This window comes from Microbacterium sp. NPDC059771 (assembly GCF_042732495.1).
Lineage (GTDB): Bacteria > Actinomycetota > Actinomycetes > Actinomycetales > Microbacteriaceae > Microbacterium > Microbacterium sufflavum.
Map to the genome: position 1 here is coordinate 167,155 of NZ_JBHWHK010000001.1, position 226,069 is coordinate 393,223.

Sequence of the window (226,069 nt, forward strand, 5' to 3'; positions counted from 1 at the left end):
CCACGAGGAGCGCGGGCTCCTCCAGGACGGAGGCGACGTCGGCGACGAAGCGGCTCATGCCGTCGCCGTCGATCACGCGGTGGTCGAACGAGCCGGCGACCGTGGTCACCCAGCGCGGACGCACCTCACCGTCGACGACCCACGGCTTCTGACTGATCGTGCCCATCGCCACGATGCCCGCCTCGCCCGGGTTGATGATCGGCGTTCCCGCATCCATCCCGAACACACCGATGTTCGTGATGGTGATGGTGCCGCCCTGCTGGTCGGCCGGAGGCGTCTTGCCCTCCCGCGCCGTCAGCGTCAGCCGGTTCAGGGCTCGGGCGAGCTCCTTCATGCTGAGGTCCTGGGCGTCCTTGATGTTCGGCACGAGCAGGCCGCGCGGCGTGGCGGCCGCGATGCCCAGGTTCACGTAGTGACGGACGGCGATCTCGGCCCCGGCCTCCGTATCGATCCACGCGGCGTTCACCATCGGGGTGCGTCGCACCGCCCAGATCACCGCGCGCGCCATGAGCAGCAGCGGCGAGACCTTGATGTCGGCGTAGTCCGGCGACGCCTTGAGGCGCTTCACGAGCTCCATCGTGCGGGTCGCGTCGACCTCCTTCCACACCGTCACGTGCGGGGCCGAGTACGCACTCTGCACCATCGCCGACGACGTGGCCTTGCGCACGCCCTTCACCGGGATCGATTCGGTGCGGTCGTCGCCCGCCGCCGAGGGCCGGGTGGCCGTGAGGCCCCGCGCCAACCCGGACGGCGCCGCCGACGGAGCGGGCACCGTCTCCTCGCGCACACTCCCCCACTCGGGCGTCTCGATGTTGCGGAACACGCTGGCCTGCGAGGCGTGCTTCACCACGTCGTCCCGGGTGACCTCGCCGTCCGCACCCGTCGGGGTGACCGTGGTGAGGTCGACGCCGAGGTCGCGGGCGAGCTTGCGGATGGGCGGCTTCGCGATCACGCCCACCGACGACCGCACGGGGCGCTCGGCCGGACGCTTGCGGCGCGACGTCGCCCCGCCGCCCGAACCGTAGCCGACCAGCACCGAGCCGCCACCCTCCTCGGGAGCGGGTGCTTCGGCCGTGACGACGGCGCCGGGACCGGCGTCATCGCGGGCGTCCGTCACGAACGTGATGATGGGGGTCCCGACCTCGACCGTCGCTCCCTCGTCGACGAGCAGCTCACCCACGACGCCCGCGTGCGGAGAGGGCAGCTCGACCAGCGACTTCGCGGTCTCGATCTCGCAGATCACATCGTTGATGGCGACCCGGTCGCCCGGTGCCACCTTCCACGCGACGATCTCCGCCTCGGTCAGACCCTCACCGACATCGGGAAGGGGGAAGTTCTGCGTGCTCATGCGTGATCCTCTCGTGGACCGGATTCAGTAGGCGAGGGAGCGGTCGACGGCCTCGAGGATGCGGTCGGCATCCGGCAGGTACGCGCCCTCCAGCTTGGCGGCAGGGAACGGCGTGTCGTAACCCGACACCCGCAGCACGGGCGCCTCGAGCGCATAGAACGCGCGCTCCATCACGGTCGCCGCGATCTCGCTGCCGAGGCTCGTGTGACCGGGAGCCTCCTGCGCGTAGACCATGCGGCCGGTCTTGCGCACCGAGCCCAGGATGGGGTCGTAGTCGACCGGCGACAGCGACCGCACGTCGACGACCTCGCAGCTCGTGCCCTCGGCCTCCGCGAGCGCCGCGGCCTGCAGCAGCGTGGTGACCATCGCGCCGTGGCCCACGAGGGTGACGTCGCTGCCGGTGCGGACCACCCGGGACGAGTGCAGCGGCACGGCCGACGCGTCGAGCTCGACCTCCCCCTTGGGCCAATACCGGCTCTTGGGTTCGAGGAAGATCACCGGGTCGTTCGACGCGATGGCCTCCTGGATCATCCAGTACGCGTCGTTCGCGGTCGACGGCGACACCACGCGCAGACCGGGGGTATGCGTGAAGTACGCCTCCGGACTCTCCTGGTGGTGCTCGACCGCGCCGATGTGGCCGCCGTAGGGAATGCGGATCACGATCGGCAGGCTGAGCGAACCCGCGTGGCGGTTAGTGAGCTTCGCGAGCTGCGTCGTGATCTGGTCGAACGCCGGGAACACGAACCCGTCGAACTGGATCTCGACCACCGGACGGAACCCGGCCATCGCCAGGCCGATCGCGGTGCCGACGATGCCCGACTCCGCCAGCGGCGTGTCCAGCACCCGCCGGTCGCCGAAGTCGCGCTGCAGGTGCTCGGTGATGCGGAACACGCCCCCGAGCTTCCCGATGTCCTCACCCATCAGGAGGACCTTCGGGTCGTCCTCCATCGCCTTGCGCAGCCCCGCGTTCAGCGCCTTGCCGAGCGGCATCGTCTCCAGGGTCACCGGGCGTCTCCTTCGAACGAGGCCTCGTACTGCGCACGCCACGCCTTCTGCTGATCGATCAGCGGGTGCGGGTCGCTGTACACGTGGTCGAACATCTCGTCGGGGTCGGGCATGCCGAGGGTCACCGCGCGCGCGCGCAGATCCTCCGCGGCGTCGGCCGCCTCCGCGTCGACCTCGTCGAAGAACCGCGCTGAGGCGCCGCGATTCTCCAGGAACGCGCGCATGCGCACGATCGGGTCGCGTCCCTCCCACATCAGCTCTTCGTCGTTGCCGCGGTACTTGGTGGGGTCGTCGCTCGTGGTGTGCGCACCCAGCCGGTAGGTCACGGCCTCGATCGCGCGCGGACCGCCGCCCGCGCGTGCCTCGTCGAGCGCCACGCGGGACACCGCGTAGCTGGCGAGCACGTCGTTGCCGTCGACGCGCACGCTGGGAATGCCGTATCCGGCGCTGCGCTGCACGAGCGGCACGCGCGACTGCGTGGTCACGGGCACCGAGATCGCCCAGTGGTTGTTCTGCAGGAAGAACACCGTCGGAGCCTGGTAGCTCGCGGCGAAGACCATGGCCTCGTGCACGTCGCCCTGGCTGGAGGCTCCGTCGCCGTAGTAGACGATGACGGCCTCGTCCCGCTCGGGGTCGCCGGTGCCCGAGCGTCCGTCGAACGCGACCCCCATCGCGTAGCCCGCCGCGTGCAGCACCTGCGACCCCAGCACCAGGGTGTACAGCCGCGTGTTGCCGTTCTTCGGGTCGGTGGGGTCCCAGCCGCCGTGCGAGACACCGCGCATCAGCTTGATGATGTCGAGCGGGTCGACGCCGCGGATGCGCGTGACCGCGTGCTCACGGTACGACGGGAAGATCGTGTCCTGCGCGCGGGCGGCGCGACCGGAGCCGACCTGCGCCGCCTCCTGGCCGCGGCTCGGGGGCCAGAGGGCGAGCTGCCCCTGGCGCTGCAGATTCGTCGCCTGGGTGTCGATGGCCCGGATGCTCACCATGTCGCGGTAGAACTGCTCGAGCTCGGCGTCGGGGATCGCCTCGACGAGCGGCAGATACTGTTCGGCCTCCGCCGTGGGCGCGACCTTTCCGGTCTCGTCCAGCACGCGTACGAGGGGGGTCTCTGGGGTGCTCACGGGCCCCACGCTACCCGTGCCGGCATTCCGGGTCACGCATACCTAGGGCCCCCTCGTATCTTCGCGGAAGCCCGAGATTGCGCGGATCCCGGGGTGTCAGCGCTGGGCTGCGGCGACCTCCAGCACGCGGTCGAGCGACTCCTCCTCGCCGACCGAGATGCGGATCCCGTCGCCCGAGAAAGGCCGCACGATGAGGTCGGCGGCCACGAAAGCGGCGGCCACCTCGTCGGTGCGCTCCCCGGTGGGCAGCCACACGAAGTTGGCCTGCGAGTCGGGCACGTCCCAGCCGAGCGCGCGGAGCCCGGCCACCAGGCGCTCACGGCGCTCCACGATGACCGCGACGCGCTCGAGCAGCTCATCCTCGGCGTCGAGGCTGGCGATCGCGGCGCTCTCGGCGGCGGACGTGACCGACAGCGGGATACCCGTGGTGCGTGCCGCGTCGAGCACCTTCTCGTGCCCGATCGCGTAGCCCACGCGGAGACCGGCCAGGCCGTACGCCTTGGAGAAGGTGCGGAGCACGACCACGTTCGGGTGCCGCTCGAACACGCGGGCGGCGAGACCGTCGACGGCGTCGGGTGCGGTCACGAACTCGGCGTACGCCTCGTCCAGGATCACGAGCACGTCGGCCGGAACGCGGTCGATGAAGCGGTCGAACTCCGACGCCGTGATGATCGGGCCGGTCGGGTTGTTGGGCGTGCACAGGATGATGGCGCGCGTGCGGTCGGTCACCGCCGCGGCCATCGCGTCGAGGTCGTGCCGCGCATCGGCCGTGAGCGGCACCTGCACGCCGGTCGCCCCGGCCACGAGCGGCAGGCTCGGGTACGCCTCGAACGACCGCCACGCGTAGACCACCTCGTCGCCGGCCGACGCGGTCGCGAGGATCAGCTGGTGCAGGATCGACACGCTCCCCGAGGCGACGTGCACCTCGTCGGGCCGCACGCCGTAGCGCGCCCCCAGACGCTCCCGCAGCCGCCCGGCCGTGGCGTCCGGGTAGCGGTTGATCGGGGTGGTGCGCTGCAGCGCGTCGACGACCGAGGGCAGCGGCTCGAACGGGTTCTCGTTGCTGGACAGCTTGAAGGCCTCGGGCCCCGCCTGCTTCCCCTGCCGATACGGCGCGAGGGCGGCGATGGCGGGACGGATGCGGGGCAGGATGGGCTCGGTCACGCGTCGAGTCTAGGCTGACAGCTCACGGTCGCCGTGGGACACTGAACGGACTATGCGCTTCATCATCCGCGTCGTCGTCAACGCCTTCGCCATCTGGGTCGTCACCCTCATCCCGGTCCTTCAGGTGACCGTGACCGCCTTCCCCCCGGGAGAGACCCTGCAGCTCGTGCTCACGCTGCTCGCGGTAGGCGCGATCTTCGCCCTGGTGAACACCATCATCGGCACGGTCGTGAAGGTCGTGGCCTTCCCGCTGTACATCCTCACGCTCGGGCTCATCGGCTTCGTGATCAACGGCTTCCTGCTGTGGCTGACGGCCTGGATCACGAGCAGCTTCGGCTGGGGGCTGTCGGTCGGCTCATTCTGGTGGGGCGTGCTGGCCGCCCTGATCATCTCGATCATCAACGGGATCTTCGGCGCCATCCTGCGTCCGCAGAGCAAGCGCTCGCGCCGCGACTGACGTGGGGCCGTTCGAGCCGCAGCCCCTCGGCGAGCGGCAGGGACGAGATGCGGCGGCGGGCGTGACGCGGCGCGCCGTGGTCGCCGCGGCCTGGAGTGTTCCCGTGGTCGCGGCCGTTGCCGCGGCCCCGGTCGCCGCGGCGAGCGCGACCCCGGAGCTGACGGCCTGGACCGTGACCGCGTGCGAGTCCGCCGACCGCATCACCCTCATGCTGCGCAACGACACCGCGGATCCCCTCCAGACGTACCTCGAGCTCACCGCCGACGGCGCTCAGCCGGACGCGGGCCCCGGCCCCCTGCTCTCCCCGGGGGAGACCCGCCCGTTCGGCTTCAGGCTCGTGCCCAACGGCGGGTACACGATCCGCGCGAGCACCGACGGGGGGCTCCGGTTCCAGCAGCGCGTGGAGCTCGACTGCGCTCCGCTCGGACTGACCGCGCGGATCGACCCGGACGACGGCTCCGGCGTGCTGACCGTGCACGTGCGCAACGACTCGACGGCGCCCATGACCGTGACCGTCGCGTTCGACCTGGGCAGCGACGGCAGCCCCGAGTCCACGGACACCGTGGTGCTGGCGCCCGGCGAGGAGCGCGCCCTGCCCTACCCCGCCCCGCAGACGGACTTCACCGTGCGGGTGTCGAACGACCAGGGGTACGCGCTCGTGGAGTCGTTCGCGTTCGCCTAGCCGCACCGTGGCGGACCGCAGCAGTTCATCCGACGCGTTCGGCACGGTACTCCGTACGCTCCACCTCGGTGGCCTCGCCCAGTTCGGTCCAGTACCGGCCGAGGGCCTCGGCGCGCGGGTCAGACGACGCGTCCACCAGGCGGGCGGTCTCCTCGTACTCCTCGATCCCGTGCGACCCCAGTCCCAGATCGTCCGGGCCGGGCAGCGGTTCGACGAGCCTGCTGGCCGTGAAGCTGTCGGCCGAACCCGTGCCCTCAGCGGAGCCGCCCGTCGCGAGCCGGGAGACCACATCGTCGGCATGGCGCAGCTGCACGAGCGTCTGATCGTCGTCCAGCGTCGGCTCCGACGGACTGCCCGCCGTGATCTGCAGCTCCACGTCGAAGTCGCTCTCCATCGCGACGTGCGCGGCGATCATGCCCGACTGCGAGTACGCCACGACGTCCACACGATCCCCGGGCTGCGCCCCGGACGCGGCGAGCGCATCGAGGGTCGCCTGGTACGACGCCGACCGCGTACCGGCGTACAGCTGCACGTTCGAGCGCATGTCCCACGGCTCCGTCCCGGTCGGCGCGAGCGACACCGACCGCGTGCCGGAGAGATACGCCACGTAGCGGGTCGCACCGTCCTTCATCGTGTAGCGCTCGACGGCCACCTGGGCGCCGCCGCTCTCCGGAAGACGGCGCAGCGCCGCGGTGAGGTCGGCAGGAGCCCGCGGCGCGGACCGGGCGACCGCCGTCACGCGCACCGGATCGGCGTGACCCCGGAGGCGCTCCCCCGGCTGCACCTTCGCGAAACCGGTGGTCGAGCCGAGCAACTGGGTCACCGCCGCCGCCGGAGCCACCGACGGCCCGAGCCCGCCGAGGAGCAGCCCGGGGCCGAGGAGCGGACGGGTCGTCCACTGCAGCACGAGCGCGGTCGCGACGAGGCCGAGAGCCGGGTCGGCGGCGAGCAGACGGTCGAGCCGAGCCTGCGCCGCCGTGGCCGCGCCCGCATCCGTGTGAGCGAGCGCCTCGACCTTCGCCCGCAGCTCCACGATCTCGAACACGTCGGCCGTGCGTCGCGCTCCGTCCGCCGCGTGTGCGAGCTCGGCGGCGACCTCGTGCAGCACCTGGGCCGCGGCGCGCAGCGCGGGGAGCGGCACCCCCTCGAAGGCCTCGGGATCGGACGACACCGCGACTCGGGCCTGCTCGACCGCCGTCGCCGCTCGTCCGCACGCCCCCGCGGCCGCGGCGATCCGCGCAGCCACGGCCCGCAGCTCCTCGGTGTCGACCGCGATCACTCCGCCGTGGTCGATGCTCAGCCCGCCCACCGGTCGCCTCCCAGGCAGTGGTCGCGCACACCGCGGAGCCGTTCGACCTCGGCAGACGCGGCGTGGTGCTGCCGCTCGATCCCCTCGTGCAGCGCCCGGAGCGCTGCGGACTCCCACGCCGTGTCGTCGACCACCGCGCGCAGCGTGCCGACGGCGTCGTTCAGCGCGTGCAGCGCATCGCCCAGATGGCTCGAGGCGCGGATGCGGGCCCAGACGTGCGGTGGAGTGTCGAAGGTGGTGGCGGTGAACGCGGTCATGGCTCCACCCTGCGCGAGCGCCGACATGGCTCCCGACCCGGTTCGCAGCGCCCGTGAAGAGATCGCGCGGATGCACAGACGTGCAGGAAGGGCGGGTCCCGCGAGGCCGCCGCTGTGCAGGAGGCGCCCCGACCGGCAGAATGGTCACCGTGACAGCCCAGGATCCCTTCCGCGTGATCTTCGTCTGCACGGGCAACATCTGCCGCTCCCCCATGGCCGAGGTCGTGTTCCGCGACCTCGCGGAACGCCAGGGCCTCGGCGCGCGGATCGTCTCGCGCAGCGCGGGCACGGGCGACTGGCACCTGGGCGAGCGCGCCGACCACCGCACGATCGACTCGCTCGCGCGCCGCGGCTACGACGGCTCGCAGCACCGCGCCAAGCAGTTCACGTTCGCGTCGTTCGCGGAGAACGACCTCGTGGTCGCGCTCGACCGCACGCACGAGCGCATCCTGCGGGAGTGGGCGCGCGACGAAGACGAGGAGGGCAAGGTCACGCTCCTGCTCTCGTTCGACCCGAACGCGCCGAGCCCCGACGTGCCGGACCCCTACTACGCGGGCGCCGAGATGTTCGATTCGGTGCTCGGTATGATTGAGACCGCCACGCGGGGGCTGTTCCGCCAGCTCGAACCCGCTCTGCGCCCGCCCCGCACGCCCCGACTCTGAGGGGCCCGATCAGGAGGACTCCCCTGACTTTCCAGCCCTCGCTCCCGCCGCAGCCCCTGAGCCCCCTCGACGGTCGCTACCGCGGTGCCGTCACCGGACTCGCCGACTTCCTCTCCGAAGCCGGGCTCAACCGCGCGCGCGTCGAGGTCGAGGTGGAATGGCTGATCGCGCTCACCGACCGCTCGCTCTTCGAGACGAGCCCGCTGTCGGACGCCGACAAGGAGCGCCTGCGCGCGCTGTACCGCGACTTCGGCCAGGCCGAGATCGACTGGCTCGCCGAGAAGGAGGCCGTCACGCAGCACGACGTGAAGGCCGTGGAGTACCTGGTGCGCGACCGTCTCTCGACGCTCGGACTCGACGCGATCGCCGAGCTCACGCACTTCGCCTGCACGAGCGAGGACATCAACTCCGCCTCCTACGCCCTCACCGTCAAGCGCGCGGTCGAGGAGGTCTGGCTCCCGGCCCTCGACACCGTGATCGCGAAGCTGCGCGAGCTGGCGGTCGAGCACGCCGACGCCGCGATGCTGTCCCGCACGCACGGCCAGCCCGCCACGCCCTCGACCATGGGCAAGGAGCTCGCGGTGTTCGCGTGGCGGCTGGAGCGCGTCCGTGCGCAGATCGCCGGCACCGACTACCTCGCGAAGTTCTCCGGCGCGACCGGCACCTGGTCGGCACACCTGTCCGCCGACCCCGACGCCGACTGGCCCACCATCGCCCGCGAGTACATCGAGGGCCTGGGGCTCGGCTTCAACCTCCTGACGACGCAGATCGAGTCGCACGACTGGCAGGTCGAGCTCTACGACCGCGTGCGGCACGCCGGTGGCATCCTGCACAACCTCGCCACCGACATCTGGACGTACATCTCGCTCGGCTACTTCGCGCAGATCCCGGTCGCCGGTGCCACGGGCTCGTCGACCATGCCGCACAAGATCAACCCGATCCGCTTCGAGAACGCCGAGGCGAACCTGGAGATCTCCGGCGCCCTGTTCGCGTCGCTCGGGCAGACCCTCGTCACGAGCCGCCTGCAGCGCGACCTCACCGACTCCACCACGCAGCGCAACATCGGTGTCGCGTTCGGGCACTCGCTGCTCGCGCTCGACAACCTGCGCCGGGGACTCAACGCGATCTCGCTCTCGCGCGACGTGCTGCTCGCCGACCTCGACGGCAACTGGGAGGTGCTGGCCGAGGCGATCCAGACGGTCATCCGGGCCGAGGTGGTCGCCGGGCGCTCCACCATCACCGACCCGTACGCGCTGCTCAAGGAGCTCACGCGCGGGCACCGCGTCGGCGCGGCCGAGCTCGCGGCATTCGTCGAGAGTCTGGAGATCGGCGACGCCGCCAAGCAGCGCCTGCTCGCCCTGACCCCCGCGACCTACACGGGTATCGCCGAGCGCCTCGCCCGCTGAGCCCGCGCGCGGTCAGCCGGAGTACGACTCCACGCGGTCGCGCGGCATGAACGACGCCGCGAGCAGGGTGAGCAGCGCGGTCACGGCGACCGCGATGAACACCCCGACCGACGCGTGCACGATCGTGCCGGGGTCGTCCGGCCCTGCCCCCTGGGAGATGATCGCGTTCGAGATCGCCCCGAACACGGCCACCCCGACCGCGCTGCCTGCCGAGCGGGCGAACGCGTTCATGCCGGTCACGGCACCGCGCTCACCCCACTCCACCGACGACTGCGCGGCGATCAGGGTCGGCGCCGCGCTCCACCCCAGCCCGAAGCCCAGCACGAACGCGATCACGGCGAGCACGTACGGGTTCGGCCACGACGCGACCGAGGCCAGGACGATCGCCGCGACCGAGGCGATGCTCATGCCGATCAGCGTGGTGCGGCGGAAGCCGATGCGCAGGTACAACCGCCCCACGTTGGCCGCGGCGATGGGCCACCCGAGCGTGAGCGCGGCCACGGCGAGGCCCGACAGCAGCGGCACGATGCCGAGCGAGCCCTCCAGGTAGGTGGGCGCGAAGCTGGTCACGCCGATCATGAGCGCCCCCACGCCGAGCGACACCAGGGTCGTGGTGAGGATGAGCCGGCGCGAGACGAGCCGCAGGTCGACGATCGGCTCCGGTGCCCGCCGCTCCACCAGCGCGAACAGCACCAGGGCCGCGATCCCCGCCCCGAAGCACAGCGCGCTCGGCGCCGACAGCCACTCCCAGGCGTTGCCGCCCTCGAGGAGTCCGAGGATCACCCCGGTCAGGCCGACCGTCAGCAGCACGGCCCCGAGGTAGTCGATGCGGTGCCGTTGCGTCTGCTTCTGCTCCGTGTACCGCCGCAGCAGCACCCACGCGGCGAGCAGGCACAGGGGGATGTTGATCAGGAAGATCCAGCGCCACGCGTCGAGCTGGGCGAACACGCCGCCGAGGGCCGGTCCGACCACCGACGACACCGCCCACACGCTGGCGATGTAGCCCTGCACCTTCGCGCGCTCGGCGACCGTGTAGATGTCGCCGACGATCGTCATCGACATGGGGGCGACAGCTCCGGCGCCGAGCCCCTGGACCACCCGGAACGCGATGAGCGCCGGCATGCTCCACGCGAGACCGCAGAGAACCGAGCCGAGCAGGAACAGGGCGATGCCGAGCAGGATGATGGGCTTGCGTCCGACCGTGTCCGCGAAGCGCGAGTAGATGGGCACGCTCACGGCCTGGGCGAGCAGGTACACCGAGAAGAGCCACGGGAACTGCTGGTAACTGCCGAGGTCGCGCACGATGCTGGGCACGGCGGTGGCCAGGATCGTGGCGTCGATCGCGATGAGACCCGTCGAGAGCATCAGCGCCGCGAGCACCGGTCCGCGTTCCGAGCGGAGTCCGACGGAGGCGCGATCGATGGGGGTGCTCACGTCAGGCACAAGCCGCCCGCCCGCCGGAGTATTCCGACGGACGGGCGGCCGAGGGTCGTCACTTCGCGGTGCCGGAGCGCCCGGGGGCCTGGTCGTCGCTGTCGGGCTTCTCGCCCGGCTCGGCGTCGTACAGCACCGGCCGGTCGATGGTCTTGGTCACATCGGCCGGGTCGACCGCGAGGATCAGCATCGCGAGGATCAGCAGGGTCACGATGAACGCGGAGCCGCCCACGACCAGGCTCAGGGCCAGCGGCGTGAGCCCTTCGTACGTGCCGTTCGCGATGGCCGTGTTCACGCGCAGGGTGAAGGCACCGGTCGACACCAGCGTGACCACCATCGCGAACACGCCGCAGCCCAGCGCGATGCCGAGCAGGTGGAGCGGACGCAGGATGTCCCGCCGGGTGGGCTTCTCGTCGCTCATCGCTCTCCTCCGTGCTGGACCGGCTCGCTCTGGTCGTCGTGGGGGACCTCCGGCGCGTCGGCGCGCTTCGGGGTCAGTCCCGCAATGCCGAGGAAGACGGCGACGATCGCCGCGTAACCGCCGAACATGCCCACGCCCAGGATGATGCCGGAGAGCACGAACGTGCCCGCCGCGTCGATCGTGTACTCCTGCACGAACCCGGCCGGGATCAGCAGCATCACCACCGCCAGCAGGAGCGTCAACGCGCCGACCGTGATCGCGTCGCGGGCGAGCATCCCGCCGACGCGACGCGCCCGGATGCCCGCGAGCAGCTCGATCCCGCCGCTGAGCACCGCCCACGAGATCACCACCACGAAGAACACGTCGTCCGTGCGCCAGGCGGGGACGCCGCTCGCCATGCCGGCGAGGGCGCTCACCACGGCGAGCAGGATGGAGGACCAGCGCGAACCCGCGGGCAGCACCAGCCAGGCGGCGAGCACGTGCACGAGCGCCGTCACCAGCACGAACCCGCTGAACACCGACAGCCCCACCGGGGCGGAGTGATCCGACGAGAAGGTGATCATGAGGGCGGCGACGGCCGCGAACAGTGCGCGCAGCAGTTGCACGTGGCGCATGGTGAACGCGCGAGCAGGGGCAGACATGCAGAGTCCTCCGGGGTTTCCCCCCAGTCTACGCGGGGGCGGGAGACGCCAGCGCCGGGCGGATGCGCGTGAAGCCCGGCGGATCTCCCCAGATCGATTGCCGGGCTTCACGACATACGCAGCACGGGGGGCGTCACTGCGTCGGGCCGGACGGTCGCGGGGTCGGGCACCTCCCCCACACGTCAGAGCCCAGTGACCCACGTGCTCGCTCGGTCCCCTGAAGCGTGCTCGCGCGGTCTTATGCTCACTCTAGGGAAGTGTTCTTCACATACCGGACGGGGGGTTGTGATGGAGTACACGAACGGTGGCGTGCCACGCCCACCCGGGCGCAGCGCCTTCGCCAGGGCACTGCGCGACGCGATCAACGCGAGACCCGTGACGCTCTCCTGGCTGCAACGCCAGCTCAAGGCACGCGGCAACCGGGTGTCGATGGCCACGCTGAGCTACTGGCGCTCCGGGTCTCGCCGGCCGGAGGGCGCGCAGTCGCTCGCGGCCCTGGCCGACATCGAGGACCTGCTCGGGCTGGAGGACGCCGCACTCAGCCGTCTGCTCCGCCCCAACCGCACCGGACCGCTCGGGGTGAGCGGCTTCCCCATCGATCACCGCGAGATCGAGCAGGCCGTGATCGACGCCTACACGGCGATGGGCAGCCCGTACCCCGACACGTCACGCGAGCTGACCACGCACTCGGTCACCGATGTCGACGAGCGAGGCAACGTGTCCTTCTGCTCCACCAGGAGCATCGTGCAGTCCACGACCGGCACCATCCACGCGATCCCGTTCCTGGAGATCATGCCGGGGCTGCCCTCCCCCGCCCCCATCCTGCGGGCGGTGTCGGGCGGCCGTTTCACCCGCCACTACTCGCACCCGGGCGGCGAGGTGCACGGCGCGCTGTTCGAGCTGGACGTGCCGCTCGAGGCGCCCGACACGGCGATGGTCGAGTGGTCGGTGGAGTACCCGCCGGGGTCGCCGCCGTCGCGCGACACCGGGCACGCGGTGGGCCGCCAGTGCCGGGAGCTGCTGGTGTGGACGCGATTCCACCCCGACGCGGTGCCCGACTGGTGCGAAGAGGTCGTGGAGACCCCGGACGGCCGCTCGGTCTCGCCCGTCCCGCTCACCCGCGGCACCTCCGTGCACCAGGTGCGGCGCGCGTTCGGCCCGGGCGCCCTCCAGCTGCGCTGGGGGTACGGGCCCGCGGACGCGGAGGTTCAGCCGGGCTGATCGCCCGTCGCGACCGGACGACCGGGGGTGTTCGACCACTGGCTCCACGAGCCGGGGAACACCCGGGCGTCGATGCCGACCTCGTGCAGCACGAGCGCCGTGTGCGCCGCGGTGACGCCGGAGCCGCAGTACGCCGCAACAGGGGTGCCGCGGGTGACGCCGACCCCTTCGAGCGTGGCGAGCACGGTGTCGCGGTCGAGCACCCGGCCGTCCGCATCGAGATGCAGACCGGTCGGGAGGTTGATGGCACCGGGGATGTGTCCGGCCACCGGGTCGAGCGGCTCGGTCTCGCCACGGTAGCGCTCGGGCGCGCGCACGTCGAGGAGCACGCCCGACTCCGGGAACGCAGCGGCCTCGTCGATCGTGAGGGCGTCGTCGCCGATCTCGTCGAGCACCACATCGCCCGGCTCCGGGATCACGTCGTCGGTCGCGGTGTCGTACCCGGCGGCCGTCCAGGCGCGGAGCCCGCCGTCGAGCACGCGCACACGAACACCGGCCTGCCGGAGCAGCCACCACGCGCGAGCCGCCGCGAGCCCCTTCGTGTCGTCGTACGCCACGACCGTGTCGCCCTCGCGCACGCCCCACCGGCGCGCGGCCGCCTGGAGCGTGGCGGTCGACGGCAGCGGGTGGCGCCCCGCGTCCGGCTCGCCGTGCGTGGACAGCTCCGTGTCCAGAGCCGCGAACACCGCGCCGGGGATGTGACCGGTGAGGTAGTCGGCGTGCCCGGCCTCCGGTCGATCGAGACGCCAGCGCACATCGATCACGCGGACGGGCGCCTCACCGGCGAGGAGGTCGTGCAGTTCGGTCGCGGAGACGAGGTCGCTCATGCTGCGAGGCTACCGACTCCCCGTGCGTCTTCGGTTCGTCGCGTCATCCGACGACACGGCCGAGAAGCGTCGCGGGAAGCGCGCACGAATCAGCGCCAGCGCAGCGGCAAGCTCAGGTACGCGGAACATCGCCAATGCCGAGACGTAGACCGCCCCACTGAGCAGACCGATCGCGATCGTCCCGAGAACACCCGGGAGCTTGTCACTGACGAACCAACCAGCCTGACCGCCGAGTGCGAGATACAACGCCCACCCCGCGAGTGTCGCTGGCACTGCCGCCAAGAGACACCGCGCCAGTGGGCGAACCCAATCTTGGACGTGAAGACCGCCGAGTCTCCGCCGGAGCAACACCACGGCGATTGCGCTCTGGCCGATCGACGCGACCGACTGCCCCAGAGCGACGGCTGCTGCAAGAGATGTGACCGGGAGGATATGCAGCTCATGGAGCAGCCACGCGAGGCTGGCGGTCGCGATCACGACTGCGGTCTGGAAGAGCGTGAACCAGAACGGCGTACGTGTATCTCCGAGCGCATAAAAGGTCCGCTGCACGATGAATAGAACGGCGAGCGGTACCAGACTCAACAAGTAGCAGCAAAGGACGAGAGAGGCCTCCGCTGCATCGTGTGGTGAATTCGTAAAGACGCGCGAAGCGGGCACGGCAGCCGCGACTAAGGCCGACAGTGCTGCGAACAAGAAGAACCCCAGTGTTCTGATGCTCCGCGAAATGTCCCGCCTCATCTCGGGATATCCGCCGAGCGACGCGTGCTCGGACAATCGCGTGTAATAGGGGGTTCCGATCGACAGCACGATGATCGAATACGGCAGCATGAAGACGAGCCAGGCATTGCTCATCACGGCCGATGCGGCGCCCTGGCCGGATGCCTCGTTTGCGACCCAGCTCTGATAGAAGCCCGCGCCGAGGCTGACCAATGCCATAAGAAGAGTCCAGCTCGCAACGCGGCCAAGATCGCCCAGCTGGGCGCCCCGCCACCGGAAGTCGATCTCCAGCCGGATACCGGTTCTCCTCCAGAAGACAAGGAGGACCAGCGCTTGCAGGGCAATGCCGCCGGTCGCTACGCCGCCTAGTGACGCGATCATGCCCGGGCTCCATTCCGCCACTCGCGCAAGGTTCTCGCCGAATGCCATACCGATGAGCAGGAATCCGATGATCGACAAGATGTTGTTCGCCACCGGCGCCCAGGCGAACGGGCCAAAAATGCCCTTCGCATTCAGCACCTCACCGAGCAGCGCATACAAGCCGTAGAAGAAGATCTGCGGGAGACACCAATACGCGAACGCGGTGGCGAGGGCGATCTGAGCGGTGTTCTCAGGGCGCAACTGCAAGGAGACCAGCCAGGGTGCCACAACGACGGCCGCGCCCGTCATCAGCAGGAAAATAGCTCCGCCCATCGTGACCAGCTTCGATACAAACTCCTCGCCGTCTTGGCGCCGCGATGCTCGGACGATCTGGGGCACGATCACGGCCGTGAGGATACCGACGGAGATCAGCCCGAAGATGCTGTTAGGAAGTTGGTTCGCCACGGAGAACGCGTCGGCGACCGCCGATCTGTTCGAGCCGACCACACCAACGAGAACGACCGTCCGCAGGAGACCGGTTACCCGGGAAGCGAGAGTGCCCGCTCCGAGCATGATGCTTCCGCGTTCCACCCCGACCATCCGCTCCTCGGTTCCGCCGTCGGGGGCCGATGATGTCACGTCGCTTCTCCTTCGAGTAGCGAGATGCCCGGGTTTATTCGCGGACCCCGTCGGGAATAGAAGCGGGCGGCGGGCGTTGCACCCCGCATGATTGAAAGTTCAACCGTCGCGCCGGCTGCCACCGAACGGACCCGCGTGCGGGTGCCGCTGCGCTTCGGCGACGGGTACACCACCACGGCCGACGTCGTGACCTTCGACGGACTGGTCGACGGACGGGAGCACCTGCTGCTCGGCCTCGGCGACTGGCGCGCGGCGCTCGACCGCGCGGCCGAGGGCGGCGATGCCCCGCTCGTCCGCCCGCACAGCGAGTGCCTCACCGGCGACGTGTTCGGCTCCGAGCGATGCGACTGCGGCCCCCAGCTGCGCGAAGCGGTCGAACGGATCGCCGAGCAGGGCGGGTTCCTGCTGTATCTGCGCCAGGAGGGTCGCGGCATCGGCCTCTACGCCAAGCTCGACGCCTACGCGCTGCAGGACGCCGGTCTCGACACGTACGAGGCGAACGTCGCCCTGGGTCACGGCGAGGACGAGCGCGACTACACGGTCGCCGCCCAGATGCTCCGCGCCGTCGGGGTCGACGGCATCCGTCTGCTGAGCAACAACCCCGACAAGGCCGTGCAGCTCGAGGCGCTGGGCATCCGCGTGACCGAGCGCGTGCCCACCGGCGTGCACCTGTCGGAGTCGAACTCGCGCTACCTGCAGGCCAAGCGCGACCACACCGCGCACACGATCGACCTGTCGGCGGCGTGACCGGCGGGGAGGACACCATGACGGCCCAGCGCTCGGAGCGGCGGCTCGACGACACGGAGATGGCGACGTGGCTGCCCGTCATCCGCTTCGTGCAGCTGCTGCCCCAGGTGCTCGACCGCACGCTCAAGGACGAGGTGGGCCTGAATCACGCGCGCTACGCGATCATGGTCACGCTCGCGGGGCGCGACGACGGCGCGGTGACCATGACGGAACTCGCACGCATCGCCGGTCTGAGCCGTTCGCGGCTGAGTCACGCGCTCGACTCGCTCGAGGAGCGGGGCTGGGTCGAGCGCACGTCGTGCAGTACTGACAAGCGCACGCTGTCGGCCGCGCTCACCTCCGCGGGCAGGGAGATGCTGCGCACCGCCGCCCCCGTGCACGTGGAGCAGGTGCGCGAGCTGGTACTCGACCCGCTCACCCCCGCGGAACGCGAACAGCTCCAGTCGATCCTCACGAAGCTGCTCCCGGGTGTGACCGCGGCGCTCTGAGGCGTTCTGCTCTGAGCAGAACGCCTCGAACCCCGCCGAGCGCCCGGATTATCGTGAGGCATGGCCGACATCGTCCCGTTCCCCCGCGCTCCCCGTCCCGCCCGTCCCCAGCCGAGCGACCCCGAGCCGCTGTGGCGGCAGCTGCTGGGCGACCAGCTCCGCCGTCGGCGGCACGACCGCGAGGAGACCCTCACCGCCACCGCCGAGAAGGCCGGGGTGTCGCCGCAATACCTCTCCGAGGTCGAGCGCGGGCTCAAGGAGCCGTCGAGCGAGATGATCGCCGCGATCGCCGGAGCCCTCGACACGAGCCTGGTCGAGCTGACCAGCGCCGTGGCCGACGACCTGCGCGCGACTGCGGCCCCGGCATCGGCGGCGGTCTCGGCCTCGCGCGGCGCGTTCGCCCTCGCGGCCTGACCGCGCACGCGGCGCCCGGCTTCGTCGCCGCGTGCCCTCCCCGGTGGAGCCCCGGGTTCGCCGTCGCGCCGCCGCACGCCCCGCCCGCACGCGCCGCCCGGTGGAGCCCCGGGGCCGACGCGGCACCGCAGCGCCGGCCCCGGGTCCGGGCGTCACCCCGCGTCGCGCGGCCCGAGCACGGTGTCGATCAGGCCGTACTCCTTCGCCGCCACGGCCGTGAACACCCGGTCGCGGTCGGTGTCGACGCGGAGCTCCTCGAGGGTGCGACCGCTGTGCCTGGCCAGGATCGCCTCCATGTCGGACCGCACCCGCACCACCTCGTCGGCCGCGAGGATGAGGTCGGGGATCGCACCCCGCGACTGCCCGGCGGGCTGATGCAGCACGATGCGCGCGTGCGCGAGAGCGGCCCGCTCCCCCGGCGCCCCTGCCGCGACGAGCAGCGCCGCCGGACCGATGGCCTGGCCGACGCAGGTCGTGGCGATGCGGGGACGGATGTGCTGCATCGTGTCGTAGATCGCGAGCGCCGCCCCGGGATCGCCGCCCTCGCTGTTGATGTAGAACTGCACCGCGGAGTCGGGGCTGTCGGCGTCGAGGTGCAGCAGCTGTGCGATGAGCGCGTTCGCCACGCCCGCGTCGATGCCGGTGCCGAGGTAGATGACGCGTTCGGCCAGCAGGTGCGAGTACACGTCCATGACCCGCTCGCCGCGGGGGTGCTGGGCGATCACGTTGGGGATCGTGTAGCTGCTCATGCGTCCGCCCCCAGTCCCACGCGCGCGCGGCGTCGCGGCATGATGTCGGCCGTCGACTCCACGATCCGGTCGATGAAGCCGTACTCCTGCGCCTGCGTGGCGGTGTACCAGCGGTCGTGCAGGGAGTCCTCGAAGATCCGCTCCACGGGCTGACCGGTGTCGTCGGCGATGAGGCCGAGCACGGTGTCGCGCATATGACGGAGGTCGTCCGCCTGCGCTTCGATCTCGACCGCGGATCCGCCGATGCCCGCCGAACCCTGATGCATGAGGATGCGCGCGTGCGGCAGCGCCCGACGCTTGCCCGGTGTGCCCGCCGACAGCAGGAACTGTCCGGCGCTGCACGCGAGGCCGAGCGCGAGGGTCGAGACGTCGTTGGGCACGAGCCGCATGAGGTCGCGGATCGCGAGCATCGACGGCACAGACCCGCCGGGAGAGTGGATCCACAGGGCGATGTCGGCGACGGGGTCTTCTGCCGAGAGGCTGAGCAGCTGCGTCATCAGCAGCGTGCCGTTGTCGTCGTCGAGGGCGCCGTCGAGCACGAGCACGCGCTCGTGGAAGAGCGCGCGCCGGGCTTCCTGGCTGAACTGGGGTATGGGTTTCTCGTCGCTCATGACCCCAGCCTCCGCCGCTCCGGGAGCCGGTGGGTCGGTCTCCGCCGTGGGCGGATCCGCCGTGGGCAGAGGGCGTGTGCGCTGCCCGAAAGCCGCGCGTAACACCCCCGACTCACGACGCTCCTAGCCTCGAGCACATGGCGAGACAGAAGGCACCGGAATGGCAGTGGTCGGAAGACGGGATCAACTTCCGCACCCGCAAGTGGGTGCGCCCCGAAGACCTCAACGCGAACGGCACGCTGTTCGGCGGCAGCCTGCTGAAGTGGATCGATGAAGAGGCGGCGATCTACGCGATCGTGCAGCTGGGCAACTACCGCGCCGTGACGAAACACATCTCCGCGATCACGTTCGAGGCGTCGGCGGTGCAGGGCGACCTGATCGAGATCGGCCTGCAGGCGACGCGGTTCGGCACCACGTCGCTGACGATGCGCGCGGTCGCCCGCAACATGATCACCCGCAAGCGCATCCTCACGATCGACGAGATCGTGTTCGTGAGCCTGGATGAGGACGGGATGCCGACCCCGCACGGCTATCGCGAGATCACCTACAACCGCGATCGCATGCCCACGGAGCGCATCGCCACCGGGACGGTCCGGCTGCCGAAGCTCTGAGCGGACGCCGCCGGGGGGAACGGCGTCCGCTCAGAAGAGAAGGGGTCAGGGGTCAGGCGGCCAGGGCGAGCGCGCGGCGGTGGGTGATCCGGTGCCCCACCCAGAACCCGATCGCGATGAGCCCGGCGAGCGCGACCCCGAGGATCCACGGGAGCATCGACGGCGCGGCGCCCGCGGTGGCGGTGGCGAGCGTGCCGGAGCCGTCGGCGATGCGCCCGTTGCCGGAGGCGAGGTCGGCCGCGCCCGCTTCGAGCGTCCCGCCGCCCGCGGCCAGGTCGCCCGATCCGTCCGCGACCGCGTCGGCTCCGGCGCTCAGCTCGCCCATGCCCGTGTGGAGGGCACTCGCGCCGGACTGCAGCGTGCCGATGCCGGTGGCCAGGGTGCTGGCGCCCTCGTCGAGCCGCCCGGCGCCGTCGTCGAGTCGCACGGTGCCGGCGTGCAGCGTGGAAGCACCGGTCGAGAGCGTGCCGAGGCCCTGCGTGAGCTTCGTGGCTCCGGCGCTGAGCTGGGCGGTTCCGGCCTGGAGCGCCTGCGTGCCGGCGACGAGCGCGGGGGCACCCTCCGGGGCGACCAGGGCGACCGTTCCGGGCCAGCCGAGTGCGGGGTCGCCGTTGGCGATGGCGTTGACCCCGGCCGTCACGCGCGCGGCACCGTCGGCCGCGCCGATGAGTCCCTGCGCGAGCGAGGGTGCGGCGGCGGCCGGGGCCGCGAGGGCGTCGACGGCCTGATCGACTCCGGCCGCGAGCTGCGCGAGCTGCTGCAACTGCACGTTGGTCGGGTCGGCGGCGAGCATCCCGGCGAGGCTGTCCGCGAGTTGCTGCGATCGACCGGGGGCGGCCGTCGCGGCGTTCTGCAGCGCGGTCTTCGTGTCGGGATGGGCGAGCGTCTGCACCGAGGTCGTCACTCCGGCGCGGAGGGTGTCGCTCAGCGTGGTGGCACCCGCCAGCACGCCGGTCGTGTACTGGTGCGCGCCCGTCACGCCCGCCGACAGCCGGGTGGCGCCCGCGACGAGCTGCTGCGCGCCCGCATCGGCTGCGGCGGCACCGGCCGCGAGGTCCTGCGATCCGGCGAGCGCGGTCTGCGCGCCACCGCTCAGGCGGCTCGCACCGGCCTCGGCGTTCGCGGCGCCCGCGGCGAGGTCGCCCGCACCCGCAGCGAGGGCCGTGGCTCCCGCCGCCGCGGTGGTGGCACCATCGCTCAGCTTCTGCGAGCCGTCCTCGGCGCTCGCGGCACCCGCGGCGAGGTCCTGCGTCCCGTCGGCGAGGGTCTGCGCGCCGTCGGACAGTTCGGCGGCACCGGCCGCGAGCTGCGCCGACCCGTCTTCCGCGGCGGTGGTGCCGTCGGCGAGCTCCGCGGCACCGGCGGCGATCTTGCTCGTGGTGGCGAAGAACAGCAGGATCATGGCGGCCAGCAGCAGGCTGAGCACGATCACGGCGATGCGCATGCCGAGGCCGTGCGCGTGGGGTGTTGCACTCGTCATTGAGGACTCCCGGGTGGTGTGTGGCGTCGTTGCCACGGGCGACTGTAGGGCCCCGGTCCCCCGCCGCACCGGAATTGCCGGACGATACCAAGTCCCAGCGCACGCGGGACTCAGTTTCTTGTGGTGGATGCACAAAGCGGCGTCCGCGCCCCCACCCCGCGAACGCCGCCCCGCGCCGTCGCCGCTAGCCCGGCAGGGAGGCGCCGCGGCCGGCCACCGCGACCGGGCCGGCGCCCTCGCCCGTCGAGCGCTCGGCGAGCACCGCGAACGCGCGGTCCAGGTCGGCGATCAGGTCGTCCGCGTTCTCGAGGCCGATCGACAGCCGCAGCACGTCGGCGGCGGGTCGTGCCTCCGGGGGCACCGGACGGTGCGTGAGAGCGGCAGGGTGCTGGATCAGCGAGTCCACGCCCCCGAGCGACACGGCGTGCGTGAACAGCGAGGTCGCCGACGCCACCGCCGACGCCGCCGCGTACCCGCCCCGCATCCGCATCGCGATCATGGCGCCCGTGCCGCGCATCTGCCGGCCGAGGATCCCGCGGGGATCCCCGTCGAGCCCCGGGTAGAAGACCTCGGCGACCTCTGGTCGGTCGATCAGCCACTGCACGAGGCGGCGAGCAGTGTCCTGCTGCTGCCGCACGCGCACGGGCAGCGTCGTGAGCCCGCGGTGGAGGAGATATGCGCCGAGCGGGTGCAGCAGCCCCCCGGTCACCGCACGCACTCGGCGCAGCGCTTCTGCGGTCTCCTCGTCGCAGGCGACGACACCGGCGATGACGTCGCCGTGGCCGCCGAGGTACTTGGTGGCGCTGTGCAGCGACATCGCCGCGCCCAGGTCGATCGGGTTCTGCAGCACCGGGGTGGCGAAGGTGTTGTCGACCACGACCGGGACGTCGCCGGCCTGGCGCACGACGTCGGCGATGTCGGCGATGTCGAGCGTGGGGTTGGCGGGCGTCTCGACGACCACGAGCCCGGTGTCGGGGCGGATCGACGCGGCGACCTCCTCGGGGCGGCAGTACGTGGTGTCGACGCCGAGCAGCCCCGAGCCCAGCAGGTGGTCGGTGCCGCCGTACAGCGGACGGACCGCGACCACGTGGCGGGTGCCCGTCGCACCGGTGCGGGCGAGGATCACCGCGGTCATGGCGGCCATGCCCGACGCGAACGCGACCGCGGCCTCCGCGTGCTCGAGTTCGGCGAGGGCCTCCTCGAAGCGCGCGACCGTGGGGTTCCAGAGTCGGGCGTAGACCATGCTGCCGTCGGCGGGCGGACGGCCCCCGGTGGCCATGGCCTCGTACGAGTCGCCCCCGCGCTCGACATCGGGCAGCGGGTTGGTGGTGGACAGGTCGATCGGTAGCGCGTGGACGCCGAGCCCCTCCAGGTCGGAGCGGCCGCTGTGGACGGCGATCGTGTCGGGATGCAGCGGTGCGGTCATGCCTCCACGTTGCCGGAAACGTGAGAGAACCGCCGGAATTCGACAGCATCCGCGGGAACTGAGGCCTCATCCGATATTCTGTGCAACATCCGGCGGGCGGGAGGGCGGTACCTTGGCGAAAGCGCAACTCGACGAGACCGATCTGGAGCTCCTCGCGGCGCTGACCCGCGACGCGGAGATCACGAACAAGGCTCTCGCGCATCGGCTGGGGTTGGCCGAGTCCACGTGCGCGCACCGCGTGCGGGCACTGCGCGAGCGCGGCATCATCCGCGACACCCGTGTGCGGGTCGACGGCGCGGCGCTCGGATACCCGCTGCAGGCGATCATCAAGGTGCGCCTCGCCAATCACACCGGGCCGAAGGTGACGGCGCTCTTCGACGCCCTCGTCGCGGTGCCCCGCGTGCTGCAGGTGTTCCACGTCGCGGGCGTCGACGACTTCCTGGTGCACGTCGCGGTGGAGGATGCGACGGCGCTGCGCGACATCGTGCTGGAACACATCACGATCCACCCGGTCGTGCGCGGCACCGAGACCCAGCTCGTGTTCGAGCTCCGCGACGGCACCGGCCTGCTCCCCCGCTAGCTCAGCGGCGCGGGGCGTGCCGTCCGGCGGGCCGACGCGGAAAGATGGAGTGCACGCCAGCAAAGGAGCACCATGAGCCGCAGCGCCACCGCCGCCACGAACGCCGTCCGCGAGATGCGCGACTTCCTGTTCGAGCACGCCACGGACTATGCCGCCGCGCGGGCGGGATTCGCGTGGCCGCAGGTCGACGAGTTCAACTTCGCCCTGGAGTGGTTCGACGTGGTGGCCGCCGAGAATCCGCAGCGCCCCGCCGTGCAGATCGTCGACGCCGACCTTCGCCTGCGGTCGTGGACGTATGGCGAGCTCTCCGCCCGCTCCGACCAGGTCGCGTCCTGGCTCGCGGGGCTCGGCATCCGCCGCGGCGACCACGTGATCGTGATGCTCAACAACACGATCGAGCTGTGGGAGGTGATGCTGGCGATCACCAAGATCGGGGCGGTGTCGATCCCGACGTCCACGCTGCTGTCGGCCACCGACCTCGCCTATCGCGTGGAGCACGGCCGCGCCAGCGCCGTCGTCACCCTCGGGACTCTCGCCGAACGGGTCGACGGTCTCGGCCCCGACATCCTCCGCATCGGCGTCGGCGAGGCCCCGCCCGCCTGGGCCCGCTACGCCGACTCCGCCGCCGCGCCCGCCGCGTTCGAGCCGGACGGCCCGACCCCCGCGTCCGACACCGCACTGCTGTACTTCACCTCGGGCACCACGAACCGGCCGAAGCTCGTGCAGCACACCCACGTCTCGTATCCGGTCGGGCACCTGTCGACCATGTGGTGGCTCGGGGTCCGCCCCGACGACGTGCACCTCAACATCTCATCGCCCGGGTGGGCGAAGCACGCGTGGTCGAGCTTCTACTCGCCGTTCCTGGCCGAGGCCACCGTGTTCGTCTACGACTACGCCCGGTTCGACGCGAACACGCTCATGCAGGTCATGGACACCCACCACGTGTCGACCTTCTGCGCCCCGCCCACCGTGTGGCGCATGCTCATCCAGGCCGACCTGGGCCGCCTGACGCACCCTCCGCGCGAGCTGGTGGGCGCCGGCGAGCCCTTGAACCCCGAGGTCATCGACCGGGTGCGGGAGGCCTGGGGCGGCACCATCCGCGACGGTTTCGGCCAGACCGAGATGACGGCGTGCATCGGCAACTCCCCCGGGCAGCCGGTGAAGATCGGTTCTATGGGCCGCCCGTTGCCGGGGTACCCGGTGGTGCTGCTCGACCCCGCCACGGGCGCGGTGGTCGAGCGGGAGGGCGAGATCGCGCTCGACCTGTCGCGCGCGCCGCTCGGACTCATGGCGGGGTACTACGCCGACCCGGAGAAGACGGCGGAGTCGCGCGCCGGCGGCTACCACCACACGGGCGACATCGCGGTGCGCGACGACGACGGCTACCTCACCTACATCGGGCGCTCCGACGACGTGTTCAAGGCCTCGGACTACAAGATCTCGCCGTTCGAGCTCGAGTCGGTGCTCCTGGAGCACGAGCTCGTGGTCGAGGCGGCCGTGATCCCCAGCCCCGACCCGACGCGGCTCGCGGTGCCGAAGGCGTACGTGTGCCTGACCGCGGATGCGGCGGACGAGACGGCCGCGGCGCGATCCGTGTTCGCGTACGCGCACGAGCGCCTGTCGTCGCACCTGTGGGTGCGGATCATCGAGTTCGTACCGGAGCTGCCGAAGACCATCTCGGGCAAGATCCGTCGCGTGGAGCTGCGGGCGCGCGAGGCCGAGCGCGTCGCGTCGGGCGACGACTCACGGCAGCACCGCGACCGCGACTACCGCTGAGCGCTCAGGAGACGACGGCGACGGGCGACGTGGGCGTCGACGACGTCGCCGCCTTGACGACCGCGGCGACCTTCGGCGTCCCGGTCTTCGCGGGAGCCGCGGCCACCGGAAGCGCCTCGGCCGGCGCCTCGCTGCGGCGCGTCAGCCCCGCGGCACCCACCATGCCGCGCACGACGCCGCCGATCGTGAGCATCAGCACGAGTGCGGAGCCCGAGATGATCAGCGGCAGCCACTGGCTGCCGAAAGACGCGGTGACGCTCAGCAGCGCCCCGACGATCCAGACCCCGACGGCCCCGCCGGTGAGACCACCGGCACCCCGCGCGATCGCGATCCCGGCGACGATCGCGCAGATCACGGCGATCGCCGCGCCCACGTATCCGATCGGAATCAGGACCGCTGCCAGCTCGCTGGCCACCCTCAATGTCGTCATGTTGACCCCCCGGTCTGCGGAATTCCCGCATTCTCGACACTAGAAGTGTGTCCCCTCCGGGCCATCCGTCTCAAGTCCGATCCGCATCATCCTCCAGAGGGATATATCGGCTGGATCGGCGACGCACACGAACGCCCCGCGGCCCTGGCGAGGACCGCGGGGCGCTCCGGAGGCATGCGGTCAGCGGCGAACGGGCCAGCGCAGGCGCCGAGGGCGCACGACCCGCACCGGTTGCGTGACCACGGCGTCGACGACCATCGAGCCGTCGGTGGGCCCGACGATCGCGATCGCCGAGGTCTCGGTCGCCTCGGCCGGAGCGACCGGGAGCTTCGCGAGACCGCGGTGGGCACGGACGTACGCGGGCACCAGCAGCAGGATCGCCCCGACCCAGGCGAGCGGGTTGCTGAGCGCGACGCCGTCGAAGCCGATCATGGCCCCGAGCACCACGGCCGCCCCGACGCGCATCACCAGCTCGATCACGCCCGTCACGGTCGGCACGAGCGTGTGCCCGAGCCCCTGGAGCGCACCGCGGAGCACGAACAGCATGCCCAGTGCCCAGTAGCCGCAGCCGTTGATGATGAGCATCCGGTGCGCCATGTCGACCACGCCGTCGGAGCCCTCTCCGACGAACAGCCGCACCATGGGAGCGCCGAACGCGATGAGCAGTCCGCCGAGCACGATCGCGGCGGCCACCGCCATCCACGTCGCCTCGACCACGCCGCGGCGGATGCGGTCGGGCCGCCGTCCGCCGTGGTTCTGCGCCGCATACATCGACACGGCGAGCCCGAGCGACGAGAGCAGGGCGACCGCGAGGCTGTCCACGCGCGAGGCCGTGGTGTACGCCGCCACCGCGTCGGCGCCGAGGGTGTTCAGTGCCACCTGCACCGTGAGCGTCCCGATCGCGATGATCGACGCCTGGAAGCCCATCGGCAGGCCGAGACGCAGATGCTCCGCGATGTCGGAGCCGGTGATGCGCCAGTCGGCGCGGCGCAGGTGCAGCATCGGCAGCCGGCGCCGCACGAACTCCAGGCACAGGATCACCGACACGGCCTGCGCGACCACGGTCGCCAGGGCGGCCCCCGCGACGCCCCACTCCAGCGGCCCCACCATCAGGACGACGAGCCCCACGTTGAGCGCGCACGACACCGTGAGGAACACCAGCGGGGTCTTGGAGTCGCCGATCGCGCGGATGATCGCGGAGAGGTAGTTGAAGAACATGGTCGCGCCCGCGCCGAGGAAGCTGATCTGCGTGAACACCGTCGCCTCGGGCATGAGCTCGGACGGGGTCTGCAGCAGCGCCAGGATCGGCCCGGCGATGAGCGGCGCGACCACGGTGAGGATGACGCTGGTGATGCCGCTCAGCAGCACCCCGGTCGCGACCGAGCGGCGCACGGCGGCATCGTCTCGGGCGCCGAAGGCCTGGGCGACCGGGATCGCGAAACCGCTCGTCAGGCCCCACGCGAACCCGAGCAGCAGGAACAGGAGGCTGCCGGTCGCGCCGACCGCCGCGAGCGACTGGACGCCGAGGTGGCGCCCGACCACGATCGCGTCGGCGAACTGGTACAGCTGCTGCACGACGTTGCCGAGCAGGAGGGGGATCGAGAAGGCGAGGATGACACGCCACGGACGGCCCGTGGTGAGGGTGGTGGCCATGAAGAGCGGCTCGCAGAAGACGAAGGGCGGATCGGGGAGCGACCAGTTTATCGAATCGTTTCGGGACGAGGGAACACCGGGGGGGCGGAATGCCGGAGCTTCTCTGCCGATTTCGGGCGAGCGCACCGCGGTGGTTACTCTGCATCAGTCGCCGGCACGCGAGTGTCGCGGCGTGTCGACGAAGACCGGAGGAGACAGCGTGACGAAGGAAGACACGGGGGCGATCAACAGCACGGGGGCCACCGCCGATGCGGGGAGCGAGCAGCACCTGCGGCGGGCACTGAGCAACCGGCACATCCAGCTGCTGGCCATCGGCGGCGCCATCGGCACCGGCCTGTTCATGGGAAGCGGCAAGACGATCTCGGTCGCCGGGCCCTCGGTGATCTTCGTCTACATGATCATCGGGTTCATGCTGTTCTTCGTCATGCGGGCGATGGGCGAGCTGCTGTTGTCGAACCTGAAGTACAAGTCGTTCAGCGACTTCGCCAGCGACCTGCTCGGCCCGTGGGCCGGGTTCTTCACGGGCTGGACCTACTGGTTCTGCTGGGTGGTGACGGGCGTCGCCGACGTGATCGCGATCGCCGGGTACACGGATGCGCTCATCCCCGGTGTCCCGCTGTGGATCCCCGGCCTGCTGGTCGTGGTGATCCTGCTCGCGCTGAACCTGCCGACCGTCGCCGCGTTCGGCGAGATGGAGTTCTGGTTCGCGCTCATCAAGATCGTGGCGATCGTGGCGCTCATCGCGACGGGTCTGGTGATGGTGTTCACCGGCTTCCAGCACGACGCCGGCACCGCGAGCTTCTCGAACCTGTGGGAGCACGGCGGCATGTTCCCGCACGGGTTCATGGGCTTCGTCGCGGGCTTCCAGATCGCGGTGTTCGCGTTCGTCGGGATCGAACTCGTGGGCACCGCCGCCGCCGAGACCAAAGACCCGAAGCGCAACCTCCCGAAGGCGATCAACGCGATCCCGATCCGCGTGCTGCTGTTCTACGTCGGCGCGCTGATCGTGCTGATGGCGGTCACCCCGTGGACCGAGTACGTGGCCGGGGAGAGCCCCTTCATCGCGATGTTCGCCCTCGCCGGCCTCGGCATCGCCGCGACCGTCGTCAACCTCGTGGTGCTCACCTCGGCCATGTCGAGCGCGAACTCGGGCATCTACTCGACCTCGCGCATGGTGTTCGGCCTCGCGCAGGACGGCGATGCGCCGCAAATGTTCGCCCGCCTGTCGAAGCGTCGCGTGCCGCAGAACGCCCTGTTCCTCTCCTGCATCCTGCTGCTGTCGGGCGTGGTGCTGCTCTACGCGGGCAAGGACATCGGCACCGCGTTCGACATGGTGACCACGGTGTCGGCGGTGTGCTTCATGTTCGTGTGGACGATCTTCCTGTGCAGCTACCTGAAGTACCGGCGCACTCGTCCGGAGAAGGCCGCGGCCTCGGCGTTCAAGATGCCCGGCGGCGTGTTCATGGTGTTCGTGGTGCTCGCCTTCTTCGTCTTCATCCTGTGGGCGCTCACCACCCAGCCCGACACGCTGACGGCCCTCCTGGTCACGCCGATCTGGTTCGCGATCCTCATCGTCGCGTGGGTGTTCGTGCGCAAGTCGCCCCATCACATCGCCCGGCACGAGGCGCACATCGCCTACCTGCGCGACGAGACCATCGACGCACACTAGACGCACGCGACTGCGCAGAATCGGCGGGCCCCGGGAGGGGAGCCCGCCGATTCGCGTGTGACGCCGCGGTTCTGGGGAGTTGCGGCGAGGTCAGACGCTCGCGGTGGCGGACACGGGTGCTGCGACGGGTCGCGCGGCGGGCAGGCGCTTGCGCAGAGCGAGGAACAGCAGCACCATCCCGGCCGTGAGCAGCATGTGGCCCAGTCCGGCGATGCCGGCGATCATCTTGGACGACTCCAGGCCGAGCACCGTCAGGGAGCCGTGCCACAGCAGCATGGCCGAGGTGAGCACGAGTCCGGCGGTGTAGAGCCAGAAGAACCAGCCGAACAGGCGGCTCGCGGAGAGCGTGAACGCCCGCTCCAGCAGCAGCACGATCAGGTAGACCACGAAGCCCAGCACCAGCAGGTGGGTGTGCACGAGCCCGAGCTGCGTCGGGGCGCCCTCGGGGAAGTCGTTGAGCTTGGTGAACTCGCGATAGAAGAGGCCGGAGGCGACCCCGGCGAGCATGGAGGCGAACGCGGCGTAGAAGAGTCGGCGCATGGGTGTTCCTTTCGGGTCACCCCCAGCCTCCGTCGGGCCGGGAATCCGCGGATCCATCGAACGGTGGAGATGCGGGGCTCAGATCACGCCCGTCTCGCGCGCGATCGCCACGGCCCTGGCGCGACTGTCCGCGCCGAGCTTCTCGAATACGTGCACGAGGTGGGTCTTGACCGTGGCCTCCGTCACGAACAGGGTCTTCGCGATCTCGCGGTTCGAGGCGCCCGTGGCGAGCAGCCGCAGCACGTCGAGCTCCCGGTCGGTCAGACGCACCCGGGGTGCCCGCAGCACCTGGCCGACGCGCTCGCTGAGCTCCGGCGTGAGGACGAGCCCGCCCGACGCGGCCGCACGCACCGCACGCACGATGTCGTCCGGGGCGATGTCCTTCAGCAGGTAGCCCGCGGCGCCCGCCTCGACGGCTCCGAGGATCTCGGCGTCGCGGTCGAACGTGGTCAGGATGAGCACGGCGGGGGCGGGGTCCTGCGCACGCAAAGCCGCCGTGGTCTGCACGCCGTCCATGCCCGCGCCCAGCCGTAGGTCGCACAGCACCACGTCGGGGTGCAGGTGCCGCGCGAGGGCGACCGCCTCCTCCCCCGACGCCGCCTCGCCCACGACCTCCACGTCGTCGCGGTGGTCGAACAGCGACCGCACCCCCGCGCGGACGATGGGGTGGTCGTCGACGAGCAGCACCCGCACCGCGGTCACCGCAGCGCTCCCGTCTCCCGGGGGCCCGCGGTCCGCAGCGGCACGTGCGCCGAGAGGGCCGTCCCGTCGCCCGGGGCGCTCTCCACGTCGAGGCCTCCGCCGAGCTCCCGCAGCCGCGCCCGCATCGAGCGCAACCCGTAGCCGCCGCCCGCCCCCGTCGTGCCGCGCGCATCCCACCCGGACGCGTCGAAACCCGCCCCGTCGTCGACGATGTCGAGCCGCACGGCGTCGCCCGCATCCGCCAGGGTCACCACGACGCGGGAGGCGCCGGCGTGCGTGCGGACGTTCGCGAGGGCCGACTGCGCCGTCCGCAGCAGCGCGATCTCGGCGTCGATGCCCAGCGGCGGCAGCTCGTCGTCGGCGTGCAGGGTCGTGTCGATGCCGGTCTCGTCCGACAGGCGGTCGAGCATCCGTGCGAGGGCGTCGGCGAGCGCGGTGGACTCCAGCTCCGCGGGCATCAGGTCGTTCACGATGCGCCGCGCGTCGGCCAGCCCCTCGGCTGCGAGCGCACCGATCTGCTCGAGCGCCCTGGTGCGCTGTTCCTGGTCGTCGCCCGCGAGCGCCGCGCGTGACAGCATCCCCACCGACGACAGGCTCTGCGCGACGGTGTCGTGCAGGTCGCGCGACACCCTGGTGCGTTCGGCGCTCGCCCCCGACTCGCGCTGCATGCGGGCGAGCTCGTCCTGCACCGCGGCCATCTCCTCCTGCGTGGCCACGAGCGAGGCGATCAGCCGCCGTCGCTCCCGGCCGTCGCGCACCAGCACGAGGTAGCCCCGGGAGATGCCGAGCGCGAAGACCCCGCCCACGAGAGGACCGATCACGTTGGCGTACGTCGTCTCTCCGGTGTGCACGACCGGGGCGAGGATCACCACCGCGAGCACGAGCACGCTGAGGGGCACCGCCCACCGCAGCGGCAGGATGAACCCGGCGAGCAGCCACAGCGCGAACGCCAGCCACACGAATTCCGGCGACACGACCACGGCCCCGAGCCAGATGAGGGTGAGGCCGAGCAGCCACCAGGTGGCGAGGCGCCGGTCGGCCGTGCGCTCGCCGAGCAGCAGCCCGCCGCCGTACCACCCGAGGAACACCAGTCCGAGGGCGAGCACCCACGGCAGCGGCACGCCGTCGATCGCCGCCCTGACCACGCCCACCGCGAGCAGCACCGCGGTGATGACCGCCTGACCCACGCGGATCGAGCCCACCAGTGTCGCCCACGACCACCGACCGGTGCCGGGGCGCGGTGCGGGCTCTGGCGACGACATGCTCACATTCTTCCCCCGACGGCCCGCCCGTGCGTCCATCGTTCGACGGAGGCGGCGGACGACCTCGGTATCGTGAGGCCGTGACCGCCGCCCACCCCTACCCCGCGACGATCGCGGCCCCGGTGGAGCACGAGCTCGTGATCCGCAAGTCGCGCTTCCTCACACTGGTCGCGCCCGTGGCCTCGGTGGCCGACGCGGAGACCGTGATCGCGGCCGTGCGCAAGCGCGCGTGGGACGCGAACCACAACTGCACGGCCATGGTCACGGGGCTGCGCGGCGATCAGGCCCGCTCCTCCGACGACGGCGAGCCGTCGGGCACCGCGGGAGTGCCGATGCTGGAGGTGCTGCGCCGGCGGGGACTGACCGACGTGGTCGCGGTCGTGACGCGCTACTTCGGCGGGGTGAAGCTCGGGGTGGGCGGGCTCGTGCGCGCGTACGGCTCCGCGGTGTCGGAGACCCTCGACCGCGCGGCGCTCGTGCACCGACGGGTGTTGACCCAGACCACGGTCGAGGTGCCCCACGCCGACGCCGGGCGCTACGACAACCTGCTGCGGGAGTGGGCGCAGCAGCACGGCGCGACCCTCGGCACGCCGCAGTACGGAGAGGCCGCGCGCCTGGAGCTGTGGGTTCCTGCGGAGGAGCTGCCGCGACTGTCCGACGACCTCGCCGCCGCGTCGGCCGGAGCCGTGCGCCTCGAGACCGGCGTCGAGCGCGTGGTCGACGTGCCCGCCTGACCGGCACTCCCGGCGGGCGCATACGCGCGGCGGCTATCCTGGACGCCGCGGTCGCGGAAGGAGAGCGATGTTCGACAGTCCGCTCTCGGCCTCGCCGTACGAGATCCTCGAGGTCGACCCGTCCGTCGACGACGCGGAGCTGCGCCGGGCCTACCGCCTCCGCCTCCGCCAGACGCACCCCGACACGGGCGGCGACGCGGCGGTGTTCATCCAGGTGCAGCGGGCGTGGGAGCTGATCGGCACGGCGGAGGGTCGCGCGGCCTACGACCGCCGCACGGGCGTGACCGACGACGGCGCCGAGTGGAGCGGCTGGAGACCGCAGACCGCGCGCACCGACACCCGTCCGCGGGCGCGGTCGTACGGACAGCCCGGCGGCTGGCGCCGCGAGCGCTACCTCACGCTCATCCGGGAGTGGGCGGGCCACGGGGTGGAGGTGCCCGACCCGTACGCGCCGGCTCTCGTGCGGGCCGCGCCGCGGGAGCTGCGGCGCATGCTGGCCGACGCCCTCGCGGAGGAGGCGACCGCGCGCACGGTGTCCGACCTCGGGATGGGCTTCACCGTGTGGCACGACGTCGCGGCCGGGCAGACGCCCGACGACAAGCTCGACCACGTGGTGCTCAGTCCCTCGGGCCTGTACGGCATCATGTCGGAGGACTTCGGCGGGGTGGTGGGCTTCCGCCGCGGCGAGATCACCGGCCCGAGCCTGGGCACCAGGGCTCCGGTGACGGCGGCGCTCGGCCGGATGCGTCAGGTGGCGAAGGCCGCGAAGGTCAGGTTCGGCGGCGCGATCGTGGTGCTGCCGGACGACGATCTGGCGCAGGCGGTGACCCCGCTCGGCAGCACCCGCGGGGTTCCGGTCGTGGTGGTGCGGCGCAGTGCGCTGGCGATGGTGCTGCGCCAGGGGGTGCCGGGGGCCAGGGCGATCGGCGGCAACGAGCTGTTCGACGTGCGCACGCGCCTGCAGCAGACCGTCCGGTTCGTCTGACCCTCCGCTCGTCCGCGATCCCGCTCTTGACGCCTTTCGTCAAACCGGTTTACACTCGTCAAACCGGTTCACGCACCCGAGTGAGCCCGACACCCGCGAGGAGGCGGCATGGGCCGCACCACGATCGCCGACGTCGCCCGCGAGGCCGGCGTCACCAAGGCCACCGTGTCGCACGCGCTCAGCGGCAACCGCCCCATCTCCGAGGAGACCAGGGCGAAGGTGCTCGCCGCGGCCCGCAAGCTCGACTGGGCTCCGAGCCAGAGCGCCAGAGCCCTCGCCACGCGCCGCGCCAACGCGATCGCCGTCGTCCTCGCGCGCGACCCCGAGGTCATCGCGAACGACTCGTTCTTCCCCGCGTTCATCGCCGGGGTCGAGTCGGTGCTCGCCGAGACCGAGACCGCGCTCGTGCTCCAGGTGGTGCAGGGTCGCGAGGCCGAGGAGCGCGCGTACCGCATGCTCGCCCGCGGCCGGGCCGACGGCGCGCTGCTGCTCGACCTGCGCACCGACGACTGGCGCGTGCCCTTCCTCGACGAGCTCGGGCTGCCCACCGTGCTGGTCGGCGCGTACGACCAGCCCAGCCCGTTCTCGTGCGTGCGCACCGACGACGCCGCACCGATGCGCGAGATCCTCGACCGGCTCCGCGCCGCAGGGCACACCCGCATCGCCCACGTGTCCGGCCCGCTCGACTACGTGCACTCGGCCGCCCGTGCCGCCGCCTACACCGAGGCCGCGGGCTCCGACGAGCTGCTGCGCGAGGGCGACTTCACCGCCGCGAGCGGGCGCGACGTGACCGAGGAACTGCTCGCGCTGCCCGACCGCCCCACGGCGATCCTCTACTCGAACGACACCATGGCCATCGCCGGGCTCTCCCTCGCCCGCTCGCAGGGTCTCGCGATCCCCCGCGACCTGGCCATCTCCGGCTTCGACGACGACCACCTCTCCGCCCACCTCTCCCCCGCGCTCACGAGCGTGTCGTCCGACCCGGCCGCCCGGGGCCGCGCGGCCGCCCGGCTGCTGCAGGAGAGCATCCTCGGCGCCGAACCGCGCACCGAGGTCGTGGACTGCAACGTCGTGCACTTCCGGGAGAGCACCGGCTCCTGAGCCCCCCGCACCACCCATCGCGTCAAGGAGGACACCATGAAGAAGATCCGCGCAGCAGCACTCGTGGGCGCCGTCGCGCTCGTCGTCACCGGATGCTCGTCCGGCGGCGGAGGCGGCGAAGGCTCCGCCGAGGGCACCGGCCCCATCGACATCTGGCTGTCGAACAACGAGCAGGAGGTCGCCTGGGGTCAGGCGGTCGTCGACGCCTGGAACGAGGAGCACCCCGACGAGAAGGTCACCGCGCAGGAGATCCCGGCAGGCTCGTCCTCGGAGGAGGCCATCACCGCGGCGATCACCGCCGGGACCGCCCCGTGCCTGGTCTACAACGTCGCGCCGGCGGCCGTGTCGGGCTGGGTCAAGCAGGGCGGCCTGGTCGACCTCAGCTCGATGGACGGCGGCAGCGACTACATCACCGAGCGCAGCGGCGACGTCGAGCCCTACGCCACGGACGGCAAGTACTACCAGCTGCCGTGGAAGTCGAACCCGGTCATGGTCATGTACAACAAGACCCTGTTCCAGGCCGCCGGGCTCGACCCCGAGGACCCGCAGATGAACACGTACGACGCGTTCCTGGAGGGGGCGCGCGCCATCGTCGACTCGGGCGTGCAGAGCGCCATCTGGCCCGCGCCGACGAGCGAGTTCTACCAGCCGTGGTTCGACTTCTATCCGCTGTACCTCGCCGAGACCGACGGCACCATGCTCGTGGAGGACGGCAAGGCCACGTTCGACTCGGACGACGGCAAGACCGTGGCCGACTTCTGGGCCACCGTGTACGAGGAGAAGCTCGCGCCGAACGAGGCGGCGACCGACGACGCGATGTCCGCCGGCACCACGGCCATGCAGCTCGCCGGCCCCTGGGCCATCCCGTCGTACGCCGAGACGGTCGACGTGGGCTTCATGCCCGTGCCGACCAGCGACGGCCGGGAGAACCCCACCACGTTCGCCGACTCCAAGAGCGTGTCGATGTTCACCGCCTGCGAGAACCAGGCGACCGCGTGGGAGTTCCTGAAGTTCTCCACGAGCGAGGAGGCCGACGGCCAGCTGCTCGAGGCGACCGGCCAGATGCCGATGCGCACGGACCTCACCGACACGTACGCCGACTACTTCTCCGCCAACCCGGACTATGTGGCGTTCGCGGAGCAGGCGGAGAACACGGCCGACGTGCCCAGCATCCCGAACTCGGTGGAGGCCTGGCAGGCGTTCCGCGACGAGTACTCGTCCGCGGTGATCTTCGCGAAGGAGTCGACCTCCGACTTCCTGAAGAACGCCGCCGCGAAGGTCGACGAGCTCGTCGCCGAGTGACATGACCACCGACAACCGACGGCTGCGCACCCGGTGGCTGGGTGCGCAGCCGATCGGCGGCCTCTTCGCGCTGCCGTACCTCGTGTTCGTGATCGCGATCTTCGCGTATCCGCTCGGTTTCGCGGTCTACATCGCCTTCCACGACTACTTCTTCACCGCGCCGGGCGCCGAGGTCGACCGGCCCTTCGTTGGCTTCGACAACTTCGTCACGGTGCTCACCGACCCGCGCGTGCTCGGAGCGTTCCGCAACACCCTCGTGTTCCTGGTGATCAACGTGCCGCTCACGGCGGTGCTGGCGCTCGTGCTCGCAGCCGCCCTGAACACCGGCATCCGCTGGGTGGCCGCGTACCGCGTGGCCTTCTACGTGCCGTACCTCACCGCGAGCGTCTCGCTGGTGGGCGTGTGGATGCTGCTGTTCTCGGGCAACGGGCTCGTCAACACGATCCTGGGGCCGCTCGCGCCCGACCCGTCGTGGCTCGTGAACAGTGCGCTGGCCATGCCGATGATCGCGCTCTACGTCACCTGGAAGCAGCTCGGCTTCTACATCCTGCTGTACCTGGCGGCGCTGCAGAACGTGCCGAAGGAGCTGTACGAGTCGGCGGAGACCGACGGCGCCGGCGCCCTCGCGCGGTTCTGGAACGTGACCGTCCCCGGCGTGCGCAGTGCGACCACGCTCGTGCTGATCCTCTCGATCATCACCGGGGCGAACCTCTTCACCGAGCCGTACCTGCTCACCAACGGCGGCGGGCCGGACGGCGCGTCCACCACGCCGGTGCTGCTCATCTACCAGCTGGGCATCCAGCAGCAGAACCCCGACACCGCGGCCGCGATCGGCATGATCCTGGTGGTGCTCGTGGGGATGCTGTCGCTGGCCGCCAACCGCGCGACGAGGGAGCGATGATGCGCCGGAAGAACACCCTGCCCCGCGTGCTGAGCGTGATCGCGCTCACGATCGCGGCGATCGGCTTCGCCTTCCCGTTCTACTTCATGCTGGTCGGCGCGTTCCAGGAGAACCCGACGAACTCGCCCAGCCAGCTCATCCCCACGGGCGGGTGGACGGTCGACAACTTCGTCGCGATCGACTCGCGCATCGACCTGGTCGGCTCGCTCGTCAACTCGATGATCTTCACGCTCGGCGTGCTGCTGGGCACGGTCGTGTTCGGGCTGCTCGCCGGCTATGCGATCGCCCGGCTCGACTTCCGCGGCCGCGGCGTGATCTGGGTGCTGATGCTGCTCGTGCAGATGGTGCCGTTCCAGCTGCTGATGATCCCGCTGTACGTGCAGATCACGCGCAACTACGGTCTGGGCGACTCGTACCTGGGCATGATCCTGCCGTTCCTCATCAACACGACCGCGGTGTTCATCTTCGTGCAGTTCTTCCGGGCGCTGCCCACGGAGATCTTCGAGGCCGCGCGCATCGACGGCGCGGGCGAGATCCGCCTGCTCACCTCGGTCGCGATCCCGCTGATCCGCCCCGTGCTGGTGACCGTGGTGCTGGTCACCTTCATCGGCCCGTGGAACGAGTTCCTGTGGCCGTTCCTCATCACGAAGGACGCGTCGCTGCAGCCGCTCGCCGTGTCGCTCGCGAACTACATCTCCAACGTCGCGCAGTCCACCGCCAACCCGAACGGGGCGATCCTCGCGGGCGCCACGGCACTCGCATTCCCCGTCGTCATCCTGTTCATCGTCTTCCAGCGCTTCTTCAAGGCCACCGACCTCGGCGCGGCCGTCAAGGGCTAGCCAGAAAGGGCATCCATGTTCACCGGAGCATCCTTCCCCCTCGGTCCGTTCACCCCCTACGAGGGGAACCCGATCCTGCGTCCGCGCGGCGACAGCTGGGAGTCGGCGAACCTCTACAACCCGGCGGCCCTGGTCGACGGCGACGAGGTGCTGCTGCTGTACCGCGCGCACGCCGACGACATCGTGTCGCACATCGGGCTCGCCCGCTCCCGCGACGGGGTCACGTTCACGCGCGAGGACGCGCCGATCCTCTCCCCCGTCGAGGACTACGAGCGCTACGGCTGCGAGGATCCGCGCATCGCGCTGATCGACGGCACCTACTACCTCACCTACACCGGCTGGGACCGTCACAGCGCGCAGCTGTGCCTGGCGACCTCGACCGATCTGCGCACCTGGACCAGGCACGGCCCGCTGTTCGACGACTTCGACACCTTCAAGACCATGGACCCGCGCGGGTTCAACTGGTCGAAGGCCGGGGTGATCGTCCCGCAGAAGATGCACGGCAAGTGGTGGATGTACTTCGGCGAGGGCGGCATCTACTGGGCGACCAGCGACGACCTCCTCCACTGGACACCCGGCACCCCCGACACCGAGCCGATGTACGCGCCCACGCCCGGCACCTGGGACGAGGCGCTGGTGGAGATCGGCACCTCGCCCGTGGTCACCGACAACGGGCTGCTGGTGATGCTCACCAACGGCGCCACACGCACGGTGCACGACGACGGCACGGTCGACGTCGACTACCGCTGCGGGCAGATCGCCATCGACCCGGACGAGCCGACGAAGGTCATCGCCCGGATGCAGGAGCCGTGGCTGCGCCCGCAGAGCTTCGAGGATCTGCACGGCCTGGTGTCGAACGTGACCTTCGTGGAGGGACTGGTGAAGTTCCACGGGAAGTGGTTCGCGTACTACGGCCAGTCCGACACGACCCTGGCCGTCGCGATCCACGACCCCGCGGAGCCGTGGGGCCGCGCGCTGCGCGAGGCCGAGGGCGAGGAGTGAGGCCATGGAGACCACGCGCCGCACCTTCCTGACGCTCGCCGCGACCACGTCCGCCCTGGCGCTGCTGCCCGTCGACGCCGCGGTGGCCCAGGGCACCGCGGCCGGATCGGCCCTCCGCCCGGCCAGCGCCCGCGGTCGCCGCCTCACGAACCTCGCGCACCTGCGGTTCCTGCTGGCCGACGTGCCGGTCGCCGCGAGCGACACGCACACCACCGAGGGCATCGCGGAGCGCCCCGTCGTGCGGGCGCCGTGGACCTACGCCGACACCGACGGCGCGGGCGGCTACCGTCCCGTCGGCGGCGGCACGCGCGACGCCGCCACCGGCTACTGGTCGCAGGGCGCGTACAACGCCGACGACATCGCCCGCGCCGCGGTGGTGTTCCTGCGGGACTGGCGCGCCACGGGCGACCCGCAGAGCCGCGACGACGCCCGCGACGTGCTCCGCTCCCTCGCGTTCCTCCAGACCGTGTCGGGGCCGAACGCCGGACGCGTGGTGCTGTGGCAGCAGGAGGACGGCACACTCACGCCGAGCGCGATCCCGGTGGAGCTGCCCGACCCCTCGGACTCGGCGGAGTCGTACTGGCTGGCCCGCACCGTGTGGGCCTTCGGAGAGGGATACACCGCGTTCCGCACGGAGGATCCCGCCTTCGCGGAGTTCCTGCGAGCGCGGCTGCACCTGTGCCTGGACGCGCTGGCGCGCGAGTCGCTCGGCCGTGCAGGGCAGTGGGTCCGCAGCGACGGACGCGACCTGCCGGCGTGGCTCATCGCGGGCGGCGCCGACGCCACCGCGGAGGCGATGCTCGGGCTCGCCGCCGCCGCGGAGGCCGGAGACGACCGCAGCCGCACGGCCCTGCAGACGTACGCCGAGGGCGTGGCGGCCATGGCGACCGACCCCGAGCAGGGCTGGCCGTTCGGGGCCGTGCTGCCGTGGACGGGCTCGCTGGGGTTCTGGCACGCGTGGGGCGCGGCGGCTCCCGAGGCGCTGGCCAGGGCGGGCGGCGTGCTGCGACGCCCCGACCTCTCCGCCGCGGCCGTGGCGGACGCGGCCCGCTTCACGCCGCAGGTGCTGACCTCGGGCGGACCGCACAACGCGTGGGCGCCGCTGCCCGCCGAGGCGCAGATCGCCTACGGCGCACACGGCCGCGTGGCCGGGGCGCTGCAGGCGGCGAGCGCGGGCGGCGAGGGACTGCGGGTGATCGCGGGGCTCGCGGCGGGATGGTTCTTCGGCGCCAACACCGCGGGCGTGCCGGTGTACGACCCCGCGACCGGCGTGACCTTCGACGGCGTCGAGACCGACGGCCGCGTGAACCGCAACTCGGGCGCGGAGTCGACGATCCACGGCCTGCTCACGATGCAGCTGCTCGACGCGAACCCCGACGTGGCGCGGCTGGCGACCTCGATCACGGGGCTGTCGTCGTTCGCGGGACTGCGGGCGCTCGACGCCGAGGCCGCACGGCTCTCGCCCGGGTGCACGGTCGAGCGTCCCGCGGACGGCGCGTGGACCGGCGAGGGCAACCTCGCGGGCGGCGCGTTCGTGCGGGTGCCCGAGGGCGAGTGGGTCGAGTTCGACCTCACCGAGCCCGGCGGGGTGCTGCACGGGCTCGTGTGGCGGCAGGCCGCGGACGCCGGGACCGCGGTGTGGGAGGCGCGGCGCGGCGGACGGCGGCTGTGGAGCACCGAGACCGCGGCCGGGGGCACGGGCGACCGCGGACTCACGGAGGCGGACGGCATGCTCGTGCCGCAGCTGCTCGGCGGCGGACTCCCGGACGGCCCCGTGACCGTGCGCTGCACCAGCCGCGGCGACCTGCGCCTGGACGCGCTGGTGGTGCAACCCCGCGTGACCACGGCGGTGTACGCGACCACGGGCGGCGCGGCGGTGCTGTACGCCAACGCGACCGCGGAGCAGCAGCGCGTGGCACCCCTGGCACCCGGAGCGGGCACGGCCTACGACGAGAGCGGAGCACCGCGCGGGAACGGCACCCCGGGCGGCCGCGTGCGCGTGCGGGGGCGGGGCTTCACGGTGACGCGGCGCTGAGGCCCGCGGCCGCCGGGGCGACTCGCCATGCCGGCATGCTCTTTTTGAGTCACTCAAAAGAACGTGTAGAGTCGGGGGCATGGAGACAGAACTCGACTCGGCGCTGAGAGGCGCCGGGCTGCGTGCGACCGCGGGCCGCGTCGCCGTTCTCGAGGCTCTCGGCTCCATGGCCCACACGGATGCGGAGCGCGTCTACCGCGCGGTCTCCGAGTCGCTGCCGACCACGTCGATCCAGTCGGTGCACAACATCCTCGCGGACCTGACGACGGCGGGGCTCATCCGCCGGATCGAACCGGCAGGATCCGCGGCGCTCTACGAACGGCGCATCGGCGACAACCACCACCACGTCGTGTGCACCTCCTGCGGTGCGATCGGCGACGTGGACTGCGTCGTCGGCGAGGCGCCGTGCCTCACCCCCTCCTCCACGGGGGGATTCACCGTCCAGACAGCCGAAGTCACCTTCTGGGGCCTGTGCCCCAGCTGCCAGAACGCCGCGTAGGCCCGCCTCCGACCGCCCGTCCCCCGACGGCGCTGTTCGGCGTGCCCGCGCGCAGAAGGAGAACACCATGTCGAACCCCACCGGGTCGAACCGTCCGGCCACCACGACCCAGACGGGTACGCCCATCGCGAGCGACACCCACTCCCTCACGGTCGGTGCCGACGGCCCCACCGTGCTGCACGATCAGCACCTGGTCGAGAAGATCGCCTCGTTCAACCGCGAGCGGGTGCCGGAGCGCAACCCGCACGCCAAGGGCGGTGGCGCGTTCGGCGAGTTCGTCGTCACGGAGGATGTGTCGCAGTACACCAGGGCCGCGGTGTTCCAGCCCGGTGCCACGTCCGAGACGCTGATCCGCTTCTCCTCCGTCGCCGGTGAGCAGGGCTCCCCCGACACCTGGCGCGACGTGCGCGGCTTCTCGCTGCGGTTCTACACGACCGAGGGCAACCTCGACATCGTCGGCAACAACACCCCCACGTTCTTCCTGCGCGACGCCATCAAGTTCCCCGACTTCATCCACTCGCAGAAGCGCCTGGGCGACTCCGGTCTGCGCGACGCCGACATGCAGTGGGACTTCTGGACGCTCTCGCCCGAGTCCGCCCACCAGGTCACGTACCTCATGGGCGACCGCGGGCTCCCCCGCAGCTGGCGCCACATGAACGGCTACGGCTCGCACACCTACTCGTGGGTGAACGCCGCGGGCGAGCTGTTCTGGGTGAAGTACCACTTCCTGGCGCACCAGGGTGTCGAGGCGATGAGCCCGGAGGAGGCAGAGAAGCTCGCCGGCACCGACGCCGACCACTACCGCCGCGACCTGTTCCAGTCGATCGCCCAGGGTGACTTCCCGAAGTGGGACCTGTACGTGCAGATCATGCCGTACGACGAGGCGAAGGACTACCGCTTCAACCCGTTCGACCTGACCAAGACGATCTCCAAGAAGGACTACCCGCGCATCAAGGTCGGCACGCTGACCCTGAATCGCAACCCGGAGAACTTCTTCGCGCAGATCGAGCAGGCGGGCTTCGCGCCCGGCAACCAGGTGCCCGGCACGGGCATCTCCCCCGACAAGATGCTGATGGGCCGCATCTTCGCGTACCCGGACGCGCAGCGTCACCGCATCGGTGCGAACTACAACCAGCTGCCGGTCAACCAGCCGCACGCCGCCGAGGTGCGCAACTACCAGCACGAGGGCTCGATGCGGTACCAGTACAACGACGCCGCGCACCGCACCTACCAGCCGAACTCGTTCGGCCCCGCCGGCGGCCCCGAGGCCGACCCGGCGAAGGGTGTCGAGGCGAACTGGGCGGCCGACGGCGAGCTGACCCGCTCCGCGGCGACCCTGCACGCCGAGGACGACGACTTCGGCCAGGCCGGCACGCTCTACCGCGAGGTGTTCGACGGGGAGCAGCGCGCCCGCTTCCTGGAGACGCTGACCGGCCAGGGCCGTTCGATCACGATCGACGCGATCCGCGAGCGCTTCTTCCAGTACTGGACGAACGTGGACGCCGAGCTCGGCGCCGCGCTCCGCGACCGGGTCTGACCCGGGTCGGCGCCCCTCCCTCCGTCATCCGGGGAGGGGCGCCGCCGGCGGGGACCCCGACGAACGCCCCCTTCTGCACCGTGCCCGCAGGAGGGGGTTCGTCGTCGGTGCGGCCGCTGCCGCGCGAGAGGGAGCAGGATGGAGGGGTGGCCGTTCCCCTCTCCGACCTGACCGCGATGCCCGCTCCCCAGCACGTGTACGCCCCCGATGGCACCCGGCTGGCGACCTACACGTGGGGTGAGCTCGATGCCCCGGTCGTGGTGGCGGTGCACGGCTTCGCGTCGAGCGCGCGCGACAACTGGGTGCTCACGGGCTGGGTGCGCGAGCTCACCGCGGCCGGCTACCGCGTGCTGGCTCTGGACCAGCGGGGGCACGGCCAGAGCGACAAGCCGCACGAGGCCGACGCCTACGCGATCCGCGCCCTGGCGACCGACGTGGAGACGGTGATGGACACCTACCTCGTCGACGACGCCTTCTACCTGGGCTACTCGCTGGGTGCGCGCGTCGGCTGGGAGGTCGTGCGGGAGCTCCCGCACCGGATCGGCCGGGCGGTGCTCGGAGGGGTTCCCGACGGCATCCCCCTGGCCCGGCTCGACCTGGACGAGGTGCGGGCGTATCTCGCCGACGGCACGCCGGTGACCGACCGCACCACCCAGAACTACATCGCCCTGACCGAGCGCGTGCCCGGCAACGACCTGCGGGCCCTGGTCGCGCTGGCGGAGGGGCTGCGCGGCTCCGGCACGATCGACCCCGACCCGGCCGACGCCCCGACCCGGCCGATCCTGTTCGCGACCGGGTCGAAAGACGCGATCATCGAGGGCTCGCGGGCACTGGCGGCCGCGGCCCCCGACGGCCGGTTCGTGGAGATCCCGAACCGGCATCACTTCAACGCGCCGGGCTCGCGCGACTTCAAGGAAGCCGCGCTCGCCTTCTTCGCCGAGGGCTGACCGCGGTCAGCTCGCGGTGGCGTCCTCACGCTTCGGCAGCACCCAGCCCGCGCGCGGGAAGTGGCACGTGTAGCCGTTCGGGTACTTGATCAGGTAGTCCTGGTGCTCCTCCTCGGCCTGCCAGAACGGCCCGGCGGGCTCGATGGTGGTGACGGCCTTCGCCGGCCACAGCCCGGAGGCGTCGACGTCGGCGATCGTGTCGCGCGCGACCTGCTCCTGCTCGGGAGTGAGCGGGAAGATCGCGGAGCGGTAGCTCGACCCGATGTCGTTGCCCTGACGGTTCAGCGTCGACGGGTCGTGGATCTGGAAGAAGAACGCGAGGATGTCGCGGTAGGTCGTCTGGGTCGGGTCGAACACGATCTCGACCGCCTCCGCGTGACCGGGGTGGTTGCGGTAGGTGGCGTGGTCGTTCTCGCCACCGGTGTAGCCCACGCGGGTGTCGAGCACCCCGGGCTGGCGGCGGATCAGGTCTTCCATGCCCCAGAAGCAGCCGCCCGCCAGCACGGCGGTCTCGGTCCCGGGGGTGCGGGTGATGGTTCCGGTGTCGGTCATGACTGCTCCTCAGCGGTGTCGGGGGTGTCGGGTGTCGTGGTGGGGTCCGCGGCGAAGAGGCGGCTGTAGCGACCGTACCCCTCCTCCTCCAGCCTGTCAGCCGGGATGAAGCGCAGGGCCGCGGAGTTCATGCAGTAGCGCAGGCCGCCCTCGGCCGCCGGTCCGTCGTCGAACACGTGACCCAGGTGGCTGTCGGCTCCGGTCGAGCGGGCCTCGGTGCGGGTCATCCACAGCGTGCGGTCGGTCTTGGTGGTCACGGCCTCGGCGTCGATCGGGCGCGTGAAGCTCGGCCAGCCGGTGCCGCTGTCGTACTTGTCGCGGGACGAGAACAGCGGCTGCCCGGAGACCACGTCGACGTAGATGCCGTCGTCGTGGGTGTTCCAGTAGGCGTTGCGGAAGGGCGGCTCGGTGGCGTCCTGCTGCGTCACCTCGTACTGCAGGTTCGTCAGGGCGCTGACCGCCTCGGGGGTCTTGCCGTAGTCGTTCGACATGAGTGGCTCCTTGTCCGGCGCCGCTGGCTGCGGCGTCATAGAGGAGAACCCGTACCGTCCCCGTTTTGGTCCCGCGGGGCTGGGAGCGGGCTGTGAGTTTTCGACGGCTCAGGCGGAGGCGCGCACGAGGTCCAGGTTCGCGGAGGCGGTGCGGAGGATGTCGGCGACCGTGCGGTCGTCGGGGCGTCGCGCGACCTTCAGGCCGAGCCACGCGACGTCGCCGGCGGCGGTGAGGGCCGCCGCGACGTGGGCGCGGTCGAGCAGAGAGCGCGACGCGGGGTGGGTCTCCGCGATCGGGAGGTGCGCGTCGATCCACGGGTAGCCGTAGGGGCTCTCCACGGGGGCGGCGCCGGAGAGGGCGAGCCCGGTCAGCAGGCCGGACGCCGCGGCGTCGGCGATCTGCGCGGTGACCGCGTCGGCATCGCGGAGCTCGATCGCGGAGCGCCCCCAGTTCAGCCACAGCCCCACCGGGACGTCGGCGAGGCGGATCGCGGCGATCTCGTCCGCGAGGGGCAGGAACCCCTTCTCGGGCGTCCGGTCCGGCACGTGCGCGTCGCAGTGCTCGATCGCCAGGACGGCGCCGGACCAGTCGAGCGCGGTCACCTCGTCGAGCGACCGGGCGAGGGCGGCGGCGTCTCCGGTCGCGCGCGGCGCGGTGTGCAGCGTGACCACCGCCACGTCGGCGGCGCTCTCGTCGCGGAGCCGGACGACGTCGGCGGCCACCCGGCGCAGATCGGCGACCGCGGCCGCACGGCCCTCGGCGTCGGGCGACGCGAGACCGTAGCGGGGGTCCTCCCCCACGCGGCGCATCACGAACGGCACGGGCGTGACCGCGAGCGGCACCCCGGGCACGTGCGCGAGGAACCAGTCGTCGTCGTGCGGGTGGAGGCCGCCCATCCACGGCACCTCGAGCCCCGCGACCCCGGGAAGGGCGCAGAGCGCCGGCAGCAGCTCGGCCTCCAGCGCCGGATCCCACTGGGCGTGAGCGGGCGAGAGCGGGTAGGCGCTGACGAGCAGCGGTGCGGTCACGCCCTGGCCTCCGCGATGCCGTCGACGAACCACGACGTGAGGGTGGACGGGTGCGTGATCGCGGTGCCCACGCACACGGAGGCGGCACCGGCGCGGAGGGCCGCGGCGGCGTGCTCCGGGCGGTGCACGCGGCCCTCCGCCACGATCGGACGGGTGCAGCGCCCGGCGATCAGCTCGATCAGCTCCAGGTCGGGCCCGTCGGTCTTCGGCCGCTCGCCCGTGTACCCGGAGAGCGTGGTGCCGAGCAGGTCCGCCCCCGCCTCCTCCGCGGCGACCGCGTCGTCGAGCGAGCCGCAGTCGGCCATGATCAGCGCGTCGGTGTGGGCGCGGAGCCCGGCGATCGTCTGCGCGAGCGTGAGGCCGTCCGGCCGCGGGCGACGGGTGCCGTCGATCGCGACGATGTCGGCCCCGGCATCCGCCACGGCCTGCGCGTGCGCCAGGGTCGGGGTGATGAAGACGTCGGACTCGCCGTCCTTCCACAGGCCGACGACCGGCACCGGGAGGTCGGCGACCGCGCGGATGTCGTCGATGCCCTGCACCCGGATGCCCGCAGCACCGCCGGCGAGGGCGGCCGCGGCGACCTGCGCCATGGTGCGCGGGTCGCGCATGGCCTCGCCGGGGTAGGCCTGGCACGAGACGATCAGGCCGCCGCGCAGCCGGTCGATGGTGTCGGTGAATCTCATGAGTTCCTCCAGGCCGATGCGGCGGCTCCCCGCAGCGGTGCGTCATCGCCGAGCGCACCCGGCAGGATCGGGGTGGACTGCAGCGCGTCGATGGCCTCGGTGCGGTACGCGGCGCGCATCGGACCCCACCACGCCTCGCCGATGTTCGGCACGCCCCCGGTGACGACGAAGCGCTCCGGGTCGAGGATCGTGGCGGCACCCGCGAGCGCACGGCCCACGGCGGCCGCGGACTCCTCGAGCGCGCGCCGGGCCACGGGGTCTCCGGCGGCGGCCGCGGTCGCGACACCGCGGGCGTCGCGGATCGTGGGGTCGCCACCGAGCGACAGGAAGTGCCGGTGCATGCCGATGCCGGAGCCGATCGCCTCCAGGTGACCGCGGCGACCGCAGGGGCAGCGCAGATGCTCGGCCCCGGGTGTCGGGAGGTGCGCGATCTCGCCCGCCACGTGATGGGCGCCGCGCGCCGCGCGGCCGTCGAGGATCAGCCCGGCGCCGACGCCCGTGCCGACCGCGACGATCAGGGCGCTCGCGGCCCCGGACGCCGCGCCGTGGCGGTGCTCCCCGGCGGCATGGGCGTCGACGTCGTTCTGCACGGCGACCACGGCGTCGGGCTGCAGCCGCGGACCGAGGGCCGCGCGCACGAGGGCGGCGAGCGGGGTGCCCGGCCAGTCGGCGAACGTGTCGGTGGCCGACACGATGGTGCCCGTCGACGCGTCGACGACCCCGGCCGTGCCGATGCCGACACCCGCGAGCGTCGTGCCATCGGGGAGCAGCCGCTCGGCCAGCGCGGCCACGGTCGCGACGACCGCGGCCGGCCCCTCGGCGGCGGGCGTGGGGGCCACCTCGGTGCGCAGCAGCACGTCCGAACGGTCGGCGACCGCCGCGGCCGTCTTGGTGCCGCCGATGTCGACGGCGAGGACGACCTCGCCCATCACACCGCGACCGGGAGCAGCCCGAGCTCGTCGAGGATGGCGCGGATGCCGGCGACCGCGTCGGCGTCGAGCGCCTGCACCGTGTCGGCCATGGTCGCGTGGTCGATGATGCCGCGGGCGTGCATGGCCGCCTTGAACGCGCCGACCCCGGTCGCGTCGCCGGAGAGGCCCCGCGGCTGGAACACGATGTCGAACAGGCGGTTGATGCGCTCCTGCTCGGCGCGGGCGGCCGTCCAGTCGCCCTGCTGCGCGGCGTTCCACAGGCGCACGTAGCCCGCAGCCTCGACGTTCGCGAGGCCCGGGACCACGCCGGCCGCGCCGACCAGGGCCATCGCGTCGACCACGACCTCGTGCCCGGTGAGCAGCTGCAGCGGGCGGCCGGCCGCCTCGTTCGCGGCGACCAGGCGGCGGAACGACACGTCGTCGCCCGAGGAGTCCTTCACACCCTGGATCACGCCCTCGGTGCCCAGCTGCACGAGCAGGTCGACCCCGAGCTTCGTGTGCACCCGGACGGGTACGTCATAGGCCCACAGCGGGGCGTCGATCGCGGCGGCGATGGTGCGGAAGTGGTCGGCGACCTCGGCGGCCGAGTTGAGCGTGTACAGCGGGGCGGTGGTGACGATGGCCTGCGCACCCGCCTCGACCAGGCGGCGGGCGGTCTCGATGATGCGCGGGGCGGTCAGCTCGATGGCGCCCGCGATCACCGGCACCCGGCCGGCGTTCGCGGCGACGATCGTGCGCAGCAGCTCGACGCGCTGGTCGTCGGTGAAGTACGCGGTCTCCCCGGTCGAGCCGAGCGCGAAGAGGCCGGAGACGCCCTCGTCGATCAGCCGTTCGACGAGCCGGGTGAGGGAGGCGTGGTCGATCGTGCCGTCCGGGAGGAGCGGGGTGGCGACGGGAGGGACGACGCCGGAGAACGAAGGGGCGGGGGAAGCAGAGGACATGTGTGTGTTCCGGTCGTTTCAGTGGTGGGGTTCGAGGAGCGAGGGCGCGGCGCCCAGCAGCGTTCTGGTGTAGGGATCGGCGGGATCGTCGAACACGCGGGCCGCGTCGCCGAACTCGACGACCTTCCCCCTGTTCATCACGGCGATCTCGTCGGAGAGGTAGCGCACGGTCTGGATGTCGTGGGAGATGAAGACCATGCCGAGGCCGAGCTGCTCCTTCAGATCGGTGAGCAGGTTCAGGATCTGCGCGCGCACCGACACGTCGAGCGCGGAGGTGGGCTCGTCCGCGACGATCACCTGCGGGTCGAGCACCAGCGCGCGGGCGATCGCGACGCGCTGCCGCTGCCCGCCCGAGAGCTGACTGGGCAGGGCGTCGAGCGCGGAGGCGGGGAGCCCGACGAGCCCGACCAGGTCGCGCACCTTCCGCGACCGGGTCGCGGCGGTGCCGAGGCGGTGGACCTGCAGCGGGTCGAGCAGCGCGTCGCGCACCGTCATGCGGGCGTTCAGCGCGGTCGCGGGGTCTTGGAACACCACCGAGAGGATGCGTCCGAGGCGTTTGCGCACGGCGGGGGTGAACGAGCGCACGGGCTCGCCGTCGAACACGACCTGCCCGCTGGTGGGCTTCTCGAGTCCGATCAGCACCTTGGCCGAGGTCGACTTGCCCGATCCGGACTCGCCCACGATGCCGAGGGTCTGGCCGCGGCGCACCGTGAGGGAGACGCCGTCGAGCGCGTCGACGTAGCGGGGCCGGAACAGCGACGACGCCCGGGTCTTGTAGCGGACGTGCACGTCCTGCAGCTGGATGACCGGGTCGCTCATCGTCCTGCTCCGATCGCCTCGACGGGCGCATCGTCGGGATGCGCGGAGTAGTAGTGCTCTGTGCCCTCGATGTGCCGCCGCACGGGCTCCACACCCGCGTACCGGGCGGGGTCGGACGAGCGCGGCGCGAAGCGGTCGCCCGCGGGGAAGTCGCGTGGCGACGGCACGACGCCCGACACCTGGTGCAGCCGGTCGGATCCGGCCTCGATCGACAGCACGGCCCCCAGGAGGCCCTGCGTGTACTCGTGCACCGGCTGCGTGAGCACCTCGCGCGTGGTGCCCTGCTCGACCACCTGCCCCGCGTACATGACGGTGATGCGGTGCGACAGCTCCGCGACCAGGGCGAGGTCGTGCGACACGAACACGAGCGCGAAGCCGAGCTCGCGCTGCAGCCGCATCAGCAGTTCCACGACCTGCGCCTGCACGGTCACGTCGAGGGCCGTGGTGGGCTCGTCGGCGATCACCAGGCGCGGGTCGCGCGTGAGGGCCATGGCGATCAGCACGCGCTGCCGCTGACCGCCCGACAGCTCGTGCGGGTACGAGGCGAGGGTGCGCTGCGGGTCGAGCCCGACCAGCTCCAGCAGCTCCTCGGCGGTGCGGGTGCCGCCGCGCGAGGTCAGCTGCTTCATCTGCGAGCGGATCAGCATCGCCGGGTTCAGCGAGCTCAGTGCGTCCTGGTAGACCATCGCGATGTCGTGTCCGCGGAGGGCGTTGCGCTCCCTCGGGGACATCTGCAGCAGGTCCTTGCCGTCGAACAGGATGCGTCCGCGGATGTCGGCCTTCGGGTCGAGCAGGCCCATGATCGCGAGCGAGGTGATGGACTTGCCGCAGCCCGACTCGCCCACGAGCGACATCGTCTCGCCGGGGCGCACGGTGAAGCTGACGTGGTCGACCACGTTCACGTCGCCGTGGCGCGGGAAGGAGATGCACAGGTCCTGCACCTCGAGCAGCGGGGCCTGGTCGCCCGCGTAGACGAGGCGGTCGGTGCGGTCGAGCTCGCGGGCGCGCAGCGCGGCCAGGCGCGCGGCGAGCGGCACGGCCTCGGCGGTGGGCACGAGCACGTCGGGCACGCCGCTGGGCACGGACAGGTTCACGGACGTGTCGACGGTGGGGATCACGTGCGTGTCGTCGGGGGCGGCCGCGGCCTCCAGCTCCTGCGTCGACTCCTCGGTGTTCGCGGCGTCCGCGGTGACCTTGCGGGCGCGCGGCGACACCATCGCGTCGGTCATGCCCTCGGACAGGATGTTGAGGCACAGGACCGTGATCATGATGAGGATGCCGGGGAAGAAGGTCGCCCACCACGCACCGCTCATGAGGAGGTTGCGGCCGGCGGCGATCACGTTGCCCCAGGACGGCTCGGGGTCGGGCACCCCGGCCTGGAGGAACGACAGCGATGCCTCGAACACGATCGCGTCGGCGACGAGCACCGTGGCGAACACGAGCACGGGGGCCATCGCGTTGCGGGCGACGTGCCGCACGATGATGCGCGGGGTGCCCGCTCCCATCACTCGCACGGCGGAGACGTAGTCCTCGCCGTACTGGTCGAGGATGTTGGCGCGCACGATGCGGGTCAGCTGGGGCACATAGAGGAACGCGATCGTGAGGACCAGCACCGGGAGGGACTTGCCGAACACGGCCACGAACACGGCGGCGAGCGCGATGCCGGGGAACGACATGATGACGTCCATGACGCGCATCAGCGTCTCGGAGATCCACTTGGGCGCGGTCGCGGCGATCGTGCCGAGCACACAGGCGACGGCGAGGGCCACGAGGGTCGCGCCCAGGCCGATCACGAGCGAGTAGCGGGCGCCGTAGACCAGGCGCGAGAAGATGTCGCGGCCCTGACGGTCGGTGCCGAACCAGTGCTCGGGGCTCGGCGGCTGCACGGGGGTGCCCGAGGCCAGCGGGTCGTAGGGCGAGATCAGCGGGGCCAGGACGGCGGCCAGCGCGATGAGCGCGAGCACCGTCAGGCAGATGATCGAGCCGAGGGAGAGGCGGCCCCAGCGGAGGCCGGGGACGGAGAGTCGTTCCGTGAGTCTGCGTCGCATGTCACACCGCCCGGATTCGAGGATTGATGAGCACGTACAGGAGGTCGACGATGATGTTGATCACGACGAACGCGAGGGCGACCGCGAGCGTCACTCCCTGCACGAGGTTGGGTTCGTTGTTGGTGACGCCGTTGAGGATCAGCGTTCCCATGCCGGGGATCGCGAAGATGATCTCGATCACCACGGCCCCGCCGAGCAGGTAGCCGATGCGCAGGCCGAGCACGGTGACGGGGGTGATGAGGGCGTTGCGCAGCACGTTGCGGCCGACCACGATCACGCGGGGGATCCCGGCGCCGAGCGCGGTGCGCACGTAGTCGCGGTCGAGCTCCTCGACCATCGAGGTGCGCACGACGCGCGAGAGCTGGCCGATCACGGGGACGGCGAGGGCGACGGCGGGGAGCGTCATGCGGGCGAGCCAGCCCGACGGATCGGTCCAGAAGTCGGGCAGGGGGCCGGACGCCGGCAGCAGTCCGAGCCCGAGCGTGAAGAGCTGGATGAGCAGGATCGCGAGCCAGAACGAGGGCGTGGAGAGGGCGGCGACGCCGAACACGCGGATGACCTGGTCGGGCCAGCGGTCGCGGTAGACGGCGGCGAGCACACCGATCGCGAACGCCACGATCACGGCGATGAGCAGGCCGAGGAAGGTCAGCGCCAGGGTCACGGGGAACGCGCGGGCCACCTCGTCGATCACGGGCAGGCTGCGGGCGGAGTAGGTGCCGAGGTCGCCCTGCACGAGGCCGAACAGGAAGTTCACGTAGCGCACGAACAGCGGAAGGTTCAGTCCGTGCTCTTCGCGGTAGGCCTCGAGGGCTTCGGGGGACGCGGTCTCGCCGAGCGCGGTGCGCGCCGGGTCGACGGGCGAGAACGACATCACGAAGAAGACCAGGAACGTGATGCCGAGGATCATCAGCGGCAGCTGCAGCAGTCGCCGGCCGATGAGGCGGAGCGTGTTGGACACGTGCCGCTCCTTCCGGGTGGGGGTGGTGGCGGGGACGCGCTCTTCGGGCGAGCGCGCCCCCGCGGGGTGGGGCCGGGGCTACTTCGCCGCCACGCCGACGTCGAGGAACGACAGGCCGGTGGTGGGGACGGGCTGGAAGCCGACGAGCTCCTGGCTGCTCCAGGCGGTGGGCAGCTTGCGGTGGAACAGCGGGTACAGCACGGCCTGGTCGGAGATCAGGTCGAACGCCTGGTCCCAGGTCTTCTGCTGCTCGTCGCCCTCCTGGGTCACGGCGGTGTCGAGGAGCGTGCGCAGCTCGGCGTACTCGGGCGAGTCGGCCCAGGCGGTGCGCGTCTGGGTCCAGACGTTCTCGCCGTACCACCAGTTCATGAGCAGGTCGGGGTCGACGCCGAACACCGACGGGTCACCGGGGGCGATGGCGACGGTGTAGTCGCCGGAGTCGATCTTCTCGTACATCGACGCGGACTGGCTGATGTCGAGCGTGGTGTCGATGCCGATCGCGTCGAGCGACTCCTTGATGAGCGGGGCGACCTCCTTGACCCAGCCGGTGTCGGTCATGCGGAGCGTGATGGCGAGGTCGGAGACCCCGGCCTCGTCGAGCAGCTCCTTCGCCTTGTCGGGGTCGTAGGTGTAGACGGTGGACGCCTCGTGGTAGTTCGGGTAGTCCTCGGGCAGGAACGAGGTGGCGGGGGTGGCGTTGCCGAGCATGCCGGTCTCGATGATCTTGTCCATGTCGAGCGCGTAGTGCAGCGCCTGGCGCACGCGCACGTCGTCGAAGGGCGCGGCCTTCGTGTTGAACATCATGAACAGCAGGCCGAACGACTGCACGCTCTCCACGTCGGCGGAGGCGGCGAGCGCGTCGGCGTCGATGTAGGGCACGTCCTCGATGGCCTGCACGGTGCCGGTCGACATCGCGGTGACGCGGGCGGAGGCGTCGGCGAGCAGGTTCCAGTTCATGCCGGCGGCGAGCGCGGGGCGCGGGCCGTTGTAGTCGTCGTAGCGCTCGAAGACGAGCTTGTCCTCGGGCACCGCGGAGACCAGGGAGTACGGGCCGGATCCGATCGGGTGGGCACCGAAGTCCTCGGGGTCGGCCTCGACCACGGCCTTCGGCACGATCTTGACGACGCCGAGGCGGTCGTCGATCAGCGAGAACGGGTAGTCGGTGGTGATGCGGACGGTGTCCTCGTCGACGGCGGTGACGGTGTCGATGAAGTCGACGAACGAGCGGAACAGCGAGTTGTTGGCCGGGTCGAGCACGCGCTCGTAGCTGAAGACCACGTCGTCGGCGGTGACCGGGTCGCCGTTCTGGAACGTGGCGCCCTCGCGGAGGTCGATCTCGTAGGTGGTGTCGTCGACCTTGGTCGGGAAGTCGGCGGCGAGCGCGGGGGCGGCCTCCTGCGTGACCGGGTCGAGGTCGACGAGGCCCTCGAAGATGTGCCAGTTGGCGGAGACCGTGACGGCGCCGGACGCGACCATCGGGTCGAAGCTGCCGTTGAGCGTGTAGGAGATGCCGGCCTCGATGATGCCGTCGGGGTCGACCTCGCTCGCGGCGGGGCTCTCGTCCGGCGTGCTGGCGGCGCCGCCGCCGCAGCCGGCGAGGGCGAGGGACGCGGCGACCGTGCCGGCGACCGCCATCGCGAATCGACCCGCGCGGCGGCGGGTGATGTGTCGGTTCATGTGTGCTCCAGGGTGAAGGGGGGACATCTTGAGGACATCTGATGTCTGATGTACTCTAAACACACGTTCGATCAGATCACAAGAGTGAGATGATCGGAGCGTTTTCTGTCAGGCACGAGAGGGGCCCCATGAAGTCCACCACGGGGAGGGCATCGCGCATGCGCCGTGCCACGACGGCCGACCAGATCAAGCAGCTCATCCTCACGCGCGGGCTCACCCCCGGCGACCCGCTGCCCACCGAGGCCGAGCTGTGCGAGGAGCTCGACGTGTCGCGCTCCTCCGTCCGCGAGGCCATCCGCACGCTCTCCACCCTCGACATCGTCGACGTCCGCCACGGCCACGGCACCTACGTCGGCCCGATGTCGCTCGACCCGATGGTGGAGGCGCTCGTGTTCCGCGGCGTGCTCTCGCCCGAGGGGTCGCTGCAGGCGCTGCGCGAGGTGGTGGAGGTGCGCCTCGCCCTCGACCTGTCGATGGCCGAGCGCGTGGTCGAGGCCGCCCAGGCACAGGAGGATCCGGAGCTGGACGAGCTCGTGGCCGACATGGTCGACAAGGCCGGGCGCGGCGAGTACTTCCTCGAAGAGGACAGGGCCTTCCACACGCGGCTGTTCGGCGCGATCGACAACCGCCTGGTCGGACAGCTCGTCGGCGCATTCTGGGACGTGCACACCGCGGTGCTCCCGCAGCTCGGCATCGCCCAGCCCGACGACATCACTCAGACCGCCCAGGCGCACGGCGACATGCTCGACGCGGCACGCGCCGGCGACGTGGAGCGGTACCGCCGGGCCGTGATCGAGCACTACCAGCCGTTGCAGCGCGTGCTCGCCACCGCGGAGGACGCACGAGCCTGACCCAGGGAGTCGGTAGTCTGACCTTCCCCCCACCGGAAAGAGGACTGCCATGTCCGTTGGACTGCTCGCCGTCGTCGACGACATCCTGAGCGCGGCCATGAAGGCCTCCGCCAAGGCCGCCGGCGTCGTGATCGACGACGCCGCCGTCACCCCGCAGTACGTGCAGGGCATCACGCCGGCGCGTGAGCTCCCGGTGGTGGGGAAGATCGCGCTCGGGTCGCTGGTGAACAAGTTCGTCATCATCATCCCGATCGCGCTGCTGCTCACGGCATTCGCCCCGTGGGTGCTCCCCTACCTGCTGATCCTGGGCGGCTCGTACCTGTGCTTCGAGGGTGCCGAGAAGGTGCTCGAGTGGTTCGGGGTGCAGCACGGTCATGCCGACGAGGGCGCGCGCGACGAGCGCAAGCTCGTGTTCGGCGCCATCCGCACCGACCTCATCCTGTCGACCGAGATCATGCTCATCTCGCTGGCCAGCCTCGACAAGGGCCTCGACGTCTGGTCGACACTGGCGATCCTCGCCGTGATCGCGCTGCTGATGACGGTGGCCGTGTACGGCGTGGTCGCGCTGCTGGTGAAGATCGACGACATCGGGCTGAAGATGGCGAAGAACCCGGTGCAGCGGGTGCGCCACACCGGCACCCGGATCGTGCGGTCGATGCCGGCGGTGTTCCGCTTCATCAGCGTGCTGGGCACGGTCGCGATGCTCTGGGTCGGCGGTCACCTGGTGCTGATCAACCTCGGCGAGGTCGGCCTGCACGCCCCCGCCGATCTGCTGCACGCGGTCGAGCACGCGCTCGAACCCCTCGGCGGCGTCGTGGCGTGGATCGTCGACACCCTCATCTCCGCGATCGCCGGCCTCGTGTGGGGCCTCGTGATCGTCGGGATCGTGCTGGGCATCGCGCGCCTCTTCGGCAAGAAGCCGAGCTTCCACGAGGGCGAGACCTCCCCCGCCGACGTCCACGCCTGAGCGCGTCGCGCCCGGGGAGATCGATCGCACCAGAGGAGACCGGTTGCGCCAGGGGATGTCCGGGGTGAGATGTTAGATTTCACCGATGCGCCCACGTCCGCCGTCGCCGATCACCGTCACCTCCTTCGCTGCAGACCGGTGGTTCCGGGCGCAGGGGCTCCCGACCTTCGTGCCCTGGCGTCGCTGGTTCCATGACATCGTGCCGCGGTCGGCGCCGCTCATCGCCGCCGCGTCCGTCTACTGGACCCTCGCGGGCGACGGGATCGACGACTTCTCGTTCGCCCTGCACCTGCTCGTGGAGACCAAGGACGGCACGGGCCTCGCGTTCGCGATCCTCGCCGCGCTGCTGACCAGTCTCGTCCTCGCCTGGGCCGGGTTCGCCGTGGTGCGCGTCACGCTCCGCCACCTGCGCGGGGTTCGACGCACGGCGGCCGCGATGGTGGTCATCGCTCTCTGCGCTGCCGGCGTGATGCTCGAAGGAGGCGTCACCGAGGGCGCGCCCGCAGCGCCGGTCGCGGAAGCCCTCTCGATCGTCGCGGGGAGCGTGCTGCTGGTCGCGTTCGGCGGCGGCGCGCTGCTGTCGTGGGCCACGAGGCTCGCAGCCCGCAACCTCGCCGCGATCGGGCACATGGCGACCATCGCACTTCCCGTCATCCTCATGCTCGTGCTGTTCGCGTTCTTCTCGGTCGAGGTCTGGCAGATGGCATCCGTGCTGTCGTGGTCCGCGCTCGGGCTCCTGGCACTGGTGGTGGCCGCGCTCGCCGGCGCGGTCGTGCTGCAGGTGAGCGCGACCGAGGTCGACCCGGCGACGCTCGCGCTCACCGTCGACGAGGAGCGCGACCTGCTGCGGGGCACACCGGCCGAGGGTCGCCCGGCGTCGACGGATCCGGCGTCGACCGTCGGCCGTCCGCAGCGGATCAACATGCTGCTCGCGATGACCCTCGCGCACCTCGTCCAGGCGGCCGTCTTCGCTCTGCTGCTCGCCGTGCTGCTCGTTCTCATCGGGGCGATCGCCGTTCCTCCGGATCTCGCGCAGACCTGGCTGGGTGATCCCACGTCGGTGCACGCGCTCGTGGTGCAGCCGCTCGTGGTGCAGGGCGTGGCACTTCCGCTCACGGTCAACCTCCTCAAGGCGGCGACGCTGGTCGCCATCGTCTCGGCGCTGCCGTTCGTGTTCTCGGCCGTGAGCGAGAGCCGCTACCGCGCCCGCTTCTCGGAACCGATCGTGGCCGACATGCGGCGCGCGATCCTCGTCCGCGCTGCGCTGTCCGACTCCGAGCGCATCGGCTGACCGCCGGGGCCACGGCGGGTCGCCCGACCAGCCCGGGCGCTGCGCTTCACCCCCGGCGGGCCGCGCCGAATCGGTCGGCCTCGACCCCGCGGGCCTGTTCCCCACCCTGTCCATGACGCGATGCGCTGGTCACCCCCGATAGAGTGCGGAACGTGACTGCATCCCCGTCTCGACCCTGCTGGTGAGCGCCCCATGACCGCCGTGCAGCTCAGGCCAGCCCACGATGCCGACCTCGACACGATCACCGAGATCCACAACCACGCCGTCGTGCACACCACGGCGATCTGGAACGAGGAGGCGGTGGACCGCGCCGACCGCGCCGCGTGGCTCGCCGACCGGACCGCCCGCGGATACCCGGTGATCGTCGCCGCCGACGACACCGGCGTGCTCGGCTACGCGTCGTACGCGCAGTGGCGGCCGCACAGCGGCTACCGGCTCACGGTCGAGCACTCCGTCTACGTGCGGGGTGATCAGCGCGGCCGCGGCATCGGCCGAGCGCTCATGGAGGAGCTCATCGCTCACGCGCGCACCGCCGGGATGCACGTGATGATCGGCGGGGTGGAGAGCGGGAACGCGGCGTCGATCGCCCTGCACGAGCGCCTCGGCTTCCGCGAGGTCGGACGCATGCCGCAGGTGGGCGCGAAGTTCGGCCGCTGGCTCGACCTCAGCATGCTGCAGCTCGTGCTCGACGACCGCCCCTCGCCCGACGCGCGCCCCGGCACCGAGGACTGACGCCGGTGGACCTGCTGCAGTGGCTCGTCGACGCCTTCAATTCGCAGTGGCTGCTGCCGGGCGGGCAGACCCTGCTGGTGCGCGAAGTGGTGGGCAACGCGTTCGGACTGGCGAGCGCGCTCGGCGGCATGCGGCGCAAGGTGTGGGCATGGCCGGTCGGCATCGTCGGCAACCTGCTGCTGCTGACCGTGTTCCTCGGTTCGGCGCTCAGCCCCGACCCCTCGCTCCCCCACCTGCTCGGCCAGGCCGGCCGGCAGGTCATGTTCATCGCCGTCGCGGTGTACGGCTGGATCCGCTGGCGCAACGCCGAGGGCGGCCGCGTGGTGCCGCGCTGGGCACCGACGAGCGCCCGCGTCGGAATCGTGCTGGTGATGATCGTCGGCACGGTCGCGCTCACCCCGGTGTTCCGCGCGCTCGGGTCGTGGGAGCCGGTGTGGGCCGACGCCTGGACGTTCGTCGGCTCGCTCCTGGCCACGTACGGCATGGCGAAGGGGTGGACGGAGTTCTGGCTCATCTGGATCGCCGTGGACGTGGTCGGCGTGCCGCTGCTGTTCAGCTCCGGCTACTACGCGACCGGCCTCATGTACGTGTTCTACGGCGTGTTCACCGCGGTCGGGTTCGTGATCTGGTGGCGGGCGCAGCGCCGTGCCGACCACGGGATCGAGATCCTGCCTCCCGACCCCAGCCCTCGACGCCTCGACGAGGACGCCCTCTGACCCGCCGCGACGTCTACGACCGCTGACCCCGCCCGCCGCCCTCGCGATTGTTTCGGTGCGTGTCGGCGGTGCTCGACCGCGGCCCCGTGTGTCCCGTTTCATGGGTCGCATGACCCGACAGATCCGCTTCAACGCCTTCGACATGAACTGCGTCGCCCACCAGTCGTCCGGGCTGTGGCGGCACCCCGACGACCGGTCGCGGCAGTACAACACGATCTCGTACTGGACCGAGCTGGCGACACTGCTGGAGAGCGCGACCTTCGACGGCATCTTCATCGCCGACGTGCTCGGCACCTACGACGTGTACGGCGGCACCAACGAGGCCGCGATCCGCAACGGCGCCCAGGTGCCGGTGAACGACCCGATCCTGCTCGTGAGCGCGATGGCCGCCGTGACCGAGCACCTCGGCTTCGGCATCACGGCCGGCACGGCGTTCGAGCACCCCTACCCGTTCGCACGGCGGCTCAGCACGCTCGACCACCTCACGCAGGGCCGCATCGGCTGGAACGTCGTCACCGGCTACCTCCCCAGCGCCGCCCGCAACATGGGCCAGGAGGATCAGCTCGGACACGACGACCGCTACGACCACGCCGACGAGTACGTCGAGGTGCTGTACAAGCTGTGGGAGGGGTCGTGGGAGGACGACGCCGTGGTCGAGGACCGCGAGCGCGGCATCTTCACCGACCCCGCCAAGGTGCACCCGATCCGGCACGAGGGCACCCACTTCCGTGTGCCGGGCATCCACATCTCCGAGCCGTCGCCGCAGCGCACCCCCGTCATCTACCAGGCCGGTGCGAGCCCCCGCGGCGTGCGGTTCGCGGCCGAGAACGCCGAGGCGATCTTCGTCGCCGCCCCGTCGAAGGAGGTGCTGGCCGGCACCGTGAAGCGCATCCGCGACGCCCTCGAGGCGGCGGGACGCGACCGCTACGACGCCCGCATCTACACGCTGCTGACCGTGATCACCGCGGCGACGAGCGAGGAGGCGACCGCGAAGCACGCGGAGTACCTGTCGTATGCGAGTCCCGAGGGGGCCCTCACGTTCATGTCGGGCTGGATGGGCGTCGACCTGTCGCAGTACGGCGAGGACGAGCCCGTGGGGAACGTGGAGTCCAACGCGATCCAGTCGGTGCTCCAGCACCTGAAGGAGGAGGCGGATCTCGGCCGGGAGTGGACGGTCGGCGACTTCGGGCGGCACAACGCCATCGGCGGCCTCGGCCCCACGGTCGTCGGCTCGGGCGAGGAGATCGCCGACGAACTGCAGTCGTGGGTGGAGCAGACCGACATCGACGGCTTCAACCTCGCCTACGCGGTCACGCCCGGCACGTGGCAGGACGTGATCGAGCACGTGATCCCGGTGCTGCGCGAGCGCGGCGCGTACCCCGAGGAGTACACGCCCGGCACGCTGCGCCACAAGCTCCACGGGCGCGGCGACCGCGTGCAGGACACGCACCGCGCCGCGCAGTACCGCGTGGGGGCGGCGGCGCGGGCCTGAGCGGCGTCAGTCGGCGTCGCGGGCGAACAGGTTCCGCAGCACGAGGAACACCACGACGGCCACGACCGCGACGATCGCGAGCTTCGCGATGAACCACAGCACCGAGAACAGGGCGCTGACGATCCACCACGCGATCACGACAGCGAGGATCACGCCGAGCACGGTCCAGATGTTCTTGGTCATACGTCCAGCCTAGGGGCGCGGGCCGCGGGATCCTCCCCTCCCGGACCGCCGGCTCCGGCGGGCGTCGCGGTGTCCGCGCCGCCCGCGCGGTCGGTGTCGGCGAGCAGTGCATGCAGGCTGCCCGCCGCCGCCAGCAGCGCGACGCTGCGGCGGGTGAGGGCGTCGAGCCGGGCGGCGAGGATGCTCTGCAGCCCTCCGTTCTCGCCGTGCGCCCGCAGCTCCTCCAGGATCCGGGTGATGGCCGGGATCCCGTAGCCGCCCGACCGGAGTGCGGCGACCACGCGGGCCTCGGTGATCGCGCCCGAGCCGTAGCGGCGGGCGCTCCTGCCGTCGCGCATCGGGCGGATGAGCCCCTCGCGCTCCCAGTGGCGCAGCGCCGAGGTCCGCACGCCGAGAGCCTGGGCGAGCTCACCGACCGTCATCTCGTCGGCGTCGTCGAACACGTCGTCGGCGTCGGACACCGCGACCTCCAGACCGCGCAGCGCCTCCCGCACCCGGGTGCGCTCGTCGGCGAGGTCGGCGTGGAGGGCATCGATGCGCTCGGCGGCCCGTTCGACCGACGACCGGATGAGCATCGGCATGAGCGCGCGGGCCGCCACCGGACCGATGGCCGCGGCCAGCTCCCGGTACGCCCGCGCCGCGGTCTCGTGCCGTGCACCGTAGCGCCGGTAGCCGTTCGCCGCGCGGACCGCCGGGGGAATGATGCCGAGCCGCTCCAGGTCGCGGACCTGCTGCACCGAGTAGCCGACGCTCCGGCCGATCTCCGCCGTGCTCCTGACCCGCTCTGGAGGGTTGCTCACCCATAACCCCCTGTTCTCCGCAGCCGAGTCTCCATAAGCACTGCAACCGGACCATTGAAGCATGGACAGACAGCAGATCATCGAGGCCGTGCGATCGTTCGACGGCGCGCTCGCCATGACACCGCAGCCGGGGAGCGAGTTCCCTGAGCTGTCGTGGGGCGACGCCTACTTCTTCTTCGCCCCCGACGGACGGATGCCCGAGCGCACGCAGCCCTTCGGCACCATCATCACGAAGGACTACCCGGACGACGCGTCGTCGGACCTCACCGCGACCGGACGGTTCCGCGTCAACATCCACGTCGGCCGGGAGCGCGCCGCGGCCCTGGTGCCGTCCGACCCCGAGCCGACAGCGTCCGACGTGTTCCGCCGCCATCCGCTGTACGGCGACGCGGGGTGGGTCTGCGTGATCGAACCGGGCGAGCGGACCGCCGACACCGTGCTCGACCTGCTCCGCGAAGCACACGACACCGCCCGCCGCCGGGCCGAGCGCCGAGGGCGGTGACGGTGGGTACCGCTCAGGGCATGACCGAGGGGCAGCGCCGGACCGTCGCCGTGTGGGCCGCGGACTGCGCCGACCGCGTGCTGCCGCTGTTCGAGGCGGACGCCCCCGGCGATGACCGCCCACGCGACGCCATCGCCAGGAGCAGGGCCTTCGCACGCGGGGAGCTCTCCGCCGCGGGTGAGATCCGGCGGCGGTTCGTGGCGGGCCGGGCGGCGGGGAGTGCCGCGACCCCGGCCGGGCGAGCGGCCGCGCGTGCCGCCGCCCAGGCCGCGGGGGTGGCGCACATGGGAGCGCATGCACTCGGGGCGGCCGCGTATGCCGCGGTCGCCGTGGGGCTCGCGCATCCCGACGACCCCCGCGCCCGCGACCGGGAGGTGACGCAGCAGCTCGCCCTCCTCTCCCCCGCCGCAGCTTCGGCCCTGCGCTCCCTGCCCCTCCTCGGCACCGACACCGCCGGACCGCTCGGCCCCGGGCTGCTGGCCGCGGGCGACCTCGGCGCGGTGATCCGGCGGGTGCAGGCCGCACTCGCCTGACCCCGCTGCACGCCGCGCTTCAGCGGCGATTCAGCGTCGAGCCGCCACACTGGGGTGATGCGGATCCTGGTGGTGGACGACGAGGTGCGCCTGGCGGAGGGCGTGCGTCGGGGGCTCGAGGCCGAGGGCTTCGCGGTCGACGTGGCACACAACGGGGTCGACGGACTGTGGCGGGCACGGGAGACGCGGTACGACGCGATCGTGCTCGACCTGATGATGCCCGGCATGAGCGGCTGGAAGGTGTGCGAGGCGCTGCGGGCGGAGGAGAACTGGACGCCCGTGCTCATGCTCACCGCGAAGGACGGCGAGTGGGATCAGGTCGAGGCCCTCGAGACCGGCGCCGACGACTACGTCACGAAGCCGTTCTCGTTCGCGATCCTGGTCGCACGGCTGCGGGCCCTGGTGCGCCGCGGGGCCGTTGCCCGTCCGACCGTGCTGGAGGCCGGGGATCTGCGCCTGGATCCCGCGGCGCATCACGTATGGCGCGGCGACACGCCGATCAGCCTCACGGCCAGGGAGTTCGCGGTGCTCGAGCACCTGATGCGGCACCGCGGCCAGGTGCTCTCCAAGCGCGACCTGATCGCGGGGGTCTGGGACGACGACTTCGACGGCGACCCGAACATCGTCGAGGTGTACGTCGGCCATCTGCGGCGCAAGGTGGACAAGCCGTTCGGGCGCGCGGCCATCGAGACCATCCGCGGGGCGGGCTACCGGCTGGCGGCCGACGGTGGCTAGCCGGTTCCTCCGTTCGGTGCGCGGCCGGACGACGCTCGGCGCGACGGTGGTCGTGGCGGTGGCCCTGCTGATCGGCGCCTTCTCCTTCTACGGCGTGCTCAGCGCGAGCATCCACGGCGCCAGGGAGCGCGCCGCCGAGCAGCGCCTGGAGGAGCTGGTGCAGCGCTTCGAGGGTCCGGGGCGCCCCGGTCCCGAGCTGCTCGACGACGACATCGTGCAGCTGATCGGACGCGACGGGACCGTGCGTCGCGCGAGCGAGGAGGCGCAGGAGCTCCTCGGGTCGGGGTCGCTGCCCGTGCATGACGACCCGCGCAGCTTCGTGATCGACGGCGAGCGGATGGTGGTCGTGTCGGACGACCTCGACGACGGTGAGAGCCTCGTGCTGGCGGTGCCGATGGAAGACGACGCGGAGACGCTCGCGACGGTCGCGACACTGTTGGCCGTCGCCGTCCCCGCCCTGCTGGTGCTCGTCGCCGCGACCACCTGGCTCGTCACGGGGCGGGCCCTGCGTCCGGTCTCGCGCATCCGCACGGAGGTCGACGGCATCACGGCCGAGCGCCTCGACCGCCGCGTGCCCGTGCCCGACACGGGCGACGAGATCGCGTCCCTCGCGACCACGATGAACGGCATGCTCGACCGGCTCGACGCCGCCGCGACCGCCCAGCGCCGCTTCGTGTCCGACGCCTCGCACGAGCTGCGGTCGCCGCTCGCGACCATCCGTCAGCACGCCGAGCTGGCACAGTCGCACCCCGAGGTCACGAGCATCCGCGAGCTCGCCGACGTGGTGTCGGAGGAGGGCCTGCGCCTGCAGGGCATCGTCGAGTCACTCCTGCTGCTGGCCCGCCTCGACGAGGGGGTGGCGGGTGCCGCGGAGCCGGTGGACCTCGACGACATCGCCCTCACCGAGGTGCGACGCCTGCGCGCGGCGGGGCTCGACGTGGACGGCTCGGGCATCGGCGCCGCCCGGGTGTCGGGCGACCCCCGGCTGCTCGCGCAGCTCGTGCGCAACCTCGCCGACAACGCCGCCCGCCACGCCCGCGGTCGTCTGGCGATCGGGGTCACCACGGTGCAGCAGCACGTGTTCCTGACCGTGGAGGACGACGGGTCGGGCGTGCCGGCGGCCGAGCGGGAGCGGATCTTCGAGCGGTTCGTGCGACTCGACGAGGCGCGCAGCCGTGATGCGGGCGGCAGCGGTCTGGGCCTGGCGATCGCCCGCAGCATCGCGACCGCGGCGCACGGCACCGTCACGGTGGACGACTCGCGATGGGGCGGGGCGCGGTTCGTCGTGACCCTGCCCTCGGCGGACTGAGGCGCCGCACGGCATTCCTGAAGAGCGCTTCAGGACGCTTCAGGGTGGCTTCAGCGCCCCCGGGAGACCATCGGGACATGGACGACAAGAACCCCACCCCCGAGAACCCCACCCCGGAGCAGCCCGGCACCCCGGAGCAGCCCGCCGCCGCGCAGAGCCCGGCCCCCGCGCAGCCCGACGCGACCCCCGCCGCCGACACCCCCACCGTTCCGGTCGAGCCGACCGCGCCCGCCGCCGCACAGCCCGCCCCCGCTTCCACGGCGCCCGCAGGCGAGGCGACTCCCCCGGCGAAGCCCGGACGCAAGCGCGCCTTGCTCATCGGCGGTGGCATCGCCGCGGCCGTGCTGCTCGCGGGTGGCGGGGTGGCTGTCGGCGCGGCGATCGGCGATGAGTTCGGCGACGACGACCACCCGTCGATGGAGGGACCGCGCCACGGCGACCACCGCGACGGCGACCACGGCCCCCGCGACGACGACGGTCCGCGCGAGGGCGACCGCGACGACCGGCCGGCCGGTGCGGGTGGACCGGTGACCGGTATCGGCACGGCCTCGATCGACGAGCTGCTCGACATCGCCGAGGCGGCGCGTGGAGCCGCGGACGGCGAGGTGACCTCGATCGACGCGAAGCGCGACGGCACGTGGGAGGTGCAGCTGACCACGGCCACGGGCGACGAGAGCGACGTGCGCGTGGACGACGACCTGAAGGCGTCCGTCGTGGCGACCGAGAAGGCGGACGACGACGACACGGGGCCGACGCTCACGCTCGACGACGAGACCATCCGGGCGCTGGTCGAGGCCGCGCTCGCGGAGGCCGACGGCATGATCACCGACCTCGACGTCGACGCCGACGATGTGAGCCCCTACGACGCCTCCGTGCTCACGGCGGACAACCGCTCGGTCGACATCGAGTTCGATGCCTCCTTCGCCGTGGTCGGCACGGACCTCGACGACTGAGACGCGGCGGGCGGCCGATACGATGCAGGCATGACGAACTCCGATCCGATCGACGAGGTCTCCATCGGCGGTGAGGTCATCCGCCTCGGCCAGTTCCTCAAGTTCGCCGGTCTGCTCGATTCGGGCGGCGACGCGAAGGAGGTCATCATCGACGGCTTCGTGACCGTGAACGGTGAGGTCGACCGCCGCCGTGGTCGTCAACTGCACGATGGCGACGTGGTCGCGTTCGAGGGCCGGGCGGTGCGCGTCCGGCCCTGAGCCTCCGCCCCCTCGGTCCGCGCCTCCCGCTCGCCCGCGAGCACGAGCGTTACACCCCCGGCGCACAGGACGAAGCCGGCGACGGTGAGCACGGTCAACGGCTCACCCAGCAGCAGTGCCCCGGCGAGTGCGGTGGCCGGTGCGATGAGGAACAGCAGTGCCTGCAGGGCGGTGATGCCCACGCGACGCAGCAGCCACCAGTACAGGCCGTAGGCGCCGAGCGTCGGGAACACGGCGGCGAGCGCGACCGAGATCCAGAATCCCGCCGTGGCCGGAGGGACGAGGGCTCCGGCGAGCAGGGCGATCACGAGCAGCACGACGGCCGTGACGGTGACCTGCACGGCGAGGGTCACGAGGACCCCCGTGTGCGCGGACGACCGCCGCTGGAGGAACGTGCCGATCACGAGGCACACCATCGCGGTCACGGGCAGCAGGTAGGCCGCGGGAGTGGCCGCGGCGGAGCCGAGCTGGGAGTGCACGACGAGGGCCACGCCGATGGCACCCATCCCGAGCCCCGCCCACTGGGCGCCGCGCACGCGCAGGCCGAGGAGGGGGCCGACCAGGGCGGCGACGACGAGCGGCTGCACGGCGTCGATGAGGGCGACCGTCCCGGTGGCGATGCCGGCCGCGACGGCGCCCCACACGGCGGCGCAGTAGCCGAACTGCGCGAACAACCCGATCGCGGCCTGGACGCCGAGTTCGCGCGGCGTGACACCCCGTGCCGCCCGGGTCGCGCCGACGAGAAGGAGCAGCACGATCGCGAGGAGGACGAACCGCCAGACGAGAAGGGTGAGGGCGGAGGTGTCGGCCGTGGCGAAGGCGGCGATCACGAAACCCGAGCTCCACGTGGCGACGAAGGCGACGGCGGCGGCCACGGTCAACGCCCCGTGAAGTATACCGATCTGTTTACTCATCATCCTGACTATACAGGGCGGTATACTCGTGTCATGCCCCAGGAGACCCCGCAGCTCGTTCCCCTGACCCCGGGAGCACAGCGCGTGCTCGACGCGGCGTCCCGGCTGTTCTACGAACGGGGGATCCACACCGTCGGCGTCGACACCATCGCGGCGGCCGCCGGAGTGACGAAGAAGACGCTGTACGACCGGTTCGGCTCGAAGGAGGCGCTCGTCGTCTCCTACCTCCAGCACCGAGACGCCCGCTGGCGCGATCACGTCGCCGCGCACCTCGCCCGCGTGCCGGAGCCGGGCGTCGACCGCGTGCTCGCCGTGTTCGATGCCGCCATCACCTGGTCCGACGAGAACAGCCCCAAGGGGTGCAGCGCGATCAACGCCCGCGCGGAGATCGACGGCGGAGACGACGAGCGCCTCGTGCTCGCCGAGGCGTCGCGGCAGAAGACGTGGCTGCTGTCGGTGTTCCACGAGCTGCTCGCCGAGGCGGGCTTCGACCATCCGGACCGGCGTGCCGAGGCGATAATGCTGCTCTACGAAGGGGCGATCGTCACGGTCGGGATGGGGACGTTCAACGGTCCGTTCCTCGTGGCCCGGGACTGCGCACGGACGCTGCTGGAGCCGGCGTCGCCGCAGGATCGGGCAGCACCGAGCGCACGGTGACGATCGTGAGCGCCACGAGCAGCACGACCAGGATCGTGTCGGCCGCGATGTAGGCATAGTGCGCCCCGTCGGTCCCGGGAGCGGCAGACCCCGCGATCACCAGATCACTGCGGCGGTTGAGCACGGGGCGGATCACCGCGACCTCGACGGCGAACACGACCCAGATCGCGGTGAGCAGCACCCCGGCCGTGCGTCCGGCACGCGCCCGCACCGTGACGACCGTCAGCACGAGGAGCACGACACCCGCGAGCACGTTGAGCGCGGTGAAGACCAGGCGCCCGATGCCGAGTCCGATCGGGATGGTCACGCCCGGCGCCAGGAACTTGAGCGGCGCCTCGAGGAACGAGATGGCGACCATCGCGCCGAGCAGGAACGCGGGCAGCAGCAGTCGCAGTGCTGTGGTCAGACGCCCGCCGGTCATGGCCCCACGCTACCCAGGCGGCCGGGAGCCTGCGCAGACGCGGGCCGTGCAATTCGCCCGTTCTCCGACCTGCGCGGATAATAGGTAACATGCCACGTCCTATCGACGCCTACCGCGGTCTTGCCCAGTCGAGTCGCCTACGGGTCCTCGACGCCCTGCTCGACACCCCGGGGATCGGTCTCGCCGAGTTGTCCGCCATCACCGGCCTGCACGTCAACACCCTCCGCGATCACCTCCGGATCCTCGAGAAGGAGGGGCACGTGCGCTCCGAGGTCGAGCACACCGGCCGCCGTGGACGACCCCGGCTGCGCTTCGCGGTGGTGACAGCGACCGATCGCAACGAGGTCGCGGAGCGGCATCTGCGTGAGGCGATCCGGCACGGCGATCTCATGCGTGCGGTGCTCCCGGCGACCGAGTCCACCTTGCCGACCGACGCGACGCACCAGCTCGACGCGCTCTACCACCACCTGGACGAGGTGGGGCTGGAGCCCGAGGTCGACGAGGAGGCGCTGACGATCGAGCTCGCACCGTGCCGCTTCCACGCCCTGCTCGCCGACGACGGACCGGTCGCCTGCCGCGTGCACGAGGAGCTGCTGCGCTCACTGCTGGAGCGCGCGGGCGGACCGGTCGTGATCGATCGCGTGCTGCCGTTCACCGACGCGCATTCCTGTCGCGTGCACCTCGCCCTGCGCGAGCACGCGGCTCAGGGAAGGGTCTTGCCCTCCAGCGTCGCGACGAACGAGACGCCGGGAGTCGAGCGGTAGTTCAGATGCGTCGACACGGCGATCACGTTGACGCCGGCGCGCAGCGACGACGCGGGGATCGGGATCACGAGCGGTGAGGCGACCGCGGCGGCCGTGTTCGGCGCCGCGGTGGCGTACGTGGTCGAGGTGACGGTCGTCGTCGGCATGCGGAGCCGGCCGACCTCGACGCCGTTGACCGTCACCACCGCCCCGTCGTCCGCGCGCGCCGTGAGCACCAGCTCGGAGAGCTTCGCGGGGTCGGTGACCGTGAACGACGTGCGGAACAGCATGCTGATGGGGCGCTGCGTGGTGGGGGGTGGCACGTCGACGACGGTCGTGATGCCGCTGCCGAAGCCCAGCGGTGCGGCGCCCTGCCCCCACGCCGTGTCGTCGAACGCGACGCCCGACCATCCGGTCGGCCAGGCTCCGGCCGCGTAACGGAAGCGCCAGGCGGCGTCGCTGCGTACGAGCGTGACCGGCACGGGCGTGGCCGCGGGAGGTGTGGTGACGGAGACCGTGGTCGCGGCGGACCGCGCACCGTCCGGCCCGATCGCGACCACCGCGTACGACACCGCACTCCCCGCCGGTGCCGCCGCGTCCGTCACCACCCCCGTCGCCCCTGTCCCCGTGAGCGTCGTCATTCCAGGGCGCGACACCTCCACACCGCTCACCGCACCTCCGGGGCCCGGCGACCACGCGATGTCCACGCTCGTGGGAGACGTGGCGGTCGCGGTGGCCGCGGGGGCGCCCGGAGGGTCCTGCGGGGGGTCGACGGTCGTGCGGCGTGCGGTCATCACCAGGTCGAACGTGCTGTCCGGCGTGCCGCGGTAGTTCACGTGGGCCGAGGCGGCGATCACGTTCGCCCCCTCGCGCAGCAGTCCGGACGGCACCGCGAACACGGCGGGGTCGGCGGTCGCGACACTCGTCGAGCGCACCGCGTCGGCATAGGTCGCGCTGGTCGGCGCGGTCGACTGCAGGTGCGAGGTGCCCAGCAGCGTGCCGTTGACCCACACCGCCACCCCGTCGTCGGCCCGGGTGCTCACGGTCACGCCACTGAGCTCGTCGATGTCGGCGAGGGTCACGGTGGTGCGGAAGAGCATCGCGCGGGCGCGGTTGGTGCTCGGCGGCCCGAGGTCGATCGAGGTGACGGCACCGGTGCCCCATCCGAGTGGGGCCCTCCCCGAACCCCACCCGGAATCATCGAAGCCGAGGGTCGTCCACCCGGTCGGCCACGCCTGCGTCGAGTTGCGCCACTTCCACGTCGACCCGCCCGCGAGCAGCACCTCATCCGTGCCGGGTTCCAGGTCGACCGGGAGGGTGAAGCGGCTCCCGGCGTCGGTCTCGTACTGCTGGAGGGTCGGCGAGTAGGTGAAGGCGTCGACCGTGCCCGCGGCGGGATCGAACGTGTAGTACCGCAGCCAGCCGTTGCCCCCGTTCGCGCGGCTCTGGTAGTTCGACAGGATCTGGTGCACGGGCGTGCCGCAGGAGTTCGGGTCGGTGCGTCGCGCCTCGCCGATGTCGCCGTCGTGCCAGTGGCCGTTGACGACAAGGAAGATGGAGCAGTTCTGCGACACGAAGTCGTTCCACAGCGTCACCGCGGACACCGGGGTGACGTCGGTGCGGATGACGTGCGTGGCGCGCGTGCCGCCCGTGTTGATGAAGCCGTGCGTGGCGAGGATGACCTTGCGGTCGGGGTGGGCGTCGAGCACGCGCTGGGCCCACGCGAGGGTGTAGGCGGGCGACTCGAATTCGAGGCTCAGCAGCAGCAGCTTCGTGTCGCCGACCGTGAGCAGGCTGTAGCTGTCCTTGTTCTTGCGGTCGATGCCGTCGGGCCCGAACTGGTTCTGCCCCAGGTATCCGCCGTACGACACCGTCGGGCCGTTCCACGAGGCGGCGGAGTACCGGCTCGGCGGGAAGTAGGTGTCGTACGTGCTCGACTCGCCGGTCGTGATGTCGAGGTCGTGGTTGCCCGGCAGCACCGAGTTCGGCACGCCCGCGTCGTCGAGCGTCTTCATGTACCGGCTCGCGCGCTCCCAGTGGTTCACGTTCGGCCACGACTCGACGAGGTCGCCCACCTGGATCACGAACTTCGTGTTGAGCTGTGCGCGGGAGTCGACGATCCACTGCGTCTGCGCGGCCATCGTCTGCTCGTACGTGCTCGACACGGTGTAGCCCTGTGTGTCGGGCAGCACCACGATCGTGAAGGTCTCGTCGGCGGCGGAGGCGACGGCGGGCACGAGCGCGCCGACCAGCATCACGGTCGCTCCGACCACCGCCAGCGCACGACGCCGTGCGCGCGTCCACGTCCCCATGTCGAACCCCAGTCCACTTCGACTGGCTCCGTCTTACACCCGCCGGGGCGGGAGCCACAAGGGCCTGTGGCGCGAGGTCAGGGGAAGAGCTGGTGCAGCACGTCCCAGTCCTCGTCGGCGAGGGCCTGCGTGACCACGGCCTGCCCCTCCGGCGAGACGTCGGGGCCGAGGCGCTGCCACACGACGCGCGCCGCGCCCAGGTCGCCCGCGGCGATCGCGTTCGAGAACTCGATGAACGCGTTGGCGTAGGGGATGGTGGAGGTGCCGGCCTCCGCCCGGAACGGCCCGTACTGGTCGATCCACGGGAGGGCGGGGTCGGGTCGGAGGATCAGCACGTCGCCCGGGTGCACGGTCATGCCGTCGACGTGGTTGTACATCGAGACGGTGACGTAGTCGATGCAGAACCGCTGGCCGATCGCGATCAGGCTGTCGCCCGGGGCGACCTCGTAGGCGAAGACCTTCCCGTCGTCGCCGAGCACGGGGGTGCCGTTCGCGAGGTCGGACGCCCCCATCTCGACGAGGTCGCCGAGCAGCTTCGCATGCGGCGCCTCTCCGTCCTGGGCGACGATGTTGATGAGCGAGTTCGTGGTGCACTCCCCCGGACCGCCCGCGGGCACGGAGACGCCGTCACCGAGATCGACCAGGTCGCCCTCGCCCGGTGCGGACTCCGACTCGTCGACCGCGGCGGGGGCCGGTGCGGGCGCGTGCGTGAACGTCTCGGATGGCGCGGAGACGGCGGAGACGACAGCCGGGACGGCGAGGGCCGCGACACCGGCGACCGCCACCCCCGCGACGACGGCGACGATGGCGCGGGTGCGGTTCATCCCGTCAGCTTGTCAGGATGCGCCCGCCCGCGCCAGCGCGACGGGCCGCTGATCACTCGGCATACCAGGGTAGACAGCCAAGCTCGATAGAGTCGGCGATGACCCCTACCGATCGAACAGGACTGCCATGACTGCCGCGCTCGCCTCGATTGAGATCACCGGGTTTCGCTCCATTGCCGCACTCCGCTTGGAGCTGTCTTCCGCAGTGACGCTCCTCATCGGTGCCAACGGTGTCGGCAAGAGCAATGTCGTCGACGCCCTGGAGCTTCTCGGGTACACCGTTGACCAGGGCTTGCAGGCTTACACGTTGCGCAGTGGAGGGTTCTCTCAACTCGCACACCGCTCTCCGAAGTACGGCGTCGCGGAGGCCATATCCGTCAAAGCCTGGGGGGACTGGAATCCTTCGATTAAGGGCACATTCCGAAACGGATATCGGATGACGCTGAGCGCGGGTCCAGATGATGCCGCACTACTGAACGAGACGACGCTGACTCACCGCACCGACTATCCGACTCCGTACGAGCACAGCCTCGGCTTGAGCCGGGAGTCGCAACTTCACGACTACATCTCGGAACACGTAGCCAACCGATATCTCTTCGACGTCCTTTCTGGATGCCGGGTTTTTCATTTCGACGACACCAGCCACGACGCCCCACCGCTGCGATGGGCGGACACCGCAGATCGGGAGTCCCTCCACAGCGACGCACGCAATCTCGCCGCCGTGCTGCTGGACATCAGTGAGAACAACCCCAAGACCTATCTACAAATCCTTCGCAGCATTCGGAACGTCGCCCCATTCTTCGACGATTTCGTACTCCGGCCCGACGGAGGTCGGGTCATCCTCCGTTGGAAGGAGCGGGGACTGGATGATGTCTTCTCTGGGAGCGCGCTGAGCTCAGGCACTCTCCGGTTTATCTGCCTCGCCGTTCTGCTTCAGCAGCCCCGTCAGCCAGCAACCATCGTCTTGGACGAGCCGGAGCTGGGTCTGCATCCCGCCGCCATCCATCAGCTTGCCGACCTCTTTCGGAACCGAGCCGACGGACAACGGATCGTCGCGGCCACACAGTCGGTCACCCTTCTCAGCCAGTTCGGCATCGACGAAGTCGCGGTCGTGGAACGAAGGGGTGGAGACACCACCGTCTCGCGCCCGGACCGCGAAACACTCGAAGCCTGGCTCATGGATTACTCCCTCGGAGAGCTCTGGGAGATGAACTTGCTGGGTGGGAGGCCCGGGCCCTCACATCCGTCCTTCACCGAGGGAGCGGATTCATGACGAAACGGGTGGCCCTGCTCGTAGAAGGGCAAACCGAGGAAGCGTTCGTGGCCCGGGTCCTTCAGCCCTACATCGGGTTCGAGACAGCGACGCTCACGCCGATCGTCGTGCACACTTCCCGCACTGCCAATGGCACAACGTTTCGCGGCGGCGGATATTGGAAGCACTACGACAAGCAACTCCGCATGCTCCTGAGCCAGCCGCATTGGGATCGCGTGACGACGCTGATCGACTTTTACGGCTATCCCGCCGATGCCCCTCCGTGCAGCTGCCCTGCCGCACATAATCAGCCTTCCTGCGTCGCGAGTCGCGAGGCCAACATCGCCGCCTCGCTGCCGTACGACTCGCGATTCCTTCCCTTCGTCGCCCTCCACGAATTCGAAACTCTCGTTATCGCCGCCGGCGCGACGATGAGCGATGTCCTCGGCGATGTTGATGCTCCGTCGAGGTTCGCAGCCCTTCTTGATGAGCACGACGGCGATGCAGAACAGATCAATAACGGACCGCAGACAGCACCGTCCAAGCGGGTCCTCGAGGTGCTACCGGACTACCGAAAGGTCCGCGACGGGGTGTCCGTGCTCGAAGGCCGGCTCCCGCGCGCTCTTCCCTCTGCGTCTCGGTTCGCGGCCTGGATTGCGGCGCTCTCGATATAGAGCCCGAAGTTCAAGGTCAGTTGAAGTCGCCGCCGGGGGCCATGTCGGCGAAGCGGGAGTAGTGGCCCTGGAACGCGACCGTGATGGTGGCCGTCGGGCCGTTACGGTGCTTGGCCACGATCAGGTCGGCCTCGCCCGGACGCACGTCCTTGTCGTACACGGAGTCGCGGTGCAGCAGGATCACCATGTCGGCGTCCTGCTCGATCGAGCCCGACTCACGCAGGTCGCTGATGGCGGGCTTCTTGTCCTGCCGCTGCTCGGGACCACGGTTCAGCTGCGACAGCGCGATCACCGGCACCTGCAGTTCCTTGGCGATGAGCTTGAGGCTTCGCGAGAACTCCGAGACCTCCTGCTGACGGGACTCGACGCGCTTGCCCGAGGTCATCAGCTGCAGGTAGTCGATGATGACCATGCGCAGCCCGGCACGCTGCTTGAGCCGCCGGCACTTGGCGCGGATCTCGACGAGCGTCATGTTCGGGCTGTCGTCGATGTAGAGGGGCGCGTCGTTGATGCGGCCGCGGGTCGCGGCGACCGTGGTCCAGTCGCGCGGGTCGAGCGTTCCCTTGCGCATGTTCTGCAGCGGGATGGCTCCCTCGGCGCTGAGCAGACGCATCGCGATCTCGCTCTTGCCCATCTCGAGCGAGAAGAAGATGGAGGGGAAGTCGTGGCCGATGGAGGCGGCGCGCGCGAAGTCGAGCGCGAGCGTCGACTTTCCCATGGCCGGTCGGGCGGCGACGACGATCATCTGGCCGCCGTGCAGGCCGTTGGTCAGCTCGTCGAGCTCACGGAACCCGGTCGGGATGCCCGTCATGGAGCCGTCGCGGCCGTTCGCCGCCTCGATCTCCTCGACCGCCGCGTCGACCGCGACCGTCAGCGGCACGTAGTCCTCGGCGGTCTCCGAACCGGTGACGGAGTAGATCTCGGCCTGCGCGTTGTTGACGATGTCGGTCGCGTCGCCCTGGCCGTCGTAGCCGAGCTGCACGATGCGGGTGCCCGCGTCGACCAACCGGCGGAGGATGGCCCGCTCCGACACGATGCCCGCGTAGTAGCCGGCGTTCGCCGCGGTCGGCACGATCGAGGTAAGCGTGTGCAGGTAGTCGGCACCGCCGGCCTTGCTCAGCTCGCCCGTCTTGATGAGCTCGTCGGTGACGGCGACCACGTCGGTCGGCTCGCCGTGCGAGTAGAGCGACAGGATCGCCTCGAAGATCAGCTCGTGCTTCGGGATGTAGAAGTCGGCGCCCTTGAGGGTCTCGATCACGTCGGCCACCGCGTCCTTCGACAGCAGCATGCCGCCCAGGGCGCTCTGCTCGGCGAGGAGGTCGTGCGGCGGGGTGCGCTCGGGCGGACGCTGCCCTCCCAGGCGCTCCTCCGAGATGTCGGCGATCGACACAGTGTTCCCTTCGATGCGACGGTTCCGATGCGGAACTCCGACAGCGGATGACGAGTGGTCGTCGGTGGTTCCACGCCCGCGCGGCGGCCGTTTCCAGACAAACAGGGGCCCCCGACATTCGGTCGCTCGACCACGCTATGAGCGGTCTTCACACGGTGCAACACAGCCTGTGGATAACCATGTGGAGAGCGTGCGGAGAAACGCGGAGTGTCTGTGCAGAACGGGTGTGGATAACCCGGTGGAGTGTGGTGAAGAAGAACTTTTTTATGATCCTTGACCTGGGATTTCTCGTTTCCCCACCCTGTGGATGGAAACGAGGTTAAATCGCGCGTTGAAGGTTTCCCCTGCCGGAGCGACATGTGTAGAACTTGGGGAAAGTCAAGCCGGAAATCCGCCGGGCGCGTCACGATCTGACACCACCCGTCGCGGTTGTAAATGGGCCTGGACAGGGTGGGACCCCGCGAGTATTCTGCTCCCCATCGACACACCCGTATCGATATGGCGTTGCCTTCAGAGGGGGAGGACGACGTGAGCGCTCGAGCGACCCGACGCGGCGTACCCGCCGTCGTTCTCTGGGGTGGCCTCGGCGCGCTCGCGTGGGCCGCACTCACGGTGCTCACCGGTGGCGGATCCGCTCAGGCGGACGAGCAGAAGCCCGGCCCGCTCGACTCCCTGACCACCGCGGTCACGCAGACGGTGACCGCCGTGACGGCACCCGTCGTGAACGAGGTCGTCGCCCCGGTCGTGACCCAGGTGGCCGCGCCCGTCGTCACGCAGGTGGTCACCCCGGTGGTGACGCAGGTGGTCGCCCCCGTCGTCTCGCAGGCGGTCGCCCCCGTGCAGGCCGCGCCCGCCGTCGTCGAGACGGTCACGGAGACGGTCGAGAGCGTGCCGGTCGTGGGGTCGGTCGCGGCGCCCGTGCTCGGCACGGTGACGGACGCGACCTCGTCGGTCGTCGACACCACCACCGACCTCCTCGCGGACTCGCCCATCTCGCGCGTGACCGCACCGATCCTCGACGCCGTCGGCCGCCTTCCGATCGTCGGCGGGATCGTCGTCGACTCCGGCGCGTCCGACCTCGTGACCGAGGTGGTGGGCGTGGTCGATGACGTGACCGGCGTGATCAGCGGCACCGTCGACGAGACCGTGCCGCCCGTGATCGACGGCCTCCAGCCCGGAATTCCGCCGGTGAGCGACGGATCGCTCCCCGCCGCCGCGGTAGCTCTCACCTCCGCGCCCGCGTCCGCGCTGCCCGGCGCGGTGACGCCCGGCGTGTCCGCCGCGATCTCCGGCGCCTCCGACGAACGCGCCGAGGGGGCCGCGCCGCCCGCCGACCCTGCCGCGGGCGATCACACCCCCACGCCCGGCAACGCACCACCCGGTGCCCCCGCCGCCCCGTCTTCCTCCGCCACCTCCGGCGGAGGCACCCCGTACGCCCACGCTCGCCTCGGCGACGACGGCGTGCTCCCGCTCCGTGCCTGGGAGCGGGTTGCCGGCGCCTCGGACGATGCCCTTCCCGGCTCGCCCGTCGCCGACACCGACGTCTCACCTGACTGACTGACCGTCGCGCCATCCCCGCGGATGGCAGATGCCGTGCTGCGCGCGCACCTCATCGCGTGCACCCATCAGACACCCCAGTCATGTCAGGAGAACCATCATGCGTACTTACGCGAAGCGAGCCCTGTGGGGCGCGCTCCTCGCCGGCGGGATCACCCTGCTCGGCGCGACGGCCGCCAATGCGGCCGAGACATCCGGAGACGACGGACTGCTCTCCGGCACCCAGGCGGTGGCACCCATCACGGCGCCGATCACGGTCGTGGACAACGCGATCTCCGTGCTCGGCGATGCGGTGGCTCCCGCACCGGCTCCGGCTCCGGCCCCCGCGCCCGCTCCGGCACCGGCCCCCGCTCCGGCCCCCGCGCCCGCTCCGGCGCCCGCTCCGGCTCCCGCACCCGCTGCGGAGCCCGCTCCGGCTCCCGCACCCGCTGCGGAGACGGACGGCGGCTCGGGCACCGCGTCGGGAACCCAGGCGGTCGTGACCGTGAACCTGCCCGTCACCGTGTCGGGCAACGCGATCAGCCTCACCGACGACTCCACGACCAGCACCCCGGCCGCCGCTCCACCCCAGAGCGCGGCTCCCCAGGCCCCTGACGCGGCCGGGGTGCTTTCCCTCGACACCGACGGCATGGACGGTGTGCTCTCGGGCACGCAGGCCCTGCTCGCGGTGAACGCTCCGGTGACCGTGTCGGGCAACTCGCTGTCGCTCCTGGGCGACGCCGAGTCGGCCTCGACCGACGCGGAGGCCGCAGCACCGGCTCCCGCGACCGGCGTCGATGCGGGCACCAGCGGTGAGGACGGCACGGCCAGCGGCACGCAGGTCGTCGCCCCGGTGACGGCTCCCGTGACCGTGACCGGCAACGCCATCTCGCTGCTCGGCGACAGCGCCAGCACCGGCGGCACCGGCACCGGCACGGCTCCCACCACACCCGCGAACGGGGGCAGCCCCGCCACCTCGGGTGAGGACGGCGTCGTCGGCGGCTCGCAGGTCGTCGCACCCATCACCGCCCCCATCGGCGTGACCGGCAATGCCATCTCCGTGCTCGACGACGCCACCGTCACCGGCGGCACCACCGGTACCGGCACGACGGCCCCGACCGCACCCGCGAACGGCGGCGCCCCCGCCACCTCGGGTGAGGACGGCACCGCCAGCGGCACCCAGGTCGTCGCCCCGGTGACGGCCCCCGTGACCGTGACCGGCAACGCTATCTCGCTCCTGGGAGACAGCGCCACGAGCGGCACCACCGGCACCCGCGGCACCCCGTCCGCACCCGCCACCGGCGGCATGCCCGCCACTTCGGGTGAGGACGGCACCGCCAGCGGCACCCAGGTCACCGCACCCGTCACGGCCCCCATCGGCGTGACGGGCAACGCGATCTCCGTGCTCGACGACGCCACCGTCACCGGCGGCACCACCGGCACCGGAACCACCCCGGCCGCACCCGCGGCCGGCGGCACCACCACCGGTGAGGACGGCATCCTCGGCGGCACCCAGGTGACCGCGCCCGTCACCGCCCCCATCGGCGTGACGGGCAACGCGATCTCCGTGCTCGACGACGCCACCGTCACCGGCGGCACCACCGGCACCGGCACGGCCCCGACCGCTCCGGCGGCCGGCGGCGGGATCACCACCGGTGAGGACGGCATCCTCGGCGGCACCCAGCTGGGTCTGCCGGTGACGCTTCCGATCACGATCGGCGGCAACGCCATCTCGGTCGTGGGCGAGAGCACCGTGACCGGCCCGGGCACCACGCCCGGAACCGACCCCGGAACCGACCCCGGTACTGACCCGGGCACGGACCCCGGTACGGACCCGGGAACCGACCCCGGAACCGACCCGGGCACGGACCCCGGCACCACCCCCGGAACGAACCCCGGCACCACTCCGGGCGCGTCCGGCATGGCCTGGGCGTCGGGCACAGCCGTCTCCGGCGAGGCCACCGGTCTCGCCATGACCGGCGGTGCACCGTCGCCCGCGCTGTGGGCGATCGCCGCCCTCCTGCTTCTGGGAGGTGCGGGCCTGCTGCGCCGTCGCACGGCGTAGGCGCTGAGCCCCGGCGGCGCCGGTGTCCTCGGGGGAGGAGACACGGCTCCGCCGGTGCGCGGCAGCGTCCGCTCGTGCGGTGCGTCCCCCGCACCTCCTCTGCCGAGCGCGACGGCCGCGCGACAAGCGGATGCCCCGTGGCGAACCGCCACGGGGCATCCGTTCACGCCTGCGCTCAGCTCGTCAGCGCGGGTATCGGCTGACTCGCGTGGGGCTGGTCGCCCAGCTCGGCCTGCAGCTCCCACAGCCGCACCTTGAGCTGCTCGCGCACGTCGGCGTACGCGGGGTCGTGGTACACGTTCACCAGCTCGTCCGGGTCGGCCTCCAGGTCGTACAACTCCCACTCCGGCGCGAACCGGAACGGCGACGACCCGGGCAGACCCATCCCGTCGCTGTAGAAGTAGATGAGCTTGTGGGCCTCCGTGCGGATGCCGTAGTGCGCGAGCACGTGGTGGTTCTCGTCGTCGTTCTCGTAATAGCGGTAGTAGAACGCGTCGCGCGTCGGCTCGTCGGATCCGGTCAGCTGCGGAAGGAAGCTCTTCCCCTGCATCCGCTCGTGCGCATCGACCCCGGCGGCATCCAGGAAGGTCTGCGCGAAATCGACGTTCGTCACGATCTGCTCCATCGGGGCCGCGGGCGCGATCCGCTCCGGCCACGACACGAGCAGCGGCATCCGGATCGACTCCTCGTACATGAAGCGCTTGTCGAACCACCCGTGGTCGCCGAGGAAGAAGCCCTGGTCGGAGCTGTACGTGAGGAGGGTCGAATCCCGCACGCCGTGCGCGCCGAGCCAGTCGATCACCCGCCCGACGTTGTCGTCAACCGAGGCCACGCAGCGCAGGTAGTCCTCCATGTACCGCTGGTACTTCCACAGCGCGAGCTCGTCGGGCGTCAGGTCCTGCGGCGGCTCCACCTTGAGGTCGTCGAGCGTCAGGTGCTCCGCGATGCGCATCGTGGCATGCTTCGCCGCGCTCGCCCGGCCCGCGTAGTCGTCCGTGAACGTGGACGGCACGGGGATCGGGTCGCTGTACAGGTGGGCGTGCGCCTCGTCGGGCTCCCACGCGCGGTGCGGCGCCTTGTGATGGATCAGCAGGCACCACGGCTCATCGCCCTCCAGCGACTCGAGCCACTGCAGCGACAGGTCGGTGATGATGTCGGTCGCGTAACCCTTCTCGATGTGCACGCCGTCGGCGGTGAGGATCTGCGGATCGAAGTACTCGCCCTGATCGCGCAGCACCGCCCAGTAGTCGAAGCCCTGCGGATCATGGCCGGGCCCCTCCCCCATGTGCCACTTGCCGACGATGGCCGTGCGGTAGCCCGCCTCCTTGAGCTGCGACACGAACGTCGGCTGGCTCGCGTCGATGGGGGTCACCAGGGTCGAGACGCCGTTGACGTGGCTGTACGTGCCGGTCAGGATGCTGGCGCGGCTCGGGGTGCACAGCGAGTTCGTGCAGTAGCAGTGATCGACGCGACGACCGGACTGCGCGATCTCGTCGATGCGCGGGGTCGTGTTCACCACCGACCCGTAGGCGCCGATCGCATGCGTGGCGTGGTCGTCGGTGAGGATCATGAGGATGTTCGGTCGCCGGGCGGTCATCGTGCTTCTCTCTCTGCGGGGCGGTGGTACGCGTCGGTGACGATCTCGGCGCGAGGGGCCGTGAGCCCGGAGAGGTCGATGGGCTCCCAGCGACCGGTCGTCATGGAGCGATAGGCCGCGTCGATCACCGCGTTGTCGATGACGCCGTCGGCCAGGGTCTGCCGCGGCGCGACACCCGCGCGGAAACTCTCGATGAAGTGCGCGAACTGGCCGTGGTAACCGTACGTGCGCGGCTCGTCGAGCACGGGCCGCAGCCAGCCGCGGGTCGAGCCGGCCTTCTCCCCCACGTAACCGAGCTCCTGTCCCGCGAACGCCGCGAGGGCACCGGGGCCGGTCTCGTCCACGCCGAGCCAGCCGTCCGAGCCGTGGATCTCGCGCCGGTTGTCCAGCCCGGGGCGATGCGTCCAGCCGGCCTCGACCTGGGCGACACGACCGTCGTCGAACCGCACGAGCAGGACCGCGTTGTCCTCGGAGTCCACGTCGTCGCGGTCGAGCCGGTCCCCCCACGCGAAGGCCTCCACGGGGGTCGCGCCCTCCAGGAACCAGCGCCCGACAGCAACACCGTGGCAGCCGAGACCGCGCAGCGGCCCTCCGCCCATGCGCGCGATCTCCCTGGCGTGCTTGTGCGGGCTGCCGTGGGCCTCGCGGGCGCGCACGGTGAGCACCCGACCGATACCGCCCGCGTCGACCATCGCCTTGGCGTGCATGACCGCGGGCGAGAAGACCGCGGTCTCCGCATAGCCGTGCCACACGCCCGCGGCGGTCACGGCGGCGAGACACGCCGCGGCCTCCGAGCCGCTGCGCCCGAGCGGCTTGGTGCAGATCACGGCCTTGCCCGCGGCGGCCGCCGCCGTCACCGCGTCGAGGTGCGCGTCCTGCGGCACGGCCACGACCACGATGTCGACATCGGCCAGGGCGGCCAGCTCCTCAACGCTGGCGACCACGTCGCGCACGCCGAACCGGTCGGCGAGCTCTCTGCCCCGTTCGGGCGAGCGCGCGACGAGGGCGACGACCTCGTGGTCGCGCACCTCCGCCAGGGCCCGGAGGTAGAACTCGGCGACGAAACCGGAGCCGACGATGCCCAGCCCGACGGGACCCGTCACGAGCGGTCCTTCATGGCGGCGGCGAACAGCTCGGTGTTGACGAACGACGCCGGATCGGTCATGTCCTCCATGCGACCGGACTGGACGAACACCCGCATGATCGACTCGTACTGCTCGAACGTGGTGCCGTCCTCGTTGTTCGCGAGGATCTCGTCGGACGGCGTCCACCCGGAGATGCTCGCCTGCTGCGTCAGCTGGTCGACCGGGGCACCGGACGCGGCGGAGGCCCACTCGACGACCTGCTCCGTGTCGTCGATGCGGTAGTCGTTCACCTCGGCGTACACCTCGAGGAAGCGCTGCAGGGCGTCGGCCTTGCCGTCGACGGCCTCGTTCGACGCGACCCACGACCCGAGGAACGACGTCTCCGGGAAAGAGGCGTTGTCGGCCACCGTCACGGTGTCCGGCACGCTGTCGAGGATCTGCGCGCTCAGCGGCGAGAAGATCGCGGCGATGTCGATCTGCCCGCCGACGTAGGCGCTGACGACGCTCGGCGGGTCGAGCACCACGCGCTCGACGTCGTCGAACGTGAGCCCGGCCTCCAGGAGCGTGAGCGCGAGGATCATCTCCCCCGACCCGCCCTCGGGCACGCCGACGCGCTGCCCCTTGAGGTCTTTCGGATCCTCGACGCCGCTGCCCGGGCGGGCGAGCACCACGTCGCCGAGCGAGGTCTCGCTGGGCACGATCACGGTCGCCTGTCCGGTCGCCGGAAGCCAGGTCGCCCCGGCGCCGATGTACCCGACGTCGATCTGGCCGGCCTGCATCGCCTGGATCTGGGTGGGGCCGTTCGTGAACGGCGTCAGCGTCACGTCCAGGCCGTACTTCTCCCACAGACCCAGCTCGTTCGCGGCGGCGATCACGCCGACGCCGTTGATGCTCGTGTCGATGTAGCCGACGTTCAGGGAGACCGGCTCACGGGCCTCGCCTCCGGCGTCGGACGAGGGGGCCGGTTCGGCCGAGCCCGTGCAGGCGGACAGGGCGATCGTGAGTGCGGTGACGGCCGCGGCGGCGACGGCCGCGCGACGGGTCCGGGTGGGGAAGCGCATCATCGGGTTCCTTACGTGATCGGGTGGGAGTGCGGTGGGTCGTGCGGGTGCGGATCCGCCGGGTCAGGCGGTGGTGGGTTCCGGCTGGTGGTGCACGCCGCGCCAGACGCGGGCGCGGAGGGCGGCGAACTCGGGAGACAGGCGCATCTCCTCGGTGCGCGGGTAGGCGAGCGGCACGTCGATCACCTCGGTGATCCGTCCGGGCCGCGGGCTCATCACGATCACGCGGTTGGCGAGGAACACGGCCTCGTCCACGTCGTGGGTGATGAACACGGCGGTGCGCCGCTCCTGCTGCCACGTCTCGAGCAGGTTCTCCTGCATGCTTACCCGGGTCAGCGCGTCGAGCGCGCCGAACGGCTCGTCCATCAGCAGGATCGACGGCTGCGCGGCATAGGCGCGGGCGATCGCGCAGCGCTGCTTCATGCCGCCCGAGAGCTCCTTCGGCAGCGCGCCGGCGAAGTCGCCCAGGCCCACGAGGTCGAGGTAGTGCTGGGCCACCTGCTCGCGCTCGGCCTTCTTCATGCCGCGGATCCGCAGGCCGAACTCGACGTTCTGCCGGGCCGTGAGCCACGGGAAGAGCGCATACTGCTGGAAGATCACGCCCCGGTCGGGCCCGGGCCCTGTGACGGGTCGGCCGCCCACGAGCACCTCCCCCTCGGTGGGGTCGAGGAGCCCCGCCATCAGGTTCAGCAGGGTGCTCTTGCCACAGCCGCTCGGCCCGACGAGGGTGATGAACTCCCCGTCTGCCACGTCGAGGTCGACGTCGTCGAGGCTGCGGACCGTGCCGCGGCTGGTCTCGTAGTGCTTCGAGACCCCGCGGATCGAGATCATCGCGGTCATTTCCGGACCTCCTGCCAGGCGGTGAGCTTGTTCTCGGCGAAGAGCAGGGCACGGTCCATCGCGAACCCGAGCGCGCCGATGAGGATGATGCCCACGACGATGCGCGGGGTGTCGAGGAACTGCGAGGCGGCCTGCATCATGCGGCCGAGACCGAAGGCCGCCGCGATGAGCTCCGAGGCGACGACCGTGGCCCAGGCCGCGCCGAGGGCGACGCGGGTGCCGACGAAGATGAACGGCAGCGAGGCCGGGACGACCACGCGGAGGAAGATCGTGCCGTCGCTCGCGCCGAGCACGCGAGCCGCGTTGACGAGGGTGGTGTCGACGTTGCGCACGCCCTGGAAGGTGGCGAGCACGCACGAGAGGAACGACGCGAGGAAGATGACGAAGATCTTCGCCGGCTCCCCGATGCCGAGGAACACGATCACGAGCGGGATGAGCGCGAGCGGTGGCACGGTGCGGAAGAACTGCACCCACGGCTCGAGCAGCCCGCGGCCCCAGCGATACCAGCCCATGATGAAGCCGGCGGGGACGGCGACGATCACGCCGAGGAGGAAGCCGATGACGACGCGCTGCACGCTCGCCACGGTGTTCAGCAGCAGGCTGCCGTCGAGCAGTCCCTCCCAGAAGCTCTGCACCACGGCGATCGGCGTGGGGGCGAGCGGGTTGTCGCTGACGACCGCGATGATCCACCACACCGCGATGCCGAGCACCAGGGTGGAGAGGTAGAGCAGCGTCAGCGGTTTCTCGGTGCGGACGGTCGTGCGGCGCGCTCTCGTGGCGCGCGGCACCGAGAGCGTCGTGGTCGCCGTCTCGGGTGTGGCGTCGATCATGGCTCTTTCCCTTCGTTGCGTGGGAGCCCGTTGGTGTCAGCCGACCGGGGCGGTCGGAAGGAGGGGAGGCCCGAACACGAAGGTGTCCAGGGCGATGGTGGCGGCGCCGATCATGCCCGCGTCGGCACCGAAGCGCGGCGGCTCGACGCGGATGCCGTCGCGCAGCACGGGCATGACCTGCTCCGCGAGGGCCGCCCTGACGGGTTCGATCACGACCGGGGCCAGGTCGAACAGCAGTCCGCCCAGCACGATCTGCTGCGGGTTGAGGAGGTTGACCATGCTCAGCAGCGCGGTGCTGAGGTGCCGGACGAGGTCGTCGCGCACCTCCAGCGCCCGCGGGTCGGCGGCCTCGACGGCGGCGACGAAGTCCTCCGTCCAGGTGCGGTCGTCGGAAGCGCGGTCGTCGTCGAGCAGCCCGGCGTCGATCATGCGCCGCCGGAGCACGCCATCGCTGACCACGGTCTCCAGGCAGCCGCGGCCGCCGCAGGTGCAGGTGGGGCCGTCCTGCTCGACGCGCAGGTGACCGATCTCGACCGCGCCGTGCGTGCCGCCGCGGTACTCGGCGCCGCCCAGGATCAGGCCGGCGCCGACACCGGTGCGCACGTAGACGAAGGCGAGGCTCTCGAGCCCCTGGCCGGTGCCGTAGCGGGACTCGCCGGCGGCCATGGCGCGCACGTTGTGGTCGAGCACGACGTCGAGCCCGAGGGTGCGTTCGAAGTGCTCGGCGATCGGCACGTCGGTCCAGCCGAGCGTGGGGGCGGAGATGTTCACGCGGCGGCTCGCGTCGACGATGCCGGCCACGCCGACGCCGAGGCCGAGCACCTGCTCCAGCGAGATGCCCGCCGTGTCCATCACCCGCTGCAGGAGCTCGTCCGCGAGGTCGAGCACACCCTCGGGCGCGGTGGGGACCGGGAAGCGGATCTGCTCGGACGCCACGACGCGCGAGGTGAGCTCGACCACTCCTGCCTGGAGGAACCCGGCGCCGATCTGCAGTGCGAGCACGTGGTGGGTGCCGGTGAGGGCGACGTCGGTGCTCGGGCGGCCGACCCTGGCCTCCCGGGTGGCGGGGATCTCCTCCGCCACGAGGCCTGCGTCGACCAGTTCCACGACCACGTTCATCACGGCGGCGGCGCTCAGGCCCGAGGCGCGGGACAGATCGCGACGCGACAGCGGGCCGTGCGAGCGCAGCAGCTGCAGCAGCACGCGACGGTGGTGCGCGCGGATCGCCGCGGCGTCGAGCCGGACCTCGGATAGTTTTTTTTGCACGTAGCTAAATAAACAGCACGTGCGGAAATCCTGTCAAGAGCGGATCTTCTCCGCCCGCCTCAGAGGATGTCGTCGACCTCGCCGTGCGGGATGATCGCCGCCCGGTAGCGCTCCACGAGCTCGCGCCAGCCGAAGCCCTCCGTGTACTCGTGCTCGTACACCGCCTCCGTGAAGTGCCACAGCAGGTACGGATGCGCCCCGAGCCCGTACAGCGCCCCGTAGTCGCGCGCGATGAAGGCCGCCCGCTCCTGCGGCGTCAGCTCCCGGTCGTCGGCGACCGCATCCGGCCCGGCGCCGCCCGCCAGCCACCGGTCGACGAAGCCCTCGGTATCGGCGACGTACGCGTTCACGTTGGCCGTGCTCATCTCGACCGCCCGCATGAACTTGCCGACCATGTACCTGCTCACGATGCAGACCTCCACAGGAAGAACGGGCTCGAGGCGAAACGCGACGTGGTGGCCTCCGCCAGCTCGGCCGGGCGGCCCTGCATCGCGGCGAGGGCCGCGACGATGTTCACGTACTGGTACGTAACGTTGCCCGCCACCATGATGCGGTCGAACCGGCAGCCGGCGATCGCGGCGTCGAGGTCGCCGTCGCGCATCCACCCGACCGCCTCGGCGTCGAACGCGGGGTCGGGCGAGCCGTTGAACGTGCGCGGCCCTCCGACGTCGGTGGCCATGTGGCCCGAGGTGAGCAGCGCCACCCTGGCCCCGCCGTCCCACGACTCGACCGCGGCGCGCAGGTGATGTCCGAGGGCGGCGAACCGCGCGGCCGAGGGCAGCGGCGGCAGGATGGCATTCGCGTGGATGGGCACGATCGGCAGGTCGAGCTCGGGCCGCACGTACTGCAGCGGGAGGACGAAGCTGTGGTCGAGCCGCCACTCGTGCGACACCGAGAAGTCGATCGCCTCGGGCAACACCTCGCGTCCGGCGATCTGCGCCGCGAGCTCGGGATGCCCGGTGAGCTCGGCGTACTCCATGCCGAACGTGCGCACCTCGTTCTCGTACGTGCCGTGGTACGTCGCGGCTTTGCCGACGATGAACGCGGGCGAGTTGTCGGCGAAGAACTGCCGCACGTGGTCGGTGCCGAGCACGATCAGCGCCTCGACCTCGGCCTCGGCGATCGCCTCGCGGATGCGCCGGAAGTTCGCCTCCACCGCGACCAGGTCGGGCGGATACGGCTCCCGCATCGCGCGCCACAGCAGCGGGTTGTGCGGGGTCGCCGCCGCCAGCACCAGTTCAGCCACGGTCGGCTCCCTTCTCCGCGGTCACAGCCGGAACAGCTTCCGCGCGTTGTCGATCAGGATCTTGCGGCGCGACTCCTCCTTGAAGCCGAGCTCGTCGAACTCCGCCATCCACCGGTCCGCGGTCATCACGGGCCAGTCCGAGCCGAACAGCACCCGGTCGGAGATGAGCGAGTCCGCGTAGCGCACCACCTCGGGTGGCAGGTACTTCGGAGCCCAGCCGGAGAGGTCGAGGTACACGTTCGACTTGTGCCACACCATCGCCAGGTTCTCCAGGTGCCACGGCCACGCCGGGTGCGCGCTGATGATGTTCAGCTCGGGGAACTCGGCCGCGACGTCGTCGATGTAGGGCACGGGGCGGGCGTTCTCCAGCCGGTACCCTCCGCCGCCCGGGGTGCCGGCGCCCGCACCGGGGAACCCGGAGTGGAACATGACCACCAGCCCGAGCGCGGCGCAGGTCTCCCAGATCGGCCAGAACCGACGGTCGTTCGCCAGGAACCTCTGCCGCGACGGGTTCAGCTCGCCCACGCCCTTGATGCCGTACTCGTCGTGCATGCGGCGGATCTCGGCGATCGCCGCCTCGCCCTTCCACGGGTCGATGCCCGCGAAGGCCAGGAACACATCGGGGTGGTCTCGCTGCGCCCGGCCCAGCAGGTCGTTGGGCGCGCCCTTGATCCCGCTGGTCGTCTCCGAGTCGGAGTTGACGATCACGGCCATCATCCTGCGGTCGCGGTACTGGTCGGCCTGCTCGGCGAACGACACGACCGGCCGCTCCCGCCCGAAGTGCGCGGCCATCTGCGTGTGCCGCGCACCCATCGCCGCGATGAACTCCTCGGTCTGCGGGTGGGTGTGCACGTCGATCGCCACCAGGTCGTCGATGCCGGGCATCAGGCCGCTCCTTCGTTCAGGGTTCCGGCCGCGATGCGCAGGCCGGTCAGCTCCTCGGTGTCGGCCCCGAGCGCGGGCGCATAGACCAGCTCGGGCCGGCCGCTGCGGTGGAACCGGGTGCTCGGCACCGGCACGCGCACCGCGCCGCCCGGTCCCGCGATCTCCTCGACCAGGCCCATGCTCGCGATCTGCGGGTCGTCGAACAGGTCGCCCATCGTGTTGAGCGGGCCGTGCGGGATGTCGTGCGCGGCCAGGCGCTCCAGCCACTCGGCGCGCGGACGGGTGGCGGCGATCTCCTTGAGCACCGCGTCGAGCTCGTCGTAGTTCCGCACGCGCCCCTCCCTGGTCGCGAACCGGGGGTCGTCGGCGAGGTCGGGCCGCTCCAGCACGTCGAGCAGCCCGGTCCAGAACTTCTCCGGCACCGACATGTGGATCACGAACGCCTTGCCGTCGGAGCCGCGGCACGCGTACGCCTGGGCGCGACGCGGACGCGAGTCCGGCGACGACACCTGCCCTGTCTCCAGGAACGCGGAGGCGGACTCGGTGAGGAAGTCGAGCAGCGCACCCACCATCGACACCTCGACGTGCTCGCCCTCCCCGCTCACGTCGCGGGCGTGGAGGGCCGCGAGCACCGCCTGCACCGCCGACATCCCCGACAGCAGATCGGAGAACGCCGGGCCGAGCGGGCGGATCGTGTCGGCGGGGACGACCTGGCTGTACATGCCGCCGGTCGCGGAGATCACCGTGTCGTAGGCGGGACGCTTCGCCGAGGGTCCCGTGGGGCCGAAGCCGGTGATGGAACAGGTGATGACGCGCGGGTTGTGCGCGTGCAGGGCCTCTGGACCGAAGCCGAGCCGCTCGGCGACGCCCGGTCGGAAGTTGTCGAGCACGATGTCGGCGTCGGCGACCAGGGCGAACAGCGCCGCCAGCCCCTGCGGACTCTTCAGGTCGAGCACCACCCCGCGCTTGCCCCGGTTGTACGCGGCGAACTGCGGGCTCATGGTCGCTCGACCCTCCCACCGCCGCATCGGGTCGCCCTCCGGCGACTCGACCTTGATCACCTCGGCACCGAGGTCGGCCAGGAGCTTCGCCGCGAAAGGGCCGGAGATGTACTGGCCCAGCTCGACCACCCGGATCCCGGCGAGCGCCCCGGCGCCCGGCAGTGCAGTACTCGTCACGTCTGGTCTCCTCTTCGATACCCGTGGTCAGCGCACATCCACGATCACCTTCCCGTCGCCGGCGCGGGGGAAGTCGCGGTAGGCCGTGGCGATGTCGTCGAGCGCGTACCGGGCGCCCGCGAGCGGCGGCAGCACTCCGGCGGCGGCGAGGGCGAGGGCCTCCGCCACGTCGTCGTACCGGGCGCTCGCGGCACCCGCGAGGCGCTTGCGGCGCAGGTAGAAGTCGCGCGCATCGATCCGCAGGTCGGGGTCGACCGAGGCCGAGCAGAACACGGCCCGTCCACCCCAGCCGAGCGCAGCGACCCCGGCGCTCAGCGTGTGGCCGTGGCCGGAGACGTCGAGCACCACGTCGAAGCCGTCCTCCGCGGCGAGGGCGGCCGTGAGGGCGGCGGGATCGGGCGCGTGCAGGAGCCGCTCGTCGCCGACCGGCGTCAGGGGCCGGCGGGAGGCGGCGACCACGCGGGCTCCCCGGGCGAGCGCGATCGCGACGGCTGCGCGACCGAGCGTTCCGCCCGCACCGGTGACGAGGATCCGCTCGTCGGCGGCGAGCGCGGCGATCCGCAGGGCGTTGAGCACGATGGGGGCGCTGTGCACCACGGCCGTGGCGTCGGCAGCGGTCAGGCCGTGGCGGTCGATCGCGTTGCGTGCGGGCACCGCGACGAACTCGGCGGCGCCGCCGTCGCGGTGCACGCCGACGACGGTCTGCGATGGGCAGTCGGCCTCGTCTCCGGCGTGGCAGCGCGGGCACGTGCCGCAGGCGATGTTGGGCTTGACGACCACGGCCTGGCCGAGGCGCGCGGGGTCGACGCCGGAGCCGACGGCGACGATCTCCCCCGCCGGGTCGATGCCGAGGATGCGCGGGAGCCGGGCGTGCGCTCCGGGGCCGACGCCGGCTATGACGTTGAGGTCGAGCTGGTTGATGCCCACGGTCTCGACGCGGATCAGCACTTCGCCCGGAGCGGCCGACGGCACCGCCGACTCCGTGACGGTCAGGCCGTCCAGGTCGTGGCTGCTCAGCACGGCGGCACGCATGGTCACCTCTTCATCGCGGGACTGTTTCGGATACTGTATCCAATTTTCATCGTGGTCGTCCAGACCCCGTTGTCAGCACGATATCGGCCGAAGCATGGACAGCCGATACCAAATTGGATACCGTATCCCAAAATCCGCGTGAGACGCCCCCCTCACGAAGGGGCGCACGCACTGCCCGAATGGAGAGTCATGCGCACGACAAGAACCAGGCTCGGCCTCGCCGTGGCCGGAGGCGCAGCAGCACTGACGCTGCTCGCCGGCTGCACCTCGCCGACACCCGCACCCGACGGCCCGGTCGACCTCGGCGACGGGGAACCCGGCGCCGCCGAAGACACCAGCATCACGGTGGCCATCCCCTTCCCCGACGTCACGATGTACTCGATGTTCGTCCTCGGCACCGACCTCGGCTACTACGAGGAGGAGGGCCTCACCGTCGAGGTCATCACCGCCGACAACGTCACCGCCGCGGTCGCGAGCGGCAGCGCCGACATCGGCGTGGAGTCCACCGGCACCGTGATCGACGCCATCCGCGGCGGCGTGGAGATCGACCTGGTGTCGGGTCACTACTGCCGCCAGAACTTCGACTTCGCGGCCCAGTCCGACGTGGAGAGCGTCGAAGACCTCGACGGCACCTCGATCGTCCTCGCCGGAACCCCCGGCGACCCGGCCGAGTTCCAGCGGGCACAGGTGCTCGCGGAAGAGGGCTGGGACCTCGAGAGCGTCAACGCGGAGGTCGTCTACCCCGGACCCGGCTCCGAATCGTGGACCGAGTTCTTCGTGAACGACCGCATCTCGCTGCAGCCCTTCTACGCCGACGACCGTGCGGCGCTCGAGGAGCACGGCGCGAACATCGTCGTGGAGTCGCTGCGCAACTGGGCCAACGACGTGCAGATCGCCGGCACGGCCTGGGTGAAGGAGAACCCGAACTCGCTCGTGCGGTTCCTGCGCGCCACGCTCAAGGCCACCGACTTCATGACCGCGCCGGCACCGGGCGAGTTCCCGGAGAACGCGGAGGAGGCGCTGGACATCTACGAGGCCAACGACTTCGACGTGCAGGAGCTCCGCGACTCCGACAGCGTCTGGATCCTCGACGGCCACCTCGCCTGCCCGAACCTGTACTTCGACGCGGACGCCTGGGACACCACGATCGAGACGCAGAAGCTCGAGCCGCTGGAGTTCGACGACGCGCAGCTCGCGCACCTGTTCAAGGCGCAGGAGCTGCTCGGGCTCGACAACGAGGGACCGGCGACGCTCCCCTACCCCTGAGCCGCACGCCCCCGGACGAGGCCCCACCGTTGCGCATGGCGGTGGGGCCTCGTCGCGTCCGCGGGTCAGTAGCGATCGCGGGCCTGGAGGATCACGATCTGCTCGTCGCTCACGTAGTACACGAGGCGGTGGGTCTGGTCGATGCGGCGGGACCAGGCGCCGGAGAGCACGTGCCTCAGGGGCTCCGGCTTGCCGATGCCCTCGAACGGGTCACGGAGGACATCGGCGATCAACTGATTGATCCGTCGCAGCGTCTTCCGGTCCTGGCCCTGCCAGTCGGTGTAGTCCTCCCACCCGTGCGGGTCGAAGGCGAGCCGCCTGCTCACTCGTCGATCAGGTGGTGCTGCTCGGACTCACCTCGGCGGGCGCGCTCGAGTGCCGAGAGGAGCCGCTCCGCGCCGACGGGGTTGCGGAGCAGGTAGGCCGTCTCCGTGAGCGCGTCGTAGTCGTCCTTCGACATGAGCACGGCGTTGCCGCGGCGGGACACGACCTCGACCGGAGCATGGTCGTCGTTCACCTGCTGGATGAGACCGAAGAGACTCTTCCGCGCCTCGGTCGCGGAGATCGCCGTCATCTCGTCACCTCCTGAGTGGTACAGAAAAGCGTACCACTCGGCGGAGCGAGAAGGCGGACCCGACCCCCGTCGCGCATGAGACGGGGGCCGGGAGTCGGGGGCGGCGTCAGCCGACGATCTTCCGCTCGTCGTACCAGGGCGCCAGCCTGCGGCGCAGCACCGAGATGAGGAACAGCGTCAGGTTCGCGATGATCACCATCACCACGACCATCGCGATCGCCTCGTCCATGCGGAACTGATACGCCGCGAACTCCAGCAGGTGACCGAGGCCCCCGGTCCCGCCGAGGAACTCGCCGAGCACCTCGCCCGTGAAGCCGAGGGCCGCACCGCGCTGGATGCCGGACAGGCTGTAGGGCAGCGTCGCCGGGAAGATGACCTTCCACCCCAGCCCGATGCCCTTCGCGCCGTATACGCGCGCCGCGTTCACGAGCGACGGGTTCACGGTGACCGCGCCCTCCATCGTGTTCAGCAGGATCGGGAACACCGCGAGCAGGATCACGAGGGCGATCTTCGACTCGCTGCCGAGCCCGAGGCCCAGGATGAACAGCGGAGCGAGCGCGACCTTGGGCGTGGAGTACAGCACCCACAGGAACGGGGCCACCATGAAGCGCAGCACCGGTGACCAGCCGACCGCGAGCCCCACGACCACACCCACGACGATCGCGATGGCCAGGCCGATGAGCAGGTTCGTGACGCTGAAGCCGAAGGCGCCCCAGAACTCCGGGTCGACCATGAGCCGCCCGAAGGCCACGGCGATCGCGCTGGGGGCGGGCAGGAACGCCTCGGGCACCCACTGGAACCAGGTGACCGCCGCCTCCCACACGAGCAGCACGGCGGCCACGACCGCGATCAGCAGCAGCGTCCACCTGCCCTCGCCCGCACGCACCACGCGCCGGGGCCGCACGATCCGCACGGTGCCGGTTGCCGAGACGACGCTCATCGCCTGCCCTTCCTCGTCCACGGCGCGACCCCGCGCTCGATCGCGGTGACCACCTGGGTCATGCCCACGCTCCACACCACGACGATCGCGATCGCCGCGAACGCCTGATCCGTCTGATACGTGTTGGAGGCGCGGATGATGAGCGCGCCCATGCCGCTCGACGACCCGGCGAGCTCGGCCACGACCATGCCGATCGTGGCGAGCACGACCGCCTGGCGGAGACCGGCGAACAGGAACGGGATCGTCGACGGCAGGTACACCGAGCGGTACAGCCGCAGGCGGCCCGCGCCGTACACGCGCGCGGCGCGGATGATCGACGGGTTCGTGGTGCGCATGCCCGCGGCGACGTTCAGCAGGATCGGGAAGATCGCGCTAATCGTGACGAGGAAGATCACCGGTCCGATGCCGAAGCCGAACCAGGCCTTCGCGAGCGGCTGGTATGCGATCGACGGGGTGGCGTAGATGGTCCAGGCGATCGGACCGACCACGCGGTCGACCGGGAGGGACGAGCCCATCAGCAGGCCGACCGGGATGCCCACGACCACGGCGAGCGCGAAGCCGGTCAGCCACGCCTGCGCCGAGATCCCGGCGTTCGCGGCGAGCGACCCGTTCGCGATGATCTCCCCGAAGCCCTGCGCGATCGACAGCGGGGGCGGCAGGAAGACCGGGTTGATCCAGCCGAGGACTCCGACCACGAGCTGCCACAGCAGCAGGAGCACGACGACCTCGACCGCTATGACCGCGGCCTTGCCGCGCGTGCTCAGCCCCGCGAGCCAGGCGGCGACCCCGCCGCGTCCGAGGTTCGGTCCCGTGGCGAGCAGCGCGCTCATTTCGACACCGCTGCCGCCGTGGCCTCGCCCTCCAGCGCCTCCCAGAGGTGGTCGCGGAGTTCGAGGAAGCGGGGATCGTGCTGCACCGACCGCTCGGAGCGCGGCCGCTCGATCCCGGTGGTGATGATCTCCTTAATCGCGCCGGGGTGGCTCTTGAACACCACGATGCGGTCGCCCAGGAGGATCGCCTCCTCGATCGAGTGCGTGATGAACAGGACGGTCTTGCCGGTCTTCTCGATCAGCTTCTCGATCTCGTCGCGCATCACCTCGCGGGTGAGGGCGTCGACGGCGCCCAGCGGCTCGTCCATCAGCAGGATGCGCGGCTCGGCGACGAACGCCCGGGCGAGACCCACCCGCTGCTGCATGCCGCCGGACAGCTCCCGCGGGTACGACGACTCGAAGCCCTTGAGGCCCACCATGTCGATGGCCTCCTGCACGCGCTCGCGCCAGTCGGCCGTGCGCAGGCCCTTCTGCATCTCGAGCCCGAACTTCACGTTGTCGAACACCGTGCGCCAGGGCAGCAGCGCGTAGTCCTGGAAGACGACGGCCCGGTCGGGTCCCGGGCCGTCGACCTCCGTGCCATCCACCAGGACGGACCCGGTGCTCGGCGCGACGAGGCCGGCGATGACGTTCATGAACGTCGTCTTGCCGCACCCCGACGGGCCGAGCACCGTGATGAACTCGCCCTCGAACACGTCGAGATCGACGTTCTCGATCGCGATCAGCTTCTTCCCCGTGCGCGCCACGTCGTAGCTCACGGAGAGTCCGGTGACCGAGATCAACGGGTCCGTGGCGGAGGGTGCGGTGTCTTTCACGTCAGTCATCGTCGACCTCTCGTCTTGTCGCCGCGCTCGGGTGCGCGGCTTATCGCAGCTTAGGAAGCACCTCGGTGCCGAGAAGCTCGATCTGCTCGAAGAACCGATCGAACTTGAACCGGAAGTCGAACACCAGGTGCTCGGTGCCGATCTCCTCGAACCGGCGGATCTGATCGACCGCCTCGTCGGGGCTGCCGACGATGAGCTGACCCTCCAGGTCTTCCACGGTCTCGAAGCTGCCGGACGGCGGCTTCACCGCGAACTTCGCCTTGTTCGCCCACGCCAGCAGGCCGGGGATGTTCACGTGCTTGAGCGCCTCCTCGCGGGTGTCCTCGATGGAGGTGGGAGGGATCACGGCGATGGTCGGCATCGGCCGGCCGTTCTCGTCGGTCATCTCGCGCATGGTCTGGATGCGCTTCTCCATCGTGGCGAGGCCGGTGCGACCGGGCATCCAGCCGTCGGCGAACTCCGCCGCGAGGCGGGCCGAGCGCGGGGTCGCGCCGCAGTACCAGAACGGGATGCGACCGCCGACGGGCTTGGGCTCGATGGTGACGTTCTCGAACGAGAAGATGCCGTCGTCGTAGGTGACGTCGTTCTCGGTGAACACGCGGCGCAGGATCTCGGCGTTCGAGCGCACCATCTCCACGCGGTCCAGGTCGCCCCAGCCGATCGCCTCGAACTCGTGGTCGAACGTGCCGGCGCCGAAGCCGAGGATCAGGCGCGGGCCGAGCAGCTGGGTCATGGTGCCGGCCATCAGCGCGGTCACGAGCGGGTGCCGGAACGGGATGAGCGACCCGGTGCCGAGCTCGATCTTCTCGGTCACCGCGCCGATGGCGGTGAGCGTGGTGAGCGCGTCGTAGAACGTGCGGTTGGGCTTCTCCATCTCGCCGTGCGGCTCGAACACGAGGTGGTCGCGCACCCACACGGAGTCGAATCCGAAGCTCTCGGCGAGCTTCGACCCCTCCAGGAGCTTCTCCTTGCTCGCCTCCTCGCCGAAGTGCGGCAGCAGCAGTCCGAATTTCATGTCAGTTCCTCTCTGCGGCCAGTGCCGCCCTGTCTTCCGCCGAGGCGGCGAGCTTTCCGAAGGCGGGGTCGCCGACGACCTCGCGGTCGACGTACACGTCTTCTCCGCGCACGAGCGTGCGCTGGATGCGGGCGCTGATGGTGCGCCCGTCGTACGGGGTCCAGCCGATCTTCGACAGCACGTCGTCGTTCGTGATGGTCCACTCGTCGGCCAGGTCGGCGATCACGATGTCGGCGTCGGCGCCGATCGTGAGGGAGCCCTTGACGCCCTCCAGGCCGAACTTCGCGGCGGGGATGTGGGCGACCATGTCGATCGCGCGCTGCAGGTCGAGCTCGCCCTTGTTCACGGCGTCGAGCATGAGCTCGTAGTAGTACTGGATGCCCGGGGTGCCCGTGTGCGAGCTCCACATCTTGGTCCAGCCGACCTCCTTCTCCTCGCGGGTGTGCGGGGCGTGGTCGCTGGCGGCGATGTCGATCGTGCCGTCCCGCATGCCCTCCCACACGGCGGTGCGGTTGTCGTCGGGCACCCAGTAGCTCAGGGCGTAGGGACCGAGGGTCTCCACGTCGTCCCACGTGGACAGGAACGGCGCCCAGTGGTTGACCTCGCACGTGACGTCGATTCCGTTCTGCTTGGCGCGGCGCACGGCCTCGATCGAGCGCCGGGTCTGGATGTGCGCGATGTGCACGGGGCAGCCGGAGGCCTCGGCGAGCCGCAGCACCACGTCGATCGCGGTGTCCCAGATCACGCCCTCGCGCGCGGCGTAGGCGGAGGCGTAGCCCTGCGGGGTGTTCTCGCCGCGGGCGAGGTAGGCGCCCTCGATGTAGTCCATGAGCGCCTGGTCGTGCGGGTGCACGATGAAGCGCTTCCCGGTCTGGGCGATGTGGTCCATGATCTCGAGCAGGTGCCCGTGGTCGTGGATGCCGGTTCCGGAGGGGTGCGGGTAGTCGCGGCCCGTGTCGACGACCATGTAGATCTTGTAGGCGCGGATGCCGAGGTCGCTCATGCCCGCGATCTCGGCGAACTTCGTCGGGGCGGGGTTGTGGTTCCAGTCGACGATCGACGACTCCTCGTAGCGCCGGAACACGTCGGTGAGGGTGGCGACGTCGGTCGTGGGCGGCTTGAGGTTGGGCATGCCGAACATCGTCGTGACACCGCCGGCCGCGGCCTGGAGGCTGGTCGTGTAGATGTCGTCCTTGTGCTCGTAGCCGGGCTCGCGGGTGTGCACGTGCACGTCGACCATGCCCGGCAGCACGAGCTTGCCGGTGGCGTCGATCGTGCGCGCGGCGTCGATGTCGGTGTCGGCCGCGACGATGCCGGCGACCCGGCCGTCCGCGACGAGCAGGTCGGCGACGACCGGTCCTGCGGGGGTGACGACGGTGCCGCCGGTGATCTTCAGATCGACGCTCATCGCGCGACCTCCTGTTCCTGAACGGATTCTGTCTGGATGGACTCGCCGATCGCGGGCGACGGCGTGGTCCGGTGGATGAGATGCGCGGGGCGCACGTGCGTGTCGAACCAGCCGACGATCACCGGGGTGGTCTGCTCCCAGTACGTGTCGTAGGCGGCGTAGTGCGTGGTGTGCCGCTGCATGATGAGCTGCTTGGGGCCGCGCGCCGCCTCGTACAGCGCCTCGGCGTGATCGGTCGGCGTGGTCGCATCGCCCTCGACGCCGATCACGAGCAGCGGCGTGGTCAGGCGGGCCGCGGCGTCGATGGGGCGGTAGGCGATGATGCCCTCGGCGCACGCGAGCGGCACCGCGGACGGGATGCGGTCGTCGACGTCGGCCTTGATGGTGGTGGCGCGGCGCTCGGCCGTGGGGATCATGATCTCCTCGCGGGGGTGCACGATGCGGCCCTCCCCCGTGGTGACGCGCCGGCGGCGGTCGTCGTCGAGCGACTTCTGGAAGTCGAGCCACTCGTACTCGCTGCGCATGCGGTGCAGCCAGTCCTCGCCGTCGGCCACGGGAACCTGGCTGACGGCGGCCTTGACGCGCGGATCGACGTCGGCGAGCAGCACCGCGTTGCCACCGCCGGTGCCGCCGGTGCCGAACACCCCGATGGCGTCGGCGATCACGTCGTCGCGCGTGGTGAGGTAGGTGACGGCGTTGACGAGGTCCTGCAGCTGCCAGGCGGGCGAGAGGTAGCCGCGGTCGCCGTCGGAGTCGCCGAAGCCGCGGTAGTCGATCACGAGCACCGCGAAGCCGGCCGCGACGAGGGCCTCGTGGTAGCGGACGTAGAGCTTGGCGTCCTTGAGGCCGAGCCAGCCGGGCCCCTGCACGATCGCGCGGTACGGGCCGTCATGGTCGGGGGTCCGCCAGATCGCGGAGATGCGGGAGCCCTCGCTGAAGAACGAGACGGGTGTGGTCTGCATGGATTCCTCTCGGCTGAACGCGGCGTCGCGATCGGGCGATGTGCGCCGCGGCGGTGGGGCTTCTTCATCATGACCCATTTTGGATCCAGAATCCAGTATTGATTGGATCCAAAATCCGAGCTAGCATGACCGCATCGCGCCGACCCGATTGGCCGGCGCCGGTGGTCCCGACCTGGACTGCGACCGCGCACACACCCGCGCCTCCCCGCCCACGTCCTCCGGAGAACCATGACCCCCACCGCCCGCGCGCTCGGCGCCACCCCCGTCCTCGCCCTCCTCCTCGCCGCGGGCCTCAGCGGCTGCGCGAGCGGCCCCGCCTCCCCCGCAGCCGCCGACGCCGACCGGCCCCGTGCGACCCTCGACAACTGCGGCACCGAGGTGACCCTCGACGGACCGCCGCAGCGCATCCTCACGGTCAAGTCCTCCACCCTCGAGCTCGCCCTGGCCCTCGGCGCGGGCGACCGCATCATCGGCTCCGCCTTCACCGACGGCCCGCTCCCCGAGGCGCTCGCGGCGGAGGCCGACGGCATCCCCACCGTGTCGGACAAGGTGCCCTCGAAGGAGGCCGTGCTCGAGCTCGAACCCGACCTGGTGTTCGCCGGATGGGAGTCGAACTTCTCGGTCGACGGCGCCGGCGAGCGCGACGACCTGCAGCAGCTGGGCATCGCCACCTACGTCGCCCCGGCGGCGTGCAAGGCGCCCGGCTACATGCCCGACCCGCTCACGTTCGACGACGTGTTCGACGGTTTCACCGAGGCGGGCGAGCTGCTCGGCGAGCAGAAGGCCGCGGCGGCCCTCGTCGCGGAACAGCGGACCGCCCTCGACGCGATCGCCCCCGACGACCGCGGGCTCTCCGCCGTCTGGTACTCGTCGGGCAGCGACCAGCCCTTCGTCGGCGCGGGCATCGGCGCCCCGCAGATGATCATGGCGGCCGCGGGGCTGGAGAACGTGTTCGCCGAGGTGCACGACACCTGGACCTCGACCTCGTGGGAGCTGATCGCGGAGGCCGACCCCGACGTGATCGTGCTGGTGGACGCCGCGTGGAACACCGCCGCGTCGAAGCAGGAGCTGCTGGCGTCGAACCCGGTGACCGCCCAGCTCGACGCCGTGCGGAACGAGCGGTACGTGGTCGTGGACTTCCCGGCGACGGAGGCCGGGATCCGCAACGTCGACGCGGTGGCCGCGATCGTCGCGCGGCTCGGAGAGCTGTGAGCGTCGCGGCGCCGCTGCGCACGGCGGCCCCGGCCGCGGTCGTCCGCCCGGCACGGCGACGGGGGCGCGCGGCCTCGGCGACCGCGGTGCTGCTGCTCGCGCTCGCGGGGTCGGTCGTGGCGGCGGTCGCCATCGGTCCCGCCGACATCACGCCGTCCGAGCTGCTGGCGAGCGCGTGGTCGCACCTGACCGGGGCCGCGAGCGGGCTGAGTCCGATCCGCGACGCGATCGTGTGGGAGGGACGGGTGCCCCGCGTGCTCACGGCCGCCGCGGTGGGTGGCGGCCTCGCGCTGTGCGGCGCGGTCATGCAGGCCCTCACCCGCAACCCCCTCGCCGACCCGTACCTGCTCGGCTTGTCGTCGGGAGCGTCCACGGGCGCCGTGATCGTGATCGTGCTCGGCGCCGCCGTGGCCCTGCCGTTCGCGGCGTTCGCCGGGGCACTGCTCGCCCTGGCGCTCACACTGGGGCTGGCCAGGGCCGCCGGCGCTTCCTCCGCGACCGCCGTGGTGCTGGCCGGGCTCGCCGTGTCGGCGGTGCTCGGCGCGCTGACCAGCCTCGTGATCTTCTGGCGCGCGACGACCGACAGCTACCGCGAGATCCTCAGCTGGCTGCTCGGCTCCCTCGGCGGCGCCGACTGGTCCTCGGTCGCGCTGGCCGGGACCGCCGCGCTCGTGTGCGCCGTGCCGCTGCTGGCGGCCGCCCGCCCGCTCGACAGCCTCGTACTCGGCGACACCGCCGCCGAGGCGCTGGGCCTGCCGGTCACCCGGCTGCGCGTGCTGCTGTTCGTCTGCACGGCACTGCTCACCGGGGCCCTGGTCGCCGTGAGCGGATCGATCGGCTTCGTCGGGCTGATCCTGCCCCACGCGGTGCGCGCGGTCGTCGGCTCACGGCACCGGGTGCTGCTGCCGGTGTCGTTCCTGGCGGGGGCCGTGTTCCTCATCTGGGCCGACACGATCGCCCGCACCGTGTTCGATCCGCGCGAACTGCCGGTCGGCATCGTCACGGCGCTGATCGGCGGGCCCGTGTTCGCCGCCCTGATGCTGCGCATGCGGAAGGCCAGGGCATGAGCGGGGCGACTGGTGGGCTGAGCGCGCCGAGCGCCGGACCCGCATCCGCTCCGCGGCAGCGCCCACGGACGGCACGCTCGTGAGCCCGGCGACCGACGGCCTCGACGCGCGGCGGCTCCGGTTCGGCCACGGCGACCGGGCGATCCTCGACGACCTGTCCCTCACGGCGCCCGGCGGTGCGGTCACGGCGCTTCTGGGCCCCAACGGCTCCGGCAAGAGCACGCTGCTGCGCCTGATCGCCGGCACCCTTCGCGGCGAGGTGGAGGCTCTCGCGCTCGACGGGGTGTCGCTGCCCGACCTGCGCCGCCGCGCCCGTGCGCAACGCGTGGCCCTGGTCGAGCAGGAGTGGTCGGCGGCCGAGGGGCTGACCGGACGCGACATCGTGGCGCTCGGGCTGCTGCCCCACCGCGGATGGCTGTCCTTCGACGGCGAGGAGGGCGACGCCGCGGCCGTGCACGACTCCCTCGTCCGCGCGGGGGCCCTGGCGGTCGCCGACCGCGACGCCGCGACGCTCTCCGGCGGCGAGCGCCAGCGCGTGAACCTCGCCAGGGCGCTCGCCCAGCGCCCGTCGCTGCTGCTGTGCGACGAGCCGACCAATCACCTCGACATCCGCGCCCAGCTCGACGCGCTCGCACTGCTCCGTCACCTCGCCGACGACGGCATGACCGTGCTCGCCGCACTGCACGACCTCAACCACGCCGCCGCCTTCGCCGACCGCATCGTGGTGATCGCGGACGGACGGGTTCAGGCCGCGGGAACCCCGGGCGACGTGCTGACGCGGGAGCTCATCGCCCGCGTCTGGCAGGTCGACGCGCAGGTGCTGTCCCGCGCGGGCAGCGGCCGCCCGCTGATCGTGTTCGACCCCGAGCCCGCCGTGCTGCGGTGACCCCGCGCGTGCGTGTGCTCAGGCGGAGCGCGGGCGGAGGACGGCCAGCGAGCGCAGGGCCCAGCCGAACAGGATCGACAGCACGCCGATACCCATCGCGAACGCCGCGACGCCGAACGACACCACGGAGGTGAACAGGGACGCCCGCAGGAACGAGGCGTTCATCAGGGTGGCCCGCACCGGGTCGTCCATCGCGAGCTCCGCGTAGGTCTTGCCGTCGGACGCCTCGAGCGCGTGGTGCTGGATGATGTCGGCCTGCACGTAGGCGGTGAGCGGTCCGGCGACCGTCTGCCCCTGGAAGGCCATCGCGTCGTCGGGGATCGTGATGTTCTCCGCCCGCAGCTGCGACGACACCATGATCCAGACGACGATGCCGGCGACGATCAGCACGATGCCGCCGACGATGCCCAGCACGCCGACGACCTTCACGATCCGTCTCCTGCCGTCGTCGGGGTGACGGACTTCGGTGGTCTCGGTCGCTTCGCTCATGGCCGCTCTCCTCGCCTCGGGACTGCGCCTCCAGGCTAGGGCCGGGGCCGCTGCGCCTCTCGCGGCACGGCCGGAAATAAGCCGGGTGATTCCCCGAGTGCCTCCCCGAGAGCGGCCGCGGCGAGGGCGGCGGCGGTGTCGAGGTCGCGCATCCACAGCGGGTGCACGGGCGCGGGCAGCCCCCGCGCCTCGAGGTCGGGCGCGAGAGGGGCGTCTTCCTCGGCGATCAGCCACGCGTCGAGCAGGCCGCCCGTGGCGCGGGGGCCGTAGTGCCGTCCGACCGCATCGGCCGTGGGGGGAAGGCCGACCGCGGCCAGGCACGCATCGGCCATGCCCCGCACGGGGGATCCCGCGATGATCGGCGACACCCCCACCACCCGACCGGGGGCCGCCCGCACGGCCGCGGCGAGCCCGGGCACGGCCAGGATGGGCCCGAGCGACACCACGGGGTTCGACGGGGCGAAGAGCACGGCATCGGCCGCGGCGATGGCCTCGACCACGCCCGGCGCCGGGGTCGCGCGCTCGATCCGCGGGTTGTCGAAGCGCTGCGCGGGGACGGTCGCCCGGTGGCGCGTCCACCACTCCTGGAAGTGCATGCGCCCGAGGGTCGTGTCCACGTGCGTGTCGACCTCGGTGTCGGTCATCGGCAGCAGCGCGACCCCGAGCGGCCAGCGCGACGCGAGCCGCGCGACGACCTCGGTCACGGTCGCGCCCTCGTGCAGCCACCCGGTGCGGGCGATGTGCGTGCCGAGGTCGAGGTCGCCGAGCGTGAACCACGGCCACCCGGCACCCCAGGCGTGCAGCTCCGCGGCGGTGCGTTCGGATTCGCCCGCCCGGCCCCAGCCCCGCGCGGTGTCGTTGACCCCGGCGAGCGCGTAGACCATCGAGTCGACGTCGGGCTGGAGTCGCAGGCCGCTCAGCCACAGGTCGTCGCCGGTGTTCGCGATCACGGTGATCCGGGCGCGCGTGCCCCCGGCGCCGTCCGGCCAGCATCGCCGTGCGGCCTCGCGCACCCCCACCGTGACTTCGCGCCGCCGACGCCCCCGGCGAGCACGACGATCCGCGGGGCGGCCTCGGGCCCGGGTTCGACGTCGGTCGAGGCGGCCGCTCCGGCGAGCGTGGCCCCGCGCGCCGACGGGGTCGCAGACGAGACGGGCTCAGCCCGCCCGGCACCGACGCCGGACGGGCCGGGGTCCTCCGGCCCGGTCATGATGCCAGCACGAGACGTGGGGCGAGGAGCGCCGCCGTGCGCGGACCGAGACCGCACCGTCGGGCGGCTCGGAGGTGATCGGCGTGGTCGAGGTCGCGGCGCAGCCCGCTCAGCACGGGGAACCCCACCTCGGCGAACCCGGCAGCGCGGTGCGCGGCGGCCGAGTCGTCGCCGAAGCAGGGCCGCAGCGGCACGTCCGCGCGGGCGGTCGCGAGCACGGCGCCGGTGCCCTCCGCGTCGGGCACGAAGGCCCGCGGGTGGGCCGAGGCGTAGTCGAGCGCCCGGGTGAGCTCGTCGGGCAGCAGGGCCGGGAGGTCGCCGAGCAGCACGGCCCGCGGGAGCCGCGTCGACGCCGCAGACACCCCCTGCGCGATCGCCGCGGTCAGCCCCTCGACGCGGTCGCGCACGATCCGCACGCGGGGCACCGGGAGCAGGGCGGCCGCGGTGACCTCGTCGCTCGTGACCACCACGACCTCCGCGACCCGCGGGCACAGCGCGGCGGCCTCGACCGTGTCGAGCGCGATCGCCCTGGCGAGCGGCTCGCGGTCGACGCCCGGGAGCCGCAGTCGCGTCTTCCCGAACTCCGCCCGCTTCACCGGGATCACGACCACCCACTCCCGCGCCGGGGCGTGCGGTGACGCCCCGGCACGCAGACCGCCCGTCATGGCCGCGCCCTCACCCGCGCAGCCGCGGCGCGATGTCGCGCTCGAACAGCTGCAGGAACCGGCGCTGGTCGTGACCGGGCGCGTGGAAGACGAGGTGGTTGAAGCCCCAGTCGATGTACTGCTGGATCTCGGCGGCGACCGCGTCGGGGTCGTTACCGACGATCCACCGCTTGGCGATGGTCTCCAGGGGCAGCGCGTCGGCGGCCTTCTCCATCTCGACCGGGTCGGTGATGTCGTGCTTCTGCTCCTTCGACAGCGACAGCGGGGACCAGAACCGGGTGTTCTCCAGCGCCGCCTCCCTGGTCTCCTCGTACGACAGCTTGATCTCGATCATGCGGTCGTACGTGTCGAAGGAGCGCTCGGACTGCTCCAGGCCCTCCTTCACGGCGGGCAGCAGCTGGTCGACGTAGAGCTCCTGGCCCTTGCCCGACGTGCAGATGAAGCCGTCGCCCGCGCGGCCGGCGTAGCGGGCGACCATCGGGCCGCCCGCGGCGATGTAGATGGGGATGCCGCCCTCGGGCCGGTCGTAGATGGAGGCGTCGTGCGTGGAGTAGTACTCGCCGTCGAAGCTCACGCGGTCGCCCGACCACAGCGCCCGCATGAGCCGCACCGACTCGCGCAGCCGGGCGTAGCGCTCCTTGAACTCGGGCCAGTCCTGCTCACCGGCGCCGCGGAACCCGGTGGCGATCTCGTTGAGCGCCTCGCCGGAGCCGACCCCCAGGATCACCCGGTCGGGGTACAGGCAGCCGAGGCTCGCGAACGCCTGGGCGAGCACCGCCGGGTTGTAGCGGAAGGTGGGGGTGAGCACGGACGTGCCGATGCGGATGCTCGACGTGCGCTCGCCGACAGCCGCCATCCAGGTGAGCGAGAACGGCGCGTGACCGCCGGTGTGCCGCCACGGCTGGAAGTGGTCGCTCGCGAACACGGACTGCATGCCGTGCGCCTCGGCCGCGACCGAGATCTCGACCAGCTCACGCGGGTCGAACTGCTCGGCGCTGGCCTTGTATCCGAGGGTCAGTGTCATGTCGCATCCTTCTGTTCGGGTGGGGAGAGTTCGGCGCGCGCGGCCGCATAGCCGTCGCGGTAGCCCTGGTCGAGCGCCTCGGCGGTGCCCAGCCAGAAGAGGTCGCGGTCGGCGCCGCGCACGATGCTCGACGCGCCGGGCAGGTCGAGCGGACCCACGAGGTCGCCGCGGCCGCGCACGACGGCGACCGGGTTCCCGCTCGCCTTGCCCTTGACGAGGTCGGCGGCGGCGGCGAGCTCGTCTGCGACGCACGGGGTCGTGACGCTGAGCACCTTGCCCGCCTGGTCGGTGGTGCCGCGGAGGTCGGCGACCATGTGCACGCCGCCGCCGCCGATCGCGACGTCGGTCTGTCCTTCGCGCCAGGGCCGCCCGAGGGTGTCGCTGAGGAGCACACCGACCTCGGCCCCGGTCGCGTCGCGGAGCCCCGCGGCGAGCGCACGGGCGGAGCGGTCGGGGTCTTCGGGGAGCAGCAGCACCCAGCCGTCGGGGGTGTTGCTGGCGTCGACGCCCGCGGCCGCGGCGACCATGCCGAGGCGGTTCTCGACGATCCGCATGGTGTGCCCGTCGTGGGTGCGGGAGGCGACGAGGCGCACGGTCTCCGCGGTGATCGCGGCCTCCCGGTCGGCGGCCTGCACGTAGCGCCCCTCCGCCTTGGACACGATCTTCGACGTGACGACGAGGATGTCGCCGTGCAGCAGTTCCACGCCCGTGGCGAGGATGAGCCCGACCAGGTCGTCGCCCGGGCGCACCTCGCCCATGCCGGGGAGGGCGAACACGTGCAGGCCGGGGGCGATCATGCGCGCACCTTCGGCAGCACGTCGCGCCCGAAGACCTCGAGCCACTCCCGCTGGTTCGGTCCGACGTTGTGCAGATAGATATGCGTGAAGCCGAGGTCGGCGTAGCGCTGGATCTGCGCGCGATGCACGTCGGGGTCGGCGGAGATCAGCATCGACGCGCGCATGTCGTCGGGAGTCACGCCGCGCACGAGCTGCTCGAAGTCGTAGGGCGAGCGCACGTCGCCTCGCCGCATGCGCAGCGCCGCGACGGGCCACTCGGCGTGGGCCTGGGCGAGCGCCTGCTCCTCCGTCGGCGCCCACGACAGCGGCAGCTGGAGCACGCGCGGCAGGGTGTCGGCGTCGCGCCCGGCCTCCCTCGCGCCCTCCGCGAAGCGTGCCAGCAGCGGGGCGAGGCGCTCGACCTCGGCCGCGACCGTGATGAGGCCGTCGGCGTTGCGGCCGGCGCGGCGCGCGGTGACGGGGCCCGCCGTGGCGACGAACACCGGGGGCGCGGCCGGGGGCATGGTCCACAGCCGGGTGGACTCCATGCGGAAGTGCTCGCCGCGGTGGCGGGTGTCGCGGCCCGCGAGCGAGGCGGTGAAGAGCTTGCGGATGATGTCGACGGCCTCGAACATGCGGTCGATGCGCTCGGCGGGCTCGGGCCAGTAGCCGCCCGTGATGTGCTCGTTCAGCGCGTCGCCGGAACCGACCCCGAGCCACGCGCGGCCGGGGTACAGGGTGGCCAGCGTGGCGGCGGCCTGCGCGACCACGGCCGGGTGCGTGCGGAACCCGGGGGTCGTGACGCCGGGACCCAGGTCGCCCGTGGTGTGCGCGCCGATCGCGCCGAGCATGGTCCACACGTGCGCGGAGGCCCGGTGTCGCGGGAGCCACGGCTGGAAGTGGTCCGTGGCCATGATGCCGCGGAACCCGTGGGCCTCGGCGGCGATGCAGTTCTCGATGACGGCGGAGGGCTGGACCTGCTCCAGCATCGCGGCGTACCCGATGTGCATGGCCCCTCCTCTCGCGTCGTCGCTGTCTCCATTGAATGGATACTGGATCCAAAAGTCAAGCGGCTAGCTGTGCGATTGAGATTTGTTGCTCCCGGGGTCGGCGCCATGCGTTTGGCGTCGAGCACAAAAGCGTGGGTGGCGTGCCTGAACACACCACCCACACCCTCGTCATTCGTTGACCGAACTACGGCCCCTCATCCAACGCGCCTCCATTCGCACGATGCCGAGTTCGTCGCTGGATGAAACGAACAACGCCGCGCACGAGAATGAAGGCGACAGCGAGAATCGCCGCGACGACCAGCAAGCTGATGATGAGCCCCGACCAGCTGAAAAGTGACGCGTCCATCTTCGTACTCCTTACGGCAGCGCAAACGACCCGGAGGTGGTGTACACGTAAGACCGACAATCCATCTGCATGTACGCTACTGCGCCCGTCACTCTTCCGTTCCGGGAGAACGACCAACCACTCGCCCCGCTTGGTGAGGTGGCGCTGTAAGACTTCGAGTAGATCAGTCCGACAAACGGCCAAGCAGCCACCGCCCCGAATGCATCTGCCTTCACCGAACTCGTGATCTTGGTCAGCGCTTTGCCACCCGTGCGCTTGGTCGTCCACGAAACGCCCCAGTTGGCATCCACGAGATTGATACCACCAGTAATGCGGCCACTAGCGTTCGCTGTGGCGCCAGCCCCCGATCTTGTCACGTTGAACGATTGATTGAGGTTGTACAACGCAGCGGGGACGATGCGGGCTTCGGCACCGCCGTATGCCGCAGCCTCGATCGCGGGTGAACTGGCACTTGCGGGAGGCTCCGCGTCTATCAAGTACGCGCGCATGAACTCAAGGTCCTCAGCGCTCAGTGGCTGTCCCACTGAATAGTGGTCGGCTAGTGCATCTTTTCGTTCCTCAACTTCCGCCCTCGACAACGCCGTGTTCTCGTCGAACGTCACGTCGGTCTGGTCGATAGGAGTCGTGTTCTCCTCATAGGCTTCGGCGGCTTCACCCGTCAGAGTCGAGGCCTCACCGCCGGCTGATACGGCCTCTATGCCGCTCGAGGCCTCGGACGTCAGAGTCCCGTTGAGGGTCGAAGCCGGCCGGGCCGAAGCGGAGCCAGCGATGTAGCCCAGCGACCCGGTCGCGAGCAGGCTCACCGCCACACACGCGCCAAGCGCAATCCGCCGATTCTGATGTACACGCACAGTTTCTCCATCCATCGCGCTCACCGTGAGCAGCCGACCCGCCGCAGCTCAAGCTATGACGCGCATTCGAACCTGTCTGTCCGCCGTTCGGGGGACTCGGCTTCAGGAGAGGCTGACGCCGCAGAGAGTTCCCCGTCAAACCGCAGGAGCTCGTCGATGCAGGCTCAGCAGTATTCCGGCACTAAGCACGAACTCGATGCCCGGAAGGCCGGGCCGATACGCGGCCGCGGTACTCGACCCGTCCTCTTTCGGAGTCACGCCCTCCGCCATCCGAGGAGGGCGGCAAGACCGATCGTCCAGGAGACAGCCGACGCGACCGACCCGCCTGTACCGCCCACTCAGCGGCGACGGCGCTGCACGGCGAGGGTCACGGTGGCGGAGTCGGCGGGGGCGGGCGCCGCGGCGGCGAGGTCGGGGAGGCCGGCGGCGACGGTCTTGCGCGTGCGACCGATCGCGCGGCGCGACAGCACCCACTGCAGGCCGTAGCCGATCGCGAACACCATGAGGGTGAAGATCAGCGCCATCGCGGCACCCTGATCGGGTGCGTAGAGCTGCGCGGACCGCGGGTTGATCATGGCGTAGATGTACATCGACAGCGGACGAGACGACGGCGTCGCCAGGAACGCCGGCAGCGTGAACTCGTTCGTGCCGAGGATGAACATCTGGATCCACACGGCCATCACGGTCGGCATCAGCAGCGGCGCGATGATGCGGCGGAACCCCTGGAACCTGCTGGCCCCGCTGGTGAGCGCCGCCTCCTCCAGCTCGGGCCTGATCTGCAGCGTCGCACTGTACGACGAGCGGTACGCGATCGACACCCGGTACGAGTAGGCGATCACGAGCGCGAACAGCGTCCCGGCGAGCGGGATGTAGGGGTTCAGCACCATGAAGGTGAGGAACATCGCGAAGCCGGCGATGGTCGCGGGGATCGCGACCGACGACGACGCGAACAGGTCGAGCGCCTTCACCCACCCGGTCTTCTTGCTGCGGGCGATGCCGTACGCGAGCACGGTCGCGAAGACCACCGCGATCGTGGCGCTCCCGCCCGCGATGAGCACCGTGCGCCCGAGCGACACCCAGAACTCGGAGTCGGCGAGCACCACCCCGAACGCCCCGAAGTCGGTGCGGCTCAGCATCGCGTCGATCGAGAACGCCACCGGGTACGGGGTGATCGCCGCCCACAGCAGCGCGAGCAGCGGCAGCACCGCGGTCAGCAGCACGAACACGGCCACCAGCACCATGACCGGGATCTTCCACGGCCCCATCCGCATGGTCGACGGCCGGAAGCCCTTGCCCGACACGGAGGCGCGGCGCTCCGCGTTCCTGGTCGCCCTCAGGTACACCGCGAACGCGATCGTGGTGATCACCAGGAACACCAGGCCCCACGCGGCGGCGAGGCCGTACTGCGGCAGCTCCCCCGCGTTCGAGCTGATCAGCGTCCACAGCTTCAGGGCGAAGATGCTGCGCCCCGACTCCTGGCCGAACAGCAGCGGCACCTCCAGGCTGCCGAGGCCGAGGATGAACGTCAGCACCGTGACCCCGAGCAGCCCGGGCCACAGCATCGGCAGCGTCACCCGCCGCAGGGTCTGCGGCCATGACGCGCCCGACACCCGCGCCGACTCCTCGAGCGACCCGTCCATGTTCGTCAGGATCGGCACGATCATCAGGTACGGGAAGGTCACGTTGGTGAGCGCCTGGATGACGATCATCGTCGGGAACGCATACGGGTCGATCGGCACGTCGCTCGCGAACGGCAGCAGCCGCAGCAGCTGGTTCAGCACACCCGACTCGGGCGACAGCATCAGCAGATACGCCTGCGCCTTCACGATCGGCGGGATGATGTACGGCACGATCACGAGCACCGAGATGAGCCGGCGCCACGGGGCGTCGGTGCGGACGGTGACCCAGGCCAGGCCGAACGCCATCAGCAGCGTGAGCAGGGTCGAGCCGCCGACGAAGGCCCCGGTCGCGCCGAGCACGCCCCAGAAGTCCTCGCGCAGCTGCCACAGGGTGACGAAGTTCTCGACGCCCCACCGGGCGGACGAGACCCCGAAGGGCAGGAACGGACCACGGAACGCGGTGATCACCTGAACGATCAGCGGCACCGCGAGCAGGAGGAAGATGACGATCCCGGAGACGACCATCGCGATCGTCATCGAGGTGGGACGCCGGCGTCCCGTGGTCCGTCGTGCCTGGAACATGGTTATCCGTTCAGCGCCTTGTCGGCCGCGTTGATCATCGCCTGCCAGTCGTCGCGGGTGTCCTGCGTCTCGGTCTCGGCACCGCTGTCGAGGCCGAGCAGAAGCGCATCGGCGTTCGTCTTCATGAGGCCCGTGGCCTCGCCGAAGGTCGCGGCGGGGAGCCCGGCGAACGGCACCTGCGTGCTGGCGAAGCGCTCGTCGGTCATGCGCAGGTGGATCCAGTCGGGGTCGAACGCGTTCCACAGGGTCCACAGCGCGGCGCCCGGCTTGTTCTTCGCATCGGAGTTGACGCCCGAGAACTGCGCCCACACCCCGGAGTGCTCGAACGGCGCCACCTGCAGCGACGGGTTCGGGTTGAACAGGGTCTGGTTGAGCGCGACCGGCACGTCTCCGCTCGACAGCGGGGCACCCTGGTCTTCGAGCAGCTTCATGGTGCCGGACGACATCAGCTCGTCGATCAGGTCGAGCATCGCGTCTTCGCCCTCGGCCATGCCGTAGCCCGCGAAGACCACCGCGTTGTAGCCGGCGACCGACACCTTGCCGGTGTACTCGGGGGCGAGCAGGCCGTCGAGCGACGCCGGGACCTCCGCGATCTTGTCGGTGTTGTACTGCAGCAGCGACCCGTTGATGCTGTCGGGCATGAGCTCGGGGGCACCGAGGGTGAGGTACTCCTCCGGCACGCCGAAGCTCTGCCAGTCGACCTTCTCCCAGAAGCCCTCGTCGTACATCGCGGCCATCGAGGTGATCGAGCCGGAGACGACGTCGGTGTTGCGCGACCCGGTGGCCTTGGCCGAGATGATCGCCGACGACAGGTTGTAGGTGAGGCCCCGCGTCTCGACCTTGATGTCGGGGAAGCGCTCGTTGAACTGGGCGATCACGTCGGGCGACAGCTCGTACCAGTCCCAGATGACCAGGGTGCCGCCGTCCTCCTCCTTCGCCTGCTCGTAGAGGGCGTCGAGCTGCTTGTCGATCTCGGGCCAGTAGTCGTCGTAGAAGTTCTCGCAGCGCGTGATGGCTCCGACGTCGACCGCGTCGCACGTGGCCGCGGCGGCGTCGCCCTTCAGCGAGCTCTCGCCGTCGCCCGCCTCGGCCTGCGTGCCGCAGCCGCTCAGGGCGAGTGCGACGACCGCCGCTCCGGCGACGGCTCCCAGTGTTCTCTTCATGATCCGAATGTCCTCTCTGACATCAGGTGCGTGATCTCGGGTGTGGTGCGGGTTGCGTCATGCGGCCAGCACGCGGCAGGCGTGCGGGACCAGTTCGAGGAAGACCCTGCCGCCCTCGGGGGGTGTCGCCAGCGGAGCTCCGCGGCCGACGATCGTGCCGACCGTCTCGCCACCGGCGAGCACCTCGGCCTCGTACTCGACGATCTCGCCGAGGAACTCCACCCGCACGATGCGCACGGGAACGACGTTGGGGCGCTCGACCGCGGTCTCATGCCAGCGCACCGCCTCGGGCCGCAGCGTCAGCGTGACCTCGTCGCCCGCCGTGACCCCGTCGGGGACGGGCGTGTGCAGCCGGGTGCCGAGCGCCTCGACCACCGCGTCACCGCTGCCGTCGCGGTCGACCACACGGGCGGGCACCATGTTCACGCGGCCGACGAAGTCCGCCACGAAGCGGTCGGCCGGCTGGTCGTAGAGCTCGCGCGGGGCAGCCTCCTGCACCATGCGGCCGCCGTTCATCACGGCCGCCCGGTCGGACATCGACAGCGCCTCGGACTGGTCGTGGGTGACGTAGAGGGCGCTGATGCCGAGGCTGCGCTGCAGGCTGCGCAGCTCGTTGCGCATGGTGTCGCGCAGCTTCGCGTCGAGGTTGGACAGCGGCTCGTCCAGCAGCAGCAGCCGCGGACGGTGCGCGAGCGCGCGGGCGAGGGCGAGTCGCTGCTGCTGCCCGCCCGACAGCGCGGTGGCGGGGCGCTGCGCGAGGTGGTCGAGCTGCACGAGTTCCAGTGCCTCCATCGCGCGCTTCTTCGCCTCCTGCTTCGGCAGCCGGGAGCCGGCGACCTGGAGGGGGAAGATCGCGTTGGCGAACACGGTCATGTGCGGCCAGATGGCGTAGTTCTGGAAGACCATGCCGATGTCGCGCTTGTCGGGCGACACGTGCTGGGTGCCGGTGGACAGCACGCCCCCGTCGAGCGAGATGACTCCGCCGTTGCTGCGCTCGAGCCCGGCGACGCAGCGCAGGGTCGTGGTCTTGCCGCAGCCCGACGGCCCGAGGAGGGAGTAGAACGTGCCGGGCTCGATCGTGAACGTGACGTCTTTCACGACGGGCACGGCCGCGCCGTCGAGCTCGTAGTCCTTCTTCAGGGCGTCGACGACGAGTCGTCCGCCCCCGGCGTTCGCGGTCATCGGCGTCCTCTCCCGGGCCTCTGTTCTGGATTCTGGATCCACAATCGTCGCTGCCATCATCGTCCCTCTCCCGTCGTCGCCGCCACCGGCTGCGGGGCGGCGGGTGCACCCCACGGCCGCGGCCTCACGAAGAACAGCACCACGAGCGCGCACACCCCGAAGGCCACGGCCGACAGCAGCAGCGACTGCGACATCGCCCGCGCCAGCCCCGCGCCGTCCTCGTCAGACAGCACACTGCCGGGGTGGATCGCACCGGGCACGAACCCGCGGATCTGCGCCGCCAGGGTCACGTTCATCAGCACGGCCAGCAGGGCGGAACCGATGACGGAGCCCATCTGCCGCGTCGTCGAGTAGACCCCGGAGCCCGCCCCGGCCTGCGTGTGCGGCAGGTTGCGCGTGGCGGTCGAGGCCAGCGGCCCGAACATGCCAGACACCCCGACCCCGAGCAGCGCCGACGGCAGCAGCAGCAGCCAGAACGGCGCATCGAGCGTCATGGTCGCGGCGTACCAGGCCATCGCGACCGCCGAGATCGTGAACGCGGCGAAGGTCACCCAGCGCGGTCCGACCCGGTCGCTGAGCTTTCCGACGAACGGCCCGAGCACCCCGGACACCACCGCCATCGGCGCGAGCATGAGGGCCGCGAGCGTGGGGTCGAGGCCCCGGGCGACCTGGAAGTAGAAGGCGAGCGGCACGGGCATCGCGGTGATGCCGACCCCCACCAGGAAGATCGTGGCGTTCGCGACGGAGAAGTTGCGGTCGCGGAACAGGGCCAGCGGCATGAGCGGCTCGGCGCGGCTAACGCGCTGCCACACCACGAACAGCACCAGCAGCACGACGCCCGCGGCGATCAGCCCCCACACCGTGACCGGACCGGCGATCACACCCCAGTCGTACACCTCCCCCTCCTGGAGTCCGAAGACCAGGAGGAAGAGCCCGGCACCCGAGAGGATCACGCCGAGCAGGTCGAACCGATGGGGGTGGCCGTCCAGATCCGGCACCAGCCGCCACGCGACGACGAACGCCACCACGCCGACCGGGACGTTCACGAAGAAGATCCACTCCCAGCCGACCGTGTCGGTGAGCACGCCGCCCAGGATCGGCCCGACGAGCGTCGCGAGGCCGCCCACGGCACCCCACGCCCCCATCGCCTGGCCCCGGCCGCGCGGCGGGAAGACGCGGGCGATGATCGCCATCGTCTGCGGCGTCATCAGCGCGGCGCCGAAGCCCTGCACGGCCCGCGCCGCGATCAGCATCTCGATGCTGCCGGACAGGCCGCACGCGAGGGAGGCGAGGGTGAACAGCACGAGTCCCGCGAGGTACACCCGCTTGGGGCCGAACCGATCGCCGAGGCGGCCCGTGATCAGCAGCGGCACCGCGTAGGCGAGCAGGTACGCGCTGGTCACCCAGATCACCGTCGTGAGGTCGGCGTCGAACGCCGCGAGGATGACCGGGTTGGCGATCGCCACGATCGTCGTGTCCACGAGGATCATGAAGAAGCCGATGCACAGGGCCCACAGGGCGGGCCACGGCCGGACTGTCTGCGTCATGAGCTGCTTTCGGGTGGGGCGTCACGGGGGGCGGGTGGTCCGGGGTCCGTCCTGTTCGCCCCCGAGTGCAGGACGGACGCCGGAGTTCCGGGGGCCGGGGTCAGCCGTCGGCGGAGGGGATCCCGGTGACGGGCTCCCCCAGCAGCGGCGTCGACACGGCGTAGATGCCGTGGTTCGCGAACAGCCAGATGAGGTTGCGGTCCCACTCGACGAAGATGCCGTGCACGGGTGCGGCGAGATCGTCGTCGTCCTTCAGTCCCATCGGCGGCACGAAGTAGGCGCCCACCTTGGGGTCCTCGGGGTCGCGCACGTCGAAGATCTGCAGACCGGCGGCGTAGAACGCGTACGGGATGACCCCGCCGTGCGGCGTGCCGGTGTTGGTGAAGTAGCCGGAGCGCTTGGGGCCGAACGAGCCGCGGCGCTGCGCCCAGTCGGTGAAGGCCGCCTCCGCGGGCGGCGTGGGCCGGGGCAGCGTGCGCACGACCCGCGGGTTCGTCGGGTCGCTCACGTCGATCTGGTAGATCTCCTTGGCGGGCTCGTAGCAGTCGGTGTTCATCGGATAGCCGGAGACGTAGACGTACCCGGTCTCCTCGACCTGGGTGGTGTCGACGTTGTCGCCCTCGGTGCCGGCGACGCTCGTCGGCAGCGGGCACCAGCCCACGTGGTGGATGTCCGTCGGGTCGGAGACGTCGAGCACGAAGAAGCCCTGGCCGCCCTGCGCCGCGTAGCCGTACTTCCAGCCCGACTCGACCGAGCGGGGCAGGAACACGCCCATGCGCGAGCCGAACCAGGAGGTCTTGTTGTTCCAGCGGTCGTTGTCGGCCAGGTACGGGGAGTCGTCCTCCTCGCCGGCACGCGAGCCGGGCACCCACCAGGTCGACAGCAGCTCGGGCTTCGCGGGGTCGGACACGTCGTAGGCCGCGTGGCCCGCGGTCCACAGCGTGGTGCGGTACGGCTGGTTGGTGAAGGTGTTGTCGGGCGCGGTGGCCACGAACAGGTACTTGTCGCCGTAGTACACCGGGAGGTCGAGCACGCCGTTGCCCTCCTGGATCTCGCCGGGCGAGTGGTTCGGGTCGGTCGACACCTCGGTGAGCAGGGTCCACTCGCGCGGGCTCGGGCCGTCCATCCGCCAGGTGCGGAAGCCCCGCAGGCCCTCCCACTCCTTCAGCTGCCCCTCGACCGTGTCGTCGAGCCACTTGTTGGCGACACGCCCCTGGAGGAAGTACCGCGGGGTCTCGCTCGCCTGGATCGCGATGTACGCGCCGAGCTCCTGGTTCCACTGCACGGTGGTCGCGCCGAACTGCGGGCGGGGGTCGCCCCAGCCCCACTGCTCCTCGTCGACGATCGTGAGGTCGCGCGGGTCGGTGATGTCGTACAGCTTCCAGTGGTTGCCGCCGCCGTAGTGCAGCATCAGCCGCCGCCCGTCCCAGTCGTAGATGCACTGCCACGAATGGCTCGTGTTCACCACGATCGGGTAGAACGCCTCGGCCTTCGCGTTGAGCGTGTAGGTCTCCGGGTCGCGGTAGTCGAGCTGACCGGGCCAGTCGACGAACACGTCGCGCGGGACGGAGGGGGTGTGGGCGGGCGGCAGGAACGTGCCGTCGGGCTGCATGCCCCACGTGGAGGGGTCGGGATCGGCCGGTTCTCCGGCGACGCGCTCGAAGTCCTCCGGACGGTACTTCTTCGCATCGGGCACGTAGGGAGAGCCGGCCATGTCGCCTCCATTGGCTGAATCGGGTGGGATCGTCACGACGTCGTGTCGTCCCCCTCAGATTCACCCGGTGCCGCGATGCTGTCCAATATCCATACGGGTCAGAGCCATGACCATCCGGGCATATCAGCCGAGCGGTCGCGGCTCCCCCTCCGTGTACTCGCTTTCCAGGGCCGCGAGCCGCGCGCCCTCCTCGCGCAGGTGCGTCAGCAGGGCGGTCGCGGCGGGCGAGGGCGCCCGGTCCTTGGGCAGCGTGACGCCGACCGAACGCCGGATCGAGCTGAGCGGCGTGGGCAGGATCCGCAGCTCGCGGTCGTCGACCGCGATGAACATCGGCAGCGCCGCGATCACGTCGGTCGAGATCAGCAGCGTGCGCAGCGTCAGCATCGACGTGCACTCCACGCGGTCGGGAGGCAGGGGCAGCCCCTCGTGGAAGAACACCGCCTCCAGCTCCGCGCGCAGGGCGGTCTGGGCCACGGGGAAGATCCACGGGTAGGAGATGAGCTCCGCGAGCGAATGCGCCTTGGCACCACCGAGCACCGGATGCCCGGCCCGCGCGACCAGGCGGATCGGCTCGAGGTGCAGCCGCTCCTGCTCCAGTCGCACCGGCACCGTGGGCGACAGCCGCCCCACCGTGAGGTCGAGGTCGCCCGCGAGCAGCAGCTGCTGCAGGGTGTCGGGCGTGCCCTCGCGCACCACCACCGTGAGCCGGGGATGCTCGGCCTTCAGCCCCGCGATCGCCCGCGGCAGCAGCAGGTTCGACCCCGCCAGGTGCGTGCCGACCGTGACCGTGCCCAGCTGCCCGGACTGCAGCAGCCGCACCTCCTCCCCCGCCGCCCGCAGCTCGGCGAGCACGGACCGGGCCCGCTCGATGAACGCGTGCCCGTACGGCGTCGGTCTAACCCCGCGCGGCAGGCGCTCGAACAGTGCGACCCCGAGCACCTCCTCCACCTCGCGCAGTCCGCGCGTGACGACGGGCTGGGTGATGTGCAGCGACTCGGCCGCGCGCACGAGCGTGCCCTCGTCGGCGATGGCGGTGATGAGGACGAGGTGCCGGATCTTGACCCGGCCGTCGAGCAGTCGATCGGTGACCATGAGCGGGACTATAGCCGTGGGGGCATGGCAGTGCATCAAGAGAGTATTTGTCGGCATCCCTTCGACGTTCCTAGCCTGAGCGCATGCCTTCCGAGACGATGACGCCTCCCCGCCCTGCCGCCGAGCAGGGCCGGGCGCCCCGCGCGATCCACAACCTGATCGCCGGCGAGCGCGTCGAGGGCACCGGCTCCTTCGCCAAGATCAGCCCGATCGACGGCACGCTGATCGCCGAGGTGCACGAGGCCGGGGCCGAGCAGGTCGACCGTGCCGTGGCTGCCGCCCGTGCCGCGTTCGACGGACCGTGGGGTCGCATGACGGTGGCCGAGCGCGCCCGCCTGCTGCGGGGCGTCGCCGACGCGATCGACCGCCGCGCCGACGAGCTCGTGGCCGCAGAGGTCGGCGACACCGGCAAGCCCGAGTCCCTCGCCCGCGACCTCGACGTGGCCAGGGCCGCCGCGAACTTCCGCTCCTTCGCCGACACGGTCTCCGCCACCGGGCTCGACTCGTTCCTCACCGAACTGCCCGACGGCCGCCGCGCCCTCAACTACGCGGTGCGCAAGCCCCTCGGCGTGGTCGCGGTGATCGTGCCGTGGAACCTACCGCTGCTGCTGCTCACGTGGAAGCTCGCGCCGGCCCTCGCCACCGGCAACACCGTGGTGATCAAGCCGTCCGAGGAGACGCCGTCGTCGGCCACGCTGCTCGCCGAGATCCTCGCGGAGGCGGGGGTGCCGGCCGGGGTGGTGAACGTGGTGCACGGCTTCGGCGCGGGTTCCGCGGGCGAGGCCCTCACGAAGCACCCCGGCATCGACGGTGTGACCTTCACGGGCGAGTCCTCCACGGGCTCCGCGATCATGCGGGCCGTCGCACCGCGCGTGCGTCCGGTGTCGTTCGAGCTCGGGGGCAAGAACGCCGCGCTCGTGTTCGCCGACGCCGACCTCGACGCCGCGGTGGCCGGACTCGCCCGCAGCACCTACCTCAACACGGGCCAGGTGTGCCTGTGCACCGAGCGCATCTACGTCGAGCGGTCGGTGTTCGACGATGTGGCGGCCGGGCTCGCCGAGCACGCGGGGCGGCTGCGCCTCGGTCGGCCGGAGGACCCCGCGACCACCACGGGCCCGCTGATCTCGCAGGCGCACCGGCAGAAGGTGCAGTCGTACTTCGACCTCGCGGTGTCGGAGGGCGCCACGGTGCTCGCGGGTGGCGGGGTGCCGACCCTCGGCGACGGACTCGACGGCGGCTCCTGGATCGAGCCGACACTGTGGACCGGGCTCGACAACAGCCACCGCACCGTGCGCGAGGAGGTGTTCGGCCCGGTCGCCGCCCTCATCCCGTTCGACAGCGAGGAGGAGGCGATCCGGCTCGCGAACGACACCGACTACGGGCTCGCCGCCGTCACCTGGACCACCGATCTCACCCGCGGTCACCGCGTCGCCCAGCAGATGCGCACCGGCATGTCGTGGGTCAACACCTGGTACCTGCGCGACCTGCGCAGCCCGTTCGGCGGCGTGGGGCTCTCCGGCATCGGTCGCGAGGGCGGCCACCACTCGCTCGAGTTCTACACCGAGCCGACGAACGTGTGCGTGCAGCTGTGACCGGGGTCCTCGACACCGAGGCCGTGCGGGCCGCCGACGAGCGGCTGCGGCGGGCGGCCGAGACCGGTCGCCCGTGCGCTCCGGTGCGCGACCTGCTCGGCGACACCGACCAGGACGCCGCGTACGCCGTGCAGTCGCTCGGCATCGCCCGTCACGTGGACGGGGGCCGGCGCATCGTGGGGCGCAAGATCGGCCTCACCTCGCCGGTCGTGCAGGCGCAGCTCGGCGTGGACAGCCCCGACTACGGCGTGCTGCTCGACGACATGATCCACGCCGACCGGGAGCCGCTCGACCTCGGGCGCTTCCTGCAGCCGCGCGCGGAGGCCGAGGTGGCGTTCGTGCTCGGGCGCGACCTCGACTCCCCCACCGCGACCGTCGCCGACGTGCTGCGGGCGACGGAGTTCGTGCTGCCCGCGATCGAGGTCGTGGACTCCCGGGTGGCGGGATGGGACATCCGCCTCACCGACACCATCGCCGACAACGCGTCCAGCGGCGCGGTCGTGCTGGGCACCACCCCCCGCCGGCTCGACGGCTTGGATCTGACCGCGCTCGGCATGGCGCTCGACCGCGACGGGCGCCCCGTCTCGACCGGCAGCGGCGCCGCGTGCCTGGGCAGCCCCGTGATCGCGGTGGCCTGGCTGGCGCGCGAGGTCGCCCGGCGCGGACAGCCGCTGCGCGCGGGCGAGGTGATCCTGTCCGGGGCGCTCGGGCCCATGGTCGACGCGACGGCCGGCGTGTTCCGCGCCCGGCTCGACGGACTCGGAGAGGTGCGCGCCGACTTCCACGGCACGGCCTCCGGCACGGCGACGGAAGGGGCGGCGGCATGACCACGGGAATCGCCATCATCGGCTCCGGCAACATCGGCACGGACCTGCTCATCAAGGTGAAGCGGCTGTCGACCACGCTGCACGTGGTGGCGATGGCCGGGATCGACGAGCACTCGGACGGCCTCGCGCGGGCCCGCCGCCTGGGTGTCGCCACCACGCACGAGGGTGTGGACGGGCTGCTCGCCCTGCCCGAGTTCGCCGATGTCGAGCTGGTGTTCGACGCGACCTCGGCCGGCGCGCACTCCCGCAACGACGCCCTCGTGCGCAACGCCGGACGGCTCATGGTCGACCTCACCCCCGCCGCGATCGGCCCCTACGTGGTGCCCGTGGTGAACCTCGACGCACATGCGGGTGCCACCAACGTGAACATGGTCACGTGCGGCGGGCAGGCGACCGTGCCCATGGTGGCCGCCGTGTCGCGCGTGGCCCCGGTCGCATACGCCGAGATCGTCGCCTCGATCGCCTCGAAGTCCGCAGGACCCGGCACCCGCGCGAACATCGACGAGTTCACCGAGACCACGGCCCGCGCGCTGGAGGTGATCGGGGGCGCCGAGCGCGGCAAGGCCATCATCGTGCTGAACCCCGCCGACCCGCCGCTCATCATGCGCGACACCGTGTACTGCCTGGTCGAGGGCGACCCCGCCACGCTCGACCGCGACGCCGTCCGCACCTCGGTGACCGACATGGTCGCCGCGGTGCAGGGGTACGTGGGCGGCTACCGGCTCGCGCAGGACGTGCAGTTCGACGCGGTCGACGAGGGGTACGTCCCCGCGCTCGACCGGGCGTTCCGCGGCACGCGCGTGACCGTGCTGCTGGAGGTGACCGGCGCCGGGCACTACCTTCCGGAGTACGCGGGCAATCTCGACATCATGACCTCGGCCGCCCTGCGCACCGCCGAGCGACTCGTCGCCCGACGGACGGGGGTTCCCGCATGACCGGCTCGACTCCGCGCGTGTACGTGCAGGACGTGACGCTGCGCGACGGCATGCACGCCATCGGCCACGGTTACACGACCGACCAGGTTCGCGACATCGCCCGGGCCCTGGAGGCGGCGGGCGTGGATGCGATCGAGGTCGCGCACGGCGACGGCCTCGGCGGATCCAGCGTCGCCTACGGGCACGGCGCCCACACCGATTGGCAGTGGATCGCGGCCGCCGCCGAGGTCCTGGACCGGGCGGTGCTGACGACCCTGATCCTGCCCGGCATCGGCACGATCGACGACCTCGCCCGCGCCCGCGACCTCGGCGTCGCGAGCGTGCGGGTCGCCACCCACTGCACCGAGGCCGACGTCGCGATCCAGCACATCACGTGGGCGCGCGAGCACGGCATGGACGTGTCGGGGTTCCTGATGATGAGCCACCTGAACGATCCGCGCGGGCTCGCCGAGCAGGCGCGGATCATGGAGCAGGCGGGCGCCCACTGCGTGTACGTGACCGACTCCGGCGGACGCCTCACGATGCACGATGTCGCCGCACGCGTCGACGCCTATCGCGACGTGCTCGACCCCGCGACGCAGATCGGCATCCACGCGCACGAGAACCTGTCGCTGAGCGTCGCCAACAGCGTGACCGCCGTCGAGCACGGCGCATACCGCGTCGATGCCTCCCTCGCGGGCCAGGGCGCCGGAGCGGGCAACTGCCCCGTCGAGGCGTTCGTCGCGGTGGCGGATCTGCTCGGGTGGGAGCACGGCTGCGACCTGTTCGCCCTGCAGGACGCCGCGGAACAGCTCGTGCGTCCGCTGCAGCACCGTCCGGTGCGCGTCGACCGCGAGACGCTCACCCTCGGCTACGCCGGCGTGTACTCCAGCTTCCTGCTGCACGCCGAGCGCGCGGCCGCGAAGCACGACCTCGACGCGCGGGACATCCTGGTCGAGCTCGGACGACGGCGCATGGTGGGCGGCCAGGAGGACATGATCGTCGATGTCGCGCTCGACCTGGTCGCCGCGCGTTCCGCGGGGGCGGCCTCATGAGCACCGACGCGGTCTACGCCGCCGCCCTCGACACCGCCCAGCGCACGGCCGCGCCCATCAACCAGCTGTCGCCCACGGAGGAGGTCGACCTCGCCACGGCCTACGCCACGCAGCACGCCCTCATCGCCCGACGGGTCGCCCGCGGCGAGCACATCACCGGGGTCAAGCTCGGGTTCACGAGTCGGGCCAAGGCGCAGCAGATGGGTGTGCACGACGTGATCCTGGGCACCCTGACCGATGCCATGCGCCTGGACGACGACGGCGTGTTCGCGCGGCGGTTCGCCATCCACCCGCGCATCGAGCCCGAGGTCGCCTACCTCCTGCGCGCCGACCTGGACGCATCCGCGGTCGACCGGCCGCTGTCGGAACTGGTGGCCGCGGTCGCCCCCGCCCTGGAGATCATCGACTCCCGGTACCGCGACTTCCGCTTCAGCCTCGCCGACGTGGTGGCCGACAACGCCTCCGCCGCGGCCTACGCGATCGGCCCCTGGACGCCGCTCGACCGCGCGGGCGCCATCGACAACCGGGCCGTGCGGCTCGAGGTCGACGGCCGCATCGCCGCGACGGGCTCGACCGCCGCGATCCTCGGCGACCCCGGTCGCGCCGTCCTCGCGGCCGCTCGACTCGGCGCCCGCCACGGCTTCGTGCTGCGGGCGGGCATGGTGCTCCTCGCCGGGGCCGCGACCGCCGCGGTTCCCCTGCCCGACCGCGGTGTGGTCGAGGCGACGGTCACCGGTCTGGGCGGCGTCACGATCCGCACGGACGACGGTTCCGCGTCGTCCGGCCCGAAGGGCGCATCATGACCGAGTCCCGCGGCATCCTCGTGGAGGGCAAGGCCACCCCGCGCGGACGCTTCCCGCACGCCAAGCTCAGCGGCGACCTCGTGTTCGTGTCGGGCACCTCCAGCCGCCGCCCCGACAACACGATCGCGGGCGCCGAGGTCGACGAGTTCGGGGCGACCCGGCTCGACGTCGCGGTGCAGACCCGCGCCGTGATCGAGAACATCCGCGCGGTGCTGGCCGCCGCGGGCTGCGACCTCGACGACCTCGTGCAGGCCACGACGTTCCTGGTCGACATGAACGACTTCGCCCCCTACAACGCCGTCTGGGCCGAGTACTTCGACGAGCAGGGCCCGGCCCGCACCACGGTCGCCGTGCACGCCCTGCCGCATCCGCACCTGCGCCTCGAGATCCAGGCGATCGCGAGGCGCCCCGACCGCACCACCCCTGCCACTCTCGAGGAGGAGAAATGAGCACCATCCCACCCGTCATCGACTTCGCCGCCTGGATCACGGAGAACGAGCACCTCCTGAAGCCGCCGGTCAACAACAAGGCCGCCTGGACGCCGATGGGCGACTTCATCGTGCAGGTCGTCGGCGGCCCCAACCAGCGCACCGACTTCCACTTCGATCCGTACGAGGAGTGGTTCTACCAGTACCGCGGCAACATGCACGTGAACATCCAGACGGAGGACGGCCCGCAGCGCATCGACATCCGCGAGGGCGAGATGTGGCTGCTGCCCGGCAACGTGTTCCACTCCCCGCAGCGCCCCGAGGAGGGGTCGATCGGCATCGTGATCGAGCGCATCCGCGAGGAGGGCACGCTGGAGAAGTTCGCGTGGTTCTGCCCGAACTGCAACACCAAGGTGCACGAGGTCGAGCTGCAGGTGCGCGACATCGTGGAGGACCTGCCGCCGGTGTTCCGCGAGTTCTACGACAGCGAGGAGGGGCGCACCTGCCCCGAGTGCGGCACCGTCCATCCCGGCAAGGGCTGACGCGGCGTTGGGCACGATCGACGTCCACACGCACTTCGTGCCGAGCGCCTGGCCCGACCTGTCCACGCAGGTCGGGCCGGGGCTCTGGCCCACCCTGCGCGTGGACTCCGAGCGCGAGGCGATGATCATGCTCGGCGAGTCCGAGTTCCGTCGCATCGGCGACGACTGCTGGGATGCCGAGGTGCGCCTGGCCGACATGGACGCTGACGGGGTGGAGATGCAGGTGGTCTCCCCCACCCCGCTGTTCTTCTCCTATGACAAGTCGGGAGACGAGGCGGTGAAGGTCGCGCGCCTCTTCAACGACCTGGCGCTGGAGATCTGCGCCCCCGCACCCGATCGGCTCATCCCGTTCGCGCAGGTGCCGCTGCAGGATCCGGATGCCGCGTGCGTCGAGGCCGACCGCGCGATCGCCTCCGGTCACGCCGGCGTCGAGATCGGCAATCACGTCGGTGACCGCGACCTCGACGACGCCGGCATCGTCACGTTCCTCCAGCACTGCGCCGAGCGCGGGATCCCCGTGTTCGTGCATCCGTGGGACATGGCCGGCTCGCCGCGACTCGATCGCTGGATGGCCCGCTGGCTCACGGGCATGCCCGCCGAGACGCACCTGTCGATCATCGCGCTGATCCTCGGCGGAGTGTTCGACCGCGTGCCGCCGTCGCTGCGGCTCGCGTTCGCGCACGGTGGCGGCTCGTTCGCGTTCTGGCTCGGCCGCTTCGAGAACGCGTGGCGGCAGCGGCCCGATGTGATCGGCGTGAGCGCACAGCCGCCCTCCGCCTACCTCGACCGGTTCAGCGTCGACAGCGTCGTGTTCGACCCGGCCGCGCTGCGCCTGCTCGTCGACACGCTCGGCGCCTCGCAGGTGATGGTCGGCAGCGACTATCCGTATCCCCTGGGCGAGCGACCGGTCGGCGACGTCGTCCACCGCTCCGCCTTCCTCGACGACGCCGAGAAGACCGCCATCCTCCGCGACAACGCCCTGCGCTTCCTCGGCCGCTGACCGCACGACCCGAACGGACCCGCCCCATGAGCACCACGACCCCGCCCAGCGCCACGACCCGCACCGCCCTCGACCGCGCCACCTGCGAGGCGCTCGACGCCTCCGATCCGCTCCGGTCGTTCCGCGACCGCTTCGTGCTGCCGGAGGGCGTGATCTACCTCGACGGCAACTCCCTCGGCGCGCTCCCCCGGCACACCCCGGCGCACGTGCAGCGCGTGATCACCGAGGAGTGGGGCACCGGGCTCATCCGCAGCTGGAACGACGCGGGCTGGTTCGCGAAGCCGCGTACGGTCGGCGACCGGATCGCCCCGCTGATCGGCGCCGCGGAGGGCGAGGTCGTGCTCGGCGACTCCACGTCGGCGAGCCTCTTCCAGGCCGTGGTCGCGGCGGTGCGCATGCGGCCGGGGCGGCGCGTGATCGTCGCCGAGCGCGGCAACTTCCCCACCGATCTGTACATGCTGGAGGCCGTGCAGGAGCTGCTCGGCGGCGGCGAACCCCTGGAGCGGCGGCTGATCGCCGACGACGGCCCCACGCTCGACGACGTGCTCGACGACCACGTGGCGGTGGTCGTGCTCACCCAGGTCGACTACCGCACCGGGCGGCTGCACGATCTGGCCGAGGTCACGCGCCGCGTGCAGGCCGCCGGGGCGCTGGTGGTGTGGGACCTGTGCCACAGCGCCGGGGCGCTGCCGATCGACCTGAACGCCGCCGGGGCCGACTTCGCGGTGGGCTGCACCTACAAGTACCTCAACGGCGGCCCGGGGTCACCCTCGTTCCTGTGGGCCGCGTCCCGCCATCACGCCGCCGCCCGGCCCGCGCTCACCGGCTGGCACGGCCACGCCCGTCCGTTCGACTTCACGGTGGACTACGCCCCGGCGCCCGGCATCGAGCGGTTCCGCGTCGGCACACCGCAGCTGCTGTCGGTCGCGGGACTGGAGGCGAGCCTCGACATCTGGGACGACGTCGACCTGGAGCTGCTGCGCGAGAAGAGCCTGCGGCTGACCGAGCTGTTCCTGTCGCTCGTGGACGCGCGGCTCGCAGAGCGCTGGGGCATCGTGTCGGTCACACCGCGCGAGTCGTCCCGCCGCGGCAGCCAGGTGTCGCTGCGACACGACGACGGCTATGCGGTGATGCAGGCCCTCATCGAGCGCGGGGTCATCGGCGACTTCCGGGCGCCCGACCTCATCCGCTTCGGGTTCACCCCGCTCTACACCTCCTACGCCGACGTATGGGATGCGGTCGACGTGCTGCACGACGTGCTGGAGACCGAGGTGTGGCGCGAGCCCCGCTTCGCGCGCCGCGGCACCGTCACCTGAGCCCCGGGCTGTCCTGCGCCTGCGGAGCGGTGTGTCCGCGGAGTCGCCCGCCGCGAGTCGTGCGCCGCGTCAGGAGTTGTCCGCGCCCTCCGCGGCCGCGTCGTCGAGCAGGGCGATCACGCCGTCGCGCACCTGGGTCAGGTGGGCCTCCAGCACGCCCAGCGCCTTCTTCGCGTCGCCGGCCGCGACCACGTCGACGAGCTCGGTGTGCGAATGATCGTGCGAGCCCGCGGGCCCCAGCCGCCACCCCAGCACGTAGCGCCCGAGCTTGAGCCGCAGCTGCTCGATCATCTCCCACAGCAGCGGGCGGGCCTGCGCGTCGTACAGGGTGGCGTAGAACTCGGTGCGCGCCTCGACGAACTCGCCGCCCTCGGAGATGTCGTCGGCGGTCTTCGCGAGCTCCCGCAGGCGCTCGACCCGTTCGGGCGTGATCTCCGCCATCGCCAGGCGCAGCGCCTCCTTCTCGAGCAGCATGCGCAGGTGGTAGACCTCCCCGGCCTCCTCCGTGGACAGCGCCCGCACCATCGCGCCGCGGCGGGCGTGGAACACCACGAGCCCGTCGGCCTCGAGCTGGATGAGGGCGGAGCGGATCGGGAGGCGGGAGATGCCGATCGATTCGGCGAGGGTCTCCTGGCGCAGTTTCATGCCGGGCGGGAGCGTGCCATCGAGGATCGCGTCGCGGATGATGTCGTACGCCATCGCGCCGACCGACCGATACCCGGCCCCGTGTCGCTGGGCGAGCTTCTGCAGCGCATCGGCGCGATCCTTCGCAGACGCGGCCGCGTCCCCTGACTTCACCATGGGTCAGAGGCTATCGGATCGAAGCCCTCAAACTCTGCATTCTGGATCCAAGATCACCGAACGCGTCGCGGCCGGAGAACGACGAACGCCCCCCGTCCCGGAGGACGGAGGGCGTTCGACAGACGTGCCTTACTTGGCGGCGACGACCTGCAGCGTGATGACCGCGGTGACGTCCTCGTGCAGACGCACGGTCGCCTCGTGCTCACCGGTCGCCTTGATGGGCGACGTGATGTGCACCTTGCGCTTGTCGATCGCACCGAGACCGGCGGCCTCGACCGCGTCGGCCACGTCGGCGGTCTTGACCGAGCCGAAGAGACGACCCTCCTTGCCGGCCTTGACCGCGAGGCGCACCTTGGCGGCCTCCAGCGAGTTCTTCAGGGCCACGGCCTCGTCGCGGTCGTGGATCGCACGCGCCTGGCGTGCGGCCTGGATCGACGCGACCTGCTTCTCGCCACCGCGCGTCCACGCGGTCGCGAAACCCTGCGGGATGAGGTAGTTGCGGGCGTACCCGTTCTTGACCTCGACCACGTCACCGGCGCTACCCAGCCCGGCGACCTCGTTCGTGAGAATCAGCTTTGCCATCTCAGTACCCCTTACCGGCCGGCGCCAGCGTAGGGCAGGAGCGCCATCTCGCGCGCGTTCTTGATCGCCGTGGCGATCAGACGCTGCTCCTGCACCGACACACCGGTGATGCGACGGGCGCGGATCTTGCCGCGCTCCGAGACGAACTTGCGGAGGGTGGCGACATCCTTGTAATCGATGACACCGACCCGGATGGACTTCGCGGGGGCGGCGTTCTTCGCGCCCTTCCGCGGCTTGCGGCGGTCGCCGCTCGACTTTCCAGCCATTGCTCTTCCTTAGTGATGATGATCGGACGCTGCGCGCTCGCGCGCATCCGGAGAATTGATCAGAACGGGGTGTCGTCGCCGAAGCTGCCCTGAGTGCTCCAGGCGTCGGCGCTGGTCGACGAGCCGGGCGTGGACCACGGCTCCTCCGACACCTGCTGCTGCTGCGGACGGGACTGCCCGCCACCGCCACCGCTCGAGGCCGCACGGGTGACCTGCGCGGTCGCGTACCGCAGCGAGGGGCCGATCTCGTCGACCTCCAGCTCGATCGCGGTGCGCTGGTTGCCCTCGCGGTCCTGGTAGGAACGCTGACGCAGACGGCCCTGCGCGATCACGCGCATGCCCTTGGTCAGCGAGCCCGCCACGTGCTCCGCGAACTCGCGCCAGACCGACGCGCGGAGGAACAGCGCTTCGCCGTCCTTCCACTCGTTCGCGGCACGGTCGAAGTTGCGCGGCGTCGATGCGATGGTGAAGTTCGCCACCGGCAGCCCGTTCTGCGTGTACCGCAGCTCGGGGTCGGCCGTGAGGTTTCCCACCACGGTGATGACGGTTTCGCCGGCCATGAGACTTAGGCCTTCGCAGCCTTGGCGGCCTTGCGGGCAGCCTTCTCTTCGGAGCGCTTGGCCTCGGACGCGATCATCGCCTGAGCCTCTTCCGCGCGCAGGACCTTGGTGCGCATGATCTGCTCGTTCAGCTTGAGCTGACGGTCGAGCTCCTGCGTGGCGGCGCTGGTCGCGGTGAAGTTGACGACGGCGTAGATGCCCTCGGTCTTCTTCTGGATCTCGTAGGCCAGACGGCGCTTGCCCCAGATGTCGACGTTCTCGATCGAGCCACCATCGTTGGTGATGACCTTCAGGAACTTGTCGAGCGTCGGGGCGACCTGGCGCTCGTCGATCTCGGGGGTCAGAATGACCATGAGTTCGTACTGGTGCGTCACTTACCCACCTCCTTCGGACTAGAACGGCTCTCGGGACTTTCCCGGGAGCAGGAGGGTGTGTGCACGTGCCCGCCCGTGGAACCCGAGTGGGTGCCGGAAGGCAGACAACCTCGACAGTCTAGCGGACATTCCTCCGAGCCGCCTCCCACCGATCGGCCCGCGGCTTGGCATGCTGGAGGGCGTGCCCGATGACCGTCATCGGGCACATGACTGGAGGGGGGCGCCATGCGCGTCAACAAGTGGGGGGTCGGCGTCGTTCTCGCCGCCGCCGTCATGCTCACCGGATGCTCGGCTGGCGGATCGGACAAGCCGGCCGACGCGAAGCCGAGCACGGCCGCATCGCAGGAGGCCGACGCACCGGCCACGGACTGCCCCGAGCTGGCCGAGGGCGCGACCGTCGACGGCACGGCGCTCGGCACGTGCATCGCCGACGCGATGGCCGACTCCGCGGGCTACGCCGCCAAGACGAGCGTGCTGGGCATGGAGAGCACCGCCCGCGTGAACCCCTCCGAGAACGCCCTCGAGTCGATCTCGCCGATGGGCTCGATCGTCGCGATCGGCGACGACGTGTGGGTCAAGTCGCCGTCGAGCGACTGGCAGCCGGCCGACCCGGACTCCAGCGACCCGATCATCGCGGGCCTCAGCACGAGCGCGGCCGACGTCGCCGCCATGGACCCCGCCGCCGCGGCCGAGGCCCTCGCGGGCGACTTCACCGTGAGCGGCACCGGCGAGCGCCTCGGCCAGAAGGTGTTCCTGATCACCGGTTCGGTCGACCAGCAGGGCACGACGGTCGACGTGGCGTTCGAGGTCACCGCCGACTACGTCAACCTCGCATCGAAGAGCACCGCGTCCGTCGAGGGCCAGTCGCTGGAGATCGCGATGGAGATCACCGAGTGGGACGTGAAGCAGGACATCGTCGCCCCGGTGTGATCCGGGGATGACACGAAGGGCCGGGGCATGCGCCCCGGCCCTTCGCCGTCCGGCCCCGCGTCAGTAGGCGACGGGCGGGACCTCGGCCCACACGGCGCGGTCGTCCGTGGAGGGGGCGTCGGGGATGCGGCCGGCGCCGTCCGGCTCGGGGATGGCCGCGAGCAGGGCCTGCGTGTAGGGGTGCTGCGGCGCGGACCACAGCTGCTCCGTGGGGCCCGACTCGAGCACCCGTCCCGCGAACATGACCAGGGTGCGATCGGCGATGCGGCGCACCACGGCGAGGTCGTGCGAGATGAAGAGCATGCCGGCGCCCGACTCGGCCACCAGGTCGCGCATCAGTCCGGCCACGCTCGTCTGCGTCGAGGCGTCGAGCGCCGAGATGGGCTCGTCGGCCACGAGCAGCGAGGGCCGCGCGGCCAGGGCCCTGGCGATCGCGATGCGCTGCTTCTGCCCGCCCGAGAACTGGTGCGGGAAGCGGGTGCGGACGTTCGCGGGCAGCCCGACGCGTTCGAGCCACTCCTCCACGGTGGATCCGGCGGCACCGCGCGCTCGGGCGGTGGCGATGCCGTCGGAGATCTGGTCGCCGATGCGTCGGCGAGGGTTCAGCGAGGTCGACGGGTCCTGGAACACCATCTGGATCCCGGTCAGGGCGGTCGACCGGCGGCGGATGCCGAGCGGCGCGACCGGGGCCCCGCGGAACTCGACCGTGCCGGCGGCGGTCTTCTCGATGCCGACGACGGCGCGGGCGAGGCTCGACTTGCCGCTGCCCGACTCGCCCACCAGCGCGACGGTCTCCCCCGCGGCCACGCGGACGGACACCCCGTTCACGGCGATCACCGGCGGGTTGCCCGGGTAGCGCACGACCACGTCGCGCGCGTCGAGGACGCTGACCTCACTCATGCGCATCCTCCTCGATCGGGTCGACCGCATCGACCTGGTCCGTCGCGTCGACCGCGGGCGCCTCGATGCGCGAGCCGGGGAGGGCGGCGAGCAGCATCCGCGTGTACTCGTGCTGCGGGTGCAGGAACAGGGTCTCGCGGTCGGCGAGCTCCACGATGCGGCCGTCCTTCATGACCGCGACGGTGTCGGCGATCGCGCTCATCACGCCGAGGTCGTGCGTCACGAGCAGCACGGCGAGGTTCCGTTCGATGGCGAGGTCGCGCAGCAGCTGCAGGATGCCGGCCTGCACCGTGACGTCGAGCGCCGTGGTGGGCTCGTCCGCCAGCAGCACCTCGGGGTCGCACGCCAGGGCGCACGCGATCGCGATGCGCTGCCGCTGCCCGCCCGAGAACTGGTGCGGGTAGCGCTTCAGCGCCTCGGCCGGGTTCGGCACCTGCACGGTCTGCAGCAGCTCCACCGCCCGCTCGCGCGCCGCGGCGCCCGTGAGGCCGAGGTGCACGCGCATGTGGTCGGTGAGCTGGCGGCCGACCGGGAGCTGCGGGTGCAGCGACGCCGACGGGTCCTGGAACACCATCGCGATGCGCTTCCCGCGGATGCGGTTGAGGCCGCGGCGCTTCAGGCCGAGCAGCTCCTCCCCCGCGAGGGTGATCGAGCCGCCCGTGCGGGCCTGCCGCGGTAGCAGCCCGAGCACCGCGAGCGAGGTGAGGGTCTTGCCGGAGCCCGACTCGCCCGCGAGGCCGTGGATGCGCCCGGCCTCGAGCTCGAGCGACACGCCCTTCACGAGCGGACGGCCGATGTCGACCGTGAGATCGCGGATGCTCAGCGCGGCGGTCATGCGGGCACCCCCGTCGCGGAGGCCTGGTGGTCGGCCTCCTTCTCGTGCGTGACCTCGGCGGTCGGGTCGAGCACGTCGCGCATCGCATCGCCGAGGAAGTTGAACGCCAGCACGACCGTGAGGATCGCGAGACCGGGGAACACCCCGAGCCACCAGGCGTCGAAGTTCTGCATGGCCCCCGAGATCATCGACCCCCACTCGGCGGTGGGCGGCTGCGCGCCGAGGCCGAGGAAGGAGAGGCCGGAGAGCAGCAGGATCGCGGCGCCGATGTCGAGCGTGGCGAGCACGAGCACGGGCCCGGCGATGTTGGGGAGGATGTCGACGAACAGGGTCCGCAGCGGCGAGTGGCCGAGCAGGCGTCCGGCGATCACGTAGTTCTGTCCGCGCAGGCCGAGCACGATGCTGCGGGTGACGCGGGCGTACTGCGGCCACGACACCACGATCGCCGCGATCACCGCGTTGAACAGCGACGGGCCGAGCGACGCGGCGACCACCATCGCGAGGATCACGGTCGGGAACGCCATGAAGAGGTCGGTGATGCGCATCAGCGTCTCGTCGACCGCGCGGCCGAAGTAGCCCGCGACGGCGCCGATGAGCGTGCCGATGATCATCGCCGCGATCACGAGCATGAGCGCGAGCGGCAGGCTCACGGTCGCTCCGGTCATCAGTCGCGAGAAGATGTCGCGGCCGTTGCCGTCGGTGCCGAGGATCGTGTCGATGCCCGGCTCCTGCAGTCGCGGCAGCACCTGCGCGTTCGGCGGGTACGGCACCCACCACTGCGCCGTGAAGGCGATGACGATCCAGGCCGCCGCGATCACGGTGCCGATGATGCCGAGCGGGGTGCGCCAGGCGCGGGGCCAGCGGAAGCGGAAGCGCCAGGGGCCGGCGGCGGCGTCGATGCGGCTCATGCGATCCTCACTCTCGGGTCGAGCACGCCGTAGAGCAGGTCGACGATGAAGTTGATGAGGAGGTAGATCACGCCGACGACCAGGCCGACGCCCATGATGCCGGGCAGGTCGAGGTTCGCGGCGGAGTTGTAGGCGTACGTGCCCAGGCCCGGCCACGCGAACACCGACTCCACGAGCACGGTGCCCGACAGCAGGGCCCCGAATGCGACGCCCACCACGGTGAGGATCGGCAGCGAGGCTCCACGGAGCACGTAGTCGAGGATGACGCGCATGGCCGGGAGGCCCTTGGCGCGGGCGGCCCGCACGTAGTCGCTGCCCAGCACCTCCAGCACCGACGTGCGGATGAACCGGGTGAGCAGGCCGATGGTCACGAGCGAGAGCACCATGACGGGAAGAGCGAGGTGGGCGAGCGCATCGAAGAAGCCGACGCCGTCGCCGTTGAGCAGGTAGTCGACCGTGTAGAGCCCGGTCACGCGCGGCGGCGGGGTGATCGACGGCGAGATGCGCCCCGAGCCCGGCGCGATGCGCAGCTCCAGGAAGAAGACGTAGAAGCTGACCAGCGCGAGCCAGAAGGTGGGGACGCTGAGGCCGACGAGGGTGACCACGCGGATGACCTGGTCGGTGACCAGGCCCCGGCGGTAGGCGGCGAGCGTGCCGAGCACGATGCTGACCGCGAGGCTGACGATGATCGCCCCGATCGCGATCTCGATCGTCGCGGGCACCGCGGTGGCGAGGTCGCTGGTGACCGGGCGTCCGGTCACCAGCGACGTGCCGAGGTCCCCGCGGAGCAGGTTCCCCATATAGATGAAGTACTGCACGAACAGTGGCTGGTCGAGTCCGTTCGCCTTGATGAACGCCTCGCGAGTCGCCGGGTTCTGCGACGCGCCCTCACCGAGGGCGGCCGAGACCGGGTCTCCCGGCACCAGGTTGGTGAGCGCGAACGTGACGATCGTCACGCCCACCAACAGGAGCAGGGAGGTCCCGGCCCGCCGCAGCAGGTATCCGACGAGAGGCGAACGGCGCCGCTGCGCCTGCCTCTGCACGGCCACTGTCGTCATGGAAGGTCCGTTCAGCCGGCCGGGGCGATCTCGGCGATGTCCATCTCCCACACGGAGTTGTACACGGCACCGGTCACGTCGCTCGCGGAGGAGATGTTGCGGCCGGGGACGATGAGCGGCACGAACGGACCCTGCTCCTGCATCGCCTCGGCGAACTCGGTGAACGCGGCCTCGCGCTGCGCGGGGTCGGTGGCGCTCGCGGCACCCGCCGCGATGCCCGCGATCTCCGGGTTGGCCTCGGCCGCCCAGCCGGCGCGCAGGCCGACCTTCAGACCGGGAGCGAAGGGGAGGAAGTTCGCCGAGTCGGCGTAGTCCGGACCCCAGAACCACAGGCCGAAGCCCTCGGTGCCGTTGACGTACGCGTCGAGCTCGGTCGCGAACGGGGCCGGGGCGAGCTCGACCGTGATGCCGGCGTCTTCGAGCTGCGCCTGCACGCGCTCCGCGAGCGGGGTGAACTCCACGCCGCCGACCGGGTAGTCGTTCGGGAACTGCAGCTTCAGCGTCTGGCCGGTGTAGCCGGCCTCGGCGAGCGCGGCCTTCGCCTTGTCGAGGTCCTGCTCCACGCCGCCGTCGAGTGCACCCTCGAATCCGGGCGGGATCACGCCCGTCGCCTGCACGGCGCCCGCACCGGCGAGCTCGAGCAGCGCGTCGTAGTCGAGCGCGTAGCGGATCGCCTCGGCGATCTTCACGTTGGCCAGCTCGCCGGCCACGGCGGGCGACTGGTTCAGCAGCAGGAAGATGGTCTGGCCCGACGGGACCGAGTCGACCGTGATGTCGTCGCCGAGGCCCGCGACCTGGTCGCCGTTGAGGTCCATCGCGACCATCGAGTCGCCGCCCTTGAGGTTGGCGAGCTGCGTGGCGCTCTCCGACACGTTGCGCACGACCACGCGGCTGTAGGCCGACTTCTCGTCGCCGTTGTACTCGTCGTTGCTCTTCAGGACCACCTGCGAGCTGAGGTCGAGCGTGTCGAGCACGAACGGCCCGGAGCCCGCGGACTCGCCGTCGAGGAACTCCTGCGCCGAGTCGGTGCCGTCGATCGCGCCGCCGTTCTCGATCACCACGTCGGAGTTCACGATGCCGAGGGCCGGGTTCGCGAGGATGGCCGGGAGCTGCAGCAGCGGGGTCTCGGACGTGAACCGGATGGTCTTGTCGTCGACCTCGGTGATGGTGAGGCCGCCGAGCAGGAAGTTGGGCTTGGCGTCTTCCATGCCCTGGATGCGCTGCAGCGAGAACACGACGTCCTTCGCCTCGACGGGCGAGCCGTCGGAGAACACGCGGTCGCCCTCGAGCGTGAAGGTGAACTCGGTCGCGGCGTCGTTCTGCTCCCACGAGGCGAGACCGGGGACCGGCGTGGAGACGTCGGAGCCCTCGAAGTCGACGAGGGTCTCGTACAGGGCCTTCGCGATCATGTTGCCGGTCGGGTCGTAGGTGTGACCGGGGTCGGCGGTCTCGATCGAGAACGCGGTGTCGATGACGAGCGAGTCGGAGCCCTGGGACGCGTCGGAGTTGTTCGCCGAGTTCCCTCCCGAGCAACCCGCGAGCGCCAGGAGCGCGACGGCTCCGAGCGCGATGACCGGCGTGAAACGGCGTGACGACATGAGGGCCTCCAAGGGCGAGGAGTACATTCGGGTTCCGGTGATGTCCGATGTGGACGACCGGTGATCAGATTCGCATCATATGCGACGATGTGTCCAGCAAGTGCGGGTCACATCGGCACGCTTTGTCCAGAACCTCGGATGTCAGGAGCAATATGTCCAGCAAGGATGCGGATCCGTCGAAGCTTTCTGGACGAAGTGCCGCCCCACTGGATGAGACGGCGTACAGAATCCTCGATGTGCTGCGTGATAACGGTCGCGTCTCGATCGCCGCACTGGCCGAGAAGGTCGGCATCTCCCGCGCCAGCGCCTACACCCGGGTCGAGTCCCTGGTGCACGACGGCGTCATCACCGGCTTCAGCGCCCGCGTCGATCACGCCAAGGCCGGACTGTCGATCGGCGCGCTCGTGTTCGTCACGGTCATGCCGCAGGCCTGGGCCTCGTTCCGGGAGCGCATCATCGAGATGCCCGACGTGGAGTGGTGCGCCATCACCACGGGCGAGCACGACGCGATGCTGCTGATCCGCGCGGTCGACGTCAGCGGGGTGCACGAGTTCTCCACCGGGGTGATCGCGCAGCTGCCCGAGGTGCGCACCGTGGTCAGCGTCGTGGTGCTCGACGAGGTGGTCCGCCGCCCCTACCTGCTGCCCGCCGACCTCCCGGAGCGCGACACCGAGGTGCCGCTCGGCATGACCCGCTGGACGCCCGCCTCCCCCGGCCGCGACACCCTCCCGCCCCGCTGACCCGGGGTCAGCGCTCGGTGTCGCTCCGGCCGTATCCCTCGAGGATGAGCAGCGCAGCGAGGATCACGAGACCCACCACGAGAAGAGCGAGCCCGACCCCGGTCACGTCGACCGGATGGGCGGCGTAGGTTCCCGCCGACCCGTCGACCGGCTCCCAGACGGTCACGGTTCGCGAGACCGTCAGTGCGATGCCCGTCCACACCGAGGCGATCGCCAGGACCCAGACGCCGAGCCGCGCGAGGCGCCGCATCTTTCGCCGCGTCACCGCCGGATCGCGTGGGGGTTCCTCGTCGGAAACGTCCATGCGCGTGACTCCGTTCCGGTCGACCTCGACCTTCGCCCGTCGCGCGCCTCCCCTCACTCACCCGAGTGCGCGCAGGTAACACGTTACTGGACGAGCGGACCTCGCGGGTGATCATGAACCCGGCACGAGGCCGCCCCGCCGACCCGGGTCAGGCGGCGGGGATCTCCTCGACCACGCTCAGCTGCGGCAGGCCGTGCATCTCGTAGTGCTCGACGAGGCGGATGCGGCCGTCGTCGGTGAGCTCGAGCTCGCTCTCGCCGTCGCCGGTGACGACGGTGCCGTCGGTCTTGAGCACGTGCACGAACGACACCCAGATGGTGTCGGCGGTGCGGGTTCCGACGAACTTGCCGAACGTGACCGTGTCGCCCTCGTACCCGCCCCAGATGGCGCCGTCGCGCTCGAAGTACTCGAAGATGCTGGGGGCGTCGGGGTCGACGGCGGAGGTGGTGGACGACACCATGCGGAAGCGTCGGCCGTCGAGGGAGGGAAGGGTCGCAGTCGCAGTCACCCCTCGATTATGGAGGATGCCGCAGACGCCGCCGCGCGGGAGGCCGGGCGCCCGGGCCCGGCCGGTACCGTGGGTCGCATGGAGTGGATGGCCGACCCGAGCCCCGGCGCCTGGCTGCGCGACCGCCTCGACGACGACGTGACCGCGAGCATGCACGGCGTGGTGCCGCGCGGGTTCCCCGCCTACGCGCGCGTGTTCCATCCGGGGGTCGTGCGCTCCCTGCCCGACCGCCCGTACCCCACCCCCGAGGAGTGGGAGCGCCTGCCGGAACCCGAGCGCCGCCGGCTCGACGCGCAGTTCTCCGGCGAGCGCGTGACCTGGGCCGACACCGCCGCGGTCTTCGGCACCACGATGCACGCACTGGCACAGTGGCAGCGGATCGTGCGCACCCCGGTCGACGGCGACTGGCGCACCCGGATCGGCCCGGACGGGCGCGAGTACAACGCCCCTGCGGAGGGGGAGCTCGACCCCGACCTGCTGTCCGTGCTGGCGGGCCACCTCGCCGCGCACACCGCGACACCCGACGCGGGGGTCGCGGCGCTGTGGGAGGGATGGGGCGGGCTGGTCGGCTTCTTCGGACAGACGCCGTCGCGCGCGTTCCTCGGGTTCGACGACGACCCCCACCACCGGGCGATGCTGGAGCGCAGCACCCACGATCCGTTCAACAACGGCTTCCGCAAGCCCACCTGGCAGGAGGGCATCCTGTCACGCGAGATCTCGGAGGGGCCCCGGTTGCGGCTCCCCCAGCGCGACCACGTGCCGTTCACCGCCGGAGCATCGGAGTTCGCCGATCCGGACTGGGTCCTGCGGGCGCCGTGGCGCGACCTCGCCGCCGAGGAGCACGGGTTCCCGCCGTCGGCGCAGAGTCCGAGCCTGCTGTGGCCCGACGACCGCGCCTGGGTCATGGTCTCGGAGATCGACTTCGACTCGACGATCGTCGCGGGCTCGCCCGAGCTCATCCGCGCGATCTGCACGGACGAGCGGCTGGAGGCGCTGGCCCTGCGCGAGGGCGCCGACCTCACGTGGGACGCCGACGAGGTGAACCGGTGACGGCGCCCGCTCCGGCGCCGAGCTTCGACGCCCGTCCCCTCACGGAACCGGTCGACCCGGCCGCCGTGCGCGCCTTCGCCGCCGAGCTGCGGTCGCGGCGCACATCGGGCATGGCGGTGTCCTCCATCATCGCGATCGTCGCCGTGTCGATCGCCGGGCTGGTGATGCTGCCGATCCTGTTCACGGTGGTGCTGAGCCTGGCCGCATCCACCGGATCCCCCGGCGCGGCCGCGATCCCGCTCGTGCTGATCGTGCTGCTCGCGGCCGCGGTCGGCGTGCTCATCTGGATGGCCGTGCGCAACGGTCAGGCCACCCGCTACCGGCTGCACCGCTTCGCCCAGGCCAACGGCATGACGTACGAGCCGCGCGTGGACGACCCGCCGCTGCCCGGCATGATCTTCCAGCTGGGCCGGTCGCGCCTCGCCACGGACCTGGTGCGCGGCAGCCACCCGCGGTTCGTGGAGTTCGGCAACTACCAGTACACGGTGCAGTCAGGGAAGAACTCCACGACCTACCGCTGGGGCTACGTGGCCGTGAAGCTCGACGTGCCGCTGCCCAACATCGTGCTCGACGCGACGGGCAACAACGGCTTCGGCTCCAACCTTCCGGCGTCGTTCCAGCGGGCGCAGCGGCTGTCGCTCGAGGGCGACTTCGACCGGCACTTCACCCTGTACTGCCCCGAGGGCTACGAGCAGGATGCGCTCTACCTCTTCACGCCCGACATCATGGCGCGGTTCATCGACAACGCCGCACAGCTCGACGTGGAGATCGTCGACGACTGGCTGTTCCTGTACACGCAGCGCAAGGTGTCGACGCTGGATCCGGCGACCTGGGCGTGGCTGTTCGGCGCGGTCGGCGCGCTGCTGACGAAGTTCGACCAGTGGGCGCGATGGCGCGACGATCGGCTGGCTGCGCAGGGGACGCCGCCCGTCACGGCGGGATCCTCCGGCGGGCACGCACTGCCGTTCGCTCCGCCGGTCGGCCTGCTGACTCCGCCGCCGGGCGTCGCGCCGCAGGGACGACGCCTCAAGCGCACCGGGACGTGGCTTCCCCTGATCGTGGTGATCGGCTTCGCGGCGTTCTGGTTGCTGACGCGCTGGAACTGACCGCGTGCGAAGTGGGGGTGGGTGTCGTCTGGGGATCGACTCCCACCCCATCCCCCCTCGGGATCGAAAGGAATTCCGACGTTCCCTCCGCATGACGGCGATGCCGTCGCGCCCGCCAGGTCAGCTGGGGACTGACACCGGGAGGCGCCTGCCCAGGATGGTATACCGGTCGACGTTGCGTCCTGTTGCGTCCATGCGCCGGAATGGACCGCGCGCTCAGCTCTCCGCGACGGTCTCCCGCGCCGGCCACGACCGCGTCACCCGGTCGAGCACCCCATCCAGGGTCGACCACGCATCGGCCGACCGCATCGACGTGCCGATGCGCTCCGCCGCCACGCGGAACGAGGGCTGCGCCAGCACGCGGTGCACGGCCGCGGCGATCTGGGCGGACGCCGGGGTGTTGGTGCGGAGGTTCACGCCGGCGCCCGACCAGCCCACGCGCGCCGAGACCTCCACCTTGTCCTCCGTCTGGCCGGCGACGACGATCGGCACCCCGTGGGCGAGGGCCTGCTGCACACCGCCGTACCCGCCGTTGGTGACCAGCACGTCGATCTTCGGCAGCAGCCGGTCGTACGGCAGGTACTCCGCCACCCGCACGTTCTCCGGCAGGTCGGCGGGAAGGCTGTTCCTCGGGCGCCCGCCCGTCGTCACCACCACGAGCAGGTCGGACGGCGCGAGCCCGTGCACCGCGGGCAGCACGAGCTGGGTGAAGTCGGAGTTGGCGATGGTGCCCTGGGTGACGTGCACGACCGGGCGGTCGCCGTCGAGGTCGTCCCACCAGTCCGGCAGCGGGGCGTCGGACGCGGTCGTGGGCAGCGGTCCGGCGAAGTGCACCGTGTCGGGGAGGTCACCGCGCGGATACTCGAACTCGGGCACCGTGAACTGCACGTAGGCGTCGGTGCGTCCCGCCCAGTCCAGCACGAAGCCGCCGAGGTCGCGGCCGACGGTCTGCCGCGCCATGTCGTCGGCCTCACGCTGCACCCCGCCGAAGATCGCGCGCTCGGCGACGAGCCGCAGGGCCGCGTTGCGCAGGCGCCCCAGCGGCCCGCGCATCGGGGTGACGCCCAGACCGAACGGCGCGGTGTCGACGCTGCGGGCTCCGAGGGGGAAGATCCCGAGCGCGATCACGGGCGGCCGCTCGGCCGCGGGCAGGAGCTGCAGCAGCGCACCCCCGACGAAGAGCGGCTCGGTGAGGACGGCGTCGATGCGACGGGAGGCGAGCTCGGCGCGCACGGCCGCGAGCTGGGCGGCACCGGGCCGCACGAACAGCGTGCTCATGTCGAACCGGAGTGCTGCGGGGCCGGTGAGACCCGCACGCTCGGGGAACGCGCCGTCGGCGTCGTCGAGGTCGACGTCGGCCTCGGGCGGCAGCGGAAGGAAGCGGGCGCCGCTGGCCAGCACGCGGTCGGCGTAGCGGGCGCTGGTGAGGAATCCGACCTCGTGCCCGGCGTCGACCAGGTGCCGGGCGACCTGCAGGAGGGACAGCACGTGCCCGTGAGCGGGAGTGCAGGTGAGGAGGTAGCTGGACATGGGGTGCCTTCGGTTAGGATTGACTGTACCGTCGAAGTATTCATCACCCCCTGAGGAAAGTCAATGGCTGAAGCCGCCCCGCGTGCCTACACGTCCGCCCTGCGCACCCGCCAGGCCCAGGAGACGCGAGCGCGCATCGTCGCCGCGGCCGCCCGCCTCTTCGCGTCGCAGGGGTACCAGGCGACCACGATCGCTGCCATCGCCCGCGAGGCCGGGGTGTCGGCCGAGACCGTGAAGACCACCGCGGCGAAGGCCGAGCTGCTGATCGCCGCGTTCGAGGTGACGTTCTCCGGGTCGGAGGCCGCGGAGTCACTCGTGGAGACGGAGGTCGCCTCCGGACTGCTCGACCTGCCCGACGACGCGTTCCTCGACGGCGTGCTCACCCAGATCACCACGGCCAACCAGCGCGGGCACGGCCTGTGGACCGTCCTGCTCGGGGCCGCGCTGTCCGACCCCGTCGTCGACGAAGCGCTCCGCCGCATCCTGGACAACCGGGCGGCGGACTACCGCGGGTTCGTGGCGGAGCTGGTGCGGCGCGGCATCGCCCCCGCGGCCACCGACACCGACGCGACCGCCGATGCCCTGTCGTTCCTGCTGTCGCCCGAGAGCTACCAGCAGCTGGTCGCGCAGTCCGGGTGGACGCCCGCCCGCTACGCCGAATGGCTGCGCACGACGGTGCTCGCCGAGGTCACACGCCCCTGACGCGCCTGCGCGTCAGCGCGCCGACCAGCCGCCATCCATCGTGTGGCTTGCTCCGGTGATCATGCCCGCCGCGTCGCCCGCGAGCCACAGCGCGAGCGCCGCGACCTCCTCCGGTTCCACCAGCCGCTTGATCGCGGACTCGGTGAGCAGCACCGATTCCAGCACCTCGTCCTCCGCGATGCCGTGCAGCCGCGCCTGATCCGCGATCTGCTTCTCCACCAGCGGCGTGCGCACGTAGCCCGGATTCAGGCAGTTGCTCGTCACCCCGTGGGCCGCGCCCTCCAGCGCCGTGACCTTCGACAGGCCCTCCAGCCCGTGCTTGGCCGCGACATACGCCGCCTTGAACGGCGAGGCCCGCAGGCCGTGCACGCTCGACACGTTCAGCACCCGCCCGAACCCTCGCTCGTACATGCCGGGGAGGGCGGCGCGGATCAGCAGGAACGGCGCCTCCAGCATCAGCCGCAGGAGGAACGAGAACCGCTCCGGATCGAACTCCTCGATGGGGCTGACGTGCTGCACACCCGCGTTGTTCACGAGGATGTCGGTGTCGATCCGCACCTCGGCGAGCGCGGCGACGTCGGACAGGTCCACCTGCCACGCCTCCCCGCCCACCTCCGCCGCGAGGGCCCGCGCCGCGTCGCCGTCGATGTCGGCGACGGTCACCCGGGCCCCCGCGGCGGCGAACGCGCGCACGCACGCGGCGCCGATCCCGCTCGCTCCGCCCGTCACGAGGGCCCGGCGTCCGGACAGATCCGTCATGCGGTGGCCTTCTCCGCGTCCAGCCGCGCCGCGGTGCGCGCCGCGTCCTCGTCGTCGATCGCCTGCAGGGAGATGCCGGTGGTCTCGCGCAGCGACAGCACGGCGATGGCCGTGACCACGCAGGCGATCACGATGTAGATCGCGATCGGCAGCCAGGAGCCGAAGTCGCGCAGCCACTGGATCGCCAGGATCGGGGCGAGCGAGCCGGCGAGGATGGCCGTCACCTGCGAGCCCAGCGAGACGCCCGAGTAGCGCATGCGCGTCGGGAACAGCTCCGCCATCACGGCCGGCTGCGGCGCGTACATGAACGCGTGGAAGCAGAGCCCGATCGTCACCGCCAGCACGATCAGCACCGGGTTGAGGGTGTCGAACAGCGGGAAGGCGAAGAACGCCCACGTCGCGCTGAGGATCGCGCCGGTCAGGTACACGGGCTTGCGGCCCCAGCGGTCGGCGAGCCGGCCGAGCTGCGGGATGACCGCGAAGTGCACCACGTGTGCGATCAGCAGCGCCAGCAGCAGCTGGCTGGTGTCGTACTCGTGCACGGTCTTGAGGTACACGATCGTGAAGCTGACGACGATGTAGTAGACGATGTTCTCCGCGAACCGGAGACCCATCGCCTGCACGATGCCGACCGGGTAGCGGCGCAGCACCTCGACGACGCCGTAGGAGGTGGCCTTCTCGGTCTCGACCTGGGCCTTCGCCTCCAGGAAGATCGGCGCCTCCTCCACGTGACGGCGGATGTAGTAGCCGACGAGGACGATCACGGCGGACAGCCAGAACGCGATGCGCCAGCCCCACTCGAGGAACGCGGCGGAGCTCATGACCCACGAGCTCACGAGCAGCACGAGCGTGGCGAGCAGGTTGCCCACCGGGACGGCGGCCTGCGGCCAGCTCGACCAGAACGCGCGCGAGCGGTCGGGGCTCTGCTCCGCGACCAGCAGTACCGCGCCGCCCCACTCGCCGCCGACCGCGAAGCCCTGGATGAACCGCAGGGCCACGAGCATCGCGGGGGCCCAGTAGCCGATGCTCTGGAACCCGGGCAGGCAGCCCATCAGGAACGTCGCGGCGCCGACGATGATGATCGTGGCCTGCAGGGTGGGCTTGCGGCCGAAGCGGTCGCCGATCTGCCCGAACACGATGCCGCCGAGCGGGCGCGCGATGAAGCCGACCGCGTAGGTGACGAAGGCGGCGATGATGCCGTCCAGCGGGGATCCGGTCGCGGGGAAGAAGTAGGTGCCGAACACCAGGCTCGCGGCGGTGGCGTAGAGGAAGAACTCGTACCACTCGACGACGGTGCCGGCCATGGAGGCCGCGACGACGCGCTTGAGCTTCGACGGGGGTGCGGCGGTCGGGGATGCAGCAGTGGGGGATGCCATGTCTCTCCTTCGGGTGTCGACGGTGACACCTCCCGACCAGTGTCGGCGGGCGCTGAGGCTGCAGCAATGCCCAGTCACGCGCAGCCCCTGTGCATAATTGCAGAATGGAGGCGACGAGGCGACCCCGGGCTGACGACCTGCTCGTGCTGCTCGCGGTCGCCCGCACCGGTCGCTACACGAGCGCCGCGACGCACCTCGGCCTCGACCACACCACGGTCGCCCGGCGCATCGCCGCCCTGGAAGACGCCCTCGGCGGACGGGTCGTGGCTCAGTCCGCATCCGGATGGGAGCTCACCGACCTCGGGCGCACCGCCGCCGAGACCGGAGGACGCATCGAGGCCGCACTATCGCAGCTCGACGACGGCGGCGGCGACACCCCCGACCCGGTCGCGGGCGTCGTGCGGATGTCGGCCACGGACGGCTTCAGCGCCTACATCGCGGCGCCCGCCATCGCCGACCTGCGCCTCGAGCATCCGCGGCTGACCGTCGAGATCGTCGCCGCGACGCGGCGGGCGGCCGAGCACCGCGCCGGGCTCGACCTGGAGGTGGTGGTCGGCGCACCCCAGACCCGCAGAGCCCACGCGGTGAAGCTCGGCACCTACACGCTCGGCATGTACGCCTCGCGCGACTACCTCGCGCGCACGGGCACGCCGGCCACGCGGGAGGAGCTGGAGCGGCATCGCCTGGTGTACTTCGTCGACTCGATGCTGCAGGTGGACGCACTCGACCTCCCGCGCCGGCTCGTGCCCGGGATGCAGGACGGCCTCACGTCGACGAACGTGTTCGTGCACGTGGAGGCGACCAGGGCGGGCGCGGGCATCGGGCTGCTGCCGTGCTTCGCCGCCGACCGCCACGACGACCTGGTGCGACTGCTGCCGTCGGTGTTCGCCGAGAAGCTGCCGTACTACATGGTCGCCCGGCCCGAGTCGCTGCGGCTCCCCGCGGTCGCCGCCCTCGCCGACGCGCTGCGCGCCCGCACCCGCGCCTCCCGGGCGATGCTCGACGGCCTCACCGCCTGAGCGTCGCGCGGGCGTCCTTTGTCAGCAGGTACAGCGTGCGGCGCTCTCCGGGAAAGCCCGTGAAGCCGAAGCGCTCGTAGAAGGGCACGACCTCGTCGCTGATCGCGTGCACCAGGACGGCGTGGATGCCGATCGTGGCCGCGGCCTCCAGCGCACGGAGTGTCGCGTGCTGCAGCAGCGAGGCCCCGAGCCCGAGCCCCGAGAACTCCTGATCGACGGCGAGCCGACCGAGGAGCACGACCGGCACGGACGACGGCATCCCTGCCGACAGCGGAAGGGGACCCTCGGCACGGTCGAGCGAACTCGCGGACAGACAGTAATACCCGGCCACCCGGCCCTCGCGCGTGACCGAGACCATCGTGCGCGATGCGCCGCTCTTCTCGTTGCGACGCGCGCGCCCGCGGAGCCAGATATCGAGGCTCTCCACCCCGCACCGGAAGTCGGCGACCGCGTCGCCCACGGCGAGCGGCCGCGGCGTGAGGAACTCAGTCAACGAACACGGACTCCCGGTCCAGGAGCGTGCGCAGCCCGTCGATGGACCGCGCCGGGCGGTCCATCACCTCGATGAATGCGTCGAAGCGCACCATGTCGACGAGCATCCTGCGGTCGCGCTGGATCACCTCCTCCGCCCGCTCCACGAGGGCCGCAGCGGAGAAGTCGGTCACCGTGCGGCCCTCGATGGCAGCCGCCTCCTCGATCGCCGCTTTTTGCTCCGAGGTGACGCGGAACTCCAGGCGGGCGTTCTTCAGGGGAGTACTCATCGCCCCAGTGTACGGCAGATCACCGTACGATCAGGCGAGCCCGAGGGAGAGGAGCTCGGCGGGGTCGAGCATGCGCGAGCGGATGAGGAACCGCAGACCCGTCGGGCCCTCCACGCTGAAGCCGGCGCCGCGGCCGGGGACCACGTCGATCGTGAGGTGCGTGTACTTCCAGTACTCGAACTGCGACGCCGACATGAACACCTCCACGGGCTCGGTCAGCCCCACGTCGAGCCGTCCGAGCAGCACATCGCCCGGACCGGTGAGGAACATCCCCACGGGGTAGCACATGGGCGCGGAGCCGTCGCAGCAGCCGCCCGACTGGTGGAACATGAGCGGACCGTGCTGCGCGGTCAGTTCACGCACGAGTGCGGCCGCGGGCTCCGTCACCGCGACCCGCTCGGGGGTGCTCGCCGTCATGTGCTCGTCCTTCCGTGGTGCCCGGTCGTCGAGCGAGACCCCGCCGCTCGCGCGTCGCTCGCTCGACGACCGGAGTATCCCGGGCGGACGCTGCCGCGCCCGCCCGGGAGGCGGATCAGAAGAAGCCCATCGGGCCCTCGGCGTACGACACCAGGAGGTTCTTCGTCTGCTGGTAGTGGTCGAGCATCATCTTGTGGTTCTCCCGGCCGACGCCGGACTGCTTGTACCCGCCGAACGCGGCGTGCGCCGGGTACTGGTGGTACGTGTTCGTCCACACCCGGCCGGCCTCGATCGCCCGGCCGGCGCGGTAGGCCGTGTCGCCGCTGCGGCTCCACACCCCCGCGCCGAGACCGTACAGGGTGTCGTTGGCGATCGAGATCGCGTCGGCGAAGTCGTCGAACGAGGTGACCGACAGCACAGGGCCGAAGATCTCCTCCTGGAAGATGCGCATGTCGTTCGTGCCCTCGAACACGGTCGGCTGCACGTAGAACCCGTCGCTCAGGTCGCCGCCGAGGTCGGCCCGCTCACCGCCCGCGAGCAGTCGCGCCCCGCCCTGCTTCCCGATGTCGATGTAGCTGAGGATCTTCTCCAGCTGGTCGTTCGACGCCTGCGCGCCGATCATCGTCGCCGGGTCGAGCGGGTTGCCCTGCACGACCTTCTTCACCCGCTCCAGCCCGTCGGCGAGGAAGCCGTCGTAGATCGAGCGCTGGATGAGCGCCCGCGACGGGCACGTGCACACCTCGCCCTGGTTCAGCGCGAACATCGTGAAGCCCTCGAGCGCCTTGTCGTAGAACGGGTCGGTCGTGGAGCGCGCGACGTCTTCGAAGAACACGTTCGGGCTCTTGCCTCCCAGTTCCAGCGTCACCGGGATGAGGTTCTGCGACGCGTACTGCATGATCAGCCGCCCGGTCGTGGTCTCGCCCGTGAACGCCACCTTGCGGATGCGCTTGTGCTGCGCGAGCGGCGCCCCGGCCTCGATGCCGAACCCGTTCACGATGTTCACGACGCCGGCCGGGATGAGGTCGCCGATCAGGTCGAACAGGAACAGGATCGAGGCGGGGGTCTGCTCGGCCGGCTTGATGACGATGCAGTTGCCCGCGGCGAGCGCCGGCGCCAGCTTCCACACGGCCATCAGGATCGGGAAGTTCCACGGGATGATCTGTCCGACCACGCCCAGCGGCTCGTGGAAGTGGTACGCGACGGTGTTCTCGTCGAGCTGGCTGATGCCGCCCTCCTGCGCCCGCAGGACCCCGGCGAAGTAGCGGAAGTGGTCGATCGCGAGGGGGATGTCGGCGGCGAGGGTCTCCCGCACGGGCTTGCCGTTCTCCCAGGTCTCGGCGACCGCGATGGCCTCCAGGTGCTGCTCCATCCGGTCGGCGATGCGGTTCAGCAGCACCGAGCGCTCGGCGGGGCTGGTCTTGCCCCAGGTGGCGAACGCCTTCCACGCCACGTCGACCGCGCGGTCGACGTCTTCGCTCGTGCCGCGGCCCACCTCGGTGAAGGGCTTGCCGTTGACCGGGCTGATGTTCTCGAAGTACTGGCCCTTCACGGGCTCGACGAACTCGCCGCCGATGTAGTGCCCGTAGCGGGGGCGATAGGTGGCCACGGCACCGGGCTGCCCCGGAGCGGCGTAGGCGAGGGACACGTCTTCTTCGACGATGGTCATGGGGTCTCCTTCGACGGGTGGGCCGCGGCCTCGATGCTCAGCGGCTGTCTCCGACGGTAGGCGGCTCCCCGTTGCAGCCCCGTGCGCAACGTTGCAGGAGGTTGCAGCCTCAGGGGAGCGCGGCGAGGAAGGCGCGGAACCGCTCGGCCATCGCCCCCGGCACCTCGGCGATCGTGAAGTGGCCGCCGTGCTCGAGCCGCTCGAACACGCGCAGGTCGCGGTAGTAGCCGCGGGCGAGCCCCTCGGGGTAGTCGTGCTCGTGGCGCTGGATGAACACCGCGGCGGGGACCGTGACCGGCGGCATCGGGGCCGGAGTGTCGGCGCCCTCGTAGTACGGCCGGAAGGAGCTCGCGATGCTCTGCGTGACCCAGTAGATCATCGCCTCGGTGAGGATGCGGTCGCGCGAGATCACGGCCTGCACGGCCGCCGGGTCGTCGCCGTCGGTGTCGGCCCACTCGGACAGCTTCTCGGCGATCCACGCGAGCAGCCCCGCCGGGGAGTCGTTGAGCGCCGCGGCCAGGGTGTCGGGCCGCGCCCACTGCACGTGCCCGTACGACCCGTTCGGTCCGTGCTCGGCGTCGAGCCGGGCGAAGAACGCCTGCACCTCCGGGTCGTCGCTGGCCGCCCGCTCCTCCGGCGTGCCGAAGTGCGCATGGGTCGCGACGATGCCCGCCACCCGATCGGGGTATGACACGGCGATCAGATCGCTCACGTTCGCCGAGACGTCTTCGCCGTAGGTGACGTAGGAGTCGTAGCCCAGCACCTCGGTCATCAGCCGGTGCATCGTGGCGGCGAAGCGCCGCTCGTCGGCCGGACCGTCGGCGTAGGGCTGCGAGAACGCGAAACCGGGCAGGCTGGCGACCACCACGTGGACGTCGTCGAGGAGCGCCGCGGCGTCGAGCTGCAGCGCGAACGTGTGCGGCCAGCCGTGCATGAGGAGCAGCGCCGGGGCGTCGGGCCGCTCGGAGCGCAGGTGCGCGAAGTGGATGTCGGTGCCGTCGACCTCGGCGAGGAACTGCGGGAAGCCGTTGAGCCACTCCTCCCGCGCCCGCCAGTCCCACTCCGCCCAGGACTGCACGAGCTCACGCAGCCAGGCCGCGTTCATGCCGGAGCGCATGCGCCGGGGTGAGTCGTCGAGCAGCCGCGCGCGTCGAAGGCGGGCGCGCAGATCGTCGAGCACCTCGTCGGACACGTGCACGCGGAACGGACGGATCTCGGTCATGCCCGGACGCTACGCGGGGCCACCGACAGCGCGTTCGATGCGGGTGACCAGGCCCGCCCGCCGCGGCGAGCGCGCGGGCAGCATCTCCAGCGCGAGCCGCAGCACCTCCGCGTCTTCCCGCCCCTCGGGGATGTCCGCGTACGCGAGCAGCACGTCGAGACTCGCCTCCGACAGCATCGCCTCCCGGAGCGCCGCGCGCACGGTGTCGCGGAACTCCTCCACGCCCGGTGAGGTCGACTCGGGCAGCACGGCGCCGCGGTAGGCGGTGAGCGCGACGCGGTGGGCGCCGCGGTCGAGCAGCGACAGCACGTCGTGGGCGTCGGTCTCGAGCGGCACGGGCAGCCGGTACGGGCGGGACTCGGGCACCAGGTCGGGAGCCGTGCGCTCCAGCACCTTCCGCAGCCGCACCATCTCCGGGCGCAGGGTGTCGGGCGACACGTCGGGCCCGTACACCAGCTCGCACAGCCGTTCGGCGGAGAGCCCCTGCCGGTGCACCGCGAGCATCAGGAGGATGGCGGCGTGCCGCGCGCTCAGCTCGATCACCGCCTCCTCGTGCGCGGACTCCGTTTCCAGCCGCGCGCGGTCGCGGCCGAGCACGTGCAGCCGCGCGCGGGCGGTCGCCGTCGCTCGGGGCTTCGGGGAGGGACGGCTGCGCGGGGATTCGGCGCGCCGCCGCAGCCGGGCCACCATCAGCTCGGACTCGACGGCACGGGCGGTCGCGTCAACGAGCAGCCGGGCCTGCGGGGTGACGACCTCGGCGCCGCCGGTGATGTCGATCACGCCGAGCACCCGCTGGGTCTCCGGGTCGCGCACGGGCGCCGCGCTGCACGACCACGGGTGCACGAGCCGGTTGTAGTGCTCGGCGCCGCGGATCTGCACCGACTGCCCGAGGGCGAGCGCGGTGCCCGGTGCGCTGGTGCCCACGGCGGCCTCCGACCAGTTCGCCCCCGCCACGAAGCCCATGCCGTCGGTGAGCGAGCGCAGCTGCGCGTCGCCCTCGATCCACAGCAGCCGCCCGGCCTGGTCGCCGACGGCGATCACGACCCCGGAGTCCTCCGAGGAGCCCGGCAGCAGCAGGGCACGGATCAGGTCCATCGCGGAGGCGAGCGGATGCGCGAGGCGGTACTCCTCCAGCTCCTCGGCGTGCAGGTCGAGCGGCGGAAGCCCTTCCGGTCCGACGCGACCCCGCCATGACCGCTCCCACGACTCCCGGACGAGCGGGCGCACCTCCTGCAGGCGGCGGTCGTCGAGGTTCCCGGCGATGAGCTCCTCGTGCGCACGCTCGACGAGCAGGCGCGGGGCCTCGGGGAGAGACCCGTGGGTTCCCTGCCACGGTGCAGACACGCGATCTCCTTCGTCGAGAACGGGCGTGCCCTCAGTGTAGGAGCGTTGGACCTGCGGCGGAATATCGCCTCGCGCCCCCGCGGGACTCCTCCCGGGCAAGGGCTCGAAGGCTCAGCGGAGCAGGCCCGCGACCAGGGCGTCGATCACGGCATCGGTCGAGGTGTCAGGGTCGATGGGGGTGGTGAGGCGGTCGAGCAGGAGGCCGTCGATCGCGTAGTGGAACAGGGCGATCTCCGCGCGTCCGCCGGGCAGGCCCGCCGCGGTGTTGAAGGCCACGTCGGCGTCGAAGCCCGCGCGCTGCCACGCGCCGAGCACGGCCGCGAGCTCGGGGCGCCGGGCGCTCTCCAGGCGCAGCTCGAACAGGGCGAGCGTCACGTCGCGGTCGCCGGTGAGCCGACGCACGATGTCGCGCACGTAGTCGGCGAACAGCGCGGGGCCGGGGGTGCCGGCGGCGCGACGCTCCAGATCCTCGGGGGTCGGAGCGAGCCGTTCCCCGATGCGGTCGACGAGTCCTTCGATCAGGGCCTCGCGGCTGCGGAAGTAGTTCGACGTGGTCCCGGTGGGCACCTGCGCCTCGACGTCGACGGCCCGGTGGGTGAGTCCGCGCGAGCCCTCGCGGGCCAGCACCGTCAGCCCGGCGTCGGCGATCACGCGGCGACGCGACTCGTTCTTGACCATGTCTCGACCCTAGCGCAATCACTACGGCTGTTGTAGTCTCAACCGCGACAGATGTAGTGATTGGAGAATCATGCGAGACCTCGTGTACTACGTGGCCGTCACGCTCGACGGCTTCATCGCCGGCCCGGGCGGAGAGTTCGACGCCTTCCTCGTCGAGGGCGACCACATGGACGGCATCAACGCCCGGTTCGCCGACACGATCCCCACGGTCGCCGCCGAGGCGCTGGGCATCGAGCAGCGCAACGACGTGTTCGACACCGTGCTGATGGGCTGGAACACCTATCAGGTGGGCGGCCTGCCGAGCCCGTACCGGCACCTGCGCCAGATCGTGTTCAGCCGCGCGCACACGGCCGAGGCCGAGAACCTGGAGGTGACGGCGGAAGACCCGGTCGAGGTCGTTCGCCGGCTCAAGCAGGAGGACGGCGGTGCGATCTGGCTGTGCGGAGGCGGCGCCCTCGCGGCCACCCTCGCCGACGAGATCGACCGGCTCGTGCTCAAACGCCAGCCGCTCCTCTTCGGCGCGGGCATCCCCCTCTTCGGCGAGCGCCCGTATCGCCCCGAGCGGTTCGACGCCGTGGAGACGACCGCGTACGAGTCCGGCGTCGTGTTCTCCGAGTTCGAGAGACGCCGCGAGAACTGAGCGCCCGGCGGCCCGGAGGGCGGGTCCCATACCCCCTCCGGGCCGCCCTGGCAATGGCGTTCTCCGAATCCGTCCCGCTTCCTATCGTGAGGTCACACCCACGAGTCAGGAGAGACGCCATGAACGTCGAGACCCCCATCCCCACTGGCTCCCCGCAGCGCACGCAGACGCCTCCGTCCGCCGGTGCCGCTGAGCCGTCCTGCGAGCGGATCGACTTCGACAGATATGTCGTCGACCCCGCCTCGCCCGTGGGTTACATTGACGTCGTGCCGCCCCTCTACGTCTGCTACCTCGGTCACCCCTATGCGCGCGCCGTCGAGGTCGCGCAGGTCTACGAGTTCGACCACGCCGTCGGCATCGTCAGCGCCATGGCCGCCGGTTCGCGCCACCACGCCCTCGCCGGATGAGCCGCGAGATCTGGCCGGGCGAGGCCTACCCGCTGGGCGCGACGTTCGACGGACAGGGCACCAACTTCGCCCTCTTCAGCGAGGGCGCGGAGAGCGTGGAGCTCTGCCTGTTCGACGACGACGGCACCGAGACCCGGGTGCCGCTCACCGAGGTCGACGCGTACGTGTGGCACGGCTACCTGCCCACCGTGCAGCCGGGGCAGCTGTACGGGTATCGCGTGCACGGCCCGCACGACCCCGCGCAGGGCCGGCGATTCAACCCGAACAAGCTGCTGCTCGACCCCTACGCCAAGGCCGTCGCCGGCGACATCGACTGGGGGCAGTCGCTGTTCGGCTACGACTTCGGCGACCCCGACTCCCGCAACGACGACGACTCCGCCGCCGCGATGGTCAAGGGCGTCGTGATCAACCCGTTCTTCGAGTGGGCGGGCGACCGTCGCCTCAAGACCCCGTACGCCGAGACCGTGATCTACGAGGCGCACGTGAAGGGCCTCACCCAGCGTCACCCCGAGATCCCGGAGGAGCTGCGCGGCACCTACGCCGGCATCGCCCACCCCGCCGTCGTCGAGCACCTGCAGCGCCTCGGCGTCACCGCGCTGGAGCTCATGCCCGTGCACCAGTTCGTCAACGACTCGGTGCTGCAGGACAAGGGTCTGTCGAACTACTGGGGCTACAACACCCTCGGGTTCTTCGCCCCGCACAACGCCTATTCGGCGACCGGTCAGCACGGCCAGCAGGTGCAGGAGTTCCGCGCCATGGTGCGCACCCTGCACGAGGCCGGCATCGAGGTCATCCTCGACGTGGTCTACAACCACACCGCCGAGGGCAACCACCTCGGGCCCACCCTCTCGATGCGCGGGATCGACAACGAGGCGTACTACCGCCTGGAAGAGGACCGCCGCTACTACACCGACTACACCGGCACCGGGAACAGCCTCAACGCCGGCAACCCGCACGCCCTGCAGCTGCTCATGGACTCGCTGCGCTACTGGGTCACGGAGATGCACGTCGACGGGTTCCGCTTCGACCTCGCCTCCACGCTCGCCCGCGAGTTCTACGACGTCGACCGCCTCGCCGCGTTCTTCGAGCTCGTGCAGCAGGATCCGGTGGTGTCGCAGGTCAAGCTGATCGCCGAGCCGTGGGACGTGGGGCCCGGCGGCTATCAGGTGGGCAACTTCCCGCCGCAGTGGTCGGAGTGGAACGGCAAGTACCGCGACACCGTGCGCGACTTCTGGCGCGGCGAACCGCAGGCGCTGGGCGAGTTCGCGGCCCGCCTCACCGGCTCGGCCGACCTGTACGAGCACTCCGGACGGCGGCCGGTCGCGTCGATCAACTTCGTCACCGCGCACGACGGCTTCACGCTGCGCGACCTCGTGTCGTACAACGACAAGCACAACGAGGACAACGGCGAGGACAACAACGACGGCGAATCGCACAACCGCTCCGACAACAACGGCGTCGAGGGCCCGACCGACGACGTCGAGGTGAACCGGCGGCGAGCGCGCCAGCAGCGCAACTTCCTCGCCACGCTGCTGCTGTCGCAGGGCGTGCCGATGATCTCGCACGGCGACGAGCTGGGGCGCACGCAGCACGGCAACAACAACGGCTACGCGCAGGACAACGAGCTCACCTGGATCGACTGGGACGCCGCCGACCTGCCGCTCGTGGAGTTCACCGCCGCGGTCGCACGACTCCGGCGCGAGCACCCGACCTTCCGCCGCAGCCGCTTCTTCGACGGGCGACCGGCGAGCGCGGACGACGGCGAGCGGATCCCGGATGTCGTCTGGCTGCGGCCCGATGGCGGCCCGATGGCACCGGAGGACTGGGACTCGGGCTTCGGACGCTCGGTGGGGATGTTCCTCAACGGCCGCGGCATCCGCGAGAACGACCGCCGCGGCCGCCCGGTGGAGGACGTGAACTTCCTGGTGTACTTCAACAGCGGAGACGAACCCGTCGAGCTGGTGCTGCCCGACGAACGCCACGGCCGCGAGTGGTCGGTGGCCGTCGACACCGCCGGCGACATCGACGACACCCGTCCGCTCGATGCCCGCGCCACGATCCCGCTGGAGGGCAAGGCCATGATCGTGCTGCGCGAGATCGACGGCGAACCCCTCGCGACCGACGACTCCGTGGACGCCTCGCTCCGCTCGCAGAGCGAGCAGGCCGACGCATGACCCGACGGCCACTGTCGACGTACCGCCTGCAGATCAGCCGGGACCTCCCGCTCGACGCGGCGGCCGAGCTCGCGCCGTACCTCGCCGACCTCGGGGCCTCGTGGGTGTACGTCTCGCCGCTGCTCGCGGCCGTGCACGGCTCCACCCACGGGTACGACGTGGTCGACCACACCCGCGTGGACGCGGACCGCGGCGGCGAGGCCGGTCTCGAGCGCTTCGCCGCGGCCGCGCACGACGCGGGGCTGGGCATGCTGGTCGACATCGTGCCCAACCACGTGGGCGTCGCGGTGCCGCGACAGAACCCGTGGTGGTGGGAGGTGCTGCGGCTCGGGCGGCAGACCAGGCGCGCGGCGGCCTTCGACATCGACTGGGCGGCCGGCGGCGGACGGATCCTGCTGCCGCTGCTCGGCTCCGCGCCCGACGAGGCCCGCGCGAACGGCGAGCTCGTGGTCGACGCGACCCCGGCCGCCGACGCCCCCGACGGCGTGCTGCGCTACTTCGAGCACGAGCTGCCCCTCGCCCCCGGCACCGCCGCGCTCGCGGACGACCTGCCGCGACTGCTCGCCGCCCAGCACTACGAGCTGCGGTACTGGGAGGACCAGAACACCGACCTCACCTACCGGCGCTTCTTCGCGGTGTCCGAGCTCGCCGGGGTGCGCGTGGAACTGCCGGACGTGTTCGCCGACTCGCACCGCGAGATCCTGCGCTGGCTGCGCGAGGGCCTCGCGGACGGGCTCCGCGTCGACCACCCGGACGGCCTGGTCGACCCGGGCGGCTACCTGGAGCAGCTGGCCGACGCGACCGGTCGCGCGTACACCCTCGTGGAGAAGATCCTGGAGCCGGGCGAGGCGCTGCCGGCCTGGTGGCGCACGGACGGCACCACGGGATACGACGCGCTGGCCGAGCTGGACCGGCTGTTCGTCGACCGCGACGGCGTGGCCGCACTCGACCGCCTGGACGCACGACTGCGCGCCGAGACGGGGCTTCTGCCCGCACTGGCATGGCCCGACCTGATCCACGACACGAAGCGGATGATCGCGGACACCCTGCTGGTCGCGGAGGTGCGGCGCCTCGTGCGCACCCTGCCGCGCGGCATCGTGCACGCCGACGACGCCCTCGCCGAGCTGGTCGCGTGCTTCCCGGTGTACCGCGCCTATCTGCCCGAGGGCAGCGAGCACCTGCGCGCGGCGTTCGCGGAGGCGCGGCGGCGGCGCCCCGACCTCGACGCGGCGTTCACCGAGCTCGAACCCCTGCTGAGGGACACGTCGCTGGAGGTCGCGCAGCGGTTCCCCCAGGTGACCGGCGCTGTCATGGCGAAGGGCGTGGAGGACACCGCGTTCTACCGGTACACGCGGCTGGGCACGCTCACGGAGGTCGGGGCCGACCCGTCGATCCCCGCGGTCACGGTCGAGGAGTTCCACGAGGCGCAGCGGGCCCGGCTCGCCGCCTGGCCGTACTCGATGACCACGCTCTCCACGCACGACACCAAGCGCTCGGAAGACGTCCGGGCGCGGCTCGCGGTGCTGTCCGAGGTCCCGGAGCGATGGGCCGAGGTGCTGGAGGAGCTGCGGGCCGTGGCGACCACGGGCCACGGTCCGCTCGACGCCCTGCTGTGGCAGGCCGCGGTCGGCGCGTGGCCGATCCCGTCCGAGCGTCTGCTGGCGTACGCCACCAAGGCCGCGCGCGAGGCGGCGGAGCGCACCACCTGGCAGCGCCCCGACGCCGCGTTCGAGGAGGGTCTCGCGGCCGTCGCCCAGGCCGTCGAGGGCGACGCCGCCCCGATCCTCGACCGCTTCGTCGCGGAGATCGCGGGCCACGGCCGCTCGAACTCGCTCGCCGCCAAGCTGCTGCAGCTCACCGGCCCCGGCGTGCCCGACGTGTATCAGGGCTCCGAGCTGTGGGACCTGTCGCTGGTCGACCCCGACAACCGTCGTCCGGTCGACTTCGCGCTGCGGGCGCGGATGCTGAGGGAGCTGGATGCCGAGGTCGCCCGCGGCATCCTCCCGCCGATCGACGACTCCGGCGCCGCGAAGCTCCTGGTCACCTCCCGGGCGCTGCGCCTGCGCCGCGACAACCCGGAGCTGTTCCGCTTCTACCGCCCGGCCGTGGTCGAGGGGGCGGCCGCTGCGCATGCCGTCGCGGTGCACCGCGGCGGGGCGACCGCGATCGCGACGCGGTTGCCCGTGGGCCTCGCCCGGCGCGGCGGCTGGGGCGACACCGTGATGATGCGGCCGGACATCCCCGGGACCGACCTGCTGACGGGGCGCCGCATCGCCCCGGGCCCCGTGCGGCTGGCCGAGCTGCTGGACACGTATCCCGTGGCGCTGATCGAGCTCGCGCGGTGAGGGGGACACGCACGGTGAGGGGAGCACGGTCGTGATGGAGGTGTGGGCTCCGCGGGCACGGCGGATGCGGCTGCGGCGGCTCGCGGCCGACGGCACCGCGACCGACACGGAGCTCACGGCTGCGGCCGACGGCTGGTGGCGGGGCGACGGCATCCTGGCGGACGGCGAGCGCTACGGCTTCCTGATCGACGACGACGAGCACCTGCGCCCCGACCCCCGGTCGCGGCGGCAGCCGGACGGCGTGCACGAGGCCTCGGCCGCGTTCGACCCCGCCGCGTTCGCGTGGACCGACAGCGACTGGACCGGGAGGCAGCTCGCAGGCGGGCTGATCTACGAGCTGCACCTGGGCACGTTCACACCCGAGGGCACGCTCGACGCGGCGGTCGCCCGGCTGGACCATCTGGTCGAGCTCGGCGTGACCCACGTCGAGCTGCTGCCCGTGAACGCCGTCAACGGACGGTGGAACTGGGGCTACGACGGCGTGCTCTGGTTCGCGGTGCACGAGGAGTACGGCGGCCCGGCGGCGTATCAGCGCTTCGTGGACGCCGCGCACGCCCGGGGCCTCGCCGTGGTGCAGGACGTCGTGTACAACCACCTCGGCCCGAGCGGCAACTACCTGCCCCTGTTCGGTCCGTACCTGCGCGAGGGCGACAGCACCACGTGGGGCGACTCGGTCGACCTCGACGAGCCGGCCGTGCGGGCGTACATCATCGACAACGCCCTGATGTGGCTGCGCGACTTCCACGTCGACGGCCTGCGGCTCGACGCCGTGCACGCCCTGCACGACACCCGGCCCGTGCATCTGCTGCGCGAGCTGTCGGAGCGGGTCGACGCGCTGTCGGCGCAGCAGAACCGTCCGCTCACGCTGATCGCCGAGTCCGACCTCAACGACCCGACGCTGATCCTGCCGCGCGAGGCCGGAGGGTACGGGCTCACGGCGCAGTGGTCGGACGACTGGCACCACGCGGTGCACGTCGCGCTCACCGGCGAGACCACGGGCTACTACGAGGACTTCGCATCGCCGGAGGCCGTGGCGAAGGTCACCGACCGGGGCTTCTTCCACGACGGCACGTTCTCCACGTTCCGCGACCGCCCGCACGGAGCACCGATCCCGCCCGAGGTCCCGTCGTGGCGGCTGGTGACCTTCGCGCAGGATCACGACCAGGTCGGGAACAGGGCGGCGGGCGACCGGCTCTCCGCCACGCTCTCGCCCGATCGCCTCGCGGTCGCCGCGGTGCTCACGCTCACGGCCCCGGGCACGCCCATGCTGTTCATGGGCGAGGAGTGGGGGGCGACCACGCCCTGGCAGTTCTTCACCTCGCACCCGGAGCCGGAGCTGGGCCGCGCGGTCGCGGAGGGCCGCACGGCCGAGTTCGCGCGCATGGGGTGGGATCCGGCGGCGGTGCCCGACCCGCAGGACCCCGGCACCTTCGCCCGCTCGCACCTGGACTGGGCGGAGGTCGAGCGACCGGAGCACACGCGACTGCTGCGCCTGTACCGCGACCTCGCGCGACTGCGCCGGGAGCGGCCGGAGCTGACGGAGCCCGACACGACGCACGCGAGGGTCGAGGTGCGCGCCACCGACGGCCGCCCGGAGCATCGCGTGTACCGCATCGACCGGGGGGCGCTGTCGGTGCTGGTGAACCTCTCCCCCGCCCGGGCGGTCTTCGCGGTCGCGGACGAGGCGGTGGAGCTCGTGTCGACCGGAGCCCACACGCGCGCGGACGGCCTGCTCACGCTGCCGCCGGACAGCGCCGCGGTCGTGGGTCCGCCGTTGCACTGAGCCCCGCACGGGGAGGGGGCGGTCAGCCGCGGGCGGCCCACCATTCGCGCAGGCGCTGCTCGGCGACCTCCGGCCCGAGCACGCCCTCGTCGAGGCGCAGGTCGAGCAGGAACTTGTACGCCTCGCCCACCTCGCGGCCCGGGCGGATGCCCAGCACCTGCTGGATGCGGTTGCCGTCGAGCTCGGGGCGGATCGCGTCGAGCTCCTCCTGCTCGCGCAGCGCCGAGATGCGCGACTCGATGTCGTCGTAGGCCGCGGAGAGCCGGGCGGCTTTGCGCTTGTTGCGCGTGGTCACGTCGGCCCTGGTGAGGATGTGGAGGCGCTCCAGCAGGTCGCCCGCGTCGCGCACGTACCGGCGCACGGCCGCGTCCGTCCAGGTGCCCTCCGCGTAGCCGAAGAACCGCAGGTGCAGCTCGATCAGGGCGGCGACGGCGTCGGTCGTGGCGGTGTCGAAGCGCAGGGCCTGCAGGCGCTTGCGGGCCATGCGCGCGCCGACCACGTCGTGGTGGTGGAAGGTCACGGCCCCGCCCGGTTCGAGCTTGCGGGTGCGCGGCTTGCCGATGTCGTGCAGGAGGGCGGCGATGCGCAGCGGCACGTCGGGCGCGGCGCCGGGGTGCCGGGAGTGCTCCAGCGCGATCGCCTGGCGCAGCACCGTGAGCGAGTGCTCGTACACGTCCTTGTGGTGGTGGTGCTCGTCGACCTCGAGGCGCAGCTCGCTGACCTCGGGCAGGAACTCCTCGATGAGGCCGGTGTCGACCAGCACGCGGATGCCGCGCACCGGGTCGTCGGTCTGCATCAGCCGCACGAGCTCGGACTGGATGCGCTCGGGGCTGACGATCGCCAGGGTCTCGCGGAGCTCGGTGATCGCGGCGGCGGTGTCGTCGTCGACGCGGAAGCCGAGCTGGGCGCTGAAGCGGGCGGCCCGCAGCATGCGCAACGGGTCGTCGCCGAACGACACCCGCGGATCGGCGGGCGTGCGGAGGACCCCGGCCACCAGATCCTCCACGCCTCCGGTCGGGTCGATCAGCTTCACCGCCGGCACCTGGAGGGCCATCGCATTCACGGTGAAGTCGCGCCGCACGAGGTCGCCGTCGATCGTGTCGCCGAACTCGACCGTGGGCTTGCGGGTGACCCCGTCGTAGCTGTCGGCGCGGTACGTCGTGATCTCGACCTGCTCGCCCCGCACGCGCGCGCCGATCGTTCCGAACGCTCGACCGATGTCCCAGTGCGCCGAGGCCACGGGCTTCACGATCGCGAGGATCTGGTCGGGCGAGGCGTTCGTGGTGAAGTCGAGGTCGTGCGTCTCCCGGCCGAGCAGGGCGTCGCGCACCGGTCCGCCCACGACGGCGAGCTCGAACCCGGCCTCGGCGAACGCCTGCGCGAGGGTGCGGACGACGGGATTCTCGGCGAGCGCGCCGAGACGGGCGAGGCCGTCGGCCATGTTGAGCATGGGTTCCAGCGTACCGGGGCGCCCGCGTTCACCTCCCCGTCGTCTCGGCGTCAGGTGACGGTCATCCGGCTTCGATGGGCTGGGCGGGCCCCGTGCGGCTGAGCACGGAACCCCACCCACGAAGGACTGACATGACCTCCCCCACCCCTGCGGTGCGGTGGCGGCGTCGCGGACTCACGTCCGTCGCGCTGCTCGCCGTGCTCGGCGGCGCCGTCGTCGCTCCCGCGGCCCTCGCCGCACCCGACCCCGAGGTGCCCACCGGCTCGCTCATCACCGGCGACACCGCCTGGCACTATCTCGACGACGGCACCGACCCGTCGCCCGCCCCGGCCGCCCTGCGCGACTGGACCCTGCCCGCCTTCGACGACAGCGCCTGGAAGACCGCTCCGGGCAGCTTCGGCGCGAAGAACGGCAAGCTCGGCGCTGTCGGGCCGCAGACGCCGAAGACGCTCCTGAACCACTACCTCGACGGGGTGAAGGCGCCCACGGTCCCGACGTACTTCTTCCGCACCACGTTCGAGCTCGAGGCCGGCGTCGCCGAGCAGGTCGCAGCCCTGCAGAGCACCGTCACCTACGACGACGCGCTCGTCGTGTGGATCAACGGCACGGAGGTCGCGCGCTACGTCGACGGCCGCATCACCGACACCACCAACGTCGAGTACGCGGGCGACTCCAACGGCGACCCGCTCACCAGCACGTTCAGCGCCGAGGGCGCACTGCTGCACGACGGCACCAACACCATCGCGGTGTCGCTGTTCCAGGACCGCGCCACCAGCTCCGACATCTACTTCGACATGTCGTCGCTCACGCTCGTGCCCGCGTCCGACCCCGGTACCCCGGTGATCGCCCCGCCCACGCGCGTGATCCTCACCCCGACCGAGCGGCCCGAGGTGTCGCAGTCGTTCTCGTGGCTCGCGGGCGACGCCTCGCACACGGTCGGACAGGTCGAGATCGGCGCGGCGGCCGGCGGTGAGACGCGCGTCGTCGACGCGTACGACGCGGGGGTCGTGAACGGCAACCCGAACAAGCACTTCTCGGCCACCGTGACCGGACTCACCCCGGCGACGGAGTACCGCTACCGCGTGGGTCTCCCCGGCAGCTGGAGCGACTGGTTCACCTTCCGCACGGCCGACCCGAACGCCACCGACTTCCAGTTCCTGTACTACGGCGACGCCCAGATCGGTCTGGACACCACGTGGCCGAGCGTTGTGAAGCAGGCCGAGGCGAACGCACCGCGCTCGATCGGCTCCGTGCACGCGGGCGACCTGATCAACACGTCGAGCAACGAGAACGAGTGGCTCAACTGGTTCAAGGGCATGGAGGACTCGGCCGTCCGCACCAACGTGATGGCGGCCCCCGGCAACCACGAGTACTCCGGCGACAAGCTGCTCACGGCGTGGAAGGCCGCCTTCGAGTACCCGCACAACAACCCCTCGATGAGCTCGATCGGAGCCCTGGCCGACCTCGCGAAGGGCGACTCCCCCGTGGCGCAGCAGTACCGCGCGTTCTTCGAGCACTGGAGCGCGTTCGCCGCGGAGACCGCGTACTACACCGACTACCAGGGCGTGCGCTTCATCACGCTGAACGCGACGCGCGACACGACCTTCCTCACCCCGGCCGGCCTCCCGTCGTGCTCGGGCGCGGACTGCCCGTCGTCGCAGATCGGCACGCTGTGGACGCGGTTCCAGGCGGCGTGGCTCGACCTGCTGCTGCAGAACAGCCCCTCGAAGTGGAACGTCGTGACCTTCCACCAGCCGGTGTTCTCGGCGTCGGCCGGCCGTGACGAGCCGGTGCTGCGTGCCGAGTGGCTGCCCGTGTTCCAGCGCAACGACATCGACCTGGTGCTGATGGGCCACGACCACACGTACGCCCGCGGCTACGTGAACACCGACGCGACCGACACCCCCGGCCTCACCACGGGACCCGTGTACGTGGTGTCGAACTCGGGCGCGAAGCACTACGACCTGGAGACGCCGGAGAAGAACGTCTGGACCAACAACGGCGCCACCCAGGTGCTGCGCGGCGAGGGCGTGACCACGTACCAGGTGATCGACGTGTCGAAGAACCAGCTCGTGTACCGGTCGTACCTGGCGGAGAAGACGGCGTCCGCGTCGACCGACCTGCCCGTGGGCGCCGTGTACGACACGTTCACGGTGACGAAGTCCGACGCGGGCGAGAAGTGGGTGACCGAGGCCGGGGTCACTCCCCCGGTGACCGAGGAGCCGGAGCCCGAGCAGCCCGCGTCCGTCGAGCTGGGCGCGACCACGGTCGCGGCCGGCGGCACGGTCACGGTCTCGGGCAGCGGCTTCGCGGCGGGTGCCGAGCTGCAGCTGGAGCTCCGCAGCGACCCGGTGTCGCTGGGCACGGTGACGGCCGCGGCCGACGGGTCGTTCTCCCGCACCGTCACGATCCCCGCGGCCACCCCGGCCGGTGCGCACACGCTCGCCGTGATCCTGCCGGACGGCACCGAGGTCACGGCCGCGATCACCGTGACCGCGGCCGCGGGCGGCGGGGCGACCACTCCGGGCCAGGGCGGCTCGGGCGGCGCGAGCGACGGCGATCTCGCGACGACCGGTGCCGACAGCGTGCCGTACATCGTCGCCGCGGTCGTGCTGCTCGCCGCGGGCCTCGGCCTGTTCGCGCTGCGCCGCCGTCGTGCGCTGGCGACGGAGGCCTCGACGGTGGAGTCCGCCGAGGCGGAGTAGCCGCCCGCGTGACCGAGGGCGCCGCCGGGGCTTCGGCTCCGGCGGCGCCTTCGCGCGTCGTGGTCCTGGGATAACCTTCACGTGCCCGAACCCGCGAAGGAGAACCCGTGCCCGCGAACGATGTGATGGCCGACGAGACCGACCGGATCGTGGCCGCGGCCCTACAGGTGAACGGGCGGGCGTCGTGGGGTGAGATCGCGCGCGCCATCGACCTGCCGGAGCGCACGGTCGCCCGCCGTGGACAGCGTCTGCTCGATCGCGGCCTCGTACGGGTCTCCACCTACGTCGACCCGGCGAGGGTGCTGCACGCCCGGGCCGTGCTGTTCCGCATCACGACCGAGCCGCACGCGCTGTGGCACGTCGCCCGCACGCTCGCGCGGCGCACCGACGCCTCCTCGGTGTCGGTCCTGGAGGGCAGCAGCGACATCGCGGGCATGCTGCTCCCCCACGACGACGCGTCGATCCGCGAGCTGCTGTTCACCGATTTCCCGGAGGTCGACGGCATCGCGTCGATCAACGTCACCACGGTGCTGAAGTTCTTCCGCTCGGGGCACGACTGGCGGGTGGGCGTGCTGACCGACGAGCAGGTGCACATGCTCGACGAGTCGTCGGGCTCGGAGGTCGATCCGGCCGATGCGCTGAGCGCCGACGAGGAGGCGCTGATCCGGCTGCTGCTGAAGGACGGGCGGATGCCGGTGGCGCAGCTCGCCCGCGCCCTGGGCCTCAACGTGACCACGACCCGGCGCCGCATGGAGTCGCTGAACCGGCGCGGCCTGATGCATCCGCGCACCGAGATCGTGCCGAGCCTGTTCGGGCTGGGCCTGGAGGCGCTCGTGTGGCTGCGCGTGCCGATGGACCGGCTGGAGAAGGTGGGCACGGCTCTGGCCGCGGCTCCGGAGGTGAAGTTCATCGTGGCGACGACGGGCACCTCGCAGCTGCTCATGAACGTGCTGGTGACCGATGCCGACGCGTTCTACGACTTCCTCACGGGACCGGCGGTCGCGGGGCACGACGGGCTCGAGGTCGTGGAGTCGCTCGTCGTGATCACCCCGGTGCTTCGCGGCTCGCTGATCGTCGACGAGGCGCCCGAGGCGCTGGCGCAGGACATGCCGACGGGAGCCATCCGGCTATAGGCCGATTCTGTTACGGGAGTGTAAAGAAATGGCGAGATCGTTCGCTATAGCTTGACCTAGTGGCGAAATAGGGCGAGTATCCTCTCCAGGGCCATCACCCCTGGAGAGGACGATCGTGTTCACGGCTACTGGAGACGACTGGGCGGACCGCGCGGCGACGCTCACCCTGCGCACCCGCATGTTCATCGACGGCGCGTGGGAGGACGGCACCGCCGAGCCGCTCGCCCCGGTCAGCCCGCGTGACGGTCGCGCCCTGCCGCCCATCGCCGCCGCCTCGGACGCCGACGTCGACCGCGCCGTCCGCTCGGCCCGCGCCGCGTTCGACTCCGGCGTCTGGTCGCGCATCGCCCCCCGCGAGCGCGGGCAGCGCCTGATCGCGTTCGCGCAGCTCATCCACGACAACGCCGAAGAGCTCGCCCTCACCATCTCGCTGGAGATGGGCAAGCCCGTGCGCGAGGCCCTGCAGACCGAACTGCGCGCCGTGGTGAACTGCTTCCGCTGGTACGGCGAGGCCGTCGACAAGGTGCTCGACGAGCTGCCCGTCACCGCGCCGGGCAGCCTCGCCCTCGTCACCCGCGAACCCGCCGGTGTGGTCGCCGCCGTCGTACCGTGGAACTTCCCGCTCACGATGACCGCGTGGAAGCTCGCCCCCGCGCTCGCGGTCGGCAACAGCGTGGTGCTCAAGCCCGCCGAGCACACCACCTTCTCCGCACTCCGCCTCGCCGAGCTCGCGCACGAGGCGGGCATCCCCGCCGGCGTGCTCAACGTCACCCCCGGTGCCGGGCACATCGCCGGCCGGGCCCTCGGCGAGCACCACGACGTCGACGTCGTCACCTTCACCGGCTCCCCCGAGGTCGGCCGCCGGTTCCTCGGCTACGCCGCCGCCTCGAACGGCAAGCGGGTGTGGCCCGAGCTGGGCGGCAAGACCGCGAGCCTCGTGCTCCCCGACGCCGACCTGGAGCGCGCCGTGCGGGCGACCGCCGACGGCTGCTTCTACAACCAGGGCCAGATGTGCACGGCCTCGTCGCGGCTGCTCGTGCCGCGGGCGCAGCGTGACCGCGCCCTGGAGATCGCCGCCGACGTGGCCCGCACCACGCTCCCGGCCGACCCGTTCGACGTGGGCACCTCGATGGGCGCGATCGTCAGCGAGAAGCAGCTCTCCGGCATCGCCGGCTTCGTGGAGCGGGCACAGGCCGAGGGCGGCGAGCTGGCGGCCGGCAGCCCCGAGCGCTTCGCCGCGGTCGACGGCGGCAGCTACTTCGCCCCCGTCGTGCTCGGGGTCACCCCGCAGCACGAGGTCGCACAGCGCGAGGTGTTCGGCCCGGTGCTCTCGGTCATCGCGTACGACGACGTGGAGGAGGCCCTGGCCATCGCCAACGGCACCGAGTACGGGCTCGCCGCCGCGCTGTGGAGCACCGACCTCAACGCCGTGCACACCCTCTCGCGGCGCCTGCGCGCCGGGGTCGTGTGGGTCAACTGCTTCGAGGAGGGCGACATGACCATCCCGTTCGGGGGCGTCAAGGGCTCCGGCTTCGGGCGCGACAAGAGCCTGCACGCGATGGAGAAGTTCACCGACCTCAAGACCACCTGGATCGAGCTGTCGTGACCCGCCCGCTCATCGGCATCACCACGTGGCGCCGCCTCATCGACACCGACCTCGGCACGGGTCGCCCGGCCCACACGCTCGGTGCCGAGTACGCCGCGCCGGTCGAGGCGGCCGGCGGCGCCGTCGTCCTGCTGCCGCCCACCGGCGGGGTGGACGAGGTGCTCGACCGTCTCGACGGGCTGGTGCTCTCCGGCGGGGAAGACGTGCACCCCTCCCGCTACGGCGCCGCCCCGCAGGACGACAAGACGTACGACTCCGCCCGCGACGGCTACGAGATCGCCCTGGCCCTCGGTGCCCGCGACCGCGGCCTCCCCGTGCTCGCGATCTGCCGCGGCCTGCAGGTGAGCACCGTGGCCTTCGGCGGCTCGCTGATCGTCGACATCCCCGCCACCGAGCATCACCATCCGGTGCGCGGCGCCGACGAGCAGCTCTCGGCACGCCACCCCGTCGTGTTCGCCGAGGACAGCCGCCTCGCCGCCCTGTACGGCACGACCGAGCGGACCGTGAACACCATCCACCACCAGTCCGTCGATCGGTCCGCGCCCGGCCTGCGGCCCGTGGCCTGGGCGCCCGACGGCATCGTCGAGGCCGTCGAGACCGACGGCGACTGGCCCTTCTGGGCGGTGCAGTGGCACCCCGAGAAGATGATCGACCCCGATGAGGCCGCCGAGGAGCGCCCGCTGTTCGCGGCGTTCGTCGAGGCCGCCCGTGAACGAGCGGCGGAATCCTCCGCCGCAAAGAAAGGAACCCGATGACCAAGCAGATCTTCCTCGAGTACGAGAACGGCGTCCGCGCCGTCGCCACGCTGTTCGAGGACCTCGCCCCCCGCACGTGCGAGGCGATGTGGGGCGCGCTGGAGAAGCCGGTCACCATGCAGACCATGCACGCGATGTACGCCGGGCCCGAGGTCATGATGGGACTGCCCGAGGAGGCGCAGAACTTCGACCCGGAGGCCGTGCCCGCCGAGAACCAGCAGGTCGTGCCCGCACCCGGTGATCTGCAGTGGTACTGGCAGCGCCCGATGCAGATGGGCGGACTGCCGTTCGAGTGGTATGAGATCGGCGTCTTCTACGATCGTGGTGCCCGTATTCTCGGCCCGCTCGGATGGACACCCGTCAACATCTGGGCCGGCATCACCGAAGGACTCGCGGAGTTCGCTCAGGAGAGCGCCGCGATCCGCATCGACGGAGCGAAGCAGCTCACCCTCGGACGCCTCTAGGCGTCACCCCTCCCCCCGTGCTGGACCCATCCCGAAGGAGCAGTGCATGAACACCCGCAGAATCCTCACCGCCGGAGCGCTCGTCGCCACCGGCGCCCTCGTCCTCGCCGGCTGTGCCGCCGGTGACGACGAGTCCTCCGCGTCCGGCGGCGAGAAGGAGTTCGCCGGCGAGACCCTGGTCGTCACGTCGTTCGGCGGCGACTGGGAGAAGGCCTTCATCGAGGCCGTCGTCGACCCGTTCGAAGAGGAGACGGGCGCGAAGGTCGAGCTGATCACCCTGTACAGCGCCGACGCGCTCGCGCAGGTCACCGCCCAGAAGGCGAGCCCGCAGATCGACGTCGTGCACTTCTCCGGCGGCCAGGAGTTCACCGCCGCCGAGCAGGGCCTCATCGCGCCGATCGCCGCCGACGACCTGTCGGAGTCCGGCGACCTGATCGACATCGCGACCGCCGGTCTCGAGCGCGGCGAGGGCCCCGTCATCCAGCTCGCCCCGATCGGCCTGGTCTACAACACCGAGGCGGACGCTCCGGCGCCCACCTCGTGGGAGGACCTGTTCGACGACGCGTACGCCGGTCACATCGCGCTGACCGACTTCTCGAACACGTACGGCGTGCTGTCGATGCTGCGGGTGGCCGACACCCTCGGCGGCGGCATCGACGACCCGTCCGAGGCGATCTCGGAGCTCGGGGCCCTGGCCTCGTCGGGCGACGCGATCGTGGTGCCGACCTCGCCCGACCTGCAGACCGCGTTCGCCCAGCGCGACACCTGGCTCGCCCCGTACGCCATGGACTACGCGGGCACGCTGCAGGACGCGGGTCTCCCGGTGGAGTTCATCGTGCCCGAGGAGGGTGCGACGGCGTCGCTCATCACCGCGAACGTGGTCGAGGGTCGCGACAACCCCGACCTGGCGAAGCTGTTCATCGACTTCGAGCTGCGCCCGGAGGCGCAGGCCGTCTTCGCGGAGAACATGCGCTACTCCCCGGTCAACACCAAGGCCGAGCTGTCGGACGAGGCGGCCGAGTCCGTGCTGACCGGCGACGAGCTCGACGACGTCGTCGTCTACGCGCCCGGCGACATCGCCGCGTCGCGTCAGGCGTGGACCGACGAGTGGAATGCGCTGATCACCAAATGAGCGTCCGAACCCGTAGGGAGCCCTGGCTCCTGCTCCTGCCGGCGATCGTGCTGCTCGCGCTCGCCTTCCTCACCCCGGTGGCCGGCATGCTTCTCATGAGCGTGCAATCGCCGGCAGGCGGGTTCACCCTCGACAACTTCACCCGCTTGTTCGCGAGCGAATATCACCTCCAGGCGGCGCTGCGTTCGCTCCGCCTGGGGGTGATCCAGACGGTGATCACGCTGGTCATCGCCATCCCGCTGTCGTACATCATGGCCAGGGCCGGCTCGAAGGTGCGCTCGTTCCTGCTGATCGTGGTGATCCTGCCGCTGATGACCAGCGTCGTGGTGCGCACGTTCGGCTGGGTGGTGCTGATGGGTCCGTCGGGCCTGATGATGCAGATCCCCGGCGCGGAGCTCCTCGTCGGCGGCACCCAGGGCTTCCTCGGCACCGAGACGGGCGTGGTGATCGCGATGGTGCAGGTGCTCCTGCCGTTCGCGGTGCTCAGCATCCTCGGCGTGATCTCCGGCATCAGGCCGCAGCTGGAAGAGGCGTCGCGCACGCTCGGCGCCGGCTTCTGGCGCACGCTGCGCCACGTGGTGCTGCCGCTGTCGGTGCCGGGCATCGTCGCGGGCGCCTCGCTGGTGTTCGTGCTGTCGGTGAGCTCGTTCATCACCCCCCGCTTCATCGGCGGCTCGCAGATCCCCGTGTTCGCGCAGACCATCTACGTCGACGCGACCACCAACCTCGACTGGGCGTTCGCGGCGGCGCAGGCCGTGCTGCTGTTCGCGGGCGTCATGCTCGTGCTCGCGGCCACGTCCCGGCTCGGGAAGCAGAAGGTGTGACCATGGTCCGTTCCGTTCCGATCCTCGGCCGGATCCTCGCGATCCTCCTCGGCGTCGTCGTGACGCTGTACATGCTCGTGCCGCTGCTCGTCGTCGCCGGCGCCTCGGTGGGCGAGAACCGCTTCCTCACGTTCCCCGGTCAGGGCTTCACGCTCGACTGGTACGTGGAGGCGCTCACCTCCGACACCTACCTGGAGCCGTTCCGCCTGAGCCTCGTGGTGGGTGTGACGGTCGCGATCGTCGCCGCGGCGATCGGCACGGCGGCCGCGCTGGCGCTCACCCGCTTCCGCGTCCCCGGCGGGGCCGCGATCCAGGCGCTGCTGATGTCGCCGCTGACGATCCCCACGATCATCCTCGCCATCGGTGCGCTGTCGATCGCGTCCCTGACGATCGGCTCGCCGAACGTCGGCGTGCTGATCGCGATCCACGTGGTCATCGCCATCCCGTACGTGATGCGCACCGTGACCGGGGTGATGACGCGCGCCGACCACTTCACCGAGGAGGCCGCGCGCACCCTCGGCGCCAGCACCTGGAACCGCTACCGGCTCGTCGTGCTCCCCATCGCCCGCCCCGGCATCGCGGCCGGCGCGTTCTTCGCCTTCAACATCTCGTTCGACGATGCGGTCATCGCCCTCTTCCTGCGCACTCCGCAGCTGGAGACGCTGCCCATCGCCATCTACGGCCAGCTGGAGTTCAGCACGTCGCCCACCGTGGCGGCCGTCTCGACCCTCATGGTCCTGCTCACCGTCGTCCTCATGATCGTCCTCGAACGCATCATCGGCCTGGGAAGGTTGTTCGTCTGATGACAACGCTCACCATCACCTCACTCACCAAGGACTTCAAGGGGACGAAGGTGCTCAAGGGCATCGACCTCTCGATGCGGTCCGGCGAGTTCGTCTCGCTGCTCGGTCCGTCGGGCTGCGGCAAGACCACGCTGCTCCGCTGCATCGCCGGGCTCGAGTCGCCCACCAGCGGCACGATCGAGATCGCGGGACAGGACGTCACGAAGCTGCCGCCCGAGAAGCGGCACCTCGGCATGATGTTCCAGAGCTATGCGCTGTTCCCGCACATGAGCGTGGTCGAGAACGTGCGCTTCGGGCTGCGGATGGCCGGCGACAAGCCCAAGGCCGAGCAGAAGGAGCTCGCGGTGCGGGCGCTGGAGCGCGTGCAGATGGGTCACCTCGCCGACCGCATGCCCGCCCAGCTGTCCGGCGGCCAGCAGCAGCGCGTGGCCCTCGCCCGAGCGATCGCGTTCGAGCCGCGGGTGCTGCTGCTCGACGAGCCCCTGTCGAACCTCGACGCGCGACTGCGGGAAGACATGCAGGTCGAGCTGAAGGAGCTGCACCGCACCCTCGGCCTCACCACGGTGTTCGTCACGCACGACCAGGAGGAGGCCATGAGCCTGTCCGACCGGATCGTACTGATGAACGGCGGCGTGATCGAGCAGGAGGGTGCGCCCGCCGAGCTGTACGGCTCCCCGCGCACCCCGTTCGCGGCGGACTTCATCGGGGCGGCGAACCTGCTCCCCGCGACCCGCTCCGGTGTGACCGCGACGGTCGACGGCACGGGCGTGCAGGTGCCGCTGACCGGTGCGGGCGCCGACGGCTCGGGCGAGGTGGTGCTGCGTCAGGAGGACCTGCACCTGGCGCCGGCGGTCGGCGCGGACGCCCCGGTGGCGGTCGAGGTCGTGGCGCACGTGTACCGCGGTGCCGACGTGGTCTACATCGTCGAGTTCGCCGGGAAGCGGCTGCGCGTCGTCCGCCCCCGCCACGAGCAGCCGATCCCCGAGGGCCCCGCCGGCCTCGGCTGGCGCGACGGCGCCGTGCTCTGGATCCCCGCCGCCTGACCCGCCCTCGACCATTCACAACTCCGGAGTTCTCGGGCGACACGTCGTCTCCTGCGCTGCGATCCGGCCATGGGGCTCGATTTCTCCGGAGTTGTGAACAGCGCCCAACCCCTGCGGAGCCGCCCCGCCCGGTCATAGGATCGGCGCATGGCCGACGAAGACTCCCCCTCCCCGTCTCCCGCCCCCCGCGACACGTCCCGCCGCGGGTTCTTCAAGGTGGGGGGTGCCGCACTCGCGGGGGCCGTCATCGGCGGGGCCGGAGGCGCGGCGATCGGCGCGTCCGTGGCGGGGAACAACCCGCGCGACGGCTTCGCGACCGGCGATGATCCGTTCGCCGCCCTCACGCCGCGGAAGGAGCCGGGCTTCGACCACGTGGTCGTGGTGATGGGCGAGAACCGCTCGTTCGACAACCTGCTCGGCTACCTCTACACGAAGGACAACCTGCCGAAGGGCGAGACGTTCGAGGGTCTCGCGTTCGGCTCGCACAGCAACACGGCCGCCGACGGCACCGTGGTCGATGCGCATGTCTACCAGGGCGACACCGACCGGATCATGAGCCTGCCCGACCCCGACCCGGGCGAGGAGTACCCGCACGTCAACACCCAGATCTTCGGCACGGTCGACCCGAAGACCAACGCCGACCTGTTCGTCGACCAGATGTCCGCGCCGTTCAACGCCCCGACGCACGGTGAGAAGGCGACGATGTCGGGCTTCCTCGAGGACTACATCATCAACTTCCGGCGGCTCCGCGGCGGCACGGAGCCGAGCGTCGACGAGGCCCGGCACATCATGGGCTCGTTCTCGCCCGAGATGCTGCCGGTGCTGTCGACCCTGGCGTCGGAGTTCGCCGTGTTCGACCACTGGTACGCGGCCGTCCCCTCGCAGACGTTCTGCAACCGCTCGTTCTTCCACGCGTCCACCTCGCACGGGTTCGTCACGAACCAGGCCGGCGGCGGCTACAAGAAGTGGATCGACGCCCCCGCGGCACCCACCGTGTTCAACCGGCTGGAAGACGCGAAGGTCAGCTGGAAGATCTACATCGACAAGCTGCAGCTCGTGTCGTTCACGGGCATGCTGCACGCCGCGGTGCTGGAGAAGTACTGGCGCACCGAGCACTTCGGCACGATGGAGGACTTCTACGCCGATGCGAAGAACGGCACCCTCCCCGCCTACGCGTTCATCGAGCCGCGGATGGTCTACGACCACAACGACTTCCACCCGCCGTTCGGGTCGCCGCGGGAGAGCGTGGTCGACGGCGAGCCGGTGTTCGACAGCGCCATCTCGGACGTGCGCGCCGGGGACCGCCTGATCCACGACATCTACGAGGCGGTGCGCACGAGTGCGACGCCCGACGGCTCGAACGCCGTGAACACCCTGCTGCTCATCACGTTCGACGAGCACGGCGGCTGCTACGACCACGTGCCGCCGCCCGCCGCCACGAAGCCGACGCCCGACACGAAGGCCGGCGAGATGGGCTTCACGTTCGACCGTCTGGGCTGCCGGGTGCCCGCGATCGCGGTGTCGGCGTACACACGCCGCGGCACCATCATCCACGACGAGATGCACCACGGCTCGGTCACCGCGACGCTGTCGCGGTTGCACGGCCTGAAGCCGCTCAACGACCGTGACCAGTCGGCGAACACTCTCATGAACGTGGTGAACCTCGACAGGCCGCGGCATCCGGCCGACTGGCCCGTGACCACCCCGGCCTACACGCCGCCGAACCCTGAGGAGGGCACGCCGCAGCCGAACGAGGCGGACCACCTCAAGCCGCTGACCCCGCCGGGACGCGGGCTGCTCGGCCTGCTCATCGCGCGCTACGGCACGCCCGGCGAGCCTGAGCCGCAGACCTTCGCCGACGCGTACAAGCTCCTGCACGAGCACGGCGAGGAGCTGTTCGGCCCCGCGAAGGGCTGATCCGAGCCGCGGACGGCGCGGGGCGACCGGCGTCAGGCGACCGGGTCGCCCTGCACGGGTCCCTCCGTGTTCGGCTTCCACCCGAGCGCCGGGGCCACGTGCTCCGCGAACGCCTCCAGCACGTGCAGGTTGTACTCCGGGCCGAGCTGGTTGGGGATCGTGAGCATGAGGGTGTCCGCGGCCATCACGGCCTCGTCCGCGAGCAGCTGCTGGATGAGCACGTCGGGCTCCGCGGCGTAGGTCTTGCCGAACGTGGAGCGGAACCCGTCGATCACGCCGATCTGGTCGCCGTTCTCCTCGCTGCGCAGCCCGAAGTAGGCGCGATCCATGTCGGAGATCAGCGGGAAGACGCTGCGGCTCACCGACACCCGCGGGGTCCCGGTGTGCCCGGCCTCCTTATACGCGGCGCGGAACAGGTCGATCTGCTCGCGCTGCAGCTCGTGGAACGGCTGTCCCGTGGCCTCGGTCACGAGGGTGGAGCTCATCATGTTGAGGCCCTGGCGTCCGGTCTCCTCGGCCGTGGCGCGCGAGCCGGAGCCCCACCAGATGTGGTCGCGGAGGGTGGGCGACTGCGGCTCGATGGCCAGGTACTGCCCGGCACCCACCATGCGCGGGTCGCCAGGGGCGAGGCGCTCCCCGTCGATGGCGCGCAGGAAGACCTCGAACTTCTCGCGCGCCAGCACACTGCCGCGCTCCGGGTCCTCCGTGTCGCGGAAGCCGAACGTCTCGTAGCCGCGCAGCGCGGTCTCGGGTGAACCTCGGCTCACGCCGAGGGCGATGCGGCCGTCGGCGATGAGGTCGAGCGCGGCGGCCTCCTCCGCGAACTGGAAGGGGTTCTCGTAGCGCATGTCGATCACTCCGGTGCCGACCTCGATGCGCTCGGTGCGCGCGGCCATGGCGGTCAGCAGCGGCATGGGGGAGGCGGCCTGGCGCGCCCAGTGGTGCACGCGCACGTACGCGCCGTTCACGCCCAGCTCGTCGGCCCCCTCCGCGATCTCGATCGTCTGCTTCAGCATGTCGCCCGCGGTGCGGGTCGCCGAGCCGGGCACGTCTGCGTAGTGCCCGAAGGAGAGGAATCCGAAAGCCTTCATGATGTATTCGAACGCATGGATGCCGCGTCTATTCCCCCGGTGTCAGGAAGCCGTCCCGCACGAGGGAGCGGATCTTCGGCTCCAGGTCGGCCCACAGGTCCGCCAGCGGCACGTCGAACAGGTCGGCCAGCGCGCCGACGATCTGCGCCACCGTGAGCTCCCCGTCGCACGCGCCGACGAACCCGGCGAGCGCGGAGTCCACCCCCACCGTGCGCGCGAAGCCACCGCCCTGCCGCAGCTCGATCACGCTGGGGTCGTCGTCGCCCGGCATGAGGTGTCTGGCCTCGGTCACGTCGGGCGCCACGAGCAGCGTGGACGGCAGCCCCGCCGCGAGCACGTCGTGCGCCGCGAGCCCCGCGGCGAGCGCCGCGCCCACGTGCGACACCGACTGTCCGAGCCGCTCCACCCGCCGTAGGGGCTCGCCGTCGCCGCGGCGCAGCAGCACGTACCCGAACCCGACCGCGGTCACGCCGCGGTCCGCGAAGTCGTCGAGCCACGCGGTGAGCAGCGGCACGAACGCGGCATCGCGGGGCGTGGTCCCTCCGTCGCGGATCCACAGTTCTGCGTACGCCAGGGGCGTCAGCTCCTCGCGCTCGATCACCCACAGGTCGAGGTTGGCGGGCACCCACGCCTCGAGCCGCGCGAGCCCGGTGACGCCCTGCCGCGACTCCCAGTTGCCGAGCAGCTGCGCGATGCCCCCGCGGGTGAGGTGCGCCGGGGCCGCGCGCACGAACGTCTCCACCAGCGCGTCGCCGACGAGCCCGCCGTCGCGGTACTCGTACGCGGGCACGCCCTCGGTGCGCGGGGTGATCACGAACGGCGGGTTCGACACGATCAGGTCGAACGCCTCCCCGGCGACCGGGTCGAACATGCTGCCGTGACGGAAGTCGATGTTCGTCACGCCGTTGAGCTGCGCGTTGAGCTCGGCGTAGGCGAGGGCGCGGCGGGAGATGTCGGTCGCGACCACCGTTCCCGCGCGCCGGGCGACCAGCAGCGCCTGGATGCCGCAGCCCGTGCCGAGGTCGAGCGCGCGCTCCACCTGCACCGGCACGACGGTCTCCGCGAGGGTGCGCGACGCCCCGCCCACGCCCAGCACGTGGTCGGCGGGCAAGGGGCCGTCCAGCGCCACCTCGTCGAGGTCGCTCGCGATCCACCACTCGCCCACCCCGTCGGCGTCGACGAACGACTGCGGGCGCAGCAGCGCGCACGGTGCGACCGTGTCGCCCTCGACGCGCGCGAGCCCCAGGGCCACGAGTCCATCCACTCCGAGCGTCGGAAGGGCCGACGCGACGGCGGCCTCCGGCTGCGGGAGCCCGAGCACGAACAGGCGGCCGAGGGTCGCGAGCACACCGTCGTCGTCGGCGATCGCGCGGAGGATCGGCTCGCGCATGCCGCGGCCGAGCGCGTCGTCGGCCTCCGTGCCCCACAGCTGCCGGAGCGGGTCCGACCGCAGGTCGGCGGCGTCGAGATCGGCGGCGAGGCGGGCGCTGCGGACGGGGTCGGGGACGGGTGCGGGGGCGTCGGACACGGCCGTCACTCTACGCGTCTTCAGGGTTCTCCTCCCTCGCGCCTCCTAGAATCGCAGGGTCAGTACTCACGATCCGCCCCTCCCCGGCGTTCGAGGAAGACCTTCATGACCGCGATCACCCCCCACACGGGCCTCCGTGTGCGCCTGCGACGGCTGGCGGCCGCGGTGATCGCCGCCTCCGTGTGCGCTGTCGCGGTTCCCGCGGTCGCGGCCGCCGCGGATCAGAAGAGCGACGACGACACCCGCACGGTCGAGCTGCACGTCTCCGCCGGGCTGCGCGGCGTGGTCGCCCCCGGCACCTCCACGTCAGCGGTCGTCACGATCACCAACGGCACCGAGACCGAGCTGAGCGCCGGACGGGTCGAGATCGAGCTCGGCAGCACGCCCCTCACCACCTCCGACGCCGTGAGCGACTGGCTCGACGACGGTGAGACAACCGGCTCCTTCATCTCCCTCGGCGACGAGGCGTCGAAGGCCGCCGACCCGGACGGCATCGCCACGACCACGGTGTTCGTGCCGCAGGAGACCATCGAGACCCTGGCCCCCGGCGTCTACCCGCTGCGGGCGGCACTGACCGGGGCGCGCACGGGCGACACCGGCGGCGAGCGCGCGGCCACGTGGGACACCACGGCCACGAGCGTGCTGGTGGTCAACGCGCCCTCGGCGAGCCCGGTCGGCGTCCTCGTGCCCGTCACCGCTACCCCGGCCGGCGGGGCCCTGCTGACGGCGGAGGAGCTCACGACGCTGACCGCACCGGAGGGCGCGCTCACGGCGCAGCTCGACGGGGTCTCCGGCACCACGGCCGTACTCGCGATCGACCCCGCGATCCTCGCGTCGATCCGCGCCCTCGGCACCGCGGCACCGGAGTCGGCGAGGGAGTGGCTGACGCGGCTCGACGAGCTCCCCAACCCCCGGTTCGCGCTGCAGTTCGGTGATGCCGACGTCACGGTGCAGGCGCAGACGGGCCTGAGCGCGCTGCTGTCCCCGCTGCCGTTCGCCGCCCTCCTCGACCCCGCCGCGTTCCCGCAGCAGCAGGCCACCGCCGAGCCCACGTCCGCGCCGGGGTCGACACCGAGCCCCTCGCCGGGGAGCACGAACGCGCCCGCCCTGCCCGACGACGCGACGCTCACCGAGGTCGACGGCGCTCTCCCCCGCATCGTGTGGCCGGAGGAGGACCTCACCCAGGCCGACGTGACGGCGTTCGCGGGGTACCTCGGCCAGGGCACGACCACGGTCGTGTCGTCCGACACGGTCGGCGGACCCACCGCCGCACACGCCACCGCGGGCGGACAGGACCTGCTGGTGACCGACGCCGCGACGTCCGCTGCGCTCTCGGGCGCCGCCGGGGCGTCGGATCCGGTCGTGCGGCAGCGTCTGCTCGCGGAGGCCGCCGCGCAGCTGTTCCTGGCGCAGGGCGCCACGGGCGGCGCACCGCTGCTGGTCGGACTCGACCGCGACGAGACCCGCACGGCCGACGCACTGCGCGACGCGATCTCCGCCGCCGACTCCGTCGGTTTCGAGCTGTCGACGGTCCGCGCCGCCGCTCCCGTCGCGGTCACGCTGCCGGAGGCGGCCGCCGCCCCCCGCTCGGCCGACCTCGTGAACCTGCTCACCGACGAGCAGTCGCTCACCGCGTTCTCGTCGATCCTGAGCGAGCCCGACGTGCTGCTCGCCCCGGAGCGGATGCGTATCCTGCGCACGATCGCGGTGGGGTCGTCCGACGCCGCGTTTGCCGAGAAGGTCGCGGCCCACCGCGCCCGCACGACCACGACCCTGTCGAGCGTGAGCATCCCCCCGTCGAGCACCATCCAGCTCCTCACCGCGAACGCCGACCTGCCGATCGCGGTGCGCAACGACCTCCCGTGGCCCGTGACCGTGCGGCTGTCCGCCTCGCCGAGCGACCCGCGCCTCGAGGTGAAGCCCATGATCGAGACGGTCGTGCAGCCCCAGTCGAGCACGCGGGTCAAGGTGCCCGTGTCGGCGCGGGTGGGCAGCGGCGAGCTCGACCTCCGCCTCAGCCTGTCCAGCCCCACGGGCGTGCCCATCCAGTCCGAGCAGTCGGTGAGGGTGGCGGTGCGCGCCGAGTGGGAGACGATCGGGCTCGTGGTGTTCGGCGGCCTCGCCGTGCTGCTCATCGCCCTCGGCGTGGTGCGCACGGTGCGCCGCAAGCGCCGGGAGGCCATCGAGGAGCACGCGGTCGAGGTGGCCGTCGACGAGCTGATCGAGGAGAAGGAGGCCGAGGCGGCGGCGCAGGAGCGCGCACTCGACCGCGACGCCCCGCCGACGAAGGAGACCCCGTGACGAGCCTCGGACGCGCGAGCGCCATCATCGGCGCCGGCACCCTGGTGTCACGCCTCACCGGTCTGCTCCGCAGCATCGTGCTGGTGGGCGTGCTGGGCGCCGTGGGCTCGGAGGCCGCCGACGCCTTCACCTTCGCCAACACCCTGCCCAACAGCGTGTTCTCGCTGATCTCGGTCGGCGTGCTGACGGCGGTGATCGTGCCGCAGATCGTGAAGGCCACGGCCGACGCCGACGGCGGCAACGCGTTCATCTCGAAGCTGTTCACGCTCGGCACGGTCGTGCTGGTCGCGACCACCGCTGTCGCGACGATCGCCGCCCCGTGGCTGGTCGTGCTCGTCGCTGGCCGGGCGCCGCTGGAGGCGCAGGCCCTGGCGACCGCGCTCGCCTACTGGTGCCTCCCGCAGATCCTCTTCTACGGCCTGTACGCGCTGCTGGGCGAGGCCCTCAACGCGCGACGCATCTTCGGCCCGTTCACGTGGGCGCCGGTCGTCAACAACATCGTCTCGATCATCGGCTTCCTGATCCTGGGGGCGCTGTTCGCCCCGGTGCCGACGAAGGCGGCGGAGTGGACGCCCGCGATGATCGCCACGCTCGGCGGCACGGCCACGCTCGGCATCGCGCTGCAGGCGCTGGTGCTGCTCGTGTTCTGGCGGCGCACCGGGTTGGCCCTCAAGCCCGACTTCCACTGGCGCGGCGTGGGCCTCGGCACGGTCGGCAAGCTCGCCGGCTGGACCTTCCTGATGGCGTTCGCGAGCCTGGCCGCCGGCGTGCTCCAGGGCAACATCGTGAGCGAGGCCTCCGGTTCGGGCGCCTCCGCGACGGTCACCGCGAACGCGTGGCTGATCTTCATGCTGCCGTACTCCGTGATCGTGCTGTCGATCGGGACGCCCTACTTCACGCAGATCAGCGAGCACGCCGCGGCCGGACGCGACCCCGAGGTGCGCGCCGACATCTCGCGCAGCATCCGCACGCTGCTGTTCTTCATCGTGGCGGCCGTCGCCGCCGTGGCCGCCGCTGCGATCCCCGCGTCGCGCGTGTTCACGAGCTCCGCGCCCGACGCCGAGGCCGCCGCGCTGGTGCTGCTCTGCTATCTCGTGAGCCTGATCTCGCTGACGATCCTGTTCATCGTGCAGCGCACCTTCTACGCCTACGACGACACCCGCACGCCGTTCTGGTTCACGATCTTCCAGTGCGTCCTCATCGTCGCGACGGCGCTGCTCGCGGGCGGGCTGTACCAGGCCGGGGTGATCCCGATCACGATGCTCGCGGCCGCGGTCGCCCTCGGCCAGTCCGTCGCGAGCACCCTGCAGACGATCGTCGCGACCTGGCTTCTGCATCGTCGCCTCGGCGGTCTCGGCGTGCGCACGTGGGCGACCTCGATCGGCCGCTTCGCTGTGGCGGCGATTCCCGCGGGCTTCGCCGGGTGGGGCGTGTTCCAGCTGATGGGCGGCGCCGGCGGCTGGACCGCCTCAGACAAAATCCAGGGCGCCGTGGGCACGGCGATCATCGGCCTCGTCGTGGTCGCGGTGTACATCGCGCTGCTGGCGGCGATGCGGGCGCCCGAGCTGAAGGCGGCGGGCGGCCTGGTGCGCCGTTTCCTCCCTGGTCGCTGAGGCCCGCGCGCGCCTGCCGCTGGGGAATGCCCCGCGGTTACCATGGGTTGAAGCAGTCGGACGTCTTTCGACGGCACCGCCTTTCTAACGGAGATCACATGCGTCAGGTCATCATCATCGGCTCCGGCCCCGCCGGATTCACGGCTGCCATCTACGCCGCACGCGCGAACCTGGAGCCGCTGCTCATCGCGAGCTCGGTCGAGGTCGGCGGTGAGCTGATGAACACCACCGAGGTCGAGAACTACCCGGGCTTCCCGGAGGGCATCCAGGGCCCCGAGCTGATGGCCAAGTTCCAGGAGCAGGCCGAGAAGTTCGGCACCGAGGTCCTGTACGACGACGTCACCGAGCTCGATGTCGCCGGCCCGGTCAAGAAGGTCACGCTCGGCTCCGGCGCCACGCACGAGGCGAAGACCATCATCTATGCGACGGGCTCGGCCTATCGCAAGCTCGGCATCGAGGGCGAGGAGCGCCTGTCGGGCTTCGGCGTGTCCTGGTGCGCCACGTGCGACGGCTTCTTCTTCCGCCAGAAGACCATCGCGGTCGTCGGCGGCGGCGACTCGGCGATGGAGGAGGCGACCTTCCTCACGCGCTTCGCCGACAAGGTGTACGTGATCCACCGCAAGGACACGCTGCGCGCCTCGAAGATCATGCAGGAGCGGGCGTTCGCGAACGAGAAGATCGAGTTCGTGTGGAACAGCGAGGTCGCGGAGATCCTCGGCGAGACCGCGGTCACCGGTGTGCAGCTGCGGTCCACGGTCGACGGCTCGCTGCGCGACCTGCCCCTCGACGGCCTCTTCATCGCGATCGGCAACGACCCGCGCACGCACCTCGTGCACGACAAGCTCGAGCTCACGTCCGAGGGCACGATCTGGGTCGACGGCCGCTCCTCCCGCACCTCGGTCCCCGGGGTGTTCGCGGCGGGCGACGTGATCGACCCGACCTACCGTCAGGCCATCACCGCCGCCGGCACCGGCACGGTCGCCGCGCTCGACGCGGAGCACTTCCTCGCCGACCTGGAGGACACCTCGGTCGAGGTCCCCGCCGCGGAGGCCGCCGAGGTCATCACGGCCTGATCAGCGCCGGGAACACTTTCCCCTCGCCCGTTGTTGTAGCAGGCGAACCTCGAACAAGGAGAACTCTGATGAGTGCAAAGGCAACGAGCCAGGCGACCTGGGAGCAGGACGTGCTGCAGGCCGATGGTCCCGTGCTGGTGGACTTCTGGGCCGAGTGGTGCGGTCCGTGTCGTATGGTCGCGCCGGTGCTGGACGAGATCCAGGCCGACAACCCCGACAAGATCACCATCCTCAAGCTCAACGTCGACGAGAACCCCGAGCTCGCCATGAAGTACCAGATCACGTCGATCCCGGCGATGAAGGTCTTCCACGGCGGCGAGGTCAAGACGACCATCATCGGCGCCAAGCCGAAGTTCGCCCTCGAGAAGGACCTCGCCGACTTCATCGGCTGATCCTCCCGGACGACGAGAAGGGGCCGCACCTCCCGGGGGTGCGGCCCCTTCTGCGTCCCCGCCCCTCAGTGCCGCGGGGTCACGTCGTCGAGGAGCATCCCGAACGTCACGCCGTCGTCCGTCCGATGCAGCTCCGCGAAGCCGAGGCGACGGTAGAACGCGATGGCGCCGGTGTTGCGCGTCCCGGCGGTCAGCTGCAGCCCCGGCACGCCCCGGTCGCGCAGCAGCGTCGCGAGCGTGTCGATCAACCGCCGCCCCCACCCGTGGCCCTGCGCCTCGGGCAGCAGGTCGATGTGCAGATGCGCGGGGTAGCGGTCCACGAACGGCACCCGACCTTCACCGATCCTCCGGGCGAACGCGACGATGGTCGCATCCCTGCCCTCGTCGGCACGGTCGCCCCGGTGCCGCGCCTCGCGGGGAGGCCACCACGCGTGCCGGAACCACTGCTCGTACGCGGTCGTGTCGGGCGCGCACACCACGTACCCGACCACGCGGTCGCCGGCGTCGAGCACGAGACACGTCTCGGGGCTCCACGCCGCGTAGGGCAGCGCGAACACCTCCCCCAGCAGCCGTGGCGAGCGGTAGAGGCCCGTGGCGTCGGCGCCCGAGTCTCCGGTGCGCAGGCACACGGCGGCGAGGTCGTCCTCGTCGCCCACGCGGAAGGGCCGGAGGCGCAGACGCACCTCCGGCCCTTCGGTCGAGCGCTCGGGGCTCACGGCCCTGCCAGCTCGGCGCCCTTGTCGCCGCGCTTGAAGCCGCACGCCCGGGTGGTGCCGGCCAGGCAGCCCTTCGCGAGCATGTTCGCGCTGTAGTAGTCGATGTACCGGAACCCGTAGGTCTCTCCGCGGGCGAAGGCCTGGCCCTGGATGGCTGCCCGCCAGGTCTCGAACGCGGCGTCGGGGATGTCCACGTACAGGTCGGGCGTGAAACCCTCCGCGTCTTCCCAGTTGTCCGCGTGCAGGAACTGCGAGATGCCGTGGCGTCCGTACGGGCTGTCCACGGGGAGAGACGCGAGGAACCGGCCGCGCTCCGCGAGGATCGCCGCGCGCTCGTGGTCGCGGTGGATGCTCGTGGTCCAGTGCGTGATGAGGATCTCGGGCTTCTCCTGCCGGATGATGTCGGCGATCTGTTCCGCGGCGGAGTCGTCGTCGGGCAGGAAGCCGTCGGAGTAGTCCAGCACGCGGAACTCGGCACCGATCGCCGCCGCGAAGGCCTCGCCCTCCGCCACCTTCTGCTTCCGGTACTCGTCGGGCGCGATCGTGGGGTGGCCCCGCTCGCCGTAGGTGCACGCGAGGATGATCGCCCGGTCCCCCTCCTGCACCATCTTGGCGAGGGTCGGACCCGCCGTGAGGTCCATGTCGCCGATGTGCCCGCCGATGGCGAGTACGGTCCTACCCATTGTCATCACTCCGTTTCGTGGGGGTCACTTCATTCCGCTGAGCATGACGCCGCGGACGTAGTACTTCTGCAGGAACAGGAAGATCAGCAGCACCGGGAGGGTGCTGATGACGATGCCGGCCATCACGATCGGCATGGTGCGGTTCGGGTCGATGAAGCTCTGCAGCATCTGGATGCCGACGGGCAGCGTCATCAGGTCGGGGTTCGCGGAGGCGATCAGCGACGACCAGATGTACTCGTTCCACTGGCCGACGAACGTGATCACGCCGAGGGTGATGGCCACCGGCGTCGCCTGCGGCAGCACGATGTTGAAGAACAGCCGCCACTCCCCCGCGCCGTCGATGCGCGCGGCCTCGAGCATCTCGTCGGGCACGCCCACCATGAACTGGCGCATCAGGAAGATGCCGAACCCGCTGACGAGGAACGGCAGCATGAGCGAGACGATGTTGTTCGTCATACCGCCGAACCCGCCCTGGCCGAGGATGTTGTTGCCGCCCACCAGCGGCCAGTTCAGCATGATCAGGAAGTCGGGGATCAGCAGCAGGAACGGCGGCAGCATCATGGTCGCGAGCACGAACCGGAAGATCACGTCGCGACCGCGGAACCGCAGCTTCGCGAGCGCGTAGCCCGCCATCGCGGAGGTGATGAGCACCGACGCGGTGACCACGAGCGTCACGACCGTGCTGTTGAAGAACAGCTTGTCCAGCTGCAGCTGCTCGAACGCGGCGGTGTAGTTGTCCCAGGTCCAGTTCTCCGGGAAGAACCGGTACGGGAAGATGCCGTACTCACCGGGGCCCTTCAGCGAGCTGAAGACCGTGTCGAAGAACGGGACCACCATCATCACGCCACCGATGGCGACCACGAGGTAGGAGATCCACGGGAACGGGTGGCGCTTGCGCTGACGGACGCCCATCAGTCGTCTCCTCCGGTGCGACGGCTGATCCAGAGCTGGAGCAGCGTGATGATGAAGATGATCAGGAAGAGCACCATGGCCATGGCGCTCGCGGTGCCCCAGGCGCCGAACTTGAACGCCTGCTGGTACATCTCGAACGCGGCGACGTTCGTGGCGTTCGCGGGTCCGCCGTCCTTGGTCATCACGATGATGAGCGCGAACGACTGCAGGCCGGCGATGCACTGGGTGATGAAGACGAACACCAGGGAGGGCCGCAGCAGCGGCAGCGTGATGCTCCAGAACGTGCGCCAGGAGTTCGCGCCGTCGATCTCCGCGGCCTCGTACATGGTCTTGTCGATGCCCTTGATGCCCGCCGTGAGGATGAGCACGGCCGCGCCGATCGAGGCCCACGCCTGCACCACGGCGACCGCGGGGAGGGCGAGGTTCGGGTCGGACAGGAAGCCGATGGAGTTCACGCCGAGGGCGTTGAGCACGGCGTTGATGAGGCCGGCCGGCTGGTAGAGCATCTTCCACACATTGCCGATCGCGACCACGGTGGCCACGACGGGGAGGAAGTACAGGAACCGCCAGAATCCCTGGAACTTGAGGCGTTCGATGAGCTGGGCGACGACGACCGAGCCGCCGACCGCGAGGATCACGGCGATGATCGCGAACAGGAACGTGTTGATGAGGATCGGCTGCACGAACGTGCTGTCGATCTGCAGGATCTCCAGGTAGTTCTGGAACCCGGTGAACTCGATCTTCGTGAGGTCGTATCCGCCCCAGGTCGACAGCGACAGGAAGATCGCGAAGAAGGTGGGCAGGATCAGGAAGACGGTGAAGAACAGCAGGGAGGGCGCGAGGAACAGGTAGCCGGCGCGGGCTTCGCGGCGGAAGCGACGCGAACGCGGCTTGGCCTTCTTCCCGACCGTCGTCACCGCGATCGTGTCCTCCGCGGCTTCCTGCGCCGCCGTCATGAGAGTGGGGTTGGCCATCGGCCCTCCGTGGGTGGTCTCGGGGTGGAGGGCGGGGACGCGCGTGGTCCCCGCCCTCCGGTGGTGCTACTGGGCGTCGATCTCCTTGACCAGCTTCGAGAAGGTGGTCTTCACGTCGGCGCCGTTGACGATGATGTCGTTGAGCGCCGTGTTGGTGGCGGTCTTCGCCTCGTAGGCGTTCGACGCGTTCGACTCGGCCATCGCGTAGTCGGCGGCGGCGTAGATCGCCTCGAGGTTCGGCTCCTCGGCGAGGTACTTCGGGCCGAGGATCTCCGCGTCCGTGGTGCGCGGCGGGATCAGGCCCTGCGTGGCGAGGAAGTCGCCGAGGGCGGTGACGCCGTCCTCGTTCTCGTGCGAGTTGAGCCAGCTGAGGAACTTCCAGGCCTCTTCCTGGTGCTGGCTGCCGGAGTTCACGCCGGTGAAGAAGCTGTAGGCGAGGGAGCCCACGTCACCGGTCTCCGGGCCGGGCACGGGGGCGACGCCGACGTTGGCGTAGTCGTCGCCCATCGAGGCCTTCAGGCTGCCGATCCACCAGCCGGCCTGCACGGCCATGGCCACGCCGCCCGTGGGGAACGCCTTCGTCGGCATGATCGAGGTCGAGGTGGCGCCGGTCTCGGCCAGGTCGGACTCGAGCTGCATCACGTCCTCGGCCTTATCGTCCATGGCGGACTTCCCGTCGGCCGCGAGGAACTCGCCACCGGCGGAGTCGAGCAGCGACAGGAACGGGTGCACCGTGTGGTTGTCGCCGTCCTGGATGAGGGAGAGGCCCTGCACGATCGTGTTGCCCGAGCCGTCCTTCTTCGTGGTGGCGTTGGCGGCCTCGACCAGCTCGTCCCAGTTCGCCGGCGGGGCGTCGTAGCCCGCGTCGGCGAGGAGCTGCTTGTTGTAGAACAGCGCGTACGTGTTGAACTCGGTCGGGTATCCGAGGATCTCGCCGTCACCGGTCGTGACCGAGGCGAGCGCCGCGGGGCTGTAGTTGTCGGTGATGTCGGCCGCGACGTCCTTGGGCGGAGCGGAGAGCACGCCGTTGGCCTGCAGCTGCCCACCCCACAGGGAGTACGAGCTGACGATGTCGGCACCGCGTCCGCCGGTCTGGCGCACGTTGAGGGTGGTGAGCAGCTCGTCGAAGTTGACGGCCTGCGAGGTCACCTGGATGTCGGGGTTCTCCTCGTTCCACTGGTCGATGAGGTCGCCGATCCCGGTCTTGAACGGGTCGCTGCCGTAGTGGCTGAGGAAGGTGAGCTTCACGACGCCGTCGTCTCCGCCCCCTTCCGCCCCGGTGGTGCATCCGGCGAGGGCGAGCGCGGCCGCGCCCGTGAGCGCGACGGTGGTCACCAGGCGTCGGCGGTGACGCTGTGCTGCAGACTTCATGTGATTCCTCTCGGGTGGGCCGCGTCAGGCGGCGGTGGGGGCGTGCAGGATCGTGAAGGTGCGAGTGATCTCGAACCCGGTGTTCAGGTACAGGTGTCCGGCGGCGGAGGTCTCCTCGGTCCACAGGAACCAGGCGCTGTGGGCGCCCAGGGCACGCATGCGCTCGAGCGTGAGGTGCAGCAGGATCTTCCCGAGTCCCGTGCCGCGGCTCTCCGGCAGCACCCCGAACGGGCCGAAGCGCTCCAGCACGTTCTCGTACGTGCCGTGCATGGCCCAGCCGAGCATGGCGCCCTCGGGGTTGCGGCAGACCATGATGCGCTCGAGCGACTGTCCGCCGAGCACGCCCTCGCGGATACCGCGCGACCAGTCGGCGTTGAAGGTGCCGGCGATCTCGATCAGGTCGACCAGGTCGTCGCCCGTCGGCGAGAAGAACGTCCAGCCCTGGTCCCGGAGCTCGGCGATGCGGGCGCGCACGTCGTCGGGCATGGCGTAGTCGTTGAGCGTGCGGTCCATGGCGACCGAGGTGTACTGCGTCTGGAAGCCGACGGAGCGCAGGAACGCGTCGGCTTCGGGGTAGCGGTCGGCGTCGAGCCCGGGGAGGAAGTAGTTGGGCGTGTACGACGAGAAGTAGACGGTCTCGACGCCGTGCCCGCGCAGCCACTCCTTCGCGGCGGCCATCAGGGTGGTGGCGATGCCGTGGCGTCGGGCGGACGGGACGACGAAGAAGAACGGGATCCAGCCGGAGGTGGGCTCCAGGTCGTCGCCGTCGGCCGCGATCTGGCGGCGGACGGCGTAGACCGCGCCGACGATGTCGCCGTCGGACTCGGCGAGGAAGAGGCCGTCGGCGTCGAAGTTGCGGTCGAGCAGGATCAGGTCGCGGAACCGCTCGTAGCTGATGCCGTCGGCGGGCGCCGCTTCGGTCCAGGCTCGCGCGATCTCGGGGCCGTCTCCCGCGCGGAAGGTCCGGACGATGCTCTCCATTGATATCTCCTCGGGTGAAGGGGGGTGCGGCAGCGCGATGGGAATGAAAGTACATTCACCGTCGCGTCGATGTCAATAAGTTTTGGCCACGATTAACATGACGGAAATAGTTTTCAGCGTGGGTAGAGCAGCACGTCGTCGCCGTACGCGTCCGCGACTCGCTGAGGCCCCGCGGACAGCGCCGCCAGGTCTCGCCCGGCGTTCAGCGCCTCACGGAGGCTGGTGGACCCCCACAAGCGGTCGAGCGCGTAGCCGGAGTCGCCTGGATCGAGCCGCTGTCCCGCATCCAGGCTGTGCACGTCCTCCGGCGCCGACGTACGGGCGGCCTCCAGCACCGCCAGGGCGGTCCCCACCGGGTCATACGCCCGGTGGTCGGTGATGTGCAGCTGCACGCCCCGAGCGGTCTCCCCCACGTGCTTGTGGAACGTCGGCTGGAAGGCGATGTCGCGGAACAGCACACCCGGCAGGTCGCGCCCGCGCAGGTCCTCCGCGAACGCGGCCGTCAGGAACGGAGCGCCGATGGTCTCGAACGGCCGCGTGGTGCCGCGCCCCTCGCTCAGGGTCGTGCCCTCGACGAGCCCGGTGCCGGCGAACGCGTACACCGAGTCGAGCGTGGGGATGTTGGGCGACGGCGGCACCCACGGCAGTCCGGTGGCGGTCCAGTCCCGCGTGGGGTCCCAGTCCGTCAGCGTCACCACGTGCAGGTCGAGCTCGAGGCCCTCCGCGGCGAGGTCGCGGCGCGCGAAGAGGCGTGCCAGCTCCCCGGCGGTGAGGCCGTGGCGCTGGTGGATGTCGCTGCGCCCCACGAAGCTCGTGAAGCGCTCGCCCTCGATCCCGGGGCCCGCGAGCACGGCGCCGCCCAACGGATTCGGTCGGTCGAGCACGGTGAACGGCAGCCCGAGGCGCGCGGCGCTGCGCATCGCGTCGTACATGGTCCAGATGTAGGTGTAGAAGCGCACCCCGATGTCCTGCATGTCGAAGGCGAGGGCATCCACGCCGGACGCGGCGATCATGTCGTCCAGCGCCGCACCCTCGGTGAGGTAGGTGTCGCTGAACGGGAGCCCGGAGCGTTCGTCGCGCTCGATCGCGGTGCTCTCCCCCGCCTGCACCGAGCCGTCGAGACCGTGCTCGGGCCCGAACAGGTGATGCAGTCGCACACCCGCGGCCGTGAACGCATCGATGTTCCGGGACAGGTCGGGCATGGTCCCGGTGAAGTTGGTGAGCAGGCCGATCCTGCTCCCGGGGATCAGGTCGGCCCGGTCTGCTGCACGCTCCGCTCCGATGCGTAGGCGTGACGTCATGGCGAACTCCCTTGTCTTTCATGAACACACGGAAGTGCCGGTCAGTGCCCGCCCCGCCGCGTTGCTGTCACCTTTTTACCAGCATGAAGCGATTTATGAAAATCATGTTCAGAAGTCTTGTGCGTCGCGCCCGTCCCTGATCCTGCGCCTCCCTCGCCCCGGCGCCGGCCGCGCACCCACCTCGCACTGCCCCCACACCGCCCCCCGCGCTGCAGCGCGCCCGGCCCACGCATCCCCCGCGCCGCCGCATCGCGCCCGCCTCACGCATCGCCCGCCCCGCCACGTCGCGCCCGCACGCCCGTGCATCGCCCGATGCCGTCCCCTCGCCCGCCCAGCCCACGCATTTCCCGCGCCGCCGCATCGCGCGCACACGCCGTTGCACCGCCCCACGCATCCACGCGTGTCGAGCCTCACCGCCGATGCGTGCGGACGCCGCGCGGAGGAATCGAAAGAGCCGTCAGGAGGCGTCGGCGATGCGCGGATCCCACCGGCGGTGGCGCTGCTGTTCGTCGAGCAGTCCCCACACCGCCGGGGTGAGCTCCGGGTACTCCAGGGCGATCTGTCGCAGCACGCGGTAGTGCCGCGCGGCGTTGGGTCGCACGCCGTCGTTCGCGGCGATGTTGTCAGCGCGGAGCAGGTACACCACGAGCTCGTCGACGCTCGGCAGCTCCTCCATGAACTCCCACGGGTCTTCCCCGCCCAGCAGCCGCTCCTGGATCAGCACGGCGAGTTCGTCGGCCGCTTCGGCGCGCAGCACTTCCAGGCTGGCGCGGCGCGGGACGGACTCGGTCATCCGTCCAGCCTACGCGCGTGCGGGACCCCGTCGGCGCTCGACCTTCGCGTCCTCGGTCATGTCCTCGAGCTCCCGGCCCTTGGTCTCGGGCACCTTGAAGAACACGAAGAAGAACGACAACAGGGCGAAGAATGCGTAGAACCCGTAGGCGAACGTGAGTCCGATCTCCGCGAACGCCGGGAACGTCGTGGAGATGAAGAAGTTCGCGACCCACTGCGCGGCGGCCGCGACCGCCAGGGCGCCCGCGCGGATCGAGTTCGGGAAGATCTCGCCGAGGAGCACCCAGACGAGCGGTCCCCAGCTGGCGCCGAAGAACACCACGAATCCGTTGGCGCAGACGAGGGCGACGGTGGCCCAGGGGTCGGGCAGCGTCGCGGTGCCCTGCGCATCCAGCGTGCCGAAGGAGAACGCCAGCGCCATCAATCCGAGGGTGACGGTCATGCCGACCGAACCGACCAGCAGCATGATCCGTCGACCCACCTTGTCGACCAGGAGGATCGCCACGATCGTCACCACGATGTTCGTCACGGAGGTGATCACCGAGGTCAACAGGGCGCTGGACTCGTCGAACCCGACCGACTGCCAGAGCGTCGTGGAGTAGTAGAAGATGACATTGATGCCGACGAACTGTTGGAACACCGACAGCAGGATGCCGATCCAGACGATCGGCTTGAGCCCGAGGCGATTTCCTCGCAGGTCACGCAGCGACTCGGCGCGCTCGGTGTCGATCGTCCCGGTGATCTCCTTGATCTTCGCCTCGGTGTCGATCGTGCCGGTGACGGTCTGGAGCACTTCTGCGGCGCGTTTCGTCTCGCCCTTGCGCACCAGGTAACGCGGCGACTCCGGCAGCCGGAGCGAGACGAGCCCGTAGACGAGCGCGGGGATGGCCGCGACCATGAACATCCAGCGCCAGGCGGTGAGCCCCCACAGCGGCTGATCCGCTTCGCCGGCGATTCCCGCGAGCAGCGCGTCGGAGAGGAGGGCGGCGAAGATACCCGTGACGATCGCGAGCTGCTGCAGCGAGCCGAGTCTTCCGCGGATGGCGGCCGGCGACACCTCGGCGATGTACGCCGGAGCGATGACCGAGGCTGCCCCCACGCCCAGTCCGCCGATCACGCGCCAGATGATGAGGTCGACCACGCTGAAGGCCAGACCGGAGCCGATCGCGGAGACGAAGAACATGGCGGCTGCGACGACCATGACCGGGATGCGCCCGAACTTGTTCGAGATCGGGCCGGCGAACCAGGCGCCGACCGCGCAACCGATCAGCGCGGACGACACGGCGAAGCCCTTGAGGCCGGTACCGAGGTCGAACCCGGACACGTCGCCCGCGAGAGCGTCGACGGCACCGTTGATCACCGCGGTGTCGAAGCCGAAGAGGAAGCCACCCAATGCCGCGGCGATACTGACCGCGATCACACGGCGCTTGATGCTCGCCGCGTCAGCTGCTCTGCTCATGACCTACCCCCGCATCGTCAAGATGACGCGAGTCTAGGCCCTCCCTGACACCGTGCGGGGTCAGCGCGCGGAGCCGTACCCTTCTTCGCCCAGCTCCTCCAGGATGCGGTTGAGGTCCTGGATCGACGCGAAATCGATCGTGACCTGGCCCTTTCGCGTCCCGAGCGAGATCTTCACCCGCGTGTTCAGGCGATCGCCGAGCTTGCCCGCCACCTCGTCCAGATAGGCCCGTCGCGCTCCCGGCGTGGCCTTCGGGGTCTTCCCCGCGCTCGGCTGCGCCTTGGCGGCGACCTCCGTCGCGCGCACCGACAGGTCTTCGTTCACGACCTTGTCGGCAAGGCGCTGCATCGCCTCCGGCGTGTCAAGGCTCAGGATCGCGCGGGCGTGACCGGCCGACAGCACTCCTGCGGCGACGCGCTGCTGCACCGGGACGGGCAGTTTGAGCAGGCGGATGGTGTTGCTGATCTGCGGACGAGACCGGCCGATGCGGGTTGCGAGCTCTTCCTGGGTGATGCCGAAATCCTCGAGCAGCTGCTGGTAGGCCGATGCCTCTTCCAGCGGGTTCAGCTCGGAGCGGTGCAGGTTCTCGAGGAGCGCATCGCGCAGGAGGTCCTCGTCGGCGGTGTCGCGCACAATGGCCGGGATCGCGTCGAGCCCGGCTTCGCGTGCAGCCCGCGTCCGACGCTCCCCCATGATGAGTTCGTAGTCGCCGTCGCCGTTCTTGCGCACGACCACCGGCTGGAGCACCCCGAACTCCCGCACGCTGTGCACGAGTTCGGCCAGGTCCTCCGGGTCGAAGTGCGTCCGCGGCTGACGCGGGTTCGGCACGATCGCGTGCGGGTCGACCTGCACCAGGTGGATGCCGGGGACCGCCTCGAGGGTAGCTTCCGCAACCGCGGCTGCGCCGGAGTCGGTCGTGTCCGGGCGCAGGCTCGCGCCGGGGAAGAACACGTCGACGGGTCGCTCCGCCTGATCCGCGGTCGGAATGAGGGCACCGATGCCCCGGCCGAGTCCAGTGCGCTTCGCCATTACTTCTCCTTGCTCTGCGTCACACGCGACGCGATCTCGACAGCGGCCTCGCGGTAGGCGATCGCGCCGGCGGACTGTCCGTCGTACGCGATGACCGTCTGGCCGAAACTGGGGGCCTCGGACACGCGGACCGACCGAGGGATGACGGTGTTCAGCACCTGGGTGGGGAAATGCGTCCGAACCTCTTCCGCAACCTGCTGCGCCAGCCGGGTACGGCCATCGAACATCGTCAGCAGGATGGTGGAGAGGTGCAGAGCCGGGTTGAGGTGCTTCTGGATCATCTGGATGCTTCCCAGAAGCTGGCTCAGACCCTCCAGCGCGTAGTACTCGCACTGGATGGGGATGAAGACCTCGGACGCTGCGGTGAAGGCGTTGATCGTCAGAAGCCCGAGCGACGGCGGGCAATCGATGATCACGAAGTCCACCGGGTGGTCGACGAGGTAGTCCTGCAGAGCGCGTCGGAGCCGATGTTCCCGCGCGACCTGTGCCACCAGCTCGATCTCGGCGCCCGCCAGGTGGATGGTGCTCGGAGCACAGAACAGTCGTGGGTTCTCCGGGCTGGGCTGCACGATCTCCGCGAGCGGGAACTCATCGATCAGCACGTCGTACACGCTCGGCGTGTCCGCGTTGTGCGGAACCCCGAGTGCCGTGGACGCATTCCCCTGGGGGTCGAGGTCGATCACGAGAACCGAGGCACCGAGTCCGGCCAGCGCGGAGGCGATGTTCACCGCACTCGTGGTCTTGCCGACGCCGCCTTTCTGGTTCGACACGGTGAGCACCCGAGTCTCCCCCGTGAACTCCACCTCGACGGCTTCCAGCGCCCTGCGGCGCGCGGAAAGGTCGGCGAGTTCACGCGCGAGGGGCGTATCCATCCCGAACGAGTCGTTCGCCGGTGTCTTTTCGGACTGTTTCACGTGAAACATCCACTCCTTTCGGGGCCGCATCCCACTCTAATCGCAGGGACCGACCTCGAACCGCGCACGCCCGTCAGCATCGACGCTGAGCGCACTTCCGTCCGCGGCTCGTGCCGGCCCACGACCGGCAGCCGCATCGATTCCGGGAGTTCCTCGTCGCAGCGAGCGAGCGCCGCGCGCTCACGGTGCCGCATCGATGACCGCAATCGGTCGTCTGAAACAGCTGCCGGGCCTCCTCGCTCGCGCCGGAGATCCCCGACCAGGCGCATCCAGGATCACGTCTACATGAACCGCCGCGTGAGCTGCCCCCTCAGCACCTCCTCCCCCACCCGCGACGGTTCTTGAAGAAGCCCCGACCTGCCCCCCGGCGAACGCCGCCCCGCATGAGCGCCTTTCACCGTTTCACGTGAAACACTGCGCCCGTTCCGCGGCGTGTTCGGTCCGTCAGCGACCGCGTCGTCTCGCCCTTCATGGCCCCGACCTCGCGGCTCACCCAGCCCTCCCCGCGATCCAGCACACGCGGTCCCGTCTCCGTCCGGGCTTGCCCCCATCGGGCCAACACCGCATGTCCGCGCATTTCCCTGGTGCGGTCCGTCGTCCACTGCGTCTCGTGAGCCGACGGACCTCCGTGTTGTCGGGGCCCGCATGCCTCCACCCTCGGCGCCCGCTCTTCCCCACCCCGCTTCGTCCCCACCCCGCTTCTTCCCCAGGCTCGCTTCTTCCCAACGGCCGCTTCTTACCCAACGGCCGCTTCTTCCCTACGCCCGCCTCCTCCCTACGCCCGCCTCCTCCCTACGCGCGCTTCTTCCCTACGCCCGCCTCCTCCCTACGCCCGCCTCCTCCCTACGCACGCTTCTTCCCCAGGCTCGCTTCTTCCCTGCGGCCGCTTCGTCCCTGCGGCCGCTTCTCCCCCACGCCCGCTTCTCCCCCGCGCCCGCTTCTCCCCCGCGCCCGCTTCTGCCCCACGCCCGCTTCTCCCCCACGCCCGCCCCCTCCCTACGCCCGCCTCCTCCCTACGCCCGCCTCCTCCCTACGCGCGCTTCTTCCCCAGCGGCCGCTTCTTCCCTACGCCCGCCTCCTCCGTACGCCCGCCCCCTCCCTACGCCCGCCTCCTCCCTACGCCCGCCCCCTCCCTACGCCCGCCTCTTCCCCAGACCCGCCTCCTCCTCACGCCCACCTCCTCCCCCGCATGAACACCACACCTTCGGCGGTCGCGCCCGCTCGTGCGTCTTGCGCTCACCGACGACTCGCCACCAGCCCGCGACAGCCGGTCGGAGCCCCCCGCTCCTGACTCGGCAGGCCCGCTCATGGCCGTGCAGTCCCGTCTCCCCGTGCCTCGCCCCACAGCTTCCGGTGCGGAACGGCCCGATTCGGGCAGATGCCCTGCACTCACGGCTCGTGCAGCTGGCCCCGATGTCCCTCGCCGCACCTGGGCACTCCGCCGACACCGTGCCGCCGCGTGCCACATGCCCTCCACTCCCCCACGCCATCGTCATCCGCACCGCGCACCCACCCCTCACGCAAGCAAGGCCCGCACGACATCCCCAGCTGAGCCCGGCGGTTCTCTCCGACCGACTCTCATGCTTCTCCCCACCCAGAGGACACCCCGCACGACCCCCCGCACCGCACCCACACGTCCCCGACTCCATCGTCATCCGCGCCCTGCCCACCCCTTTCACCTGAGCAACCCTCACGCGCGGAATGCCCCGACCCTGCACGCCCGCACCACGTCGTCCCACCCGGCCGCCGCACCTCGCGCTCGTCCCTGCCCTCCCCCACCCCCAACCGGGGAACTGTGGACCCCCGGCTCATCGAAGCCCCAGTACACGGAGCCCTGTGGACACCAGCTCATCGAAGCCTCACCACACGGGTCACTGTCGACCCCAGCTCAGCGAACCCTCAGTACCAGCGGTGCAACCACCCATCGTCTTCCCCTCGTCGGCGCGACGCCGTCACCCCCGGCGCCCATCAGACCTTCCCGTACGACCTTCCCGTTCGATACAGGGACGCCTCGACCCTCGGCCCGTGACAGCCCCTTTCTGAGGCGCCTCATCTCCCTCATCTGTAGTGCCCCGACTACCGGAGTCCCTGACGCTGCGCGACGTATGCAGCCGCACACTCCCTCACGCCCTACCGACTGCGCCACCGATCGCCCACACATCTCGAGTCCCCGCCCGTTCCGCTGTGTTTACAAGCGCACCACCGCCCCGTGCCCGGCGCATCCGACCTCCCGCCACCCCAAAGCCTTCTCCCCTCCCGGGAGCTGACCACCATGAAGCTCACGCAACATGGCCATCTCCCGCATCGATGACTCCCGGACTCGGGCTCCTCGTCGTATCCGCTCGGATCATCGGTTGCAGTGTCTTACCGCGGTCAGGCCCGCACCACCCGACATACAGGGCGCTGACGTAAACCTGCGTTCCCCCGACACCGCTCCTTCTGGGGACACCCAGTGAATCCGCGGCCGCGGAAACTCTCACACGACTCGCCGCGGGAGCAGGATGCGCACCACCCCGCAGGCCCCATCGGCACCCGCGGCCAGTCCTTCCCTACGATTGCGACCCACCGTCCCGGAGTTCGTCCGCAGCGCACGAACAGCGGTACTCACCCCCTGTATGCCCTCAGATTTGCTCATCAATCCGCCAGCACCGCGCTGCCCATCGATCTCAACCGAAGGCCGCACTAGGACCACTCGGTCGCGATGCAAGCCACGCCACCGTCACCTGCCCGACCTCGCCGTGTTTCACGTGAAACATAGCCTCCGCCTGAGGTACTGACTTCGATGTTTCACGTGAAACGGGCTGCCGGCGCGCATCGAACCTGTAAGGACGTCGGGCACCGGAAGGGCGCGGGCCTGCAACCTCCGGCTGGTGGCACGGTCAACCACATCCCCACCTCGCGAGCCCGCGCCCGGTCAATCACCAGCTGCACCGCACACGATGTCGATCCGCCGTGCAACTGCGCTGGGCGTGTGTGTCTAGGAATGCCGCCGTCACACCCCTCACCAACGGCTGACGCTCCGTCGGCGGTCAGGGATGTGTTCGCATGTCGGGCACCACGTTCTAACCGCGAGGGGAGGACACGTGGCCAGGTGGGGTCTCGCCCCAAACCGGGCGGGACCGATCGCAGGCATCGCATCGCGCGACCGCGAGTCGCCGATGTCACGCTCGCCCGACCGGACCGACCGTCGCCGTGCTGTCCGTGTTGGACGCGCTCGGTCAGACACGCCGCTCGGCGCGTGACGAAGACACGGCGGCGCCAGGTCATCCCCTGCGGCGAGAGTCGTCCGCTCCCGCACGTCGGATGCAGCCCGCACCCCCCAGCAACCGCCGAAACTTCCGCGGCATAGCCGTGCCGAGTACGCCTCGTCAGGCCGGATGTTTCACGTGAAACGGCGACGTCACCGCACGCGCGCACGCACGACGCGAGTCGTCTCGGGAAGCACTCCCTCGCCGAGGACTTCTACCCGCACGTCGGAAAGGCGGTACTTCTTGATCTGCTTCTGCGCAGCCTCGATCTCGTTCGCCGCGTTCGCACCCTTGAGCAGGGCGAGTTCCCCTCCGTCACGGACCAGCGGAGCTGTGAGGGGAAGGAGAGTCCGAAGCGCGCTCACGGCGCGAGCGGTCACGACGTCGAATCCATCGCCCGCCTTCACGTCTTCCGCGCGCGACCGCAGCACCGTGACGTTGTCGAGTCCCAGAGCCGCGACCTGCTCGTTCAACCAGGTGATCCGGCGTTCCATCGGCTCGACCAGTGTCCAGGTGACATCCGGTCGCGCGATCGCCAGGACCAGACCAGGGAGCCCGGCGCCCGACCCGATGTCCGCCACGGTGCCGTGGAAGAGGGGCGCGGCGATCGCGCTGTTCAGAATGTGACGGGTCCACAACCGCGGGAGTTCGAGGGGTCCGATCAGGCCCCGCTCCTCACCCTCACGAGCAAGAGCGGCCGTGAACTGTCGCGCGACGTCGATACGGTCGCCGAAGAGTTCAGCGGCGACGGCCGGCTCTGCTTCGACCACACCGGTTTCGGGTGCGCCGGGTTCGGTGGACGAGTCCGACGCCGCCATCACCGACGACGCAACACGGTGTGGCGGTCCGCGCCCTCACCGTACGACTCGGAGACGAGGCCGCGGTCGGCAGCGATGTCGTGCACCAGCTTCCGCTCGTAGCTCGACATCGAGGGAAGCGACGCCTGCGACGACCCCTCGTCGAGCTTCGCGGCCGCGGCGTCGACCAGCGTTTCGAGCTGCCGACGCCGGGTGTCGCGCGAACCACCGATATCGAGGATCAGCCGGGAGAACGAACCGGTCTTGTTCTGCACCGCCAGTCGAGTGAGCTCCTGCAGCGCCTGGACCGTGTCAGGTGCAGAGAGCACGGACAGTCCATCGCCCTCGGCCTCCACCGACACATAGGCGCGGCCCTGACGCACATCGAGGTTCAGATCGCCGTCGATGTCGGCGATGTCGAGCAGCTCTTCGAGGTAGTCGGCGGCGACGTCGCCCTCGAGCTCCAGCTGCGCCACCGTCGGCTCCGTGCTCCCGGTCACGACCTCGCTCATGAACCGCTTCCCTTCTTCTTCGCCCGCTTCTTACCCACGGGCTGCTGACGCTTCGGTGCCTCTGCCTTGGCCTTCTCGGCCTCCTCGAGCAGACGCTGCTGCTCGGCCTCGTACACCGACATCGGCACCACCTTGCCCGACGAATCGATGGCCTTGCCCTTGCGCGCCAGGCGTTCCTCGCGGGCCTTCGCCGCCTCAGAACCCGGGGTCGGCATCTCACGGATGACGAGGAACTGCTGCCCCATGGTCCACAGGTTGGAGATGAACCAGTACACGACGACGCCGAGCGGGAAGAAGACGCCCGAGAAGATGAAGCCCAGCGGCAGCACGTAGAGCATGATCTTCTGCATCTGATACGCCTGGCCGGTCTTGGCCTCGGGCGACAGGTTCTTGGAGATGATCTGCAGCTGCGTGAAGAACTGCGACCCGATCATGAGCACCACGAGCGTGACCAGGATGATGATGGCCGTCGTGTTCTGCGCATCGATCGCGTTGCCCAGCGTCTCGTGCAACGAGGCGACGCCGAAGAGCTTCGCGTCGTAGAACTCCTTCGTCAGCTCGGGGCTGAGGAGACCGACACCGCCGATGTTGTCTCGCGCGTGCTTGCTGACATCGCTCAGCACGCTGTAGAGCGAGAAGAAGATCGGCATCTGCACGAGGAGCGGCAGGCAGCTCGACATCGGCGTCGTGCCGTGCTTCTTGTACAGCGCCATCGTCTCGCGGCTCATGGCCTCGCGAGAGAGCTGATCCTTCTTCCCGCGATACTTCTCCTGAACTTTTCGCAGTTCAGGAGCAATTTCCATCATCTTTCGCTGGCTCTTGATCTGCTTCACGAAGAGCGGGATCAGCGCCGCGCGCACCACCACGACGAGGCCGACGATCGACAGCACCCACGTGATACCGGAGGCTGCCGGAAGGCCGACGGCCGTCAGCAGCCAGTGCCAGGCGACCAGGATGAGCTCGACGACCCACTTCAGCGGCCAGAGGATCGTGCCGAGCAGGTCGAACCCGCCGGCAGCCGGTTCGGGGCTGGGGGTGGTGCTGGCGAGCAGGAGGTCAAGACCCACCGGTCAGTCCTTTCGGGAGGGAACGACGAAACCATGGGAGGTCAGGTCGTAGCGGAAGTGTTGGTGCGGCGTGACGTCGTCGACGCCTCCGCTGGTCCAGGGATTGCAGCGGAGGATGCGCCACGCGGAGAGCAGGGCTCCGCGCACGGCACCGTGCTGCTGCACCGCACCTACAGCGTAGGCGGAACAGGAGGGGTAGTACGCACAGACATCGCCATAGAGCGGGGAGATGACCTTGCGGTACCCGGACAGGAAGGCGATGACCGCGTTCCGCGGGAGCAGCGGGATGCTGCGCACGATGTCGCGTCCGCGCATCTCCCCGGTCCCGACCGACGAGGCGGGAAGCGCGGTCATGAGGAGACCTCGCTCGGAGCCAGACGCTGCAGGCACCTCTCGACGTCGGTGCGCAGCTCGGCGAACGACGCCACGGAGGATGCAGGAAGGGCACGGATGACGACATCCGTGCCCTGAGGAACACGCGGGAGCGCCTCCGCGCAGACGGCTTTCAGACGCCGACGCACGGTATTGCGCACCACAGCGGTGCCCACCTGCTTGCTGATGATGAAACCGAACCGCGGCTCACGCCGCTCACCCGTCGACAGGATCGAGGTGATGACGCGCGCCCCGCCACAACGCGATCCGCGTCGAACGACCATCCGGTAGTCGCTCCCGCGGGTCAGACGGAACGGGCGGGCGAGCACGGCTGCTTACGCAGAGAGCTCGGTGCGGCCCTTCGCGCGGCGTGCCGACAGGATGGCACGGCCGGCGCGGGTACGCATGCGAGCACGGAAACCGTGCTTCTTGGCGCGACGACGGTTGTTGGGCTGGAAGGTGCGCTTGCTCATGAGATCACTCCGGGAATGCTGCCACCGGATTCACTTCGACCGGAGACATGGGGAACTGCCCAAAAAGGCATAAGTCAACCGACTAAGGGTACGTCTTGGCGGCGCACAGGGCAAATTAGCGCCCTGCGACGCTCGAGTCCTCTCGCGAACCGCACAGCCATTATCCACAACCCGGACGCGCCCGATGCGCACAACACGCCCCCGTGTTTTCAAGGGCAGGTTGCCGTTCGTGGCCGGTGTGACTACCGTGGCATCCGAAGTTATCCACAGGGGCACGGCACGTCGACCGCGACCCGAACCGTCGTCCGGAGCACCATGTCCTCACCAGCCCAGCCCGACGTCCCGATCTGGACCACGGTGCAGGAGCTGCTGGAAGCCGACGATCGCGTCACTCCTCAGCTGCAGGGGTTCCTGAGCCTCGCCGTCCCGGCGGGAGTGATGGCCGCGACGCTGTACCTCGAGGTGCCGAACGATCTGACCGCCGCGCAGATCAACAAGCGTCTCCGGCTGCCGATCATGGAAGCCCTCGCCCACATCGGCGACGAGGTCACGTCGTACCGGGTCGTGGTGAACCACGAACTGGCCGATCAGCCGACCGCGCCGATCGCCGTCGCCGACTTCGGTCGCCAGGAGCAGCCGCGCGAGTCGCCGATGGAGCAGCCGACGCAGCTGCGCCACGAGTCACGGCTGAACCCGAAGTACACCTTCGACAACTTCGTCATCGGCCAGTCCAACCGCTTCGCCCACGCCGCCGCGGTCGCCGTCGCCGAAGCACCGGCCAAGGCATACAACCCTCTGTTCATCTACGGCGACTCCGGGCTCGGCAAGACCCACCTCCTTCACGCGATCGGCGACTACGCCCAGTCCCTCTACGCCGGCGTGAAGGTGCGCTACGTGTCCAGCGAGGAGTTCACGAACGATTTCATCAACTCGATCGCGAACAACCGGGGTGCCGCCTTCCAGGCCCGGTACCGCGATGTCGACATCCTCCTGATCGACGACATCCAGTTCCTCCAGGGCCGTGCCGAGACGCAGGAGGCGTTCTTCCACACGTTCAACACGCTGCACGACCACAACAAGCAGGTCGTGATCACGAGCGACGTGGCACCGAAGCACCTGACCGGTTTCGAAGATCGCATGCGCAGCCGCTTCGAGTGGGGACTGATCACCGACGTCCAGGCGCCCGACCTCGAGACCCGTATCGCGATCCTGCGCAAGAAGGCGCAGAGCGAGGCGCTCCACATCCCCGACGAGGTGCTGGAGTACATCGCCACCGTGGTGTCGTCCAACATCCGTGAGCTCGAGGGTGCGCTGATCCGCGTCTCGGCGTTCGCCAGCCTCAACCGTTCCGCGCTCGACATCTCGCTGGCGCAGACCGTGCTTCGCGACATCATCGACACGGCGGAAGACAACATCATCTCGCCGACCGACATCATCACGGCGACCGCCCAGTACTTCAAGCTCACGGTCGACGACCTCTATGGCTCCAGCCGGTCGCAGCAGATCGCGACCGCCCGGCAGATCGCCATGTATCTGTGCCGTGAGCGCACGAGCCTCTCTCTGCCGAAGATCGGGCAGCTGTTCGGCAACCGGGATCACACCACGGTCATGTATGCGTACAAGAAGATCAGCGAGCTCATGAAGGAGCGCCGCTCGATCTACAACCAGGTCACGGAGATCACCACGCAACTCGGCCGTCGCTGACGGAACCGGAGGAAGGGCGTCGTCCGTCGAGGACGGCGCCCTTCGTCGTTCTTGACAACGGCCGGACGTCTCCGATAAATGCGTCTATGCACATGTGGATAACTTGTGGATGATTCGGGATCGCGGCGCTCAGGATGTGGGCCGAGTGGGGAAACCTGTGGATAACCGTCACGAGCCCTCGAGTCTCCACATCCTCGATAACCCGCGGATTCCTCAGCGTCTCCACAAGTGACAGTCGTGTAGTTCCCTACTCGCGTCTGCTTTCCACCGACTTATCCACAGTATCCACAGCGGTTAACACCGTTAAGGAGTTAAGTCATTCAAGGGGCGATCCGATCACCAGACGGTGGGGACAACCCGACAGGTGCGTCGCCGGTGCTCCGGCGTAGGGATCCGCGGGACTGTAGGGCTAGCATGGGAAGCCCTGCACTGGCAGGACCCGACGACGACCCGTCATGACGACGACAAGGGAGCACCCGTGAGGTTTCAGGTCAACCGCGATGTCTTCAGCGAGGCTGTGTCCTTCGTCGTCAAGCTCCTCCCCCAGCGCAACCCGCAGCCGATCCTGGCCGGTGTGCTGATCGAGGCAGACGGTTCAGGGCTCACCCTTTCGGCCTTCGACTACGAGGCATCCGCCAGGACGACCATCGAGGCCACGGTCGAGACCCCGGGGACGATCCTGGTGCACGGCCGACTCCTGTCCGACATCGCGAGTCGTCTGCCGAACGCACCGATCGAGATCGCCGTCGAGGACGACGGGGGCATCGCGGTCACCTGCGGCTCTGCGCGATTCACGCTCGCGGCCATGCCGGTCGAGGAATACCCCTCGATCCCCGAGGTCTCCGGCAGCTCCGGTGTCGTCCCCGCCGATGACTTCGGCACCGCGATCGCCCAGGTCGGCTTCGCGGCCTCGCGTGACGACGTCACGCCGGTCCTCACCGGCGTGCAGCTCGAGGTGACCGGCCAGACGCTCAGCCTCGTGGCCACCGACCGCTACCGGGTCTCGCTGCGCGATGTGCCGTGGGACGGAGAAGCCGTCGAGGCCACCGCGCTGGTCCCGGCCCGCACCCTGCTCGAGGTCGGGAAGACGTTCGGGCACGCCGGCACGATCCAGATCGCGTTCTCCGGCGCGGGCGACCGCGAGATCATCGCGTTCACCGCGGGCAACAAGACCGTCACCTCGCTGCTCATCAAGGGCAACTTCCCGCCGGTGCGTCGTCTGTTCCCCGAGCAGACGGATCACTACGCGGTCGTGAACACCGCCGACCTGATCGAGGCCGTCCGCCGCGTGTCCCTGGTGCTCGACCGCGCCGCCCCGCTGCGCTTCACCTTCTCGGCCGACGGCGTCACGATGGATGCGTCCGGCAGCGAGCACGCACGCGCGTCCGAATCGGTCGACGCCATCCTGTCCGGCGGTGACGAGGTCACGCTCGGCCTCAACCCGCAGTACCTGATCGAGGCGCTCGGCGCGGTGAAGAGCGAGTTCGTGCGGGTCACCTTCACGTCGAGCGACAACGCCAACAAGCTGAGCCCGGTCCTGATCACCAGCCAGACGTCGGTGGATCAGGCGGGCCTGGACTCGTTCAAGTACCTGCTGCAGCCGAACCTGCTCCTGCGCTGAGCGCGTCGCGTCGCCCCGGCGGCGGGGAGGATGTCCGACCCGAAAGGTAGGCTGGCTCCGTGATTGTGGAGCACCTGAACCTGGTCGATTTCCGCAATTACGCGACCGCTGATCTGGCTCTTCATCGCGGCCCCAACGTCCTCGTCGGACGGAACGGACAGGGCAAGACGAACCTCGCGGAGGCCGTCGTCTTCCTGGCCACGCTCGGCTCGCACCGGGTGTCGTCGGATGCGCCGCTGGTGCGAGACGGACAGGACTTCGCGGTCATCCGCGCGCGGCTGTCCCATGGCGAACGGCGTGTGCTGGTCGAGGTGCAGGTGAACCGGCAGGGATCCAACAAAGCCCGCATCAACGGCTCGCCATCGAAGGCGAACGAGCTGCCACGCTACGCCCACGTCGTCCTCTTCGCGCCGGAAGACCTGCAGATCGTCCGTGGTGATCCGTCAGCCAGACGACGGTTCGTCGATCAGCTGCTGATCCAGCGCACCCCCCGGATGGCTGCGGTGCTCGGCGACTACGACCGCGTGCTCAAGCAGCGCAACGCCCTGTTGAAGTCAGCCAGGGCGCGGGGCGTCCGCGGCGAGGGCTTGAGCACGCTCGACGTGTGGGATGACAAGCTGGTCGCGCTCGGCGCCGAGATCATCACCGCGCGCCAGCGTCTCGCCGCGGATCTGCAGCAGCCCGTGGCCGAGGCCTACGCTGCGATCGCCGGCGCCGACCACCGGCCCCGGTTGGAGTGGGCGCTGTCCGTGGCCGGTGCCGATCCGGAGGACGATGCCGACGCCGAGGAGCAGGAGGTGTCGTCGGCCGCGGCCGAGCAGCGCATCGACGTCGCTCGCACGGCCGAGCTGTTCCGCGCGTCCCTGACCGCGAAGCGAACCCAGGAGCTCGACCGCGGGCTCACGCTGTCGGGTCCGCACCGCGACGACCTTGTGCTGCGCGTGCGGGACCTCCCGGTCAAGGGGTACGCCTCGCACGGGGAATCCTGGTCGGTGGCCCTCGCGCTGAGGCTCGCCTCGGCCGAACTGCTGCGCAGCGAGTCACCCGCGGGTGATCCGGTCCTGATCCTCGACGACGTGTTCGCCGAGCTCGACGCGGATCGACGCCAGCGCCTCGCGTCCCTCACCGCGGGCTACGAACAGGTGGTCGTCACCGCGGCCGTGGAGGAGGATATCCCCGAGGTGCTGCACGCACACGTGGTGCGGATCACGGCGGGCACCATCACCGACGAGCGGGAGGCACCGGATGAGTGACGTGGCCGCCGACGCCGTGATCGAAGCTCCTGAGACTGTCGCCACCTACCTGCGTCTGCGCGGTCTGACGCCGAGTGCGAAGAACTGGAAGCGCAAGCGTCGGATCACGGTCGACGACGACAACGCCCCCTTCACACCGGGCCGCGACCCCGGAACGCTCGGCGATGTGCTCGACCGGCTCAGCCGCGACGCGGGGTGGGAGACCACGCTCGCCAGGGAGGACCTCGTCCGGCAATGGGCCGACCTGGCCGGCGCCGACACCGCGAAGCACTCCGAGCCGGTGTCGCTGGAGCGTGGACTGCTGACGGTGAAGTGCGACTCGACCGCGTGGGCGAAGAACCTGCAGTTCATGCGCGCGACGATCCTGACGGAGATCGGGAGACGGTATCCGGAAGCGGGCGTCGAGAACCTCCGCTTCATCGGACCGGACGTCCCCTCCTGGAAATGGGGTCCCAGAGTCGTTCCAGGACGGGGCCCGCGCGATACCTACGGGTAGGGCACCATGCAAGGGGTCTGACACGCTCAGAGGGCCACACGCGGCCGTTGAGCGGCATATCGACTCGAAACCCGGCTAGAATGGGAGTTCGAGCTATCGATCTGGAGAATGCCCTCTGATGACGCCTGAATCCCCTGCTGACGAGACGGAATCGAACACCGGGGGAACCCCCGCACCCGAGGGAACCACCGAGTCGTCCGCCAACCGCCCGAAGCAGCAGCCGGGAGAGTACGGCGCCGACTCGATCCAGATCCTCGAAGGCCTCGAGGCCGTCCGCAAGCGCCCCGGCATGTACATCGGATCGACGGGACCGCGGGGTCTGCACCACCTGGTCTACGAGATCGTCGACAACTCGGTCGACGAGGCCCTCGCCGGCTACGCGGACACGATCCTGGTGACCCTGCTGGCCGACGGGGGCGTCCGCGTCGTCGACAACGGCCGCGGCATCCCCGTGGACCCGCACTCGTCCGACCCGTCGAAGTCGACGGTCGAGGTCGTGCTCACGATCCTCCACGCCGGTGGCAAGTTCGGCGGCGGCGCGTACGCGGTCTCCGGCGGTCTGCACGGCGTCGGCTCGTCGGTGGTGAACGCGCTCTCCACGCGCTTCGACGTCGAGGTGAAGCAGAAGGGCTTCGTCTGGAACCACAGCTTCGCGAACGGCGGTGTCCCCCAGCAGAAGCTGGAGAAGGGTGCCGCGACCGACGAGACCGGCACCAGCATCACCTTCTGGCCGGACGCGGAAATCTTCCAGGAGACGGTCGAGTTCGACTACGACACGCTCCGTACGCGCTTCCAGCAGATGGCCTTCCTCAACAAGGGACTGCGGATCGAGCTCGCCGACGAGCGTCCGGACTCCGCGTACGAGACGGAGGAGGACGGGCAGGCCGTCACGAAGCAGCCGTCCGATGTGTTCTTCTACGAGCGCGGCCTCGTCGACTACGTCGAGTACCTCAACAAGGTGCGCAAGGCCGAGGTCGTGAACGACGAGATCATCGCCTTCGAATCGGAGGACACCGCGCGCAAGATCTCACTCGAGGTCGCGATGCAGTGGACCACGTCGTACACCGAGAACGTCTTCACCTACGCGAACACGATCAACACCCACGAGGGCGGCACGCACGAGGAGGGGTTCCGCGCGGCACTGACCACGCTGGTCAACCGCTACGCCCGCGCCAACAACCTGCTCAAGGAGAAGGACGACAACCTCTCCGGCGACGACGTGCGCGAGGGCCTCACGGCCGTGATCTCCATCAAGCTCGGGGAGCCGCAGTTCGAGGGCCAGACCAAGACCAAGCTCGGCAACACGGAGGCGAAGGCCTTCGTGCAGAAGGTCGTCGGCGACCAGCTCGGCGACTGGTTCGAGCGCAACCCGAACCAGGCGAAGAACGTGATCCGCAAGGCCATCGACGCCGCGACCGCCCGACTCGCCGCCCGCAAGGCCCGCGAGACCGCGCGCCGCAAGAGCGTGTTCGAGTCTGCGGCCATGCCCGACAAGCTCAAGGACTGCACGAGCAAGGACCCGTCGATCAGCGAGATCTTCCTCGTGGAGGGTGACTCGGCCGGCGGCTCGGCCGTGCAGGGCCGCGATCCGCACACGCAGGCGATCCTCGCGCTGCGCGGCAAGATCCTCAACGTCGAGCGTGCGCGCCTCGACAAGGCGCTCGGCAACAAGGAAGTCCAGGCGATGATCCAGGCCTTCGGCACGGGCATCGGCGAGGAGTTCGACATCGAGAAGGCGCGGTACCACAAGATCGTGCTCATGGCCGACGCCGACGTCGACGGTCAGCACATCACCACGCTGCTGCTCACGCTGCTGTTCCGCTACATGCGCGGGCTCATCGAGGCCGGCTTCGTGTACCTCGCGATGCCGCCGCTCTACCGCCTCAAGTGGTCGAACGCCCCGCACGAGTACGTGTTCAGCGACGCCGAGCGCGACGCTCTCCTGAAGTACGGGCTCGACAACGGCAAGCGCATCCCGAAGGACGCCGGCATCCAGCGGTACAAGGGTCTCGGCGAGATGAACGCCAAGGAGCTGTGGGAGACCACGATGGACCACACCACGCGCACCCTGCGTCAGGTGACCATCGAAGACGCCGCGGCCGCCGACGAGATCTTCAGCGTGCTGATGGGTGAGGACGTCGAGTCGCGACGCAGCTTCATCCAGCGCAACGCCAAGGACGTCCGCTTCCTCGACATCTGAGCGCGAGCTCGCCTCCTCGCTCGCTCAACGACCGGAAATTGAAGAGAACACATGACTGACGAAGAACGTCCCGACATCAACGAGGGCCACGACCACGGCAAGATCGACCAGGTCGACCTGCAGTCGGAGATGCAGCGCAGCTACCTCGACTACGCGATGGCCGTGATCGTCGGGCGCGCGCTCCCCGACGTGCGTGACGGCCTCAAGCCCGTGCACCGCCGCGTGATCTACGGCATGTACGACGGCGGATTCCGCCCGGACAAGTCGTTCTCGAAGTGTGCCCGCGTGGTCGGCGAGGTCATGGGGCAGTACCACCCGCACGGTGACTCCGCGATCTACGACGCTCTCGTGCGCCTGGTGCAGCCGTGGTCGCTGCGGTACCCGCTCGCGCTCGGCCAGGGGAACTTCGGCTCCCCCGGCAACATGGGCGCGGCGGCGCCCCGATACACCGAGACGAAGATGGCTCCGCTCGCGCTCGAGATGGTGCGCGACATCGAAGAGGAGACCGTCGACTTCACCGACAACTACGACGGACAGACGCAGGAGCCGACGGTCCTGCCGGCCCGGTTCCCGAACCTGCTCGTCAACGGTTCGGTCGGCATCGCGGTCGGCATGGCCACGAACATCCCGCCGCACAACCTGCGCGAGGTGTCGGACGCGGCGCTGTGGGCCCTCGACAACCCGGACATCTCCCGCGAGGAGCTGCTCGACGGTCTGATCCAGCGGATCCCCGGGCCGGACTTCCCCACCGGCGCGCAGATCCTCGGCACGAAGGGCATCCACGAGGCCTATCGCACGGGACGCGGCTCGATCACGATGCGCGCGGTCGTGAACGTCGAGGAGATCCAGGGCCGCACGTGCCTCGTGATCACCGAGCTGCCGTATCAGGTGAACCCCGACAACGTCGCGGTGAAGATCGGCGACCTCGCGCGCGACGGGAAGATCACCGGCATCGCGGACATCCGTGACGAGTCCTCCGACCGCACCGGTCAGCGCCTCGTCGTCGTGCTCAAGCGTGACGCGGTCGCGAAGGTCGTGCTCAACAACCTGTACAAGCACACGCAGCTGCAGGAGAACTTCGGCGCGAACATGCTCGCGATCGTCGACGGTGTTCCGCGCACGCTCGCGATCGACGGCTTCGTCACCAACTGGATCGCGCACCAGATCGACGTGATCGTGCGGCGCACCCAGTTCCGCCTCAACGAGGCCGAGAAGCGCATGCACATCCTGCGCGGCTACCTGAAGGCGCTCGATGCCCTCGACGAGGTGATCGCGCTCATCCGCCGATCGCAGACCACGGCCGACGCGAACGAGGGCCTGCAGAAGCTCCTCGACATCGACGAGATCCAGGCCGATGCGATCCTGCAGATGCAGCTGCGTCGCCTCGCGGCCCTCGAGCGCCAGAAGATCATCGACCAGGCCACCGAGCTCGAGGCGCAGATAACCGAGTACAAGGCGATCCTCGCCGACGAGGGCCGGCAGCGCACGATCATCCGCGAGGAGCTCACCGCGATCGTCGACCGCTTCGGCGACGAGCGTCGCACGCACATCCTGCACGGTTTCGACGGCGACGTCTCCATGGAAGACCTCATCGCCGAAGAGGAGATGGTCGTCACCGTCACGCGCGAGGGCTACATCAAGCGCACGCGCAGCGACAACTACCGCTCGCAGCACCGCGGTGGCAAGGGCGTCAAGGGCGCTCAGCTCCGCGCCGACGACATCGTGGAGCACTTCTTCGTCACCACCACGCACCACTGGCTGCTGTTCTTCACGGACAAGGGCCGCGTCTACCGCGCCAAGACGTATGAGGTGCCGGAGGCCGGTCGCGACGCGAAGGGCACCCACGTCGCCAACCTGCTCGCCCTGCAGCCCGACGAGAGCATCGCCCAGGTGCTCGACATCCGCGACTATGAGGTCGCCGACTACCTCGTCCTCGCGACCCGCGACGGTCTGGTGAAGAAGACCCGACTCGACGCGTACGACACGAACCGTCAGGGCGGCGTGATCGCGATCCGACTCAACGAGGAGGACGAGCTCGTCAGCGCGCTGCTCGTCAACGCCGAGGACGACATCCTCCTCATCAGCCGCCGTGGCATGTCGGTGCGGTTCGAGGCGACCGACGAGGCACTGCGCCCCATGGGTCGCGCGACCGCCGGTGTGCGCGGCATGAAGTTCAAGATCGACGGCGACTGCCTGCTGTCCGCCTCGGTCGCGGCCGCCGGGAAGTTCGTCTTCGTGGTCACCGACGGCGGGTACGCGAAACGCACGGCGGTCGAGGAATACCGGGTCCAGGGCCGTGGCGGAACGGGCATCAAGGTCGCGAAACTGAACGACGATCGGGGCACTCTCGCGGGTGGTCTGATCGTCGCGGAGGACGACGAGGTCTTGGTGGTTCTGTCCAGCGGCAAGGTGGTACGCTCTGCCGTGGCCGAGGTCCCCGCGAAGGGTCGAGACACCATGGGAGTGGTGTTCGCCCGCACGACGGAGGCCGACCGCATCCTCGCCATCGCCCGTAACGGTGAGCGCGGTCTCGCAGAAGACGAGGCCGAAGCGGATGTCGACACCGAGGCCCCCCAGACGACAGAGACACCCGAGGATACAGACGCATGAGCACAGTGGCCGACAAGCTGGCGAAGAAGTCGACCCGCAAGACCAGTGGCAAACAGGTTCGCCTCCGCCTGGTGTACGTCGACTTCTGGTCAGCGGTGAAGCTCTCCTTCCTGGGAGCCGTGGCTCTCGCCGTCGTCACGATGGTCTCCTTCTTCCTCATCTTCCTGGTGCTCCAGGCGACGGGCATCATGTCGACCGCAGACGAGTTCCTCCAGGGCATCACGGACAACGCGTTCGTGCTGTCCGAGGTCGTCGGCCTGCCGCAGGTGATGGCCTTCGCCGCGGTCGTGGCGATCCTGAACCTGATCGTCTTCACGGTGCTCGGCGCCGTGATCGCCGGCATCTACAACCTCGCCGTGAAGGTGACGGGCGGCCTGCTCGTCGGCTTCATGTCGAACTGACGCGAGTCACGACGAAGGGCGGGTGCCGCAGCACCCGCCCTTCGTCGTGTGCACGGCGCGGCGGCTCAGACCACCCCGGTCGTTCCGAGGAGCGTGCCGATCAGCCACGTCGCGAGCAGCGCGAGCGCTCCGCCGATCACGAGCCGCAGTGCCGCTCGGCCCGGCGCGGATCCTCCGATCCTCGCCGAGATCGTGCCCGTCGCGGCCAGGGCGATCAACACCGCGACGAAGGTCACCGGGACTCGCCAGTCGGGCGGGGGCAGCAGGATCGCCAGCAAGGGGAGCAGCGCGCCGAGCGTGAACGCGATCGCGGAGGACAGCGCCGCGTGCCACGGGTTGACCAGGTCGTCCTGATCGATGCCGAGCTCCACCTCGAGGTGTGCCGACAGAGCGTCGTGCGCGGTGAGCTCCTCGGCCACACGGCGCGCGGTGTCCTCCGTGAGCCCCCGGTCGCGGTACAGGGAGGTGAGCTCGGCGAGCTCCGCCTCCGGCATCGTGCGCAGCTCTTCCTTCTCCTTGGCGATGAGCGCGCGCTCGCTGTCGCGCTGGCTGCTCACGGAGACGTACTCGCCCAGAGCCATGGAGATCGCCCCACCCACCAGACCGGCGACGCCCGCGGTGAGGAGCGCGGCGTTATCCGTGGTGGCACCGGCAACGCCCACGACCAGCGATGCCACCGACACGATCCCGTCATTCGCTCCGAGGACACCGGCGCGCAGCCAGTTGAGGCGCTGACCCACTCCGGTGCCGTGCGGTTCTCCCTCGTGGGCTGTCATGCCACCAGTGAAGCAGACGAGGACAGTGGCGAGGGCGGTCCCGGGTAGGGAAAACCCGAACCGGAGTGTCCGGCTGCCTCGGTGCCCGCGTGGCACCCTCCCCCGTACCGTGGAATCATGACCACTCAGCCTGCGCCTCCGGCCGCCGCTCCGGCGAAGCCACCGCTGCGCCTCTTCCTCACGGTCCTGCATCTGGCGGGCATCGGCGTCCTCGGTGGCGGGATCTTCGCCACCCTCGGCGCACTGCTCGGGACGGGGATCGGCCTCGTGTTCGTCGCCGGCATCGGCATCGTCCTGCTCGTCGGTCTCGTCTACGCGCTCTACGGCCTCGGCTGGTTCGAGGTCGCGCGCGTCGCCGGTCTCTACCGCACCCCGCTCGCGCCCCTGCGACTGCAGCCGCGCGATCGTCCCGGCTTCGCCGGCTGGCTCCGCGCCCTCGGGCGACAGGCCGTCGACGGACGCATGTGGCGTGCCGTCGCGAACTTCGCCATCTCGGCAGTGCTGGGCTGGGTCGTGCTCCGCCTGGCCTGGAGCCTCGTGTGGTCGATCATCATCTCCTTCGCCCCCCTGACCTCTGCCGACAGCATCATGGGACCCTTCGGCGGTGCCGGGATCCCCGTCGCCTGGGCTCCGCTCATCGGGATCTTGGGCGTCGCCGCATCGGCGGCCGGCATCATCGGACTCGCATTCCTGCACCGCACCCTGTCCCTGGCGATCGTCGCCCGCAGTCGGGAGACCGAGCTCACGGAGCGGGTGCGTGCCTCGACGGCGCAGCGGGAGGGAGCCGTGCGTGCGGCCGACGTGGAGCGCACCCGCATCGAGCGGGATCTCCACGACGGCGTGCAGCCGCGTCTCGTCTCGGTCGGCATGACCCTGGGCCTGGCCCAGCAGAAGATCGACACCGATCCCGACGCGGCCAAGGACCTCATCTCGGAGGCGCACACCTCGACGAAGGCGGCGATCACCGAGCTGCGGCAGCTCGCGCGGGGCATCCACGCCTCGGTCCTCGACGACCGCGGGCTGGACGCGGCGCTGTCCGCACTCGCCGGCCGTTCGCACATCCCCGTGCACCTCGACGTGCGGATGGACGGGCGGTGCAGTCGTGAGGCCGAGGCCGCGGTGTACTTCTCGATCGCGGAATCCCTCACCAACGCCGCCAAGCACTCTCGCGCGAGCGAGGCCCGGGTCACGGTGCGACTGCGCGAGGGCAACGTGCTGTGGGCCCGCGTGGAGGACAACGGCATGGGCGGCGCGCAGGTGCTCCCCGGCGGCGGCCTCGACGGCATCGCGAACCGGATCCTCGCCGCCGGCGGAACGTTCCGCCTGGACAGCCCGCTCGGTGGTCCGACCAGCCTGGAGGTGAACGTGCCATGCGCATCCTGATCTGCGAGGACTCGGTCCTGCTGCGGGAGGGGCTCGTGCGTCTGCTGGAAGACGCGGGTCATCAGGTGGTGGCCGCGCTCACCGACACCGACGGTGTGGCGGAGGCCGTGGCATCCGCCGACCCGGAGCTCTGCATCCTGGACGTGCGGCTTCCTCCGACGTTCACCGACGAGGGGATCCGTGCGGCGCTGGCGCTGCGGGCGACGCATCCGTCCCTTCCGATCCTCGTGCTGTCGCAGTACGTGGAGGAGCGCTACGCGTCTGACCTGATCGCGGCGCAGGGAGGGCCCCTGGGTTACCTGCTGAAGGACCGGGTCGCCGACGTCGCGGAGTTCATCGAGTCCGTGCAGCGGATCGCCGACGGAGCGACCGTGCTCGACCCGGAGGTCGTGGCGCAGCTGCTCACGCGACGCAACCGCGACGACCGGATGCTGCGCCTCACGGAACGTGAGCGCACCGTGCTGGCACTGATCGCGGAGGGCAAGTCGAACCAAGCGATCGCCGGACTGCTGTTCGTCTCCGAGGCGAGTGTCGAGAAGCACATCACCTCCATCTTCCAGAAGCTGGGGTTCGAGCAGGACGAGTCGGGAAACCGTCGCGTGCTGGCGGCCCTGGCACACATCGAGAACACGGGCGGCCCCACGCCGCCGACCGGACAGACAGGAATGGCACGATGACCACCGAAGATCAGGGCCCCCAGGGCGGCCACACGCCGCTCACCCCTCCCCCTGCGACGGCACCTCACGCCCCGGCCGAGCCCGCACCGATGGTGCCGGGCGGCTCCGGTACCGAGCCCCGACGTTCCTCGGGCGCCACGGCGATCCTCGTGATCACCGCCGTGGTGGGCGGCCTCGCCCTGCTCGGCGCCGGAGGCACGGCGGCGGCCGCAGCCGCGGGCTCCGTGATGTCATCGAGCCGACCCGACTCGGTCCAGACCGTCGGCGTGGACGGCATCGACGGCGTCGACCTCGATGCCGACGCGAGCAGCGTGCGGGTGGAGTTCGGTGACGTGGACGACGCCGAACTGGCGGTCACGAACGGCCGCGGGCAGGCCTGGACGTTCGAGCGGGAGGGCGACGAACTCGTCGTGAAGAGCCCGCGGGGTGTGTTCGGCTGGTGGTTCGGCAACTGGTTCGGCGACGAGGAGGTCGCGGTGCTGACGTTGCCCGAGAGCCTGCGCGACGCCGGTCTGGATGCGAACCTCACGCTCAACGCGGGCAGCCTGGATGTGACGGGTGACTTCGGTGACCTCGAGCTCGACGTGAACGCGGGGTCGCTCGACGTCGAGGGCGCGGCGGAGACGCTCGACGTGCAGATGAACGCCGGGCGCGCCGACATCGTGCTGGACTCGGTGGCCGAGGCCGACCTGGGCATCTCGGCGGGCGATCTCACGGTGGAGCTCACGGGCTCGGCGCCCGCGCGCACATCGGTCGATGCGAGCGCGGGATCGGTCGACCTCACGCTGCCCGACGTGGAGTACAGCCTCACCCAGGACGTGAGCGCCGGCTCGCTCGATGCCACCGTCGATCAGGGGTCGAACGCGCGACACACGATCGACGTCTCTCTCGCAGCGGGGAACGTGACGATCCGACCCGGGCGCTGAGACGCGGGAGCACGGAGGGGCCGGTACTCGGAGAGTGCCGGCCCCTCGGCGCCGTCGCTCACGGCGTCGGCGAAGTTATCCACAGTTCTCTCCACAGCATGGGGAGAATTACACCGATGTTATTCACAGGCGTTAACAACTCTGTTAACAACTCGGGATCAGGCCAAAAGGAGCAGCGGCGGAACGAACGCCACGATCACGAGCAGGAGAACCACCAGGGCCGAGAGGAAAACGATCTGCCACACGCGCTGCTCACGGCGTTTCGTGCGCGTATAGATGAAGGCCACGATCGCGCCCACGATCGCCCCGCCCAGATGCGCCTGCCAGGAGATCCCCCCGGCGAAGAACCCGAAGGCGAAGTTGATCGCGAGGATGACGAGGATCCCGGTCACGTTCGCCCCGATGTGGCGGCCGATGATAAACAGCGACGCGAGGAGACCGAAGATGGCGCCCGATGCTCCGACCGTCCATGAGCCCGGCGCGAGGATCGCGACCATGACCGATCCACCCAGTCCGCTGATCAGGTACAGCGCCAGGTAGCGCGCCCGCCCCAGCATGGGTTCGAGGCTCTGGCCGAGCATCCACAGCGCCAGCATGTTGAGCGCGAGGTGCACGAAGCCGCCGTGCACGAACAGCACCGTCAGCAGTCGCCACGGCTCGAACGGCACCGCGAACAGGTTGGGGTAGAGGAACGGTGCGTAGAAGCCCAGCGCCTGTGTGATCGGCTGGTTGAGCCCGGGGATGAGCTGCACGAGGCCGATGAACGACGTGATCGCCAGCAGCACGTAGGTGACGACGGGCTTGCCGCCGCGGGTCATCGCCAGAGCACCGCCGCGGTTCCCCCAGCGTCGGGCGGCCTTCTTCTGGGCGGGAGTGCGGTTCTTGCGCTCGGCCGCCATGCACTCCGGGCAGATCACGCCGACGGCGGCCTGGGTCTGACACTCGGGGCAGATGGTGCGCAGACACCGCTGGCAGAGCACGAAGCTCTGCCGATCCGGATGCCGGTAGCAGAAGTTGTCGCGATTACTCGTGAACTCGGGCGTCGACATCCGGATCGGCCGTGGCTTCCGTCAGGCGGCGACGATGTCGATCGACTGCAGCACGACCGGCTCGACCGGGCGGTCGCCGGCCGCGGTGGGCACGGCGGCGATGGCGTCGACGACCTTCTTCGAGGCGTCGTCGGCGACGGCGCCGAAGATGGTGTGCTTGCCCTGCAGCCACGGGGTCGGGTCGGTCGTGATGAAGAACTGCGAGCCGTTCGTGCCCTCGACCTTGCCGGTGATGGCGTTGCGGCGCAGGCCGGCGTTGGCCATCGCGAGGATGTAGGGCTCGTTGAAGTCGAGCTCCCCGTTGATCTCGTCATCGAAGTTGTAGCCGGGGCCGCCCACACCCTGACCGAGCGGGTCGCCGCCCTGGATCATGAAGTTGGGGATGATGCGGTGGAAGATGACGTCCTTGTAGAGAGGACCCTCGCCCGGCTTGCCGGTGGCGGGGTGCGTCCACTCCTGGGTGCCGTCGGCCAGGCCGACGAAGTTCTTGACCGTCTTGGGAGCGTGGTCGCCGAAGAGGTTGATGACGATGTCACCGTGGTTGGTGTGCAGAGTTGCGACGTGGGAAGCATGAACCATGCCCTCATTCTCGCAGAGCTTCCGATGAGTGGCCCGGGTCTGTACATCCCCTCGGCGGATGATGCAAGGGGCGGGCGATTCCCTCCCCCCATCCAGGGTGTCGTGGCAAGATGGGGAACCCGTACTCCAATGGACAGGAGAGCATCGTGAGCCTCAGCCGCAAGCGGAAGAAGCAGCTTCGTCGTCTTCAGAAGGACGCCAACCAGCTGTGGGAGGACCAGCAGGTGCTCGTCGGCCACGCCGCCGACGTCGCCCGAGAGGCCGGCCGTCAGCTCGGCAACTTCAATCGGGAACAGCTCGTCCCCGCCGTCCAGGACACCTACAACCGTCGTGTCGCCCCCGTGGTCGACCGCGGCGTGAAGGTCGGCAGGCACGTCGTCGACGACAAGGTCGTGCCGATCGTCGGCGGCGTCGTCGGCACCGCGCTCACCGCGTGGGACGTCGCCAACGCGAAGCGTCAGGGCATCGAATACAAGGCCCGCAAGGCCGTCGCTCCGAAGAAGGGCCCCGGCCTCGGCTCGGTCATCGCGATCGTGCTGGGTGCGGCTGCGGCCGTCGGAGTGCTCTACGCCGCCTGGCAGGCCCTCCGCGCCGACGACGAGCTCTGGGTCGCCGACGACCCGCTGTCGGCTCCCGACGCGTGACCACCCCCGACCCGCACGCGCGGGTGCGGGATGCTGCGGCCGCCCGCGGACTCGACATCGAGATCCGCGAGCGGCCGCAGGCGCGCAGCCTGCATGAGGCCGCGGAGATCCTGGGCATACCGCCGTCCGGCATCGTGAAGACCCTCGTGGTGAAGCGCTCCGACGACACCTATCTGTTCGCCCTGGTCCCCGGCGGTCGGTCGATCTCGTGGCCCAAGCTGCGTGCCGTGGTCGGCGTCAACAAGCTGCGACTGCCCGAACCCGAGCTCGCCCTCGCGGCCACAGGGTACGAGCGGGGCACGATCGTCCCGATCGGCAGCACGACCGATTGGCCCGTGTACGCCGACGAGTCCATCGTCGGGCAGCGGATCGCCATGGGAGCGGGTGCGCACGGTTACAGCCTGTTCGTGGACGCCGACGACCTGATCGCCGCCTACGGCGCCACCGTCGCCGACATCTCCCTTCCCGAGGAGCGCTGACCGCCAGCGCTCAGGCGAGTCCCGCCATCCGGATGGCGATGTCGACCAGCTTGACCCGCTGCAGCCCCGCGACGGCCGCGAGCGGAAACCACTCGGCCCTGTCGGTCGAGCCCTCGGTCTCGAAGCGCAGCCGTCCGCCGGTGACCTCGGCGCGGTAGACGATGCGCAGCGTGTGGAGCGGTTCCGCCGCCTTCTGCACCCGCCGCCCTGCCGGGATCACCCGCGAATGGATACCGAGCAGCGCGCCGACCCGCACGGTGTACCCGGTCTCCTCGCGCAACTCCCGGCGGACCGCGTCCTCCGGGGCCTCGCCCGGCTCGAGCCCGCCGCCCGGCATGGTCCACGCCGTGCGACGCCCCTCGATCCAGCGCGCCAGGAGGAGCCGGCCACCCTCATCGGTGACGACCCCGTATGCGGCGACGCGCAGGTCCATGGCTCACACCCTATCCGCCGGGCACGCCACGCTCCGACCACGTGTCGGCCGGCGCACATCGATCACGAATCGAGAAGCGAGGGCGCTCGGATCGTTCCTATTCTGTGGAGATCAGCCACACCGAGAGGACGGAAACCATGGCCGCCGACAACGAGAAGAACTTCACCGCCGAGGAGCGCGAGGCCATGCAGGCCGCCGCGAAGGAGGCCCGCACCCGACGGTCGCGTGCCAAGAAGTCGCCCGAGGAGCTGAGGGCGGCCGGCGAAGCCGACATCACGGAGGCCATCGACAAGCTCGACGAGCACGACAGGGCGCTGGCGCGGAAGCTGCACGACCTGGTCTCCGAGGTCGCCCCCGACCTGGTGCCGCGCACGTACTACGGCATGCCCGCGTGGGGTCGAGACGGGAAGGTGCTGTGCTTCTTCCAGCCCGCGAGCAAGTTCAAGGTGCGCTACGGGACGTTCGGGTTCGAGCCGATCTCGAACCTCGACGACGGCACCGTGTGGCCCACGGCGTACGCTGTGATCGACCTGACGCCGAAGGACCGGGAGTTCCTCGCGGACCGGCTGCGCCAGGCCATCAGCTGAAGCGCTCCGAACCCGAGACAGCGACGGCACCCCGGCACTACCGTGGAACCGTGAGCACTCCCCCGTTCCCCGCCTCCGTCTACGCCTCCCGACTCACCCGTGCAGCCGCGCTCGCCGCGGACGCCGGACTCGACGCCGTGGTCGTCGGACCGGGGCCCGACCTCCAGTACCTGCTCGGGGTCGAGGGGGACACGATCGAACGGCTCACGGCGCTGGTGCTCACCCCCGACGCGCGCGCGACCATCGTGGTGCCGCGCATGGAGCTGGCGAAGATCCGCAGCACCGCGGCCGGCGAACTCGGTCTGACCATCGCCGACTGGGTGGACGGGGAGGATCCGTATGCCCTGGTGCTCGCGGCGGCGGGGGAGGTCCAGCGGGCCGGGGTCTCCGACGCGCTGCCCGCGCTCCACGTGGTGCCGATCGCGGAACGCCTGGGGGTGCGGGTGGAGCTCGCGACCCCGGTGCTGCGCGAGGGGCGGATGATCAAGGACGACGCGGAGATCGCGGAGCTCCGGCGTGCGGGTGCCGCCATCGATGCCGTGCACCGCCGCGTGCCCGAGTGGCTGCGCGCCGGACGGACGGAACGCGAGGTGGCGGACGACATCGCCGCCGCGATCGTCGAGGAGGGCCACCGCACGGTCGAGTTCGTGATCGTCGGATCCGGTCCGAACGGTGCCGACCCGCATCATGAGGTCTCCGACCGGGTGATCGAGGAGGGCGACATCGTCGTGGTCGACATCGGCGGTGCGGTGCCCAGCGGCTACAACTCCGACAGCACACGCACCTACGTCGTCGGCGACCCCGGCGCGGAGGAGGCCGAACGCATCGCCGTGCTCGTGCGGGCGCAGCAGGCCGCGGTCGATGCCGTGCGTCCCGGGGCGACGGCCGCCGAGGTCGATGCCGCCGCGCGCACGGTGCTCGCCGAGGCCGGACTGGGCGAGGCGTTCCTGCACCGCACGGGCCACGGGATCGGTGTCTCGGTGCACGAGGAGCCCTACATCGCTCCCGGCAACGACCTCGTGCTGCGGCCGGGGATGGCGTTCAGCATCGAGCCGGGCATCTACTTCCCCGGTCGGTGGGGCGCCCGGATCGAGGACATCGTGATCGTGACGGACACCGGAGCGGAGCGGGTGAACCTGGCCCCGCACGCCCTCGTCTCCGCCGCTCGGCAGTGACCTTCGGCTATCAGCGAATACCTAAAGTCATCACGGTGAATTCCTAAAGTCACCTATCGTCGCATTTCCGGCGGGGCTAGCCTGCTGAGTGCTGGAGCCCCGTGCTCCGGCGATTGCTGATTCCATCTGGCGGGGGTTGCCGGAGGGTCGGATGTTCGCCTCAGAACACCACAATTTCATCGCGCCGACTGCAGGACTGAACGAGACGAGACGCCGCTGGGCGATCATCGCCCTGCTCGCGCTGCTCGCCAGCCTCCTCGTGACGGTCGTCGCGCCGCCCAAGCCGGCCGAAGCCCAGTTCCAGTTCTCTTGTACGAGTACGGAGGGCGTCGGGTACTTCGTCAACACGGGCTCCGGCTCCGTCTCGATGATCTACACCGGCACCGACACGAACATCCGGAACATCCCCGTCGGCGGCACCCCCTACGGTGTGACGTCGCTCCCGGACGGATCGCGGGTCTACGTGGCGAACGGCAACGGGTCCGTACAGGTGATCGACACCGCGACCCTCGCGGTCACGACGATCAACCACCCGTCGTTCTCCGCGTCGGTCGGCGCGTGGAGCTCCGCCGACGGCTCGCAGGTGTTCATCTCGAACATCGGGTCCAACACCGTCAGCGTGATCGACACCGCGACCAACACCGTGTCCCGCGTGATCACGGTCGGCGCCGCCGGTTCTCGTCCGGGATGGGTCGATGCCTACGGAAACGAGCTGTTCGTCGCCAAGGACGACGGCACCAACGGCGGGATCTCCGTGATCGACATGAGCAGCACCTCGACGACGACGTCCCGCGTCATCGCGGGAGCGGCTCCGGCGCACACGGTCGCCGTCAACGCCACGTACATCGCCGCCGCCAGCGAGACCGTCCTGTCGATCCCGATCCGCAACAGGACCGCGCCGTCGGCCCTCGTGCGCACCATCACGACCACCGAGCAGATCCACGGACTCACGTTCGTCCCCAACACCAACTACCTCGTGGCCAGTGGCGAGGCCGGACACACGTTCGTGTACGACGCGTCGACCGGGGCGCTGCTGCGGACGTTCACCGCGGGTGGCTCGAACATGCGCGTGCCCGTGGCCTCGCCGATCAGCAACGAGGTCTACATCGCCGGATACTCCACGCCCACGGGCACGCTGGACCGGCTCGTGACCACCGGGGCTCCGGCCACCTGGACCTACACCGCCAATCAGACGGCCCTGCAGAACGCTCCCGATGGCCACACCCCCGCGTTCTCCTGCCTGCCGCCGCTCTCGGGTTCCAAGTCCTTCGCCAAGTCGCCGATCGCTCAGGGCGAGACGACCACCCTGACGATCACGATCAACAACACCAACCTCGCCCCCACCACCGGCATCACCGGGGCGGCGCTGACCGACAACCTGCCCTCCAACATCCGCATCGCACCGACGGGCACGGCGACGACGACATGTACCGCCGCAACACTCACGGCGCCCCCCGGCGGGACGACCGTCAGCCTGAGCGGTGCTTCGATCCCCGCGGCCACCGGGCCGAACGGGGCGATCGTGCCGGGAAGCTGCACCATCACCGTGCCGGTGATCGGCGTCACACCCGGCGCCCAGACCAACACGATCGAGCCGGGGGCTCTCTCCGCGAACATCGTGGGCGAGACGGCGAACTCGTTCTCCGCACCGATCGAGGTGCTTCCCCCGGCGATGCAGATCGCGAAGTCGAACGACGACGCCGACGGGATCGTCGACGGCGGACAGACGCTGACCTACTCGATCACGCTGACCAACGCAGGGACGATCCCGCAGACGGGCGTCACCGTCGACGACGTGCTCCCCGCGGGCGTCACCTATGTGCCGGGGTCCACCGTCGCCACGCAGGGCACCACCGTGCGCGACAACGCGCCGGGCGGGACCAACCCCGACCTCGTCGGCGGCGATCCCGTCGCCGGGTCGCTCGTCGGACCGACGGATCCGTTCACGATCCCTCCGGGCGAATCGCTCGTGGTCACCTACCAGGTGACCGTGGACACTCCCGCGCCGGAGACGATCGACTCGTACACCAACACCGCCAGCGCCAGCTCCACCCAGGAGCCGACGCCGATCAGCACGACCGACACCGTGCAGGCCCTGTCCACCCTCGATCTCGTGAAGTCCGCGGGCACCCCGGTCGACGTCAACGGCAACGGGACCACCGACACCGGCGACACCATCGCCTACACCTTCACCGTCACGAACACCGGTAACACCACCATCGCGAACATCGCCGTCACCGATCCGAAGCTCGGCGCGATCACGTGCGACGCCACGACCCTGGCACCCGACGCCGTGGCCACCTGTACCGCGCCGCCCTACGTCATCACCCAGGCGGAGACCGATGCCGGCGCCGTCGACAACAGCGCCACCGCGGCGGGCACCGACCCCAGCGGCGACCCCATCGCCTCGAACGAGTCGACCACCTCGACACCCACCGAGCAGGCCCCGGCACTGCTGTTCGACAAGACGGCCGCCGCCCCGGTGGATGTGAATGCGAACGGCATCACCGACGCGGGCGACACCATCGCCTACACGTTCAGCGTCGCCAACACGGGCAACGTCACGATGAGTGGCATCACCGTCACCGATCCGAAGATCGGCGCGGTGACCTGCGACGTGACCACCCTGGCTCCCGGTGAGGTCGCGAGCTGCACCGCGCCCGCCTACACGATCACTGCCGCGGATCAGGACGCGGGCGAGGTCGCGAACACCGCGAGTGCCACCGGCACCGATCCCGGCGGCACCGCCGTCCCGTCGAACGACGACAGCACCACCACTCCGGTGGTCGCACCCGCACCGGCCCTCGAGATCGACAAGACCGCGGGAACACCCGTGGACGTCAACGGGAACGGCTCGACGGACGTCGGCGACACCATCGCGTACACGTTCACGGTGACCAACACCGGCAACGTCACCGTGTCGGACATCGCCGTGAACGACCCCAAGGTCGGCACGGTGACCTGTGATGTCACGGCGCTCGGGCCGACGGGAGTCGCGACCTGCACGGCCGCCCCGTACGTGATCACCCAGGCCGACATGGACAACGGCTCGGTGGACAACTCCGCCACCGCGAACGGCACGGACCCGACGGGCGGCCCGGTCGTGACCACCCCCGACACCACGACCACCCCCACCGACCAGGCGCCGGCGCTGTCGTTCGACAAGACCGCAGGCACCCCCGTGGATGTGAACGCCAACGGCATCACGGACGAGGGCGACACCATCGCGTACACCTTCACCGTCACCAACACCGGCAACGTCACGGTGGCGGGCATCGCGGTCACGGATGCCCTCGTCGGCGCCGTCACGTGTGACGTCACCACGCTGGCTCCCGGAGCGGTGGCGAGCTGCACCGCGGCACCGTACACGATCACCGCCGCGGACGAGACCGCGGGCGAGGTCGTGAACAGCGCCTCGGCCGCAGGCACGGACCCGGGCGGTGACGCCGTCCCGTCGAACACCGACACGACGACGACGCCGGTCGTCGCCTCGGCACCGAGTCTCACGATCGACAAGGCAGCGGGTGCTCCGGTCGACGTCAACGGCAACGGGGTGACCGACGCCGGCGACACGATCGCCTACACCTTCACCGTGACCAACACCGGCAACGTGCCGCTCGCCGATGTCGCGGTGGACGACCCGAAGGCCGGCGCGGTCACCTGTGATGCGACCACCCTCGCTCCCGGTGCGGTCGCGAGCTGCACCGCCGCGACGTACACGATCACGCAGGCCGACGTCGACAACGGCTCGGTCGACAACTCCGCCACGGCCACGGGCACCCCGCCCGGAGAACCCGCGATCACCTCCGACCCCGACACCACGAGCACCCCGACCGACCAGACCGCGTCGCTCGTGCTGGACAAGACCGCGGGCACACCGGTCGACGTGAATGCGGACGGCCTGACCGACGAGGGCGACACCATCGCGTACACGTTCACCGTCACGAACACCGGCACCGTCACACTGACCGACGTAGCCGTCGACGACCCGAAGGTGGGCACCGTCACGTGTGACGTCACGACTCTCGCTCCCGGGGCCGTGGCCACCTGCACGGCAGCGCCGTACACGATCACCGCAGCGGACGAGACCGCGGGCGAGGTGGCGAACACCGCGACCGCCGCGGCCACCGACCCCGGCGGCGACCCCGCCCCCACCGCCGACGACAGCACCTCGACCCCGGTCGTCGCCTCGGCCGCGGCTCTCACGATCGACAAGGTCGCGGGCGCCCCGGTGGACGTCGACGGCAACGGCATCACGAACGCCGGTGACACGATCGCGTACACGTTCACGGTGACCAACACCGGCAATGTGGCGGTGTCGGAGATCACGGTGGACGACCCGAAGGTCGGCGCGGTGACGTGTGATGTGACCACCCTGGCCCCCGGTGCGGTCGCGAACTGCACCGCGGCGCCGTACGTGATCACCGCTGCCGATGAGACCGCGGGCGAGGTCGCGAACACCGCGACCGCCGCGGGCACGGACCCGGACGGCGACTCGGTCGCCTCCGACCCCGACAGCACGACCACTCCGGTCGTCACGCCGGCGCCGGCGCTGTCGTTTGAGAAGACGGCGGGGACGCCGGTGGATGTGAATGCGAACGGCATCACGGATGAGGGTGACACGATCGGGTACACGTTCACGGTGACGAACACCGGCAACGTGACGGTGACCGATGTCGCTGTGGATGACCCGAAGGTGGGTGCGGTGACGTGTGATGTGACGACGCTCGCGCCGGGTGAGGTCGCTTCGTGTGCGTCGGCGCCGTACACGGTGACGGCGGCGGATGAGGCTGCGGGTGAGGTGGCGAACACGGCGACGGCGTCGGGGACGGCTCCGAACGGTGACCCTGTTCCGTCCGACCCGGATTCGACGACGACGCCGTCGGAGGCGTCGGCTCCGAGTTCGACGATCGAGAAGACCGCTGGTGCCCCGGTGGATGTGAATGGCAACGGGGTGACCGATGTGGGCGACACGATCGCGTACACGTTCACGGTGACGAACACCGGCAACGTGCCGCTGTCGGATGTGACGGTGAACGATCCGAAGGTCGGCGCGGTGACGTGTGATGTCACCACGCTCGCCCCCGGTGGAGTTGCGAACTGCACGGCGGCACCGTATGTGATCACTCAGGCCGACGTGGACAACGGCTCGGTCGACAACTCGGCCACGGCTACGGGCACCCCGCCCGGAGAGGACCCTGTTCCGTCTGAGCCCGACACGACGACCACCCCCACCGACCAGACCCCGGCGCTGTCGTTTGAGAAGACGGCGGGGACGCCGGTGGATGTGAATGCGAATGGCATCACGGATGCGGGTGACACGATCGCGTACACGTTCACGGTGACGAACACCGGCAACGTGACGGTGACGGATGTCGCGGTCACGGACGCCAAGGTGGGTGCGGTGACGTGTGATGTGACGACGCTCGCGCCGGGTGCGGTCGCTTCGTGTGCGTCGGCGCCGTACACGGTGACGGCGGCGGATGAGGCTGCGGGTGAGGTGGCGAACACGGCGACGGCGTCGGGGACAGCTCCGAACGGTGACCCTGTTCCGTCCGACCCGGACTCGACGACGACGCCGTCGGAGGCGTCGGCTCCGAGTTCGACGATCGAGAAGACCGCTGGTGCCCCGGTGGATGTGAATGGCAACGGGGTGACCGATGTGGGCGACACGATCGCGTACACGTTCACGGTGACGAACACCGGCAACGTGCCGCTGGCCGATGTGACGGTGAACGATCCGAAGGTCGGCGCGGTGACGTGTGATGTCACCACGCTCGCCCCCGGTGGAGTCGCGAACTGCACGGCGGCACCGTATGTGATCACGCAGGCCGACGTGGACAACGGCTCGGTCGACAACTCCGCCACGGCCACGGGCACCCCGCCCGGAGAGGACCCTGTTCCGTCTGAGCCCGACACGACGACCACCCCCACCGACCAGACCCCGGCGCTCGAGCTGGACAAGGTGGCCGGCACGCCGGTCGACGTGAACGGGGACGGCCTCACCAACGCCGGGGACACGATCGACTACACCTTCACCGTGACCAACACCGGCAACGTGACCCTGACCGATGTCGCGGTCGCTGATCCGAAGGTCGGCACGGTGACCTGCGATGTGACGACCCTGGCACCGGGCGCGGTCGCCACCTGCACCGCCCCGGCGTACACCGTAACCACGGACGACGAGGCCGCCGGCGAGGTCGCGAACACCGCGACCGCCTCGGCGACAGACCCCGCGGGCGACCCGGCACCCACCGACGACGACAGCACCACCACCCCGGCCGTCCCGGCCGCGCCGGCGCTGTCGTTCGAGAAGACCGCGGGTGCTCCGGTGGACGTGAACGCGAACGGCATCACGGATGCGGGCGACACGATCGACTACACGTTCACGGTGACCAACACCGGCAACGTGACCCTGACCGACATCACCGTGAGTGACCCGAAGGCGGGGACCGTCACCTGCGATGTCACGACCCTGGCGCCCGGGGCCGTCGCGAGCTGCTCGGCGGCGACCTACACGGTCACGGCCGACGATGAGGCGGCGGGCGAGGTCGCGAATACCGCTACCGCCACGGGGACGGAGCCCGGCGGTGACCCGGTCCCGTCCGACCCGGATTCGACGACGACCCCGTCGGAGGCCTCGGCCCCGGGGGTGACGATCGACAAGACGGCGGGTGACCCCGTGGACGTCAACGGCAACGGACTGACCGATGTCGGCGACACGATCGCGTACTCGTTCACGATCACGAACACCGGCAACGTTCCCCTCGCCGATGTCGGGGTGAACGACCCCAAGGTCGGCACCGTGACGTGCGATGTCACGACGCTCGCCCCCGGTGAGGTCGCGACCTGTACCGCGGCGCCGTACGTCATCACGCAGGCCGACGTCGACGCGGGCGGGGTCGAGAACTCCGCGACCGCGACGGGTACACCTCCCGGGGAGGACCCGGTGCCGTCTGAGCCCGACACGATCGTGACGCCGGTCGATCAGGTGCCATCACTGTCGTTCGACAAGGTCGCCGGTGCTCCGGTGGATGTGAACGCGAACGGCATCACGGATGAGGGCGACACGATCGACTACACCTTCACCGTGACGAACACGGGGACCGTGACGGCGACCGACATCGCCGTGAGCGACCCGAAGGTCGGGACGGTGACGTGTGATGTCACGACCCTTGCCCCGGGCGAGGTCGCGAACTGCACCGCGCCGACCTACACGGTCACGGCCGACGATGAGCAGGCGGGCGAGGTGGCGAACACGGCGACCGCGTCGGGGACGGATCCGAACGGTGACCCGGTCCCGTCCAACCCCGACAGCACGACCACCCCGGCCGTCGCGTCCGCCCCGAGTTCGACGATCGACAAGACCGCGGGCGCCCCCGTGGACGTCAACGGCAACGGCCTGACCGATGTGGGCGACACGATCGCGTACTCGTTCACGATCACGAACACCGGCAACGTCCCTCTCGCCGATGTCGGGGTGAACGACCTCAAGGTCGGCACCGTGACGTGCGATGTCACGACGCTCGCCCCCGGAGAGGTCGCGATTTGCACCGCGGCGCCGTACGTCATCACGCAGGCCGACGTCGACGCGGGCGGGGTCGAGAACTCCGCGACCGCGACCGGCACGCCTCCCGGAGGCGACCCCGTCCCGTCCGAACCCGACACCGTCGTGACGCCGACTGATCAGGTGCCGTCGATGACCCTCGTGAAGACGGCCGTGATCGACGACGCCGACCGGGACCGCGCCGCCGACGAGGGAGAAGTGATCCACTACGCCTTCACCGTCGCGAACACGGGCAACGTCACCATCGAGAATCTGGGCATCGACGACCCGATGCTGGACGAGCGCGGCGACGCCATCACGTGCCCGCTCGTGCCGCTGGCGCCCGGTGAGCAGGCTCTCTGTACGGCCGACCATGTCGTGACCGCGGCGGAAGCGACCGGTGGCGACCTGACCAACGTCGCTACCGCCACGGGACGTACGGGGACCGATGATCCGATCACGAGCGACCCGTCGACGGTGAGCACGCCCACGGATCCGGAGACACCGGAACCCGCACGACTGCCGACGACGGGTGGTCGGGATCAGACGGCCGCGGCACTGCTCGCGCTCGCCCTGATCCTGGGCGGAGTCACGCTGGTCGTCGTCCGGAGGGGAGCGCGCCGCCGCCCGACGGACATCGGATAGCTCGACCGGGGGGCCGAGCGACGGGGCTCGGTCGGGCGCACCCACATCGTGGGGCGTCCGACCGGGCTCCGGCGGGGCGCGTGCCCGGATGAGGCGGAGCACACCGGACCGGGCTCCGGCGGGGCGCGGCCTGGAAGAGTCGGAGCACACCGGCAGCACGACGCGACGGTGGTGAGGATCGATGCCGAAGCACGACCGGAAGGGGGTCGGTGCGCGGGAGGGAGGAGATCCGAGGTGGTGGAGCCTAGGAGATTCGAACTCCTGACATCCTGCTTGCAAAGCAGGCGCTCTACCAACTGAGCTAAGGCCCCGTGAGGGATTTCTTGAATTGAATGGTGGGGCTACCAGGACTTGAACCTGGGACCTCTTCATTATCAGTGAAGCGCTCTAACCGCCTGAGCTATAGCCCCGTCAACCTCCAAGACTTTACCGGAGAATCTCGGAAAATCCGAATCGAGCGCGAGGAGCCCGATGCACACCACCGCCGGCACGACGAAGCCCCCTCGCGCGGCGAGGGGGCTTCGGAAGAGAAGGGGCTGGTCAGCGCCAGCGTGTGGTCATGAGGAACCCGATGAGAGCGATGCCGAGACCGATCGCGAGGTTCCAGTTGTCGAGGCCCGGGATCGGGAACTGCATCCCCGAGATGTAGAACACGAGGATCCACGCGAGACCGAGAAGCATGAAGCCGATCATCACCGGCTTGAACCAGACGGCGTTGGGAGCGGCGTCGCCCTCGGCGCGCTCGACGACGGGTTCTTCGGTCTTGCGGTCACGTGCCATGCCGTCATTGTACCCGGGAGACCTCTGCGCCCACGAGAGGCGGTCACAGACGGGTGCCTCCGCACGAGCCCGTGTTCAGTGTCGACGGATAAGATCACGCCATGACTGCATCCGCCGTGCCTGGGGGGCGCCACGGACGTCGGCAGCGGCCCCGGTCGCGCGCCACGTTCGCGAGCGTGCTCGGCGAACTGTTGCTCACCGCCGGGGTCCTCGTCCTCCTCTTCGTCGCATGGCAGATGTGGATCGGCGACATCATCATCGCCGCCCAGAAGAACGACGAGGGTGCGGCGATCTCGCAGCAGCTCGCGGCGGCCGATCCCCCCGCGCTGCCGCCGAAGGTCGAGACCGACGACGGCACCACGGTGTACCAGGCGCCGGTGCCCGCCGCCCCCGCCGACGGGGCGTGGTTCGGGCAGATGCACATCCCGCGCTTCGGCGCCGAGTACAACTTCGGCATCTACGGCGGGACCAGCCGGGCCAGGACGCTCGACCAGAAGGGCATCGGGGTCTACACCGACTCGAAGATGCCCGGCGAGGTCGGCAACTTCTCCCTCGCGGGCCACCGCACCACCTGGGGCAAGCCGTTCAACCAGCTCGACAAGCTGCAACTGAACGACGCGATCGTGGTCGAGACCCCCGACGGCTGGTACACGTACCGCTTCCGCACGCTCGAGTACGTCACGCCCACGCAGACCGACGTGCTGGCCGACGTGCCGCAGATGCCCGCACAGCAGACCGGCGAGCAGTACATCACCCTCACGGCGTGCTCCCCCCTGTACTCGCTCGCCGAGCGGATTGTCGCCTACGGCGTGTTCGAGAGCTTCCAGCCGCGCGCCGAAGGGCCACCGTCCGCACTGACCGACCCGCCTCCCCCGCCCGCCGCTCCGTCGGTGTGACCACGAACGATCAGGAGACACCACCCATGTACGCCGCACTCTGGCGCCTGCTGCCCGGTCCCTGGTGGTTGCGTGTGCTCATCCTGCTGGTCGTGGTCGCCGCCGTGCTCTACGCCCTGTTCTGGTACGTGTTCCCCTGGATCAGTCCGTTCATCTCCCCGGGTGAGGTCGACGTCGAATGACCCGCGTGCTCGTCGTGGACAACCACGACAGCTTCGTGCACACCCTGATCGGCTATCTCCACGAGCTCGGTGCCGACACCACGATCGTCGAGGCGGACGAGGTCGATGCGGCGCGGGTCGAGGGACTGCTCACCGCGCACGACGCGCTGCTCCTGTCGCCGGGGCCGGGCTCGCCCGACGACGCCGGCGTCTCGCTCGATGCGGTCCGCCTCGCCGCCCGCTCCGCCGTTCCCACGCTCGGCGTGTGCCTGGGTCACCAGGTGATCGGCGCGGCCCTGGGTGCCCCCGTGACCGGCGCACCGGAGCTCATGCACGGCATGGTGTCGGCGGTCGCGCACGACGGCTCGGCGCTGTTCGACGGCATCCCCTCGCCGTTCGCGGCGGGTCGCTACCACTCCCTCGCCCTCGCGGAGCGCGACCTGTCCGCCGAGCTCGCGGTGACCGCACGGACGGCGGACGGCACGGTGATGGCGCTCGAACACCGCACGCTCCCGTTCCACGGGGTGCAGTTCCACCCGGAGAGCGTGCTCACCGAGGGCGGCTACCGTCTGCTGGCGAACTGGCTGCGACTGTGCGGCGACCCGGACGCCGTGTCGCGGGCAGAACGACTGCACCCGCTCACGCGCTGACCCCGGGGTGTCGAACGGCTGCGCGTCAGGAACCGGTGCAGTAGCGCAGCTCGACCGAGGAGTTGATCGGCACGTCGCCCGGAGCGACCGACATCGAGTGCACGGTGGCCGGGTCGGTGGCGGGGCAGTCGCTCTCCTCGATCGGCACCGGGGTGAGCCCGAGATCCGTGAGCGCCTTCGATGCGGAATCGACCGACCAGCCCACGACATCCGACAGGGTGACCTTGCCGCTGGCGACCTCCAGGTTCACGACCGTGTTCGGCGCCACCTCGGTGTCGGCCTTCTCGCTGGCCGTCATCACGGTGTTCGCCGCGAGGCCCTTGTCGTTGCGCTGGGTGACCGTGCCGAGCTGCAGCCCCGCCTTCTCCAGCGCCTCGGTGGCCGCGGCCAGGGACATGCCCTCGAGCTTCGGCACCACCACGGTCTCCTCGCCGGACGACACGTAGAGCGTGACGGTGGACCCCTGCTCGACCGACACCCCGCTCTCCGGATCCGTGCGGATCACGTTGCCCTCGGCGATGTCGGGACTGGACTCGATGACGATCTTCGACGAGAGGTCGAGCTTGGCCAGGTCGTCCTGCGCACGCTCCGACGCCACATTGGTCAGGTCGGGCACGACCCTCGACGTGCTGGGCACCTCGGACGGCCGCATGCTGATCGTGACCACCCAGAACAGGACCGACGCCAGAAGCACCGCCAGCAGCGCGACGCCCGCCCAGATCCACGCGACCGGCGGGCCCGACTGCGTGCGGGTCATGGTGGTGTCGCTGCTGAGCTGCCGCAGCGACCGCGCCGTCTCCTGCGCCTGACGCGGGTTCGGGCCATACAGCTCGCTGGTGAGCGCGCCGATCTGCTTGCGCGTCGGGGCGGCACCGGTCACGGCCGAGTCGAGGGCCGCGCGGAAGTGCGCCGCGTCGGGGAAGCGCTGGTACGGGTCCTTCGCGAGCGCGCGCAGCACGATCGGGTCGAGCGCCGCCGGGGACTCCTCGTTCACCTCGGACGGAGGGATCGGTGTCTCGCTCACGTGCTGGTACGCCACCGCGACCGGAGACTCGCCGCGGAAAGGCTGGCGCCCGGTGAGCAGCTCGTACAGCACCACGCCGGTGGAGTACAGGTCGGCGCGGGCGTCGACCGGCTCGCCCTTGGCCTGCTCCGGCGAGAAGTACGCCGCGGTGCCGATGATCTGCGTGGTCTCCGCGACCGTCGAGGAGGAGTCGGACACCGCGCGGGCGATGCCGAAGTCCATGACCTTGACCTGACCCTTGTCGGTCACCATCACGTTGCCGGGCTTGATGTCGCGGTGCACCACACCCGCGCGGTGCGAGTAGTCCAGCGCCTCGAGGATCCCGTCGACGTAGCGGACGGCGTCGGCCACGGGCACCGGGCCCTCGGCGATGATCTTCTTCAGCAGGGTGCCCTTGACGAGCTCCATCACGATGTACGGGGGCTCATCGGACGAGGGGTCGCTCGTCGACGGGTCGCCCGCGTCGTACACCCGCACGATCGACGGGTGGGACATGCGCGACGCCGCCTGCGCCTCCAGCCGGAACCGCGTGCGGAAGCTCGTGTCCCTGGCCAGTTCGGGGTCGAGGATCTTGATCGCGATCTCGCGACCGAGGGTCAGGTCGTACCCGCGGTACACCTTCGCCATTCCGCCGTGCCCGATGAGCTCGTCGACGCGGTACCGGCCCGCGATGACTTGTGGCTCTGTCGACACGGATGACCCCCCTGAAACTACAAAACAGCTGGACTACAGGCTACCCTTCGGCGCCGCCACCCCCGTCACCCTCGCCGTCGTCGGGGGCCGTGATGGTGACCGACAGCGGGGGCGACGCGTTCGACGTGCGCTGGTCGCCGCCCGAGCACATGGCCTGGTAGGTGACGATGAGCTGCTGGCCCACCGCGTCGCCGACCTTCACCTGCGTGTTGCGCTGCGTCGGCTGGAAGTTCGGGCCGCCCGAGACGAACGAGCCGTTCTGCAGCGACACGACGTAGCCCGACAGGGTGGTGCCGCTCGGGCACGTGAAACCGGTGCCCCAGGCCACCGTGACCGTGCTGCCCGCGACCGGGTCGCCCGTGAGCGTCGGGGTGTCGGTCGGCGTGGGCAGCGGGGTGCGTGCGGCGTACACGGTCAACGCGATCGGCGTCGTGGTCTCGACGTTCCCGGTGGGCTGAACCCGGTACACCTGACCGACCTCCGCGTCGCTCGGGGCGGGGTCGCCGTCGGCGCACGTGACGTTGTTCGTGAAGCCCGCGTCGGCCAGCGTCGCGGTCGCCGTGGCGCAGTCCATGCCGTTGAGGTTCAGCGCAGCCACGTCGACGCGCGTCACCTCGGGCGTCGGGCTCGTGGAGGGCGACGGGGGCGGCGTGGTCTGCGCGGTGGTCGGCGAGTCGGACGGCTTCGGATCTTCCCCCCGGTTGCCGAACATCGCCCACAACGTGCCCACGAGCACGATGACCAGCAGAGCGATCAGGGCGATCAGCGGCCAGGTCCAGGCGCTGCGCTTCTTCTTCTCCTTCTCCTCCTCCGCGACGGCCTCCTCGGTGGGCAGCTGCGCGGTGGTGGGGAGGATGCGCGTGGCACCGTCGTTCGATGCCGTCAGCATGCGCGTGGCGTCGTCGTCGCCGGCGATCCCGCCCGTCGCGATCGCCGGAACAGCGATCGCCGCCGAGTTCAGGTCTCCGCGCCGCAGCGCCTGTGCGGCCCGCGCGACGGTCGCCGCCGAGGACGGGCGGTCGGCGGGCTTCTTGGCGATCATCGCCATCACGAGGTTCTGCACCGGGATCGGCACGGTCGGCGGCAGCGGCGGCGGCTGCTCGTTGATCTGCGCCATCGCGATCGCCACCTGCGACTCGCCCGTGAACGGACGCTTGCCGGCCAGGCACTCGTACGCCACGATGCCCAGCGAGTACGTGTCGGTCGCGGGAGATGCGGGGTG

Annotated in this window: 215 protein-coding genes and 2 tRNA genes (2 of these 217 running past the window's edge); 97 read left to right on the plus strand and 120 right to left on the minus strand. The window is 70.7% G+C overall.

The annotated features are described in order from the left end of the window. From ACFV3I_RS00800 to ACFV3I_RS00815, 4 genes are all read right to left on the minus strand, one after another. On the minus strand, window positions 1–1,348 hold the 5' portion of the coding sequence (locus ACFV3I_RS00800; protein ID WP_136032052.1) for a dihydrolipoamide acetyltransferase family protein. Its footprint begins 5 nt before the window's first position; the window shows 1,348 of its 1,353 coding nt (coding positions 1–1,348); its start codon is at window positions 1,346–1,348; the stop codon falls past the left edge of the window. Window positions 1,349–1,372: 24 nt separating this feature from the next. After that, on the minus strand, window positions 1,373–2,338 hold the full coding sequence (locus ACFV3I_RS00805; protein ID WP_168387233.1) for an alpha-ketoacid dehydrogenase subunit beta: 966 nt from the start codon (window positions 2,336–2,338) through the stop codon (window positions 1,373–1,375). 11 nt (window positions 2,339–2,349) lie between these two features. Continuing rightward, window positions 2,350–3,477, minus strand: coding sequence for a thiamine pyrophosphate-dependent dehydrogenase E1 component subunit alpha (locus tag ACFV3I_RS00810; RefSeq protein ID WP_378803000.1), 1,128 nt, complete (start codon window positions 3,475–3,477; stop codon window positions 2,350–2,352). A 96-nt stretch (window positions 3,478–3,573) separates the two neighbouring features. Next, a complete protein-coding gene (locus tag ACFV3I_RS00815) occupies window positions 3,574–4,641 on the minus strand; it encodes a histidinol-phosphate transaminase (protein ID WP_136032044.1) in 1,068 nt (355 codons plus the stop codon). A 52-nt stretch (window positions 4,642–4,693) separates the two neighbouring features. Between ACFV3I_RS00815 and ACFV3I_RS00820 the strand changes: the two genes are divergently transcribed. Together ACFV3I_RS00820 and ACFV3I_RS00825 are read left to right on the plus strand one after the other, a co-directional pair. Continuing rightward, window positions 4,694–5,098: a phage holin family protein gene (locus ACFV3I_RS00820; RefSeq protein WP_136032042.1), complete on the plus strand. Its 405-nt coding sequence runs from the start codon at window positions 4,694–4,696 to the stop codon at window positions 5,096–5,098. A 1-nt stretch (window position 5,099) separates the two neighbouring features. Continuing rightward, window positions 5,100–5,780 carry a hypothetical protein gene (locus ACFV3I_RS00825; protein ID WP_378803001.1) on the plus strand — a complete coding sequence of 227 codons (681 nt, stop codon included), beginning with the start codon at window positions 5,100–5,102 and terminating at the stop codon, window positions 5,778–5,780. Window positions 5,781–5,805: 25 nt separating this feature from the next. Here the strand turns inward: ACFV3I_RS00825 and ACFV3I_RS00830 are convergent, their stop codons facing one another. Next, complete coding sequence (locus ACFV3I_RS00830) at window positions 5,806–7,089, minus strand: hypothetical protein (protein ID WP_378803002.1); 1,284 nt, start codon at window positions 7,087–7,089, stop codon at window positions 5,806–5,808. After that, complete coding sequence (locus tag ACFV3I_RS00835; protein WP_136032036.1) at window positions 7,077–7,346, minus strand: hypothetical protein; 270 nt, start codon at window positions 7,344–7,346, stop codon at window positions 7,077–7,079. The genes ACFV3I_RS00830 and ACFV3I_RS00835 overlap by 13 nt, the downstream gene beginning before the upstream one ends. 140 nt (window positions 7,347–7,486) lie before the next feature. Here ACFV3I_RS00835 and ACFV3I_RS00840 point away from each other — a divergent pair, with 140 nt between their 5' ends. Continuing rightward, window positions 7,487–8,008, plus strand: coding sequence for a low molecular weight protein-tyrosine-phosphatase (locus ACFV3I_RS00840; protein ID WP_205812681.1), 522 nt, complete (start codon window positions 7,487–7,489; stop codon window positions 8,006–8,008). A 23-nt stretch (window positions 8,009–8,031) separates the two neighbouring features. After that, the gene (gene purB, locus ACFV3I_RS00845; protein WP_378823188.1) at window positions 8,032–9,414 is read left to right on the plus strand and encodes an adenylosuccinate lyase; all 1,383 of its coding nucleotides are present in this window, start codon (window positions 8,032–8,034) and stop codon (window positions 9,412–9,414) included. A 12-nt stretch (window positions 9,415–9,426) separates the two neighbouring features. Here the strand turns inward: purB and ACFV3I_RS00850 are convergent, their stop codons facing one another. The 3 genes from ACFV3I_RS00850 to ACFV3I_RS00860 all read right to left on the minus strand — a co-directional run bounded on the left by ACFV3I_RS00850 (window position 9,427) and on the right by ACFV3I_RS00860 (window position 11,910). Beyond that, entirely contained in the window at window positions 9,427–10,779 is a 1,353-nt protein-coding gene (locus tag ACFV3I_RS00850; RefSeq protein ID WP_378823190.1) for an MFS transporter, read from the minus strand. A gap of 127 nt (window positions 10,780–10,906) precedes the next feature. Then, window positions 10,907–11,269 carry a hypothetical protein gene (locus ACFV3I_RS00855; protein WP_136032030.1) on the minus strand — a complete coding sequence of 121 codons (363 nt, stop codon included), beginning with the start codon at window positions 11,267–11,269 and terminating at the stop codon, window positions 10,907–10,909. Continuing rightward, window positions 11,266–11,910 carry an acyl-CoA synthetase gene (locus ACFV3I_RS00860; RefSeq protein ID WP_136036388.1) on the minus strand — a complete coding sequence of 215 codons (645 nt, stop codon included), beginning with the start codon at window positions 11,908–11,910 and terminating at the stop codon, window positions 11,266–11,268. Before ACFV3I_RS00860 ends, ACFV3I_RS00855 begins: the two co-directional genes overlap by 4 nt. A gap of 309 nt (window positions 11,911–12,219) precedes the next feature. Between ACFV3I_RS00860 and ACFV3I_RS00865 the strand changes: the two genes are divergently transcribed. Continuing rightward, entirely contained in the window at window positions 12,220–13,131 is a 912-nt protein-coding gene (locus ACFV3I_RS00865; RefSeq protein WP_378822164.1) for a hypothetical protein, read from the plus strand. Here the strand turns inward: ACFV3I_RS00865 and ACFV3I_RS00870 are convergent. Next, the gene (locus ACFV3I_RS00870) at window positions 13,119–13,958 is read right to left on the minus strand and encodes a sulfurtransferase (protein ID WP_136032024.1); all 840 of its coding nucleotides are present in this window, start codon (window positions 13,956–13,958) and stop codon (window positions 13,119–13,121) included. The two genes, ACFV3I_RS00865 and ACFV3I_RS00870, sit on opposite strands and share 13 nt — an antisense overlap. 9 nt (window positions 13,959–13,967) lie before the next feature. Next, complete coding sequence (murJ, locus tag ACFV3I_RS00875) at window positions 13,968–15,674, minus strand: murein biosynthesis integral membrane protein MurJ (RefSeq protein ID WP_378822165.1); 1,707 nt, start codon at window positions 15,672–15,674, stop codon at window positions 13,968–13,970. Between the two features lie 87 nt (window positions 15,675–15,761). Here murJ (ACFV3I_RS00875) and ribA point away from each other — a divergent pair, with 87 nt between their 5' ends. The 3 genes from ribA to ACFV3I_RS00890 are packed head-to-tail and all read left to right on the plus strand — an operon-like array spanning window position 15,762 to window position 17,323. Continuing rightward, the gene (gene ribA, locus ACFV3I_RS00880) at window positions 15,762–16,421 is read left to right on the plus strand and encodes a GTP cyclohydrolase II (protein WP_136032021.1); all 660 of its coding nucleotides are present in this window, start codon (window positions 15,762–15,764) and stop codon (window positions 16,419–16,421) included. 17 nt (window positions 16,422–16,438) lie between these two features. Beyond that, entirely contained in the window at window positions 16,439–16,909 is a 471-nt protein-coding gene (locus tag ACFV3I_RS00885) for a MarR family winged helix-turn-helix transcriptional regulator (protein ID WP_378822166.1), read from the plus strand. Between the two features lie 60 nt (window positions 16,910–16,969). After that, on the plus strand, window positions 16,970–17,323 hold the full coding sequence (locus tag ACFV3I_RS00890; protein ID WP_206252270.1) for a helix-turn-helix transcriptional regulator: 354 nt from the start codon (window positions 16,970–16,972) through the stop codon (window positions 17,321–17,323). A 152-nt stretch (window positions 17,324–17,475) separates the two neighbouring features. Here the strand turns inward: ACFV3I_RS00890 and ACFV3I_RS00895 are convergent, their stop codons facing one another. Both ACFV3I_RS00895 and ACFV3I_RS00900 read right to left on the minus strand, forming a co-directional pair. Continuing rightward, window positions 17,476–18,072: a ClpP family protease gene (locus ACFV3I_RS00895; protein WP_136028998.1), complete on the minus strand. Its 597-nt coding sequence runs from the start codon at window positions 18,070–18,072 to the stop codon at window positions 17,476–17,478. After that, window positions 18,069–18,683 carry a ClpP family protease gene (locus ACFV3I_RS00900; RefSeq protein WP_378822167.1) on the minus strand — a complete coding sequence of 205 codons (615 nt, stop codon included), beginning with the start codon at window positions 18,681–18,683 and terminating at the stop codon, window positions 18,069–18,071. Before ACFV3I_RS00900 ends, ACFV3I_RS00895 begins: the two co-directional genes overlap by 4 nt. A gap of 137 nt (window positions 18,684–18,820) precedes the next feature. Here ACFV3I_RS00900 and ACFV3I_RS00905 point away from each other — a divergent pair, with 137 nt between their 5' ends. Next, window positions 18,821–19,294, plus strand: a complete 474-nt coding sequence (locus ACFV3I_RS00905) for an acyl-CoA thioesterase (protein ID WP_136029001.1) — start codon at window positions 18,821–18,823, stop codon at window positions 19,292–19,294. A 52-nt stretch (window positions 19,295–19,346) separates the two neighbouring features. On the opposite strand, the gene ACFV3I_RS00910 is transcribed toward ACFV3I_RS00905, so the two are convergent. Continuing rightward, window positions 19,347–20,774, minus strand: coding sequence for a hypothetical protein (locus ACFV3I_RS00910; protein ID WP_206252269.1), 1,428 nt, complete (start codon window positions 20,772–20,774; stop codon window positions 19,347–19,349). 184 nt (window positions 20,775–20,958) lie between these two features. Continuing rightward, window positions 20,959–22,200 (minus strand): trans-sulfuration enzyme family protein, encoded by a 1,242-nt coding sequence (locus ACFV3I_RS00915; RefSeq protein ID WP_378822168.1) that lies wholly within the window; start codon window positions 22,198–22,200, stop codon window positions 20,959–20,961. A 112-nt stretch (window positions 22,201–22,312) separates the two neighbouring features. Between ACFV3I_RS00915 and ACFV3I_RS00920 the strand changes: the two genes are divergently transcribed. Together ACFV3I_RS00920 and ACFV3I_RS00925 are read left to right on the plus strand one after the other, a co-directional pair. Further along, window positions 22,313–22,780, plus strand: a complete 468-nt coding sequence (locus ACFV3I_RS00920; protein ID WP_136029008.1) for an Lrp/AsnC family transcriptional regulator — start codon at window positions 22,313–22,315, stop codon at window positions 22,778–22,780. 72 nt (window positions 22,781–22,852) lie between these two features. Then, on the plus strand, window positions 22,853–24,556 hold the full coding sequence (locus ACFV3I_RS00925; protein ID WP_378822169.1) for an AMP-binding protein: 1,704 nt from the start codon (window positions 22,853–22,855) through the stop codon (window positions 24,554–24,556). Window positions 24,557–24,560: 4 nt separating this feature from the next. On the opposite strand, the gene ACFV3I_RS00930 is transcribed toward ACFV3I_RS00925, so the two are convergent. Further along, entirely contained in the window at window positions 24,561–24,986 is a 426-nt protein-coding gene (locus ACFV3I_RS00930) for a hypothetical protein (RefSeq protein WP_136029013.1), read from the minus strand. 180 nt (window positions 24,987–25,166) lie between these two features. After that, complete coding sequence (locus ACFV3I_RS00935; protein ID WP_136028574.1) at window positions 25,167–26,639, minus strand: MATE family efflux transporter; 1,473 nt, start codon at window positions 26,637–26,639, stop codon at window positions 25,167–25,169. A 223-nt stretch (window positions 26,640–26,862) separates the two neighbouring features. On the opposite strand from ACFV3I_RS00935, the gene cycA reads away from it, so the two are divergent. Further along, window positions 26,863–28,308 carry a D-serine/D-alanine/glycine transporter gene (gene cycA, locus ACFV3I_RS00940; RefSeq protein WP_378803841.1) on the plus strand — a complete coding sequence of 482 codons (1,446 nt, stop codon included), beginning with the start codon at window positions 26,863–26,865 and terminating at the stop codon, window positions 28,306–28,308. Between the two features lie 90 nt (window positions 28,309–28,398). On the opposite strand, the gene ACFV3I_RS00945 is transcribed toward cycA, so the two are convergent. The 3 genes from ACFV3I_RS00945 to ACFV3I_RS00955 form a co-directional block, all read right to left on the minus strand. Further along, window positions 28,399–28,848: a DUF2871 domain-containing protein gene (locus tag ACFV3I_RS00945; RefSeq protein ID WP_136028573.1), complete on the minus strand. Its 450-nt coding sequence runs from the start codon at window positions 28,846–28,848 to the stop codon at window positions 28,399–28,401. Between the two features lie 78 nt (window positions 28,849–28,926). Then, window positions 28,927–29,550 (minus strand): response regulator transcription factor, encoded by a 624-nt coding sequence (locus ACFV3I_RS00950; protein ID WP_136028572.1) that lies wholly within the window; start codon window positions 29,548–29,550, stop codon window positions 28,927–28,929. Beyond that, window positions 29,547–30,812, minus strand: coding sequence for a sensor histidine kinase (locus ACFV3I_RS00955; RefSeq protein WP_378822170.1), 1,266 nt, complete (start codon window positions 30,810–30,812; stop codon window positions 29,547–29,549). Before ACFV3I_RS00955 ends, ACFV3I_RS00950 begins: the two co-directional genes overlap by 4 nt. Window positions 30,813–30,892: 80 nt before the next feature. Between ACFV3I_RS00955 and ACFV3I_RS00960 the strand changes: the two genes are divergently transcribed. The 11 genes from ACFV3I_RS00960 (at window position 30,893) to ACFV3I_RS01010 (ending at window position 42,694) form a co-directional block, all read left to right on the plus strand. Further along, window positions 30,893–31,546, plus strand: a complete 654-nt coding sequence (locus ACFV3I_RS00960) for an IMPACT family protein (protein ID WP_378822171.1) — start codon at window positions 30,893–30,895, stop codon at window positions 31,544–31,546. A 67-nt stretch (window positions 31,547–31,613) separates the two neighbouring features. After that, window positions 31,614–32,531, plus strand: a complete 918-nt coding sequence (locus ACFV3I_RS00965) for a DnaJ domain-containing protein (protein ID WP_136035996.1) — start codon at window positions 31,614–31,616, stop codon at window positions 32,529–32,531. Between the two features lie 108 nt (window positions 32,532–32,639). Beyond that, complete coding sequence (locus tag ACFV3I_RS00970; protein ID WP_136028568.1) at window positions 32,640–33,632, plus strand: LacI family DNA-binding transcriptional regulator; 993 nt, start codon at window positions 32,640–32,642, stop codon at window positions 33,630–33,632. A gap of 36 nt (window positions 33,633–33,668) precedes the next feature. Beyond that, the gene (locus tag ACFV3I_RS00975; RefSeq protein WP_136035998.1) at window positions 33,669–34,934 is read left to right on the plus strand and encodes a sugar ABC transporter substrate-binding protein; all 1,266 of its coding nucleotides are present in this window, start codon (window positions 33,669–33,671) and stop codon (window positions 34,932–34,934) included. Window position 34,935: 1 nt separating this feature from the next. Next, on the plus strand, window positions 34,936–35,835 hold the full coding sequence (locus tag ACFV3I_RS00980; RefSeq protein ID WP_136028566.1) for a carbohydrate ABC transporter permease: 900 nt from the start codon (window positions 34,936–34,938) through the stop codon (window positions 35,833–35,835). Continuing rightward, entirely contained in the window at window positions 35,832–36,674 is an 843-nt protein-coding gene (locus ACFV3I_RS00985) for a carbohydrate ABC transporter permease (RefSeq protein ID WP_136028565.1), read from the plus strand. Before ACFV3I_RS00980 ends, ACFV3I_RS00985 begins: the two co-directional genes overlap by 4 nt. 15 nt (window positions 36,675–36,689) lie before the next feature. Then, a complete protein-coding gene (locus ACFV3I_RS00990; RefSeq protein ID WP_378822172.1) occupies window positions 36,690–37,676 on the plus strand; it encodes a glycoside hydrolase family 130 protein in 987 nt (328 codons plus the stop codon). Window positions 37,677–37,680: 4 nt separating this feature from the next. Beyond that, complete coding sequence (locus ACFV3I_RS00995; RefSeq protein ID WP_378822173.1) at window positions 37,681–39,711, plus strand: hypothetical protein; 2,031 nt, start codon at window positions 37,681–37,683, stop codon at window positions 39,709–39,711. Between the two features lie 79 nt (window positions 39,712–39,790). After that, window positions 39,791–40,210, plus strand: a complete 420-nt coding sequence (locus ACFV3I_RS01000) for a Fur family transcriptional regulator (RefSeq protein ID WP_378822174.1) — start codon at window positions 39,791–39,793, stop codon at window positions 40,208–40,210. Between the two features lie 67 nt (window positions 40,211–40,277). Beyond that, window positions 40,278–41,747 carry a catalase gene (locus tag ACFV3I_RS01005; protein WP_136028562.1) on the plus strand — a complete coding sequence of 490 codons (1,470 nt, stop codon included), beginning with the start codon at window positions 40,278–40,280 and terminating at the stop codon, window positions 41,745–41,747. Between the two features lie 146 nt (window positions 41,748–41,893). Then, window positions 41,894–42,694, plus strand: coding sequence for an alpha/beta fold hydrolase (locus ACFV3I_RS01010; protein ID WP_136028561.1), 801 nt, complete (start codon window positions 41,894–41,896; stop codon window positions 42,692–42,694). Between the two features lie 6 nt (window positions 42,695–42,700). On the opposite strand, the gene msrA is transcribed toward ACFV3I_RS01010, so the two are convergent. From msrA to ACFV3I_RS01060, 10 genes are all read right to left on the minus strand, one after another. Beyond that, on the minus strand, window positions 42,701–43,246 hold the full coding sequence (gene msrA / locus ACFV3I_RS01015; RefSeq protein ID WP_136028560.1) for a peptide-methionine (S)-S-oxide reductase MsrA: 546 nt from the start codon (window positions 43,244–43,246) through the stop codon (window positions 42,701–42,703). Continuing rightward, window positions 43,243–43,737, minus strand: a complete 495-nt coding sequence (msrB, locus tag ACFV3I_RS01020) for a peptide-methionine (R)-S-oxide reductase MsrB (protein WP_136028559.1) — start codon at window positions 43,735–43,737, stop codon at window positions 43,243–43,245. Before msrB ends, msrA begins: the two co-directional genes overlap by 4 nt. Before the next feature lie 108 nt (window positions 43,738–43,845). Further along, window positions 43,846–44,766 (minus strand): DUF4862 family protein, encoded by a 921-nt coding sequence (locus ACFV3I_RS01025; protein WP_378822175.1) that lies wholly within the window; start codon window positions 44,764–44,766, stop codon window positions 43,846–43,848. Beyond that, window positions 44,763–45,449, minus strand: a complete 687-nt coding sequence (locus ACFV3I_RS01030) for an N-acetylmannosamine-6-phosphate 2-epimerase (RefSeq protein WP_247637972.1) — start codon at window positions 45,447–45,449, stop codon at window positions 44,763–44,765. The genes ACFV3I_RS01025 and ACFV3I_RS01030 overlap by 4 nt, the downstream gene beginning before the upstream one ends. Next, window positions 45,446–46,378 (minus strand): ROK family protein, encoded by a 933-nt coding sequence (locus tag ACFV3I_RS01035; RefSeq protein WP_378822176.1) that lies wholly within the window; start codon window positions 46,376–46,378, stop codon window positions 45,446–45,448. The genes ACFV3I_RS01030 and ACFV3I_RS01035 overlap by 4 nt, the downstream gene beginning before the upstream one ends. Further along, a complete protein-coding gene (locus ACFV3I_RS01040) occupies window positions 46,378–47,322 on the minus strand; it encodes a dihydrodipicolinate synthase family protein (protein WP_136035578.1) in 945 nt (314 codons plus the stop codon). The genes ACFV3I_RS01035 and ACFV3I_RS01040 overlap by 1 nt, the downstream gene beginning before the upstream one ends. 18 nt (window positions 47,323–47,340) lie before the next feature. Continuing rightward, window positions 47,341–48,141 carry an ABC transporter ATP-binding protein gene (locus ACFV3I_RS01045; RefSeq protein ID WP_136035577.1) on the minus strand — a complete coding sequence of 267 codons (801 nt, stop codon included), beginning with the start codon at window positions 48,139–48,141 and terminating at the stop codon, window positions 47,341–47,343. Beyond that, window positions 48,138–50,189 carry a dipeptide/oligopeptide/nickel ABC transporter permease/ATP-binding protein gene (locus tag ACFV3I_RS01050; protein ID WP_378822177.1) on the minus strand — a complete coding sequence of 684 codons (2,052 nt, stop codon included), beginning with the start codon at window positions 50,187–50,189 and terminating at the stop codon, window positions 48,138–48,140. The genes ACFV3I_RS01045 and ACFV3I_RS01050 overlap by 4 nt, the downstream gene beginning before the upstream one ends. 1 nt (window position 50,190) lies before the next feature. Further along, window positions 50,191–51,147 carry an ABC transporter permease gene (locus ACFV3I_RS01055; protein WP_136031948.1) on the minus strand — a complete coding sequence of 319 codons (957 nt, stop codon included), beginning with the start codon at window positions 51,145–51,147 and terminating at the stop codon, window positions 50,191–50,193. Between the two features lie 78 nt (window positions 51,148–51,225). Further along, window positions 51,226–52,824, minus strand: a complete 1,599-nt coding sequence (locus ACFV3I_RS01060) for an ABC transporter substrate-binding protein (RefSeq protein WP_206252239.1) — start codon at window positions 52,822–52,824, stop codon at window positions 51,226–51,228. Between the two features lie 128 nt (window positions 52,825–52,952). Between ACFV3I_RS01060 and ACFV3I_RS01065 the strand changes: the two genes are divergently transcribed. From ACFV3I_RS01065 to ACFV3I_RS01090, 6 genes are all read left to right on the plus strand, one after another. Next, window positions 52,953–53,675, plus strand: coding sequence for a FadR/GntR family transcriptional regulator (locus ACFV3I_RS01065; protein ID WP_240745299.1), 723 nt, complete (start codon window positions 52,953–52,955; stop codon window positions 53,673–53,675). A 49-nt stretch (window positions 53,676–53,724) separates the two neighbouring features. Next, window positions 53,725–54,642, plus strand: coding sequence for a DUF808 domain-containing protein (locus ACFV3I_RS01070; RefSeq protein WP_378822178.1), 918 nt, complete (start codon window positions 53,725–53,727; stop codon window positions 54,640–54,642). An 85-nt stretch (window positions 54,643–54,727) separates the two neighbouring features. Then, window positions 54,728–55,933 (plus strand): hypothetical protein, encoded by a 1,206-nt coding sequence (locus ACFV3I_RS01075; RefSeq protein ID WP_136035574.1) that lies wholly within the window; start codon window positions 54,728–54,730, stop codon window positions 55,931–55,933. Window positions 55,934–56,125: 192 nt separating this feature from the next. Further along, window positions 56,126–56,665 (plus strand): GNAT family N-acetyltransferase, encoded by a 540-nt coding sequence (locus ACFV3I_RS01080; RefSeq protein WP_136031939.1) that lies wholly within the window; start codon window positions 56,126–56,128, stop codon window positions 56,663–56,665. A gap of 5 nt (window positions 56,666–56,670) precedes the next feature. Continuing rightward, window positions 56,671–57,381, plus strand: a complete 711-nt coding sequence (pnuC, locus tag ACFV3I_RS01085; protein ID WP_378822179.1) for a nicotinamide riboside transporter PnuC — start codon at window positions 56,671–56,673, stop codon at window positions 57,379–57,381. 109 nt (window positions 57,382–57,490) lie between these two features. Further along, window positions 57,491–58,873, plus strand: coding sequence for an LLM class flavin-dependent oxidoreductase (locus tag ACFV3I_RS01090; protein ID WP_247637978.1), 1,383 nt, complete (start codon window positions 57,491–57,493; stop codon window positions 58,871–58,873). Window positions 58,874–58,879: 6 nt separating this feature from the next. On the opposite strand, the gene ACFV3I_RS01095 is transcribed toward ACFV3I_RS01090, so the two are convergent. After that, window positions 58,880–59,056 (minus strand): hypothetical protein, encoded by a 177-nt coding sequence (locus ACFV3I_RS01095; RefSeq protein ID WP_168387206.1) that lies wholly within the window; start codon window positions 59,054–59,056, stop codon window positions 58,880–58,882. Beyond that, window positions 59,053–59,856 (minus strand): MerR family transcriptional regulator, encoded by an 804-nt coding sequence (locus tag ACFV3I_RS01100; protein ID WP_240744581.1) that lies wholly within the window; start codon window positions 59,854–59,856, stop codon window positions 59,053–59,055. Before ACFV3I_RS01100 ends, ACFV3I_RS01095 begins: the two co-directional genes overlap by 4 nt. Window positions 59,857–59,917: 61 nt before the next feature. Between ACFV3I_RS01100 and ACFV3I_RS01105 the strand changes: the two genes are divergently transcribed. From ACFV3I_RS01105 to ACFV3I_RS01130, 6 genes are all read left to right on the plus strand, one after another. Further along, a complete protein-coding gene (locus tag ACFV3I_RS01105) occupies window positions 59,918–60,358 on the plus strand; it encodes a DUF6194 family protein (protein ID WP_136036230.1) in 441 nt (146 codons plus the stop codon). A 2-nt stretch (window positions 60,359–60,360) separates the two neighbouring features. Continuing rightward, on the plus strand, window positions 60,361–60,891 hold the full coding sequence (locus ACFV3I_RS01110; protein WP_378822180.1) for a putative immunity protein: 531 nt from the start codon (window positions 60,361–60,363) through the stop codon (window positions 60,889–60,891). A 57-nt stretch (window positions 60,892–60,948) separates the two neighbouring features. Further along, window positions 60,949–61,626 (plus strand): response regulator transcription factor, encoded by a 678-nt coding sequence (locus tag ACFV3I_RS01115; protein ID WP_136030477.1) that lies wholly within the window; start codon window positions 60,949–60,951, stop codon window positions 61,624–61,626. Further along, a complete protein-coding gene (locus tag ACFV3I_RS01120; RefSeq protein ID WP_206252227.1) occupies window positions 61,619–62,935 on the plus strand; it encodes a cell wall metabolism sensor histidine kinase WalK in 1,317 nt (438 codons plus the stop codon). Before ACFV3I_RS01115 ends, ACFV3I_RS01120 begins: the two co-directional genes overlap by 8 nt. A 77-nt stretch (window positions 62,936–63,012) precedes the next feature. Next, the gene (locus ACFV3I_RS01125; protein WP_378822181.1) at window positions 63,013–63,888 is read left to right on the plus strand and encodes a hypothetical protein; all 876 of its coding nucleotides are present in this window, start codon (window positions 63,013–63,015) and stop codon (window positions 63,886–63,888) included. Between the two features lie 30 nt (window positions 63,889–63,918). Next, a complete protein-coding gene (locus ACFV3I_RS01130; RefSeq protein WP_136028492.1) occupies window positions 63,919–64,146 on the plus strand; it encodes an RNA-binding S4 domain-containing protein in 228 nt (75 codons plus the stop codon). Here ACFV3I_RS01130 and ACFV3I_RS01135 read toward each other — a convergent pair. Beyond that, window positions 64,086–65,060 (minus strand): DMT family transporter, encoded by a 975-nt coding sequence (locus ACFV3I_RS01135; RefSeq protein ID WP_378822182.1) that lies wholly within the window; start codon window positions 65,058–65,060, stop codon window positions 64,086–64,088. The genes ACFV3I_RS01130 and ACFV3I_RS01135 overlap by 61 nt on opposite strands. A 33-nt stretch (window positions 65,061–65,093) precedes the next feature. On the opposite strand from ACFV3I_RS01135, the gene ACFV3I_RS01140 reads away from it, so the two are divergent. After that, window positions 65,094–65,717 carry a TetR/AcrR family transcriptional regulator gene (locus tag ACFV3I_RS01140; protein ID WP_378822183.1) on the plus strand — a complete coding sequence of 208 codons (624 nt, stop codon included), beginning with the start codon at window positions 65,094–65,096 and terminating at the stop codon, window positions 65,715–65,717. On the opposite strand, the gene ACFV3I_RS01145 is transcribed toward ACFV3I_RS01140, so the two are convergent. Further along, window positions 65,626–66,138: a hypothetical protein gene (locus ACFV3I_RS01145; RefSeq protein WP_378822184.1), complete on the minus strand. Its 513-nt coding sequence runs from the start codon at window positions 66,136–66,138 to the stop codon at window positions 65,626–65,628. The genes ACFV3I_RS01140 and ACFV3I_RS01145 overlap by 92 nt on opposite strands. An 89-nt stretch (window positions 66,139–66,227) precedes the next feature. On the opposite strand from ACFV3I_RS01145, the gene ACFV3I_RS01150 reads away from it, so the two are divergent. Then, window positions 66,228–66,902, plus strand: coding sequence for a winged helix-turn-helix transcriptional regulator (locus ACFV3I_RS01150; protein ID WP_136028494.1), 675 nt, complete (start codon window positions 66,228–66,230; stop codon window positions 66,900–66,902). On the opposite strand, the gene ACFV3I_RS01155 is transcribed toward ACFV3I_RS01150, so the two are convergent. Further along, entirely contained in the window at window positions 66,842–69,193 is a 2,352-nt protein-coding gene (locus ACFV3I_RS01155) for a metallophosphoesterase (RefSeq protein ID WP_378822185.1), read from the minus strand. The two genes, ACFV3I_RS01150 and ACFV3I_RS01155, sit on opposite strands and share 61 nt — an antisense overlap. 77 nt (window positions 69,194–69,270) lie before the next feature. Further along, a complete protein-coding gene (locus tag ACFV3I_RS01160) occupies window positions 69,271–70,017 on the minus strand; it encodes a LysM peptidoglycan-binding domain-containing protein (RefSeq protein WP_136036753.1) in 747 nt (248 codons plus the stop codon). Between the two features lie 127 nt (window positions 70,018–70,144). Between ACFV3I_RS01160 and ACFV3I_RS01165 the strand changes: the two genes are divergently transcribed. Beyond that, the gene (locus ACFV3I_RS01165) at window positions 70,145–71,290 is read left to right on the plus strand and encodes an AAA family ATPase (protein ID WP_378822186.1); all 1,146 of its coding nucleotides are present in this window, start codon (window positions 70,145–70,147) and stop codon (window positions 71,288–71,290) included. Continuing rightward, window positions 71,287–71,943, plus strand: coding sequence for a DUF4276 family protein (locus ACFV3I_RS01170; protein ID WP_378822187.1), 657 nt, complete (start codon window positions 71,287–71,289; stop codon window positions 71,941–71,943). The genes ACFV3I_RS01165 and ACFV3I_RS01170 overlap by 4 nt, the downstream gene beginning before the upstream one ends. 16 nt (window positions 71,944–71,959) lie before the next feature. Here ACFV3I_RS01170 and dnaB read toward each other — a convergent pair whose 3' ends face one another. Then, on the minus strand, window positions 71,960–73,333 hold the full coding sequence (gene dnaB / locus ACFV3I_RS01175; RefSeq protein WP_062637804.1) for a replicative DNA helicase: 1,374 nt from the start codon (window positions 73,331–73,333) through the stop codon (window positions 71,960–71,962). A 528-nt stretch (window positions 73,334–73,861) separates the two neighbouring features. Here dnaB and ACFV3I_RS01180 point away from each other — a divergent pair. Next, a complete protein-coding gene (locus ACFV3I_RS01180) occupies window positions 73,862–74,890 on the plus strand; it encodes a hypothetical protein (RefSeq protein ID WP_378822188.1) in 1,029 nt (342 codons plus the stop codon). A gap of 100 nt (window positions 74,891–74,990) precedes the next feature. Then, window positions 74,991–76,934: a chaplin family protein gene (locus ACFV3I_RS01185; protein WP_378822189.1), complete on the plus strand. Its 1,944-nt coding sequence runs from the start codon at window positions 74,991–74,993 to the stop codon at window positions 76,932–76,934. Between the two features lie 175 nt (window positions 76,935–77,109). On the opposite strand, the gene ACFV3I_RS01190 is transcribed toward ACFV3I_RS01185, so the two are convergent. The 11 genes from ACFV3I_RS01190 to ACFV3I_RS01240 are packed head-to-tail and all read right to left on the minus strand — an operon-like array spanning window position 77,110 to window position 87,954. Then, window positions 77,110–78,531 carry a sulfatase gene (locus ACFV3I_RS01190; RefSeq protein WP_378822190.1) on the minus strand — a complete coding sequence of 474 codons (1,422 nt, stop codon included), beginning with the start codon at window positions 78,529–78,531 and terminating at the stop codon, window positions 77,110–77,112. Further along, the gene (locus tag ACFV3I_RS01195; RefSeq protein ID WP_378822191.1) at window positions 78,528–79,634 is read right to left on the minus strand and encodes a Gfo/Idh/MocA family protein; all 1,107 of its coding nucleotides are present in this window, start codon (window positions 79,632–79,634) and stop codon (window positions 78,528–78,530) included. Before ACFV3I_RS01195 ends, ACFV3I_RS01190 begins: the two co-directional genes overlap by 4 nt. After that, window positions 79,631–80,680 (minus strand): ABC transporter substrate-binding protein, encoded by a 1,050-nt coding sequence (locus ACFV3I_RS01200; RefSeq protein ID WP_136035161.1) that lies wholly within the window; start codon window positions 80,678–80,680, stop codon window positions 79,631–79,633. Before ACFV3I_RS01200 ends, ACFV3I_RS01195 begins: the two co-directional genes overlap by 4 nt. Window positions 80,681–80,740: 60 nt before the next feature. Further along, window positions 80,741–81,517 (minus strand): ABC transporter ATP-binding protein, encoded by a 777-nt coding sequence (locus ACFV3I_RS01205; RefSeq protein ID WP_136035162.1) that lies wholly within the window; start codon window positions 81,515–81,517, stop codon window positions 80,741–80,743. Beyond that, a complete protein-coding gene (locus ACFV3I_RS01210) occupies window positions 81,514–82,347 on the minus strand; it encodes an ABC transporter permease (RefSeq protein WP_136035163.1) in 834 nt (277 codons plus the stop codon). Before ACFV3I_RS01210 ends, ACFV3I_RS01205 begins: the two co-directional genes overlap by 4 nt. Window positions 82,348–82,383: 36 nt before the next feature. Continuing rightward, a complete protein-coding gene (locus tag ACFV3I_RS01215; RefSeq protein ID WP_378822192.1) occupies window positions 82,384–83,613 on the minus strand; it encodes an ROK family protein in 1,230 nt (409 codons plus the stop codon). 59 nt (window positions 83,614–83,672) lie between these two features. Further along, window positions 83,673–84,020, minus strand: a complete 348-nt coding sequence (locus tag ACFV3I_RS01220; RefSeq protein ID WP_378822193.1) for a hypothetical protein — start codon at window positions 84,018–84,020, stop codon at window positions 83,673–83,675. After that, window positions 84,017–84,859 carry a hypothetical protein gene (locus tag ACFV3I_RS01225; RefSeq protein ID WP_378822194.1) on the minus strand — a complete coding sequence of 281 codons (843 nt, stop codon included), beginning with the start codon at window positions 84,857–84,859 and terminating at the stop codon, window positions 84,017–84,019. The genes ACFV3I_RS01220 and ACFV3I_RS01225 overlap by 4 nt, the downstream gene beginning before the upstream one ends. A gap of 21 nt (window positions 84,860–84,880) precedes the next feature. Beyond that, the gene (locus ACFV3I_RS01230) at window positions 84,881–85,744 is read right to left on the minus strand and encodes an amidohydrolase family protein (protein ID WP_378822195.1); all 864 of its coding nucleotides are present in this window, start codon (window positions 85,742–85,744) and stop codon (window positions 84,881–84,883) included. Continuing rightward, complete coding sequence (locus tag ACFV3I_RS01235; RefSeq protein WP_136035168.1) at window positions 85,744–86,922, minus strand: CaiB/BaiF CoA-transferase family protein; 1,179 nt, start codon at window positions 86,920–86,922, stop codon at window positions 85,744–85,746. The genes ACFV3I_RS01230 and ACFV3I_RS01235 overlap by 1 nt, the downstream gene beginning before the upstream one ends. Window positions 86,923–86,949: 27 nt before the next feature. After that, window positions 86,950–87,954 (minus strand): alcohol dehydrogenase catalytic domain-containing protein, encoded by a 1,005-nt coding sequence (locus ACFV3I_RS01240; protein WP_378823192.1) that lies wholly within the window; start codon window positions 87,952–87,954, stop codon window positions 86,950–86,952. 189 nt (window positions 87,955–88,143) lie between these two features. On the opposite strand from ACFV3I_RS01240, the gene ACFV3I_RS01245 reads away from it, so the two are divergent. Next, window positions 88,144–89,220 (plus strand): ABC transporter substrate-binding protein, encoded by a 1,077-nt coding sequence (locus tag ACFV3I_RS01245; RefSeq protein WP_378822196.1) that lies wholly within the window; start codon window positions 88,144–88,146, stop codon window positions 89,218–89,220. 65 nt (window positions 89,221–89,285) lie between these two features. Here ACFV3I_RS01245 and ACFV3I_RS01250 read toward each other — a convergent pair whose 3' ends face one another. From ACFV3I_RS01250 to ACFV3I_RS01285, 8 genes are all read right to left on the minus strand, one after another. Next, window positions 89,286–89,546 carry a Txe/YoeB family addiction module toxin gene (locus tag ACFV3I_RS01250; RefSeq protein ID WP_378822197.1) on the minus strand — a complete coding sequence of 87 codons (261 nt, stop codon included), beginning with the start codon at window positions 89,544–89,546 and terminating at the stop codon, window positions 89,286–89,288. Continuing rightward, window positions 89,543–89,794, minus strand: coding sequence for a type II toxin-antitoxin system Phd/YefM family antitoxin (locus tag ACFV3I_RS01255; protein ID WP_378822198.1), 252 nt, complete (start codon window positions 89,792–89,794; stop codon window positions 89,543–89,545). The genes ACFV3I_RS01250 and ACFV3I_RS01255 overlap by 4 nt, the downstream gene beginning before the upstream one ends. 106 nt (window positions 89,795–89,900) lie before the next feature. Continuing rightward, window positions 89,901–90,734 (minus strand): ABC transporter permease, encoded by an 834-nt coding sequence (locus ACFV3I_RS01260; protein ID WP_136044371.1) that lies wholly within the window; start codon window positions 90,732–90,734, stop codon window positions 89,901–89,903. Continuing rightward, complete coding sequence (locus ACFV3I_RS01265) at window positions 90,731–91,564, minus strand: ABC transporter permease (protein WP_136044370.1); 834 nt, start codon at window positions 91,562–91,564, stop codon at window positions 90,731–90,733. Before ACFV3I_RS01265 ends, ACFV3I_RS01260 begins: the two co-directional genes overlap by 4 nt. Next, a complete protein-coding gene (locus ACFV3I_RS01270) occupies window positions 91,561–92,388 on the minus strand; it encodes an ABC transporter ATP-binding protein (RefSeq protein ID WP_136035175.1) in 828 nt (275 codons plus the stop codon). Before ACFV3I_RS01270 ends, ACFV3I_RS01265 begins: the two co-directional genes overlap by 4 nt. Window positions 92,389–92,428: 40 nt before the next feature. Beyond that, window positions 92,429–93,403: an LLM class flavin-dependent oxidoreductase gene (locus ACFV3I_RS01275; protein ID WP_136035176.1), complete on the minus strand. Its 975-nt coding sequence runs from the start codon at window positions 93,401–93,403 to the stop codon at window positions 92,429–92,431. A gap of 1 nt (window position 93,404) precedes the next feature. Next, the gene (locus ACFV3I_RS01280) at window positions 93,405–94,811 is read right to left on the minus strand and encodes a dihydroorotase family protein (RefSeq protein WP_136035177.1); all 1,407 of its coding nucleotides are present in this window, start codon (window positions 94,809–94,811) and stop codon (window positions 93,405–93,407) included. Further along, window positions 94,808–95,773 (minus strand): alpha/beta hydrolase, encoded by a 966-nt coding sequence (locus ACFV3I_RS01285; RefSeq protein WP_136035178.1) that lies wholly within the window; start codon window positions 95,771–95,773, stop codon window positions 94,808–94,810. The genes ACFV3I_RS01280 and ACFV3I_RS01285 overlap by 4 nt, the downstream gene beginning before the upstream one ends. 228 nt (window positions 95,774–96,001) lie before the next feature. Between ACFV3I_RS01285 and ACFV3I_RS01290 the strand changes: the two genes are divergently transcribed. From ACFV3I_RS01290 to ACFV3I_RS01300, 3 genes are all read left to right on the plus strand, one after another. Then, window positions 96,002–96,985 carry a putative F420-0 ABC transporter substrate-binding protein gene (locus tag ACFV3I_RS01290; protein WP_378822199.1) on the plus strand — a complete coding sequence of 328 codons (984 nt, stop codon included), beginning with the start codon at window positions 96,002–96,004 and terminating at the stop codon, window positions 96,983–96,985. After that, the gene (locus ACFV3I_RS01295; RefSeq protein ID WP_378822200.1) at window positions 96,982–98,052 is read left to right on the plus strand and encodes a putative F420-0 ABC transporter permease subunit; all 1,071 of its coding nucleotides are present in this window, start codon (window positions 96,982–96,984) and stop codon (window positions 98,050–98,052) included. The genes ACFV3I_RS01290 and ACFV3I_RS01295 overlap by 4 nt, the downstream gene beginning before the upstream one ends. Window positions 98,053–98,131: 79 nt before the next feature. Beyond that, entirely contained in the window at window positions 98,132–98,938 is an 807-nt protein-coding gene (locus ACFV3I_RS01300) for an ABC transporter ATP-binding protein (protein WP_378822201.1), read from the plus strand. 18 nt (window positions 98,939–98,956) lie between these two features. On the opposite strand, the gene ACFV3I_RS01305 is transcribed toward ACFV3I_RS01300, so the two are convergent. From ACFV3I_RS01305 to ACFV3I_RS01365, 13 genes are all read right to left on the minus strand, one after another. Then, window positions 98,957–99,427, minus strand: coding sequence for an aromatic ring-opening dioxygenase LigA (locus ACFV3I_RS01305; RefSeq protein WP_136033914.1), 471 nt, complete (start codon window positions 99,425–99,427; stop codon window positions 98,957–98,959). 35 nt (window positions 99,428–99,462) lie between these two features. Then, window positions 99,463–100,446 carry a 2-phospho-L-lactate transferase gene (gene cofD / locus ACFV3I_RS01310; RefSeq protein WP_378822202.1) on the minus strand — a complete coding sequence of 328 codons (984 nt, stop codon included), beginning with the start codon at window positions 100,444–100,446 and terminating at the stop codon, window positions 99,463–99,465. A gap of 187 nt (window positions 100,447–100,633) precedes the next feature. After that, on the minus strand, window positions 100,634–101,302 hold the full coding sequence (gene cofC, locus ACFV3I_RS01315; protein ID WP_378822203.1) for a 2-phospho-L-lactate guanylyltransferase: 669 nt from the start codon (window positions 101,300–101,302) through the stop codon (window positions 100,634–100,636). Window positions 101,303–101,312: 10 nt separating this feature from the next. Beyond that, on the minus strand, window positions 101,313–102,326 hold the full coding sequence (fgd, locus tag ACFV3I_RS01320; RefSeq protein WP_378803035.1) for a glucose-6-phosphate dehydrogenase (coenzyme-F420): 1,014 nt from the start codon (window positions 102,324–102,326) through the stop codon (window positions 101,313–101,315). Further along, window positions 102,323–103,123 carry a coenzyme F420-0:L-glutamate ligase gene (cofE, locus tag ACFV3I_RS01325; protein ID WP_378822204.1) on the minus strand — a complete coding sequence of 267 codons (801 nt, stop codon included), beginning with the start codon at window positions 103,121–103,123 and terminating at the stop codon, window positions 102,323–102,325. The genes fgd and cofE overlap by 4 nt, the downstream gene beginning before the upstream one ends. After that, window positions 103,120–104,112 carry a TIGR03557 family F420-dependent LLM class oxidoreductase gene (locus ACFV3I_RS01330; protein ID WP_378822205.1) on the minus strand — a complete coding sequence of 331 codons (993 nt, stop codon included), beginning with the start codon at window positions 104,110–104,112 and terminating at the stop codon, window positions 103,120–103,122. The genes cofE and ACFV3I_RS01330 overlap by 4 nt, the downstream gene beginning before the upstream one ends. Before the next feature lie 357 nt (window positions 104,113–104,469). Next, window positions 104,470–105,333 (minus strand): hypothetical protein, encoded by an 864-nt coding sequence (locus ACFV3I_RS01335; protein ID WP_378822206.1) that lies wholly within the window; start codon window positions 105,331–105,333, stop codon window positions 104,470–104,472. 314 nt (window positions 105,334–105,647) lie between these two features. Beyond that, the gene (locus ACFV3I_RS01340) at window positions 105,648–107,510 is read right to left on the minus strand and encodes an ABC transporter permease (RefSeq protein ID WP_378822207.1); all 1,863 of its coding nucleotides are present in this window, start codon (window positions 107,508–107,510) and stop codon (window positions 105,648–105,650) included. Between the two features lie 2 nt (window positions 107,511–107,512). Beyond that, a complete protein-coding gene (locus tag ACFV3I_RS01345) occupies window positions 107,513–108,673 on the minus strand; it encodes an ABC transporter substrate-binding protein (RefSeq protein ID WP_136035839.1) in 1,161 nt (386 codons plus the stop codon). Between the two features lie 57 nt (window positions 108,674–108,730). After that, window positions 108,731–109,855 carry an ABC transporter ATP-binding protein gene (locus ACFV3I_RS01350; protein WP_378822208.1) on the minus strand — a complete coding sequence of 375 codons (1,125 nt, stop codon included), beginning with the start codon at window positions 109,853–109,855 and terminating at the stop codon, window positions 108,731–108,733. Between the two features lie 56 nt (window positions 109,856–109,911). Further along, on the minus strand, window positions 109,912–111,402 hold the full coding sequence (locus tag ACFV3I_RS01355) for a DHA2 family efflux MFS transporter permease subunit (RefSeq protein WP_247638004.1): 1,491 nt from the start codon (window positions 111,400–111,402) through the stop codon (window positions 109,912–109,914). Between the two features lie 100 nt (window positions 111,403–111,502). Beyond that, window positions 111,503–113,116 carry a hypothetical protein gene (locus ACFV3I_RS01360; RefSeq protein WP_206252196.1) on the minus strand — a complete coding sequence of 538 codons (1,614 nt, stop codon included), beginning with the start codon at window positions 113,114–113,116 and terminating at the stop codon, window positions 111,503–111,505. Window positions 113,117–113,239: 123 nt separating this feature from the next. Next, window positions 113,240–114,208 carry a LysR substrate-binding domain-containing protein gene (locus ACFV3I_RS01365; RefSeq protein WP_136033891.1) on the minus strand — a complete coding sequence of 323 codons (969 nt, stop codon included), beginning with the start codon at window positions 114,206–114,208 and terminating at the stop codon, window positions 113,240–113,242. 83 nt (window positions 114,209–114,291) lie between these two features. Here ACFV3I_RS01365 and ACFV3I_RS01370 point away from each other — a divergent pair, with 83 nt between their 5' ends. From ACFV3I_RS01370 to kynU, 9 genes are read left to right on the plus strand one after another with little or no spacing between them, the layout of a single operon-like run. Next, window positions 114,292–115,800 carry a 2-hydroxymuconic semialdehyde dehydrogenase gene (locus ACFV3I_RS01370; RefSeq protein ID WP_378822209.1) on the plus strand — a complete coding sequence of 503 codons (1,509 nt, stop codon included), beginning with the start codon at window positions 114,292–114,294 and terminating at the stop codon, window positions 115,798–115,800. Next, entirely contained in the window at window positions 115,797–116,627 is an 831-nt protein-coding gene (locus ACFV3I_RS01375) for a 2-keto-4-pentenoate hydratase (protein WP_378822210.1), read from the plus strand. The genes ACFV3I_RS01370 and ACFV3I_RS01375 overlap by 4 nt, the downstream gene beginning before the upstream one ends. Beyond that, window positions 116,624–117,562 carry an acetaldehyde dehydrogenase (acetylating) gene (locus tag ACFV3I_RS01380; RefSeq protein WP_136045038.1) on the plus strand — a complete coding sequence of 313 codons (939 nt, stop codon included), beginning with the start codon at window positions 116,624–116,626 and terminating at the stop codon, window positions 117,560–117,562. The genes ACFV3I_RS01375 and ACFV3I_RS01380 overlap by 4 nt, the downstream gene beginning before the upstream one ends. Then, window positions 117,559–118,596 carry a 4-hydroxy-2-oxovalerate aldolase gene (dmpG, locus tag ACFV3I_RS01385; protein ID WP_247982452.1) on the plus strand — a complete coding sequence of 346 codons (1,038 nt, stop codon included), beginning with the start codon at window positions 117,559–117,561 and terminating at the stop codon, window positions 118,594–118,596. The genes ACFV3I_RS01380 and dmpG overlap by 4 nt, the downstream gene beginning before the upstream one ends. After that, complete coding sequence (locus ACFV3I_RS01390) at window positions 118,593–119,399, plus strand: 2-keto-4-pentenoate hydratase (protein WP_378822211.1); 807 nt, start codon at window positions 118,593–118,595, stop codon at window positions 119,397–119,399. Before dmpG ends, ACFV3I_RS01390 begins: the two co-directional genes overlap by 4 nt. Beyond that, entirely contained in the window at window positions 119,396–119,848 is a 453-nt protein-coding gene (locus tag ACFV3I_RS01395; RefSeq protein ID WP_136033882.1) for a RidA family protein, read from the plus strand. The genes ACFV3I_RS01390 and ACFV3I_RS01395 overlap by 4 nt, the downstream gene beginning before the upstream one ends. Continuing rightward, a complete protein-coding gene (locus tag ACFV3I_RS01400; RefSeq protein WP_136033880.1) occupies window positions 119,845–120,369 on the plus strand; it encodes a 3-hydroxyanthranilate 3,4-dioxygenase in 525 nt (174 codons plus the stop codon). The genes ACFV3I_RS01395 and ACFV3I_RS01400 overlap by 4 nt, the downstream gene beginning before the upstream one ends. 7 nt (window positions 120,370–120,376) lie before the next feature. Next, window positions 120,377–121,369: an amidohydrolase family protein gene (locus ACFV3I_RS01405; RefSeq protein ID WP_247638011.1), complete on the plus strand. Its 993-nt coding sequence runs from the start codon at window positions 120,377–120,379 to the stop codon at window positions 121,367–121,369. Between the two features lie 26 nt (window positions 121,370–121,395). After that, complete coding sequence (gene kynU, locus ACFV3I_RS01410; protein WP_378822213.1) at window positions 121,396–122,685, plus strand: kynureninase; 1,290 nt, start codon at window positions 121,396–121,398, stop codon at window positions 122,683–122,685. Between the two features lie 69 nt (window positions 122,686–122,754). Here the strand turns inward: kynU and ACFV3I_RS01415 are convergent, their stop codons facing one another. From ACFV3I_RS01415 to rpsF, 5 genes are all read right to left on the minus strand, one after another. Continuing rightward, window positions 122,755–123,486: a GntR family transcriptional regulator gene (locus ACFV3I_RS01415; protein WP_136033873.1), complete on the minus strand. Its 732-nt coding sequence runs from the start codon at window positions 123,484–123,486 to the stop codon at window positions 122,755–122,757. 129 nt (window positions 123,487–123,615) lie between these two features. Next, window positions 123,616–124,068: a 50S ribosomal protein L9 gene (gene rplI, locus ACFV3I_RS01420; protein ID WP_136033871.1), complete on the minus strand. Its 453-nt coding sequence runs from the start codon at window positions 124,066–124,068 to the stop codon at window positions 123,616–123,618. Window positions 124,069–124,079: 11 nt separating this feature from the next. Continuing rightward, window positions 124,080–124,334: a 30S ribosomal protein S18 gene (gene rpsR, locus ACFV3I_RS01425; protein ID WP_017203799.1), complete on the minus strand. Its 255-nt coding sequence runs from the start codon at window positions 124,332–124,334 to the stop codon at window positions 124,080–124,082. A 59-nt stretch (window positions 124,335–124,393) separates the two neighbouring features. Further along, a complete protein-coding gene (locus tag ACFV3I_RS01430) occupies window positions 124,394–124,894 on the minus strand; it encodes a single-stranded DNA-binding protein (protein WP_378822214.1) in 501 nt (166 codons plus the stop codon). 5 nt (window positions 124,895–124,899) lie between these two features. Then, a complete protein-coding gene (gene rpsF / locus ACFV3I_RS01435) occupies window positions 124,900–125,268 on the minus strand; it encodes a 30S ribosomal protein S6 (protein WP_021201450.1) in 369 nt (122 codons plus the stop codon). Between the two features lie 225 nt (window positions 125,269–125,493). Here rpsF and ACFV3I_RS01440 point away from each other — a divergent pair, with 225 nt between their 5' ends. After that, window positions 125,494–126,198, plus strand: a complete 705-nt coding sequence (locus tag ACFV3I_RS01440; protein ID WP_136044604.1) for a hypothetical protein — start codon at window positions 125,494–125,496, stop codon at window positions 126,196–126,198. A 60-nt stretch (window positions 126,199–126,258) separates the two neighbouring features. Here the strand turns inward: ACFV3I_RS01440 and ACFV3I_RS01445 are convergent, their stop codons facing one another. Genes ACFV3I_RS01445 through ACFV3I_RS01465 form a run of 5 tightly spaced genes read right to left on the minus strand, consistent with a single transcriptional unit; the run spans window position 126,259 to window position 131,497 of the window. Next, window positions 126,259–127,098, minus strand: a complete 840-nt coding sequence (locus ACFV3I_RS01445) for an ABC transporter ATP-binding protein (RefSeq protein WP_136035828.1) — start codon at window positions 127,096–127,098, stop codon at window positions 126,259–126,261. After that, window positions 127,091–127,933 (minus strand): ABC transporter ATP-binding protein, encoded by an 843-nt coding sequence (locus ACFV3I_RS01450; RefSeq protein WP_206252188.1) that lies wholly within the window; start codon window positions 127,931–127,933, stop codon window positions 127,091–127,093. Before ACFV3I_RS01450 ends, ACFV3I_RS01445 begins: the two co-directional genes overlap by 8 nt. After that, window positions 127,930–128,841, minus strand: a complete 912-nt coding sequence (locus tag ACFV3I_RS01455; protein WP_136033863.1) for an ABC transporter permease — start codon at window positions 128,839–128,841, stop codon at window positions 127,930–127,932. Before ACFV3I_RS01455 ends, ACFV3I_RS01450 begins: the two co-directional genes overlap by 4 nt. Further along, the gene (locus ACFV3I_RS01460) at window positions 128,838–129,899 is read right to left on the minus strand and encodes an ABC transporter permease (protein ID WP_136033861.1); all 1,062 of its coding nucleotides are present in this window, start codon (window positions 129,897–129,899) and stop codon (window positions 128,838–128,840) included. The genes ACFV3I_RS01455 and ACFV3I_RS01460 overlap by 4 nt, the downstream gene beginning before the upstream one ends. A gap of 11 nt (window positions 129,900–129,910) precedes the next feature. Continuing rightward, window positions 129,911–131,497: an ABC transporter substrate-binding protein gene (locus tag ACFV3I_RS01465; RefSeq protein WP_136035825.1), complete on the minus strand. Its 1,587-nt coding sequence runs from the start codon at window positions 131,495–131,497 to the stop codon at window positions 129,911–129,913. A gap of 152 nt (window positions 131,498–131,649) precedes the next feature. Here ACFV3I_RS01465 and ACFV3I_RS01470 point away from each other — a divergent pair, with 152 nt between their 5' ends. Further along, a complete protein-coding gene (locus ACFV3I_RS01470) occupies window positions 131,650–132,237 on the plus strand; it encodes an Lrp/AsnC family transcriptional regulator (protein WP_206252186.1) in 588 nt (195 codons plus the stop codon). A gap of 7 nt (window positions 132,238–132,244) precedes the next feature. Here ACFV3I_RS01470 and ACFV3I_RS01475 read toward each other — a convergent pair whose 3' ends face one another. Together ACFV3I_RS01475 and ACFV3I_RS01480 are read right to left on the minus strand one after the other, a co-directional pair. Next, window positions 132,245–132,541 carry a hypothetical protein gene (locus ACFV3I_RS01475; RefSeq protein WP_378822215.1) on the minus strand — a complete coding sequence of 99 codons (297 nt, stop codon included), beginning with the start codon at window positions 132,539–132,541 and terminating at the stop codon, window positions 132,245–132,247. A 148-nt stretch (window positions 132,542–132,689) separates the two neighbouring features. Further along, window positions 132,690–133,049 carry a hypothetical protein gene (locus ACFV3I_RS01480; RefSeq protein WP_206252185.1) on the minus strand — a complete coding sequence of 120 codons (360 nt, stop codon included), beginning with the start codon at window positions 133,047–133,049 and terminating at the stop codon, window positions 132,690–132,692. Between the two features lie 9 nt (window positions 133,050–133,058). Between ACFV3I_RS01480 and ACFV3I_RS01485 the strand changes: the two genes are divergently transcribed. After that, window positions 133,059–134,099: a hypothetical protein gene (locus ACFV3I_RS01485; RefSeq protein ID WP_378822216.1), complete on the plus strand. Its 1,041-nt coding sequence runs from the start codon at window positions 133,059–133,061 to the stop codon at window positions 134,097–134,099. Beyond that, a complete protein-coding gene (locus ACFV3I_RS01490) occupies window positions 134,096–135,205 on the plus strand; it encodes a hypothetical protein (protein ID WP_378822217.1) in 1,110 nt (369 codons plus the stop codon). Before ACFV3I_RS01485 ends, ACFV3I_RS01490 begins: the two co-directional genes overlap by 4 nt. Before the next feature lie 216 nt (window positions 135,206–135,421). On the opposite strand, the gene ACFV3I_RS01495 is transcribed toward ACFV3I_RS01490, so the two are convergent. Further along, on the minus strand, window positions 135,422–136,735 hold the full coding sequence (locus tag ACFV3I_RS01495) for a glycosyltransferase (RefSeq protein ID WP_247638016.1): 1,314 nt from the start codon (window positions 136,733–136,735) through the stop codon (window positions 135,422–135,424). Window positions 136,736–136,798: 63 nt separating this feature from the next. On the opposite strand from ACFV3I_RS01495, the gene ACFV3I_RS01500 reads away from it, so the two are divergent. After that, window positions 136,799–137,437 carry a TetR/AcrR family transcriptional regulator gene (locus tag ACFV3I_RS01500; protein ID WP_136033851.1) on the plus strand — a complete coding sequence of 213 codons (639 nt, stop codon included), beginning with the start codon at window positions 136,799–136,801 and terminating at the stop codon, window positions 137,435–137,437. 12 nt (window positions 137,438–137,449) lie between these two features. Here ACFV3I_RS01500 and ACFV3I_RS01505 read toward each other — a convergent pair whose 3' ends face one another. Further along, window positions 137,450–138,196, minus strand: a complete 747-nt coding sequence (locus tag ACFV3I_RS01505; protein WP_378803054.1) for a 3-hydroxybutyrate dehydrogenase — start codon at window positions 138,194–138,196, stop codon at window positions 137,450–137,452. Further along, window positions 138,193–139,572: an MFS transporter gene (locus ACFV3I_RS01510; RefSeq protein WP_136033847.1), complete on the minus strand. Its 1,380-nt coding sequence runs from the start codon at window positions 139,570–139,572 to the stop codon at window positions 138,193–138,195. Before ACFV3I_RS01510 ends, ACFV3I_RS01505 begins: the two co-directional genes overlap by 4 nt. Window positions 139,573–139,676: 104 nt before the next feature. Here ACFV3I_RS01510 and ACFV3I_RS01515 point away from each other — a divergent pair, with 104 nt between their 5' ends. After that, a complete protein-coding gene (locus ACFV3I_RS01515; protein WP_136033845.1) occupies window positions 139,677–140,591 on the plus strand; it encodes a LysR family transcriptional regulator in 915 nt (304 codons plus the stop codon). On the opposite strand, the gene ACFV3I_RS01520 is transcribed toward ACFV3I_RS01515, so the two are convergent. The 7 genes from ACFV3I_RS01520 to ACFV3I_RS01550 form a co-directional block, all read right to left on the minus strand. Next, entirely contained in the window at window positions 140,581–141,084 is a 504-nt protein-coding gene (locus tag ACFV3I_RS01520; RefSeq protein WP_378822218.1) for a GNAT family N-acetyltransferase, read from the minus strand. The two genes, ACFV3I_RS01515 and ACFV3I_RS01520, sit on opposite strands and share 11 nt — an antisense overlap. After that, window positions 141,077–141,352, minus strand: a complete 276-nt coding sequence (locus ACFV3I_RS01525) for a DUF1778 domain-containing protein (RefSeq protein WP_136033841.1) — start codon at window positions 141,350–141,352, stop codon at window positions 141,077–141,079. Before ACFV3I_RS01525 ends, ACFV3I_RS01520 begins: the two co-directional genes overlap by 8 nt. A 30-nt stretch (window positions 141,353–141,382) precedes the next feature. Beyond that, on the minus strand, window positions 141,383–141,769 hold the full coding sequence (locus tag ACFV3I_RS01530) for a DUF779 domain-containing protein (protein WP_206252180.1): 387 nt from the start codon (window positions 141,767–141,769) through the stop codon (window positions 141,383–141,385). Between the two features lie 115 nt (window positions 141,770–141,884). Then, the gene (locus ACFV3I_RS01535) at window positions 141,885–143,435 is read right to left on the minus strand and encodes an aldehyde dehydrogenase family protein (RefSeq protein WP_206252179.1); all 1,551 of its coding nucleotides are present in this window, start codon (window positions 143,433–143,435) and stop codon (window positions 141,885–141,887) included. A gap of 109 nt (window positions 143,436–143,544) precedes the next feature. Beyond that, the gene (locus tag ACFV3I_RS01540) at window positions 143,545–144,657 is read right to left on the minus strand and encodes an epoxide hydrolase family protein (RefSeq protein WP_378822219.1); all 1,113 of its coding nucleotides are present in this window, start codon (window positions 144,655–144,657) and stop codon (window positions 143,545–143,547) included. Window positions 144,658–144,666: 9 nt separating this feature from the next. After that, the gene (locus ACFV3I_RS01545) at window positions 144,667–146,001 is read right to left on the minus strand and encodes a GAF domain-containing protein (protein ID WP_136033832.1); all 1,335 of its coding nucleotides are present in this window, start codon (window positions 145,999–146,001) and stop codon (window positions 144,667–144,669) included. Between the two features lie 111 nt (window positions 146,002–146,112). Then, window positions 146,113–146,679 carry a TetR/AcrR family transcriptional regulator gene (locus ACFV3I_RS01550; protein ID WP_136033830.1) on the minus strand — a complete coding sequence of 189 codons (567 nt, stop codon included), beginning with the start codon at window positions 146,677–146,679 and terminating at the stop codon, window positions 146,113–146,115. A gap of 70 nt (window positions 146,680–146,749) precedes the next feature. Here ACFV3I_RS01550 and ACFV3I_RS01555 point away from each other — a divergent pair, with 70 nt between their 5' ends. The 5 genes from ACFV3I_RS01555 (at window position 146,750) to treZ (ending at window position 154,028) form a co-directional block, all read left to right on the plus strand. Further along, a complete protein-coding gene (locus tag ACFV3I_RS01555; RefSeq protein WP_378822220.1) occupies window positions 146,750–147,319 on the plus strand; it encodes a dihydrofolate reductase family protein in 570 nt (189 codons plus the stop codon). 119 nt (window positions 147,320–147,438) lie between these two features. Further along, complete coding sequence (locus ACFV3I_RS01560; RefSeq protein WP_378822221.1) at window positions 147,439–147,726, plus strand: hypothetical protein; 288 nt, start codon at window positions 147,439–147,441, stop codon at window positions 147,724–147,726. Further along, entirely contained in the window at window positions 147,723–149,900 is a 2,178-nt protein-coding gene (gene glgX / locus ACFV3I_RS01565) for a glycogen debranching protein GlgX (RefSeq protein ID WP_378822222.1), read from the plus strand. Before ACFV3I_RS01560 ends, glgX begins: the two co-directional genes overlap by 4 nt. Then, window positions 149,897–152,245 (plus strand): malto-oligosyltrehalose synthase, encoded by a 2,349-nt coding sequence (gene treY, locus ACFV3I_RS01570; RefSeq protein WP_378822223.1) that lies wholly within the window; start codon window positions 149,897–149,899, stop codon window positions 152,243–152,245. The genes glgX and treY overlap by 4 nt, the downstream gene beginning before the upstream one ends. 34 nt (window positions 152,246–152,279) lie before the next feature. Beyond that, window positions 152,280–154,028 (plus strand): malto-oligosyltrehalose trehalohydrolase, encoded by a 1,749-nt coding sequence (gene treZ, locus ACFV3I_RS01575; RefSeq protein ID WP_378822225.1) that lies wholly within the window; start codon window positions 152,280–152,282, stop codon window positions 154,026–154,028. Between the two features lie 22 nt (window positions 154,029–154,050). Here treZ and ACFV3I_RS01580 read toward each other — a convergent pair whose 3' ends face one another. After that, the gene (locus tag ACFV3I_RS01580) at window positions 154,051–155,478 is read right to left on the minus strand and encodes a CCA tRNA nucleotidyltransferase (protein WP_247982465.1); all 1,428 of its coding nucleotides are present in this window, start codon (window positions 155,476–155,478) and stop codon (window positions 154,051–154,053) included. Between the two features lie 131 nt (window positions 155,479–155,609). On the opposite strand from ACFV3I_RS01580, the gene ACFV3I_RS01585 reads away from it, so the two are divergent. The 10 genes from ACFV3I_RS01585 to ACFV3I_RS01630 all read left to right on the plus strand — a co-directional run bounded on the left by ACFV3I_RS01585 (window position 155,610) and on the right by ACFV3I_RS01630 (window position 167,860). Next, window positions 155,610–158,183 carry a fibronectin type III domain-containing protein gene (locus tag ACFV3I_RS01585; RefSeq protein WP_378822226.1) on the plus strand — a complete coding sequence of 858 codons (2,574 nt, stop codon included), beginning with the start codon at window positions 155,610–155,612 and terminating at the stop codon, window positions 158,181–158,183. A 107-nt stretch (window positions 158,184–158,290) separates the two neighbouring features. Next, window positions 158,291–159,316, plus strand: coding sequence for an Lrp/AsnC family transcriptional regulator (locus ACFV3I_RS01590; RefSeq protein WP_136035212.1), 1,026 nt, complete (start codon window positions 158,291–158,293; stop codon window positions 159,314–159,316). A gap of 115 nt (window positions 159,317–159,431) precedes the next feature. Beyond that, window positions 159,432–160,922, plus strand: a complete 1,491-nt coding sequence (locus ACFV3I_RS01595; protein WP_136033798.1) for an aldehyde dehydrogenase family protein — start codon at window positions 159,432–159,434, stop codon at window positions 160,920–160,922. Further along, entirely contained in the window at window positions 160,919–161,677 is a 759-nt protein-coding gene (locus tag ACFV3I_RS01600) for a gamma-glutamyl-gamma-aminobutyrate hydrolase family protein (protein WP_378822228.1), read from the plus strand. The genes ACFV3I_RS01595 and ACFV3I_RS01600 overlap by 4 nt, the downstream gene beginning before the upstream one ends. Then, window positions 161,674–162,141 carry a DUF3830 family protein gene (locus ACFV3I_RS01605; protein ID WP_136033794.1) on the plus strand — a complete coding sequence of 156 codons (468 nt, stop codon included), beginning with the start codon at window positions 161,674–161,676 and terminating at the stop codon, window positions 162,139–162,141. Before ACFV3I_RS01600 ends, ACFV3I_RS01605 begins: the two co-directional genes overlap by 4 nt. A gap of 46 nt (window positions 162,142–162,187) precedes the next feature. Continuing rightward, window positions 162,188–163,273, plus strand: a complete 1,086-nt coding sequence (locus tag ACFV3I_RS01610) for an ABC transporter substrate-binding protein (RefSeq protein ID WP_136045691.1) — start codon at window positions 162,188–162,190, stop codon at window positions 163,271–163,273. After that, on the plus strand, window positions 163,270–164,097 hold the full coding sequence (locus ACFV3I_RS01615) for an ABC transporter permease (protein WP_136037433.1): 828 nt from the start codon (window positions 163,270–163,272) through the stop codon (window positions 164,095–164,097). Before ACFV3I_RS01610 ends, ACFV3I_RS01615 begins: the two co-directional genes overlap by 4 nt. Before the next feature lie 2 nt (window positions 164,098–164,099). Further along, the gene (locus tag ACFV3I_RS01620) at window positions 164,100–164,900 is read left to right on the plus strand and encodes an ABC transporter permease (protein WP_206252167.1); all 801 of its coding nucleotides are present in this window, start codon (window positions 164,100–164,102) and stop codon (window positions 164,898–164,900) included. Continuing rightward, window positions 164,900–165,943 carry an ABC transporter ATP-binding protein gene (locus ACFV3I_RS01625; RefSeq protein WP_136037432.1) on the plus strand — a complete coding sequence of 348 codons (1,044 nt, stop codon included), beginning with the start codon at window positions 164,900–164,902 and terminating at the stop codon, window positions 165,941–165,943. The genes ACFV3I_RS01620 and ACFV3I_RS01625 overlap by 1 nt, the downstream gene beginning before the upstream one ends. 147 nt (window positions 165,944–166,090) lie before the next feature. Then, complete coding sequence (locus tag ACFV3I_RS01630) at window positions 166,091–167,860, plus strand: alkaline phosphatase family protein (RefSeq protein WP_378822229.1); 1,770 nt, start codon at window positions 166,091–166,093, stop codon at window positions 167,858–167,860. Between the two features lie 32 nt (window positions 167,861–167,892). On the opposite strand, the gene ACFV3I_RS01635 is transcribed toward ACFV3I_RS01630, so the two are convergent. Further along, entirely contained in the window at window positions 167,893–168,951 is a 1,059-nt protein-coding gene (locus ACFV3I_RS01635; RefSeq protein ID WP_378822231.1) for an LLM class flavin-dependent oxidoreductase, read from the minus strand. Window positions 168,952–168,979: 28 nt separating this feature from the next. Continuing rightward, on the minus strand, window positions 168,980–170,488 hold the full coding sequence (locus ACFV3I_RS01640; protein WP_378822232.1) for a class I SAM-dependent methyltransferase: 1,509 nt from the start codon (window positions 170,486–170,488) through the stop codon (window positions 168,980–168,982). Window positions 170,489–170,584: 96 nt separating this feature from the next. Between ACFV3I_RS01640 and ACFV3I_RS01645 the strand changes: the two genes are divergently transcribed. From ACFV3I_RS01645 to trxA, 4 genes are all read left to right on the plus strand, one after another. Next, window positions 170,585–172,780 carry a DUF6049 family protein gene (locus tag ACFV3I_RS01645; protein WP_378822233.1) on the plus strand — a complete coding sequence of 732 codons (2,196 nt, stop codon included), beginning with the start codon at window positions 170,585–170,587 and terminating at the stop codon, window positions 172,778–172,780. Further along, a complete protein-coding gene (gene murJ, locus ACFV3I_RS01650) occupies window positions 172,777–174,393 on the plus strand; it encodes a murein biosynthesis integral membrane protein MurJ (protein ID WP_378822234.1) in 1,617 nt (538 codons plus the stop codon). The genes ACFV3I_RS01645 and murJ (ACFV3I_RS01650) overlap by 4 nt, the downstream gene beginning before the upstream one ends. A 98-nt stretch (window positions 174,394–174,491) precedes the next feature. Next, window positions 174,492–175,466, plus strand: coding sequence for a thioredoxin-disulfide reductase (trxB, locus tag ACFV3I_RS01655; protein WP_378822235.1), 975 nt, complete (start codon window positions 174,492–174,494; stop codon window positions 175,464–175,466). Window positions 175,467–175,534: 68 nt separating this feature from the next. Next, window positions 175,535–175,858, plus strand: coding sequence for a thioredoxin (gene trxA, locus ACFV3I_RS01660; protein ID WP_136033773.1), 324 nt, complete (start codon window positions 175,535–175,537; stop codon window positions 175,856–175,858). Between the two features lie 65 nt (window positions 175,859–175,923). On the opposite strand, the gene ACFV3I_RS01665 is transcribed toward trxA, so the two are convergent. The 17 genes from ACFV3I_RS01665 to rpmH form a co-directional block, all read right to left on the minus strand. Continuing rightward, entirely contained in the window at window positions 175,924–176,574 is a 651-nt protein-coding gene (locus tag ACFV3I_RS01665) for a GNAT family N-acetyltransferase (RefSeq protein WP_247638033.1), read from the minus strand. Then, on the minus strand, window positions 176,571–177,257 hold the full coding sequence (locus ACFV3I_RS01670; protein ID WP_136033771.1) for a PIG-L deacetylase family protein: 687 nt from the start codon (window positions 177,255–177,257) through the stop codon (window positions 176,571–176,573). The genes ACFV3I_RS01665 and ACFV3I_RS01670 overlap by 4 nt, the downstream gene beginning before the upstream one ends. Before the next feature lie 24 nt (window positions 177,258–177,281). Continuing rightward, window positions 177,282–178,169, minus strand: a complete 888-nt coding sequence (locus ACFV3I_RS01675; protein ID WP_136033769.1) for a carbohydrate ABC transporter permease — start codon at window positions 178,167–178,169, stop codon at window positions 177,282–177,284. Then, entirely contained in the window at window positions 178,169–179,143 is a 975-nt protein-coding gene (locus ACFV3I_RS01680) for a carbohydrate ABC transporter permease (protein ID WP_205812707.1), read from the minus strand. Before ACFV3I_RS01680 ends, ACFV3I_RS01675 begins: the two co-directional genes overlap by 1 nt. Before the next feature lie 66 nt (window positions 179,144–179,209). Then, entirely contained in the window at window positions 179,210–180,514 is a 1,305-nt protein-coding gene (locus ACFV3I_RS01685; RefSeq protein ID WP_136033767.1) for an extracellular solute-binding protein, read from the minus strand. 24 nt (window positions 180,515–180,538) lie between these two features. Further along, complete coding sequence (locus ACFV3I_RS01690; RefSeq protein ID WP_136037082.1) at window positions 180,539–181,495, minus strand: GNAT family N-acetyltransferase; 957 nt, start codon at window positions 181,493–181,495, stop codon at window positions 180,539–180,541. Window positions 181,496–181,608: 113 nt separating this feature from the next. Further along, a complete protein-coding gene (locus ACFV3I_RS01695; protein WP_247638034.1) occupies window positions 181,609–182,796 on the minus strand; it encodes an exo-beta-N-acetylmuramidase NamZ domain-containing protein in 1,188 nt (395 codons plus the stop codon). Between the two features lie 457 nt (window positions 182,797–183,253). Beyond that, window positions 183,254–183,589 (minus strand): tryptophan synthase subunit alpha, encoded by a 336-nt coding sequence (locus ACFV3I_RS01700; protein WP_136033761.1) that lies wholly within the window; start codon window positions 183,587–183,589, stop codon window positions 183,254–183,256. Window positions 183,590–183,598: 9 nt separating this feature from the next. Next, complete coding sequence (locus ACFV3I_RS01705; protein ID WP_206252159.1) at window positions 183,599–185,047, minus strand: sugar porter family MFS transporter; 1,449 nt, start codon at window positions 185,045–185,047, stop codon at window positions 183,599–183,601. Between the two features lie 60 nt (window positions 185,048–185,107). Next, window positions 185,108–186,076, minus strand: coding sequence for a ParB/RepB/Spo0J family partition protein (locus ACFV3I_RS01710; protein WP_136045153.1), 969 nt, complete (start codon window positions 186,074–186,076; stop codon window positions 185,108–185,110). After that, complete coding sequence (locus ACFV3I_RS01715) at window positions 186,076–186,999, minus strand: ParA family protein (RefSeq protein WP_247638035.1); 924 nt, start codon at window positions 186,997–186,999, stop codon at window positions 186,076–186,078. The genes ACFV3I_RS01710 and ACFV3I_RS01715 overlap by 1 nt, the downstream gene beginning before the upstream one ends. 3,391 nt (window positions 187,000–190,390) lie before the next feature. Next, window positions 190,391–191,056, minus strand: a complete 666-nt coding sequence (gene rsmG / locus ACFV3I_RS01720; RefSeq protein ID WP_247638036.1) for a 16S rRNA (guanine(527)-N(7))-methyltransferase RsmG — start codon at window positions 191,054–191,056, stop codon at window positions 190,391–190,393. Continuing rightward, entirely contained in the window at window positions 191,056–191,547 is a 492-nt protein-coding gene (locus tag ACFV3I_RS01725) for a R3H domain-containing nucleic acid-binding protein (protein ID WP_136033753.1), read from the minus strand. Before ACFV3I_RS01725 ends, rsmG begins: the two co-directional genes overlap by 1 nt. Next, window positions 191,544–192,614, minus strand: coding sequence for a membrane protein insertase YidC (gene yidC / locus ACFV3I_RS01730; protein WP_136033750.1), 1,071 nt, complete (start codon window positions 192,612–192,614; stop codon window positions 191,544–191,546). Before yidC ends, ACFV3I_RS01725 begins: the two co-directional genes overlap by 4 nt. Before the next feature lie 3 nt (window positions 192,615–192,617). Beyond that, window positions 192,618–192,968: a membrane protein insertion efficiency factor YidD gene (gene yidD / locus ACFV3I_RS01735; protein WP_136033749.1), complete on the minus strand. Its 351-nt coding sequence runs from the start codon at window positions 192,966–192,968 to the stop codon at window positions 192,618–192,620. Next, window positions 192,965–193,315: a ribonuclease P protein component gene (rnpA, locus tag ACFV3I_RS01740; protein ID WP_136033747.1), complete on the minus strand. Its 351-nt coding sequence runs from the start codon at window positions 193,313–193,315 to the stop codon at window positions 192,965–192,967. Before rnpA ends, yidD begins: the two co-directional genes overlap by 4 nt. Window positions 193,316–193,321: 6 nt before the next feature. Continuing rightward, window positions 193,322–193,459 (minus strand): 50S ribosomal protein L34, encoded by a 138-nt coding sequence (gene rpmH / locus ACFV3I_RS01745; protein ID WP_022879826.1) that lies wholly within the window; start codon window positions 193,457–193,459, stop codon window positions 193,322–193,324. A gap of 315 nt (window positions 193,460–193,774) precedes the next feature. Here rpmH and dnaA point away from each other — a divergent pair, with 315 nt between their 5' ends. The 7 genes from dnaA (at window position 193,775) to ACFV3I_RS01780 (ending at window position 203,744) form a co-directional block, all read left to right on the plus strand. Next, a complete protein-coding gene (dnaA, locus tag ACFV3I_RS01750; protein ID WP_136033745.1) occupies window positions 193,775–195,163 on the plus strand; it encodes a chromosomal replication initiator protein DnaA in 1,389 nt (462 codons plus the stop codon). A gap of 478 nt (window positions 195,164–195,641) precedes the next feature. Further along, complete coding sequence (gene dnaN / locus ACFV3I_RS01755) at window positions 195,642–196,784, plus strand: DNA polymerase III subunit beta (protein WP_136033743.1); 1,143 nt, start codon at window positions 195,642–195,644, stop codon at window positions 196,782–196,784. 59 nt (window positions 196,785–196,843) lie between these two features. Then, entirely contained in the window at window positions 196,844–198,037 is a 1,194-nt protein-coding gene (gene recF, locus ACFV3I_RS01760; RefSeq protein ID WP_136033741.1) for a DNA replication/repair protein RecF, read from the plus strand. Beyond that, a complete protein-coding gene (locus tag ACFV3I_RS01765) occupies window positions 198,030–198,533 on the plus strand; it encodes a DUF721 domain-containing protein (protein ID WP_136033739.1) in 504 nt (167 codons plus the stop codon). Before recF ends, ACFV3I_RS01765 begins: the two co-directional genes overlap by 8 nt. Before the next feature lie 118 nt (window positions 198,534–198,651). Next, on the plus strand, window positions 198,652–200,733 hold the full coding sequence (gene gyrB / locus ACFV3I_RS01770) for a DNA topoisomerase (ATP-hydrolyzing) subunit B (protein WP_247638037.1): 2,082 nt from the start codon (window positions 198,652–198,654) through the stop codon (window positions 200,731–200,733). Window positions 200,734–200,784: 51 nt separating this feature from the next. After that, the gene (gene gyrA / locus ACFV3I_RS01775; RefSeq protein WP_136033736.1) at window positions 200,785–203,343 is read left to right on the plus strand and encodes a DNA gyrase subunit A; all 2,559 of its coding nucleotides are present in this window, start codon (window positions 200,785–200,787) and stop codon (window positions 203,341–203,343) included. Further along, window positions 203,340–203,744 (plus strand): DUF3566 domain-containing protein, encoded by a 405-nt coding sequence (locus ACFV3I_RS01780; protein ID WP_136033734.1) that lies wholly within the window; start codon window positions 203,340–203,342, stop codon window positions 203,742–203,744. Before gyrA ends, ACFV3I_RS01780 begins: the two co-directional genes overlap by 4 nt. Window positions 203,745–203,809: 65 nt before the next feature. On the opposite strand, the gene ACFV3I_RS01785 is transcribed toward ACFV3I_RS01780, so the two are convergent. After that, the gene (locus ACFV3I_RS01785) at window positions 203,810–204,520 is read right to left on the minus strand and encodes a VIT family protein (protein WP_136036484.1); all 711 of its coding nucleotides are present in this window, start codon (window positions 204,518–204,520) and stop codon (window positions 203,810–203,812) included. A 117-nt stretch (window positions 204,521–204,637) separates the two neighbouring features. Between ACFV3I_RS01785 and ACFV3I_RS01790 the strand changes: the two genes are divergently transcribed. From ACFV3I_RS01790 to ACFV3I_RS01800, 3 genes are read left to right on the plus strand one after another with little or no spacing between them, the layout of a single operon-like run. After that, window positions 204,638–205,903: a histidine kinase gene (locus ACFV3I_RS01790; protein WP_136036485.1), complete on the plus strand. Its 1,266-nt coding sequence runs from the start codon at window positions 204,638–204,640 to the stop codon at window positions 205,901–205,903. Continuing rightward, entirely contained in the window at window positions 205,891–206,580 is a 690-nt protein-coding gene (locus ACFV3I_RS01795) for a response regulator transcription factor (protein WP_136033727.1), read from the plus strand. Before ACFV3I_RS01790 ends, ACFV3I_RS01795 begins: the two co-directional genes overlap by 13 nt. Further along, window positions 206,577–207,506: a DUF4097 family beta strand repeat-containing protein gene (locus ACFV3I_RS01800; protein WP_247638039.1), complete on the plus strand. Its 930-nt coding sequence runs from the start codon at window positions 206,577–206,579 to the stop codon at window positions 207,504–207,506. The genes ACFV3I_RS01795 and ACFV3I_RS01800 overlap by 4 nt, the downstream gene beginning before the upstream one ends. Window positions 207,507–207,664: 158 nt before the next feature. Here ACFV3I_RS01800 and ACFV3I_RS01805 read toward each other — a convergent pair whose 3' ends face one another. Continuing rightward, a complete protein-coding gene (locus ACFV3I_RS01805; protein WP_136036486.1) occupies window positions 207,665–208,555 on the minus strand; it encodes a rhomboid family intramembrane serine protease in 891 nt (296 codons plus the stop codon). Window positions 208,556–208,576: 21 nt separating this feature from the next. Further along, entirely contained in the window at window positions 208,577–209,134 is a 558-nt protein-coding gene (locus tag ACFV3I_RS01810) for a peptidylprolyl isomerase (RefSeq protein ID WP_136033721.1), read from the minus strand. Window positions 209,135–209,280: 146 nt separating this feature from the next. Between ACFV3I_RS01810 and ACFV3I_RS01815 the strand changes: the two genes are divergently transcribed. Continuing rightward, the gene (locus ACFV3I_RS01815) at window positions 209,281–209,778 is read left to right on the plus strand and encodes a DNA helicase (protein ID WP_136033719.1); all 498 of its coding nucleotides are present in this window, start codon (window positions 209,281–209,283) and stop codon (window positions 209,776–209,778) included. Further along, window positions 209,775–210,257 (plus strand): aminoacyl-tRNA deacylase, encoded by a 483-nt coding sequence (locus ACFV3I_RS01820; RefSeq protein ID WP_378822237.1) that lies wholly within the window; start codon window positions 209,775–209,777, stop codon window positions 210,255–210,257. Before ACFV3I_RS01815 ends, ACFV3I_RS01820 begins: the two co-directional genes overlap by 4 nt. 10 nt (window positions 210,258–210,267) lie before the next feature. On the opposite strand, the gene ACFV3I_RS01825 is transcribed toward ACFV3I_RS01820, so the two are convergent. Then, complete coding sequence (locus ACFV3I_RS01825; protein ID WP_136033717.1) at window positions 210,268–210,690, minus strand: NUDIX hydrolase; 423 nt, start codon at window positions 210,688–210,690, stop codon at window positions 210,268–210,270. A 137-nt stretch (window positions 210,691–210,827) separates the two neighbouring features. On the opposite strand from ACFV3I_RS01825, the gene ACFV3I_RS01830 reads away from it, so the two are divergent. The 3 genes from ACFV3I_RS01830 to ACFV3I_RS01840 all read left to right on the plus strand — a co-directional run bounded on the left by ACFV3I_RS01830 (window position 210,828) and on the right by ACFV3I_RS01840 (window position 220,643). Beyond that, window positions 210,828–211,277 carry an iron chaperone gene (locus ACFV3I_RS01830; protein WP_136036488.1) on the plus strand — a complete coding sequence of 150 codons (450 nt, stop codon included), beginning with the start codon at window positions 210,828–210,830 and terminating at the stop codon, window positions 211,275–211,277. A gap of 50 nt (window positions 211,278–211,327) precedes the next feature. Continuing rightward, on the plus strand, window positions 211,328–212,452 hold the full coding sequence (locus tag ACFV3I_RS01835) for a M24 family metallopeptidase (protein WP_378822238.1): 1,125 nt from the start codon (window positions 211,328–211,330) through the stop codon (window positions 212,450–212,452). 151 nt (window positions 212,453–212,603) lie between these two features. Next, a complete protein-coding gene (locus ACFV3I_RS01840) occupies window positions 212,604–220,643 on the plus strand; it encodes a hypothetical protein (protein WP_378822239.1) in 8,040 nt (2,679 codons plus the stop codon). A 235-nt stretch (window positions 220,644–220,878) separates the two neighbouring features. Here ACFV3I_RS01840 and ACFV3I_RS01845 read toward each other — a convergent pair. The 3 genes from ACFV3I_RS01845 to ACFV3I_RS01855 all read right to left on the minus strand — a co-directional run bounded on the left by ACFV3I_RS01845 (window position 220,879) and on the right by ACFV3I_RS01855 (window position 221,423). Next, a tRNA-Ala gene (locus ACFV3I_RS01845) sits at window positions 220,879–220,954 on the minus strand. 22 nt (window positions 220,955–220,976) lie between these two features. Beyond that, window positions 220,977–221,053, minus strand: a tRNA-Ile gene (locus ACFV3I_RS01850). A gap of 130 nt (window positions 221,054–221,183) precedes the next feature. Next, complete coding sequence (locus ACFV3I_RS01855) at window positions 221,184–221,423, minus strand: cell division protein CrgA (protein WP_136033213.1); 240 nt, start codon at window positions 221,421–221,423, stop codon at window positions 221,184–221,186. 101 nt (window positions 221,424–221,524) lie between these two features. On the opposite strand from ACFV3I_RS01855, the gene ACFV3I_RS01860 reads away from it, so the two are divergent. The 3 genes from ACFV3I_RS01860 to ACFV3I_RS01870 are packed head-to-tail and all read left to right on the plus strand — an operon-like array spanning window position 221,525 to window position 223,130. After that, entirely contained in the window at window positions 221,525–222,319 is a 795-nt protein-coding gene (locus ACFV3I_RS01860) for a class E sortase (RefSeq protein ID WP_136035631.1), read from the plus strand. A 26-nt stretch (window positions 222,320–222,345) separates the two neighbouring features. Then, window positions 222,346–222,501, plus strand: coding sequence for a hypothetical protein (locus ACFV3I_RS01865; protein WP_168387293.1), 156 nt, complete (start codon window positions 222,346–222,348; stop codon window positions 222,499–222,501). Beyond that, window positions 222,498–223,130: an aminodeoxychorismate/anthranilate synthase component II gene (locus tag ACFV3I_RS01870; RefSeq protein ID WP_247638044.1), complete on the plus strand. Its 633-nt coding sequence runs from the start codon at window positions 222,498–222,500 to the stop codon at window positions 223,128–223,130. Before ACFV3I_RS01865 ends, ACFV3I_RS01870 begins: the two co-directional genes overlap by 4 nt. Window positions 223,131–223,155: 25 nt before the next feature. Here the strand turns inward: ACFV3I_RS01870 and pknB are convergent, their stop codons facing one another. Together pknB and ACFV3I_RS01880 are read right to left on the minus strand one after the other, a co-directional pair. Next, complete coding sequence (gene pknB, locus ACFV3I_RS01875; RefSeq protein ID WP_136035627.1) at window positions 223,156–224,847, minus strand: Stk1 family PASTA domain-containing Ser/Thr kinase; 1,692 nt, start codon at window positions 224,845–224,847, stop codon at window positions 223,156–223,158. Between the two features lie 40 nt (window positions 224,848–224,887). Beyond that, window positions 224,888–226,069, minus strand: the 3' portion of a protein-coding gene (locus ACFV3I_RS01880) for a protein kinase (RefSeq protein WP_378822240.1). The gene runs 558 nt beyond the window's last position; only the last 1,182 of its 1,740 coding nucleotides appear in the window; the start codon falls outside the window, past its right edge — the gene reads right to left on this strand; it ends in the stop codon at window positions 224,888–224,890.

Excerpts from the sequence above, each read along its gene's own strand:
- ACFV3I_RS00805 (WP_168387233.1), bottom strand. The coding sequence starts at position 2,338 with ATGCCGCTCGGCAAGGCGCTGAACGCGGGGCTGCGCAAGGCGATGGAG.
- ACFV3I_RS00820 (WP_136032042.1), top strand. The coding sequence starts at position 4,694 with ATGCGCTTCATCATCCGCGTCGTCGTCAACGCCTTCGCCATCTGGGTC.
- ACFV3I_RS00835 (WP_136032036.1), bottom strand. The coding sequence starts at position 7,346 with ATGACCGCGTTCACCGCCACCACCTTCGACACTCCACCGCACGTCTGG.
- ACFV3I_RS00840 (WP_205812681.1), top strand. The coding sequence starts at position 7,487 with ATGGTCACCGTGACAGCCCAGGATCCCTTCCGCGTGATCTTCGTCTGC.
- ACFV3I_RS00850 (WP_378823190.1), bottom strand. The coding sequence starts at position 10,779 with ATGCTCTCGACGGGTCTCATCGCGATCGACGCCACGATCCTGGCCACC.
- ACFV3I_RS00855 (WP_136032030.1), bottom strand. The coding sequence starts at position 11,269 with ATGAGCGACGAGAAGCCCACCCGGCGGGACATCCTGCGTCCGCTCCAC.
- ACFV3I_RS00860 (WP_136036388.1), bottom strand. The coding sequence starts at position 11,910 with ATGTCTGCCCCTGCTCGCGCGTTCACCATGCGCCACGTGCAACTGCTG.
- ACFV3I_RS00870 (WP_136032024.1), bottom strand. The coding sequence starts at position 13,958 with ATGAGCGACCTCGTCTCCGCGACCGAACTGCACGACCTCCTCGCCGGT.
- ribA (WP_136032021.1), top strand. The coding sequence starts at position 15,762 with ATGATTGAAAGTTCAACCGTCGCGCCGGCTGCCACCGAACGGACCCGC.
- ACFV3I_RS00885 (WP_378822166.1), top strand. The coding sequence starts at position 16,439 with ATGACGGCCCAGCGCTCGGAGCGGCGGCTCGACGACACGGAGATGGCG.
- ACFV3I_RS00890 (WP_206252270.1), top strand. The coding sequence starts at position 16,970 with ATGGCCGACATCGTCCCGTTCCCCCGCGCTCCCCGTCCCGCCCGTCCC.
- ACFV3I_RS00895 (WP_136028998.1), bottom strand. The coding sequence starts at position 18,072 with ATGAGCAGCTACACGATCCCCAACGTGATCGCCCAGCACCCCCGCGGC.
- ACFV3I_RS00900 (WP_378822167.1), bottom strand. The coding sequence starts at position 18,683 with ATGAGCGACGAGAAACCCATACCCCAGTTCAGCCAGGAAGCCCGGCGC.
- ACFV3I_RS00905 (WP_136029001.1), top strand. The coding sequence starts at position 18,821 with ATGGCGAGACAGAAGGCACCGGAATGGCAGTGGTCGGAAGACGGGATC.
- ACFV3I_RS00910 (WP_206252269.1), bottom strand. The coding sequence starts at position 20,774 with ATGACGAGTGCAACACCCCACGCGCACGGCCTCGGCATGCGCATCGCC.
- ACFV3I_RS00915 (WP_378822168.1), bottom strand. The coding sequence starts at position 22,200 with ATGACCGCACCGCTGCATCCCGACACGATCGCCGTCCACAGCGGCCGC.
- ACFV3I_RS00925 (WP_378822169.1), top strand. The coding sequence starts at position 22,853 with ATGAGCCGCAGCGCCACCGCCGCCACGAACGCCGTCCGCGAGATGCGC.
- ACFV3I_RS00930 (WP_136029013.1), bottom strand. The coding sequence starts at position 24,986 with ATGACGACATTGAGGGTGGCCAGCGAGCTGGCAGCGGTCCTGATTCCG.
- ACFV3I_RS00935 (WP_136028574.1), bottom strand. The coding sequence starts at position 26,639 with ATGGCCACCACCCTCACCACGGGCCGTCCGTGGCGTGTCATCCTCGCC.
- ACFV3I_RS00945 (WP_136028573.1), bottom strand. The coding sequence starts at position 28,848 with ATGCGCCGACTCTTCTACGCCGCGTTCGCCTCCATGCTCGCCGGGGTC.
- ACFV3I_RS00955 (WP_378822170.1), bottom strand. The coding sequence starts at position 30,812 with ATGTCGTCGCCAGAGCCCGCACCGCGCCCCGGCACCGGTCGGTGGTCG.
- ACFV3I_RS00965 (WP_136035996.1), top strand. The coding sequence starts at position 31,614 with ATGTTCGACAGTCCGCTCTCGGCCTCGCCGTACGAGATCCTCGAGGTC.
- ACFV3I_RS00970 (WP_136028568.1), top strand. The coding sequence starts at position 32,640 with ATGGGCCGCACCACGATCGCCGACGTCGCCCGCGAGGCCGGCGTCACC.
- ACFV3I_RS00975 (WP_136035998.1), top strand. The coding sequence starts at position 33,669 with ATGAAGAAGATCCGCGCAGCAGCACTCGTGGGCGCCGTCGCGCTCGTC.
- ACFV3I_RS00980 (WP_136028566.1), top strand. The coding sequence starts at position 34,936 with ATGACCACCGACAACCGACGGCTGCGCACCCGGTGGCTGGGTGCGCAG.
- ACFV3I_RS00985 (WP_136028565.1), top strand. The coding sequence starts at position 35,832 with ATGATGCGCCGGAAGAACACCCTGCCCCGCGTGCTGAGCGTGATCGCG.
- ACFV3I_RS00990 (WP_378822172.1), top strand. The coding sequence starts at position 36,690 with ATGTTCACCGGAGCATCCTTCCCCCTCGGTCCGTTCACCCCCTACGAG.
- ACFV3I_RS00995 (WP_378822173.1), top strand. The coding sequence starts at position 37,681 with ATGGAGACCACGCGCCGCACCTTCCTGACGCTCGCCGCGACCACGTCC.
- ACFV3I_RS01000 (WP_378822174.1), top strand. The coding sequence starts at position 39,791 with ATGGAGACAGAACTCGACTCGGCGCTGAGAGGCGCCGGGCTGCGTGCG.
- ACFV3I_RS01005 (WP_136028562.1), top strand. The coding sequence starts at position 40,278 with ATGTCGAACCCCACCGGGTCGAACCGTCCGGCCACCACGACCCAGACG.
- msrA (WP_136028560.1), bottom strand. The coding sequence starts at position 43,246 with ATGACCGACACCGGAACCATCACCCGCACCCCCGGGACCGAGACCGCC.
- msrB (WP_136028559.1), bottom strand. The coding sequence starts at position 43,737 with ATGTCGAACGACTACGGCAAGACCCCCGAGGCGGTCAGCGCCCTGACG.
- ACFV3I_RS01030 (WP_247637972.1), bottom strand. The coding sequence starts at position 45,449 with ATGAGATTCACCGACACCATCGACCGGCTGCGCGGCGGCCTGATCGTC.
- ACFV3I_RS01035 (WP_378822176.1), bottom strand. The coding sequence starts at position 46,378 with ATGGGCGAGGTCGTCCTCGCCGTCGACATCGGCGGCACCAAGACGGCC.
- ACFV3I_RS01040 (WP_136035578.1), bottom strand. The coding sequence starts at position 47,322 with ATGTCCTCTGCTTCCCCCGCCCCTTCGTTCTCCGGCGTCGTCCCTCCC.
- ACFV3I_RS01045 (WP_136035577.1), bottom strand. The coding sequence starts at position 48,141 with ATGAGCGACCCGGTCATCCAGCTGCAGGACGTGCACGTCCGCTACAAG.
- ACFV3I_RS01050 (WP_378822177.1), bottom strand. The coding sequence starts at position 50,189 with ATGCGACGCAGACTCACGGAACGACTCTCCGTCCCCGGCCTCCGCTGG.
- ACFV3I_RS01060 (WP_206252239.1), bottom strand. The coding sequence starts at position 52,824 with ATGAACCGACACATCACCCGCCGCCGCGCGGGTCGATTCGCGATGGCG.
- ACFV3I_RS01065 (WP_240745299.1), top strand. The coding sequence starts at position 52,953 with ATGAAGTCCACCACGGGGAGGGCATCGCGCATGCGCCGTGCCACGACG.
- ACFV3I_RS01070 (WP_378822178.1), top strand. The coding sequence starts at position 53,725 with ATGTCCGTTGGACTGCTCGCCGTCGTCGACGACATCCTGAGCGCGGCC.
- ACFV3I_RS01075 (WP_136035574.1), top strand. The coding sequence starts at position 54,728 with ATGCGCCCACGTCCGCCGTCGCCGATCACCGTCACCTCCTTCGCTGCA.
- ACFV3I_RS01080 (WP_136031939.1), top strand. The coding sequence starts at position 56,126 with ATGACCGCCGTGCAGCTCAGGCCAGCCCACGATGCCGACCTCGACACG.
- ACFV3I_RS01090 (WP_247637978.1), top strand. The coding sequence starts at position 57,491 with ATGACCCGACAGATCCGCTTCAACGCCTTCGACATGAACTGCGTCGCC.
- ACFV3I_RS01095 (WP_168387206.1), bottom strand. The coding sequence starts at position 59,056 with ATGACCAAGAACATCTGGACCGTGCTCGGCGTGATCCTCGCTGTCGTG.
- ACFV3I_RS01105 (WP_136036230.1), top strand. The coding sequence starts at position 59,918 with ATGGACAGACAGCAGATCATCGAGGCCGTGCGATCGTTCGACGGCGCG.
- ACFV3I_RS01115 (WP_136030477.1), top strand. The coding sequence starts at position 60,949 with ATGCGGATCCTGGTGGTGGACGACGAGGTGCGCCTGGCGGAGGGCGTG.
- ACFV3I_RS01125 (WP_378822181.1), top strand. The coding sequence starts at position 63,013 with ATGGACGACAAGAACCCCACCCCCGAGAACCCCACCCCGGAGCAGCCC.
- ACFV3I_RS01130 (WP_136028492.1), top strand. The coding sequence starts at position 63,919 with ATGACGAACTCCGATCCGATCGACGAGGTCTCCATCGGCGGTGAGGTC.
- ACFV3I_RS01135 (WP_378822182.1), bottom strand. The coding sequence starts at position 65,060 with ATGAGTAAACAGATCGGTATACTTCACGGGGCGTTGACCGTGGCCGCC.
- ACFV3I_RS01140 (WP_378822183.1), top strand. The coding sequence starts at position 65,094 with ATGCCCCAGGAGACCCCGCAGCTCGTTCCCCTGACCCCGGGAGCACAG.
- ACFV3I_RS01145 (WP_378822184.1), bottom strand. The coding sequence starts at position 66,138 with ATGACCGGCGGGCGTCTGACCACAGCACTGCGACTGCTGCTGCCCGCG.
- ACFV3I_RS01150 (WP_136028494.1), top strand. The coding sequence starts at position 66,228 with ATGCCACGTCCTATCGACGCCTACCGCGGTCTTGCCCAGTCGAGTCGC.
- ACFV3I_RS01155 (WP_378822185.1), bottom strand. The coding sequence starts at position 69,193 with ATGGGGACGTGGACGCGCGCACGGCGTCGTGCGCTGGCGGTGGTCGGA.
- ACFV3I_RS01160 (WP_136036753.1), bottom strand. The coding sequence starts at position 70,017 with ATGAACCGCACCCGCGCCATCGTCGCCGTCGTCGCGGGGGTGGCGGTC.
- ACFV3I_RS01165 (WP_378822186.1), top strand. The coding sequence starts at position 70,145 with ATGACTGCCGCGCTCGCCTCGATTGAGATCACCGGGTTTCGCTCCATT.
- ACFV3I_RS01170 (WP_378822187.1), top strand. The coding sequence starts at position 71,287 with ATGACGAAACGGGTGGCCCTGCTCGTAGAAGGGCAAACCGAGGAAGCG.
- ACFV3I_RS01185 (WP_378822189.1), top strand. The coding sequence starts at position 74,991 with ATGCGTACTTACGCGAAGCGAGCCCTGTGGGGCGCGCTCCTCGCCGGC.
- ACFV3I_RS01190 (WP_378822190.1), bottom strand. The coding sequence starts at position 78,531 with ATGACCGCCCGGCGACCGAACATCCTCATGATCCTCACCGACGACCAC.
- ACFV3I_RS01200 (WP_136035161.1), bottom strand. The coding sequence starts at position 80,680 with ATGATGCGCTTCCCCACCCGGACCCGTCGCGCGGCCGTCGCCGCCGCG.
- ACFV3I_RS01205 (WP_136035162.1), bottom strand. The coding sequence starts at position 81,517 with ATGACCGCGATGATCTCGATCCGCGGGGTCTCGAAGCACTACGAGACC.
- ACFV3I_RS01210 (WP_136035163.1), bottom strand. The coding sequence starts at position 82,347 with ATGATCGACGCCACACCCGAGACGGCGACCACGACGCTCTCGGTGCCG.
- ACFV3I_RS01230 (WP_378822195.1), bottom strand. The coding sequence starts at position 85,744 with ATGCCCGGCATCGACGACCTGGTGGCGATCGACGTGCACACCCACCCG.
- ACFV3I_RS01240 (WP_378823192.1), bottom strand. The coding sequence starts at position 87,954 with ATGCGTGCCGCCGTGCTGAGCAGCCACGACCTGGACGGCCTGACCGTC.
- ACFV3I_RS01245 (WP_378822196.1), top strand. The coding sequence starts at position 88,144 with ATGCGCACGACAAGAACCAGGCTCGGCCTCGCCGTGGCCGGAGGCGCA.
- ACFV3I_RS01255 (WP_378822198.1), bottom strand. The coding sequence starts at position 89,794 with ATGACGGCGATCTCCGCGACCGAGGCGCGGAAGAGTCTCTTCGGTCTC.
- ACFV3I_RS01260 (WP_136044371.1), bottom strand. The coding sequence starts at position 90,734 with ATGAGCGTCGTCTCGGCAACCGGCACCGTGCGGATCGTGCGGCCCCGG.
- ACFV3I_RS01265 (WP_136044370.1), bottom strand. The coding sequence starts at position 91,564 with ATGAGCGCGCTGCTCGCCACGGGACCGAACCTCGGACGCGGCGGGGTC.
- ACFV3I_RS01270 (WP_136035175.1), bottom strand. The coding sequence starts at position 92,388 with ATGACTGACGTGAAAGACACCGCACCCTCCGCCACGGACCCGTTGATC.
- ACFV3I_RS01275 (WP_136035176.1), bottom strand. The coding sequence starts at position 93,403 with ATGAAATTCGGACTGCTGCTGCCGCACTTCGGCGAGGAGGCGAGCAAG.
- ACFV3I_RS01280 (WP_136035177.1), bottom strand. The coding sequence starts at position 94,811 with ATGAGCGTCGATCTGAAGATCACCGGCGGCACCGTCGTCACCCCCGCA.
- ACFV3I_RS01285 (WP_136035178.1), bottom strand. The coding sequence starts at position 95,773 with ATGCAGACCACACCCGTCTCGTTCTTCAGCGAGGGCTCCCGCATCTCC.
- ACFV3I_RS01290 (WP_378822199.1), top strand. The coding sequence starts at position 96,002 with ATGACCCCCACCGCCCGCGCGCTCGGCGCCACCCCCGTCCTCGCCCTC.
- ACFV3I_RS01305 (WP_136033914.1), bottom strand. The coding sequence starts at position 99,427 with ATGAGCGAAGCGACCGAGACCACCGAAGTCCGTCACCCCGACGACGGC.
- cofC (WP_378822203.1), bottom strand. The coding sequence starts at position 101,302 with ATGACGGGCGGTCTGCGTGCCGGGGCGTCACCGCACGCCCCGGCGCGG.
- fgd (WP_378803035.1), bottom strand. The coding sequence starts at position 102,326 with ATGACACTGACCCTCGGATACAAGGCCAGCGCCGAGCAGTTCGACCCG.
- cofE (WP_378822204.1), bottom strand. The coding sequence starts at position 103,123 with ATGATCGCCCCCGGCCTGCACGTGTTCGCCCTCCCCGGCATGGGCGAG.
- ACFV3I_RS01330 (WP_378822205.1), bottom strand. The coding sequence starts at position 104,112 with ATGCACATCGGGTACGCCGCGATGCTGGAGCAGGTCCAGCCCTCCGCC.
- ACFV3I_RS01340 (WP_378822207.1), bottom strand. The coding sequence starts at position 107,510 with ATGTTCCAGGCACGACGGACCACGGGACGCCGGCGTCCCACCTCGATG.
- ACFV3I_RS01345 (WP_136035839.1), bottom strand. The coding sequence starts at position 108,673 with ATGAAGAGAACACTGGGAGCCGTCGCCGGAGCGGCGGTCGTCGCACTC.
- ACFV3I_RS01350 (WP_378822208.1), bottom strand. The coding sequence starts at position 109,855 with ATGACCGCGAACGCCGGGGGCGGACGACTCGTCGTCGACGCCCTGAAG.
- ACFV3I_RS01355 (WP_247638004.1), bottom strand. The coding sequence starts at position 111,402 with ATGACGCAGACAGTCCGGCCGTGGCCCGCCCTGTGGGCCCTGTGCATC.
- ACFV3I_RS01360 (WP_206252196.1), bottom strand. The coding sequence starts at position 113,116 with ATGGCCGGCTCTCCCTACGTGCCCGATGCGAAGAAGTACCGTCCGGAG.
- ACFV3I_RS01365 (WP_136033891.1), bottom strand. The coding sequence starts at position 114,208 with ATGGTCACCGATCGACTGCTCGACGGCCGGGTCAAGATCCGGCACCTC.
- ACFV3I_RS01370 (WP_378822209.1), top strand. The coding sequence starts at position 114,292 with ATGCCTTCCGAGACGATGACGCCTCCCCGCCCTGCCGCCGAGCAGGGC.
- ACFV3I_RS01380 (WP_136045038.1), top strand. The coding sequence starts at position 116,624 with ATGACCACGGGAATCGCCATCATCGGCTCCGGCAACATCGGCACGGAC.
- dmpG (WP_247982452.1), top strand. The coding sequence starts at position 117,559 with ATGACCGGCTCGACTCCGCGCGTGTACGTGCAGGACGTGACGCTGCGC.
- ACFV3I_RS01390 (WP_378822211.1), top strand. The coding sequence starts at position 118,593 with ATGAGCACCGACGCGGTCTACGCCGCCGCCCTCGACACCGCCCAGCGC.
- ACFV3I_RS01395 (WP_136033882.1), top strand. The coding sequence starts at position 119,396 with ATGACCGAGTCCCGCGGCATCCTCGTGGAGGGCAAGGCCACCCCGCGC.
- ACFV3I_RS01400 (WP_136033880.1), top strand. The coding sequence starts at position 119,845 with ATGAGCACCATCCCACCCGTCATCGACTTCGCCGCCTGGATCACGGAG.
- kynU (WP_378822213.1), top strand. The coding sequence starts at position 121,396 with ATGAGCACCACGACCCCGCCCAGCGCCACGACCCGCACCGCCCTCGAC.
- ACFV3I_RS01415 (WP_136033873.1), bottom strand. The coding sequence starts at position 123,486 with ATGGTGAAGTCAGGGGACGCGGCCGCGTCTGCGAAGGATCGCGCCGAT.
- rplI (WP_136033871.1), bottom strand. The coding sequence starts at position 124,068 with ATGGCAAAGCTGATTCTCACGAACGAGGTCGCCGGGCTGGGTAGCGCC.
- rpsR (WP_017203799.1), bottom strand. The coding sequence starts at position 124,334 with ATGGCTGGAAAGTCGAGCGGCGACCGCCGCAAGCCGCGGAAGGGCGCG.
- ACFV3I_RS01430 (WP_378822214.1), bottom strand. The coding sequence starts at position 124,894 with ATGGCCGGCGAAACCGTCATCACCGTGGTGGGAAACCTCACGGCCGAC.
- ACFV3I_RS01440 (WP_136044604.1), top strand. The coding sequence starts at position 125,494 with ATGCGCGTCAACAAGTGGGGGGTCGGCGTCGTTCTCGCCGCCGCCGTC.
- ACFV3I_RS01445 (WP_136035828.1), bottom strand. The coding sequence starts at position 127,098 with ATGAGTGAGGTCAGCGTCCTCGACGCGCGCGACGTGGTCGTGCGCTAC.
- ACFV3I_RS01450 (WP_206252188.1), bottom strand. The coding sequence starts at position 127,933 with ATGACCGCCGCGCTGAGCATCCGCGATCTCACGGTCGACATCGGCCGT.
- ACFV3I_RS01455 (WP_136033863.1), bottom strand. The coding sequence starts at position 128,841 with ATGAGCCGCATCGACGCCGCCGCCGGCCCCTGGCGCTTCCGCTTCCGC.
- ACFV3I_RS01460 (WP_136033861.1), bottom strand. The coding sequence starts at position 129,899 with ATGACGACAGTGGCCGTGCAGAGGCAGGCGCAGCGGCGCCGTTCGCCT.
- ACFV3I_RS01465 (WP_136035825.1), bottom strand. The coding sequence starts at position 131,497 with ATGTCGTCACGCCGTTTCACGCCGGTCATCGCGCTCGGAGCCGTCGCG.
- ACFV3I_RS01470 (WP_206252186.1), top strand. The coding sequence starts at position 131,650 with ATGTCCAGCAAGGATGCGGATCCGTCGAAGCTTTCTGGACGAAGTGCC.
- ACFV3I_RS01475 (WP_378822215.1), bottom strand. The coding sequence starts at position 132,541 with ATGGACGTTTCCGACGAGGAACCCCCACGCGATCCGGCGGTGACGCGG.
- ACFV3I_RS01485 (WP_378822216.1), top strand. The coding sequence starts at position 133,059 with ATGGAGGATGCCGCAGACGCCGCCGCGCGGGAGGCCGGGCGCCCGGGC.
- ACFV3I_RS01495 (WP_247638016.1), bottom strand. The coding sequence starts at position 136,735 with ATGTCCAGCTACCTCCTCACCTGCACTCCCGCTCACGGGCACGTGCTG.
- ACFV3I_RS01500 (WP_136033851.1), top strand. The coding sequence starts at position 136,799 with ATGGCTGAAGCCGCCCCGCGTGCCTACACGTCCGCCCTGCGCACCCGC.
- ACFV3I_RS01505 (WP_378803054.1), bottom strand. The coding sequence starts at position 138,196 with ATGACGGATCTGTCCGGACGCCGGGCCCTCGTGACGGGCGGAGCGAGC.
- ACFV3I_RS01510 (WP_136033847.1), bottom strand. The coding sequence starts at position 139,572 with ATGGCATCCCCCACTGCTGCATCCCCGACCGCCGCACCCCCGTCGAAG.
- ACFV3I_RS01515 (WP_136033845.1), top strand. The coding sequence starts at position 139,677 with ATGGAGGCGACGAGGCGACCCCGGGCTGACGACCTGCTCGTGCTGCTC.
- ACFV3I_RS01525 (WP_136033841.1), bottom strand. The coding sequence starts at position 141,352 with ATGAGTACTCCCCTGAAGAACGCCCGCCTGGAGTTCCGCGTCACCTCG.
- ACFV3I_RS01530 (WP_206252180.1), bottom strand. The coding sequence starts at position 141,769 with ATGACGGCGAGCACCCCCGAGCGGGTCGCGGTGACGGAGCCCGCGGCC.
- ACFV3I_RS01535 (WP_206252179.1), bottom strand. The coding sequence starts at position 143,435 with ATGACCATCGTCGAAGAAGACGTGTCCCTCGCCTACGCCGCTCCGGGG.
- ACFV3I_RS01540 (WP_378822219.1), bottom strand. The coding sequence starts at position 144,657 with ATGACCGAGATCCGTCCGTTCCGCGTGCACGTGTCCGACGAGGTGCTC.
- ACFV3I_RS01550 (WP_136033830.1), bottom strand. The coding sequence starts at position 146,679 with ATGGTCAAGAACGAGTCGCGTCGCCGCGTGATCGCCGACGCCGGGCTG.
- ACFV3I_RS01555 (WP_378822220.1), top strand. The coding sequence starts at position 146,750 with ATGCGAGACCTCGTGTACTACGTGGCCGTCACGCTCGACGGCTTCATC.
- ACFV3I_RS01560 (WP_378822221.1), top strand. The coding sequence starts at position 147,439 with ATGAACGTCGAGACCCCCATCCCCACTGGCTCCCCGCAGCGCACGCAG.
- glgX (WP_378822222.1), top strand. The coding sequence starts at position 147,723 with ATGAGCCGCGAGATCTGGCCGGGCGAGGCCTACCCGCTGGGCGCGACG.
- treY (WP_378822223.1), top strand. The coding sequence starts at position 149,897 with ATGACCCGACGGCCACTGTCGACGTACCGCCTGCAGATCAGCCGGGAC.
- treZ (WP_378822225.1), top strand. The coding sequence starts at position 152,280 with ATGGAGGTGTGGGCTCCGCGGGCACGGCGGATGCGGCTGCGGCGGCTC.
- ACFV3I_RS01580 (WP_247982465.1), bottom strand. The coding sequence starts at position 155,478 with ATGCTCAACATGGCCGACGGCCTCGCCCGTCTCGGCGCGCTCGCCGAG.
- ACFV3I_RS01585 (WP_378822226.1), top strand. The coding sequence starts at position 155,610 with ATGACCTCCCCCACCCCTGCGGTGCGGTGGCGGCGTCGCGGACTCACG.
- ACFV3I_RS01605 (WP_136033794.1), top strand. The coding sequence starts at position 161,674 with ATGACCAAGCAGATCTTCCTCGAGTACGAGAACGGCGTCCGCGCCGTC.
- ACFV3I_RS01610 (WP_136045691.1), top strand. The coding sequence starts at position 162,188 with ATGAACACCCGCAGAATCCTCACCGCCGGAGCGCTCGTCGCCACCGGC.
- ACFV3I_RS01615 (WP_136037433.1), top strand. The coding sequence starts at position 163,270 with ATGAGCGTCCGAACCCGTAGGGAGCCCTGGCTCCTGCTCCTGCCGGCG.
- ACFV3I_RS01620 (WP_206252167.1), top strand. The coding sequence starts at position 164,100 with ATGGTCCGTTCCGTTCCGATCCTCGGCCGGATCCTCGCGATCCTCCTC.
- ACFV3I_RS01625 (WP_136037432.1), top strand. The coding sequence starts at position 164,900 with ATGACAACGCTCACCATCACCTCACTCACCAAGGACTTCAAGGGGACG.
- ACFV3I_RS01630 (WP_378822229.1), top strand. The coding sequence starts at position 166,091 with ATGGCCGACGAAGACTCCCCCTCCCCGTCTCCCGCCCCCCGCGACACG.
- ACFV3I_RS01635 (WP_378822231.1), bottom strand. The coding sequence starts at position 168,951 with ATGAAGGCTTTCGGATTCCTCTCCTTCGGGCACTACGCAGACGTGCCC.
- ACFV3I_RS01645 (WP_378822233.1), top strand. The coding sequence starts at position 170,585 with ATGACCGCGATCACCCCCCACACGGGCCTCCGTGTGCGCCTGCGACGG.
- trxB (WP_378822235.1), top strand. The coding sequence starts at position 174,492 with ATGCGTCAGGTCATCATCATCGGCTCCGGCCCCGCCGGATTCACGGCT.
- trxA (WP_136033773.1), top strand. The coding sequence starts at position 175,535 with ATGAGTGCAAAGGCAACGAGCCAGGCGACCTGGGAGCAGGACGTGCTG.
- ACFV3I_RS01670 (WP_136033771.1), bottom strand. The coding sequence starts at position 177,257 with ATGGGTAGGACCGTACTCGCCATCGGCGGGCACATCGGCGACATGGAC.
- ACFV3I_RS01675 (WP_136033769.1), bottom strand. The coding sequence starts at position 178,169 with ATGGGCGTCCGTCAGCGCAAGCGCCACCCGTTCCCGTGGATCTCCTAC.
- ACFV3I_RS01680 (WP_205812707.1), bottom strand. The coding sequence starts at position 179,143 with ATGGCCAACCCCACTCTCATGACGGCGGCGCAGGAAGCCGCGGAGGAC.
- ACFV3I_RS01685 (WP_136033767.1), bottom strand. The coding sequence starts at position 180,514 with ATGAAGTCTGCAGCACAGCGTCACCGCCGACGCCTGGTGACCACCGTC.
- ACFV3I_RS01690 (WP_136037082.1), bottom strand. The coding sequence starts at position 181,495 with ATGGAGAGCATCGTCCGGACCTTCCGCGCGGGAGACGGCCCCGAGATC.
- ACFV3I_RS01695 (WP_247638034.1), bottom strand. The coding sequence starts at position 182,796 with ATGACGTCACGCCTACGCATCGGAGCGGAGCGTGCAGCAGACCGGGCC.
- ACFV3I_RS01700 (WP_136033761.1), bottom strand. The coding sequence starts at position 183,589 with ATGACCGAGTCCGTCCCGCGCCGCGCCAGCCTGGAAGTGCTGCGCGCC.
- ACFV3I_RS01705 (WP_206252159.1), bottom strand. The coding sequence starts at position 185,047 with ATGAGCAGAGCAGCTGACGCGGCGAGCATCAAGCGCCGTGTGATCGCG.
- ACFV3I_RS01710 (WP_136045153.1), bottom strand. The coding sequence starts at position 186,076 with ATGGCGAAGCGCACTGGACTCGGCCGGGGCATCGGTGCCCTCATTCCG.
- ACFV3I_RS01715 (WP_247638035.1), bottom strand. The coding sequence starts at position 186,999 with ATGTTTCACGTGAAACAGTCCGAAAAGACACCGGCGAACGACTCGTTC.
- rsmG (WP_247638036.1), bottom strand. The coding sequence starts at position 191,056 with ATGGCGGCGTCGGACTCGTCCACCGAACCCGGCGCACCCGAAACCGGT.
- ACFV3I_RS01725 (WP_136033753.1), bottom strand. The coding sequence starts at position 191,547 with ATGAGCGAGGTCGTGACCGGGAGCACGGAGCCGACGGTGGCGCAGCTG.
- yidD (WP_136033749.1), bottom strand. The coding sequence starts at position 192,968 with ATGACCGCGCTTCCCGCCTCGTCGGTCGGGACCGGGGAGATGCGCGGA.
- rpmH (WP_022879826.1), bottom strand. The coding sequence starts at position 193,459 with ATGAGCAAGCGCACCTTCCAGCCCAACAACCGTCGTCGCGCCAAGAAG.
- dnaA (WP_136033745.1), top strand. The coding sequence starts at position 193,775 with ATGTCCTCACCAGCCCAGCCCGACGTCCCGATCTGGACCACGGTGCAG.
- ACFV3I_RS01765 (WP_136033739.1), top strand. The coding sequence starts at position 198,030 with ATGAGTGACGTGGCCGCCGACGCCGTGATCGAAGCTCCTGAGACTGTC.
- gyrB (WP_247638037.1), top strand. The coding sequence starts at position 198,652 with ATGACGCCTGAATCCCCTGCTGACGAGACGGAATCGAACACCGGGGGA.
- gyrA (WP_136033736.1), top strand. The coding sequence starts at position 200,785 with ATGACTGACGAAGAACGTCCCGACATCAACGAGGGCCACGACCACGGC.
- ACFV3I_RS01780 (WP_136033734.1), top strand. The coding sequence starts at position 203,340 with ATGAGCACAGTGGCCGACAAGCTGGCGAAGAAGTCGACCCGCAAGACC.
- ACFV3I_RS01785 (WP_136036484.1), bottom strand. The coding sequence starts at position 204,520 with ATGACAGCCCACGAGGGAGAACCGCACGGCACCGGAGTGGGTCAGCGC.
- ACFV3I_RS01790 (WP_136036485.1), top strand. The coding sequence starts at position 204,638 with ATGACCACTCAGCCTGCGCCTCCGGCCGCCGCTCCGGCGAAGCCACCG.
- ACFV3I_RS01795 (WP_136033727.1), top strand. The coding sequence starts at position 205,891 with ATGCGCATCCTGATCTGCGAGGACTCGGTCCTGCTGCGGGAGGGGCTC.
- ACFV3I_RS01800 (WP_247638039.1), top strand. The coding sequence starts at position 206,577 with ATGACCACCGAAGATCAGGGCCCCCAGGGCGGCCACACGCCGCTCACC.
- ACFV3I_RS01805 (WP_136036486.1), bottom strand. The coding sequence starts at position 208,555 with ATGTCGACGCCCGAGTTCACGAGTAATCGCGACAACTTCTGCTACCGG.
- ACFV3I_RS01810 (WP_136033721.1), bottom strand. The coding sequence starts at position 209,134 with ATGGTTCATGCTTCCCACGTCGCAACTCTGCACACCAACCACGGTGAC.
- ACFV3I_RS01825 (WP_136033717.1), bottom strand. The coding sequence starts at position 210,690 with ATGGACCTGCGCGTCGCCGCATACGGGGTCGTCACCGATGAGGGTGGC.
- ACFV3I_RS01830 (WP_136036488.1), top strand. The coding sequence starts at position 210,828 with ATGGCCGCCGACAACGAGAAGAACTTCACCGCCGAGGAGCGCGAGGCC.
- ACFV3I_RS01840 (WP_378822239.1), top strand. The coding sequence starts at position 212,604 with ATGTTCGCCTCAGAACACCACAATTTCATCGCGCCGACTGCAGGACTG.
- ACFV3I_RS01855 (WP_136033213.1), bottom strand. The coding sequence starts at position 221,423 with ATGGCACGTGACCGCAAGACCGAAGAACCCGTCGTCGAGCGCGCCGAG.
- ACFV3I_RS01860 (WP_136035631.1), top strand. The coding sequence starts at position 221,525 with ATGACTGCATCCGCCGTGCCTGGGGGGCGCCACGGACGTCGGCAGCGG.
- ACFV3I_RS01865 (WP_168387293.1), top strand. The coding sequence starts at position 222,346 with ATGTACGCCGCACTCTGGCGCCTGCTGCCCGGTCCCTGGTGGTTGCGT.
- ACFV3I_RS01870 (WP_247638044.1), top strand. The coding sequence starts at position 222,498 with ATGACCCGCGTGCTCGTCGTGGACAACCACGACAGCTTCGTGCACACC.